Origin of the sequence: Pleurocapsa sp. PCC 7319 (genome assembly GCF_000332195.1) — a bacterium.
Classification (GTDB): domain Bacteria; phylum Cyanobacteriota; class Cyanobacteriia; order Cyanobacteriales; family Xenococcaceae; genus Waterburya.
Genome location: NZ_KB235922.1, coordinates 4,083,360 through 4,314,045, shown reverse-complemented (window position 1 = coordinate 4,314,045; position 230,686 = coordinate 4,083,360). Strand labels below are relative to the sequence as shown.

At 38.9% G+C, this 230,686-nt stretch carries 196 protein-coding genes, 6 tRNA genes, 3 rRNA genes and 5 pseudogenes (2 of these 210 only partly in view); 101 read left to right on the top strand and 109 right to left on the bottom strand.

What is annotated here, in order from left to right:
* The 3 genes from PLEUR7319_RS0123645 to PLEUR7319_RS0123635 form a co-directional block, all read right to left on the bottom strand.
* Positions 1 to 2,245, bottom strand: partial view of a filamentous hemagglutinin N-terminal domain-containing protein gene (locus PLEUR7319_RS0123645; RefSeq protein WP_026102736.1) — the 5' portion only. The gene continues 35 nt to the left of window position 1, outside the view; the window shows 2,245 of its 2,280 coding nt (coding positions 1-2,245); it begins with the start codon at positions 2,243 to 2,245; its stop codon lies beyond the left edge, outside the window.
* A 222-nt stretch (positions 2,246 to 2,467) separates the two neighbouring features.
* Positions 2,468 to 2,911 (bottom strand): DUF4399 domain-containing protein, encoded by a 444-nt coding sequence (locus PLEUR7319_RS0123640; protein WP_019507706.1) that lies wholly within the window; start codon positions 2,909 to 2,911, stop codon positions 2,468 to 2,470.
* A gap of 200 nt (positions 2,912 to 3,111) precedes the next feature.
* A complete protein-coding gene (locus PLEUR7319_RS0123635) occupies positions 3,112 to 4,344 on the bottom strand; it encodes a TetR/AcrR family transcriptional regulator (protein ID WP_019507705.1) in 1,233 nt (410 codons plus the stop codon).
* Between the two features lie 402 nt (positions 4,345 to 4,746).
* Between PLEUR7319_RS0123635 and PLEUR7319_RS0123630 the strand changes: the two genes are divergently transcribed.
* Entirely contained in the window at positions 4,747 to 5,598 is an 852-nt protein-coding gene (locus PLEUR7319_RS0123630; RefSeq protein WP_019507704.1) for a fatty acid desaturase, read from the top strand.
* A 167-nt stretch (positions 5,599 to 5,765) separates the two neighbouring features.
* On the opposite strand, the gene PLEUR7319_RS0123625 is transcribed toward PLEUR7319_RS0123630, so the two are convergent.
* Both PLEUR7319_RS0123625 and PLEUR7319_RS0123620 read right to left on the bottom strand, forming a co-directional pair.
* Positions 5,766 to 8,546 (bottom strand): CHAT domain-containing protein, encoded by a 2,781-nt coding sequence (locus PLEUR7319_RS0123625; protein ID WP_019507703.1) that lies wholly within the window; start codon positions 8,544 to 8,546, stop codon positions 5,766 to 5,768.
* A 47-nt stretch (positions 8,547 to 8,593) separates the two neighbouring features.
* The gene (locus PLEUR7319_RS0123620) at positions 8,594 to 10,402 is read right to left on the bottom strand and encodes a ShlB/FhaC/HecB family hemolysin secretion/activation protein (protein WP_237743610.1); all 1,809 of its coding nucleotides are present in this window, start codon (positions 10,400 to 10,402) and stop codon (positions 8,594 to 8,596) included.
* 496 nt (positions 10,403 to 10,898) lie between these two features.
* Between PLEUR7319_RS0123620 and PLEUR7319_RS0123615 the strand changes: the two genes are divergently transcribed.
* Positions 10,899 to 10,969 (top strand) — tRNA-Gly (locus tag PLEUR7319_RS0123615).
* A gap of 13 nt (positions 10,970 to 10,982) precedes the next feature.
* On the opposite strand, the gene PLEUR7319_RS0123610 is transcribed toward PLEUR7319_RS0123615, so the two are convergent.
* Positions 10,983 to 15,542 (bottom strand): caspase family protein, encoded by a 4,560-nt coding sequence (locus PLEUR7319_RS0123610; protein WP_237743609.1) that lies wholly within the window; start codon positions 15,540 to 15,542, stop codon positions 10,983 to 10,985.
* Positions 15,543 to 15,878: 336 nt separating this feature from the next.
* Here PLEUR7319_RS0123610 and PLEUR7319_RS38465 point away from each other — a divergent pair, with 336 nt between their 5' ends.
* Positions 15,879 to 17,810, top strand: a complete 1,932-nt coding sequence (locus PLEUR7319_RS38465) for a PAS domain S-box protein (protein WP_019507700.1) — start codon at positions 15,879 to 15,881, stop codon at positions 17,808 to 17,810.
* A 108-nt stretch (positions 17,811 to 17,918) separates the two neighbouring features.
* Here the strand turns inward: PLEUR7319_RS38465 and PLEUR7319_RS0123595 are convergent, their stop codons facing one another.
* Positions 17,919 to 18,140, bottom strand: coding sequence for a hypothetical protein (locus PLEUR7319_RS0123595; protein WP_019507698.1), 222 nt, complete (start codon positions 18,138 to 18,140; stop codon positions 17,919 to 17,921).
* A gap of 151 nt (positions 18,141 to 18,291) precedes the next feature.
* On the opposite strand from PLEUR7319_RS0123595, the gene PLEUR7319_RS0123590 reads away from it, so the two are divergent.
* The 5 genes from PLEUR7319_RS0123590 to PLEUR7319_RS0123570 all read left to right on the top strand — a co-directional run bounded on the left by PLEUR7319_RS0123590 (position 18,292) and on the right by PLEUR7319_RS0123570 (position 25,413).
* Positions 18,292 to 18,909, top strand: a complete 618-nt coding sequence (locus tag PLEUR7319_RS0123590) for a winged helix-turn-helix domain-containing protein (RefSeq protein WP_019507697.1) — start codon at positions 18,292 to 18,294, stop codon at positions 18,907 to 18,909.
* Positions 18,910 to 18,913: 4 nt separating this feature from the next.
* The gene (locus PLEUR7319_RS0123585) at positions 18,914 to 21,631 is read left to right on the top strand and encodes a peptidase domain-containing ABC transporter (protein ID WP_019507696.1); all 2,718 of its coding nucleotides are present in this window, start codon (positions 18,914 to 18,916) and stop codon (positions 21,629 to 21,631) included.
* Positions 21,632 to 21,681: 50 nt separating this feature from the next.
* Entirely contained in the window at positions 21,682 to 23,760 is a 2,079-nt protein-coding gene (locus PLEUR7319_RS0123580) for an HlyD family efflux transporter periplasmic adaptor subunit (protein WP_019507695.1), read from the top strand.
* A 75-nt stretch (positions 23,761 to 23,835) separates the two neighbouring features.
* A complete protein-coding gene (locus PLEUR7319_RS0123575; RefSeq protein WP_019507694.1) occupies positions 23,836 to 24,603 on the top strand; it encodes a peptidylprolyl isomerase in 768 nt (255 codons plus the stop codon).
* Between the two features lie 156 nt (positions 24,604 to 24,759).
* Positions 24,760 to 25,413, top strand: coding sequence for a GIY-YIG nuclease family protein (locus PLEUR7319_RS0123570; RefSeq protein ID WP_019507693.1), 654 nt, complete (start codon positions 24,760 to 24,762; stop codon positions 25,411 to 25,413).
* Between the two features lie 16 nt (positions 25,414 to 25,429).
* Here PLEUR7319_RS0123570 and PLEUR7319_RS0123565 read toward each other — a convergent pair whose 3' ends face one another.
* Positions 25,430 to 25,714: a hypothetical protein gene (locus tag PLEUR7319_RS0123565; RefSeq protein WP_019507692.1), complete on the bottom strand. Its 285-nt coding sequence runs from the start codon at positions 25,712 to 25,714 to the stop codon at positions 25,430 to 25,432.
* Between the two features lie 11 nt (positions 25,715 to 25,725).
* Here PLEUR7319_RS0123565 and PLEUR7319_RS0123560 point away from each other — a divergent pair, with 11 nt between their 5' ends.
* On the top strand, positions 25,726 to 26,523 hold the full coding sequence (locus PLEUR7319_RS0123560; RefSeq protein WP_019507691.1) for a class I SAM-dependent methyltransferase: 798 nt from the start codon (positions 25,726 to 25,728) through the stop codon (positions 26,521 to 26,523).
* A gap of 116 nt (positions 26,524 to 26,639) precedes the next feature.
* Here PLEUR7319_RS0123560 and PLEUR7319_RS0123555 read toward each other — a convergent pair whose 3' ends face one another.
* The 4 genes from PLEUR7319_RS0123555 to PLEUR7319_RS36485 form a co-directional block, all read right to left on the bottom strand.
* A complete protein-coding gene (locus PLEUR7319_RS0123555) occupies positions 26,640 to 27,296 on the bottom strand; it encodes an alpha-ketoglutarate-dependent dioxygenase AlkB (RefSeq protein WP_019507690.1) in 657 nt (218 codons plus the stop codon).
* Between the two features lie 16 nt (positions 27,297 to 27,312).
* Complete coding sequence (locus PLEUR7319_RS0123550; RefSeq protein WP_019507689.1) at positions 27,313 to 28,065, bottom strand: zinc-binding dehydrogenase; 753 nt, start codon at positions 28,063 to 28,065, stop codon at positions 27,313 to 27,315.
* 15 nt (positions 28,066 to 28,080) lie between these two features.
* The gene (locus tag PLEUR7319_RS0123545) at positions 28,081 to 29,379 is read right to left on the bottom strand and encodes an RNA-guided endonuclease TnpB family protein (RefSeq protein ID WP_019507688.1); all 1,299 of its coding nucleotides are present in this window, start codon (positions 29,377 to 29,379) and stop codon (positions 28,081 to 28,083) included.
* Positions 29,380 to 29,735: 356 nt separating this feature from the next.
* Positions 29,736 to 30,983 (bottom strand): sensor histidine kinase, encoded by a 1,248-nt coding sequence (locus PLEUR7319_RS36485; RefSeq protein WP_019507687.1) that lies wholly within the window; start codon positions 30,981 to 30,983, stop codon positions 29,736 to 29,738.
* 55 nt (positions 30,984 to 31,038) lie between these two features.
* Between PLEUR7319_RS36485 and PLEUR7319_RS43635 the strand changes: the two are divergent.
* Positions 31,039 to 31,266: pseudogene (locus PLEUR7319_RS43635) on the top strand (alpha-amylase); the annotation flags it as partial.
* Positions 31,267 to 31,372: 106 nt separating this feature from the next.
* Here PLEUR7319_RS43635 and PLEUR7319_RS41430 read toward each other — a convergent pair.
* On the bottom strand, positions 31,373 to 31,522 hold the full coding sequence (locus tag PLEUR7319_RS41430; protein WP_158441873.1) for a hypothetical protein: 150 nt from the start codon (positions 31,520 to 31,522) through the stop codon (positions 31,373 to 31,375).
* A gap of 522 nt (positions 31,523 to 32,044) precedes the next feature.
* Here PLEUR7319_RS41430 and PLEUR7319_RS0123530 point away from each other — a divergent pair.
* From PLEUR7319_RS0123530 to PLEUR7319_RS0123505, 6 genes are all read left to right on the top strand, one after another.
* A complete protein-coding gene (locus PLEUR7319_RS0123530) occupies positions 32,045 to 32,332 on the top strand; it encodes a hypothetical protein (RefSeq protein WP_144054365.1) in 288 nt (95 codons plus the stop codon).
* Positions 32,333 to 32,933: 601 nt separating this feature from the next.
* Complete coding sequence (locus tag PLEUR7319_RS0123525) at positions 32,934 to 33,314, top strand: peptidase inhibitor family I36 protein (protein WP_019507684.1); 381 nt, start codon at positions 32,934 to 32,936, stop codon at positions 33,312 to 33,314.
* Between the two features lie 900 nt (positions 33,315 to 34,214).
* Positions 34,215 to 34,595, top strand: coding sequence for a peptidase inhibitor family I36 protein (locus PLEUR7319_RS0123520; RefSeq protein WP_019507684.1), 381 nt, complete (start codon positions 34,215 to 34,217; stop codon positions 34,593 to 34,595).
* 698 nt (positions 34,596 to 35,293) lie between these two features.
* Positions 35,294 to 35,674 (top strand): peptidase inhibitor family I36 protein, encoded by a 381-nt coding sequence (locus tag PLEUR7319_RS0123515; RefSeq protein WP_019507683.1) that lies wholly within the window; start codon positions 35,294 to 35,296, stop codon positions 35,672 to 35,674.
* A gap of 392 nt (positions 35,675 to 36,066) precedes the next feature.
* A complete protein-coding gene (locus tag PLEUR7319_RS39625; protein ID WP_019507682.1) occupies positions 36,067 to 36,243 on the top strand; it encodes a LysM domain-containing protein in 177 nt (58 codons plus the stop codon).
* A gap of 59 nt (positions 36,244 to 36,302) precedes the next feature.
* A complete protein-coding gene (locus PLEUR7319_RS0123505; protein ID WP_019507681.1) occupies positions 36,303 to 37,883 on the top strand; it encodes an acyl--CoA ligase family protein in 1,581 nt (526 codons plus the stop codon).
* Between the two features lie 11 nt (positions 37,884 to 37,894).
* Here the strand turns inward: PLEUR7319_RS0123505 and PLEUR7319_RS0123500 are convergent, their stop codons facing one another.
* Positions 37,895 to 38,632 (bottom strand): class I SAM-dependent methyltransferase, encoded by a 738-nt coding sequence (locus tag PLEUR7319_RS0123500; protein ID WP_026102733.1) that lies wholly within the window; start codon positions 38,630 to 38,632, stop codon positions 37,895 to 37,897.
* Positions 38,633 to 38,706: 74 nt separating this feature from the next.
* On the opposite strand from PLEUR7319_RS0123500, the gene PLEUR7319_RS40880 reads away from it, so the two are divergent.
* The 10 genes from PLEUR7319_RS40880 to PLEUR7319_RS0123450 all read left to right on the top strand — a co-directional run bounded on the left by PLEUR7319_RS40880 (position 38,707) and on the right by PLEUR7319_RS0123450 (position 47,900).
* Entirely contained in the window at positions 38,707 to 38,859 is a 153-nt protein-coding gene (locus PLEUR7319_RS40880) for a hypothetical protein (RefSeq protein ID WP_019507679.1), read from the top strand.
* A 353-nt stretch (positions 38,860 to 39,212) separates the two neighbouring features.
* Positions 39,213 to 39,572, top strand: a complete 360-nt coding sequence (locus PLEUR7319_RS0123490; protein WP_019507676.1) for a beta/gamma crystallin-related protein — start codon at positions 39,213 to 39,215, stop codon at positions 39,570 to 39,572.
* Positions 39,573 to 39,920: 348 nt separating this feature from the next.
* Positions 39,921 to 40,313: a beta/gamma crystallin-related protein gene (locus tag PLEUR7319_RS0123485; RefSeq protein WP_019507678.1), complete on the top strand. Its 393-nt coding sequence runs from the start codon at positions 39,921 to 39,923 to the stop codon at positions 40,311 to 40,313.
* Positions 40,314 to 40,759: 446 nt separating this feature from the next.
* Positions 40,760 to 41,149: a hypothetical protein gene (locus PLEUR7319_RS0123480; RefSeq protein ID WP_019507677.1), complete on the top strand. Its 390-nt coding sequence runs from the start codon at positions 40,760 to 40,762 to the stop codon at positions 41,147 to 41,149.
* 401 nt (positions 41,150 to 41,550) lie between these two features.
* Positions 41,551 to 41,910 carry a beta/gamma crystallin-related protein gene (locus PLEUR7319_RS0123475; RefSeq protein WP_019507676.1) on the top strand — a complete coding sequence of 120 codons (360 nt, stop codon included), beginning with the start codon at positions 41,551 to 41,553 and terminating at the stop codon, positions 41,908 to 41,910.
* Between the two features lie 352 nt (positions 41,911 to 42,262).
* Positions 42,263 to 42,658 (top strand): hypothetical protein, encoded by a 396-nt coding sequence (locus PLEUR7319_RS0123470; protein WP_019507675.1) that lies wholly within the window; start codon positions 42,263 to 42,265, stop codon positions 42,656 to 42,658.
* A 334-nt stretch (positions 42,659 to 42,992) separates the two neighbouring features.
* A complete protein-coding gene (locus PLEUR7319_RS43195) occupies positions 42,993 to 43,115 on the top strand; it encodes a hypothetical protein (RefSeq protein WP_019507674.1) in 123 nt (40 codons plus the stop codon).
* Between the two features lie 138 nt (positions 43,116 to 43,253).
* The gene (locus PLEUR7319_RS0123460) at positions 43,254 to 45,434 is read left to right on the top strand and encodes a peptidase domain-containing ABC transporter (RefSeq protein WP_019507673.1); all 2,181 of its coding nucleotides are present in this window, start codon (positions 43,254 to 43,256) and stop codon (positions 45,432 to 45,434) included.
* A 206-nt stretch (positions 45,435 to 45,640) separates the two neighbouring features.
* A complete protein-coding gene (locus tag PLEUR7319_RS0123455; RefSeq protein ID WP_019507672.1) occupies positions 45,641 to 47,014 on the top strand; it encodes an HlyD family secretion protein in 1,374 nt (457 codons plus the stop codon).
* Positions 47,015 to 47,258: 244 nt separating this feature from the next.
* Complete coding sequence (locus PLEUR7319_RS0123450; protein WP_019507671.1) at positions 47,259 to 47,900, top strand: response regulator transcription factor; 642 nt, start codon at positions 47,259 to 47,261, stop codon at positions 47,898 to 47,900.
* Positions 47,901 to 47,948: 48 nt separating this feature from the next.
* Here the strand turns inward: PLEUR7319_RS0123450 and PLEUR7319_RS0123445 are convergent, their stop codons facing one another.
* From PLEUR7319_RS0123445 to PLEUR7319_RS0123435, 3 genes are all read right to left on the bottom strand, one after another.
* Positions 47,949 to 49,049 (bottom strand): tetratricopeptide repeat protein, encoded by a 1,101-nt coding sequence (locus tag PLEUR7319_RS0123445; protein WP_019507670.1) that lies wholly within the window; start codon positions 49,047 to 49,049, stop codon positions 47,949 to 47,951.
* 249 nt (positions 49,050 to 49,298) lie between these two features.
* Positions 49,299 to 49,955, bottom strand: a complete 657-nt coding sequence (gene nblB, locus PLEUR7319_RS0123440) for a phycobilisome degradation protein NblB (RefSeq protein WP_019507669.1) — start codon at positions 49,953 to 49,955, stop codon at positions 49,299 to 49,301.
* A gap of 60 nt (positions 49,956 to 50,015) precedes the next feature.
* Positions 50,016 to 50,474, bottom strand: a complete 459-nt coding sequence (locus tag PLEUR7319_RS0123435) for a CBS domain-containing protein (RefSeq protein WP_026102731.1) — start codon at positions 50,472 to 50,474, stop codon at positions 50,016 to 50,018.
* 360 nt (positions 50,475 to 50,834) lie between these two features.
* Here PLEUR7319_RS0123435 and PLEUR7319_RS0123430 point away from each other — a divergent pair, with 360 nt between their 5' ends.
* The 3 genes from PLEUR7319_RS0123430 to PLEUR7319_RS0123420 all read left to right on the top strand — a co-directional run bounded on the left by PLEUR7319_RS0123430 (position 50,835) and on the right by PLEUR7319_RS0123420 (position 53,125).
* Positions 50,835 to 51,182, top strand: a complete 348-nt coding sequence (locus PLEUR7319_RS0123430) for a PadR family transcriptional regulator (RefSeq protein WP_019507667.1) — start codon at positions 50,835 to 50,837, stop codon at positions 51,180 to 51,182.
* A 4-nt stretch (positions 51,183 to 51,186) separates the two neighbouring features.
* On the top strand, positions 51,187 to 51,741 hold the full coding sequence (locus PLEUR7319_RS0123425; RefSeq protein WP_019507666.1) for a hypothetical protein: 555 nt from the start codon (positions 51,187 to 51,189) through the stop codon (positions 51,739 to 51,741).
* Between the two features lie 235 nt (positions 51,742 to 51,976).
* On the top strand, positions 51,977 to 53,125 hold the full coding sequence (locus PLEUR7319_RS0123420; RefSeq protein WP_019507665.1) for an RRXRR domain-containing protein: 1,149 nt from the start codon (positions 51,977 to 51,979) through the stop codon (positions 53,123 to 53,125).
* 359 nt (positions 53,126 to 53,484) lie between these two features.
* On the opposite strand, the gene PLEUR7319_RS0123415 is transcribed toward PLEUR7319_RS0123420, so the two are convergent.
* The 6 genes from PLEUR7319_RS0123415 to PLEUR7319_RS0123390 all read right to left on the bottom strand — a co-directional run bounded on the left by PLEUR7319_RS0123415 (position 53,485) and on the right by PLEUR7319_RS0123390 (position 58,920).
* The gene (locus PLEUR7319_RS0123415; protein WP_019507664.1) at positions 53,485 to 54,018 is read right to left on the bottom strand and encodes a pentapeptide repeat-containing protein; all 534 of its coding nucleotides are present in this window, start codon (positions 54,016 to 54,018) and stop codon (positions 53,485 to 53,487) included.
* A 292-nt stretch (positions 54,019 to 54,310) separates the two neighbouring features.
* Positions 54,311 to 54,395 (bottom strand) — tRNA-Ser (locus PLEUR7319_RS0123410).
* A 194-nt stretch (positions 54,396 to 54,589) separates the two neighbouring features.
* Positions 54,590 to 55,318, bottom strand: a complete 729-nt coding sequence (locus PLEUR7319_RS0123405) for a carbonic anhydrase (RefSeq protein WP_019507663.1) — start codon at positions 55,316 to 55,318, stop codon at positions 54,590 to 54,592.
* A gap of 680 nt (positions 55,319 to 55,998) precedes the next feature.
* Entirely contained in the window at positions 55,999 to 56,907 is a 909-nt protein-coding gene (locus PLEUR7319_RS0123400; RefSeq protein ID WP_019507662.1) for a TIGR04168 family protein, read from the bottom strand.
* Positions 56,908 to 56,992: 85 nt separating this feature from the next.
* Positions 56,993 to 57,967, bottom strand: a complete 975-nt coding sequence (locus PLEUR7319_RS0123395) for a sugar transferase (protein WP_019507661.1) — start codon at positions 57,965 to 57,967, stop codon at positions 56,993 to 56,995.
* A gap of 293 nt (positions 57,968 to 58,260) precedes the next feature.
* A complete protein-coding gene (locus PLEUR7319_RS0123390; protein WP_019507660.1) occupies positions 58,261 to 58,920 on the bottom strand; it encodes a DUF3318 domain-containing protein in 660 nt (219 codons plus the stop codon).
* 170 nt (positions 58,921 to 59,090) lie between these two features.
* Between PLEUR7319_RS0123390 and PLEUR7319_RS0123385 the strand changes: the two genes are divergently transcribed.
* From PLEUR7319_RS0123385 to PLEUR7319_RS43190, 3 genes are all read left to right on the top strand, one after another.
* Complete coding sequence (locus tag PLEUR7319_RS0123385; protein WP_019507659.1) at positions 59,091 to 60,086, top strand: undecaprenyl-diphosphate phosphatase; 996 nt, start codon at positions 59,091 to 59,093, stop codon at positions 60,084 to 60,086.
* Positions 60,087 to 60,110: 24 nt separating this feature from the next.
* Positions 60,111 to 61,442: a TIGR03279 family radical SAM protein gene (locus tag PLEUR7319_RS0123380; protein WP_019507658.1), complete on the top strand. Its 1,332-nt coding sequence runs from the start codon at positions 60,111 to 60,113 to the stop codon at positions 61,440 to 61,442.
* Positions 61,443 to 61,960: 518 nt separating this feature from the next.
* Entirely contained in the window at positions 61,961 to 62,701 is a 741-nt protein-coding gene (locus PLEUR7319_RS43190; RefSeq protein ID WP_019507657.1) for an acyltransferase, read from the top strand.
* A 179-nt stretch (positions 62,702 to 62,880) separates the two neighbouring features.
* Here the strand turns inward: PLEUR7319_RS43190 and PLEUR7319_RS0123370 are convergent, their stop codons facing one another.
* Positions 62,881 to 64,032, bottom strand: coding sequence for a glycosyltransferase (locus tag PLEUR7319_RS0123370; RefSeq protein ID WP_019507656.1), 1,152 nt, complete (start codon positions 64,030 to 64,032; stop codon positions 62,881 to 62,883).
* A gap of 322 nt (positions 64,033 to 64,354) precedes the next feature.
* Positions 64,355 to 66,271: a 1-deoxy-D-xylulose-5-phosphate synthase gene (gene dxs / locus PLEUR7319_RS0123365; RefSeq protein ID WP_019507655.1), complete on the bottom strand. Its 1,917-nt coding sequence runs from the start codon at positions 66,269 to 66,271 to the stop codon at positions 64,355 to 64,357.
* Between the two features lie 343 nt (positions 66,272 to 66,614).
* Between dxs and PLEUR7319_RS0123360 the strand changes: the two genes are divergently transcribed.
* The gene (locus PLEUR7319_RS0123360) at positions 66,615 to 69,323 is read left to right on the top strand and encodes a CBS domain-containing protein (RefSeq protein WP_019507654.1); all 2,709 of its coding nucleotides are present in this window, start codon (positions 66,615 to 66,617) and stop codon (positions 69,321 to 69,323) included.
* Here PLEUR7319_RS0123360 and PLEUR7319_RS0123355 read toward each other — a convergent pair.
* Positions 69,316 to 70,734, bottom strand: coding sequence for an SGNH/GDSL hydrolase family protein (locus tag PLEUR7319_RS0123355; protein ID WP_019507653.1), 1,419 nt, complete (start codon positions 70,732 to 70,734; stop codon positions 69,316 to 69,318). The two genes, PLEUR7319_RS0123360 and PLEUR7319_RS0123355, sit on opposite strands and share 8 nt — an antisense overlap.
* Before the next feature lie 296 nt (positions 70,735 to 71,030).
* Here PLEUR7319_RS0123355 and PLEUR7319_RS0123350 point away from each other — a divergent pair, with 296 nt between their 5' ends.
* Both PLEUR7319_RS0123350 and PLEUR7319_RS0123345 read left to right on the top strand, forming a co-directional pair.
* On the top strand, positions 71,031 to 71,522 hold the full coding sequence (locus tag PLEUR7319_RS0123350; protein WP_019507652.1) for a low molecular weight protein-tyrosine-phosphatase: 492 nt from the start codon (positions 71,031 to 71,033) through the stop codon (positions 71,520 to 71,522).
* 52 nt (positions 71,523 to 71,574) lie between these two features.
* Positions 71,575 to 73,353: an ABC transporter ATP-binding protein/permease gene (locus tag PLEUR7319_RS0123345; protein WP_019507651.1), complete on the top strand. Its 1,779-nt coding sequence runs from the start codon at positions 71,575 to 71,577 to the stop codon at positions 73,351 to 73,353.
* Positions 73,354 to 73,434: 81 nt separating this feature from the next.
* On the opposite strand, the gene PLEUR7319_RS0123340 is transcribed toward PLEUR7319_RS0123345, so the two are convergent.
* From PLEUR7319_RS0123340 to PLEUR7319_RS36480, 4 genes and pseudogenes are all read right to left on the bottom strand, one after another.
* Positions 73,435 to 74,808 (bottom strand): cytochrome c biogenesis protein, encoded by a 1,374-nt coding sequence (locus tag PLEUR7319_RS0123340; RefSeq protein ID WP_019507650.1) that lies wholly within the window; start codon positions 74,806 to 74,808, stop codon positions 73,435 to 73,437.
* A 51-nt stretch (positions 74,809 to 74,859) separates the two neighbouring features.
* Positions 74,860 to 75,600: a cytochrome c biogenesis protein CcdA gene (locus PLEUR7319_RS0123335; protein WP_019507649.1), complete on the bottom strand. Its 741-nt coding sequence runs from the start codon at positions 75,598 to 75,600 to the stop codon at positions 74,860 to 74,862.
* Positions 75,601 to 76,065: 465 nt separating this feature from the next.
* On the bottom strand, positions 76,066 to 77,196 hold the full coding sequence (locus PLEUR7319_RS0123330; protein ID WP_019503374.1) for an ISAs1 family transposase: 1,131 nt from the start codon (positions 77,194 to 77,196) through the stop codon (positions 76,066 to 76,068).
* A 75-nt stretch (positions 77,197 to 77,271) separates the two neighbouring features.
* A pseudogene (locus tag PLEUR7319_RS36480) lies at positions 77,272 to 77,523 on the bottom strand (TSUP family transporter); the annotation flags it as partial.
* A gap of 154 nt (positions 77,524 to 77,677) precedes the next feature.
* On the opposite strand from PLEUR7319_RS36480, the gene PLEUR7319_RS0123320 reads away from it, so the two are divergent.
* Complete coding sequence (locus tag PLEUR7319_RS0123320) at positions 77,678 to 78,208, top strand: hypothetical protein (RefSeq protein WP_019507647.1); 531 nt, start codon at positions 77,678 to 77,680, stop codon at positions 78,206 to 78,208.
* Positions 78,209 to 78,242: 34 nt separating this feature from the next.
* On the opposite strand, the gene PLEUR7319_RS0123315 is transcribed toward PLEUR7319_RS0123320, so the two are convergent.
* The 6 genes from PLEUR7319_RS0123315 to PLEUR7319_RS0123290 all read right to left on the bottom strand — a co-directional run bounded on the left by PLEUR7319_RS0123315 (position 78,243) and on the right by PLEUR7319_RS0123290 (position 84,501).
* Positions 78,243 to 78,956, bottom strand: coding sequence for a response regulator transcription factor (locus PLEUR7319_RS0123315; RefSeq protein ID WP_026102730.1), 714 nt, complete (start codon positions 78,954 to 78,956; stop codon positions 78,243 to 78,245).
* Between the two features lie 340 nt (positions 78,957 to 79,296).
* Positions 79,297 to 79,414, bottom strand: a 5S ribosomal RNA gene (rrf, locus tag PLEUR7319_RS0123310).
* A 109-nt stretch (positions 79,415 to 79,523) separates the two neighbouring features.
* Positions 79,524 to 82,352 (bottom strand): 23S ribosomal RNA (locus tag PLEUR7319_RS0123305).
* Between the two features lie 312 nt (positions 82,353 to 82,664).
* Positions 82,665 to 82,740 (bottom strand) — tRNA-Ala (locus PLEUR7319_RS0123300).
* A gap of 51 nt (positions 82,741 to 82,791) precedes the next feature.
* Positions 82,792 to 82,868: transfer RNA gene (locus PLEUR7319_RS0123295), tRNA-Ile, on the bottom strand.
* 141 nt (positions 82,869 to 83,009) lie between these two features.
* Positions 83,010 to 84,501: ribosomal RNA gene (locus tag PLEUR7319_RS0123290) — 16S ribosomal RNA — on the bottom strand.
* The 16S, 23S and 5S rRNA genes sit together here with 2 tRNA genes alongside, the layout of an rRNA operon.
* Before the next feature lie 335 nt (positions 84,502 to 84,836).
* Here PLEUR7319_RS0123290 and nadC point away from each other — a divergent pair.
* On the top strand, positions 84,837 to 85,691 hold the full coding sequence (gene nadC, locus PLEUR7319_RS0123285) for a carboxylating nicotinate-nucleotide diphosphorylase (protein WP_019507645.1): 855 nt from the start codon (positions 84,837 to 84,839) through the stop codon (positions 85,689 to 85,691).
* Positions 85,692 to 85,824: 133 nt separating this feature from the next.
* Here the strand turns inward: nadC and PLEUR7319_RS0123280 are convergent, their stop codons facing one another.
* The 3 genes from PLEUR7319_RS0123280 to PLEUR7319_RS0123270 form a co-directional block, all read right to left on the bottom strand.
* Entirely contained in the window at positions 85,825 to 87,423 is a 1,599-nt protein-coding gene (locus tag PLEUR7319_RS0123280) for a 2-isopropylmalate synthase (protein ID WP_019507644.1), read from the bottom strand.
* Between the two features lie 100 nt (positions 87,424 to 87,523).
* Positions 87,524 to 88,054 carry an NYN domain-containing protein gene (locus tag PLEUR7319_RS0123275; RefSeq protein WP_026102729.1) on the bottom strand — a complete coding sequence of 177 codons (531 nt, stop codon included), beginning with the start codon at positions 88,052 to 88,054 and terminating at the stop codon, positions 87,524 to 87,526.
* Between the two features lie 442 nt (positions 88,055 to 88,496).
* Positions 88,497 to 89,894 carry a glycoside hydrolase 100 family protein gene (locus tag PLEUR7319_RS0123270; protein WP_019507642.1) on the bottom strand — a complete coding sequence of 466 codons (1,398 nt, stop codon included), beginning with the start codon at positions 89,892 to 89,894 and terminating at the stop codon, positions 88,497 to 88,499.
* A gap of 261 nt (positions 89,895 to 90,155) precedes the next feature.
* Here PLEUR7319_RS0123270 and pruA point away from each other — a divergent pair, with 261 nt between their 5' ends.
* Positions 90,156 to 93,164, top strand: coding sequence for an L-glutamate gamma-semialdehyde dehydrogenase (gene pruA, locus PLEUR7319_RS36475; RefSeq protein WP_019507641.1), 3,009 nt, complete (start codon positions 90,156 to 90,158; stop codon positions 93,162 to 93,164).
* A gap of 12 nt (positions 93,165 to 93,176) precedes the next feature.
* Here pruA and PLEUR7319_RS0123260 read toward each other — a convergent pair whose 3' ends face one another.
* The 4 genes from PLEUR7319_RS0123260 to PLEUR7319_RS0123245 form a co-directional block, all read right to left on the bottom strand.
* A complete protein-coding gene (locus PLEUR7319_RS0123260) occupies positions 93,177 to 94,037 on the bottom strand; it encodes a helix-turn-helix transcriptional regulator (RefSeq protein ID WP_019507640.1) in 861 nt (286 codons plus the stop codon).
* A 178-nt stretch (positions 94,038 to 94,215) separates the two neighbouring features.
* Positions 94,216 to 95,511: an adenylosuccinate lyase gene (gene purB, locus PLEUR7319_RS0123255; protein WP_026102728.1), complete on the bottom strand. Its 1,296-nt coding sequence runs from the start codon at positions 95,509 to 95,511 to the stop codon at positions 94,216 to 94,218.
* Between the two features lie 72 nt (positions 95,512 to 95,583).
* Positions 95,584 to 95,656, bottom strand: a tRNA-Thr gene (locus PLEUR7319_RS0123250).
* A 566-nt stretch (positions 95,657 to 96,222) separates the two neighbouring features.
* On the bottom strand, positions 96,223 to 96,873 hold the full coding sequence (locus tag PLEUR7319_RS0123245; protein WP_019507638.1) for a response regulator transcription factor: 651 nt from the start codon (positions 96,871 to 96,873) through the stop codon (positions 96,223 to 96,225).
* Between the two features lie 438 nt (positions 96,874 to 97,311).
* Here PLEUR7319_RS0123245 and PLEUR7319_RS0123240 point away from each other — a divergent pair, with 438 nt between their 5' ends.
* Positions 97,312 to 97,896 carry a nitroreductase gene (locus PLEUR7319_RS0123240; protein WP_019507637.1) on the top strand — a complete coding sequence of 195 codons (585 nt, stop codon included), beginning with the start codon at positions 97,312 to 97,314 and terminating at the stop codon, positions 97,894 to 97,896.
* Between the two features lie 67 nt (positions 97,897 to 97,963).
* Here PLEUR7319_RS0123240 and ligA read toward each other — a convergent pair whose 3' ends face one another.
* Entirely contained in the window at positions 97,964 to 99,997 is a 2,034-nt protein-coding gene (gene ligA, locus PLEUR7319_RS0123235) for an NAD-dependent DNA ligase LigA (RefSeq protein WP_019507636.1), read from the bottom strand.
* 136 nt (positions 99,998 to 100,133) lie between these two features.
* On the opposite strand from ligA, the gene PLEUR7319_RS0123230 reads away from it, so the two are divergent.
* Together PLEUR7319_RS0123230 and PLEUR7319_RS0123225 are read left to right on the top strand one after the other, a co-directional pair.
* A complete protein-coding gene (locus tag PLEUR7319_RS0123230) occupies positions 100,134 to 100,943 on the top strand; it encodes a biotin--[acetyl-CoA-carboxylase] ligase (protein ID WP_019507635.1) in 810 nt (269 codons plus the stop codon).
* 404 nt (positions 100,944 to 101,347) lie between these two features.
* Positions 101,348 to 102,721 (top strand): IS110 family transposase, encoded by a 1,374-nt coding sequence (locus PLEUR7319_RS0123225; protein WP_019503253.1) that lies wholly within the window; start codon positions 101,348 to 101,350, stop codon positions 102,719 to 102,721.
* Positions 102,722 to 102,817: 96 nt separating this feature from the next.
* Here the strand turns inward: PLEUR7319_RS0123225 and PLEUR7319_RS0123220 are convergent, their stop codons facing one another.
* Together PLEUR7319_RS0123220 and PLEUR7319_RS0123215 are read right to left on the bottom strand one after the other, a co-directional pair.
* Positions 102,818 to 103,129, bottom strand: coding sequence for a hypothetical protein (locus PLEUR7319_RS0123220; RefSeq protein ID WP_019507634.1), 312 nt, complete (start codon positions 103,127 to 103,129; stop codon positions 102,818 to 102,820).
* 40 nt (positions 103,130 to 103,169) lie between these two features.
* Positions 103,170 to 105,317 carry an RtcB family protein gene (locus PLEUR7319_RS0123215; protein ID WP_019507633.1) on the bottom strand — a complete coding sequence of 716 codons (2,148 nt, stop codon included), beginning with the start codon at positions 105,315 to 105,317 and terminating at the stop codon, positions 103,170 to 103,172.
* Positions 105,318 to 105,419: 102 nt separating this feature from the next.
* On the opposite strand from PLEUR7319_RS0123215, the gene PLEUR7319_RS0123210 reads away from it, so the two are divergent.
* Positions 105,420 to 106,655, top strand: coding sequence for an MFS transporter (locus tag PLEUR7319_RS0123210; RefSeq protein ID WP_019507632.1), 1,236 nt, complete (start codon positions 105,420 to 105,422; stop codon positions 106,653 to 106,655).
* A 185-nt stretch (positions 106,656 to 106,840) separates the two neighbouring features.
* Here the strand turns inward: PLEUR7319_RS0123210 and PLEUR7319_RS0123205 are convergent, their stop codons facing one another.
* From PLEUR7319_RS0123205 to PLEUR7319_RS0123190, 4 genes are all read right to left on the bottom strand, one after another.
* Entirely contained in the window at positions 106,841 to 107,488 is a 648-nt protein-coding gene (locus PLEUR7319_RS0123205; RefSeq protein WP_019507631.1) for a PAP/fibrillin family protein, read from the bottom strand.
* 89 nt (positions 107,489 to 107,577) lie between these two features.
* On the bottom strand, positions 107,578 to 108,552 hold the full coding sequence (locus tag PLEUR7319_RS0123200) for a cysteine synthase A (RefSeq protein WP_019507630.1): 975 nt from the start codon (positions 108,550 to 108,552) through the stop codon (positions 107,578 to 107,580).
* A gap of 69 nt (positions 108,553 to 108,621) precedes the next feature.
* A complete protein-coding gene (locus PLEUR7319_RS0123195) occupies positions 108,622 to 109,722 on the bottom strand; it encodes an AI-2E family transporter (RefSeq protein WP_019507629.1) in 1,101 nt (366 codons plus the stop codon).
* 41 nt (positions 109,723 to 109,763) lie between these two features.
* Positions 109,764 to 110,525 carry an MBL fold metallo-hydrolase gene (locus tag PLEUR7319_RS0123190; protein WP_019507628.1) on the bottom strand — a complete coding sequence of 254 codons (762 nt, stop codon included), beginning with the start codon at positions 110,523 to 110,525 and terminating at the stop codon, positions 109,764 to 109,766.
* A gap of 250 nt (positions 110,526 to 110,775) precedes the next feature.
* Here PLEUR7319_RS0123190 and pstB point away from each other — a divergent pair, with 250 nt between their 5' ends.
* The 3 genes from pstB (at position 110,776) to PLEUR7319_RS0123175 (ending at position 112,826) form a co-directional block, all read left to right on the top strand.
* On the top strand, positions 110,776 to 111,582 hold the full coding sequence (gene pstB, locus PLEUR7319_RS0123185) for a phosphate ABC transporter ATP-binding protein PstB (RefSeq protein WP_019507627.1): 807 nt from the start codon (positions 110,776 to 110,778) through the stop codon (positions 111,580 to 111,582).
* A gap of 87 nt (positions 111,583 to 111,669) precedes the next feature.
* Positions 111,670 to 112,074, top strand: coding sequence for a photosystem II protein Psb27 (gene psb27, locus PLEUR7319_RS0123180; RefSeq protein WP_019507626.1), 405 nt, complete (start codon positions 111,670 to 111,672; stop codon positions 112,072 to 112,074).
* Positions 112,075 to 112,256: 182 nt separating this feature from the next.
* Positions 112,257 to 112,826: a DUF697 domain-containing protein gene (locus PLEUR7319_RS0123175; RefSeq protein WP_019507625.1), complete on the top strand. Its 570-nt coding sequence runs from the start codon at positions 112,257 to 112,259 to the stop codon at positions 112,824 to 112,826.
* Between the two features lie 115 nt (positions 112,827 to 112,941).
* Here PLEUR7319_RS0123175 and lpxB read toward each other — a convergent pair whose 3' ends face one another.
* From lpxB to PLEUR7319_RS0123155, 4 genes are all read right to left on the bottom strand, one after another.
* On the bottom strand, positions 112,942 to 114,099 hold the full coding sequence (lpxB, locus tag PLEUR7319_RS0123170; RefSeq protein ID WP_019507624.1) for a lipid-A-disaccharide synthase: 1,158 nt from the start codon (positions 114,097 to 114,099) through the stop codon (positions 112,942 to 112,944).
* Positions 114,100 to 114,177: 78 nt separating this feature from the next.
* Entirely contained in the window at positions 114,178 to 114,699 is a 522-nt protein-coding gene (locus tag PLEUR7319_RS0123165; RefSeq protein ID WP_019507623.1) for a DUF302 domain-containing protein, read from the bottom strand.
* 128 nt (positions 114,700 to 114,827) lie between these two features.
* Positions 114,828 to 115,625, bottom strand: a complete 798-nt coding sequence (locus PLEUR7319_RS0123160; protein WP_019507622.1) for an RNA methyltransferase — start codon at positions 115,623 to 115,625, stop codon at positions 114,828 to 114,830.
* Positions 115,626 to 115,676: 51 nt separating this feature from the next.
* Positions 115,677 to 115,761: transfer RNA gene (locus PLEUR7319_RS0123155), tRNA-Leu, on the bottom strand.
* Between the two features lie 220 nt (positions 115,762 to 115,981).
* On the opposite strand from PLEUR7319_RS0123155, the gene murA reads away from it, so the two are divergent.
* The 7 genes from murA to PLEUR7319_RS38975 all read left to right on the top strand — a co-directional run bounded on the left by murA (position 115,982) and on the right by PLEUR7319_RS38975 (position 119,874).
* On the top strand, positions 115,982 to 117,307 hold the full coding sequence (gene murA / locus PLEUR7319_RS0123150) for a UDP-N-acetylglucosamine 1-carboxyvinyltransferase (protein WP_051044463.1): 1,326 nt from the start codon (positions 115,982 to 115,984) through the stop codon (positions 117,305 to 117,307).
* Between the two features lie 197 nt (positions 117,308 to 117,504).
* Positions 117,505 to 117,888 (top strand): rubredoxin, encoded by a 384-nt coding sequence (locus PLEUR7319_RS0123145; RefSeq protein WP_019507619.1) that lies wholly within the window; start codon positions 117,505 to 117,507, stop codon positions 117,886 to 117,888.
* 130 nt (positions 117,889 to 118,018) lie between these two features.
* Entirely contained in the window at positions 118,019 to 119,074 is a 1,056-nt protein-coding gene (locus PLEUR7319_RS0123140; protein ID WP_019507618.1) for a photosynthesis system II assembly factor Ycf48, read from the top strand.
* Between the two features lie 86 nt (positions 119,075 to 119,160).
* Positions 119,161 to 119,406, top strand: coding sequence for a cytochrome b559 subunit alpha (gene psbE, locus PLEUR7319_RS0123135; protein WP_019507617.1), 246 nt, complete (start codon positions 119,161 to 119,163; stop codon positions 119,404 to 119,406).
* A 27-nt stretch (positions 119,407 to 119,433) separates the two neighbouring features.
* The gene (gene psbF / locus PLEUR7319_RS39620) at positions 119,434 to 119,568 is read left to right on the top strand and encodes a cytochrome b559 subunit beta (protein ID WP_071592939.1); all 135 of its coding nucleotides are present in this window, start codon (positions 119,434 to 119,436) and stop codon (positions 119,566 to 119,568) included.
* 9 nt (positions 119,569 to 119,577) lie between these two features.
* On the top strand, positions 119,578 to 119,697 hold the full coding sequence (locus PLEUR7319_RS39615) for a photosystem II reaction center protein L (protein WP_071592938.1): 120 nt from the start codon (positions 119,578 to 119,580) through the stop codon (positions 119,695 to 119,697).
* A gap of 57 nt (positions 119,698 to 119,754) precedes the next feature.
* Positions 119,755 to 119,874: a photosystem II reaction center protein J gene (locus tag PLEUR7319_RS38975; protein WP_019507616.1), complete on the top strand. Its 120-nt coding sequence runs from the start codon at positions 119,755 to 119,757 to the stop codon at positions 119,872 to 119,874.
* A gap of 157 nt (positions 119,875 to 120,031) precedes the next feature.
* Here the strand turns inward: PLEUR7319_RS38975 and PLEUR7319_RS0123125 are convergent, their stop codons facing one another.
* Positions 120,032 to 120,886 (bottom strand): GNAT family N-acetyltransferase, encoded by an 855-nt coding sequence (locus PLEUR7319_RS0123125; protein WP_019507615.1) that lies wholly within the window; start codon positions 120,884 to 120,886, stop codon positions 120,032 to 120,034.
* 68 nt (positions 120,887 to 120,954) lie between these two features.
* Positions 120,955 to 121,431 (bottom strand): CRR6 family NdhI maturation factor, encoded by a 477-nt coding sequence (locus PLEUR7319_RS0123120; protein WP_019507614.1) that lies wholly within the window; start codon positions 121,429 to 121,431, stop codon positions 120,955 to 120,957.
* A 144-nt stretch (positions 121,432 to 121,575) separates the two neighbouring features.
* On the opposite strand from PLEUR7319_RS0123120, the gene PLEUR7319_RS0123115 reads away from it, so the two are divergent.
* Together PLEUR7319_RS0123115 and sir are read left to right on the top strand one after the other, a co-directional pair.
* Positions 121,576 to 122,037: a Fur family transcriptional regulator gene (locus PLEUR7319_RS0123115; RefSeq protein WP_019507613.1), complete on the top strand. Its 462-nt coding sequence runs from the start codon at positions 121,576 to 121,578 to the stop codon at positions 122,035 to 122,037.
* A gap of 435 nt (positions 122,038 to 122,472) precedes the next feature.
* Positions 122,473 to 124,407: a sulfite reductase, ferredoxin dependent gene (gene sir / locus PLEUR7319_RS0123105; protein ID WP_019507611.1), complete on the top strand. Its 1,935-nt coding sequence runs from the start codon at positions 122,473 to 122,475 to the stop codon at positions 124,405 to 124,407.
* 124 nt (positions 124,408 to 124,531) lie between these two features.
* On the opposite strand, the gene PLEUR7319_RS0123100 is transcribed toward sir, so the two are convergent.
* Both PLEUR7319_RS0123100 and PLEUR7319_RS0123095 read right to left on the bottom strand, forming a co-directional pair.
* On the bottom strand, positions 124,532 to 126,004 hold the full coding sequence (locus PLEUR7319_RS0123100) for a Rieske 2Fe-2S domain-containing protein (protein WP_019507610.1): 1,473 nt from the start codon (positions 126,002 to 126,004) through the stop codon (positions 124,532 to 124,534).
* 244 nt (positions 126,005 to 126,248) lie between these two features.
* Positions 126,249 to 127,136 carry an AEC family transporter gene (locus tag PLEUR7319_RS0123095; protein WP_019507609.1) on the bottom strand — a complete coding sequence of 296 codons (888 nt, stop codon included), beginning with the start codon at positions 127,134 to 127,136 and terminating at the stop codon, positions 126,249 to 126,251.
* Positions 127,137 to 127,330: 194 nt separating this feature from the next.
* On the opposite strand from PLEUR7319_RS0123095, the gene PLEUR7319_RS0123090 reads away from it, so the two are divergent.
* Positions 127,331 to 128,023 (top strand): PHP domain-containing protein, encoded by a 693-nt coding sequence (locus PLEUR7319_RS0123090; protein WP_026102723.1) that lies wholly within the window; start codon positions 127,331 to 127,333, stop codon positions 128,021 to 128,023.
* Between the two features lie 688 nt (positions 128,024 to 128,711).
* Here the strand turns inward: PLEUR7319_RS0123090 and PLEUR7319_RS0123085 are convergent.
* The 10 genes from PLEUR7319_RS0123085 to PLEUR7319_RS0123040 form a co-directional block, all read right to left on the bottom strand.
* Positions 128,712 to 130,385, bottom strand: a complete 1,674-nt coding sequence (locus PLEUR7319_RS0123085; protein ID WP_019507607.1) for a PP2C family protein-serine/threonine phosphatase — start codon at positions 130,383 to 130,385, stop codon at positions 128,712 to 128,714.
* A gap of 49 nt (positions 130,386 to 130,434) precedes the next feature.
* Positions 130,435 to 130,857, bottom strand: coding sequence for an anti-sigma regulatory factor (locus PLEUR7319_RS0123080; RefSeq protein WP_019507606.1), 423 nt, complete (start codon positions 130,855 to 130,857; stop codon positions 130,435 to 130,437).
* A gap of 182 nt (positions 130,858 to 131,039) precedes the next feature.
* Positions 131,040 to 131,360 (bottom strand): anti-sigma factor antagonist, encoded by a 321-nt coding sequence (locus PLEUR7319_RS0123075; protein WP_019507605.1) that lies wholly within the window; start codon positions 131,358 to 131,360, stop codon positions 131,040 to 131,042.
* 154 nt (positions 131,361 to 131,514) lie between these two features.
* Complete coding sequence (gene glgX / locus PLEUR7319_RS0123070; RefSeq protein ID WP_026102722.1) at positions 131,515 to 133,629, bottom strand: glycogen debranching protein GlgX; 2,115 nt, start codon at positions 133,627 to 133,629, stop codon at positions 131,515 to 131,517.
* A gap of 657 nt (positions 133,630 to 134,286) precedes the next feature.
* Positions 134,287 to 134,619: an STAS domain-containing protein gene (locus tag PLEUR7319_RS0123065; protein WP_019507603.1), complete on the bottom strand. Its 333-nt coding sequence runs from the start codon at positions 134,617 to 134,619 to the stop codon at positions 134,287 to 134,289.
* Positions 134,620 to 134,627: 8 nt separating this feature from the next.
* Positions 134,628 to 136,448 (bottom strand): AGE family epimerase/isomerase, encoded by a 1,821-nt coding sequence (locus tag PLEUR7319_RS0123060; protein WP_019507602.1) that lies wholly within the window; start codon positions 136,446 to 136,448, stop codon positions 134,628 to 134,630.
* A 109-nt stretch (positions 136,449 to 136,557) separates the two neighbouring features.
* Positions 136,558 to 137,172, bottom strand: coding sequence for a DJ-1/PfpI family protein (locus PLEUR7319_RS0123055; protein ID WP_019507601.1), 615 nt, complete (start codon positions 137,170 to 137,172; stop codon positions 136,558 to 136,560).
* Between the two features lie 123 nt (positions 137,173 to 137,295).
* A complete protein-coding gene (locus tag PLEUR7319_RS0123050; RefSeq protein ID WP_019507600.1) occupies positions 137,296 to 138,102 on the bottom strand; it encodes a VOC family protein in 807 nt (268 codons plus the stop codon).
* 116 nt (positions 138,103 to 138,218) lie between these two features.
* Entirely contained in the window at positions 138,219 to 138,791 is a 573-nt protein-coding gene (locus tag PLEUR7319_RS0123045; RefSeq protein ID WP_019507599.1) for a hypothetical protein, read from the bottom strand.
* Between the two features lie 600 nt (positions 138,792 to 139,391).
* The gene (locus tag PLEUR7319_RS0123040) at positions 139,392 to 139,913 is read right to left on the bottom strand and encodes a helix-turn-helix transcriptional regulator (RefSeq protein ID WP_019507598.1); all 522 of its coding nucleotides are present in this window, start codon (positions 139,911 to 139,913) and stop codon (positions 139,392 to 139,394) included.
* 810 nt (positions 139,914 to 140,723) lie between these two features.
* Between PLEUR7319_RS0123040 and PLEUR7319_RS41685 the strand changes: the two genes are divergently transcribed.
* Complete coding sequence (locus PLEUR7319_RS41685; RefSeq protein WP_019507597.1) at positions 140,724 to 140,861, top strand: hypothetical protein; 138 nt, start codon at positions 140,724 to 140,726, stop codon at positions 140,859 to 140,861.
* A 10-nt stretch (positions 140,862 to 140,871) separates the two neighbouring features.
* Here PLEUR7319_RS41685 and PLEUR7319_RS0123030 read toward each other — a convergent pair whose 3' ends face one another.
* Positions 140,872 to 143,151, bottom strand: coding sequence for a bifunctional (p)ppGpp synthetase/guanosine-3',5'-bis(diphosphate) 3'-pyrophosphohydrolase (locus PLEUR7319_RS0123030; protein ID WP_019507596.1), 2,280 nt, complete (start codon positions 143,149 to 143,151; stop codon positions 140,872 to 140,874).
* 312 nt (positions 143,152 to 143,463) lie between these two features.
* Between PLEUR7319_RS0123030 and patD the strand changes: the two genes are divergently transcribed.
* Positions 143,464 to 143,835: a heterocyst frequency control protein PatD gene (gene patD / locus PLEUR7319_RS38460; RefSeq protein ID WP_019507595.1), complete on the top strand. Its 372-nt coding sequence runs from the start codon at positions 143,464 to 143,466 to the stop codon at positions 143,833 to 143,835.
* Between the two features lie 163 nt (positions 143,836 to 143,998).
* Here patD and PLEUR7319_RS0123020 read toward each other — a convergent pair whose 3' ends face one another.
* Positions 143,999 to 145,906, bottom strand: a complete 1,908-nt coding sequence (locus PLEUR7319_RS0123020; protein WP_019507594.1) for an SLC13 family permease — start codon at positions 145,904 to 145,906, stop codon at positions 143,999 to 144,001.
* Positions 145,907 to 146,055: 149 nt separating this feature from the next.
* On the opposite strand from PLEUR7319_RS0123020, the gene PLEUR7319_RS0123015 reads away from it, so the two are divergent.
* A complete protein-coding gene (locus PLEUR7319_RS0123015) occupies positions 146,056 to 146,844 on the top strand; it encodes a Crp/Fnr family transcriptional regulator (RefSeq protein WP_019507593.1) in 789 nt (262 codons plus the stop codon).
* A 170-nt stretch (positions 146,845 to 147,014) separates the two neighbouring features.
* Here PLEUR7319_RS0123015 and PLEUR7319_RS38455 read toward each other — a convergent pair whose 3' ends face one another.
* Both PLEUR7319_RS38455 and PLEUR7319_RS0123005 read right to left on the bottom strand, forming a co-directional pair.
* Positions 147,015 to 147,791 carry a response regulator transcription factor gene (locus PLEUR7319_RS38455; protein ID WP_051044461.1) on the bottom strand — a complete coding sequence of 259 codons (777 nt, stop codon included), beginning with the start codon at positions 147,789 to 147,791 and terminating at the stop codon, positions 147,015 to 147,017.
* A 32-nt stretch (positions 147,792 to 147,823) separates the two neighbouring features.
* Entirely contained in the window at positions 147,824 to 148,435 is a 612-nt protein-coding gene (locus PLEUR7319_RS0123005) for a DUF938 domain-containing protein (RefSeq protein WP_019507591.1), read from the bottom strand.
* Positions 148,436 to 148,569: 134 nt separating this feature from the next.
* Here PLEUR7319_RS0123005 and PLEUR7319_RS0123000 point away from each other — a divergent pair, with 134 nt between their 5' ends.
* Both PLEUR7319_RS0123000 and PLEUR7319_RS36460 read left to right on the top strand, forming a co-directional pair.
* Positions 148,570 to 150,030, top strand: a complete 1,461-nt coding sequence (locus PLEUR7319_RS0123000; protein WP_019507590.1) for a DASH family cryptochrome — start codon at positions 148,570 to 148,572, stop codon at positions 150,028 to 150,030.
* 38 nt (positions 150,031 to 150,068) lie between these two features.
* Positions 150,069 to 151,292 (top strand): lipopolysaccharide assembly protein LapB, encoded by a 1,224-nt coding sequence (locus PLEUR7319_RS36460; protein ID WP_019507589.1) that lies wholly within the window; start codon positions 150,069 to 150,071, stop codon positions 151,290 to 151,292.
* 128 nt (positions 151,293 to 151,420) lie between these two features.
* Here the strand turns inward: PLEUR7319_RS36460 and holA are convergent, their stop codons facing one another.
* The 4 genes and pseudogenes from holA to PLEUR7319_RS36455 all read right to left on the bottom strand — a co-directional run.
* A complete protein-coding gene (holA, locus tag PLEUR7319_RS0122985) occupies positions 151,421 to 152,404 on the bottom strand; it encodes a DNA polymerase III subunit delta (RefSeq protein WP_019507587.1) in 984 nt (327 codons plus the stop codon).
* A gap of 474 nt (positions 152,405 to 152,878) precedes the next feature.
* Entirely contained in the window at positions 152,879 to 153,229 is a 351-nt protein-coding gene (locus tag PLEUR7319_RS0122975) for a Rieske (2Fe-2S) protein (protein WP_019507585.1), read from the bottom strand.
* 210 nt (positions 153,230 to 153,439) lie between these two features.
* The gene (locus PLEUR7319_RS0122970) at positions 153,440 to 154,684 is read right to left on the bottom strand and encodes a hypothetical protein (protein WP_019507584.1); all 1,245 of its coding nucleotides are present in this window, start codon (positions 154,682 to 154,684) and stop codon (positions 153,440 to 153,442) included.
* Positions 154,685 to 154,896: 212 nt separating this feature from the next.
* Positions 154,897 to 155,503: pseudogene (locus PLEUR7319_RS36455) on the bottom strand (RNA-guided endonuclease InsQ/TnpB family protein); the annotation flags it as partial.
* A 341-nt stretch (positions 155,504 to 155,844) separates the two neighbouring features.
* Here PLEUR7319_RS36455 and ahcY point away from each other — a divergent pair.
* From ahcY to prfB, 7 genes are all read left to right on the top strand, one after another.
* Positions 155,845 to 157,248 (top strand): adenosylhomocysteinase, encoded by a 1,404-nt coding sequence (ahcY, locus tag PLEUR7319_RS0122960; RefSeq protein ID WP_019507582.1) that lies wholly within the window; start codon positions 155,845 to 155,847, stop codon positions 157,246 to 157,248.
* A 290-nt stretch (positions 157,249 to 157,538) separates the two neighbouring features.
* Positions 157,539 to 158,162, top strand: a complete 624-nt coding sequence (locus PLEUR7319_RS0122955; protein WP_019507581.1) for an exopolysaccharide biosynthesis protein — start codon at positions 157,539 to 157,541, stop codon at positions 158,160 to 158,162.
* Positions 158,163 to 158,283: 121 nt separating this feature from the next.
* Positions 158,284 to 159,072: an MgtC/SapB family protein gene (locus tag PLEUR7319_RS0122950; RefSeq protein WP_019507580.1), complete on the top strand. Its 789-nt coding sequence runs from the start codon at positions 158,284 to 158,286 to the stop codon at positions 159,070 to 159,072.
* Positions 159,073 to 159,175: 103 nt separating this feature from the next.
* Positions 159,176 to 160,153 (top strand): GntR family transcriptional regulator, encoded by a 978-nt coding sequence (locus tag PLEUR7319_RS0122945; protein ID WP_019507579.1) that lies wholly within the window; start codon positions 159,176 to 159,178, stop codon positions 160,151 to 160,153.
* A gap of 20 nt (positions 160,154 to 160,173) precedes the next feature.
* Positions 160,174 to 160,860: a lecithin retinol acyltransferase family protein gene (locus PLEUR7319_RS0122940; RefSeq protein WP_019507578.1), complete on the top strand. Its 687-nt coding sequence runs from the start codon at positions 160,174 to 160,176 to the stop codon at positions 160,858 to 160,860.
* A 17-nt stretch (positions 160,861 to 160,877) separates the two neighbouring features.
* Positions 160,878 to 161,108 (top strand): regulatory protein SipA, encoded by a 231-nt coding sequence (gene sipA, locus PLEUR7319_RS0122935; RefSeq protein ID WP_019507577.1) that lies wholly within the window; start codon positions 160,878 to 160,880, stop codon positions 161,106 to 161,108.
* A gap of 78 nt (positions 161,109 to 161,186) precedes the next feature.
* Positions 161,187 to 162,297, top strand: a protein-coding gene (gene prfB / locus PLEUR7319_RS0122930; RefSeq protein WP_144054363.1) for a peptide chain release factor 2 whose coding sequence is annotated in 2 segments (ribosomal slippage) — positions 161,187 to 161,258 and positions 161,260 to 162,297 — 1,110 coding nt in all. Because the reading frame shifts where the segments join, the coding sequence is not laid out codon by codon here.
* A 323-nt stretch (positions 162,298 to 162,620) separates the two neighbouring features.
* On the opposite strand, the gene PLEUR7319_RS0122925 is transcribed toward prfB, so the two are convergent.
* The 4 genes from PLEUR7319_RS0122925 to grxC all read right to left on the bottom strand — a co-directional run bounded on the left by PLEUR7319_RS0122925 (position 162,621) and on the right by grxC (position 164,743).
* Positions 162,621 to 162,911: a DUF3593 domain-containing protein gene (locus PLEUR7319_RS0122925; protein WP_019507575.1), complete on the bottom strand. Its 291-nt coding sequence runs from the start codon at positions 162,909 to 162,911 to the stop codon at positions 162,621 to 162,623.
* 18 nt (positions 162,912 to 162,929) lie between these two features.
* Positions 162,930 to 163,244, bottom strand: a complete 315-nt coding sequence (locus tag PLEUR7319_RS0122920; RefSeq protein ID WP_019507574.1) for a DUF2499 domain-containing protein — start codon at positions 163,242 to 163,244, stop codon at positions 162,930 to 162,932.
* A gap of 209 nt (positions 163,245 to 163,453) precedes the next feature.
* A complete protein-coding gene (gene gshB / locus PLEUR7319_RS0122915; RefSeq protein ID WP_026102720.1) occupies positions 163,454 to 164,422 on the bottom strand; it encodes a glutathione synthase in 969 nt (322 codons plus the stop codon).
* A gap of 66 nt (positions 164,423 to 164,488) precedes the next feature.
* Positions 164,489 to 164,743 carry a glutaredoxin 3 gene (grxC, locus tag PLEUR7319_RS0122910; protein WP_019507572.1) on the bottom strand — a complete coding sequence of 85 codons (255 nt, stop codon included), beginning with the start codon at positions 164,741 to 164,743 and terminating at the stop codon, positions 164,489 to 164,491.
* A gap of 472 nt (positions 164,744 to 165,215) precedes the next feature.
* Here grxC and PLEUR7319_RS0122905 point away from each other — a divergent pair, with 472 nt between their 5' ends.
* The 3 genes from PLEUR7319_RS0122905 to map all read left to right on the top strand — a co-directional run bounded on the left by PLEUR7319_RS0122905 (position 165,216) and on the right by map (position 169,530).
* Positions 165,216 to 168,167, top strand: coding sequence for a hypothetical protein (locus PLEUR7319_RS0122905; protein WP_019507571.1), 2,952 nt, complete (start codon positions 165,216 to 165,218; stop codon positions 168,165 to 168,167).
* Entirely contained in the window at positions 168,142 to 168,567 is a 426-nt protein-coding gene (locus PLEUR7319_RS0122900) for a hypothetical protein (RefSeq protein ID WP_019507570.1), read from the top strand. The genes PLEUR7319_RS0122905 and PLEUR7319_RS0122900 overlap by 26 nt, the downstream gene beginning before the upstream one ends.
* A 186-nt stretch (positions 168,568 to 168,753) precedes the next feature.
* A complete protein-coding gene (gene map / locus PLEUR7319_RS0122895; protein WP_019507569.1) occupies positions 168,754 to 169,530 on the top strand; it encodes a type I methionyl aminopeptidase in 777 nt (258 codons plus the stop codon).
* A 9-nt stretch (positions 169,531 to 169,539) separates the two neighbouring features.
* On the opposite strand, the gene prmA is transcribed toward map, so the two are convergent.
* On the bottom strand, positions 169,540 to 170,475 hold the full coding sequence (gene prmA / locus PLEUR7319_RS0122890; RefSeq protein WP_019507568.1) for a 50S ribosomal protein L11 methyltransferase: 936 nt from the start codon (positions 170,473 to 170,475) through the stop codon (positions 169,540 to 169,542).
* A gap of 389 nt (positions 170,476 to 170,864) precedes the next feature.
* Entirely contained in the window at positions 170,865 to 172,454 is a 1,590-nt protein-coding gene (serA, locus tag PLEUR7319_RS0122885) for a phosphoglycerate dehydrogenase (protein ID WP_026102719.1), read from the bottom strand.
* 540 nt (positions 172,455 to 172,994) lie between these two features.
* Between serA and PLEUR7319_RS0122880 the strand changes: the two genes are divergently transcribed.
* A complete protein-coding gene (locus tag PLEUR7319_RS0122880; RefSeq protein ID WP_019507566.1) occupies positions 172,995 to 173,501 on the top strand; it encodes a hypothetical protein in 507 nt (168 codons plus the stop codon).
* 22 nt (positions 173,502 to 173,523) lie between these two features.
* Here PLEUR7319_RS0122880 and PLEUR7319_RS0122875 read toward each other — a convergent pair whose 3' ends face one another.
* Complete coding sequence (locus tag PLEUR7319_RS0122875) at positions 173,524 to 174,429, bottom strand: DUF3365 domain-containing protein (protein WP_019507565.1); 906 nt, start codon at positions 174,427 to 174,429, stop codon at positions 173,524 to 173,526.
* Positions 174,430 to 174,794: 365 nt separating this feature from the next.
* On the opposite strand from PLEUR7319_RS0122875, the gene mfd reads away from it, so the two are divergent.
* From mfd to PLEUR7319_RS0122810, 14 genes are all read left to right on the top strand, one after another.
* Positions 174,795 to 178,331, top strand: coding sequence for a transcription-repair coupling factor (gene mfd / locus PLEUR7319_RS0122870; protein ID WP_019507564.1), 3,537 nt, complete (start codon positions 174,795 to 174,797; stop codon positions 178,329 to 178,331).
* Between the two features lie 200 nt (positions 178,332 to 178,531).
* On the top strand, positions 178,532 to 179,080 hold the full coding sequence (locus PLEUR7319_RS0122865) for a Uma2 family endonuclease (protein WP_026102718.1): 549 nt from the start codon (positions 178,532 to 178,534) through the stop codon (positions 179,078 to 179,080).
* Positions 179,077 to 179,517: a DUF29 domain-containing protein gene (locus PLEUR7319_RS0122860; RefSeq protein ID WP_019507562.1), complete on the top strand. Its 441-nt coding sequence runs from the start codon at positions 179,077 to 179,079 to the stop codon at positions 179,515 to 179,517. The genes PLEUR7319_RS0122865 and PLEUR7319_RS0122860 overlap by 4 nt, the downstream gene beginning before the upstream one ends.
* Positions 179,518 to 179,642: 125 nt before the next feature.
* Entirely contained in the window at positions 179,643 to 179,975 is a 333-nt protein-coding gene (locus PLEUR7319_RS0122855) for a YdcF family protein (protein ID WP_019507561.1), read from the top strand.
* A gap of 65 nt (positions 179,976 to 180,040) precedes the next feature.
* A complete protein-coding gene (locus PLEUR7319_RS42835) occupies positions 180,041 to 180,265 on the top strand; it encodes a hypothetical protein (protein ID WP_144054362.1) in 225 nt (74 codons plus the stop codon).
* Positions 180,266 to 180,300: 35 nt separating this feature from the next.
* Positions 180,301 to 180,900 carry a YdcF family protein gene (locus tag PLEUR7319_RS0122850; RefSeq protein ID WP_019507560.1) on the top strand — a complete coding sequence of 200 codons (600 nt, stop codon included), beginning with the start codon at positions 180,301 to 180,303 and terminating at the stop codon, positions 180,898 to 180,900.
* Positions 180,901 to 180,996: 96 nt separating this feature from the next.
* Positions 180,997 to 181,392: a CTP-dependent riboflavin kinase gene (locus tag PLEUR7319_RS0122845; RefSeq protein WP_237743604.1), complete on the top strand. Its 396-nt coding sequence runs from the start codon at positions 180,997 to 180,999 to the stop codon at positions 181,390 to 181,392.
* Positions 181,393 to 181,572: 180 nt separating this feature from the next.
* A complete protein-coding gene (locus PLEUR7319_RS0122840) occupies positions 181,573 to 183,225 on the top strand; it encodes an acetolactate synthase large subunit (RefSeq protein WP_019507558.1) in 1,653 nt (550 codons plus the stop codon).
* A 91-nt stretch (positions 183,226 to 183,316) separates the two neighbouring features.
* Positions 183,317 to 183,838, top strand: coding sequence for a photosystem I assembly protein Ycf3 (locus PLEUR7319_RS0122835; RefSeq protein WP_019507557.1), 522 nt, complete (start codon positions 183,317 to 183,319; stop codon positions 183,836 to 183,838).
* Between the two features lie 44 nt (positions 183,839 to 183,882).
* On the top strand, positions 183,883 to 184,179 hold the full coding sequence (gatC, locus tag PLEUR7319_RS0122830) for an Asp-tRNA(Asn)/Glu-tRNA(Gln) amidotransferase subunit GatC (protein ID WP_019507556.1): 297 nt from the start codon (positions 183,883 to 183,885) through the stop codon (positions 184,177 to 184,179).
* A gap of 416 nt (positions 184,180 to 184,595) precedes the next feature.
* On the top strand, positions 184,596 to 185,243 hold the full coding sequence (gene pdxH / locus PLEUR7319_RS0122825; protein ID WP_026102717.1) for a pyridoxamine 5'-phosphate oxidase: 648 nt from the start codon (positions 184,596 to 184,598) through the stop codon (positions 185,241 to 185,243).
* Positions 185,244 to 185,277: 34 nt separating this feature from the next.
* Positions 185,278 to 186,054, top strand: coding sequence for an iron export ABC transporter permease subunit FetB (gene fetB / locus PLEUR7319_RS0122820; protein WP_019507554.1), 777 nt, complete (start codon positions 185,278 to 185,280; stop codon positions 186,052 to 186,054).
* Positions 186,055 to 186,150: 96 nt separating this feature from the next.
* The gene (gene tsaB, locus PLEUR7319_RS0122815) at positions 186,151 to 186,792 is read left to right on the top strand and encodes a tRNA (adenosine(37)-N6)-threonylcarbamoyltransferase complex dimerization subunit type 1 TsaB (RefSeq protein ID WP_019507553.1); all 642 of its coding nucleotides are present in this window, start codon (positions 186,151 to 186,153) and stop codon (positions 186,790 to 186,792) included.
* 55 nt (positions 186,793 to 186,847) lie between these two features.
* Positions 186,848 to 188,137, top strand: a complete 1,290-nt coding sequence (locus PLEUR7319_RS0122810) for a pitrilysin family protein (RefSeq protein WP_019507552.1) — start codon at positions 186,848 to 186,850, stop codon at positions 188,135 to 188,137.
* Between the two features lie 278 nt (positions 188,138 to 188,415).
* On the opposite strand, the gene PLEUR7319_RS0122805 is transcribed toward PLEUR7319_RS0122810, so the two are convergent.
* From PLEUR7319_RS0122805 to PLEUR7319_RS0122785, 5 genes are all read right to left on the bottom strand, one after another.
* Complete coding sequence (locus PLEUR7319_RS0122805) at positions 188,416 to 189,228, bottom strand: HEAT repeat domain-containing protein (protein ID WP_019507551.1); 813 nt, start codon at positions 189,226 to 189,228, stop codon at positions 188,416 to 188,418.
* Between the two features lie 185 nt (positions 189,229 to 189,413).
* Positions 189,414 to 189,902, bottom strand: coding sequence for a phycocyanin subunit alpha (gene cpcA, locus PLEUR7319_RS0122800; RefSeq protein WP_019507550.1), 489 nt, complete (start codon positions 189,900 to 189,902; stop codon positions 189,414 to 189,416).
* Between the two features lie 87 nt (positions 189,903 to 189,989).
* Positions 189,990 to 190,508, bottom strand: coding sequence for a phycocyanin subunit beta (locus PLEUR7319_RS0122795; protein WP_019507549.1), 519 nt, complete (start codon positions 190,506 to 190,508; stop codon positions 189,990 to 189,992).
* Between the two features lie 835 nt (positions 190,509 to 191,343).
* Positions 191,344 to 192,090: a phycoerythrobilin:ferredoxin oxidoreductase gene (locus tag PLEUR7319_RS0122790; protein ID WP_019507548.1), complete on the bottom strand. Its 747-nt coding sequence runs from the start codon at positions 192,088 to 192,090 to the stop codon at positions 191,344 to 191,346.
* Between the two features lie 56 nt (positions 192,091 to 192,146).
* On the bottom strand, positions 192,147 to 192,881 hold the full coding sequence (locus tag PLEUR7319_RS0122785; RefSeq protein WP_019507547.1) for a 15,16-dihydrobiliverdin:ferredoxin oxidoreductase: 735 nt from the start codon (positions 192,879 to 192,881) through the stop codon (positions 192,147 to 192,149).
* 645 nt (positions 192,882 to 193,526) lie between these two features.
* Between PLEUR7319_RS0122785 and PLEUR7319_RS40865 the strand changes: the two genes are divergently transcribed.
* The 5 genes from PLEUR7319_RS40865 (at position 193,527) to PLEUR7319_RS36440 (ending at position 198,579) form a co-directional block, all read left to right on the top strand.
* Complete coding sequence (locus tag PLEUR7319_RS40865) at positions 193,527 to 193,667, top strand: hypothetical protein (RefSeq protein ID WP_019507546.1); 141 nt, start codon at positions 193,527 to 193,529, stop codon at positions 193,665 to 193,667.
* Between the two features lie 111 nt (positions 193,668 to 193,778).
* On the top strand, positions 193,779 to 196,094 hold the full coding sequence (gene pcrA / locus PLEUR7319_RS0122770; RefSeq protein ID WP_019507545.1) for a DNA helicase PcrA: 2,316 nt from the start codon (positions 193,779 to 193,781) through the stop codon (positions 196,092 to 196,094).
* Positions 196,095 to 196,207: 113 nt separating this feature from the next.
* A complete protein-coding gene (locus PLEUR7319_RS36445) occupies positions 196,208 to 196,711 on the top strand; it encodes a hypothetical protein (RefSeq protein WP_019507544.1) in 504 nt (167 codons plus the stop codon).
* 92 nt (positions 196,712 to 196,803) lie between these two features.
* A complete protein-coding gene (locus PLEUR7319_RS0122760; protein WP_019503390.1) occupies positions 196,804 to 198,195 on the top strand; it encodes an IS4 family transposase in 1,392 nt (463 codons plus the stop codon).
* A gap of 102 nt (positions 198,196 to 198,297) precedes the next feature.
* Entirely contained in the window at positions 198,298 to 198,579 is a 282-nt protein-coding gene (locus PLEUR7319_RS36440) for a hypothetical protein (RefSeq protein ID WP_019503389.1), read from the top strand.
* Here PLEUR7319_RS36440 and PLEUR7319_RS43630 read toward each other — a convergent pair.
* Positions 198,551 to 199,448, bottom strand: a pseudogene (locus PLEUR7319_RS43630) (IS630 family transposase). The gene PLEUR7319_RS36440 and the pseudogene PLEUR7319_RS43630 overlap by 29 nt on opposite strands.
* Positions 199,449 to 199,908: 460 nt before the next feature.
* Complete coding sequence (locus PLEUR7319_RS36430) at positions 199,909 to 201,516, bottom strand: glycosyltransferase family 39 protein (protein ID WP_019507542.1); 1,608 nt, start codon at positions 201,514 to 201,516, stop codon at positions 199,909 to 199,911.
* Between the two features lie 179 nt (positions 201,517 to 201,695).
* Here PLEUR7319_RS36430 and PLEUR7319_RS0122735 point away from each other — a divergent pair, with 179 nt between their 5' ends.
* Both PLEUR7319_RS0122735 and PLEUR7319_RS0122730 read left to right on the top strand, forming a co-directional pair.
* Positions 201,696 to 202,733, top strand: coding sequence for a hypothetical protein (locus PLEUR7319_RS0122735; RefSeq protein ID WP_019507541.1), 1,038 nt, complete (start codon positions 201,696 to 201,698; stop codon positions 202,731 to 202,733).
* A 57-nt stretch (positions 202,734 to 202,790) separates the two neighbouring features.
* Positions 202,791 to 203,558: a glycosyltransferase family A protein gene (locus tag PLEUR7319_RS0122730; protein WP_019507540.1), complete on the top strand. Its 768-nt coding sequence runs from the start codon at positions 202,791 to 202,793 to the stop codon at positions 203,556 to 203,558.
* Here the strand turns inward: PLEUR7319_RS0122730 and PLEUR7319_RS0122725 are convergent.
* Positions 203,551 to 204,564 carry an ATP-grasp domain-containing protein gene (locus PLEUR7319_RS0122725; protein WP_019507539.1) on the bottom strand — a complete coding sequence of 338 codons (1,014 nt, stop codon included), beginning with the start codon at positions 204,562 to 204,564 and terminating at the stop codon, positions 203,551 to 203,553. The genes PLEUR7319_RS0122730 and PLEUR7319_RS0122725 overlap by 8 nt on opposite strands.
* 437 nt (positions 204,565 to 205,001) lie before the next feature.
* A complete protein-coding gene (locus PLEUR7319_RS38440) occupies positions 205,002 to 206,384 on the bottom strand; it encodes a Ycf66 family protein (RefSeq protein WP_019507538.1) in 1,383 nt (460 codons plus the stop codon).
* Between the two features lie 349 nt (positions 206,385 to 206,733).
* Between PLEUR7319_RS38440 and PLEUR7319_RS0122715 the strand changes: the two genes are divergently transcribed.
* The 4 genes from PLEUR7319_RS0122715 (at position 206,734) to speA (ending at position 211,357) form a co-directional block, all read left to right on the top strand.
* Positions 206,734 to 207,123, top strand: coding sequence for a hypothetical protein (locus tag PLEUR7319_RS0122715; RefSeq protein WP_019507537.1), 390 nt, complete (start codon positions 206,734 to 206,736; stop codon positions 207,121 to 207,123).
* Positions 207,124 to 207,431: 308 nt separating this feature from the next.
* Positions 207,432 to 208,604, top strand: a complete 1,173-nt coding sequence (locus PLEUR7319_RS0122710; RefSeq protein WP_019507536.1) for a cysteine desulfurase family protein — start codon at positions 207,432 to 207,434, stop codon at positions 208,602 to 208,604.
* Between the two features lie 497 nt (positions 208,605 to 209,101).
* The gene (locus PLEUR7319_RS0122705; RefSeq protein WP_019507535.1) at positions 209,102 to 209,407 is read left to right on the top strand and encodes a hypothetical protein; all 306 of its coding nucleotides are present in this window, start codon (positions 209,102 to 209,104) and stop codon (positions 209,405 to 209,407) included.
* A 6-nt stretch (positions 209,408 to 209,413) separates the two neighbouring features.
* A complete protein-coding gene (speA, locus tag PLEUR7319_RS0122700) occupies positions 209,414 to 211,357 on the top strand; it encodes a biosynthetic arginine decarboxylase (RefSeq protein WP_019507534.1) in 1,944 nt (647 codons plus the stop codon).
* A gap of 38 nt (positions 211,358 to 211,395) precedes the next feature.
* Here speA and PLEUR7319_RS0122695 read toward each other — a convergent pair whose 3' ends face one another.
* From PLEUR7319_RS0122695 to PLEUR7319_RS0122685, 3 genes are all read right to left on the bottom strand, one after another.
* Positions 211,396 to 211,812: a hypothetical protein gene (locus tag PLEUR7319_RS0122695; RefSeq protein ID WP_019507533.1), complete on the bottom strand. Its 417-nt coding sequence runs from the start codon at positions 211,810 to 211,812 to the stop codon at positions 211,396 to 211,398.
* 312 nt (positions 211,813 to 212,124) lie between these two features.
* On the bottom strand, positions 212,125 to 213,294 hold the full coding sequence (locus PLEUR7319_RS0122690) for an L-dopachrome tautomerase-related protein (RefSeq protein WP_019507532.1): 1,170 nt from the start codon (positions 213,292 to 213,294) through the stop codon (positions 212,125 to 212,127).
* A 103-nt stretch (positions 213,295 to 213,397) separates the two neighbouring features.
* Positions 213,398 to 215,011 (bottom strand): DUF1565 domain-containing protein, encoded by a 1,614-nt coding sequence (locus PLEUR7319_RS0122685; RefSeq protein WP_019507531.1) that lies wholly within the window; start codon positions 215,009 to 215,011, stop codon positions 213,398 to 213,400.
* A gap of 197 nt (positions 215,012 to 215,208) precedes the next feature.
* Here PLEUR7319_RS0122685 and PLEUR7319_RS0122680 point away from each other — a divergent pair, with 197 nt between their 5' ends.
* A complete protein-coding gene (locus PLEUR7319_RS0122680; protein WP_019507530.1) occupies positions 215,209 to 215,943 on the top strand; it encodes a 2-phosphosulfolactate phosphatase family protein in 735 nt (244 codons plus the stop codon).
* Positions 215,944 to 216,085: 142 nt separating this feature from the next.
* Here PLEUR7319_RS0122680 and PLEUR7319_RS0122675 read toward each other — a convergent pair whose 3' ends face one another.
* Positions 216,086 to 216,895, bottom strand: a complete 810-nt coding sequence (locus tag PLEUR7319_RS0122675) for a DUF6816 family protein (RefSeq protein ID WP_019507529.1) — start codon at positions 216,893 to 216,895, stop codon at positions 216,086 to 216,088.
* Between the two features lie 9 nt (positions 216,896 to 216,904).
* Between PLEUR7319_RS0122675 and PLEUR7319_RS0122670 the strand changes: the two genes are divergently transcribed.
* Together PLEUR7319_RS0122670 and PLEUR7319_RS0122665 are read left to right on the top strand one after the other, a co-directional pair.
* Positions 216,905 to 217,615 (top strand): TIGR04283 family arsenosugar biosynthesis glycosyltransferase, encoded by a 711-nt coding sequence (locus PLEUR7319_RS0122670; protein ID WP_019507528.1) that lies wholly within the window; start codon positions 216,905 to 216,907, stop codon positions 217,613 to 217,615.
* 331 nt (positions 217,616 to 217,946) lie between these two features.
* Positions 217,947 to 218,546 (top strand): hypothetical protein, encoded by a 600-nt coding sequence (locus PLEUR7319_RS0122665; RefSeq protein WP_019507527.1) that lies wholly within the window; start codon positions 217,947 to 217,949, stop codon positions 218,544 to 218,546.
* Here the strand turns inward: PLEUR7319_RS0122665 and PLEUR7319_RS36420 are convergent.
* Positions 218,543 to 219,505 (bottom strand): DUF6208 family protein, encoded by a 963-nt coding sequence (locus tag PLEUR7319_RS36420; RefSeq protein WP_019507526.1) that lies wholly within the window; start codon positions 219,503 to 219,505, stop codon positions 218,543 to 218,545. The genes PLEUR7319_RS0122665 and PLEUR7319_RS36420 overlap by 4 nt on opposite strands.
* A 315-nt stretch (positions 219,506 to 219,820) precedes the next feature.
* Here PLEUR7319_RS36420 and PLEUR7319_RS40860 point away from each other — a divergent pair, with 315 nt between their 5' ends.
* Positions 219,821 to 219,913 (top strand): helix-turn-helix domain-containing protein, encoded by a 93-nt coding sequence (locus PLEUR7319_RS40860; RefSeq protein WP_019507525.1) that lies wholly within the window; start codon positions 219,821 to 219,823, stop codon positions 219,911 to 219,913.
* 108 nt (positions 219,914 to 220,021) lie between these two features.
* On the opposite strand, the gene PLEUR7319_RS0122650 is transcribed toward PLEUR7319_RS40860, so the two are convergent.
* Together PLEUR7319_RS0122650 and PLEUR7319_RS0122645 are read right to left on the bottom strand one after the other, a co-directional pair.
* Positions 220,022 to 220,624 (bottom strand): chromophore lyase CpcT/CpeT, encoded by a 603-nt coding sequence (locus PLEUR7319_RS0122650; RefSeq protein WP_019507524.1) that lies wholly within the window; start codon positions 220,622 to 220,624, stop codon positions 220,022 to 220,024.
* A 230-nt stretch (positions 220,625 to 220,854) separates the two neighbouring features.
* Positions 220,855 to 222,570, bottom strand: a complete 1,716-nt coding sequence (locus PLEUR7319_RS0122645) for a hypothetical protein (protein ID WP_019507523.1) — start codon at positions 222,568 to 222,570, stop codon at positions 220,855 to 220,857.
* A 251-nt stretch (positions 222,571 to 222,821) separates the two neighbouring features.
* On the opposite strand from PLEUR7319_RS0122645, the pseudogene PLEUR7319_RS0122640 reads away from it, so the two are divergent.
* A pseudogene (locus PLEUR7319_RS0122640) lies at positions 222,822 to 223,277 on the top strand (RNA-guided endonuclease InsQ/TnpB family protein); the annotation flags it as partial.
* Positions 223,278 to 223,372: 95 nt separating this feature from the next.
* On the opposite strand, the gene PLEUR7319_RS0122635 reads toward PLEUR7319_RS0122640, so the two are convergent.
* From PLEUR7319_RS0122635 to PLEUR7319_RS0122590, 10 genes are all read right to left on the bottom strand, one after another.
* On the bottom strand, positions 223,373 to 223,711 hold the full coding sequence (locus tag PLEUR7319_RS0122635; protein ID WP_026102712.1) for a hypothetical protein: 339 nt from the start codon (positions 223,709 to 223,711) through the stop codon (positions 223,373 to 223,375).
* Positions 223,712 to 223,821: 110 nt separating this feature from the next.
* Positions 223,822 to 224,439 carry a chromophore lyase CpcT/CpeT gene (locus tag PLEUR7319_RS0122630; protein ID WP_019507520.1) on the bottom strand — a complete coding sequence of 206 codons (618 nt, stop codon included), beginning with the start codon at positions 224,437 to 224,439 and terminating at the stop codon, positions 223,822 to 223,824.
* A 145-nt stretch (positions 224,440 to 224,584) separates the two neighbouring features.
* Positions 224,585 to 225,121, bottom strand: a complete 537-nt coding sequence (locus PLEUR7319_RS0122625) for a phycobiliprotein lyase (RefSeq protein WP_019507519.1) — start codon at positions 225,119 to 225,121, stop codon at positions 224,585 to 224,587.
* Between the two features lie 207 nt (positions 225,122 to 225,328).
* The gene (locus PLEUR7319_RS0122620; protein ID WP_019507518.1) at positions 225,329 to 225,568 is read right to left on the bottom strand and encodes a phycobilisome linker polypeptide; all 240 of its coding nucleotides are present in this window, start codon (positions 225,566 to 225,568) and stop codon (positions 225,329 to 225,331) included.
* Between the two features lie 79 nt (positions 225,569 to 225,647).
* A complete protein-coding gene (locus tag PLEUR7319_RS0122615) occupies positions 225,648 to 226,412 on the bottom strand; it encodes a phycobilisome rod-core linker polypeptide (protein WP_026102711.1) in 765 nt (254 codons plus the stop codon).
* Positions 226,413 to 226,464: 52 nt separating this feature from the next.
* The gene (locus tag PLEUR7319_RS0122610) at positions 226,465 to 227,232 is read right to left on the bottom strand and encodes a phycobilisome rod-core linker polypeptide (protein WP_019507516.1); all 768 of its coding nucleotides are present in this window, start codon (positions 227,230 to 227,232) and stop codon (positions 226,465 to 226,467) included.
* Positions 227,233 to 227,341: 109 nt separating this feature from the next.
* Positions 227,342 to 228,217, bottom strand: a complete 876-nt coding sequence (locus PLEUR7319_RS0122605; RefSeq protein WP_019507515.1) for a phycobilisome linker polypeptide — start codon at positions 228,215 to 228,217, stop codon at positions 227,342 to 227,344.
* Between the two features lie 696 nt (positions 228,218 to 228,913).
* Positions 228,914 to 229,465 carry a phycobiliprotein lyase gene (locus tag PLEUR7319_RS0122600; protein ID WP_019507514.1) on the bottom strand — a complete coding sequence of 184 codons (552 nt, stop codon included), beginning with the start codon at positions 229,463 to 229,465 and terminating at the stop codon, positions 228,914 to 228,916.
* A gap of 158 nt (positions 229,466 to 229,623) precedes the next feature.
* Positions 229,624 to 230,097 (bottom strand): DUF2656 family protein, encoded by a 474-nt coding sequence (locus tag PLEUR7319_RS0122595; RefSeq protein ID WP_036799096.1) that lies wholly within the window; start codon positions 230,095 to 230,097, stop codon positions 229,624 to 229,626.
* 87 nt (positions 230,098 to 230,184) lie between these two features.
* A protein-coding gene (locus PLEUR7319_RS0122590) for a DMT family transporter (protein ID WP_019507512.1) crosses the window boundary here: on the bottom strand, positions 230,185 to 230,686 show its 3' portion. It continues 368 nt past the right edge of the window; the window shows 502 of its 870 coding nt (coding positions 369-870); its start codon lies off the right edge, out of view — the gene reads right to left on this strand; its stop codon occupies positions 230,185 to 230,187.

Below are 230,686 nucleotides of genomic sequence, written 5' to 3'. Positions count from 1 at the left end.
GAAGCCTACCCGAAGGGCTTGCACTCGAAGGGGTGTAATCGCCACACGTCGCAACAATATTAGATGTATCAGAAACTAGTTCTACATTGCCTTTTTCATTCAGAACCCATTTATTTGCTTCTATAATTGGCTCGGCTGCTGATAATGAATTTGGTAATGAAGCAGAAGAATTAGTAGTCAACTCATTAATCCATTCAGTAGGTAATTGAACATCAACGAACATATCACTGCTATCTAAGGGATCGTAGGGATTAGGAGGTAATCCTCCACGACCAGTGTTCATAAAACTGCTGCTATCTTCATCTCGATTGGCTTGGCAACCTTCAGCAGGTTGAGGAATAGTAAAAGCAATCGGCAATTCTTTTAATCCTTGAGTGGAGTCAATTTCTGGAGTATTAATTTCGACAACACCATCTATACCTAAGTTAGAACTAGCAGTAATAAAATTTACCCCTGCTTCTTCTGCTCTCTCTTCTATACCAAAGATTCCTGTTGATGTGATATCAATGTTTCCTCCATTGCCTCGATTCGCATTGGCTAAAATACCAACATTGGCAAAGTTGGGAAGATTTGTACTTTGCTCAGGAAAGGCAACTATAAATCGAGCATCAATAAACAGATTTCCGCCATCAGCAATGTTTCCTGTACCTACCGATATCCTACTGGTATTTCGGAGAAAAAGATCTTCAACTGTTATCCTGATATTGCCCCCTTGACCGCTTTGTGCTGAAGCAGTAATTTGAGAATAGTCACTTAGAGATAAGAAAGGAGTATTAATCACTATATTTCCGCCATTCCCCTCAGCACCAGGTCTTTCTTGACTTGCTATTCCCGTTGAAAATCTAGAATCTTCACTGATAAATTGCCCCTCAAGAGAAATTTGCTCTGAGGCTTTGATGGTAACGTTTCCCGCATCTCCTTGACCTAAGGTATTGGATCTAACAGAATTTCGTCCTTTTAATGATAAAGAACCAGTCGTAATCTTAATATCTCCTGCATTGCCGATACCACTTGGTTCTATAGTACTTTGAATACTACCAAAACGTTTGTTTCCCGCTTCCAGAGAAATTTTATCAGAGGCATTGATTGTGATTTCTCCTGCATCACCTGTACCTAAAATATTAGTACTAATGTTACCAATATCTTGATTAGAATCAGACTCTCTTGATGTGAAAATTGAAAGGTTTTTGGTTTGAATATTAATGTTGCCACTATTGCCCTCAACCTCAGAAGATACAATATTACTTATTCTGCTCCTATCTAAGACAATATTCTCAGTAACATCAATCTCAACATTTCCGGCTTGAGCATTTGAAGTACTGGAGGCTTCTTTTATTCCCGCAAAGAAAAAACTTTTACCACTTAGTTCTAAGTTGCGCCCGTGAACTTTAATTGAGCCTCCATCTTCGCCAGCAACATTAACAATACTTCCAAATTCTAGTTGCTGGAGATTAGTAAGTGATACATTACTTCTAACTTTATCGTTTGGAAAATTTAGGCTTCCATTCTCAGAGATTGAAACAATTCCTGCTTCTTCTAACCCTCCTAATTCCACTTTGCCACCGGGAGCATAAATGTTGCCATTGTCTAACTTGACCTCTCCACCAATAAGAGAAAGATTTTTTCCCGGTTTTACTTGTAAACCAACAGGAGTTTGCTCGATGGTAAATTTGGGGCGGACAAATTCCAAATTTTCCACAAAGCCGCCTGCCACAGAACGATTAATAATCTGCCCAGGATTATCCCCCAAGTTGAGACCAATAGGAGCATTGATAGTTAATAGGGGTTTTGCTTGAGGATCGCTTGCACTGAACTCTACCCCATCAGGAAATAGAATACTGTCTGCGGTACTGGCGAGAAACGAGCCACCAATATTTAATCTGGCATTTTTCCCAAATATAATACCTGCGGGATTAATCAAGTATAAATTGGCACCACCATTAGCCTTAATTAAACCATCAATATTAGATAAATTACCGCCAGTTACTCTAGAGAAAATATTAGCAATATTATTGCCATTGTCGAAAACGGCTTCATTGTCAGATAGAAGAGAAAACTGTTGGAAACTGTGAAATAAGTTACTTCCTCTAGTTTGCCCTCCTGTAATTTCTACAATATTGTTATTTTGGTTAACTTGAGTATTTAAACTATCATCAGGTAATATTTGAGAGCTAACCTTATTGGAGTGAAAGCAAAACGCTATTACTATTAAGTAAGCAATATTGAAGTAAATAATATGCTTCAATAGAGGTTTTCTATTATGCAATCTAGTAAACGAGCATAGTAGAAAATACCTAATAACAAACAACATTGCTAAAATTTCCCTGGTAGGTTTAAATTCAAATTTAAATCAATTAAAGGTAGAGATTTATATTATCTGAAGATTTGTTCACAACCGAAAGAAAAGTTAACTCTAGTCTGCTAAATCATTAACTATTAGCGATCGCCCTAACAGCTCAAATTTAACCTATTTAACGTTCACTGTAATAGTATCAGAGATTACGGGGTTGTCATGGGGAACGTGAGCATAGTTACCTAAAACCAATTGTAGAGTATGTTCTCCAGGAGAGAGGGTAAGTTCTGTTTCGGTTTGAGCTTTTCCAAAGTGACGAATTTGTTCTGTGGCGGGCAATGATGAAGTCCAATCAGATAATTCTGGTTGATCGATTAATAAATGGTGATGTCCAGCATTTTCTTGCTCAACTCCAGCAGGCACTAGATCCATTCCTGATAAACCAAATTGAACGGTAAACGTTTCAGGTAAAGTTGCTCCATCTGTAGGTTCAATAATGTATACTTGCGCCTCAACAGGAGCATGAGAAACTAAATTAGCAGCGATCGCATTCTGGATCGACAACAAGCTAAACAATAAGGTGCAAGTAATACTGACAAATACTGCTTTAATACTCATGATTATTTCTCAATTTAATACTTTATTAAGATATGTAAAGATATCATAACAAAAATATCTTCATTAGAGGTCAAAGAGGTGAGCGAAATTTACGGTGGCCAAAATTTTAATTGCCGTTACTCGTTACTTTTTACTCGTTACTTAAAGCGTCTCTATTATTTAACTCCACACCTTTTTTCGTTCACCCGGGAGAAAGTCACTCAAGATTTCTTCTGATCTAGCTTAGCCGCTGCTTCAAGTGCTGCTTTGTTTCTGGCTCTAAGGGCATATTTCTGTAGCTGCTTAATTTCCATGCCACTCAAAATACTCAAATCTTCTAATTCCATCCCCTTCATCAACATTTCTATACACCAAGTTTGTCTAGCTTGTTCAATCATGGGAGGTTGACCTTGAGGAGTTAATAAATCAGCAGTTAACTCTTGCCAAATAGTTTGTAGTTCTGGCTCAGAGATAGCGTTACTTGCATCATTAATAAAAATTGCTGGTTGCTCATCCTTACGACTTTTTAACCAATAAGTTAGGGGATTAGTAGATGTTGAACCATAGCGAAAACCCATCACCCATTGATTGAGAGGAACTTGTCGCTCAATACCATAATTAATTTGTAAGATGTGTTGCTGAGGTTCAACTACAGAATGCGATCGCTCTAAATGTATAATTTCTGAAACCGATAAACCTGCCCCAAACAAGACATAAACTAAGGCATATTCTTGTTTCCCCATTTTTTTGGCATTACGAAATAGCGATCGCACTAAACTGGCTGGTAAATCGGCTACTTCTTTTGGCTTTACTTTAACAATACTGGTTTCAGTAACGGCACTTGTAAAGTCAGAGCCAGCAAAAGAACCTTGTAAAAATAAGGTTACTAAACTGTCTAAAAAATCATTCTGATCTTCCCAAAGAGTATAACCTTCGCAGCTAGACTGTATGGTGAAATAACCGATCAGCATAAAGTTGAGTAGGTTGACTATTTGCTCTGATGTCAAATTACTAGTTAAATTTTCTTTAGCGATCGCTTCTTCTAAATACCCTGCCACGTAGCGACTGGCTTCATCGAGACCCTTTCCCAACGCTAGACGATTTTCAATAGGATAATTACCCGACTCTCCGACAATAGAACGTACCAAATCAGGTGCTTTGTCTAGGGTATTTAAACTTTCTTGAGCGTACTCCTGGAGAAAATCTGCCACACTATCCTTAGCATTTGCCTGTTCTACTAACGCATGAACCAATTTAGCAAACACTGCCGAATCTTGAATCACTGCCAAAAGCAAACGGTACTTGTTGCCAAAATTACGAAATAAGGTAACTTCGTTTACTTGAGCGCGCTCGGCAACAGCTTTAGTAGTAGTTTCTGTAACTCCTCTCTCAGCAAATAAGTCTAGGGCTGCTTCAATTAGACGGGCTTTGGTGGATTTTCGTGGGCTAGACATAAAATATTCAATCGATATCTCAGCAAACTCGGCAAAGCTAAATATTCAATAACAGACAATAGACAACTCTCTCAGCTTTAAACCTAATTAATTGTCAAGTATCACTTATCAATTGTCCATTGGTAATAAGCTCAAATGTCTGTTTCTATTTTATTTAAATCAATAATGACAACGCCTAGAGTAGCAGTTTCCAGAAAACAATGTAAGTCTCACTTGCATTAAAAATTAATAGCTGTTAGACTGCGATATGTAAGCGACACTTGCAAAACATATTTAAGTAATCTTAAATATCAGACTAGCAAGCGTCACAGAAGCTAAGAGTATTAAGGGTGTATTTGCTAAAACCTAGTATAAACAGGCTCTTCAGCTCTTAACCTTAAAGTATCTTTAGGACAAGTATTAATGACACAACAATTGATTGCCCCCAAGATTCAGTCATCGTCAGCGGTTCAACCAGCAGAGGAAAAGCTCCAATTATGCTGGGTTAACATAATCTTTTTTGCTGCTTTTCACATCATAGCCTTATCAGCACCCTGGTTTTTCTCCTGGTCTGCCTTGGGGGTAGCAATTTTCTTCCACTGGTTGTGTGGCAGTATTGGTATTTGCTTGGCATATCATCGTATCTTGACTCATCGCAGTTTGGAAGTACCCAAATGGTTAGAACGTATTCTAGTAACCTGCGGTGCACTAGCATTACAAGGTGGTCCTATTTTCTGGGTAGCAGGACACAGCTTACACCACGCCCACACTGAAGACAATGACAAAGATCCTTATTCTGCTAAACGCGGTTTTTGGTGGAGTCATATGGGTTGGTTAATGTTTAAACAGGATAAATACTTCGATTACGATCAATATAAAAGATATGCCCCCCGTACTGATAGAGATCCCTACTATCGTTGGTTAAACAACAACTTTATCTTGGTTCAAATTGCTTTAGGTCTTGCCTTATACGCTTTAGGTGGTTGGTCTTTTGTTATCTACGGTATCTTTGTTAGAGCAGTAACTCTATGGCACTGCACCTGGTTTGTCAACTCTGCTACACATTTCTGGGGTTACAAAAACTTTGAATGTGAAGATGGTTCTCTCAACCTCTGGTGGGTCGGCATTCTAGCTTATGGCGAAGGCTGGCACAACAACCATCACTTCAGACCTCGTGTTGCTAAAGCTGGTCAACGTTGGTGGGAAATTGATGTGACCTGGTGGGCAATCCAAGTATTACGCAGTTTAGGACTAGCGAAGAAAGTCGTGATGTAATTCTTAAATATTTAGTAATTAGATTAGAAAAAAAAGCGATCGCCTTTACATAAGAGAGTGATCGCTTTTTATTAGTATCGTTTTTGATGCTGATAGCTGATAGCAATTCTCTATCAGCTTCTTAATCTGAGCATGATCACAAATCTTAGTCGTTTAGTAAATCATACTTATAACCAATTACCCACTAATACAAAGGGAGCCCAATAGTAAGGATGACGATACTGAGAGTCTTCTTCTGCCAATAAATCTAATTGTGCTTGGCGCAAGGCTCTAGCTTTACTAATTTGAACATCATTCGCCAAATTATTGTAAAACTTACCCATCAGATTGGCAGTAGCCTCGTCATTAGCTCCCCATAACGTTGCGAGGGTACTACGAGCGCCGGCACGCACTGCGACCCCTGCTAAACCAAGAATAGCCTGGCTATCTCCTTCGGCAGTATTACAAGCACTGAGAACTAATAATTCAATCGGTTGAGAACGTTTTAAATTCCCAGCCCGGAGTAAATTATCAAATCGGTTAACGTTAATCAGGGGGTTTCCTTCTTTAGCACCACTGAGAATAAAAGTTTGGTCAGATGTTGAGCCAAATTGACCGTGAGTTGCCAGATGAACTACAGGAAAATCTGATTCCTGTAATTTTTCTTGAAGGCTAGCTTCTGTAAAATCTTGATTGAGAAGAATTTCTGATTTATTGAAAATTCGTTTGATTTCTTTTAACTCGTCTTCTACTTTAGGAATTGGTGGAAAACGATATGCTGGAAATTCGTTGGTAACTCCTGCTGCTAATACTCTAATCTGCTGTCTTTTGAGTGGTTGAGGATTAGTTAGCTGTAAACCAGAGCTAAGAGCAATATTATAATCTTTCTCAATTAGATATTGTTGTTCTTTTTGATCGTAAAGCAAAGACATAGGAATGTTACGCAATGAACCATCTAGAACAAATACGAGGGTCTTAACACCACTGGCTTTAAGGTCTTCTTCTGCTGGTTCAATCAACCAACTGTAGATTTCTGACGCCAGGGGTAAGATATCTTCCTGAAGGGATTCTTCTTGAGAGCGTTTAATTTTGGCAATTTCTGCTTCTGGTTCATCGGTACCTCTTGCACCACGAATAGCCTCGGCAAAACCAGGATTAGTTAGGGAGCGACGACGCAGTTTTTTAATAGTGTTATCGACTTGTTTTTGAGTCAGATTTTTAGTCTCATAATGGCGGAGGGGTTGTCCAGGAAGTGTCAAAATTACTTCTAAACGGTCTTGAAGCAGTATCGGATAAATTACTGCTGCTTCTGAATCTACATCATCGATCGCCACTGGTTCTTCTGCTACTTGGGAACAAGGATCGCGGAAGAAGTTGTCTAATTTAACAATCTGCAAAGATTCTAGGACATCACGAGCTTGATTTAATTGGGGAAGAGTTGGTTCTTCTTCTAGTAGTAAGCTTATATAATCTCGAAAGATTGGTTCAACCGGAGTAGTTGCTAAATCACTCCGCAAAGCTTTAATGGTGTTAAAGGATGCCTCGTAAGCGTTAAGAGCGTTATCACGTTTCCCTTGGGCGGCTAAGATTCTTCCTAGCTGGGAGTTCCAACGATAAGCGACTTCAGGATACTCTGCGGTAGGAGCTAGTTGTAATGAACCTTCGGTTAAGCGACTAGCTTCAGCATATTGTCCTTGTTGTTCATAAAGATAGCCCAGATAGCCCATTGCCTCTGCTTCAGCAATTACGTTATTGATTTCACGGGATTGCTGTATTGCTGTAGCCAGAATTTCCGCAGTATCTTGGTCAGTTCTACCCTGACGAATTAGGCTTTGAGCAAAATTGATCTTGCCATAAATACCCGCTCGAGTGGAGGGAAAACTATCTACTTCAGGTTCAATTTTACTAATTGCCGCTGTAATTTGCGGGTTTAGCTGTTGATTTAATTCTCGATTCAGTCGTTCTGAGCCATCTGTAATCTGACTAAGAAACTCAGGATCGCTAATTTCTAGGAGATTAATATTTTGATTCAGCTCGACGATCGCATCCTGCCAAAAATCTTTGATATCTAGCAACAGACTAAGACCATTTAGTTCTGCTTTTAATCCATCTAATTGATTGGGAGAAGTCTGGGCTGCCTGCTCATAATAAGATAAAGCTGGTTGATAGGGTGTTAAGGCAGATTCTGCTGAACCACCAGAGTTGGCAATTGTATCTAAAACCACAGTTTGTGGAGGAAACTGATTCTGTTTTTCTATAGCGATCGCTCTAGCCGTATTGCCCAAACTCAGCAAGGTGGCAGTTTGCTGGAGAGGATCGTCAAGTCTGTTTGTTGTCTCCAAACCCATTTCTAAGGCTTTGCTTGCTACTCTGGGGTAGCCACTTTCACGAAGATAATCACCAAAACGAAGTAAACCGGTAACTTTATCTACAGAATCGGGATATTGCTCGATATCAGAGACATCGGGTAAAAATTTAGCTTCCGCTTCTTCAGTCATAGGAACGATTCCCTCTAACTGCGGTTCTATAGTTTGAGCTTGCTCGATGATGTTGCTACAACTAGTTTTATTAGTGAGGTCAAATGCTCCTAATAGGCTATCGCAGGATTGGGGATAAAGACCCAAAGCTTGTTGCGCCGTGGCAGTATTGAGATAGCTTTCTCTACTACCATCAAGGTTGCCTTGATCTTGATAAGCTACTGTAGCTTTTTGCCAGGTTTTAATTGCTCGAGCTAATTTTCCTGCTTCGTAATATTCTTTGCCTTTTTGAGCTAATTTTTGGGGCTGTACTTGATTGACATCTTGAGACATTGCTGGCAAGGTAATGGCAGTGATTATGCCAACGGTAACTAAGACCATAAAGCCAACAGCAGTTTTACTCCATCTGAAAGGAAAATAAAGCTGACTTAATTGGCTCATTAGCCAGTTTACGCCTTGTCCTAGCCATCTCAAGATTAATTTTAGATTCATCGTTTTGTCAGGAACTCAATATAGTATTTTTTAGGGATAAAAAAGATTTAAAAAGGAAAATATTCCAGAGAAAAATACAAACCATCTTCTTGTAGAGTATCGCCACTGTCTTCCACATCTACTAGGGGAATACCATAATCTAAACGGGCACGGAGCATATCGCTTAGATCTAACTGTAACCCGACTCCAAACGATACCACCGTATCTTCATCTTGATTAACGTTATCGGAATTACTCCAGCTAGTCCCAAAATCGATAAAGGGAATTGCTGAAAGACTACTTTGTCGCCGACTCCAACGATAGAAAGGAATTCTAACTTCAGCGGAGATAAATAAGCCACTATCTCCTAGTAGGGCATCCTGACGATAACCGCGAACGCTGTCTACTCCACCCAAGCTAAACCTCTCCAGAGGTACTAAATCGTCACCAGAAAGCTGAATATCAGAACGTAGAAGTAAATTGATATTGGAGCTGGACGCTAATTGCCTCAACCACTGTACTTGTCCCCGCCAAGAGACAAATTTACCATCTGGCGCACCTTCATTAACTGTCGCATCAAAAATATCTAGCCCTAAGCTAAATTGCGATCGCGCTGCCAATACATCTTTACGAGTACGTCTTGTCCAATCTTGGAAAAAACGCAGGGCAGAAATCTTGGTCTCGCCATCTTCATCTGCTCCAGGAGAGAGGTCAGGAAAAGGTTCATCTCGCAAAGAAACTTCATTGGTTTGACGGGAAAATTCTAAACCTAAAGCTAGTTCCTGAGTCGATTCAGAATTGGCACTCAAAAAGACCGGTTGCCTCAGGGTGAACTCTAGTTCATCAGTCTGAGATTCGATATCTAAATCGTCAAAATCTCCTTCAATAATATCGCTGTCTACATAGCGATAACGCAACCCTACAGTTCCATCAAGGGAGTTAACGGGAATAGTATAGTTGGTATCAAAATCGTTACTGCCGTCAGTATTTTTAAAGACAAAACTAAAGCGATCGGCATAACCTAAAACATTGTTATGATTCAGCTCTAAACCCCGTTGTACACTGCCTACACTGGGGGTACGACTATTGTTGACAAATAATACGGGGTCAAAAGCATTTCCTTGATTGACATCCACATCTAATGCCCAGCGATCGCGACTTAAGCCTACAGATAGTTCCGCATTGAGACTCTCGACTAAAGGATTAAGCTGTAGTAGTTGTAATGCTTCCTGCAGTTCTTCAATATTTAATGGGGATTTCGTTCCTCTGCTGAGACGAGAACGAATATAGCTTTCTTTTAAACGACCATCAACGTTGACGTTAATTTCTTCAACTCTACCCTCGATCGCTTGAATTGTGACTACCCCTTGACTGACATTTTGCTGGGGAATCACTACCCCTGAATTTATATAACCGTTGCTAGTGTAGAGTTTAGTTAGTTTAGTTTCTAACTCTAATAAATCGGCAAAAGTTAAAGGGCGATCGCGATATTTTTTGAATACAGCTTCTAATTCTTCTTCTTTCAAAACTGTATTGCCTTCTAACTTAAATTTATTAACTTCGAATTCAACTTCTAGTTCTGGAGCTTCTCCTTCTGGCAACTGGTTTGGCGGAGATTCTAAAAAGTCTTCAATCGGTGGCAGTGGAACAATCCTCGGTTTCTGCTGAGTATCTGGAAGGGGAGAACGAGGTAAATTATCCGTATTAACACCTGGAGGCAATTCTGGAGTTTGAGCCAAGTACAAAATCTGATCGACACGATCAATGTCTGTCTTACCCTTTTCCTGAGCAGAAGTTTCAGTAGCCATAGTTAGCATAGCTACTGGTAAGAGCATTAAATTGATTCGTTTGAACGATTTAAACTGATGATTATTCATGTCTTTTTGTAAGCATGCAGTCACAATATAATAAAAAATCCTTGTTTCCGAAAAAAATTAGTCAAAAAAAATCATGTTTAGCCAAAATTAATGCTTTTGACCTTTGATTTCCTTAATACTTTGTCATGTGAATTAAACATCAGTAAGAACTCAATATCTGTTTTGGTCACAAAATAGAGCATAAAAGTTGCAATTAAAACTTTCAGTTTAAATTAATCATGATTCCTAAGCTTACTACACTAAGACTTCACCTGAAAATGTTTTAGCTTTTTAACAGAATTGTTCACAATAGCTATTATTTAGGGAAAGAAATGCAGAGAATTTTCCCAAAATCAAGTTGGACAATTAGTTTAGGAAGAGGAAGCAGGAGCCGATATTGAGTAGTTTTTGAGATCCTTTGTACTTCTAATTTCTCACTGAAGATGCATCAGTCAGATTGACATAATTTGAAATAATTATGCTACGATAGCTAAGGCAATAAAAAAATTGCTGTTTTGCGGGCGTTGTGTAATGGTAAGACCTTAGCCTTCCAAGCTAATGACGCGGGTTCGATTCCCGCCGCCCGCTTAGGTTAATGGGTTTATGGTGTATTATTACAGAGAAAGCGATCGCTCTGAGCGACAGCAGAGTTATTTTGCAGATAATTCTCCATTAATGAGCAAACTTGACCAATTAACTGTTCAAAAGAATCAATCCGCCATAATTTAATCTCTCCTCCTTCTCCTGTTGTAGCAAGTAAATTTCCCTCTGGATTTAAACTAAGGCGTTTAATGCCAGATTGATGAGCTGTCCAAGTTGCCAGAGACTCTCCACTATCAAAATCCCATAGTCGAACCGAACCACGATCATCACTGCTGAAAATTGTTTTTCCATCAGGACTATAGATTACTGAATTCACTCTTGCTTGGTAAATATGCAAAGGAAACTTAGTGGAATTATTTTCAATATTCCAGCGACGAATTGTGCTGTCTTGACCACCACTAGCTAGCCACTTACCATCAGGACTAAAAGCCACGGCGTAAACCTCCCCAATGTGATCCTGAAATTGATTGATTACTTGTTCTGATTCCCAATCCCAGACGATCACAGTGCCGTCTTCACTAGCACTGGCTAGTAATTTACCATCGGGACTAAAACTGAGACTATTAACTAGACCCTCATGTTCTGACAATTCAGCTACTAATTCACCTTGTAGGTTCCACAGTTTGATTATCCCGTTCGCACCGGCAATAGCTAGTAACTGACCATCACGGCTGAATCTAATGGTTTCTGGAGAACGGATCTGAGTTGGCAATGTTTGTAATAATTCACCCTGCAAATTCCAAAGATGAACAGTCCCATTTTTACTAACACCAGCTAGTAATTGTCCATCAGGACTTAAACTAATCCTACCGATCAATGAATAATGTCCTAAAAATTCTGATAACAGTTTGCCCTCAAGATCCCAAAGGCGTATCTTGCCATCTTCTCCAGTACTGGCTAAAAATTTGCCATCAATACTAAAGACTAAGTCCTGAATCCAGTTTCTATCTCCCTGCCATTTGGCTAACTCTTGATTCTCCAGAGTCCATAAACGAGTAGTGCCATCATCTCCCGAACTAGCTAGAAGTTTGCCATCTTGACTAAAACTAACACTCCTTACAGGACCATTATGTCCTCTAAATTCTGATAACTGCTTGCCATGTAAGTTCCATACCCTAGCATTACCATCCTCCCCCGCACTGGCGATCGCTTGACCATCGGAACTAAAGGCGATGTTCCAAAGGCGTTGCCTATCAGCTTGCCAAGATCCTACTAGCTGATATTTTCGATTCCAAACTTTGACTACTCCATCATCTCCAGCACTGGCAAATAACTGACCATTAGGGCTAAAGATTACTTTCCAAGAATGGACAGGAAATTTTTGCAATAATTTACCCTGAAAATTCCAAAGACGAATGGTTTGATCTCTGCCAGCAGTGGCGATTAATTGCTCGTCGGGGCTAAAACTAACACTTTTAACCATGTCTGAATCTGCTTGCCATCGTCTTAATAGTTTTCCCTGCAAGTTCCACAAAGCTACGGTGCCGTCGTTCCATCCAGCACTAACCATTAATTGACCGTCCTGACTAAAGTCAAAATCTCTAACTTGCCCTTGATGAGCTTTCCAGGCAGCTAATTCTTCTCCTTCTAAATTCCAGAGGCGAATCATCCCGCTTTCTGAACCACTAACTAAGTTATTTTGGTAATCTTGAGCGGAACTAAAGGATACCGTCCAGACTCTGTGCCGATCAGCTTGCCAGCTTCTTAACTCTTCTCCTTGTAGATTCCACAAACGAATGATGCCATTTTCTTCGGCACTAGCCAGTAAATCACCTTGAGGGTTAAAAATACTTCTAACTGGTACAGTATCTTCTACATTCCCTTGCATCCGATTAAGTTCTTTAACTTGATAAACCGACCATTGTAATGTTTTTGCTACTGGCTGTTTTAATTGCTCATTAAGTCCTGATAGCTTCAAAAGATAATCTTGTAGAGCTGTTGCTGCTCTTAGGTTATCAAGCATTGAATCTAAAGACTGATTGGAGGTCAGATTAAGTCTGGCAGATTGTTTGGAGGCATTGCTTTGACCAATCTTGGCTTGCATGCGTGCTAACAAAGCTGCAATTAACAATGTACTTAAAATCGTAATTACGGCGATCGCACCACTCCAACGCATGGTAACGTTTAATTTTTTCTGGTCTATACTATCTTTAACAAATTCCTTTTCTACTTGATTAAACCAATTATTCTCAGACCCAAGTATTTGCTTAAGTATGCCTAATCTTGGATTCGCATTCCAGAGATAATCTCGCGGTTTTTTCTTTTCTTGCCATTCAAATGCCGCAGGAGTTAGAAGACGCTGTAAGAATAAATTATCTTGTAATTGACCTTTTTGTAGCCAATCCTGCAATTTATCCCAACCTCGGACTAAGAAATCGTGGGCAGGCTCGTAATAAATGCTGTCTGATTCAGTATCTTTGCCCGTAACAATCAGGCGGGTATCGACTAAACTATTCAATACCCTTTCAACTCGCTGATTCTCTGACTGGCTAGGATAGATTAGCTCTGGCTTTAATACCCTGCGCTTAACAGCTTCACCTCCATCAATTTCTACCATCCGTAACATTACTTGGCGCATCGTTAATTGATGAGCTTGATTGGGTAGATTGTCATATTCTTGATTAGCTCTCCTAGTTAGAGCACCAGCTACTCCACCTTCTCTTTCAAAGTCCGCATCTACGGTCAAGGCTCGATCTTCCTTTCCTTCTTCAATCCAGGCACGATGTAAATTGATATACATCTCACTGAGAGTAAAAGATAGCAATGGTAAAGCTCCTGGCATCTGAGCTACTTCATCCACCAGACGATCTACTAAATTAGCCGGTTCAAAATACAATGCCATCTCGGTAGCGGGTTTTTCCACTACATCTCTTAATTCATCTGATCGCATAGCACGGACTACAAAACGGGAAATTGCCCAATCTGACTGTAAGGCTGAAGTTAGAAATCTTGGTTCAAAATCAGAGCGCAAAGTAATAATTAAACTAACCTGGGGACATTGCTCTAAGATTTGAGCTAGCAGATCGATAAAATCATGGCATTCTTCTCTTTTTTGAGTTTCAACTGGGTCAGTTTTCCCTCTAGTAGCTGAAAAAAGTTTTGTTTGAAGTTTATTCCACCAAGTTGATTTTTGCTCCTCGGTTGTAGTAACTGTGGCTTGTGCTAGAGTAATCAACTCTTCAAATTGATCGATGACTAATAGCAACTTAGTCTGAGAATGTTCCCGAGACCAAGTTTGAATTGAATTAATTGACTGATGAGGATTTTGTTGCAGCTTTTGACCGAGGATAGTAGTGTCTCCAGCTAGACTACGACTAGCTTCAGTAGGGGGATTATGATCGAATAAAACTACTTGATCCTCAAAGTTGGTTTGGTCTTGGTTATTAAGGGCAGATAAAACTCTAGCAAGAGAACTAAAAGGTTTATTTCCAGGTCGGATCGGTTCGAGTATCTGCCATTTTTGAGGCTCCTTTTCCCGTAAATAGGGAATTAAACCTGCCTTGACTAAACTAGATTTTCCCGAACCAGATATACCCAAAACTACGGTTAACTGCTGATGAGGTTGAGTAACTTTCTCAAATAAGTCCTGAATAACTTCTTGTCTGCCAAAAAAGAGACGTGAATGTCTTTCTTCAAAGGATTCTAAGCCTCGATAGGGATTATTGTCTTTTTCTAGTTTGGGTGCAGGTTCTAATTGTGGTTCAAGATCGGGGAGTTTGAAAATATATTCTCCGCGATCGTGTTTGGTTAAAGGGAAAAATCCTGGAGTCTGTTTTTCTTGGGAGTTTAACTCTACATAATCTCGAAGATAGAGATATAGTTCGGGAGTAGTAATTACACCATCAGCAATTAAATCTGCTTGGCGATCGCCCAAAGCTTTAATCAATCCTTCGGCAAAGGGAGAATGTTGTTGACTAGTGTCGAGATCGCGATTATTGAGAAAGTCTAAGGCTTCTTGGTTATGTGCCGCAGAGGTAATTACTTGCCATGCAGAATATTTAATAAAACGATAGTAATGCTCCCAATGAATTTTCTCTGGAATGGGAATCAGTTTACGAGTACTTGCCCAACGAAATGTCCCTGCAAAGCAACAATCGAGAATTACTAATAGATGTCTGCATTCGAGATAGGACAACCAGTCATGTAAATCCCCCATCCGCAACAAAGAATTAGGCTCATTGACATTCCCATCTTGGGGGACGAGATAGCCTTCTGGACCAGTATCGCTACTACGAGCAATACCATGTCCAGCAAAGTAGAGTACTAGGCGATCGCTCTGGGTAGGCCTTATTTTATTAGGCAGAATATCTGTAAAGAGGCTTTTGAGGCGATCTTTAGTAGCATAGTGATTGACGATTACTCCTGTCTTAAAATTAGGATGAACTAATTGATATTGATAATGATCTTTAAGGATTTCGGCGATCGCGATCGCATCAGGAACTGCAGTTTTGAGGCGAGCAATTCCGTTGTGATATTCGTTAATCCCAATTACCACCGCCAAACTACGTTTAAATTCAGCCATCACCAAAGTAACTGTTTTAATAAACCGTTTATTCAATAGTAACGATAGAATTTAGTTTAGGCTCCAAGTTGGGAAAAAAACATTATTTTATTTACAATCAAACCAATGTGATGGCACTTCTAAAATTTTCATCATCTATGTTCTAAAAAATCATGTTTTCAAAAGTATTAAGTGTGATATCGAAGATTTGCAAAAGATGTTTGCATTTGAGATGCGACAACCAATCGTATAAATTAATTAGTACAAAACTTTTGGGAATATTGGTTTAATGCTTTTGAGTTAATAATTTCACTTATCAATCCTTAGTAGAGTTGTGTAGTATTAAAATATTGTTAAAATTATTGTGCTGCTTTATATGTGTCAATCTAGACAATGACATCTTCTCAAAAAACGATATTAATTGTTGATGATAATTTAGAGGATCGTCATACTTACCATCGCTATCTCAAACAAGATCCTATCTGTACCTATAATATTATCGAAGCCGAGACGGGAGAAGAAGGACTAGAGCGTTTTTTCCGCCATCACCCCGATCTGATCTTGCTCGATTTTAATTTGCCAGACTTAGATGGATTAGAGTTTGTAGCAAAATTGAAAGAAAGTTACGCACAGCTTCGCGGATCTCTTCCAGATCGCCTACCTCCAATAATAGTGTTAACTGGTGAAGGAAACGAGGAGATCGCAGTTAAAGTAATGAAGGCAGGGGTTAAAGATTATTTAACCAAAGGTAACACTAATGCTAATAGTCTCCGTTTCACGATTCGCTCTGTACTAGAACAGGTTCGCTTACATCAGTTAGCTCAACGCAACGAACACAAATTTCGTGTTTCTGTTGAGAATATGCTGGACTGTTTTGGGATCTATACCAGCATTCGCGATGAAAATTTTCAGATTATTGGTTTTCGTCCCGATTATCTTAATGAATCTGCTTGTAAAAATAATTTGTTCGATTGGCAAAGGCAAAAAGAATCAAATACTTGCCTCCTAAACATTTTTGATTTCCAAGGTGAACTATTTTCTTTGTGCTGTGAGGTTATAGAAACTGGAAAAGCTGTCTCGAGAGAATTTTTTTTAAAATCTCAGGAGCCAGAAAATCAAGCTAAAGTCTTTGAGATTAGAATTGATCGACTAGAGGATGGTTTTATTGCCGTGTGGCGCAACATTACCGAACGCAAACAAATTGAAAAAGCTCTACAGCAAAGTGAAGCTAGGTTTCGAGTTTTAGTAACTCAAGCCCCTGTGGGTATTTTCCAAACAAACTGCCAAGGAGACTGTGTATATGTTAATCCTCGCTGGCTGGAAATTACGGGACTTTCCCAAGCAGAAGCATTGGGACAAGGCTGGAGTAATGCTTTGCATCCTGAAGATAAAGCCAGGGTTTATCAGCAATGGTACGAAACTGCTCAATTGGGAACAGAGTTTACCTCGGAATATCGTTTTCAGTCTCCTGATGGCACAATAACTTGGGTATCAGGAAAAGCAGTAATTATGTATGGCGATCGTGGAGAGCGTATTGGTTATTTTGGCACGATTATTGACATTAGCGAGCGAAAACGAGCAGAAGCTCTATCCAAGGAGCAAAAAGAGCGATTAATCAGTATTAACCAAGATTTAGAACAGACAACTTCTTTATTAAAAAAACGTAATCGAGAACTAGACGAATTTACTTATATAGTCTCTCACGATCTTAAAGCACCTTTGCGAGCAATTCGCAATCTTTCAGAATGGATTGAAGAAGACTTAGAAGATAAACTCGACGACGATATCAGACAAAACCTGAAATTATTAAAAAGTCGGGTTGGTAGAATGCAAATGTTTATCCAGTCTTTACTTAAGTATTCACGGGTAGGACGAGAACAAAGCCCAACGGAAATAGTTGCAGTTAAAGATTTATTAATGGATATTATTGATTCTATAGCACCACCACCAAAATTTGCGATCGCTATTGACGAATCGATGCCCACTTTGAACACACAAAAAATTGCTTTAGAACAGGTTTTTAGCAATTTAATTAGTAATGGGATCAAACATCACCACAGTCAAGCAGGAAAAATTGAAATCTCTGCTACAGAAACTCCCCAATTCTATTATTTTGCAGTTACCGATGATGGTGATGGTATTGCTCTAGAACATCAAGAGCGCATCTTTGGCATATTTCAGACCTTATCTAGTCGCGATCATAATGAAAGTTCAGGCATCGGTTTATCGATTGTCAAAAAAATAGTTGAGAGTCAAGGAGGAACAATTGAGTTAGAATCTCAAGTCGGTAAAGGTACTACTTTTAGTTTTTCTTGGCGTAAGTAGAAACTAGAATAGCAGGCGCGAAAATAGCTTTTGAGAGGAATTTTTCCTCCAACTGTAACCCTCGTTTGAACAATGCCCCTAATTGCATATACAGCGTGAGCGGTTTTTTCATCCCACGGCTAAAGCTCGCTTCGCTCGTGGGCTTTTCTCTGCTGTAATTCCAAAAACAAAAGCGATAAAGGGTAGTGAAACTCCAAATGTGATCGCTTTTTGTTTAATTCCTTCTGAAACCGAATTCTTTTCTAACTTTGGTTTACAAGCATTTTTATCCGATTGATAGTTCTGATAATAAACTTGCCACCGTTTCTGCCCTGCTGTGGTAGTTACCAAATAATACCTAATTAAGTACCTAATCTGTTGCTAATGCCAATTAGGTGATTTTTATTGACAGAAATCATAAATTTAAATCAATTATGTGTCCAGAAAATATTGAGAATCAACAAATATTGAGAATAAATTTTAATTATTGCTTAGTTAGGTTATGTCACAAAAACACTTCCAAACCCCTAAAGACGATGAATGCCAAGCTGTGGGTAAATATTTAACATCTTTTCAGCGCAAGTTGCTGCAAAAAAGTTTGCAACCCGAACTGACAGATAAACAACGTCAACGAATACAAATAATGCTTCTAGCTGATGAGGGTAAAACTCAAGCTCAAATATGCCAAGAATTAGGCTGCTGTCAGGCTACAGCTAGACATTGGATCACTATGGCAAGAACTAATCAAGCCCATCATTGGAAATCAAATCCTATTGGTCGTCCAACATTAGTACATGAGGAGTATCTACAGCGTTTGAAACAGTTAGTAACTAAAAGTCCTCAAGAGGTTAATGTTCCCAATCAAGACTATCAATATCCTTTTAAACGTTGGACTGCTCAAAAACTCAGCCAGCATCTCCATAAAGAATTAGGGATTAAGGTAACTCCTCAACATCTAAACAGATTATTAAAACAGATGGGGTTATCTACTCGACCAAAACCGGTAGTTGAAGCAGAAGGAGATCGCTCTAGTAAAGGTATCCAAATCGACAATTTAGATACGGTTTCTATGTTTGACACTTCAGAAATTTGGAACTTTAATCCCCTCGCCAGTAATTAAAATCATGGTTCAAAATATATCGAAGGTTTCCCGTCAGCAGATTAATGATATTTTGGGACATACTTTTTCTGAATCAGAGTTTTCTAACTGTCTCCAACAGCTCAAAACAATCAAACCAAAAGTCGGTAAGTTTTGGGAGACTACAGGAGCCGAAGCTGGAGTATATCTGATTGTTGCGGGAAAAGTACGGCTAATCGATCATGCTGGAGAGTTAATTACTAACCTCAAAGCTGGAGAATCTTTCGGAGAGGCTACCTTTTTTCCCGATCGTGCTTTCGAACCATACTCGGCAAGAGCTGCTCGTAATTTAGAACTTTGTTATTTGCCACCAGAATTGCTATTAACATTAGTTCAACGACATCCCCAGATCCAAGAACATCTTTATCATCAGGCTCAAGAGTTTAATTCTCTGGTTACTAATTCTAATCAAGCTGTGGCTCAGATTATCCCTCAAGCCAAACCAGTAGAAGTTTCATCAACTAATACCGAGCTAAAGAGAGTTAAAAAAGTAAATAAAGCTTATTTTCCTAACCCCAGTCTTAAAATAGGTCATTTATGGCAAAAAGTTAGTCGTCGTTATCCTTTCTACGCTCAACAAAGTGACTCAGATTGTGGTGCAGCTTGTTTGGTCATGATTGGTCGTTACTGGGGTAAAAAATTTAGTGTGAGTCGCCTGCGAGATATTGCCAATGTCGATCGCAATGGTGCTTCTTTAAGAGGATTAGCCGCAGCAGCGGAAAGTATTGGCTTTACTACTCGCCCAGTTAAAGCCAGTTTAGATCAATTAGCTAAACAAAGTTTACCTGCGATCATCCATTGGGAAGGCAAACACTACATCGTCGTCTACCGAATAACCAAAGATTCTGTGATTGTCTGCGATCCAGCCATTGGACAGCGCAACTTTTCCCATGGCGAATTTAAGGAGCGTTGGACTAACTATACACTGTTGTTGCAGCCGACAGCATTTCTCAAAGACGCTCCTGAAGCCAGTACTCCTTTCTGGCAGTTTTTTGAATTAGTCAAACCCCATGGAATAGTTTTACTAGAAATATTTATTGCCTCGATCTTAATTCAAGTTTTTGGCTTAATTACACCTCTATTTACTCAGTTACTTTTAGACCGAGTAGTGGTGCAGCAAAGTAATCTAACTTTAACCGCCGTGGGTTTGGGATTACTAATTTTTGGCTGGTTTCAAGTTGCGATGACTGGACTGCGACAGTATCTACTAGATCATACGGCTAACCGAGTCGATCTCTCTTTAATTGTCGGCTTTATCAATCATACTTTCCGCTTACCTCTAGGCTTTTTTGAATCTCGTTACGTAGGGGACATTATTGCTCGTGTCCAAGAAAATCGTAAGATTCAGCGATTCTTGACCGGGGAAGCTTTAGCCATCATTCTCGACTTATTAACCGTGTTCATTTATGTCGGACTGATGTTTTGGTATAGCTGGAAGATGGCATTGTTAACTTTGGTCATTGTGCCACCGTTTGTCATCTTGGCATTAGTCGCCACTCCCTTCTTAAAACGAGTTTCGCGTGAGATTTTTTTTGCTCATGCGGAAGAAACAGGATATCTAATTCAATCTTTGACTGGTATTAGCACAGTTAAATCGATGGCGGTGGAACAGTCGGTACAGTGGAATTGGGAAGACTTATTCGGTAAGGCAATTAAAAAGAACTTTTCTGGACAGGTAATTGGTAACAGACTACAAATATTAAGCGCGACTATAGAAACTACCGTCCGCACCGCATTACTTTGGTTCGGTGCCTGGTTAGTAATTAGCAACGAGCTAACTATCGGACAGTTGGTGGCGTTTAATATGCTGTTAGTTAACGTGATTAAACCTTTTCAACGGTTAATTGTCCTCTGGAATGAATTACAAGAAGTAGTCATTGCCATAGAACGAATTAATGATGTCATTGATACGGAATTAGAAGAAAATTTACAAAATTCTAGTTGTTCTTCATTGCCACCGCTTCGCGGTCAAATTCGGTTTGATAATGTGACATTTCGCTACCATCCCGAAAGCGATCGCAATACTTTAGAAAATCTTTCCTTTACAGTAGAGCCAGGACAAACAGTGGCACTGGTAGGGCGCAGTGGTTCAGGGAAAACCACCATCTCCAAATTACTTTTGGGTCTTTATCCTCCTACAGAAGGAAAGATTTATATTGATGGCTACGATCTGGCTAATATCTCTTTGCGCTCCCTTAGAGAACAGGTGGGTGTTGTCGATCAAGATACTTTTCTTTTTGGGGGGACGATTCGCGAAAATATCAGCGTCTCCAAGCCCCATGCCGACTTAGAAGCAATTATCACTGCTGCGCAACAGGCAGGCGCACACGAGTTTATTAAAGACTTTCCCATGGCTTACGAAACCCAAATTGGGGAGGGGGGAGGTATGCTTTCTGGGGGTCAAAGACAGCGACTAGCGATCGCTCGGGCTTTGTTAGGCAACCCGCCATTACTGATTCTCGATGAGGCTACCAGTAGTCTTGATGCCGAGTCAGAAAGAATTATCCAAAATAACCTCGAGCAATTTCTTCACAATCGTACTACTTTAGTGATTGCCCACCGTCTTTCTACTGTGCGTAAGGCAGATGTAATTCTGGTACTGGATCGAGGAATTGTAGTTGAAAGCGGCACTCACGAAAAATTGATGGCTAAACGCGGTCACTATTTTTATCTCAATCAACAACAACTAGCTGTTGTTGGTTAAGCGAAAAACATATCTCATTTAATCTTAGCTTTACGGAAATACCAAATGACATGGTTAATGGAAAATTTCCAGCCAACTCCAAGGATACGGCTATTTTGCCAGTTAAGAAGCGAATTACCGGGTCAAAGATAAAAATTTTGCTGGTAGGTGATAGTAATTCATTTGGAGAAACACTACGCAACTATTTAGTACACCAGCCAGATTTTGCCATAGTCGGAAGTGTTATTGATGCTGGTGCTGCTCTAAAACAAGTAGAAAATTTAAACCCCAATATTGTCTTGATGGATTTGGAAATACCTGGAATACAGGGATTAGAAGCCACCACGGCGATCGCTCAAGATTTTCCTCAGAGTAAAACAATTGTTTTAAGTGATTCGGCAACAGAATTACACCTTAAAAAAGCTCTTCATGCGGGAGCTAAAGGCTATTTACTTAAAACTACTTCAGCAGAAGAATTAATTTATGGCATCAGATTTGTCAATCAAGGTTATCTGCACTTTTCTCCAGGTTTATTTGAAAAGCTGGAATCAGTTGAAACAGTGATCCTTCCTACTCGTCAAGGAGCTACTTCCTCATCTACGAGCCTGACTGAGTCTAAACCATCTGCTTCCCAATCCCAACCTGTTAGCACTGCTCAAACTCCATCAGTTACTCCCAGTAGTTCGGAAATAGTCTTAGCACACTCTACTCAGATCCAACTGCATGATTGGTCGAGTCAAACAAAAGAACTGATCGACAATTTACCTAAAGTTTGGACACGGGGACTATTATATTTTCTGGCAGTATTTACAGCGATCGCCCTTCCTTGGGCAATGCTCTCCCAAGTCGATGAAACTGGTACTGCCAGGGGCAGATTAGAACCAAGTGGTAAAACTTTTATCTTAGATGCTCCTGTAGCTGGCACTGTAGCAGCTATTAATATCAAAGCAGGTGAACCAGTAGAAGCAGGACAGAGTTTACTAGAATTGGAATCCGATCTGGTTAGTGCCGAACTACAGCAGCTACAAACTCAGTTAACCGGTCAACAAAATAAACTTAATCAGTTGGAATTACTCAAAAAACAGCTTTTGGTAACGGTTAATACTCAAGAACAAGAAAGTCAGGCACAAAAGCTCGAAAAACAGGCTCAGATAGCTCAGGCGCGACAACAACTTCAGTTTTATCAAAAATCCTATAATTCACAACAAGAAGAAAAATTAGCCCAAGTTAATCAGGCAAAACAAAATGTTGTCTATAGTCAAACTGCTTTAAATTCTGCTCAAGCCATTTTAACCAAAGCTCAAACAGAAATTGATCGCTATCGCCAAGCTTTGAAACAAGGAATTATTGCCGAAGTTCAAGTAGTCGAGCAAGAAGATATCATCGCCGAAAGACAACAAGCCTTCGATCAAGCTCAATCTGATTTTCAACAGGCTCAACTCCGTTTAGCTGAACAGGAAAATAGTTATGCTCAAGTGGTTCGTCAGGCTGAATCTGATATCGAACAAGCTCAATTACAACTACAAGAACAAGAAAAAAGCGATCGCACTTTGACTCATACTGGTAAGCTAGCCATCTTGAGGAGTCAAGAGCAACTCAATAATATTGAAACCGAAATTGCCACCCTGATCGCCGAAATTGCCCAAAGCGAAAGTCAGATTGCCTCTATTCAGTATCAGTTAAAACAGCGAGTCCTGAAAGCACCCGTAAAAGGGACAGTATTTAACCTGGCGATCGCTAAAGCTGGGGAGGTAGTTCAACCAGGAGAGGCGATCGCCGAAATTGCCCCAGAAGATTCCCCTTTGGTAGTTATGGCGCAGATGGCAACGGCTGAAAGTGGTTCTTTAACCAAAGGAATGCCCGTCAAGCTCAAGTTTGATGCCTATCCATTCCAAGACTACGGGATTGTCACCGGGGAGTTAGCTGACATATCTCCTACCTCTGAACTGATAGATACAGAACAAGGGCAAGTAGCTAACTACAATCTAGAAATTAAACTTGACCGCGATTGCCTGCCTGCTGCTAGTAAATGCATTGCTTTACGCCCTGGAGATACCGCAACGGCAGAAGTTGTTGTCCGCCAGCGACGCATTATAGATTTTATTCTCGATCCCTTTAAGAAGTTACAACAAGGAGGTTTGGAACTTTGATGTAGGCAGGGGAAGTAGAGGTGGTAGGGGAGAAAAAGTTTTCATTTTTAATTACATACATACAGGAAAATTATGATGTCACAAACTCTAATCAATTCCAACCAAACTATTACGATTACCAAGGAAGATATCCTGCATCAGATCAAGCTATCTTGTCAAATTCCTGAGATAGTTGAGCAAATTGTTACCCGCAAAGTTATCAGCGCAGCAATAGAAGAAGCAGGGATCGAAGTAACAACCGAAGAATTACAAAAAGCCGCCAACCAAATGAGAGCGATGAGTAAACTGAAAGATGCTCAAGCTACCTGGGCCTGGTTAAAAAAATATGGTCTTTCTCTCGATGATTTTGAAGAAATTGTCTATATTACTTTACTCTCTCAAAAACTAACTAAGCACCTATTTAAAGATAAAGTTGAGCCTTATTTCTACGAACATCAATTAGATTATGCTGGTGCGATTATCTACGAAATTGTTCTTGATGATGAAGATGAAGCGATCGAGCTTTTTTATGAAATTCAAGAAGGTGAAATCAGTTTTTCAGAAGCTGCCAAAGAATATATTCAAGATCGGGAATTACGTCGTAAGGGAGGCTATCGTGGCAAAGTAAACCGTACTGAAATGAAACCAGAAGTTTCGGCAGCGGTTTTTGCTGCTAATCCTCCTGCAATTTTGAAACCAATTGTTACTGCCGATGGCATATATCTGGTTTTGGTTGAAGAGATTGTTAAACCAGAATTAGATCATAAGTTACAGCAGAAAATTATGTTTGATTTATTTACCGAATGGCTCAAACAACAGACGGAAAAAGTTCAAGTTGTTAGTCATAAAATAATTACGACATAGTTTTTATTTGAAGTCCACTGAGGTTACTAGAGTATTTCAGTCTTTCATGTATCTAGCTTTGAGCTGGTCAGTTTAAATTAAAATTCTTATCCAGATCTGATTTAATTAGATAAATATACCCTAGGATTAAGTGTGACGCTTACATAGGCTAATTTTGTGGAATCTGAAAATAATACTCCCATCGAGCATCAAAACGTTCCCACTGCTCACCAAGGGTTACATAGTTTTTTGTATAGTTCTGATGATGAACATAATGTTGATACTTCTTCAGTTGCTTTAGAATCGGACGGAACAGCTATAGTTTTAGTATCGGAATGGCAACAACAAGTTGAAAATTCTAGGGTTGCTGGAGTTTATGCTGTTTTAAATAGCGATCGCATTTATCAGTATATTGGTTATTCTCGGGATGTATTGCGATCGCTTAAAGGACACATTGCCCAGAACGGCGAACAAGTCTGCGCTTTTATTCGAGTCAAAACTTTTAAGTTTCCTAAGCGTCAGGCAATGGAAGCACTGCAAAATAAATGGATAGCAGAGTTAGATTATATTCCTTTGGGTAATACAGGTGAGCAAGGAACATGGGCGCGTACCATTGGCGAAGCAGCCAAAGCTGCCATGAGCGATGCAGAACGCAATGCTTATGAAGAGAAAAAACTCAAACTACGTAAGGCAATGGCAGATGCTACTCTGACTGATGAAATGATAGCTCAAGGCAACAATAGTGAAGCCGATCTTCAGCGTCATCAAAAATTAGAAGCGGCAGTTAAAAATGATGATTGGAGTTCGGTAATTGATTCTCAAAACAAATGACTCGGCAGAGATTCAATTAATTCTCAAATAACTCTTGTAGTCCCACAAAGCCAACAAAAAAGGTATAGATACCATAAGTGAGAGGATTTTTATTACGGGAATTGGCGTTCAAGGCAGCGATTAATCCTTCGATGCCATGAGCGATTAGAGCAATACTTCCGAGCCAGAAAACAGTATTCAGATTAGTTGGCAGAGAAGCATGTTGTAGATTTAGATAAACATTCCATAATTCTAGTCCTAAAGCACTAGTTATCAGAATAGTAGAGGTTATTTTAATTAGAAGAAATATTTGTTGTTTCATTTAGTTTTATTGTGGCGATTTTAGAAAATCCAATCTTTTTACCTTTTTTCAGATTACTGGTGGGTGTTTTTATTGGTCAAGATAATCTTAGACTATACAATACCGTTGATTGGCAACAAGCAAGCGATCGCTTTGTTGCTCGGGATTATAACTATCCTGAATACTATAGCAGTAAAGATTTTCATGGTATCAAAGGCGGTTATTTAAATGCGATTGCCCCTGTTACCTATGATGCCGTAGCACGCTTTGCAGCTCCTCCTAACGAAACAAAACTACGTCAGCAAGCGATCGCCAAGATTAAAGGAAAACCTCAGTCTATTCTCGATTTGGGTTGTGGTACGGGAAGTTCGACTTTAATGCTGAAGCAAGCTTTTCCTCAAGCAAACGTAATTGGGCTGGATTTATCTCCCCATATGTTAACCGTAGCGGAATATAAAGGAAAACAAGCAGGTTTAGCGATTACCTGGCAACAGGGACTAGCGGAGGCAAGTAACTTTGTCGATAGTGAATTTGATTTAATCTCAATTGCCTTTCTATTTCATGAAACCCCGGTTCAAATTTCCCAGGCAATTCTGCAAGAATGTCAACGGCTACTCAAGCCTGGAGGGCAAATTATTATTATTGATGGAAATCAGCAACGATTACGTCATACTAATTGGCTAATTAAACTCTTTCGCGAACCTTATTCAAAAGTTTATGCCGCTGGGAGCGTTGATGCTTGGCTAAAGTCTACAGGATTTATTAAGATTGCCACTCAATCTGTTGGCTGGATTTCTCAGTTGACTACTGCCGTTAAACCGATTAATTGAAATGATCCGCTTGATGTGGATTAATAATGATTAATTATGAACTATTTTGTAAGTAATTTATCCTTCAAAACTAGATTCTCTCATTGAGCGGGTTGCAATGTAGAAAATTTTTATTTTTAATTGATTACTCTAAAGGTCAAATTGATTCTTTCGGATAATACTCTAGAAGTTTTTGGTACTTGATGCTTCCAGAAGTGCTGTGTCACTCCTTTCATGAGTAGTAAACTGCCGTGATTTAAAGCAACTTCTGGTTTCTCTAGATTTTTATTTGATTTATGTCTTAATTGAAAACGTCTAGTAGCACCAAAACTTACTGAAGCAATAGTAGGATTAGTTCCTAATTCTGGCTCATCATCACTATGCCAAGAAACAGAATCTCGTCCATTTCGGTATAAGTTGATTAAAACACTGTTGAATTTCAGTTTGGCTACTGTTTCAACTTTTTCTTTGATTGCAACTAAGGCTGGTGTCCAAGCATCAGGATTCATCTTAATACCTGAGTACATATAAGATTTTCCTTCATCTCCATACCAAGCTTCTAATCTAGGTACATCAACTTCCCTTCCAAAAATTTTGATTTTATTTTGTCGCCAATTTATCGTGTTTAATAAGGCTGAAAAGAATCGATCGCTTTCTAACTCCTCAAAAAAATTTTGATAAATAATCACTTCTCCATCAGGCATAGCTTCCCCCGAAGGTAAAGTTAAAGTTTTAAAATCTTTTTGATTAGTTTTCTTGGTATCAGACAAATTTAAACTTAATTGTTGTTGCATATTATGGGTGCTACTACTAATCCATCTTTAATAAAACTTTGAGTACTCCTCGCTGTTGAGCATGTTCAAAGGCATCTAATCCTTGCTCTAAGGGATAAGTAGTTTCAATCAAAGAGGTTACATCTACTTTGTCTTGAGCCAATATATCTATGGCTTTAGCAAAAGGACCACAACGAGAACCAATAACTGTAATTTCATTCACCACCAAAGCAGAAGCATCTAGACTGAGTTTACCTGCATAAGTGCTTTTTAAAACTAAAGTGCCTCTGGGGCGTAAACCCTGTAAAGCCAGATTAAAACCCTCAGGATTTCCCGTACATTCAACCGCTATATCGAAACTACTCGATGTTACCAAATCAGCGAAACCTACTTTAATTCCTCTGGTTTCTAACTTCTCTAATTTTTCGGCATGACGACCGACGACTAGTAAATCGCAACCAGTCAAAGCCATGGTTTGCGCCACTAATTGCCCTAGTTTGCCATCTCCCACCACTAGTACTCGATGCTCAGGAGCGATCGCAATTTGTTCTTGAATTTCTAATGCTGCTGCTAAGGGTTCGGTAAAAGTAGCAGCATCAGTAGTAATGTTATCTGGTACAGGATGTAAGTTAGCAACTGGCAAGGATAAATATTCTGCTAACGCACCATTGCGGTTTACGATACCTAAAACTGTACGTTCGCTGCAATGAGTAGATTGTTCAGTTCGACAGAAATGACATTGACCACACACGGCGTTAATTTCACCGACTACTCGCTGATTGAGTGACATCCTCCCAACACTGAATTATTTGATCGCTTTGGCTTTAAAATTATTACAGTGTGGGCTTCCATTATCGCTAATGGATCTTGCTCCCCTAACAACCGAAGTTGAGTTGCGCCACTTATTTAGAACAAAGTTCTCCGACAGTACGACTTGAGAGCCAATTTCTTGCTTTTCGGGAGTCCCCCGATACGTTTCTTGTCCTCTGTTACAAATCTCTTGCCCAGAGGCTATATCTCTATCTACAACATAACCACATTCTTGACAGTCGCTTATCCTAACGCTCAAATCTTTTCTTACTTTTGAACGACAGTTAGGGCAAATTTGACTTGTCCCACGATGGTCAACCCTTCCTACAAACACATCTCGCTTTCGAGCTACGTATTCTAGTATGTCTCGTTGCTTTCCAAAGCTAGCATCGATAGTATGTTTGCCCAACATTCCTTTTGCCATGATGCGGAAGTCGCAATCTTCAACATAGATTGTATCTGCCAGATCACAAAGTTTGTGGGCTAATTTGAATTGATAGTCTGTACGCTTGAACGCTATGTGATTATGTTGTTTGGCTACCCTGATTCTTGCTTTCTCGTAATTCTTGCCTCGCTTCATCTTTCTTGACAGACGCTTTTGTAGCACTTTCAGCCGACTGTAGGCTGTCTTGAAAAACTTAGGTCTATCCTCTGTGTATCCGTCCGATGTTGCTACATAAGAGAGCAAACCGACATCTACACCTATTGCATGACCATGAGGCACTGGACTAGGAAGCTTCAAATCCGATTGAATAGCTATCACCGCAAACCAACCTACTGCTTTTTTGACTACTCTGATTTGCTTGATTACAAATCCTTCAGGTATCGGTCGATGCAAGTTGATTCTGACTTTTCCTATTTTGGGCAGTTGAATTTGCCAATCACTCAATGGATTAGTCTTGAATTGAGGAAACAGCATGGACTTCATTTGTCCGTACTTTTTGAATCTCGGAAAACCATATCCCCTCTTTCTGAAAGAATCCCAGCTATCATGCAGCCGTTTCAAGTTAGTTTGTAAAGCTTGAGATTGCACAGCTTTTAGCCGAGGAAATTTCTTTTTTGCCTTGGGTAAGTTGTTTTGCTGTTGATGGTAACTAGGGAACGGATAATCCGCAGCCATAATGTATTGTGATTCCAAACTACATCTATCGATCTGACACTTTCTAGAAGCAATCCAGTCTTTTAGCTCTCGCAACGCATAGTTATAGCTGACGCGCAGCGTTTCTAACCACTCATTGAGTAGTTCGATTTGCTGTGTATCTGGGTATATGCGATAACGATAGTTTAGAATCATTTAGATAGTTTATCATAACTAGTAGCAAATGATAGACTATTTGTTCGCAAGGCTTACAGGCTTTTTATCCCAACGCTAACTCCTGCATTCTTGGGAGTATAGCGTGGGACTTCCCAGCCTAAAAGTTAATTTGTACTTCTTACTTTTGACGACAATCAAGCCTAGATAATCTATATTTGCTTGATTTTTCTCTCTTTATCATAATCTCCTGATCGAGATTGCACCTATGAAAGCCAAAATAAGCTCAGTAAAAGCGATCACTCTTATTCAATCTCTGTAATGACCAAGTAAATGCACCTAATTCAACATTCGGAGTTATAGGTTATAGGTTAATTCGGAGTCCAAAAATTTACCCCTCAATTCAAACTTGTTAGAGTAATAGGTGGAGAAGACTTTGCATTAGGAATTTTGACCTCGATGCGACAGCCATTTCCAGGGGAGGTGATAACCTGCAATTCTCCGCTTACCGCCGTTACACGCTCTTGCATACCTCGAAGTCCAAAACCAGAGGAGTTTTGCCTAGGGTTGAAACCTTTGCCATTGTCTTCTACGCTTAAGTTAAATTCTTCCGGGGTGGTTTTTAGCTGGATGTGTACTTTTGTGGCTTCGGCATATTTAAAGATATTAGTTAGAGATTCTTGAACGATGCGATAAATTGCTTTAGCTACTGCTTCGGGAACAGAATCGCAGCGACAAATGTTAGTACAGATCGATAATCCAGTTCCCTTACTATAATCATCTACCAAACTCTCGATCCTGGCTTCTAGAGGTCGTTCTTCTCTAATATCTTCCCTTAGAGTGCTAATAGATTTTCGTACCTCTTGCATCGCCGTTTTACCTAACGATTGAGCCTGAGTTAGAAAAGAATAAGCCTCTACGGGTTCTTTTTTCCACAGCTTAACAGCTGTTTGCATTTGAATATTCAAACTAATTAAAGCATGACCTAAAGAATCGTGAATGTCGCGAGCAATACGGTTTCTTTCTTGCACAGTTGTTAATTCTTCAACTTTTTGAGCATATGCCCTCAATTGTTCATTAGCCTGACCCAGCTTCTGTTTCATCTGGCGTTCGGTTAGCACTTTGTTGGTTAACTGCAAGACAAAAAAGACTCCTAAACCAAATACGAGGGTTTCAGCCACAATATGCATTCCAAAGTGAACTTGTTTGACTGGAACATCTGGCATGAATTCTACAAAATATTTATACTGATCGCCAAGAAACAAAATAAATACTAATCCAGCAACTATCGAGCGTCCTAAGGATTTAAACAGGAAACAGCTGCGCATAACCACAATCAGATATATCGTTGGCAAGATATGGAGATAGCCAAATACTGTCCCGTAAAAAATCAAGCTAATTTCGATCGCTGTATAAATAACTTTAATGAATTGGTTTCCACTGGGTAAAGCTAAACCCATCAAACCTAGAAGAAATAAAACTGAGATATGTTCCAGAAGAAATAAAACTGAGATAGGTTCTTCGGGAATTGTATGACCCTGCCAAACCTCTACCAATACCAAAAAGCCACAACTGGCAAGCATTACCCATTCGGTAATTAGTAAGAAGCGAAATGGATTACGTAAGAATCTGATAGATGAAATCATAGAATCACATTAATATAAGTGATTTTTTTCATTTAACCGTGAAATATAATTTATTTCCACTATTGGTTGGACAAGACTGGGTAATGAAGAGCATTCAGGAGGAATGGCAATAGTTTTAAGTAATGGCGGAGATGGAACTAAATAGATGGAAGTAGGTCAACCCAACCAAACTTATATCGATCTAACAGAACATATCACTGAACCAATTACTACTAATGATGAAGGTTGGGCAGATTTTCGTTGTCAAGCAGGTTCAGTTTCTGTCTGGATTCCAAAATCATAGCAATTGGTCGTAAATTCAGGTTTGAACCGATAGTTTTGGCTCTAATTGCTCATTTTTAAAACCAGTTAAAGTTGAGAAAATGGGCAAAACTAACCAGCTAATTTAGTTAAGGCGATCGCTCTTTCCATTCCAACAGCGATCGCCTTTTTGTTTTGCCTTGAAAAGCGATTGGCGTAACATACACCTGAAAAAATACCTTAATTTTTCCCCTGGTGTAGAGAACAAACGAAAGACATAATACTAATATTAAACTCACAACTTTCAGAATAATTATTTTTTAGCGTTCTCTTTTCAGTTTGGATATTGAGGAGTGATATACACACACAATAATTGTGACTCTAACTTTAGTCTTAGGGAAATATCTTCAACTAATAAACGAAAGTTATAAGATTAATATCTATTTAGTTGATGCTAAATACAAGACGTTTTTCAGATGTTTTTCCTTAGTTGAATCTTTAAGATTAACTTAAATGAATTTGATTTAGAAGAAATAAATCAAACTAAGGAATACAAGATAGTGTTGTTGATGGAATCTACCAATAATACTTTGCAACCTAACTCAATAAGTAAATTTAGAAAATTATAAGGAGGAAGAGATTCTAAAGGTGTTGAGGAATGATTAAGATTACAAAATATAAGCGGCATTAAGTTACTCAATTTTGTTTTCTTTTCGGAGGATGTAATTGTGAGGAAAGCTCATGATTTTAAATGTCTAAATCTTCCTTTTCATCAATGAAACGATCTCTAATAATTTCAGATGAAAAAAGTTTTGAAATTGATGCCTGACTACGAATGCTATCCGTTGTGGATAATGGATGAAAAAGGTCTAAAAAATATCGATCCAGACGAGCTTGATATACCTAATGAGTTGAAAATCGCTCTTCATTCATGGTCAGACTCATATAACAATACCCTAAACTTAGAAGATCCAAGTTCTTCTGGGTTTCCAGACCGAGAATTGGAGAAAATTTTTTACATGGAAGGTAGAAGATTATTTATCGAGCTGAAAAAGTATCTGGGAAATAAGTATATCTGCTCTTGTTTCAACGTAAAGGGGCAAAATTAGATAATCTACGTGAGTTCGGAATTCGGAATTCGGAGTTATGTTGTTCTTAACGAAATAATCAGGACTTTAGAGATCTAGAAATTAGAAAGTTGCGAAATATTTAAGCTTTTTCCACTTCGTCGAACTCACGTTAATCTGCAAAATGAATAGTTAATTCTTACAAGGAAAGTGATTTTTAGCATCCTTTCCTTTTAAATTAAGGCGATCGCTCTTGCCATTTCAACAGCGATCGCTTTTTTGTGTTTCATTGAAAAGTGATTGACGTGCTATACACCTGAAAAAATACCTGAAGTTTTCCCCTGGTGCGAAGAACATACGAAAGACATAATACAAATATTCAACTTACAACTTGCTTATATACGAGACTCTAACTTTAGTCTTAGGAAAATATCTCCAATTAATAAGCGAAAGTTAGAGGCTTAATATGCATTTAGTTGAAGGAAGATTCGAGACTTTTTTCAGATGTTTTTCTCCTGGCCGTTTTTTATTATCAAGATAGTTAAAAAACAAAGCAAAATCAATTAGTAAATAAATAGTTATTTCTCTGAATTTTGCCGAGTAAATAACTAGAATCAACTCAAAAATCATTAGGAGTAAAACAATGTCTAAAATTAATAATCAGCCCCAATCTCTTTCCAGTATCGAATTTATTCAAGACATTACCCCAGAAACTGCTGAAACCTATTCTGGTGGTGCTCTTCCTGCTGGAGTATACCTTTTCACTGAACCTAATCTCACTGGGCAAGTAAGAATGGGTGATGGTGTTGCTGATTTAGCGGTCAGCGATCAACAGGAAGGGATGTCAATTGACGATCAGACTTCCGTAATTTATAACGGTACCGAACAACCATGGGCTTTCTATGCAGAGGCTAATTATACTGGTCAGAGTTTGATGGTGCAACCTGGGCAAGCTGTCAATCTTCACGGGACAATCTACGACAATACAATCACATCTTATCGGAGTGAACCGTTAGCTCCCTAACAGCAACTGATGTAACTTTTTCACCTCATTTATCTTATGTTCACGAAGAAGAATGAAGGGAAGCCAGGAGGTAATTTGTGAATTGTCTACAAAATGCCTCTCAGAATTAAAATAAAAGGGCTTCGCCCCAGCTATAAGCTGTAAGCCATAAGCTATAAGCCAATCAGACAAGGTTTTAGACCTCGCCTGATTGTAGACCACCAAACTGCGTTTGGAAGGGGTCTTGAACCCACAAGCTACAAGTTTAAAGTTGCTACGCAGGTAGTCAATTTAAGAGCTTAGAGCCTAAAGCTTAGAGCTTAAAGCTTTTTGATAACTACAAAAAGTGGCCGAATTTCTCCTAAGTATTACGAAAATACTAATATTAAACTCGAATTAAGGCGATCGCTCTTGCCATTTCAACAGCGATCGCTTTTTTGTGTTTCATTGAAAAGCGATTGGCGGGGTGAGCGAAATTTACGGTGGCCAAAATTTTAATTGCCGTTACTCGTTACTTTTTACTCGTTACTTAAAGCGTCTCTATTATTTAACTCCACACCTTTTTTCGTTCACCCTGATTGACGTACCACACACCTGAAAAAATACCTGAAGTTTTCCCCTGGTGCGAAGAACATACGAAAGACATAATACAAATATTCAACTTACAACTTGCTTATATACGAGACTCTAACTTTAGTCTTAGGAAAATATCTCCAATTAATAAGCGAAAGTTAGAGGCTTAATATGCATTTAGTTGAAGGAAGATTCGAGACTTTTTTCAGATGTTTTTCTCCTGGCCATTTTTTATTATCAAGATAGTTAAAAAACAAAGCAAAATCAATTAGTAAATAAATAGTTATTTCTCTGAATTTTGCCGAGTAAATAACTAGAATCAACTCAAAAATCATTAGGAGTAAAACAATGTCTAAAATTAATAATCAGCCCCAATCTCTTTCCAGTATCGAATTTATTCAAGACATTACCCCAGAAACTGCTGAAACCTATTCTGGTGGTGCTCTTCCTGCTGGAGTATACCTTTTCACTGAACCTAATCTCACTGGGCAAGTAAGAATGGGTGATGGTGTTGCTGATTTAGCGGTCAGCGATCAACAGGAAGGGATGTCAATTGACGATCAGACTTCCGTAATTTATAACGGTACCGAACAACCATGGGCTTTCTATGCAGAGGCTAATTATACTGGTCAGAGTTTGATGGTGCAACCTGGGCAAGCTGTCAATCTTCACGGGACAATCTACGACAATACAATCACATCTTATCGGAGTGAACCGTTAGCTCCCTAACAGCAACTGATGTAACTTTTTCACCTCATTTATCTTATGTTCACGAAGAAGAATGAAGGGAAGCCAGGAGGTAATTTGTGAATTGTCTACAAAATGCCTCTCAGAATTAAAATACTACAAAATGTGGCCGAATTTCTCCTAAGTATTACGAAAATACTAATATTAAACTCGAATTAAGGCGATCGCTCTTGCCATTTCAACAGCGATCGCTTTTTTATGTTTCATTGAAAAGTGATTGGCGGGGTGAGCGAAATTTACGGTGGCCAAAATTTTAATTGCCGTTACTCGTTACTTTTTACTCGTTACTTAAAGCGTCTCTATTATTTAACTCCACACCTTTTTTCGTTCACCCTGATTGACGTACCACACACCTGAAAAAATACCTGAAGTTTTCCCCTGGTGCGGAGAACATACGAAAGACATAATACAAATATTCAACTTACAACTTGCTTATATACGAGACTCTAACTTTAGTCTTAGGAAAATATCTCCAATTAATAAGCGAAAGTTAGAGGCTTAATATGCATTTAGTTGAAGGAAGATTCGAGACTTTTTTCAGATGTTTTTCTCCTGGCCATTTTTTATTATCAAGATAGTTAAAAAACAAAGCAAAATCAATTAGTAAATAAATAGTTATTTCTCTGAATTTTGCCGAGTAAATAACTAGAATCAACTCAAAAATCATTAGGAGTAAAACAATGTCTAAAATTAATCATCAGTCTCTTTCTCTTTCCAGTATCGAATTGTTCCAAGATATTACCCCAGAAACTGCTGCCACTATTTCTGGTGGTATTGTTGTTACCACTGGAGCCAATTTCGCTGGACAAGCAAAATTTGATGGTTCTCAAAACCTAAGTGTAAGCGATCAACAGGACGGGGTATTGTTTAACGATCAGATTTCCGCAGTTTATAATGACACTGATGTACGATGGGCTTTCTATACAGGTGCTGATTATACCGGCGAACGTTTCACTTTGGAACCTGGAGAGTTCATTCAAGATCTTCTTCCGACAGGTTTCAACGATGAAATCACATCTTATCGTAGTGAGGCTGACGGTCTCGCACAGCCAATCGTATAGCCTTTCTCACCTCATTCAAGTAAATTTGATTAAGGCGATCGCTTGTGATCTGGTAGAGATCGCCTTTTTGTCTGATATTGAGGAATAATTTCATCACCATACATCGAACCCCAACTTAAGTCTTCAGGAAATATATCTAAACTATCCCTGGTTCTAACGGATTTTGTGGTCTAGCTCAATCGAGTCAGCGATTGCGCGGAGCGCACCAGCGATGGTCGAACATTCGTAGCGACCTCAAATTGAAACATTGTAACTATTTTTCATACGAGGATAGGCTTACGATTAGGTTTTCCTGCTAATTTTCTTGTTTTTTGCCAAGTCAGGTTTTAAAAGCGAGCTCCCATGCACAGAAACTATCAATTTTAATTACGTACCATCAAAGGAGAAAAACAATGTCATCTAATAACGGAAGGTATCATGTTGTTCAACCAGGTGAAACCTTATGGCTCATTGCCCAAAAATATGGGGTGAGTGTAGATCTTTTAGTAGCAGCCAATCCTAGAATTAATCCCCAGCTAATTTTTCCAGGTCAAAGTATTTATATTCCTGGCAGGTTTCCTGGCAGCTAGAAAGCTAGAAATCATCAAAAGGATAAAGAAAAACAGTAGATTAGAAAACAATAAAGCTTATGTCTACAAATCAAATTAATTACAGCCATCTTACTCCTCTAAGTTTTTTAGTCCGAACTGCCCAAGTTTTTCCTGACAAAGATGCTCTAGTTTATCGTCAGCAACGCTGGACTTATGCCCAATTTGCAGCACGGGTTAATCAACTCGCTAGTGCTTTACAAAAATGGGGTTTACAATCAGGCGATCGCGTAGCTTTTTTATGTCCCAACATACCACCGATGGCAGAAGCTCATTTTGGTGTTCCCCTTGCGGGTGGTGTCTTAGTGGCGATTAATATTCGACTATCTGCTCAGGATATTTGTTATATCCTTAATGATGCTGGAGTGCGTATTGTCTTTGTCGATAAGGAATTGACTCATTTAATAACAGAAGTAAAAGAGCAGCTAACAACTGTAGAGGAGATTATTGAGATTGTCGATAGTTCTACAGATAATTCTGAATTATCATCTGGCTATGAAAGTTTCTTAGCTACAGGTACAACTGAAACAGTAGAACTCAAATTAGCAGACGAAAATGAGCTAATTTCTATTAACTACACTAGCGGGACTAGCGGTCAACCCAAAGGAGTGATGTATACTCATCGTGGAGCTTATCTCAATGCTTTGGGTGAAGTATTAACAGTGGGCATGGACAACCGCAGTGTTTATTTATGGACGCTACCCATGTTTCATTGTAATGGATGGTGTTTTACTTGGGCGGTGGTGGCAGCGGGAGGAACTCAGGTTTTGCTCCGCAAGTTTTATCCTAAAACTGTTATTTCTTTATTGATGCAGGAAAAAGTTACTCATTTTTGTGGTTCGCCGACAATTTTGATTATGCTGGTTAACGATCCTGCAATTAAGCAACTAAAACTTACTCAGACTTTGAGAGTCGCCACCGCAGGCGCACCCCCTTCACCCACTATTATTCAAGCCAGCGAAGAATTAGGCGTAGAGATTATCCATGTCTATGGTTTAACCGAAACCTATGGTCCTCATAGCGTCTGTGAGTGGCAACAATCTTGGGATAATCTACCAAGTACAGAAAAGGCTCTACTCAAAGCTAGACAAGGAGTTCCCTATATCCACGCCACCGAAATGCGCGTAGTAGATTCACAGATGCAAGATGTACCTGCCGATAGGGAAACTATGGGAGAAGTAGTAATGCGGGGTAATAACGTCATGAAAGGCTATTTTAATGACCCCGAAGCTACAGAATTTGCTTTTCGTGGTGGTTGGTTTCATAGTGGTGATTTGGCAGTTGTTTATCCTGACGGTTATATTGAATTGCGCGATCGCGCTAAGGATATTATTATTAGTAGTGGGGTTAATATCTCCACTATTGAAATTGAACGAGTAATTTATCAACATTCCGCAGTGCTAGAGGTAGCAGTGATTGCTATTCCTGATGCTATAAGGGGAGAAGTACCTAAAGCTTTTGTTACCCCTAAGCCAGATACCCCAGTTACTGAAGCTGAAATCATCTCTTTTTGCCGTCAAAACTTAGCTCAGTTCAAATGTCCTAAAGCTGTAGAATTTAGAGATTTACCTAAGACGGCTACTGGTAAAGTCCAAAAATATTTACTGAGAGAAAAAGAATAAATTCGAGAATATTATCGATAAAAACATAAACATTGAGTTGTCTCCAACGGATCTTGATAAAGTCGATCGATACGAGCAAAGCCGTATTTTCTAGCGAAAGAGTATAAGGTTTCTTGGGTTTCAGGAAAATCGCTGGATTTTATATGCTTTTCTATTCTCAAAAATTCTTGAGTAGTCAGTAAAGTCCAATCTTGACGGACATTATTTAAATAACGTTTAATATATTCCTCCCTGTTTTCCTCTGGAAGTCTGACTATATCTATCAGCAGAAAAATTCCATCAGTTTTTAAAAGATGAGGAAGCTGAGCGATAAAACGTTCTTTTTGTGAAAGAGTTAGATGATGGAGGGAAAAAGAAGCAAGGATGACATCAAAGCTATTGTCTTGAGATTGCTCTAATTGAAAAATTGATTCAAACAGATTTCCTTGGCTGAAACGTTTTTTACCTGGGAGTTTAGCCATGTTGTCGCGGGCAATTTCCAAAGCAGATTCAGACAAATCTATGCCCAAGTAAAAATTTATGGGAGTATTTAATAAAGCTTTAGCAGCGAAACTAGCATCTCCACAGCCAAGATCGAGCAGATTAAAAGGCTTATTGTAGCGATCGCCTAAAAACTGATGTACAATTCTATAAATTTCTTGATGTCCCATGTAATTATTATCTAGAAGCTTCTGATAAGTTATCCACTGCTCATCGAATAACTTGTTATCAGAGTTGAATGACTTTTGATTGTGAGATAGTTTTGCCACCGTGTTTTTTCTCCCTTAGTTCAATTTAAGACTAGAATATCTATTCTTTTATACTCGCGATCAAATTTGACAACTTGACCCAATCTATTACTATTGAAAATGGTCAGACTTGGAGATTCTACGAAGATCCCGATTTTCAGGGAGACTACATTGAAGTAGGACCATTTACGACTACAAGTGCTGGCGATTTAGCAATGCAAATCTCTTCTTTACAAGCCATAAACTAATTGAACCAAATTTTGAACTAACAAGCTAATTAAATTAAGGCGATCGCTGTTACCAGTACCACAGCGATCGCTTTTTGTTTTGACATTGAGGAGTGATTTACACGCACAATAATTGTGACTCTGACTTTAGTCTTAGGGAAATATTTCCAACTTATAAGCGAAAGTTAGAGGCTTAATATGCATTTAGTTGAGGGGAGATTTGAGACTTTTTTCAGATGTTTTTCTTCTAGCTTTTTTTTATTATCAAGATAGTTAAAAACAAAGCAAAATTTATCAGTAAACAAATAGTTATTTCTCTAAATTTTGCCGAGTTAATAACTAGAATCAACTAAAAAATTATTAGGAGCAAAACAATGCATAAAATCAACAATCAGACCAAATCTCTCCATAACATCGAATTATTTCAAGATATTACTTCTGAAGCTGCTGAAGCCTATTCTGGAGGAAGTACAGTTAATGGTCTTGCCGATGTGACTTTATTTTCTGAACCAGGTCGAGGAGGAGTTAGCCTTAAAACTAATGAAAAAATAGAAGATTTAAGTGATTTCGATTTTGACAACTTGACCCAATCTATTACTGTTGAAAATGGTCAGACTTGGAGATTCTACGAAGATCCCAATTTTGAGGGAGACTACATTGAGGTAGGACCATTTACGACTACAAGTGCTGGCGATTTAGCAATGGAAATCTCTTCTTTACAAGCCATAAGCTAGTTGAACCAAATTTTGAACTAACAAGCTAATTAAATTAAGGCGATCGCTGTTACCAGTACCACAGCGATCGCTTTTTGTTTTGACATTGAGGAATGATTTACACGCACAATAATTGTGACTCTAACTTTAGTCTTGGGAAAATATTCAACTATTAAGCGAAAGTTAGAAGCTGAATATCTATTTCGTTGATACTAAATCCAAGACGTTTTTCAGATGTTTTTATTTTAGCAATTTTTTATTATTAAGACAGTTAAAACCAGAGCAATATTTATCAGTTAATTACTAATTGTCACTATTAATTTTGCCAGGTAAATAACTAGAACTAACTCAAATTATTAGGAGAAAATAATGTCTAAGATTAACAATCAGTCCAATCGACTATATAACATTAACTTCGTGCAAGATATTACACCTGAGACTGCTGCTAATTATAGTGGTGGTGCCAATTTTTCTTTTGACAGTCTTGCTGAAGGAGAAATATTGTTATACAAGGATCCTGACGCAACAGGACAGAGATTGGGTGTAAGTGGTGCGGATATAGGTGAGGTGATTAATATTGGTTTGGATTCCAATGGTAACGAAACTACTTTTAACGATACCGTTTCATCAATCGTAGTTAACGAGGGTACATGGCGGTTCTATACTAATGTCGGAGAGGGTGATACAGGTGTTTTAGCACCAGGAGGCTATAATCTTGGTGCTAATGATGATGCGATTACCTCTATTGAGCGTATAGCTTAATAGAGCAAAAATAAAGGGTTTAGACAGAATAAAATAGCTGTTTCTTGAAGCAAGAAAAGTTAATCATATTTCTTCATACTGTCTTTTAAGGCGATCGCACTAGCGATCACCTCTCTTTTCCAATTCAATTAAGGCGATCGCTGTTACCAGTACCACAGCGATCGCTTTTTGTTTTGACATTGAGGAGTGATTTACACGCACAATAATTGTGACTCTAACTTTAGTCTTGGGAAAATATTCAACTATTAAGCGAAAGTTAGAAGCTAAATATCTATTTCGTTGATACTAAATCCAAGACGTTTTTCAGATGTTTTTATTTTAGCAATTTTTTATTATTAAGACAGTTAAAACCAGAGCAAGACTTATCAGTTAATTACTAATTGTCACTATTAATTTTGTCAGGTAAATAACTAGAACTAACTCAAATTATTAGGAGTAAATGAACAATGACTAAACAAAATCAAGCACTATTTACTAAATTAACTCCAGAACAAGCAGCAGTTATTGAAGGTGGATTACGTGTCAGATTATACTCTTTGGAAGTTATTCAAACAGGAGCAGATACGATTACAGGCGACGATCCTCTAGTTAGAGTCAATGGTAGTACCCTGTTTAGTGAAAAAGACGTAAATGCAAATGACATTTTAGAAATTAATAACTCGATTGATTTAGGTAACGTAGGTACAGTAAGAATCGAGATGAGTGATGATGACGATTTTTTGAATGGGAATGATGACTTGATAGGAATTAATACTTTCACGGGACCTGGGATAATAAATAAACTCTTTCAGAATGATGTTTCTGCCTATATTTTAAAAGGTGAAATTTTGGCATAAAGATTTGGTTATCGGCAAATTTTCGATTTAAAGACTTAAGAAAATTAAGAATCATCAATTTGCTTTAACAAGCTAATTCAATCAAAGCGATCGCTGTTACCAGTACCACAGCGATCGCTTTTTGTTTTGACATTGAGGAGTGATTTACACGCACAATAATTGTGACTCTGACTTTAGTCTTAGGGAAATATTTCCAACTTATAAGCGAAAGTTAGAGGCTTAATATGCATTTAGTTGAGGGGAGATTTGAGACTTTTTTCAGATGTTTTTCTTCTAGCTTTTTTTTATGATCAAGATAGTTAAAAAACAAAGCAAAATTTATCAGTAAACAAATAGTTATTTCTCTAAATTTTGCCGAGTTAATAACTAGAATCAACTACAAAATTATTAGGAGCAAAACAATGCATAAAATCAACAATCAGACCAAATCTCTCCATAACATCGAATTATTTCAAGATATTACTTCTGAAGCTGCTGAAGCCTATTCTGGAGGAAGTACAGTTAATGGTCTTGCCGATGTGACTTTATTTTCTGAACCAGGTCGAGGAGGAGTTAGCCTTAAAACTAATGAAAAAATAGAAGATTTAAGTGATTTCGATTTTGACAACTTGACCCAATCTATTACTGTTGAAAATGGTCAGACTTGGAGATTCTACGAAGATCCCAATTTTGAGGGAGACTACATTGAAGTAGGACCATTTACGACTACAAGTGCTGGCGATTTAGCAATGGAAATCTCTTCTTTACAAGCCATAAGCTAGTTGAACCAAATTTTGAACTAACAAGCTAATTAAATTAAGGCGATCGCTGTTACCAGTACCACAGCGATCGCTTTTTGTTTTGACATTGAGGAGTGATTTACACGCACAATAATTGTGACTCTAACTTTAGTCTTGGGAAAATATTCAACTATTAAGCGAAAGTTAGAAGCTAAATATCTATTTCGTTGATACTAAATCCAAGACGTTTTTCAGATGTTTTTATTTTAGCAATTTTTTATTATTAAGACAGTTAAAACCAGAGCAAGATTTATCAATTAATTACTAATATTCACTATTAATGTTGCCAGGTAAATAACTATAACTAACTCAAATTATTAGGAAAAAATGAACAATGACTAAACAAAATCAAGCACTATTTACTAAATTAACTCCAGAACAAGCAGCAGCTATTGAAGGTGGAGCAACGTTGAGATTAGACACTCTGCGACTTAACCGAGCAGGATCGGACGATATCGGTGGTGACGATCCTATTATTCGTCTAAATGGCAACACGGTGGCTTCTTTTAGGGATATAATTATATCTAACAATCCAGCAGATAACATTTTTTCAATTGATCAATCGTTTGCAGTCGGTGACACATTCGACATTCAGATTTTAGATGATGACGATGGTTTTAGCGCTCCTGATCCTATCGAAACAAGAACTTACTCAGGAACTGGAACCTTTAGCTCGATTTTTAGCAATGAGTTTTCTTCTTATACTTTGAGCGGTGAGATCCTACCATAGAGGTATATTTCTCGACAAAAATTCGAATTTTTGAAGTTTACACATGCTAAAAATCAAAAATTTGCATTAATAAGCAAATTTAATCAAAGCGATCGCTGTGGTACTGGTAACAGCGATCGCTTTTTGTTTTGACATTGAGGAATGATCTTAATTTTGAGTGGCAATTTATAACACCAATTACCTGAAAAAACACCTGAATTTTTCCCCTAGTACTGAGAAAAAACAAAGGACATAATACTAACATTCAATTCCAATGATTAAGCAGATAACCAACAATGACTAAACAAAACCAACCACTATTTACTAAAAATTCAGAATTGGCATTGACAAGTTAATGAATTTAATTCAGGCGATCGCTATCTGGCTTGGAGCAGATCGCCTGATTATTGAATACTTGCAGATCATTGGCACGAACCCAGAACGGACTACGACTTTAGTTATAGAGAAATTTACTTAGTTAGTCGACTAAAGTCAGAACAGAATATATCCATTAAGTATAGGTGCAACTAAAGACGTTTTTCAGACGATTTTTTTGAAGACGATCTCTACGATACAAATAGCTCAAAAACACTAGTTCATAAATTTTTTACTGAAAATGAAACACCCAATTGTATTACAACATAGTGAGGAAGACTGCGGGGCTGCATGCCTTGCGACCGTGGCTAAATATTATGGACGTACCTTTGCTATCAGTCGAATCAGAGAAGCAGTTGGCACGGGTGCTAGAGGCACTACCCTATTGGGTTTGAGTCGAGGTGCAGAAGCTTTTGGTTTTAATGCTCGTCAAGTTAAAGCCACCTCCGAGATTATGGATCGCTTATCTGAAGTTCCTTTACCAGCGGTAATTCATTGGAAAGGCTATCATTGGGTGGTTTTATACGGTAAGAAAGGGAAAAAATACCTTGTTGCTGACCCTGGCGTTGGTATTCGCCATCTAACCCGACGAGAATTAACTGTTGGTTGGGGTAATGGAGTCATGTTGTTATTGACTCCCGATGATAGTCGCTTTTATGAACAGGAAGATGACAAGATAGGAGGTTTTGGACGTTATCTCAAACGAGTATTACCCTATCGCGGGATTTTAGCCCAGGCGATCGCGATTAATTTTGCTGTCGGCTTGCTTTCTTTAGCATCGCCAATCATGATGCAATTGCTGACAGATGATGTTTTGGTTAGAGGAGATACTCAACTTCTAGCGACAGTGGCGATCGCTGTTATCCTGATGAACGTCTTTAGAAGTGTGGTGAGTTTAGTTCAATCTCATCTTATTGGTCACTTTGGGCAAAAATTGCAATTAGGATTAATTTTAGAATATGGACGAAAACTGCTCCATTTACCTCTATCTTATTTTGAAGGTCGACGCAGTGGGGAAGTAGTCAGTCGAATCGCTGATGTCGGTGCAATTAATCGATTAGTATCCCAAATTGTTTTGGGTTTACCTAGTCAATTTTTTATCGCCGTGGTGTCCTTGGCAGTGATGTTGTCTTATAGTTGGCAGCTTAGTTTAGGTTCCATTGCCGCTTTTATTATAGTTACTCTGGTTAATTTATTATTTTTACCTGCCTTACGACAAAAAACTCGTAATCAAATTGTTTTAGGCACGGAAAACCAGGGCTTTCTGGTGGAAACCTTTCGTGGGGTACAGATTCTCAAAACTACTCAAGCTACACCCCAAGCTTGGCAAGAGTACCAAGGTAATTATGGTCGCTTAGCTAATCTGGGTTGGAGTACTATGAAACTCGGTCTTTACAGTGGCACAATTACCAAGCTGTTATCTACTTTCACTTCCATTGGTTTACTCTGGTTAGGTAGTTATCTGGTTATTCAGGGCGAGCTTAGTATTGGTCAATTGCTCGCCTATAACGGCATGAGTGGTAATTTTCTGGGATTTTTAGGTAGTGCCATTGGATTAGTGGATGAATTTATTACCGCACAAGTAGTTATTCAACGCTTAACCGAAGTAATTGATGCTACCCCCGAAGATGAAAATGACTTTAAAAAACCTTGGGCAGAACTCCCTTCAGATACTGATATTATCTGCGATCGTTTGAACTTTCATCATGCAGGAAGAGTAGATTTACTCGACGACTTTTCCTTAACTATTCCTGGTGGTCAAAGTGTAGCTTTAATCGGTCAATCTGGTTGTGGAAAAAGCACTCTTGCCAAGTTAATTGCTGGTTTGTATTCAGTTCAATCAGGCAATATTCGTTACGGTATTTATAATCAACAAGACCTTTCTTTGGAATGTTTGCGTCAACAAGTTGTACTTGTACCTCAAGAACCCCACTTTTGGAGTCGCTCCATTGTTGATAACTTCCGCTTCAGTTATCCTCACGTCACTTTTGAGCAAATTGTTAAAGCCTGTCAAATCGCTGGTGCGGACGAATTTATCAGTGAATTACCCGATAAATATCAAACCGTGTTAGGAGAATTCGGAGCCAATCTCTCTGGTGGTCAAAAACAACGACTGGCGATCGCTAGAGCTATTGTCACCGATCCACCGATCCTAATTTTAGATGAATCTACTGGCGCACTCGATCCAGTTAGTGAAGCCAAAGTTTTAGAACAATTATTATCCTTTCGTCAGGGCAATACTACTATTCTGATTAGTCATCGCCCTCGTGTAATTGCCCGTGCTGATTGGATTGTCATGCTAGAGAAAGGAAAGTTAAAAGTTCAAGGTACTCCCGAAGAATTACACTCTTTAGCTGGCGATCATTTAGATTTTCTCGACGGCTTTATTCCTTCTCAGAGAAGCTTACGCGTGATCAAATAAATCCTTACCCCTAAATTGACTTTCAAACCAACCTATAACCTATAACCTATAACCTATAGCTCCGAACTCCGAACTCCGAACTCCAAACTCCAAACTCCGAACTCCGAACTCCGAACTCCGAACTCCGAACTCCGAACTCCGAACTTTTTTAGCATTCATCATTTCAAAATTAACAGACTACTACTTACTTATTCACCCGATTTACCATGCACACTAACTCTAATCCTAAATTTCTACCCTCAATTCAACAAGACGAATTTTTACCTCCTATTAGTCGTTGGACCAGGTTTGGGGGACTATTTATCGTTGCTGTTGTGGCTCTGGCGTTTCCGGTTGCTTCCGTGACTAAATATAGAGAAACAGTTAAAACTCAAGCACTTGTTCGTCCTGATGGCGAATTACGTCTAGCTCAAGCTGCTACTGAAGGACAAATAATGCAGATTGCAGTTAAAGGTAATCAAATTGTTAAACGAGGTGATGTGATTGCCACTGTCGATGATTCTCAGTTACAAAACCAAAAAAGTCAATTACAGGACAGTATTCAACAGTTAAGATTACAGTTAGTCCAAATTAACGCCCAAATTAAAGCCCTCGATAGCCAAATTGTAGCCGAAAGCGATCGCATTAAGGGGAATGTAGACGCTGCAATGGCCGAAAGCGATCGCATTCAAAGAGAATATCAAGATAAACAAATTACAACTCAAGCCGAAGTTCAAGAAAATGAATCAAACTTAAAAGCAACCGAAGCAGCTTTAAGTGCCGCCCAAGCCAAACTGAATCGTTATCGTAGTGCAGCTAAAGAAGGAGCTATTTCTCGCGATCAATTACAAGAAGTACAACTAGCAGTGCACCAACAACAGCAGGCAGTTGCTGCCGCCAAGGCTACCTTAACTCGCGCTCAAACTGCTCTTAATCCCAGTGATGCCGAAGTAGCGATCGCCACTTCCCGAATTGCCGAAGCCCAAGCCAACGGTAAGACTAGTCTGGCTAATTTAAAGAAAGAAAGAGAAGCTCTGATCCAACAAAAAATTGAAATAAATAAGCAGTTAGAGCAAGATGCCCTGCAACTAAAACAAGTTAAAACCGATCTCAAACAAACTAAGATTACTGCTACAACTGACGGTATCATTTCCAAGCTAAATCTGCGTAATCCAGGTCAGACCGTACGCCCTGGGGAAGAAATCGCCCAAATAGCTCCAAGTAACACCAAACTAGTTGTCCAAGCTTCAGTTCCCGCCAAAGATATAGGTAAGCTGGAAAAAGGTCAAATAGCCAAAATGCGAGTATCAGCTTGCCCCTACTCCGATTACGGCACTCTCGAAGGAAAAGTTACAGCTATTGCTCCTGATGCGGCTTTTCCTGAAACAGGTAATAATCCCTCGACAAATAATACTCCTAGTCAGCAGACTGGTATTGCATTCTATGAAGTTACCATTGAGCCAAATAATCTTGCTTTAGGTAAAGAGGATAAGCAATGTAACGTTCAATTGGGCATGGAAGGACAAACCGACATCATTACTAAAGAAGAGACTGTACTACAATTTTTGCTGAGAAAAGCCAGATTAACTACCAACTTATAAGTTCTGTCAATTATCAACCTTTAAAATCTGGCAATACGGACTTTTATTAGGACACTCATTACTCATTACTCATTACTCATTACTCATTACTCGTTACTTACGAGCAATCAAATAAACTTGTCCTAATGTAACTTTGTACGGCTATAAAACCCTTGTACTGTATCTAATTTGTAATAATTTTTCGCTAAATTGAAAGATTATTAATAGTTAAGTTTTTTTAGATCAAAAGCTGGAGTTAATAGTTATGATTCGCCTTTTACTAGTAGACGATCAAGAATTAGTTTGCCAGGGATTACAGGCAATGTTAAATCTGGAGTCAGATTTAGAAGTTGTAGGAATTGCTAATAATGGTCAAACCGCTATTCAAAAAGTAGAAACTCTCAAACCAGAAGTAGTCTTGATGGATATCAGGATGCCCATAATGGATGGAAGAGAGGCAACCAGAATTATTTGCCAAAAGTTTCCTGAGACCAAAGTTTTAGTTGTCAGCACCTTTGATGAAGATGACTATATTGCTCAATCAATAAAAGCAGGAGCCAAAGGATATTTACTTAAGGATATGCCTGTGGAAGAGTTAGCACAGGCAGTTCGTTTAGTTTATCGTGGATATACACAGATGGGACCAGGATTAATGGAAAAAATGCTTGATGGCATTTTAGACTCTAGCGCCACCGAAACTGAATCCGCCAAACCTGAGCTAACAGAATTAACTCCCAGGGAAGTAGAAGTTTTAAATTTAATTGGTACTGGTTGTACTAACCGTGAAATTGCCCATGAACTATATATAGCTGAAGGAACAGTCAAAACTCATGTTACCCATATCCTCAATCGGCTAAATCTCCGCAATCGCGCACAGATAGCTATCTATGCTAATTCTGGAAGGTAGAACTTTTGTATTGGTGACTTGAGCCTTTGTACAACGGATAGTGGAGTGTCAAAGTTGATTATTGACTTCTTCAATAAGTACAGCTACTTTATTGGCTTTTTGCGTATTTCCTGCCCTTTTATATAGTTTTAGGGCTTGATTAAAAGCCGTTACTGCCTCTTGATTTCTATTTCTGGCTTTTAAAGCGATACCTAAGTTGTGATATCCAGCAGGATTATTAGGAGATATTTCGGTTAGACGGCGAAAGGCGAGAATAGCTTGAAAATAATCTTGTTTGGCTAAATGGATTTTGCCCATACCTTCAACTGCTACGGCAGAATCTGATCTAAGCCTAGTGGCTTGTTGATATTCAGCCAAAGCTCCATCTAGATTTTTCTTTTGATATAAAATATCTGCAGTTTGCAGATAAATTAAATGATTTTGAGGATCGTTTTCTTTAGCTAATTCTAATATCTGTATCGCTTCAGCCTCATTACCCTGGTATAGAAGAGCATTTGCTAATTGTAGCTGTAACTCTGCTAAATGGGGATATTTTTCTATGGCTGATTTTAGTAGCTTAATCGCTTCAGTGTAACGCTGTTGTTCAACTAAAATACCAGTAATAATCTTATGAGCTTGCACATTATCGGGAGCTAAGGCCAGAATGCGATAATAAGTATCAATTGCTGGCTCAAACTTTTTGGCTCGCAGTAGCACTACTCCCAAACCAAGATGATTTTGAATATTATCTGGTTCTAGCTCAATTGCTTTCTCATAAGCCTTAGCTGCTAGCAGGTTTTTTCCCGCATTACCCAAACTGTAACCCAAAGCATAATAGAGCTTAGGATTATCTGGGGCTAAAGCGATCGCCTGTTGATAAGCCGCCGCCGCCGCATTATAGTCTTTTCTTAGGGTTTGCACATAGCCAATTCCAGAAAAAATTTGCGGATTGTTTTGATCTAGCGTTGCTGCATATTCATAATTTTCTAGAGCTTTGTCAAAATTTTGTTCTTCTACATATTGTTTTCCTTTGAGCAGCAGGTTATTGAGTTCTAACTGATTAGTCTGAGCGATCGCTAAAGAAGATTCTGTCTTAGCTAATGTGGGAATGAGAAAAATTACTAAAGCGATCAAATTAACCGATGCGAGGTTCAAAAGTTTAAAAAGCATAGCATTTCCGACGATTAGCTACTTTACAGACTCAGACTTGTAAAAATTATTCGCAGGATAAATAACCGAATTTTGCCCTCAAATAACACACAAATAAACTATATGATATAAATTTTGTACCCCAGAATTGTTTAAGAACAACTTCGGCACAGTGGTTTAATTCTAAATTTATTTAATTACCAAATTGATTATAATTGTGAACTTAAAATTATGAATCTCAGCTAAAAGCTAAGATATTCAGACTTTTACTTAGAGGTTGTTTTTCGCTTCTTGAGCTACTTGTTCAGAGTCATCTTCTACTAACTTAGCAATTATTGCTTTAGCTTCATTACCCCCTAATTTACCAAGAGCCTGAACCAAGCGGTAACGTATTTGCCAATCATCATTATCGGCAAAGTTAGCCAATAAAGGAATAGCGCGAGTATCACCCAACTCACCCATGGAGCCAATCGCTGCCGTCTGCAATAGATTGTTATCAGAATTGAGGGCTTCTTCTAATAGTTCAAATCCCCGAGGCGCACCTAATTCTCCCAAAGCCGCAATAATACTAAACTGTACCAGCCACTCCGAACTATCATGATACATATTGGCTAAATCATCAAAAGCTTCAACCAGTTTTAAACCACCGATCGCGTCTGCTGCCGCTGCTTGGACATCAGGTTCTGGATCGTTAAATAAGCGATCGCGTAACATTTCTAGAGAAACGGTTTTATTAGCTTGTCCCAAGGTATCTAACTGACTGACTGCTGCGTAGCGCACGCGAGTATTTTTATCAGTAATCATTGGTTGCACCATAGTAAACGCAGTTTCTGGTTCAATTTGACGCAGTTGATTTAACCCCCTAATACGTTCTCCAAAGTCTTCGGAATTTAGTAACTCTTTGATTGATTCTGGTGTAATACTCATCGTTCAACTGATTGGGTTTAAATTAGCTTTAAATTTCAATTTCAACAAGAACTGAAATGATTATTCTGCTGCCATCATCCGTATTACATCACCCTGAGTAATGATACCGATTAGCTGAGATTGAGCATCTACTACTGGTAAGCGACGTACTTTCTTTTCATGCATAATTCTGGCAGCTTCTCGAACTAGCTTATCGCTCTGAATGCTTATAGGGCGGTCGCTCATAGCCTCACCAACAGTTTGCCCCAGGGCTTTATGTACTTCTTGATTATGTTTGGCTGGATTCTGGAGATAAATTACACTATCGAGAAACATAATATAAGGTGGGGGTTCTACGCCTGTAGCTTGCCAGGTTAAATCAGTTTCAGAAATTATGCCGATTAATTTTCCCTGCTCATCAACAACGGGTAATCCACTTATTTTCTTGTCTGCTAAAATTTGAATTGCTTCTTGTAGCGATGTTTCGGGAGATACCGAAATTGGATCGGTAGTCATAATATCAGCGACGGTTTTGCTCATCTTTTAGTCTTAAATCAATCGTATAATTAGCTACAGCTTCATGATTTAATCTATCGCGAATCGCCGTCGTTTACGACAAAACTTTCACTATTATTAATCAGCTTTTAGCATCAGCCCCAGAAGTCTAGATAACGAGCAAAGAATATTTTCAGTGATTTTTATGCATAGCATTACGCTTTAAGCTTAGGACATAACATATTGGTTCAAAGGGAATAGGGAATAGGGAATAGAAAATGTCCTAATGTTTTCTCGTAGTGCTATATATTCATGATTTTACTCTTACTTTTGATAACTTTCGTCATAGCTATATACAACTTTTGAATATATTAGTACAATTTAGATAATGATTATTTAGTTAATATGGCTCAAGGCAATAGAGACGATCCGCTGAATTTAACTTTGACAGAAGAAAGTATTCTCAATACTTTATTATTTCGGGAAAGATATGGCTTAGAGATCATGAATGCGATCGCTCAAGCTAGTAATGGCAAGAAAAAAATTGGCTTCAGTTCCCTTTATCCGAACTTACGTAAATTAGAAAAACGTGGATTTGTGACCTCCCGTTGGGGTGATGAAACTCCCGAAGAAAACACTGGTGCCCGACGACGTTACTACAAAATTACTGGCTCTGGGATTGCAGCAGTAAATCAAAAGCAAGAATTTCTGAACACTTTACAGCATTTCACACCAGCACTAGGAGACCTTTAAACAGATGAGACGAAGAGATTCCAGAAGGAATAAAAATAAACTGTTCAAATTATTTCGCCTAGGCTTATCTCTATTTAAAGCGGTCATCAGAGAGATAGGGAAATTTTTTAGATTTGCGGTTAAAGAACTTTTATTTGAAATATCTTTAGGGATTATAACCCTAGGATTAGCCTATGTGTTTGCATCCTGGGGAATGTCTCAAAATCTTGCTTTGTATATAGCTGTTGTTTTAGCTTTGGGGTTATCCATTGTGGTTGCATTGGTTATTGTTATTGACAATGGGTATAAGTCAAAATCCTCAATGAGAAGAAAAGTAAAAGGTGAGGTTAAGCTAGCTGTTTGGATTGCCCAAATATTTTCTAACCAAACATCCTCAGAATGGACAGAATATCAAGACTGGTTACACGATATATTATTGGCACGTCGTCAGCTTCTAGATACTAAATGTCCTCGATGGAAAGTTGCGATCCTTACCTATTGGCGTTTGAGCATACTTTGGGTAGTTGTTAGTATGACGAAAATGAAGAGCATTGCCGTCTCTATAATGAAATTACGCTAAATACACTTATGTCAATCACCCATCGCTTCCCTGACGGGTAAGTGTGGGCTTGTTAAACCCAGTTAACAACTAAGGATTGCACTACTACAGAGCCTAAACCTGATACGTACTTACAGCTTCTTCTCTCGGCTGTATTATTTACAAGACTACTGGGAGTAGTCGGGCGTAACGGCAAGACATTTTGGTTTAGGTGTAGGAAGAGACAAACATACTAATCTATATAGGGTTATACCTAATGCAAAAACAGCCAACGATTCGAGTACCAGTACTATCACCATTAGGTAAAAAGCTTATGCCGACAACCTCAGCACGAGCAAGAAAGTGGATTACTGCGGGTAAAGCAAAACCAGTTTGGAACGATCTAAATATTTTTTGCGTTCAGCTACTTGTAGAACCAAGTGGTACTGAAACTCAAGAAATTGTAGTATCTATCGATCCTGGAAAACTATTTTCTGGAGTAGCAGCAGCTAGTAAAAAAGCTGTACTGTTTACTGCTCATTTGGTTTTACCATTTAAGCGTGTCATTGCCAGAAAGCAAGCTCAGAAGCTTCTTCGTCGAGCAAGAAGAGGAAGACGCATTAATCGTAATATTCCTTTTGCTCAAAGGGCGCACCATCAAAAGAGATTCAATAATCGTAGAGGCAATAAATTACCTCCAAGTATTAGAGCCAATCGTCAACTAGAACTTAGGGTAGTTAAAGAGTTAGTCAAACTTTTTCCTGTTACCAGCATTGTTTATGAATACGTCAAAGCTAAAGGTAACAAAGGTTTTAGTCCAGTTATGGTAGGTCAGGTTTGGATGTTAGAGCAACTATCTAATATTGCGAGACAGTCCGTTGCGGGGGTTCCCCCCGTTAAAGGAACTGTCGAGGGTGCCTCCACTCATAACCTAGAAGGCTGGAAAACTAGCATTTTAAGGAAGCAATTAGGACTAGAAAAGAATAAAGATGATAAGTCAGTTCAAGACGTAACTACTCATGCCAATGATGCCATTGCCTTATGTGCTAGTAGATTTATGCAGTACAAGGCTTTTCACACTGCTAACAGTCATGGTCGTCATTGGGTCGGTTCAATTCAGCTCACTGATGCTCCATTCAAGGTAATAGCTCGTCCTCAACTATATCGAAGACAATTGCACTTTGAGAATCCTAGTAAAGGAGGAAACAGAAAACGTAAAGGCGGAACTGTTACCCTGTTTGGCTTTAGAAGTGGTGATTTAGTAGTTGCTACCAAAGGAAAAAAGACAGTAAAAGGCTATATTGGTGGCTATTCAGAAGTAAACAAAGTTGTCAGTATTTATGACCACAACTGGAAAAGATACGGTCAGTTTTCTATTTCAAAAACAAATTTATTAAGAAGGAGTAATGGACTATGTGTTGCTTAATCTCGTCCGCATTTCCTCCACAGCACCTCCACTACGCGGTAGGTGTGGGACTCCATGCGGGGGAGAGTTGAATTTCCGGACAAGTCTACTTGACTTAAGACAACAAGTAAACAATTGGTCTATAACTCCATTCCCTTACTCGCAAGGCTTTACATAACTTACTTGAACTGGGGCAAAGCTTATCGTCTCAAAGAAAATCTCCAGAACAGGTTCTGGAGGTGATGATGCCATCAAAATATTTATATCTTCCTGGGAGGATATTGGTTTTGATAGGATCTCTCTCAATGTGGAATCAAATTAGAATGACTACAACTACTCTAGGCAGTCAACATCAACAAAATAATTCTATTCATACATAATTACCTTCCAGACCAAGTAACCCAATGATGAGAAGTACTTTCTTGTTTTCTTTCACATTGCTCCCAGCTGGCTGCACTCAGATTTGCTCCCTTAGTCTCAGCTACGGAAATATCGGTACCAGCTAATTTAGCATCGGTCAAATCAGCGCTGGTCAAATCTGTACCACTGAAGTCAACATCAGTTAGATTAGCGCTACATAAATCTGCCTTATGTAAGTTAGCACAACGCAAATCTGCACCACTCAAATCTGCACCTCTAAGATCGGCGTTTTCCAAGTCTGCAGCAATTAAATTAACTTCAGACAAGTTTGCTCCTACCAAACTAGAATTACTTAAATTAGAGTTGGTCAAATTAGCCTGTTGTAAACAAGCACCGCTTAAATCAGTATTACTCAAGTCAGCATGACTTAAATCGGCTCGAGTGAGATTGATTCGGGTGAGATCAGCAGCTTTTAGATGAGCAGAATGTAGACTAGCACCTTGAAAATTTAATTTTCCTTGTCTGTATTGACTAAGTAATTTTATCGCTTTCATGATCATCTTCTTGTAACTAATAGTTTCTTGGCTAGCTTGGGTAAAAAGATGATTGCTCAAGTTAGCTATTAAATAGAGTAAGAGATGACTTCACTTTAAAAGTAAAAAGATGAAGTCTGCTCTTCATATTGCTCAAAACTATAGTTTGAAAATTATGTCTCTATCAAAAGCCATTGTATAAATAAAATTTGAGGAACTTGTGAAGAAAATTTGGCTAAACAAACTTCTTGCATAATAAAATTAAAAATCTAAATCTGTACTTTTCCAGGTTTAATTTGACTTCAATAAGATACGGAGAGGGTGGGATTCGAACCCACGGAAGCTCTCGCTTCACTCGATTTCAAGTCGAGCGCGTTCGACCACTCTGCCACCTCTCCAAGCGTGGCTTATTTATAATAGCAAAGAATCTGTATTTGGTTTAAGCTGCTACTAAATCCTTAACCCTATTTCAATAAAATGATCGCAATTTAATGAAAATGAAATTGTTCTTAGATTCATTAACGGCGATCGCCTGTAAGCATAATTAAATTAACTCAGCTAAATTTGTTAGTTGAGAGTTGGCATCTGTGTTTTAAGTTAGAATGCTCACTTCTCCAGTTTTTAAACTATAGTAAGCGCCAACAATCTTCAGTTTTCCTTGCTCAACTAGGTCGTGAAGTAATGGAGATCCATTGAGTTTTTCAATTTGTAACTTAACATTATTTTTAATAGTCTCGGTATAGAATTCTTCCGAGTCGTTTTTATTGGCTCTGTCGATCGCAGGCTGAATTGCGGCTACAATACTCCCTATTTGACCTGGAAGAGGTTTATTTTCTAATGCAGCCTTAACTGCTCCACATTTTTCGTGACCGAGAACCATTAACAATGGAGTATTTAATACTGCTGCACCATATTCAAGGCTACCAATTTCCTCAGGCGTGGCAATATTACCTGCATCACGAACAACAAATAAATCTCCGATTCCTCGATCAAAAATAACAGCAAGAGGAACTCTGGAATCAGAACAACCCATAATAGATACTAAGGGCTTTTGTTCACTTGAAACTTCTTTTAACCTCACGTAGGTTTGATTTGGAGCTTCCGGTTTATTTTCAATAAATCTTTTATTTCCTGCTAACAATTCCTCTAAAACTTCATCTGGGGTAGCATCTTCGCCAAGTTCGCCAAGAGCAATAACTGTTTCCTTGCGACTAGCAGGATTAGCCTTAGAAACTGTTACTTTGGTTACTACTCCTGTTCCCAGAGCAACCGCACCAAGTTTGAGTAATTTTCTTCTTGCTATTGGGGAATTATTTATCATAAATTTCTCTTCGATGACCAGCGATATCTCAAAAAATAATTTAAACAGCAAATCCAGCTATGTACTACCTAAGTCAAATCAAAAAAAGATCATATCCTACCACATATTATGACAATTTAGTAAACTGAACTGAACACAACTGAACAATATAAGACTTGAAAATCAAAAATAGTCAGCCAGCAACTTTGGTAAACAAACGCATAATTTATTTGACTGATTTAGCTTTTTTTGGGAGAAGGAAAAATACAATAGAATCATTACCTAAATATTTTTACTCACAAAACAGTGAGCCAAATTCAGTGAAGACGACATAACTAAGGTAGTAAAACTACTAGTTTGCCAAACTCAATTAAATTTAAGATAGTTTCAATCATAATAGATTCAGTGAATATACACAATGATTTCTAGTGAATATACACAATAGGTTCTTAGATCAATATATATATTAATTAGTATCAACTGGATCAACTACAAAGCTAAATTTATGACTGTAGCAAAGTTAGATTATGACAAGATTTTGCTCACAACCTAGTAACTACTTACTACTCAAAGAGAATGTAAGTAATCAAAAACCCATGTAAGCCTTATTTAGTAAGTGTTTGAATCTTAGGGTAATGGCGAATAGTGTTGGGAACGATTTTTTGCTTTTCTAATTTACCTAGACGAAATAGTTATGGTGATCAAGAAGGTGCATCAAAATTGTGCTGGTCATACAAAATTTTGTTTGAGGCGATTTCCCTATTTTGTAGAAGCCAAATCAAAGAAACTCGTGTCACTTTACCTTGAGTAAGAGAAACAAGAGAAAAGTTACGCTTCAACTCTCCTGCTTCATTCTTGATGCGGGGTACACAAGCAGAATTTACATAAATAGTTCCTTGTGGACATCTATTGATTGCTGTTCTCAAGCAATCTTTTCGGTGGCGGAGACGATGATGCATATGTCCAAAAGTTACTAGAGGAATAGACTTACCCAAAGTACGAACTTGTTTAATTGCTTCTGCAAAATCAGGATCGCCATAATCACCGCCTAGGGGTTGCCAATCTTTACCACAAGTATCTTCTGGTTGGTCGCCTAATCCGGTCGGACCATTGTGACCAATAAAAATAATTGTATCGTAGGCTGTATCTTTAGCTGCGGCAACAATCCGGGAAGTAGATTCGGCAAAATTATTAATTTTATAGCGATCGCTATAAAATTTTTTATTTCTCCATTTCGAGCCACCCCAGCTAAAGGGACGACTGCCCACCACAGATAAATTAAATTGAGGAAAATTTAGTTTAGAAAAACCAACATGACTATCACCGAGTAAATCTAATTGTTGTTGAACTCGATCTTCTTGGGAGTGATTATAGGGAGCTTTTTTTCTCCCCCAAGAAGTGGCACTATACCAAGCATCATGATTGCCCATAATCAAGGCCTTGGGGATGGTAACTGAGGCAATTTTACGTACTACTTCTACAGCTTCATTACCAAAATCTCCCACAAATAAAACCAAGTCAACGCCAAGGTGTTTCAATGCTATTTCGTCCTCTCGGTCCCACAAATCATGGACATCTCCGACTATAGCTATAGTGATTTGTTCTTTCAATATACCTCGTTAATACTAGTTACTATCTGTTTGTAAAAAGCTAAAATCCAAGGGTACAACAATTAAAAAACTACTTACTAAAAAGTTACATTGCGCCGCTATTTTTGTTGAAAATAATGATCAGGGTTTTGAAAATTAGCTTGAGATCATAACCTAAACTCCAATTTCTTTGATAACGCAAATCTAATTTAATTACATCTTCAAAGTTACGTACTTGAGACCGACCATTAACCTGCCATTCTCCTGTCATTCCTGGCTTAACATCTAAACGTTGCCATTCAGGCACTTGATAGACCTCTACCTCTTCGGGAGTGGGAGGACGAGTGCCGACTAAACTCATATCGCCTTTGAGAACATTCCAAAATTGAGGGAATTCGTCTAAACTTGTACGTCGTAAAAAATTGCCTATCTTCGTAATACGAGGATCTTTATCGTTTTTAAAGAAAGCCCCACTTGCTTGATTTTCAATTTGTTTTTTCAGTGCTTCTGCATTGGAACACATAGAACGAAATTTCCAAATCTGAAACTTCTTTCCCATCCAACCACAGCGAGTTTGATGAAAGAAAATTGGACCAGGACTATTAACTTTAATGGCGATCGCAATTGGAGGCAAGATAATGGCAGTAATGGTTAAGCCAATTATAGAGCCAATAATATCAATTAGACGCTTGATTATAGACCTTACGGAAGGATGAGTTTCTGGAGGTTCTTTGCGAGACCATTTAGCTGAAGACCTAATATTTAAGACTTCAACTAATCCTGTCATTGACAGGGTAGCCATTACAGGAGGTTGTACTGATTCTAAAATTAATTCAATATTTTTTTCCTGAGCAGACTTAGAGTTAGCAATCAACGCACCAATGCCACTACTATCAATGAATCGGGTTTTACCAAAGTCAAGAACTATCTGTTGATGAGAAATATTTTGCTGCAACAGATTACTAACAGTTTGTTTAAATATAACCGCTTCTAAAACTGTTAATCGTTCGGGTAATTCTACTGTCGGGCTATCCTGAAAAAAGGACAGGGGAAACAGAATTTCCGGTGTCTCGTCAATCATTAATCCTCAATCTTCTTGGTTGGCGAAGGTACACTATTTTTGGTTTTTTTAGGCTGAAAAAACCTGGTTAGAAAATGTGTAAGCAAAAGTCAAGTAATGATAATACAGGCTCAGACTGCTGAGAATCCTCAGACAACAGGCAATTGTTAAATTAACTTCAATCCTGAAATTATTCAGTAATTATTTAGTTTTGTTAATTTAATTTTACACTCGATCTGTACCAACATATTGTTACAGGAATAGCTATTTAGTCAGACATACTAATTTAAGATTGTACCGTCATGAAATCTAACTCAAAGGCGATTTCCTCTTCGACCGATAGGTTCTCTTCCTTCCTGTGTCCTGGCTTTATCTCTGGCTGCACTACGACGTAATGCTTGAAGTCGCTCTTCATATTTTTTTCTTTTGCGACGGCTCGGAGTCATTTCAATTAAAGTTTTTAAGGCACTACCCAGACTTTTATATGCATTGGGTAAAGAGTAACCAAAACGAGTTGCTAAGGCGATCGCTTTTTCATCGGCTTCAATTGCTTCGGCAATAGTTTTCTCGCTACTATTCTTTTGCCATAAACGATAACCGGAGATACCACAAAGTGACAAAGCCAACAAAAGTAATAAACCGTCTTGTACCCACAATTCACCAACTGCTCCACCTAAGCCAATTGCCAAGGCTGCCATTTCCCATCCTTCCTTGGGAATAGTGTCATTTTGTACCCTCGCAACCTCATGCCAAAAAAGTAAATTACGTTGATCGATCGCCAGACTATCCCATTTGCCTAAATCGATCTGAATTTCGATTTCATCTTTGCCAATTTCTTCACTGCGTATTAGAGGAGGATTAACTTCTGTTGAGCCTTCAACAATTACCCAGCTTTGCAATTCTGGAGGCAGCAAAGTTTTCAAACGGCGTAATTCATTGATTTCTGCCCTAGCCGAGGAGGTTGTATAACTCATACCGGTTTCCAATTAATATTTTGCTTAATTAGTAATTTTATTTAAGTGTACTCACTTTTTAATCATATCCAAATTTAATATACTGATTTAAAATGCTTGGGTGATGTATGATTCCCAGATAAACTGAAAACTTGATCTGTAAATGTTCTAGATTTGGGAATTAATATACTATGTTTGGGCAGACCAAAAAATATATCAGCTATATTTGTTTCTTGAGCTTTGGTCTTATATTGAGCATTCTTATATTTGGACTAAATCATAATTTTGCATTAGCCAACGCTACTAATCTATTAGCCCAAGAGAATACCACCGATGTTGGCGGTCTAACTCAAGTAAATTTGTTTCAGGCGATCGTTTTAGGTTTCGTTCAAGGGGCAACAGAATTTATCCCTATTAGTAGTACGGCACATCTCAAGGCAGTTCCCGTATTTTTAGGCTGGGGAGACCCTGGTGTTTCCTTTACGGCAGTTATTCAGCTTGGTAGTATTGCAGCGGTTTTATCTTATTATTGGTCAGACATAACTCAAATTACTCAGGGAATGTTCAAGGCAATTCGTACCTCGGATTATGATTCCCAAGATTTTTGGTTAGCAGTAGGAATTGGAATAGGTACGATTCCAATTGTAGCTTTTGGTTTGCTGTTAAAAGTTTTTGAGCCAGATTTTTATGAAAATACTCTCAGAAGTATGCCTTCAATTGCTATTGTTTCGATCGTCATGGCTCTTTTATTAGCGTTAGCAGAATATGTAGGCAATCAGAAACGCAATTTTGATGATTTAACCGCCAAAGATGGCATCGTAGTTGGTATCGCCCAAGCATTAGCAATCATACCAGGGGTATCTCGTTCGGGATCGACCATAACTGCCGGTTTGTTTAATAATTTAGATCGAGCAACTGCGGCTCGATTTTCTTTTTTGTTGGGTATTCCGGCTATTTCCTTATCAGGTTTAGTAGAGTTAAAAGGTTTAATTGATACTGGTGCAGCAAGTGCTGGATTAGTTTCTTTAATTGCAGCGTTGATATCTTCTGCTATATTTTCTTATTTGGCGATCGCCTGGTTAATTAAGTTCCTCCAAAAAAGAAGCACTTGGGTATTTGTTTGGTATAGATTAGGATTTGGAGTCTTTATCCTAGTTGCCTTGGCTTTGGGATTAATTAAAGGATGAAGCATAGGGATTGGGAATTAGAAAATGAGTCAAACTACTGTTCAGCCAGCCAAAATTAGTCGTGTATTGCCAGATTCGATCGCCGAAGAGATTGGATTTGAACCCGGTGATGCGATCGTTTCTATTAATCAAACTTCCCCACGGGATCTAATTGACTATAAGTTTCTCTGTAGTGATGAATTTTTGGAGGTAGAAGTAATTGACTCTGCGGGGGAAATTCATCAGATTGAAATTGAAAAAGATTATGATGACGATTTGGGTTTGGAATTTGAAACCGCTTTATTTGATGGCTTGATTCAATGTAATAATCATTGCCCTTTCTGTTTTATCGATCAGCAGCCTCCTGGAAAACGAGCCAGTCTCTATTATAAAGACGATGATTACCGTCTTAGTTTTCTTTACGGTAGTTATCTTACCCTGACTAACTTTACCGACAAGGAATGGCGCAGAATTGAACAGATGCGTCTCTCTCCCCTTTACGTTTCAGTACACGCCACCGAACCCGAAGTCAGAAGCCGTCTGCTCAAAAATAACCGTGCTGGGTTAATTATGTCTCAGTTTAAGTGGTTTCAGGAACGACGCTTACAAATCCACGCTCAGGTAGTAGTCTGCCCAGGAATTAACGATGGCATCCACCTAGAACGAACCCTTTTAGACTTAGCTTCATTTCATCAAGGAGATATTCCTGCTGTAGCCTCTGCAGCAGTTGTTCCTGTCGGTCTAACCAAGTTTCGCCCCACCGAAGACGAATTAATTCCTGTTAGCCAAGAAAAAGCAATTGAAGTAATTGACCAGGTACAGGAGTTACAAACCAAGTTTAAACAGCAGTTTGGTAGTAATTTTGCTTGGTTAGCCGATGAATGGTTTCTAATTGCCAGAAAAGACATTCCCCCAGAATCTCATTACGAAGACTATCCTCAAATTGGTAATGGTGTCGGCTCAATTCGCCTATTTATCAAGCAATTTCAGTCAACAGCTAAGGAAATGTTACCTCAAGCTATCGATCAGCCTCGTCGTTTCACCTGGGTAGTGGGAAATGCCGTAGAACAAGCTTTTCAGCCTTTAGTGAAACAACTAAATGCAGTTGCAGGATTAGAAATTAATTTAGTTGCTTTAAACAGTCAGTATTGGGGACAAGAAATCACAGTCACTGGCTTACTCACAGGACAGGATTTACTGACAGGTTTATCAGGCAAAAATTTAGGTGATGGAATTTTATTACCTTCTTTGATGCTGAAACATGACGATACCAAATTTCTGGATGACTTAACGGTTGCAAATGTTAGTCGTCAATTAGCAACAGCGATTTTTCCCGTGAGTGATGTTAAAGAATTGATTAACCAATGTCTCAGTTAATATTTTGAAAAAGCAGAGTTGATCTGGGCAACGTCAATTCGATAACCTATAACCTATAACTCGCGTTGGGCAAGTATAGCACTACCAGAAAACATTAGGACATTTTCTGCTCCCTGTTCCCTGTTCCCTTCTTACGAAGTTTGCTTATGCTTGCGGTATCCCTTTGGGACAAGCGGGGTTCCCCCGCCACCGCAACTTCGCGCTGTTCCCTTTGAACCAATATGTTATGTCCTAAGCTTAAAGCGTAATGCTATATATCTTGATCTCGATCTACATATGGCAAAATAAAGCGTTTAATATAATCTGTTTCTTGTAATAACTTGGGTTAACGTGAGTTCGACGAGGTGGAAAAAACTTAAATATTTCGCAACTTTCTAATTTCTAAATCTCTAAAGTCCTGATTGTTTCGTTAAGAACAACATAACTCCTAACTTCTAACTCCGAATTCCGAACTCACGTTGGGTTATGATTATTTTGCCAAGTCCACAACTTCATGTAGATATGAAATATCTTGACCGATGAATATTCATAAGCAAAATAAATTTGTTTTGAGGTGGTTGCAGTGGAAGAATACGATATTGACTGCATTATTAGGATGGATACCTCTGCTACCAGGGCTGGGACTACGATATCTCTTTTATCCGATTATCTTCCGCAAAATGGGACGCTCTGTCAGGATCTATCCAGATGTTAGGTTGAAAAATCCTCAATATATTGAAATCGGATTTGGGACTGTCTTTAATAAGGGTGTTGAAATAGATATCGATCATGGCAATACAGTCGAAATTGGCGATCGCGTATGTTTGTTCCGAGATGTGCAAATTAATTCTACCGGTCAGGGAAATAAGATTAAATTAGATAATTTAGTTTGTCTAGACAGCGGTATCATAATCAGAACTCACGATGGGGGTCAAGTAGAAATTGGAGAACACACCTACATCGGACCTTATACGAGCCTAGTTTGTCACGGCAAAATAAAAATAGGTCAAGATTGCCGAATTGCTTCTCATACGTCTATCTGCGCTCATAACTATAACATTGGAGACACCACTAAAAAAATTAGAGAACAAGGAGTTAATTTTAAAGGCATTACCATTGAGGACGATTGCTGGCTAGGTAGTGGAGTCAGAGTAGTAGATGGAGTTACAATCGCCAAAGGAAGTGTGATTGGTGCAGGAGCAGTGGTAACAAAGGATATACCTCCTTACTCTATTGCTGTTGGCGTTCCTGCCAAGGTTGTCTCTAATAGAAATAGCTGATATAGCCGTACAAAGTTGTATTAGGACAAGTTTACTTGATTGCTCGTAAGTAATAAGTAATGAGTAATGAGTAATGAGTAATAAGTATCCTAATCTAAGTCCGTATTGCTATAGCTGATAGCTGATAGCTGATAGCTAACAATAGCAAGATATATCTTAGTCAAAAAGAGAAATAACCATTAGAGGATAGCAGTTTCAGTCTGAATACTCTGAGCTAGCTGTTGTAAAACTTGTTCTCGCTCTAAAATGGCAGGAGTTACTTCCAGGTTAAAGGTAGCTAGTATGTCACGCCAGCGATAAACCCAATCGTGTTTAAGCAAAGAATTAGCAATATTGTTGCGACTTATTTGAGCTAACCTTTCTGGTTGAGAATCGAGTTGGTCGATCACATCTATGATATTTTCTTGATTGAGATCGACTTTAACTATGGCATCTGTCCAATCAAAATACTTCGGAAAAATATCTCCCCTCGGAGGCATACCAATCATGACAGTTCCCGCTGCCGCACTTTCAAAAAAGCGAGAACCAATTTCCTCGGTACCGCCTGTTTCTTCTGGGGCATTGAATTTAGCGAAATAGTTGATCGTATAACGACTACGTTGCAATAAACTAGCCAGCAAGCAACGATGTTCTAGATGATTCTCGATTTCTAACTTTTGCTTTCTGAGCGTATCGTAATAGTAAAAAAAGTTTTGTTCCCGACTACGTTGGAATAAAGGCTCGTGAATTTGGGCAGAACGACGACCGATATTACAGACATCAATAGAACGTTGAATCGGCTCAGGATAAGGACAAAACCGAAGCGTATCCACTGCTAGAGGAAGATATGTACAGGGACGATCGACTAATTCGGCTAATTGTTGCGTACAGTGATTAACTCCCAAAAAAATGTGATCGAAGTTTTTAAAAGGTTCTTCTAGCAATCGCCAGTTACTCAAATCTGGCTGCCAAACCTCCACAATAAAACAAGCCTTATGACGACACTGGTCTCGCCAACCTTTGATCGACTCCAGTAAGTGCATCTGCCAAGGATTATCCATAATGGCAAATATCAAATCGTATTCATGGTCTAAAGATATTTCTTGAGGAAAAGGTGCAATTAAACTAGCCAAACGATCTGAATGACTTGGATATTTAGCTAACCGATAGATCTTTCTCGCCCAATCAAAATCACTGGTTGGAGCGTATAATTTAGCTTGCTCTAGACCACAAAGTAAATCTTCAAACTCATAAATACAACAATTAGCTACCTGAAAACGAAATCCCCGCACCGAAATAATCAGGATGCGGGATTGTTGATTTGCATCTATGAGAGATAAATCATTTGCCATAGTTAATAAATATGCCTTGCTATCTTAAGACCTCAAGCCAGTAACTCTTTATTTCATTCGTTGAAATCTAAATTATGAATATATGAATAGTCAAAGGTTGAACTGAAAAGGATGGCAAAACAATTGCTGGATAAATTCTAAGCTAAAAAATGAAAAAGGTTTTGGGAGTCTTGCCGTGTTTCGACCCCAAAACCTTTCTCTCTTACACTTACTCCTCACACACAATTAATAATATAGAGGTAACAACAGGATGATGCATCTTTGCCAGTGCCACTTTATGTATTGTCATAATATTTTACTGACTGAATCAAATTAACCTCAGTTATTTAATTACAGAGGGTTCTCTATCTTGGCTAGCAAAAAATGTTTTCAAAATACTTTCTGCCATCTGAGAGCTATTTAAACCCAAGCTAGCTTTTGATTGAGCTGGAGTAGCATGGTCAACTAAAATGTCTGGGACACCAAAACGTTTTACTGGCACCTGAACATCATGCTCCTGTAGAGCTTCTAGAACTGCTGAACCAAAACCACCCATCAGACATCCTTCTTCAACGGTAACGACTTTACCAATGCGTTTCGCCAAGGGGACGATTAATTCTGTATCTAGGGGCTTAACGAAGCGAGCATTGATTACCGTTGCATTGACACCGTGTTCATTTAGGATTTCTGCTACCTGTAAAGCTGGATATACTTGAGTACCATAACCGACTAATAACAGATCGTCTCCACGACGCAGTATTTCTCCTTTGCCAATTTCAATGGGTTCCCAACCTTCTTCCATTAGAGGAACACCAACACCATTCCCCCGTGGATAACGCATGGCGATCGCACCATTTTGATAGTTAATGCCTGTAACTACCATCTGCTGTAATTCGGCTTCGTCTTTGGGTGCCATGACCACAATATTGGGAATACAGCGTAAATAAGCGATATCATACATTCCTTGGTGGGTTGGACCATCAGCTCCCACAATACCTGCACGATCTAAACAGAAGAAAACAGGAAGTTTTTGGATACAGATATCATGAATAATCTGGTCGTATGCCCGTTGCAAGAAAGTGGAATAGATTGCTGCTACAGGTTTCATCCCTTCGCAAGCCATACCCGCTGCTAGAGTAACTGCGTGTTGTTCAGCAATACCAACGTCAATATACTGTTTGGGTAGTTTGCGCTGTAAAATGTTTAAACCTGTACCTGTTGCCATAGCGGCAGTAATGCCGATTATTTTAGAATCGTTTTCTGCCAAAGTAGTTAGGGTATCGGCGAATACCTTACTGTATTTGGGAGGTTTGGGTTTGGTAGCAGGAATACCTTTCCCCGTAGCCAGATTAAAAGGACTTTGAGCATGATAGCTTACTTGGTCTTTTTCGGCGATCGCGTACCCTTTACCCTTAACCGTTGCCACATGAACTAGTACTGGACCTGGAACTTTGTGCGCCTGTTTAAAAGTAGAGATCAATTCCTGGAGGTTATGACCGTCAATTGGACCAAAATATTTAAATCCTAATTCTTCAATTACTGCACCTACCTTGGGAACAGCCAGACGTTTCATTCCTTCTTTAACTCGTTCCATTTCTGGAGTTAGAGATTCACCTAAGAAAGGCAATTGTTTAAACTGTTCTTCTAAGTTATCGGAGATAAACTGTATGGGGTCTGATAGACGAACCTTATTGAGATAGCGAGAAATTGCTCCCACATTGGGAGATATAGACATCTCATTATCGTTTAATACTACGAGAAGGTTCGTATTTGGTAAATGTCCCGCATGATTAATTGCTTCTAGTGCCATACCTCCAGTTAGAGCACCATCCCCAATTACAGCCACACATTTAAAATCTTCTCCCCTAGCATCTCTACCTAATGCCATTCCTAAGGCGGCGGAAATACTCGTCGAGGCGTGCCCGGCACCAAAGTGGTCAAACTTATTTTCACTTCTTTTCAAATAGCCAGCGACACCATCTTTTTGCCGTAAAGTATCAAACTTCCCATATCTACCGGTGAGTAATTTATGGGGATAGGCTTGATGCCCCACATCCCAAATAACTTTATCGCGGTCTAAATCTAGAGTTTGATACAAAGCAATAGTTAATTCTACTACCCCTAATCCTGGACCTAAATGACCTCCACTGGTGGCAACTGTTTGTAAATGTTTTTCTCTTATTTGGCGGGCGATATCCTCGAGTTGTCGGAGTGATAAGCCGTGCAACTGATTAGGATGAGTTATTTCGCTTAAATGCATACTGCCGTATTCTCTTATATCAGATCGTCTATTCTTTCTTAAATAAATTATCCTACTTTCTCTGTCCCTAAAGTGAAAATCGGATACTTTTCTCAATGCTGAGTTATCTATTTTGCTTGATTTACTCTATTTGCCCTAACTTCGAACTATAAATTATTCCTATCAAGTAAACAGCAAGGACAACTTGAAATTTCCTCTAAACTAAGCTCATTAATGGTATTTATCAATTGAAGTTTGATTGTATTGTATTTATTTACAAAAATCAACAGGGAAATTTTGCTAATTTGTGTTTAATGCTTCAAAGTGCTTTCCGTGAATTTAAAATAAAATTTATATTTGAATAATGGATATAATTCTCTGTCACCAAACCGTAGACTTTGATGCTTTGGGTTCAGCGATTGGTCTATCTCGTCTCAAAAAAGGGACAAAAATTGTCTTAACGGGAGGGGCACATCCTGCGGTAAAAAATTTTTTGGCGTTATATCGTGACGAATTTGCCTTTGCCGAAATGCGTAGTATTACCCCTGAGGCGATCGCCTGTATTTATATTGTGGATACCCAAAAAAGCGATCGCCTGGGACAAGCTGCGGACTGGTTGGATTTGCCCAACGTGAATCAAATTGAAGTTTACGATCATCATGTAGACCTCCAGTCAGATATTCCCGTAACTAAACTTTATACTGAAGCACTGGGAGCAATTACAACCTACATCACGGAATTGCTCCAGGAAAAAAATATTGCCTTAACGGCTTTTGAAGCTACTGCGATGGCTTTGGGAATTCATGTGGATACAGGTTCGCTGACTTTTGACCAAACTACTTCTCGTGATGCCAGAGCACTTGCTTGGTTGATGGAACAGGGGGCAAATGTGACGATGATCGCCGAATATGTTGAACCAGGTTTATCAACTCAGTTGCAAGATTTGCTCAAAGAAGCGTTGGATAACCTGGAACGAACTACTGTTCAAGGCTATAGTGTTGCTTCCGTGTTGTTCAAGACCGAGAAATTTGTGAGCGGTTTATCTGCTTTGGCAGCTAGATTAATTGACCTCACGGAAAGTGATGTGTTTTTATTGGGTCATCAGTATCAAAAAAGCAAGAGTCCTAAATTAGTAGTAATCGGGCGATCGCGTTTGGCAGAGACTAATCTTAATCAGCTATTTGCTCCTTTTGGTGGTGGTGGTCATGCTCAAGCAGCTTCAATGTCTCTCCAAACAGATATTCCCGAACAGATATTTCAACAGTTATTAACTCAGCTAGAGTCACAAATTCCCCATCCCCCAACTGCCAGAGACTTGATGTCTTCTCCTGTCAGAACTATTCGCCCTGATACAACGATTGAACAAGCACAAAGAATTTTATTTCGCTATGGTCATTCGGGATTATCTGTTGTTGACGAGAGCGGCAGTTTAGTGGGAATTATTTCCCGTCGCGATCTGGACTTAGCCTTACATCATGGCTTTGCTCATGCTCCCGTCAAGGGTTATATGAGTCATAATCTCAAAACTATTTCACCTGAGACACCTTTACCTGAAATAGAGTCTTTAATGGTGACTTATGACGTAGGAAGATTGCCTGTCTTAAAAAAGGGAGAATTAATTGGCATTGTGACTCGTACCGATGTTTTACGTCAGCTACATAATCAGCGTCACGAAGTTCAAACCGATACGACCGCCAAAATCACTTTAACTTCCCAGCTATTACCTACTCTACAAAACCGATTGGAACCTATTATCTGGCAACTGTTGCAGGAAGTTACAAACGCAGCGCAACAAAGAGGTTGGAATCTCTATCTTGTGGGAGGAGGAGTCAGAGATATTCTGTTGACTGAGGACGGCGATCCCTTACTCTTGCAGGATATTGATTTAGTGGTTGATGGCTATCATCATTCTCATGATGAGCGAGCAGGGGTAGAATTAGCTGAGACAATTCAAGCTATGCATCCTGAGGTAAACGTTTCGATCCACGGGGAGTTTCAGACAGCAGCCTTATCTTGGCATAAAGATTCAGTATTAGGCAATCTTCTAATTGATATTGCCACTGCTCGCACAGAATTTTATCCCTATCCCGCGGCAAACCCTCAGGTAGAAGCTAGTTCCATTCGTCAGGATTTATATCGGCGAGATTTTACGATCAATGCTTTAGCAGTACGTTTGACTCCACCACGAAGAGGAGAATTTTCCCGTAAAGGAGACTTATTAGACTTTTTTGGTGGTTTATTAGATTTACGTTCTCGTCAGATTCGGGTGCTTCATGCCAATAGTTTTATTGAAGATCCCACCCGGATTTTTCGGGCAGTGAGATTTGCCGTACGCTTAGGTTTTATGATTGAACCTCAGACAGAAGAATTCATCCACTATGCCATTAAAAGCGGTGTCTACGAGCAACTCCGCATTAGCGATCGCCAAGCTCCTGCTCTCACTACCAGATTACGAGGGGAATTAAAATATATCTTGCAAGCTAATTACTGGAAACCTGCTTTAAAATTACTAGCCAAGTTAAATGCTCTAAGTTGTTTACATCAAGATTTAATTCTGACACCAGTTTTAGAATGGCAGATACATTGTGTCTCTCGGTGGTTGCGTTATCTCGAAGCTCAACCCGATGAACAACGATGGTTGATTAGACTGGAGACCCTAATTGCTCACTTAGCACCTCAAGTCAGAATTGAAGTCGCTCAGAAACTTCAGTTACCAAAAGATAGTCTACAAAGACTACAACAGCTAGAAACATTAGAAACAAAAATCAGAACGAAGTTACCCCAGTGTCAATGTCCTAGTCAAATTTATCAGCTTTTACGTTCTTACAAACCTGGGGGATTAATTCTGTTTGCAGCCAGAAGCGATAAACATACTCGCCGTCTTGTTTGGCAATATATTACCAACTTTTCTCAAGTTAAACCCTTACTAGATGGTAATAATTTAAAAACTTTAGGTTTTCCACCAGGACCGTTGTACAAACAAATTTTGGATGATGTTTTAGCTGCTACTCTTGATAGCAAAATAAGCGATCGCCCTACTGCGGAAAAGTATGTTCTAACTAAATTTAGTTAAGATACTGAGTTGGGTTTATCGGCTTTGGTGGTGCTGCCTGAGCAGGAACAACTTGCATTTTCGGGAAACTAGCAATGGCATAGTAAAGTTGTTCGGCAACTTTTTGGTTGGCTGCATCTTGCAGGTGAATTGGATCGATAAAGGTAGGAGAAGGATATTGCTCAGTAAGTTGATATAAATCAACTGCTTTGATGTTTTGAGGAAAAGCTTGAGCAAGTTGCCGATTCGCTTGGGTAAAAGCGGGATAGCTAGCTTTAACCTGTTGGATATAAGTTCTACCCAGTTGGGTGGCAATTTCGCCTTCAGTCTCAGTTAATTGGCTAGGATTACGTCCAGTAATTTCTGGTTGGATTGCCACTACTAAGGGAATTTGCGCAGCTGCACTTAAATTAAGAATTTGTTTTTGATGACTGATATAACGATCCACTCGCTTTTGTAATTCCGTTTCATTTGGCGGTAGATGGAGAACTAGGTTTGAAGTTTGTTCATTGAGGAAAAAATTAGCTTTTTTGTCGGATTTATCGGCATTTAACCAACCATCTTGCAATATTTTGACCAGATAGCTTTTCTGTTCTAGAGGTTTAAGTATTTGGGATACATAGCTAGCAAAATCAGTCTGCTGATTATCGAGATACTGTTTAATTAAAGGAACTTGAGTTGCTTCTTCTGTGCTAGGAAGCATTAAATCTCCATAACCATCTAACACAACCATCAAATCAGGTTTGAATTTGAGGAGCTGTAAAGCCACTTGGGCTAATTCATTACCCGAAGTATAACCAGGAACGGCAGCATTAATTACACGATAATTACCAGGCTTTATTTTTGATGGTTTAGCCAACTGTTTTTGTTTTTTTTGCGGTTCAAAAGAGAGTAGATCGGGTTTGTAGAGTTGGGGCGAACTTTTCTGTTGTTGAAGACGTTGTTGGAAGCGAGTTTCTAGTTGTTCACTAATGGTGGCTTCATTACTAGAGCTACCATAACCAAAAGCCGTTGAGCCACCTAACAAAAAGATTCTAATTTCGTTTTTAGGTTTAGTTGCGGGAACAGGATCGCGATCGCGGAAACCTTGCTCGTTGATTTGCCAATATTTATGTTCTTGATTACCTAATAGTCGATATCCAACTGCTAGACTAGGTTGAGCTTTAAGTTGACTTTGGTTTTTAGGATCTTGGTTCGAGGAAGATTTATCAGTGACAAACTTTAAATTATAGGCATCGGTTATCTCTGAGCCAGTCTGAGCCTGAGAAAATTCTCTTTTATTTCCTGAAAGATCGATAAAAATGCGAACTAGAAGTTCCGATACCAATAAAATAAGAGCGATGGAAACAAGCACCCATAGACCCGAAGACCGACGACGTATTCGTTGACGATTAGTAAAAATTCGACGTTCTCTCGTTCTAGACTTAAACATAAAACTACTTCCCTATCTTTAATTAGTAAAAGATAAAAATAAATACAAATATATAAGAATTACAAATAATTAATGCCGTGCTCCAGCCCCTTGATATTTTGTACTGCATACTCTGTGGTACATTTACGTAATGAATATTACCAGGTACACTAAAATCCTTAATCTATCTATAGCTTGAGAGCTCTTATCAGTTTTGGTTGCTAATTGTGTCAACATTACATTGTGGTAATCGTAACTTAGTAAAATCGGCAAAATTATAATTACGTAGTAGACTTCTAATTTATTTTTAGTTATTCATGACCTATAAATTACTATTTGTTTGTTTGGGTAATATTTGTCGTTCTCCATCAGCTGAAAATATTATGAATCATCTTATTCAAGAAGCTGGCTTGGAAGACCAAATTACCTGTGATTCAGCAGGAACTTCGGGATATCATATTGGCGCCGCACCAGACCGTCGTATGACTTCTGCTGCCAGCAAACGAGGAATTGAGTTAAAAGGAAAATCTCGCAAACTAACTCCTTCAGATTTGCAACGGTTTGACCTGATTTTAGCCATGGATCGAGAAAATTACCAGGATATTTTGTATTTTGATCGAGAAGGAAAGTATGAGGACAAAGTATTTCTAATGTGTCACTTTGCTAATCATAAAACTGACCAAGAAGTTCCCGATCCCTATTATGGTGGTCAAGATGGTTTTGATCATGTAATTGATTTACTATTGGATGCTTGTGCGGGTTTATTGGATTACATAATTAGCTCAGAAGCTTTTCAAGCTCAAGCGTAAATTCTTTTTAAGCTAATTACCGGACATTGTTCATATAGTAAAGAAAAACGAAATGAATCGATTTAACTTAAAAGTCTTTAAGCGGTTTTGGCGGCTAGTCAAGCCATACTGGTTTGGCAATGAAAAATGGGGCGCGATTACCATTCTTATATTGTTGCTGCTCTTAACCCTTAGCTACACTTTTATTTCTTTGTCGATCACTCGTTTTCAAGGAGATCTGATTTCAGCTTTAACCAAGCTCGATCGCGAGCGATTTTTAAGAACAATTTGGATGTTTTTAGCTGTTTTAGCAATTTACGCACCACTAGCTGCTAGTTCTAGTTATTTACAAGATAGATTGAGTAATTTTTGGCGTAGATGGCTAACTTACGATTTTTTAGGTCGTTACTTAGGTAATCGCGCATTTTATGAACTGGGTAATTTTAATACGGATGTTGATAACCCAGACCAGCGTATTGCTGAGGATATTAAGTCTTTTACTGCCGAATCTCTGAATTTCTTACTAATTATTTTTAATTCTATCTTTCAAATTGTTGGTTATACGGCATTAATCTGGAACATTCCCCCCAAAGTAACCGTTTTTGAGTTTTCCAGTCCCTTCAAAATTTTTAATCTCGAAATAACTAAGATTGCTCCTTCAATACTGATTATTTTTTTATTAGCTTATGCAGCAATTGGTACTTTGATGACCATTGGTATTTTTGGACGCAAGCTAGTTACCATTAATTATCAACAATTGAGAAAAGAAGCTAATTTTCGGTTTGGGTTAGTTCGGATTCGAGAAAACTCTGAATCAATCGCTTTTTATCGTGGAGAACCCCAAGAGGGTCGTAATCTACAAAAATTCTTTCAAGAGGTATTTGATAACTACAATTCATTGATTTTCTGGCAAGATTTAATACTTACTCTGTTTACTAGTGCCTATGAAAACATCCCCTATATTCTCCCCGCTGTAGTTGTTGCCCCCAGTGTTCTTTCAGGAGATGTGGAAGTGGGGAAAGTGCGTGAAGCTCAGATTGCTTTTGCTCAGTTTTTCTTTTCTATCAATGTGATTGTCTCTCGCTTCCAATTTTGGACTGCTTTTGTCGCTGGAATTGATCGGCTTTATTTACTTAAAGAATATTTAGACCAGACTGCTAGAAAACAACGCCAATTGACTGATAATTTGCCAACTATAACCACAATTCCTCATAACCGTCTAGCATTGGAACATCTCACTTTACAAACGCCCAACTATCAAAGAACTTTGGTCAAAGATTTATCGGTTAAGTTACCCCCAGGGGAAGGTTTACTTATTATGGGAGCTAGCGGTTGCGGGAAAAGTTCCCTTTTACGAGCGATCGCTGGTTTGTGGAATTCTGGTACGGGGTCAATTTATCGCCCTGATTTATCAGACATGCTCTTTCTACCTCAAAAACCCTACATGATCCTAGGGACTCTTCGTAGTCAACTTACTTATCCTCACGATGACTTAGAAATTTCTGATATCGAACTTTATTATGCCCTAGATGCAGTTAACTTACCTGATTTAGCCAATCGTTCGGGAGGTTTGGATGTGGAACAAGATTGGGCTGATACTTTATCCTTGGGAGAACAGCAAAGATTAGCATTCGCCAGGATTTTAATTAATAAACCTCATTATGTGATTCTTGACGAGGCAACTAGTGCTTTAGATATTGCTAATGAAGCTAGTCTGTATCAACATCTGAAGAAAACTCAAACTACTTTTGTCAGTGTGGGTCATCGTCCGAGTTTATTGGACTACCATCGTTTGGTATTAGAAATACAAGAAAACGAAAAATGGCAATTAAAAGAAGCAAGAGGTATCTAAGCTCGTCTTTCTCTATTAGTTTTCTTTTTTTCTTGAGCTTGTTTTCTTGACCCTCACGTTAGCATGGCTGAGTAGTTACAACTAAACCATCGATTTACTGGGTTCGGATATGATATTTGTCTTAGTTCGCTGGGTCAGGTTATCAATTACACTTAACATTTCTCGTTCAAAACTAACCTGCGCCCGATTGGTTTTAGCGCCAAAATAGAAGCTGTTGTCATTTTCTAAGGCCCAAATTTGAGAATGGGAAAAGTAGCTCATCACCACACCAATCATCAGTAAAGCAAAACCTGAGTAAACAATTGGCACGCCAGGGTCAGCTTTAATTTGTAACCCAGTACTGCCAATGATATCAATCAGCTTCAGATTTATCCCGTTAACTTCTAAACTTTGACCGATGCGCATTGCGCTCGTTAGTTCTCCTTGTTGATTGTAAATTAGGGCTGTTCCCTGCAAATCTTTAATTAGAAGGGAAACACCAGCACTCATATCAGGTTTAGTGGGTATCCAGGTTCCCCAAATATTTCCTGTATTTAGAGTATCTAACTTCGCTACTGGTAGCTGAAAGATAGGACTATTATTTAATTTGACTTGGACAGCGGCAATACCCCAGTTGGTTTGATACAGAGTTACACCGTCATATCGCAGTGGCTTGTTGACGTGAATAGTTTCTCGCTTTAACTCTTCGCCGCGATCGCCAATTACCGATAGATCTGAATAGAATTGATCGATATCTCCACTCTCGGTATAGTCAATCCAAAAGCGATTTACCCTGACTGCCCAATCTGTCGGGATATGGGAAGCGGACAAAGGTCCTGATTCAATGATATTTTTAACTTGAAAAGTATTACCACTAGCAATCATTTCCTGGGCAAAAAATCCTGTAAAAATGCCCCACATTCCTCCTAATAAGACAGTTAACATCCCAATATGGACCACGATAGGACCAATACGACCAATAATTCCCTTGCGGGCATAAAGAGCATTATCCTGTTGCCAAACTTGATAGTTTTGTTGTTCTAACAACGGAACTAGAGACTTAATTGAACCCTGATTTAGTTCTGTACTGAGGGCTAATTTTTCGAACTGTTTCGGCTTTTGATAATATTTCCATTTACGGGCAGCCTTGAGAGCAGGTAATTGCCGCGTAAAAGTACAGGCAGTCAAGCTAGTACCAAACAGGATTAATAATGAAAGATACCACCAAGTACTATAAACATGATTGAGACCCCAAGATAGAATAACTTTCCAGGTCAAAAAGCCATATAATGCAGGAGTTTCAGGATAATTTTGTTGATAAAAAGAGAGGGTTTCCGCTTGTTCGATTACTGTCCCTGCAATACTTACTATGGCGATCACCAAGAGTAAGATAATTGCTAATTTTAAGTTGGCTACTATACCCACTAAACGACGAAAAAGCGAACCTGGCTTGACAAGGAAGTTAGAAGCTGACATTAAATAAATTAGTTGAAAATTAGTTTGTAGTTTTTAATTATTAATTGCTAATTAAAGTTGTATTGCAGGTAAACGAGACAATAAAGACAAAATACCGAAACCTAACAATAACGCTCCACTGACAGGATTGATCCAACTAGACCAACGACGTATTTCTAAGATTTTTTTGATTGAGGCGGTGAAAGTTCCAGCAATAACTAGAGGGGTAACATATCCTATGGCGTAAGCAATCAATAAGCAGCCACCCAAAACTAAATCCTGTGTTGTCGCCACCCAAGCCAGAAGAGTAGCTAGGACTGGAGTGCTGCAAGGAGAAGCAATTAATCCAAAAGTCAAACCTAATAAGTAGGAACGTAAGCCACGGGGTAAATCTCCGCCAATCCAATCGGTCGCACCGAGAGAAGGAAAACGCAGCGGTATAATTTCCAAGAGGTTTAGTCCCATCGCGATCGCCACCAGACTGACAATAATTGGTAAACCCAGACCAATTTGTCCATAAACTTTACCAATTGAGGTCGCCACAATACCTAGGATAGCCAGTGTCGTCGCTAATCCTAAAGCAAACCAACTAGACTGTACTGCCGCCTGTAATTTTCCCTGAGATTCATAACCACCGATATAGCCCACGGTAATCGGTAACATTGAAAGCATACAGGGGGTCAAACTAGTAACCAGTCCCGCAAGAAAGATTACTCCTAAACTAACCAAGCTAAGATGAGTTAATTGTGTCGAAACTAGCCGATCAGCAAATCGCTCTAATAAAAATAATTGTGTTTGTAAAAATTCCAGCATTAAAAATTAAGTTTTGCGACAAACTTCTTTCTCTTGAATTCTATCAAAATACTGAATTCTATGATTTATCCCAAATTGACTGTTATCGATCTTGACGAAGAGGATAAATAAGAAAATTAGTAATACCTAAATACTTATTGAGAAACTATCATCTTCATTCCTAAAGCCAGCATAGTTAAACCAAAAATTCGTCTTAGCCACAAATCAGGAAGGTTAACTGCTAACTTGGCACCAACTAAACTACCAATAAAAAAGCTAGGGCGAACGCATCTAAATCTGGAGAAAAAAGGAGTTACGATGAAATTATTAAAATCAACTTATCAGATAAGTTGAAACAAGCCAAAATAACCTTGATATAAAAGAAACAAAGGTATATAAAGCAAATTTTGGCAGCTCAAAATTCTGTTTGATTCTCGTTACTCAGAGAACAAACATTTCCAAGAAAGAGTGAGAGCTGATTGTAGGTTATTGAAGACCTAAAACTTTAGCCAGATATTGATTATCCCAAGCAGCTTTGAGTCGTTTATTAGCTACACCAACCTTGGCGGTCTTCTCGCTTGATAAAAGATTCAAAGATATCTTTCTCAATTGAGCTAGATTCTCAGGAGCATGGTCGGAGTGAACGGGACAATCATCTTCTTTAAATGCCACATCCAAAATCCAATGAACATTATTTTCCACTTCCCAATGCTTGCGTACAGCATTAGCTAGTACTTGAGCATTACTTCTAAAACTGTTGAGATAATAACGTTTATTAGTGGTTGTTTCGCCGTCGATTTTTCTGACAGATTCCACTAAGCCAATACTTTGAAGCCCCGCCCATTTCGACTCATCAAAGAACAATCTCCTCACTGCCATCGTCCAATGACGACGTATTTCCGTTCTACCATGACCCTTATTAATAGTGCGATGGAAATCATGTTCTACTTCCGACCAATCAATCTCTTCTGCTTGGTCAAATAGATTAACTACCTGTTGGAAAAGATTCGGCTGATTTTCTTTCAATGCTAGACAATAATCAGCACCGTTATCTTGAATTAACTGAGCTATCTTCGTCTGAGTCCCGATCGCATCTATGGTTACTAAACACCCAGATAGTTCCAAAACTTTGATTAATTCTGGGATTGCTGTAATCTCATTTGATTTGTTCTTGACCTTGACTTGACCCAAAACTAATCTTTGCTCTGTTGCCCAAGCATTTACGATATGAATCGCTTTTTTTCCTTTGCTCTTGGAGCCAGAATGTTTAGCCGTTTTGCCATCAATGCTAATTATCTCCCCAGGAATTAGTTCCGATATTGTTTTTACCCAGTCTCGAAAACATTGTTCAAATTCTTTTGGGTCTATCCTGGCAAACACCCTAGAAATGGTGTCATGAGATGGTATGCCATTAGGTAGTTCTAAGAACTGCTGTAACCATTCTTGTTTGGCGTTCCCGTACTGTTCCATAGCTACCCAATTATCGGCACCGCACAGCATTCCACAGATCGCAATGGCTATAATATCTATGAGTTTATGATCTTTGGTTCTGTCTATTCTAGGGTCGGTCAAATTGCTAAAATGATCTAACAGAGTAACCTTCGGCTTCAGCTTCATTTTCTCTCAGTTATGCCTTAGTTTTGCTACCAAATTAATCTATCATTTTCACTCAATTTAAGATGCGTTCGCCCTAATAAAAAAGCCGATGCAAATTAAAGCTGCAACCTTGAGATTAACATCTCCTTCTTGATAGTAAGTCCACGCTGCCAAAAGACCAATTGGTGGCACAAGCAAGGCAATAGTTGTTCCCTGAGCACTGTGCTGAGTAAAGCCAAACAAGAAAACTAGAGCAGGAGTCAACAAAACTCCTCCTCCAATCCCAATTACTCCACTGATAATTCCCACCAATAAACCTAAGATTAAAAAAAGGCTAATTTCCAGCAAAGTTAACTCCTGATAGTCATGACACTAAGCAACTAAACCCTAGTGATTGCCTTGCAGAGATACAATATTAGGCTAAGTTAATCAACAATCTTCTGTAATACATTTCCTAATATATTATCATTAATCTTGCCTGAAAATATCTGGCTCTAAAACCATGACTAATTCATCTCCATCAGAATCATTATCATTTTCTCAAGCGATCGCCAAAACTCAATCCCTAATGGACAAAATGATTACTAATAAACTTAGTGAAGCTGAAATTGAACAAGAAATTTCTTCTATAGTAAAAACTAAAAATGGCGGAAGGGGTTTTTTTGTTGCTTATCTTACGAGTGATATGTCTTTAGCGGATAATCCAACCATAGGGGTTATTAATGGCTTAAAATCTTCTCCGGAAGTGGTCAGTAAGCTACTAATAAAAAATTGGGCGATGTCTTCGGCTATGATTATTACTCATAATCGAAACAATGACCAAAATAATGCCGAAGGTTCACAAAGAGTTTGTCGACGCACTAGCAATTTAATCGAACAAGTTAAGTCGGAATTAATTCAAACAGAATTACAAAAATTACAAGCGACCATCAGCACTGGACAAGGAGATTATCAGGACTTTGTAACACGTTGGAATTATGATGATGAGCAACAGCAGGCAATTCAAAAAGCGATCGCTAAATTTTTCAATTAAAAAAATTATATTATCGAAAATTTGGCATTTTTATCTAAATAACATTAGAAGCAGTATCCACTTCAAATTTATAACCAACACCACGCACAGTCTGAATAAATGAAGGTTCAGAAGAGTCTATTTCAATTTTTTTGCGAATTTGACCTATGTGAACATCAACGACTCTTTGATCTCCCACATAATCATAGTCCCAAACATTCTGAATCAATTCATCTCTCCGCCATACTCGACCTGGTCGAGTGGCCAAAAAATGTAATAAATCAAACTCCAGAGCTGTCAGCAAAATTAGCTGATCATTGATTTTTACTTCTCTACGCACTGGATCTATGACTAGATTACTAAATACTAACGGCTGTTTTTCCGACGTTGTAACCGTTCGTTGTCGTTTTAAAATTGCTTTGACACGATATTCTAACTCTTGCAGGTCAAAAGGCTTCGTTAGGTAATCATCTGCTCCTTTTAAAAATCCTTCTTTTTTGTCAGCAGCATCAGAGCGACTTGTAAGCATCAAAATAAACACGTCCGTATGACTCTGCATTTCTTCGCACAAATTATACCCTAAAGAGTCTGGAAGATTGACATCAAGTATGACTAAGTCTGGGTTAAACTGTTCAAAAATTTTTAACGCAGTTTGTCCATCTTCAGCAGACTCCAACAAGTAGTTTTTTTGACTAAGAAAACGAAATATTAAATTACGAATTGCAGGATCATCATCTACGACTAAGATTTTAGCTGAGGCTGTATGCATAATTTTAACCAGTGAACTAAGAATTTTAAAGAGAACTCTGCTAAAAGAGGGCAAGCAAGGCTGATATCCAGTCTTTTAGACAATTATCGGTGCATAATCTTATAATGCCAACAACATAGATCACTTTTACAATTATGTCTACGGTTGCTCTTAGCTTGTTCTTATATAGACTACTATGCTCATACATTAAATTCGAGAGTTTACTTGATACAGTCTGACTTATTTTTTCTACTGTGATGGATTTTTCTTCATTGTTATTTATACAACAAAAACTCACCTTGGGTAATTAGTTAAAGGCGAGAAATAGGTTATAAGTTATTCAATATAATTAAAAAGAAGAACCCGGCACTGAGCTATTTTTCCGGGAGGCTACCCTCCGAGTATCTTCGCCGCTACAGAGTTTCACCGTCGAGTTCGGGATGGAGTCGAAGTGGTTCCACTGCGCTAAAAGCACCAGGAATACTGTCTGGGTTTTACTGTAGATCAACCCTCAAGACTGCATAAATCTAGATGATTCAAGTCCAAATCAGAATAGTAGTAATTATTAATGGTCTAGTCGAGTTGAAGTTGGTCAAGCCCTCGGTCTGTTAGCACGCCTCGGCTGCAAACATTGCTGCTCTTCCACCTAACGCCTATTAACGGGTGTTCTTCCCGTGACCTTACTGGCAATTGCCATGAGAGTACTCATCTTGAGGTGGGCTTCCCACTTAGATGCTTTCAGCGGTTATCCTCTCCGCACTTGGCTACCCAGCGTCTACCGTTGGCACGATAACTGGTACACCAGCGGTGCGTTCTTCCCGGTCCTCTCGTACTAAGGAAGACTCCTCTCAATACTCTTGCGCCTACACCGGATATGGACCGAACTGTCTCACGACGTTCTGAACCCAGCTCACGTACCGCTTTAATGGGCGAACAGCCCAACCCTTGGGACCTACTTCAGCCCCAGGTTGCGATGAGCCGACATCGAGGTGCCAAACCTCCCCGTCGATGTGAACTCTTGGGGGAGATCAGCCTGTTATCCCTAGAGTAACTTTTATCCGTTGAGCGACGGCCTTTCCACGCAGCACCGTCGGATCACTAAGACCGTGTTTCCACCCTGCTTGAGTTGTCTCTCTCGCAGTCAAGCTCCCTTGTGCCTTTACACTCTCTGGCTGATTTCCATCCAGCCTGAGGGAACCTTTGTGCGCCTCCGTTACCTTTTTGGAGGCGACCGCCCCAGTCAAACTACCCACCTGAAACTGTTCTTCTCCCGGTTGACGGGCTCAAGTTAGAATTCTAGCCTCCCTAGAGTGGTATCTCACCGATGGCTCCTGCAATCCCACAAGACTGCTCTCAACGCCTCCCACCTATTCTGCGCAAGGAAAGCCCGAACCCAATTCCAGGCTATAGTAAAGCTTCATAGGGTCTTTCTGTCCAAGTGTAGGTAGTCCGTATCTTCACAGACAATCCTATTTCGCCGAGCCTCTCTCCGAGACAGCGCCCAGATCGTTACGCCTTTCGTGCGGGTCGGAACTTACCCGACAAGGAATTTCGCTACCTTAGGACCGTTATAGTTACGGCCGCCGTTCACCGGGGCTTCGGTCGCTAGCTTCATGCCTAAACACTGACCAACTTCCTTAACCTTCCGGCACTGGGCAGGCGTCAGCCCCTATACATCCTCTTTCGAGTTCGCAGAGACCTATGTTTTTGGTAAACAGTCGCCTGGGCCTCTTTATTGCAACCACCTCTCGGTGGCACCCCTTCTCCCGAAGTTACGGGGTCATTTTGCCGAGTTCCTTAGAGAGAGTTATCTCGCGCCCCTTAGTATTCTCTACCTGCCCACCTGTGTCGGTTTCGGGTACGGGTACTAAATCTTCAACACTTAAATAGCTTTTCTTGGCACTAGCTTTACCACACAGAGTCCTTAGACTCCTCCCAATCCAATCAGGGTGTGGTTATTTTTCATGCGTCCCTATCTAAGCTCCCATTTAGCAGTCAGGGAATATTCACCCTGTGTCCATCGACTACGCCTTTCGGCCTCGCCTTAGGTCCCGACTAACTCTCCGCGGACGAGCCTTCCGGAGAAACCCTTGGGCTTTCGGGGTATATGATTCTCACATATATTTTCGCTACTTAAGCCGACATTCTCACTTCTGTGTCGTCCACATCTGCTTGCCGCTAATGCTTCTCCCAACACAGAACGCTCCTCTACCACTACAGATAATTCTATAGTCCACAGCTTCGGTGACACACTTAGCCCCGTTCATTTTCGGCGCAGGAGCGCTAGACCAGTGAGCTATTACGCACTCTTTCAAGGATTGCTGCTTCTAAGCAAACCTCCTGGTTGTCTATGCACTCCCACCTCCTTTCTCACTTAGTGTGTACTTGGGGACCTTAGCTGGTGGTCTGGGCTGTTTCCCTTTCGACGATGAAGCTTATCCCCCACCGTCTCACTGGTAAAATTTCATTAGGTATTCTGAGTTTGTCTCACTTTGGTACCGCTCTCGCAGCCCGCAGCGAAACAGTGCTTTACCCCCTAATGAGTTCACTTACCGCTGCGCCTAAACGCATTTCGAGGAGATCCAGCTAGCTCCGGGTTCGATTGGCATTTCACCCCTAACCACACCTCATCCGCTGGCTTTTCAACGCCAGTCGGTTCGGACCTCCACTTAGCTTTACCCAAGCTTCATCCTGGACATGGTTAGATCACCCGGGTTCGGGTCTACAAATAGTGACTCAGACCGCCCTTGTCAGGCTCGCTTTCACTTTGGCTTCGGATATTACTCCTTAACCTGCCACTACCTGTAAGTCGCCGGCTCATTCTTCAACAGGCACACTATCACACGTTCAATCGTGCTCTAATTGCTTGTAGGCTAACGGTTTCATGTTCTATTTCACTCCCCTCGCTGGGGTTCTTTTCACCTTTCCCTCGCGGTACTGTTTCGCTATCGGTTACACATTAGTATTTAGCCTTACGAGGTGGTCCTCGCTGATTCACACGGAATTCCACGGGCTCCGTGCTACTCGGGATTCAGTCTGGCTACTTCCGTTTTCGACTACAGGACTTTCACCTTCTCTGGTGCAGCTTTCAACTGCTTCGTCTAACTTTGGTAAGTCCGTCTGACTGTCCCACTACCCCACCGACCTTAGTCGATGGTTTAGGCTGTTTCCGCTTCGCTCGCCGCTACTAAGGAAATCGCTTTTGCTTTCTCTTCCTTCAGCTACTAAGATGTTTCAGTTGGCTGAGTTCGCTCGCTCCTGCCTATATATTCAGCAGGTCGTTCATACAGGTTGCCCCATTCGGACACCCTCGGCTCATTGCTTGTTTCCAGCTCCCCGAGGCATTTCGTCGGTCACCACGTCCTTCTTCGCCTTTGTGTACCTAGGTATCCACCGTTAGCCCTTTGTAGCTTGACCTTGTATTGAGCATTTCTGCTCGATACTCTTTTTTCTCTACTTCTAGGTTTTTACACCTTGGACTTTTCTGACAAGTAAAACTTGCCGTCTTAGTTTTTTGACCTAATTACTTAGTTCTTTTTTGGCTCTATCACAAGTAATCCTTTTCTATGTTTTTCAACATTTCTCAGTCTTACTTCTTCTAGATATTATGCAGTTTTCAAGGTTCACCTCTGAACTCTTTAAAGTCCAGCATCCTCATTTCTTGCCTCGGCAATTCATGATAGTGCTGAATTTTAATCTCTTTATTTAGACTCTTGGTCTTTTTTTCTCTGGTGGAGGTAAGCGGACTTGAACCGCTGACATCCTGCTTGCAAAGCAGGCGCTCTACCAACTGAGCTATACCCCCAAACTCTTTTTAACTCCGAACTTCTAATTCCGAACTCCGAATTTAATTTTGTGGTGGGCCATCCTGGACTTGAACCAGGGACCTCACCCTTATCAGGGGTGCGCTCTAACCACCTGAGCTAATAGCCCTTGTCTTGGTCTAGTTTGAGCTAGAACCAGAACAATCAGTTTGACAGTTTTTCACAAATTACTTGAGGAATCGACCTTTGGTTTGACCTGTGATAACGAGACCTATATAATCGTCTTCGCTTCACGGCTTTGGTCTCCCTATAAGGAGGTGATCCAGCCACACCTTCCGGTACGGCTACCTTGTTACGACTTCACCCTAGTCACCAGCCCTGCCTTCGGCATCCCCCTCCACATAAGCGGTTAGGGTAACGACTTCGGGCGTGGCCAACTTCCATGGTGTGACGGGCGGTGTGTACAAGGCCCGGGAACGAATTCACCGCAGTATGCTGACCTGCGATTACTAGCGATTCCTCCTTCATGCAGGCGAGTTGCAGCCTGCAATCTGAACTGAGGCGGGGTTTGCTGAGATTCGCTTACGATCGCTCGCTTGCTGCCCTTTGTCCCCACCATTGTAGTACGTGTGTAGCCCAGAACGTAAGGGGCATGCTGACTTGACGTCATCCCCACCTTCCTCCGGTTTGTCACCGGCAGTCTTCCTAAAGTGCCCAACTTAATGCTGGCAACTAAGAATGAGGGTTGCGCTCGTTGCGGGACTTAACCCAACATCTCACGACACGAGCTGACGACAGCCATGCACCACCTGTCTTCGAGTTCCCTAAGGCACAGAAGCTATTACGCCTCCTTCTCGAGATGTCAAGTCCTGGTAAGGTTCTTCGCGTTGCATCGAATTAAACCACATACTCCACCGCTTGTGCGGGCCCCCGTCAATTCCTTTGAGTTTCACACTTGCGTGCGTACTCCCCAGGCGGAACACTTAACGCGTTGGCTACGGCACTGCTCGGGTCGATACAAGCAACGCCTAGTGTTCATCGTTTACAGCTAAGACTACAGGGGTATCTAATCCCTTTCGCTACCCTAGCTTTCGTCCCTGAGTGTCAGTTACGGCCCAGTTGAGCGCCTTCGCCACTGGTGTTCTTCCCAATATCTACGCATTTCACCGCTACACTGGGAATTCCCTCAACCCCTACCGTACTCTAGCTGAACAGTTTCCACCGCTTGCCAGAAGTTGAGCTTCTGTCTTTAACAGCAGACTTGTACAGCCACCTGCGGACGCTTTACGCCCAATGATTCCGGATAACGCTTGCATCCTCCGTATTACCGCGGCTGCTGGCACGGAGTTAGCCGATGCTTATTCTTCAAGTACCGTCACTTTCTTCTTCCTTGAAAAAAGAGGTTTACAACCCAAAAGCCTTCCTCCCTCACGCGGTATTGCTCCGTCAGGCTTTCGCCCATTGCGGAAAATTCCCCACTGCTGCCTCCCGTAGGAGTCTGGGCCGTGTCTCAGTCCCAGTGTGGCTGCTCATCCTCTCAGACCAGCTACCGATCGCCGCCTTGGTAGGCTTTTACCCCACCAACTAACTAATCGGACGCGAGCTCCTCTCCAGGCTATAAATATTTCACCCGAGGGCATATTGGGTATTAGCAGCGATTTCTCCCTGTTGTCCCCATCCTGAAGGCAGATTCTCACGCGTTACTCACCCGTCCGCCACTAAATCCGAAGATTTCGTTCGACTTGCATGTGTTAGGCATACCGCCAGCGTTCATCCTGAGCCAGGATCAAACTCTCCATGATGAATCAAATCCATCAATCCAGTTGATTTTTTGACTCTTTTCGTTTTTTGTTATCCTCAGTAAAATTGCTTTTACTTGGGGATTGAATTAAGTTTTTTTAATTCCTAAAGTACTGTGTTTTAAAAACCGTCAAACTATTGATTTGTCTTGGTTCTGGGCGTTGTTGGGAGGTGTTGTTCTCTCAACCGCGCATTTACCAATATACTCATTCTAAATTCATAAGTCAACCCCCTCGGCGAAACTTTTTTGTTTTCAATTCGTCTCTTGTCTTTAAATCAATAGTAAGTATAGTGTTAGAGGGTCTTAAATGTTTGTTTTTGGGTTGAATATTTTTTTATGGCAAGTTTACCTCCTGCGATAATTGTCGATCGCCTGCTGCAAAATTGGTTATTGGAAGATCTTGGTAGAGGGGATAACACAACTCAAGGATTATTTTCTGGAGAATTGACAATCAGTCATGCAATATGGGTAGTTAAAGAAGATGGTATAGTTGCAGGTTTGCCGATCGCAGCTAGAGTTTTTCAGTTATTAGATAAAGAGGTAAAATTCTCTCTCACTGCAAAAGAAGGCAATTTTTGTCTGTCGGGAACCAAGATTGCCGATATTGAAGGAACCAGGGAAGCTTTGCTGACTGGAGAGAGAGTGGCATTAAATCTAGCAATGCGCTTAAGTGGAATCGCCACCTCAACTCGTAGTTACGTGAAAAAGATTAGTGACTTACCAACTAGGTTAGTGGATACTAGAAAAACCACCCCTGGATTAAGAGTTTTAGAAAAATATGCTACGAGGGTAGGCGGAGCAATCAATCATCGAATGGGTTTAGATGATGCAGTAATGATTAAAGATAATCATATTCAAGCGGCAGGAGGTATTGAAAAGGCGATCGTTCTCCTCAGAAATAATATTCCTTACCCTTTAAACATCGAAGTGGAGACTACCAACTTAGAGGAAGTAGAAGCTGCTCTAAAACATGGTGCAGATATTATTATGCTAGATAATATGGCTCCTGAAATAATGACTCAAGCAGTAAAGATAATTCGCGACACCAATTCTAGAGTCAAAATTGAAGCGTCAGGTAACATTACCTTAAAAACTATTCGTAATGTAGCGGAAACTGGAGTAGATTACATATCCACTAGTGCACCAATAACCCGATCGCACTGGTTAGATATAAGTATGAGGATGATTTGAGTTTTTTTATCATCTGGGAATAATTTCCTAGTCTGGTTAAGGATAAGCATATCAAAAATGATCGCTACTTAGTCATAAGGGCGATCGCTTGGTACTCAATACTCAATAATTAATTAACTACATTGTCTGGTGATTAGACTCCTACTTGAGATTCTAATTTTTGCTCATTTTGAAGAGCAGCATAGAGACGATTTAGGGCTTTAATATATGCTCTAGCTGAGGCAACGATGATATCAGTATTGGCAGCACGCCCTGAATATACCTTGTCATCATGACGTAAACGAATTGTCACTTCCCCGATCGCATCAATTCCCGCTGTTACCGACTGCACAGAGAATTCAATTAGCTCATTAGGAATATTTGTTACTCGGTTAATCGCTTTGTAAATTGCATCAACAGGACCAGTTCCAATAGCTGCATCAGTCAGCTCTTCCCCGTCAGGAGTATGAATAGTTACTGTAGCTGTAGGGCGGGAGCGATCGCCACAAGAAATTTGCACTAATTCTAAACGGAACATTTCGGGCGGTTGTCTGATCTCATCACTGACAATTGCTTCAATATCCCAATCACTGATTTCTTTTTTCTTGTCAGCAACTTCTTTAAAACGAATAAAAGCTTTATTAAGCTCCGTTTCGGACAGTTCAAAACCCAATTCGCTGAGACGAGTGCGAAAAGCATTGCGACCAGAATGTTTACCTAAAATAATCTGATTATCAGTTAGCCCAATAGACTGAGCATCCATGATTTCATAAGTTAACTTATTCTTGAGGACTCCATCCTGATGGATTCCTGATTCATGGGCAAAAGCGTTCGCGCCGACGATCGCTTTATTGGGTTGTACAATCACTCCTGTACGGTTGGATACTAACCGAGAAGTTTTATAAATATGCTGAGTATCAATATTAGTGAGTGGCTCGGTGGATTCCTTTGGTCTACCTAAGAAGGGATTAAAATACTGACGGCGCACATGAAGTGCCATCACTAATTCTTCTAGAGCAGCATTACCTGCCCGTTCCCCAATACCATTAATCGTGCACTCTAACTGTCTGGCTCCATTTTTTACAGCCTCTAGGAAGTTAGCCACTGCTAAACCGAGATCGTTATGACCATGAACAGAGACTACTGCCCGATCAATGTTAGGTACGTTGTCACAAATTCCTTTTATTAAAGCCCCAAACTCAGTCGGGGTAGTATAACCAACAGTATCGGGAATATTGATAGTGGTAGCACCTGCGGCGATGGTGGCTTCTAATACTTGATAAAGATACTCTGAATCTGTCCGCACCGCGTCCATCGGTGAAAATTCCACGTCATCCATAAAGGACTTGGCATAAGCTACCATTTCCTGGGCAATGTCTAAAACCTCAGAGCGAGATTTCTTTAACTGATATTCCAAGTGAATATCGGACGTAGAAATAAATGTATGAATTCGACTTTTAGCAGCAGGCTGAAGAGCTTCTGCCGCTGCTTTAATATCGGCTTTAATAGCTCGTGCCAAACTACAAATTATAGGTCCGTCTTCTGTTCCTACTTGGGCAGCTACTTTTTGAACAGCTTCAAAGTCTCCAGGACTAGCAAAAGCAAATCCAGCTTCAATTACATCAACTCCCAGTCTTGATAGAGAATGAGCAATTTCCAGCTTTTCTTCAACATTTAGAGTAGCCCCTGGAGATTGTTCTCCGTCTCTTAAAGTGGTGTCAAAAATAATGATGCGGTCTTTTGAATTGTCCATAACCCAATGTTTTCTTAAAGGGAATTTATAATATTAAGAATTATAATCCATCCTACTAAAAGGATGAAGGATGAGGAGGAAAGAGAGAGGAATTAATCCTTTAAAAATCACTTTTCTCGATATAAGAGCGAACATCGTTCAAATCTATATAGCGATCCGTCGCATTACGCAACTCTCTGGCAATCATCCCTTCTGTAGAGACAACGGTAATATGGGTACTCTTGGAACGCAATAATTCGATCGCTCGTTCAAAATCACCGTCACCACTAAAAAGAATAACTCGATCATATTGCTCGACAGTATTAAACATATCAACTACAATTTCGATATCCAAATTAGCTTTCTGGGAATAGCGACCTGAGGCATCATCGTAATATTCTTTAAGAATTTTAGTTCTGACTGTATACCCTAAGCTAATTAGAGCATCTCTAAAACCTCTTTGATCCTGAGCATCTTTCAGTCCTGTATACCAAAAGGCGTTAATCAAATCTATTGATGGATCTTTGGTGAAATATTCAAGTACTCTTCTAGGATCAAAAAACCAGCCATTTTTTTGTTGAGCATAAAACATATTGTTGCCGTCTACGAATATGGATAGACGATCTCTCACGTAATTTCTATGAGATTCCATATAATTCTTACCTATAAAAGCCTAAATATTTTTAAAAATTAAAGTTAACAAGGCAAAATTATTAGCACGATCGCTATTGCCTGATAACACTTTTAGGAATAGACCCGCCAAAATAACTATGCCCAAATCCTTGTTAATAGAGATTGGACAATAAAAGTCAATTTATATAAGGGAAGACCCGAATAAAATTTAAATTAGGTATATTTCGTATACATTCCAGTTTAGGACAAAAAAACACGTATCACAATTTAATTTGCTCTGGTAAAAATTATTACCCAACTACTCAAGCAAATGAAAAGTTAAAATATTAATTTATTGTCAACTCATTGACATAAATCTATCCAATCCAAGCTAAAAAAGTGGTATTAACGTTCTAGCCTATAGCGATTACATTTAATCAAGGAATCATAGAAAGATAGTTTTTTTTGAATGTTAATGATAGTTAAATCGTACAAGCGATCGCTTCTGTATCTTTCTCAAAACACACATAGTTTAAACAGTGAGGATTTTCCCTGAGTAGTTTTGCTAATAACCAGCCAGCGATCGTCCAAGTTTGAAATTTACGGGATGATTTACCAATTAATCGCCCATTTTTACCATCATAATATTCTGGCCACTCGTCACTCATCAAGCGAATTTCAGCGATGGTCATTGCGCGATCTGCTAGGTCTTCCCGACCCATTTTTTGACAAGCAGCCATCATCATCCATAACAGTACAGGCCAGCTACCTCCATTGTGATAAGACCAGGGGGTATTTTTGGGATCGCAACCAGTAATAATTTTCCAAGTTAATCCTTCGATAGCAGGGTAGCAAAGCTTCATCGGCATTTGACTAACTAAATTTGACCAACGATTTTCAATTAAGGTCAGAATATTTTGAGATTGCTGGTCGGTGGTTAGCGATCCCATGATTGATACCAAATTACCTAGGGCAAAAAAGCGAAAATCCATTTTTCCAGGTCCTAAGTTACCAGCCAGATAACCTCCCTGGTCGGGCATCCATTCAGTCAGCCAGTAAGGAATAGATTCAGGATAGATATTAAACTTATTAACTACCGATTCCCCAAATTGTTCAACTTGATACCGATGAATTTGATTGAGCTTTTTGAGGTCAAGCCAGTAATAATCTCGTAGATGACATACGACACTTCCCAAACGATTATTAATCTTCTCAATCAAAACTTGACCGTCAGTGGTTTTTTGCAGCATCTCACGGGCAGCACGCAGAGCAAAATAGAATAAAGACTGTATTTCCAGAGGATGACCGCTCAGTCCCATCGGACGATCAATCATACAGGCACCATCAGGGACTAGTAGAGTCGGTGTCATCTCAAATTGTGGCCCTAAACAAATTTCGAGAATAAAAGTTAAAGCTTCTTGAAAACTGTCACTTTTAGCCAGAGATTCGTCTTTTGTCGCTTTAACATAAGCTCGTAATAAGATAATCCACCATAGACAAGAATCAATCGGAGTAACTCGACCAATAGCTTTGTCACCAAAGTCAGCATGAAGGTATTGATTATCTCCCTGAGATTCAACTTTAAAACTAGCTGGCATTAAGCCTGTGGGTGGCTGATAACAATCAATCCGCCTTTTTTGTTTCTGTAAGCTAACGGTTTCAATTAGAAAGTTATAAACAATCTCGGTTTTACCCTGAATTATAAACACTAGAGCTGCGGGAATGAAATCTCGGATAAAACACTGATCGTAATTGAGTGCTTCCCGTTCTGAATCTGTAGCTGCTACCGCTCCTACAGGACTGCTATTGTAGTAAATGATCGACTCCTCTAAAAGTCGATTTGCCTGTTGTTCAATGGTTTCCTTGGCGATCAATACCATAGGGCAATAACTATCTAAACTATTGAATCAAGTTTAAAAGTAAATTAAATCTTCCTAATCTAAAATACTAGGCCTATCTTGAAGATAGAAGCAAAAACAACCTAAATTCCTCAATTATTTAGTTTTTTTTACACAGAACTAAATTTTGTTTCTGGATATGCTTGAGGTAACAGCTTGAAAATTTACCTAAAAAAGCTCTAAGCTCTAAGCTCTAAGCTCTAAGCCCTTTAACTTGTCTAGTCATCAGGAGTCTGTTATACGGTGGTATCTCAAACAAACACAAATAAAACAGATCGTCGCTACGAATCTAAAACTCAAGATATTGCTCAAGAATTAATCAAAAGTACCAGACAAAATAGCAATATTTTCAATCGGATGCGAGAGCAAATGCGCTGGGACGATAAGATCTTGGACTGGACGATGTCTAATCCTGGGCTGCGAGTACAAATGTTTCGCTTTATCGATACAATTCCTGCCCTCCAGAGTAAAACTGAAATTGCCCATCACTTTCAGCAATATATGAGCGCGGAGGCAGTTGAATTGCCCAATGCTCTCAAGGGGATTCTTAACTTTAGCGATCCTGATTCTTTCCCGGCTCAAACTGCTGCAGCTACAATCACCAAAGCAGTAGAAACTCTGGCTTACAAATATATTGCGGGGGAAAACATTGCTGAAGTGATTAAAACGATTGATCGCCTCCGTAAACAAGGGATGACCTACACCATCGATCTCTTGGGAGAGGCAGTAATTACGGAAAACGAAGCGCAAGATTACTTACAACGCTACCTGGATTTAATGGAGCAGCTTACTCAAAAGGCTCAGACTTGGAAACGAGTAGAAGGAATTGATCTGGCTGATGGAGAAGACTTACCTCAAGTACAAGTCTCTGTAAAACTCACGGCTTTTTATTCTCAGTTTGATCCCCTAGATCCTGTTGGCAGTAAAGCTCAAGTATGCGATCGCCTGAGAATTTTATTACGTAGAGCAGCAGAATTGGGGGCAGCAATCCATTTTGATATGGAGCAATATCGCTATAAAGATTTAACCTTAGCAATTCTCAAAGAGTTGCTAATGGAATCAGAATTCCGGAGCCGTACTGATTTAGGCATGACTCTTCAGGCTTATCTACGAGATTCCTATCAAGATTTGCAGGATTTAATTGCTTGGGCTAAAGAACGAGGTCATCCTCTGACACTAAGGTTAGTTAAAGGGGCGTATTGGGATCAGGAAACTATCAATTCTGAGCAAAATCATTGGCAGCAGCCTGTATACAACCAAAAAGCAGCAACTGATCATAATTATGAGCGTATGACGCAATTGCTGCTGGAAAACCATGAATATCTCTGCGGTGCCATTGGTAGTCATAATGTACGCTCCCAAGCATTGGCTTGTGCGATCGCCGAAACTCTTAAAATTCCTCCCCGTCGGTTTGAGATGCAGGTTTTGTATGGTATGGGGGATAAATTAGCTCAGGCTTTAGTTAAGCGAGGGCATCGGGTAAGAGTTTATTCTCCCTACGGTAAGTTATTACCAGGGATGGCATATCTCATTCGTCGGTTATTAGAAAATACAGCAAATAGTTCTTTCCTACGTCAAAATCAGGAAAATAAACCAATTGAAGAACTAATTGCTCCTCCCATTGTCGAATCTACCGATACTGATTCTGTTACATCCTCAAAACCTAGCACCCACCCCCCAATCCCATTCTTTAATGCCCCAGATACTGATTATGCCGATACCAAGAGGCGAACTAAGGCAGAGGAAGCATTATCACAGGTAAAAAAAGAGTTAGGAAAAACTTATTTACCCTTGATCGACGGCGAATATCAGGAAACACCGAACTATATTGACTCTCGCAATCCCTCCAGAGAAACAGAATTAGTAGGTCAAGTAGGGCAAATTTCTTTAGAACAGGCAGAACAAGCTATGAATGCTGCCAAATCTGCTTTTAAGTCCTGGAAGGCAACCTCTGCTAGTGAAAGAGCTGAAATACTACGCCGAGCTGCGGACTTAATGGAACAACGAAGACACGAATTAAATGCTTGGATTTGTCTGGAGGTAGGTAAAATTATTCCCCAGGCTGACGGAGAGGTTTCTGAGGCGATCGATTTTTGTCGCTACTATGCCTCGGAGATGGAAAGATTAGCTACTGGCAAAAACTATGACCTAGCTGGGGAAAATAATCGCTATTTCTATCAGCCTAAGGGAATTGCCGTAGTAATCTCTCCCTGGAATTTTCCCTTTGCGATCGCTACTGGGATGACTGTTGCTGCTCTGGTTGCGGGTAATTGTACTCTCCTCAAACCCGCTGCTACTTCTTCCGTAATTGCTGCCAAACTAACAGAAATTTTAGTTGAGGCAGGTATACCCTCTGGAGTATTTCAATATGTTCCTGGTAAGGGTTCAGAAGTAGGTACGTATCTGGTAGAACATAAAGATACTCATGTCATTGCCTTTACTGGCTCCAGGGAAGTGGGTTGTAGAATTTATGCCCAAGCAGCTAAATTACAACCTGGTCAAAAACACCTCAAGCGAGTTATTGCCGAAATGGGTGGCAAAAATGCCATCATCGTCGATGAAAGTGCCGATTTAGATCAGGCAGTAGTAGGAGTAGCCCAGTCAGCTTTTGGCTACAGCGGACAAAAGTGTTCCGCTTGTTCCCGGGTAATTGTTGCCTCCTCGATTTACAATGCCTTTCTAGCCAGGTTAATAGAAGCTACCAAATCTCTCAATGTCGGTGCAGCCGATAATCCTAGTATCCAGATGGGTCCCGTTATCGATCCTCAAGCAAGAAAGCGCATTTTAGAATATATTGCGCAAGGTAAAGAAGCCAACGAATTAGCTTTAGAAATGTCTATTCCCGAAGGCGGTTATTATGTTTCACCGACAATTTTTAGTGAAGTTAATCCAGATGATACGATCGCCCAAGAAGAAATCTTTGGTCCTGTCTTGGCAGTAATGAAAGCAGATAATTTTGCGCAAGCATTATCGATTGCCAATGGCACAGATTATGCCCTAACTGGTGGCTTATATTCCCGTACCCCTAGCCATATCGAACAAGCCTCTCGGGAATTTGAAGTAGGAAACCTATATATCAATCGTACAATTACAGGAGCGATTGTTGCTCGTCAACCTTTTGGCGGCTTTAAGCTTTCTGGCGTTGGCTCCAAGGCAGGGGGACCAGATTATCTCCTCCAATTTTTAGATCCTCGTGTCGTTACAGAAAACATTCAGCGTCAGGGTTTTGCTCCTATTGAAGGGGCAGAATAGAATATCTTATTTTTAAATTAGAGCAGATCTTAGTTTTTTTTCTAAATTACTAGGGTCTACCCCTAAATTTTCTAAAATCTTGAACCCTAAGCTATTAGAATCCCCAAGTATACCAAGTAATACATGCTCTGTACCGATATGATTTTTGTCTAATTTCAAAGATTCTTGCAGAGCATTTTCCATGGCTTCCTTAACTCTGCGAGTAAAAGGCATGAATATCGGCATTGATTTATTTTTGCCACGTCCAATCAATCTTTCAGCTTCAGTTTGAACCTGGTCTAGATTTAACCCTGCTTCGCTGAGAAACTGCCAAGCGATACCACTTTTTTCGCTAATTAATCCGATAAGGATCTGTTCGGTGCCAACATATCGGTGCTTTAAGCGAAGAGATTCACATTGGGCGAATTTTACAGCAGTGATTGCCTCCTGAGTAAATCTTGAAGGTAAGGGAAATCCTAGACTAGTGAATAGCTTTTCCCAAATTGGTCTAAACAACTGTTCGGACATGGGCTTTTCCTCCTCTGGTAGAATTTTCGTTGACTCGATAGAAGCGAGATTGGTCTCCGCCCACCGCCAGAGGCGATCGCTTGAAAAATTTCCTGTATAGAGAAATGACAGTAGATCTTCCATCGTCTCAGCATTGGCTGTGTAACAAAGAAACTGTTTATCTTTTTCGACCTTGACCAAGTTTTCTATCCTTAGCTTTTCCAAGTGGTGAGAAAGAGTGGAATTGGGAATTTTCAGCTCTTTGTTAATCTCATTGACTACCATTCCCGTCGGATAAGACCGAAACAGTAATTGCATGATTTTGAGCCGTGGCTCTGAACCCATAGCGGCAAATAAATCTGCATAGCAAGATATATTATTTTTCATATTTCTAGAATAATAGAAATAACTTAGATAAGTCAACAACTATTTCGATTAAAATAGAAATACACCCTTCGTTTAGAAAAGGTAATTCTCGTAGGGGCGATTGGTCAATCGCCCCTACAGATCATTTAGTTTTTAGCTAAAAACTAATAAATATTAAGGTTATGAATGTCCTGAAAATTTAAATTCCCAGTCTTTGATAAATCTCATCAAGGTTTTTCAAATGATGATTAGGATCAAAACAGGCATCAATTTCTTCAGTAGATAGAGTTTTAGTAACAGTCTCATCTTGAGAAATAAGCTGGCGAAAATCTCCATCAGTTTTATTCCAAGCTGAATGAGCACATTCTTGTACCACTCGGTAGGCATCTTCCCGATTCATACCTTTTTCAACTAGGGTCAGCAAAACTCTCTGACTAAAAATGACTCCACCATAGACATTCATATTACGCTTCATATTTTCGGGGTATACTAGCAAGTTTTTCACCAAGCTAGTAATCTCTTTAAGCATAAAGTGAGTCAGAATACAGCTATCGGGTAGAATTACTCGTTCTACCGAACTATGAGAAATATCTCTTTCATGCCAGAGGGCAACGTTTTCAAGTGCTGCCACAGCGTTACCTCGAACAATCCGCGCCATTCCAGTTAACCTTTCGGAACGAATGGGATTGCGTTTATGGGGCATTGCAGAAGAACCCTTTTGCTTTTTCGAGAAAAATTCTTCTACCTCTAAAACATCTGTACGTTGTAGATTACGAATTTCTACAGCAAAACGTTCAATTGAGGCTGTCAATAAAGCCAATTGCTGAACATAATCTGCATGGCGATCGCGAGAAATTACCTGAGTTGATGCCGTATCTGGTTCTAATCCCAATTTCTGACAGGCGATCGATTCTATTTTGGGGTCAACATTGGCATAGGTACCAACCGCTCCCGAAATTTTGCCTACGGCAATTTCTTTACGCAATCTTACCAGGCGATCGCGATTTCGTAGAACTTCCGCCAACCAGCCAGCTAGTTTAAAACCAAAGGTAATGGGTTCAGCATGAATTCCGTGCGACCTACCAACCATAACTGTGAAACGATGCTGCTGAGCTTGATAGCGAATAGCCTGAACTAATTCTTCTAATCGTTCGAGGATTAAGTTAAGACTAATAACTAACTGTAATGCAATCCCGGTATCTAAGACATCAGAACTGGTCAAGCCCAAATGTATGTATCTTCCAGCGTCGCCCACATACTCATTGACATTAGTTAGAAAAGCGATCACATCGTGACGAACTTCAGCTTCGATCTCTAGCACTCTTTGTGGATCAAAGTTAGCTTTAGCTTTAATCTCCTCAACAGCTTCCTGAGGAATGTAACCTAGTTCTGCTTGTGCCTCGCAGACTGCTATTTCTACTTGCAGCCAGGTTTTAAGTTTATAGTTATCAGTCCAAATTTCGCCCATTTCGGGCAGAGTATAACGTTCAATCACAGTCTGTGTAGCAGATACAACTGTCAATTGTACAACTATGCCTGCAAGTTACTACTACTATCTTTTTAAAGAAGCTGGCAACAGGACTCGAACCTGCGACCGGCTGATTACAAATCAGCTGCTCTACCAACTGAGCTACGCCAGCACTAAAAAATAATAATAGCAGATTATTTTCAATTTCAGCAATTTTTTTGAGCCTTTGTACATTTACTGAATAACACTAAATCAACCTTGATTCGAGAACGCAAACAATAATACTTCAGACCTCAGTCAGAAGAATGAAGCAAATTAATTTACTCAGTGGTTGAAAATTTACATTTAAGACACACAATCTTCATACATCAAGGGGTTTAGGGACTGTATAATAATGTTGAAGAGCATAACAAAGCTTGCATTTGCACCTAGAAAACCCGAGCAAGATTTTCGGACACCAAACCTGTGTGGGTTTAATACACCAGTAATCGAGTTTGGTGCGAAAGAATAGTTTAAGAAGCAGTCCCATTTATTAAGTGGTTTTTGTGTATGAGAAGTCTTTTAAGTTTATTTAAAGGCTGAATAAATTTAATGCTGATACTTTCAAAAGCTGTGAAAAAAATAATAAAAAGCTTGTATATCTAGGCTTTTTGGCTAATTTCTTCGGAAATAGTTGCTTTATTTGAGAAACTTCAGTATTAACTAAAAACTACACTTTGTTATTCATGTTAGCGACTGTCAAGCCATACTGCTTTCCATTGCCCAACGTGCTAGCTCTGTGCGATTATTAAGACTAGTTTTATTGAGCATATTAGAAACATGGCTTTCGATGGTTCTTTGACTAACGTTTAGTTGTGTAGCAATCTCACGATTAGCCATTCCTTTGGCTACTAGCTGAACTACTTTTAGTTCTGTAGGGGTGAGTTCAACGTTATGGGGTACGTGAATAGTAGGTCCACCATCCAACCCCTTGGGACGTCCTTGTTCCCAGCGTTTAATTTGATTTAATGAAGATTCAACCTGAGCGACTAGTTCTTCTGGTTCAAAAGGCTTAACCATGTATACATCTGCCCCTTCATTGAGACCTTTAACTCGATCCTGACTTTGACCCTTCGCTGAAAGAAATAAGACAGGGATTCGATTGGTTGTAGGCTCACCGCGAATATGTTTGACTAGGGAATAACCATCCATTTCTGGCATCATTACATCACAGATGATCATATCTGGAACATCATTATTATCCAATATTTCTAAAGCCTCTCTACCATTTTCGGCTGTATCTACGTTGTAGCCTCGGAATTCTAGGTAATCTTTAACCAATAAAATCAAGTTTGGGTCATCATCTATGAGAAGCAGTTTTTTATTATCTTTCTGAGAATTGTCTTTCATAGGTAATAATCTTTAGTCTTTACTGTAAGCTAAGTGTTGGTTTATTGAACTTTTAGGTAAGCATCCCTATTAATTTATAAGTCTCGGAGGGATTACTGATGGATAATTTTAAGAATATGTTAATTCAACTAGACATAAGCAACGTGTTATCGTCTGGCACGACTGTAGAAATACACAATATATAATCTAACCTCAATCTGGTTTTTCGACACCCTTTTACTAATAAATACCTTGAAGCATAACTTAGATTTACAAGTTGATGATCGTATATTTCAAATAATGTTTTTATTGACTGTTTAAATGTCCGATCTTTAAGAAAATCAAAATAATAGTATTAATTACTGAGAGGTAATATTTTGGGTTCTCTCAGCTATAATTGCTTGAGGCAAATTAATATTTAACGACTTCTATCAACGACAAGCGAGTCATTTTTCCATTATGGTTGATTTAGTTGCTCAGATTAGTGAGGTAATACGTTCACGTCGTTCTACAAAGCCACGGCTCTTCAATGGCGATAGGATCGACGATAAAATCATTTGGGAGATCCTAGAAAATGCTAACTGGGCGCCTAACCATGGTTTAACTCAACCTTGGAGATATAAAATTTTTACGGATACGGGTTTGGAAAAGTTAGCTAATTTTCAAGCTGATTTATATCAGAAACTTACCCCGGAAGAAAAGTTTAAACCAGAAAAATACGAACGGATGAAGACGAATTTACTTAAGTCGTCTCACGTAATTGTTATCTGTATGCAGCGCCAGAAATTGGAGAAAATCTTGGAAATAGAAGAGATAGAAGCGGTAGCTTGCAGCGTACAAAATATGACATTGACCGCTGCAGCTTATGGTATTTGTAGCTTTTGGGGTTCTGGAGGGGTTACTTATACTGAAGAACTCAAAGAATTTCTCGGCTTAGGAGAGAAAGATAAATGTCTGGGATATTTGTATTTAGGATATAGTGATAATCCAACTACTAAAAGTCGCCGCGATCCTATTCAAGAAAAAGTGGAATGGTTTAGCTAAAACTAATGTTAATCTTTGAAAATCGGTAGTGGTAGTCATCTGAATCATTTACTTACTTTTCTGCTACTTACTTTTCTGCGATTAAATCTAGTAATTCGGTTTCACTTAGTTGAGGAATCCCTAATTTTTCGGCTTTAGTTAATTTGGAACCAGCATTTTCTCCCAGTAGTAAATAATCAGTTTTTTTGCTAATTGAACCTGTTACTTTTCCACCAGCTTGTTCAATTATTTTTTTAGCTTCATTACGCTGTAGACTAGGTAGAGTTCCAGTAATCACAAAAGTTTTTCCGCTTAATATTTGATTAGGTTGGTTACTAGTATTAGAGGCGGGCATTGAATAAGATAACTCCAATCCTGCTGCTTGTAGATTTTGAATCAATGCTATATTTTCTGGGACTCTTACCCATTCAAAAACAGATTGGGCAATTTCTTCGCCAATGCCATAAACTGCTTCAATTGATTCAAAAGATGCTTGAGATAATTCTTCGATGGAGGGAAAACTTTTGGCTAGTATATTAGCATTTACACTGCCAACCAAACGAATTCCTAAACCATATAAAATCCTATCGTAAGTTTGCTTTTTAGATTCAGCGATCGCCCTAACTAAATTCTCAGCTGATTTTGTTCCCATGCGCTCTAAATTAGCAATTTGTTTGACAGTCAAAGAATATAAATCGTCAACAGATTGAACTAAATTATTTTCAATCAACAAAATAGCTACTCTTTCTCCCAAACCACGAATATCTAAAGCATTACGGGAAGCCCAATGGATAATACTACCTCGTAAGATTGCGGGGCAAGAACTATTGACACATCGAGTAACTGCTTCATTTTTAGGACGCACCAAAATTGAATTGCATTCTGGACAAATAGTTGGCATTTGGTAGGTAACAGTTCCAGATGGACGCAGTTCAGTTAAAACCTTGACAACTTCTGGAATAATTTCTCCCGCTTTACGGATGATTACAGTATCGCCCACACGAATATCTAATTCCGAAACGCGATCGCTATTGTGAAGAGTTGCTCTTTGTACGGTTGTACCAGCTAGTTGCACAGGTTGCATTACTGCCATTGGTGTAACAGCACCTGTACGTCCTACATTAACGATAATATCCCGCACTATAGTAGGGGCCTCTTCCGCAGGATATTTTAAAGCGATCGCCCATCGCGGAAATTTTTGCGTAAATCCTAATTTTTGTTGTAGTTGATAATCATCAAGTTTTACTACAACACCATCGGTCATATAGGGTAAGTTTTTTCTGCCTGTATCCCATTCTTGAAAATATGCTTCTACTTCTACAAGAGACTGACATAGTTTACGGTTAGGATTAACTAAAAATCCCATTTGCTGTAATAGCTCTAGGGACTGCCATTGGGATTTTATGTCTTCATTTGCTCCTTCATCACTATGTAGAGTATAAGCAAAGAAATTTAATTTCCTTTGAGCAACAATTTTAGAATCAAGTTGCCGCAGTGTACCCGCAGCAGCATTACGAGGATTAGCAAATAAAGTCTCACCTAGCCTTGTTCGTTCCTGATTAATCTCTTCAAAGACATCCAGAGGTAAAAATGCTTCACCTCTAACTTCTACTCTTGAGGGAGGATGATCAATACTTAACTTCAGCGGAATAGTGCGAATAGTCTTAATATTTTGAGTGATTTCTTCTCCCGTAACTCCATCACCACGAGTTGCTCCTCTCACCAAAATACCATTCTCATAAGTTAAAGCGATCGCGCTACCGTCTATTTTTAATTCGCAGACGTAGGCGAATTCGGGAATATCCTCTAACTGTCGTTGCCATCGAGTTTCCCACTTAGCCAATTCTTCAGAATTAAACGCATTTTCTAAACTATAAAGAGGAATATTGTGTTTGACAGAAGTAAATTGGGATGCTGGCTTATCTCCCACTCTTTGGGTGGGACTATCAGGAGTTATTAATTCAGGATATTCTTGCTCTAAATCCTGTAGCTGACGATATAGTTGGTCATAGACCCCATCTTCCATAATGGGATTATCTAATACATAGTATGCATATCCTGCTTTTTGGAGTTGTTCTCTAAGTTGCGCAACTTTTTGCTTATTCTTTGGAGTCACGGTCATAATTCTCGGATGTAGCTAGTATCGCTTCGGGGAAGAATGATTGTTGGCTTAAACAACGAGAAATTTAACACATTAACAGTTCATTAGGTTACGCTACCATGAACCCAAATTATGAAAAACGATCTTCCTGAGAGAATTGGCTTTTAATCTACAGTTATACCGACAAACTTGGCAGAGACTTAATAATAGTCAAATAGTTACTCAGCAACCAGATATTGCTACGTCTATTCCTCTACACATTTTTGATAGTATTTCTTCAACTAATACAAAACTCTGGGAATTCATTGATAGTGGCATCGAAACTCCTGTAGGGGCGATCGCTTTAAAACAAACTGCAGGTAAAGGACAGTGGGGCAAGAGTTGGGTTTCATCAGATGGTGGACTCTATCTTTCTGTTGGTCTTGATCTTGATTTGGCTATAAATAAACATTCACATATAGTGATGGCGACAGCCTGGGGCATTGCCATAGTTTTAAGGCATTATCAGTTACCAGTAACGATCAAATGGTCAAATGATTTGATTCTAGAGCAACGTAAGCTAGGAGGGATCAAAATTGAAACTCGCAATTCACAACATCAAATAACCCAAGCTGTTGTGGGGGTAGGAATTAATTGGTGCAATCCTGTTCCTGCAATTGGCATCAACCTACAATCGTATTATCAAGATAAGTCTCAAAAAAATATTACATCTTTAGAAGAATTAGCAGCCATTACTACCTATGGAATCTTATTAGGATATCGGTATTATCTATCAGTAGGAATTGAACAGTTATTAATTGATTATTTAGCAATTCTCAGTAGTTTGGGACAACAGGTAATGTTTAATAACTGCCCGGGAAAAGTAACGGGAGTAACTATCGAAGGTAAATTAAAAGTTAGATTGCGATCGCCAGGAGCAACTACCGAGATAGCTTTGGCTCCTGGTCAAATTAGTCTAGGTTATTAGTTAGGATTTCTGACTTGAGGACGGAAACGTTAAGGTATGTTTTTAGACAGTATCTCCAACTACTGCTATAGCCGTACAAAGTTATGTTAGGACAAGCAAAGTTACTGGTTCGTAAGTAGCAAGTAACAAGTAGCAAGTAATAAGCTCCTGAAGGACGCTTTGCGCCCCAAAATAAAGATGAGAAACCAAATTGGTAGACCAAGTATCATGATACGTGGAAATGTTTTCATCACAAAAAAGCCGAAGTTACAATGGTGCAACGAACGCCCGAGAATAAGCTTGGTTAGAGGAAAGTGGACAAATAAATTGGTGAAAGGAGAAAAAACCTTATCCCGTTGGAGAGAATGACAAGAGAAAACCATTCCTCATCGAAAACATTTCCCTATCAAGAGTGAGGGCAAAAAATGAAGCCAATTGGTCGAAGCCAAAAATCCCAGAAAAAAAGTAGCAAAAGACAGGAGCCAGAAATAAAAGTCATCAATCCGCACTCGGCGGGAATTGATATTGGCTCAAGAGAGCATTGGGTTTGTGTACCTATAGCAGCAACAGAATCTAATGTTCGTTGTTTTGGGTGTAGTACACCAGATTTACTAGCTCTGGCAAATTGGTTAAGTGAATGCGGTGTGACGAGTATTGCCCTCGAATCGACGGGAGTAGAATGGATACCTTTATTTAACATCTTAAGTCAGCATAACTTCCAAGTCTGTTTAGTCAATGCTCACAATGTAAAAACAGTACCAGGAAGAAAAAGCGATGTCCAAGATTGTCAATGGTTACAACAACTGCATAGTTATGGCTTACTTGCACCTTCCTTTATCCCCGAAGGAGAAATAACTGTACTGAGAAGCTATTTAAGACAACGAGAAAATTTGATTCAAGCTAGTTCGACTCATGTGCAAAGAATGCAAAAAGCTTTAACACAGATGAATTTGCAGTTGCATAAAGTCATTAGCGATCTTACAGGGGTGACAGGATTAAATATTCTGAGGGCCATTATTGCTGGGGAAAGAAATCCACAAACCTTAGCCAAATTAGCACACCGAAGAATTAAAAGTAGTCCACAACAAATTAGAGATGCCCTAACGGGTAATTATCGTCCAGAAATGGTTTTTATTTTGCATCAAGAATTATCTTGTTATCAATTTTATCAACAACAAATCGGATTATTAGAGGAACAAATCGAACAATGTCTCAGTAAATTGCCCTCCCAAACAAAAGAGACTCCGCCCCTAAATAGCCAGAAAAAGTGTCGTCGCTCAATCAAATCAGGGTTCGACTTACATTCTCATCTCTATCGTATTGCGGGAGTAGATTTTACCAGCATTGATGGTTTAAGTGTAGTCACAGTGCAAACCATCCTCAGTGAAGTAGGATTAGACCCGACTAAATTTAAGAGTGCTAAACATTTCAGCTCTTGGCTCGGATTATGTCCTGGTTGTCGGATTACAGGGGGCAAAGTTAAAAGTTCTCAGACTCGTCGAGTTAACAATCGAGCTGCAACAGCTTTTCGATTGGCAGCTCAAGCTGTTAGTCGTTCTCATTCAGCTTTGGGCGCATTTTATCGACGCATTCGCTCCCGTGCTGGCGCACCCAAGGCCATTACTGCTACAGCACACAAAATTGCTCGTCTATTCTATACTCTCTGGACAAAAAAAGAATCTTATCTCGATCGTGGAGCTGATTACTATGAACAAAAATATCAAGAAAGACTCATCAAAAATCTCAAGCAAAGAGCAAAATCCCTTGGTTTAGAAGTAGTTGAGGCATCTTCTACTTGATTTTAGTTTCTGGAGAGTAACAAGTAACAAGTATCAGTTTCAAAAATGTCCTAACCTAGGTAAGTAATGCTATATTCAGGTTTTGCCACACAATTTTTATTTTTCTTGAGATGGATGAGCAAAGACGTAGAATTTTCTTCCCGAATCTGTAGTTCCTTGATAAAGTTTTACTTCTTGACCTTTGACAATTGGCATTTTTGTTGTCGAGCTAACTAAAACTGTTTCTTCCGAATCTAATTTAACTCTAATCTTGATTTCTGATGGACCGTACTGTTTTGGATATTCGACAGTTCCCAAAACAGTACCAGTAATCGGAATAATTTCCCAATTAATATCTTTCGAGTTTACACATCCCAAAACACATATGCTAAGAGCTAAGGATATACTTAAAGGATTGATTCTCTTCATTGTTTAGATGTAAACACGAATTTACCTCTTTTGATACAAATTATCCTTTAACACACACAACTTGTTTTAAAGTAGCTACAACTTCTACTAAATCATTTTGCTGTGCCATTACCTGCTCAATCGGCTTATATGCTCCAGGAATTTCATCGATAATTTTGCTGTCTTTACGACACTCGACTCCTTGAGTTTGCTCGATTACGTCTTCGACGGTAAACTCCTTTTTGGCTTTGGTACGGGACATTAACCGTCCAGCCCCATGGGAGCAAGAACAGTAACTATCGTGGTTTCCTTTTCCTTTAACAATATAAGATTTAGTTCCCATTGAACCAGGAATAATTCCGTAGTCTTCTGACTTGGCTCTTACCGCTCCTTTACGTGTAACATAAACTTCTTTACCAAAGTGAACTTCTTTTTCAGCATAGTTATGATGACAATTTACCGATAGTAAAGGTTTGATCTCTTTGCCGCCAGTGACAAATTCCTCAACTATCTTTTTAAAACGTCCCATCATTACATCTCGATTAAAACGAGCGTAATTTTGCGCCCACTGCAAATCTCGCCAATATGCGGCAAATTCTGGTGTTCCTGCAACAAAATAAGCTAAATCTGGATCGGGCAAGCTAATATTTGCTAATTCTGCCAGTTTTTTTCCGGTAGAAATATGACACTGAGCTAATTTATTGCCAATGTGCCGTGAACCTGAATGCAACATTAACCAGACATAGTTTTCTGTATCCAAGCACAGTTCAATGAAGTGATTGCCACCTCCAAGAGAACCCATTTGTTGCAAGGCTTTATTGTCTAAGTCTTGCACCCCTGGATGTAATTCTTTAAAATCTCGCCAACCTTGCCAATTGGTAACGTTTTTTTCAATTCGTTTATTACCCCATCTGCCAACAGGAATAGAGCGCTCAATTTGATGACGTATTTTTTTCAACTTTCCTTCCAAGCCATCGCCTGTAAAGGGCATCTTAACCGCAGCCATCCCACAATTATGAACAAATACTCCTGCACTAAGAGCAAAGTTATTGTATTTAGGAACACTTAAGCAATAAACATCTTCTTTTTCTTCTAAAGAAATCATGGCAACTACTTTATGATTGTAGCCATGCTCATATTTCCTATGATTATGAAGCCCAATCGGACTTTTAATTTCTTCTCCACAAGTTTCACAAGTGTAAAAGCGATTAGCAATTTCTTTACTTTTAGCCCTTCCTTTATCACTTTGGTTGTATGCTACTAAATACTGTTTTCCTCTTTCACCATTCCTAGCAACAGATTGGTGAAAATGCTCAGGATTATTCTGCATATAGCTGAGAATATTAGCTGTTCCTCTTTGAGCAAAGTATTTATATCCTTCTTTACTTTTAGCTTTGGCAGCTAAAGCCTTTTGTCTTCTAGCTTCAAATTCTGGTGATTGCCAATGAGTATTTCTATCTACTAATGAACGATGATAAGCAGAATGATCGCAGTTTCCCATAAATTCTAGATTTTCTGGTCGATTATCTGCTTGATTAAAATTCTTGTGGTGAATAATTGTTCTTTGATTCTCAAACTTAGGAATTTCACCTAAAATTCCCGAACGGGCAACAATCCAATGTGCTTTTTGCCATCTTCCAGAATAGTTTTGTTGGATCAAAGTGTATCCGTCTTTATCTGTTTTAGAGTAAAAAGGCATCAGAGAATCATCAGGCTGAAGATTACAAGCTTCTTGATAGCTTCCGTCTCTGAGCATGAATTGATGTTCTGGAGTACATCTAATTTCTCGACCATTGTCTAAAACAACTTTGACCAAAGAAGCATTATGACGAGTTTTCCTGGCGATCGCTTTGGCACTGACGATCTTTCCGCTATCTGTGCAGGCATAGACATAGATCGAACGCTGTTGCTGAGCTAATTCAGCGATCGCATACTTTTTGCCATCCACTAAAGGAATTTCGGTATCCCCAGTAAAACAACCAATATCAACCCCTACAGCAGCAGGAATTACCGCATCTTTGGTGGCAATGACGGAACCAACTAAAGCCCCTTTTCCTAAATGAACGTCGGGCATTAACGCCACATGCTTAAATACAAAGGGTAAAGATGTGACGTTCTGCGCCATCTGAGCTTCTCGATTATCTAGTTCATGATTTGCCCAAGACAAAACAGGTTTTGCTGTTGATAAGTTTAATTGTTCGTGTGGCATGACATCTTTAACTTGGCTACAAAAATAGTACAATACTGTGGATAGTTTTGTCCTGAGAATTTATGAAGATATACTGAAAACTTACTTGACAAAACTTAATACATGAAAAGTTTTAACTGGCGAGAACAATTTGATTTACCACCTCTATTTTGGTTGATTGCTCTCATTGCTCTGATCAACTCGATTAGCTTTACTATTATCATTCCTCTGCTTTATCCCTATGCCAAACAGTTTGGTTTAAGTGATTTTCAAGCCAGTTTGCTGACTACTGCTTTTGCCTTATCACAGTTTTTTGGTACGCCAATATTGGGTAAACTCTCAGATCGTTTGGGGCGTAAATCTATTTTAGTCTTTAGTTTGGCGGGTACAGTAGTAGCTAATTTACTTGCCAGTATTGCGGGGGTAGCATGGTTATTGTACGCAGCCCGAATGTTAGATGGTCTAACTGGAGGAAATACTTCGGTTGCTAGTGCAGTAATTAGCGATATTACCACTCCCCAGCAACGTCCCAGAGCCTTTGGAATCTTTGGTGCAACTTTTCGTTTAGGATTTGTCATTGGACCTGTTCTAAGTTACTTGGCACAACAAATGCCTACTTTACCAGGTATTTCGTCTTTGGGGATGAGTTTTTTAGTCAGTGCGGCGATCGCAGCTTTTGCTGCTTTGTTGACCTTATTTTTCTTACCCGAAACCGCTTCTCAACCAGGAGATTTCAAATTAACTTGGGATGATTTTGCCTTCGGTAAGATTGCCAAGTCTGCCACTAGACCGAGATTGGGAAATTTATTTGTCCTAACTTTTTTAAGTGGTAGTACCTTTACCATTTTTACCTTTGCCTTTCAGCCGTTTTTCCTGAATGTCTTAAATCAGGATGCTAAAGGACTAGCAATTATGTTTGCCTTGGTAGGAATTTTGGGCTTTATCTCTCAAGTATTTGCCCTTGAACCTTTGAGTACAAGATTTAATTTGATTAATATAATTGCTGTTTCCTTAGCTGTGCGGGGTATCACTTTCTTGCTGATGCCCACTTTTCCCACTTATGGTGCATTTGTAATTATTTTGGTTATATTTGGTTTAGTCAATTCGTTTCCAATGCCGCTGATCGATACTGTGTTATCTCTTAATTCCGATAATAAAGAACAAGGAGAAATACTAGGAATTAACTCTTCTTACTTGAGTATGTCTAATGCGATCGGTCCTGTAATTTCTGGCTTACTTGTCAGCTTGAATTACACTGCCCCTTTATGGATCACGGGAGTATTAACCATCCTAGTTTCCATTTTTGCTTTTAACCTCAAGTCTAGATTTAAGTGCAATAAAGCAATGGTCAATAGTTAAGTCATTTGACTTGCTCATTTAATTTAACTGGCGATCGCCTCTGGCGGTGGGCGGAGCCCAATCGCGGTTGCGAAGCAAGTCCGTAGGACTCAGCGTACACCCATTCGAGTGCAAGCCCTGCGGGTAATCACCTTTGGCGGTGGGCGGAGCCCAATCGCGCTAATCCAGCTTCAAATTTGCAGAAATTAAATTTCGGCTTTAGTTAAAATAAACAAACTGCCATCGCCACCACGACCAATTCTCATGCTCTCATCGATATAAGTAATATCTAGACTGGCTTTTCTATCTTGAGGATTACGCGCTTTTACCACTTTTACAGGATCTAAAAACTTAGTTTTAGCACCTAAAACTTTAGTGATCGCAATAAAGCGTTGTTGGAAATCTACATAAATTTTTTGATTGGGAAGCTGATCGTCTGTTTCTAAAGCTGGTTCAAAAGCGGCTGTTACTCTAACATATCCAGATAATAAACCTGACTTATGCTCTACCCATGCTCTATTTTCAAAAGAAGCGGTATTAATATCAATTATTTGATATATTTTGCCTACCAAAAATCCCCAAGGTAAACTTCTCAAAGAACGAATTTCTCTGGCAGTTGAATATTGCAATAGCCAGCTACCATCAAGTAACTGACTACTATATAACAAGGGACGGGGAAAAGAAGACATCTTCTCCAAGTTCTGAGTTAATGCTTCTATCTCTCTAACCTTTTGCGGTCTAATTTCTAAATCTGTAATCGGAGAACCTGGAAGAGCTTGGCGTCTATTTTTAAGCTTTTCAATCTCTTCAAGTAAATTTTGCTTAACTGCTAGCCTATTTTGAGTGTACGACATTTTAAATTTGAGAATTATTCAAAAACTAATGTAATTACTCGTTACTCGTTACTCGTTACTCATTACTTATTACTTCGACAAAGTTATACCTAGCTTGGTAAAAGACCTTTTTCAGCTAACCATTCTTGATTATATAAACGAGATTGATATCGTGCTCCACCGTCACAAAGAACTGTAACTATAGTATGACCAGGACCCATTTCCTTGGCTAAAACTAATGCCGCAGCAACATTAATCCCTACAGAGCCACCCATAAACAAGCCTTCTTTATTTAATAGTTGATAAATTACGCGGATACATTCGCGATCGTCAATTTGAATCGCATCGTCAATCGGCGCTCCTTCCATATTTCCAGTGATGCGACTATTGCCAATCCCCTCAGTAATGGAATTTCCTTCAGTTTTTATTTCTCCTGTTTTGACGTAGCTGTAGAGACCACTGCCCATCGGATCGGCAACTACACAACGAATATCAGGATTTTTCTCCTTAAGGAACATCGATACTCCAGCATAAGTTCCTCCCGTACCAGTAGAAGCCACCCAAGCATCGACTTTACCATCCGTTTGCGACCAAATTTCATGGCCTGTGGTTGCATAATGTGCTTGACGGTTGGCTAAATTTTCAAACTGGTTTGCCCAAACAGCATTATCCATCTCTTCCGCGACTCGACCTGATACCTTGACATAGTTATTAGGATTTTTATAGGGAACTGCGGGAACAAGCCGCACTTCTGCCCCCAGAGTTCTTAAAGTGTCGATTTTTTCTTGAGATTGGGTTTCGGGGATAATAATGAGACATTTATAACCTTTGGCATTGCAAATATGAGCCAATCCAATGCCTGTATTACCTGCTGTTCCTTCTACTACTGTTCCACCAGGTTTTAAGAGTCCTTTTTTTTCGGCATCTTCGATGATAAATAAGGCGGCACGGTCCTTAACTGAACCACCTGGATTAAGAAACTCTGCTTTACCCAAAATTTCGCACCCTGTTTCTTCGCTAAAGCTGTTGAGACGAATTAGAGGTGTATTGCCAACTGTAGCGACAAAACCATTTTTTATATCCATACCTATAAAATCAAATTTAATCAACAAATCAACTCTCTAGTCTTTAGATTACCTGAATTTCGGCTGTTGTTAATTGTTGATTGTCAATTGTTGATTATCAAGATCTTGATGTCCTTCGGCAATCAACTTGGGTTTGACATAAAGATTTTCCAGTAATACCCCCAAGCCAGCTATCCAAGGCGGAACAATTAAGGCTCCAATAATTCCTAATACCTGTGCGCCACCTAGCACCGCCAATAACTGATAAAGAGGAGGAACTTTAACTGAACTACCGACCAACAGAGGATCTAGTAAATAGGTTTCTAAGTTTTGGACAATTACAAATAACAGTAACACCCAAACAACGGTCAATCCTCCCAGAGAAGTAGCTACGATTAAAGCGGGAATTGCCCCCAAAACTGGCCCAAAAAAGGGAATTAGGTTGGTAAATCCTGCAATTACCCCTAAACCTAAAGCTAACTCAGATAAACCCAAAAATCTGAGGCTAACACTGATTACGATCCCTAGAATTGCTGAAACCAAAATTCTGCCCTGAATATAACCTCCCATTCTTTTGCCTACTGGTTTAATTTGTGCTGCTAAACGTTTATTCCAAGGAGCAGGAAAGAGATTAATGATATCTTCTAATAGTTGTTTAGAAGCCGATACCATATATGCTGAAAGCAACAGTGCCAAGATAGCACTCAAAACACTACCAATAATGCCTTTGGTAACACTAAATGAGCGAACTACTAACTGTTGACTAGAACGAATTGCCCACGAAGTTAATCCCTGCACATCGAGCAGTTGATTAATGATATTAGATGCCCCCGTGTCCCTCATACCAAATCGCAGGATTAAATCGGACAGAAGCGATTGCAATGTCTCTAAGTAAACAGGTAATTTTCTAATTAGTCTTTGAATTTGTTCCACAACTGTTGGTCCCACAATCAGTCCAAAGCCAGTCAAGGTGGCGATCAAACCAGCATAAACAATTAAAACAGCTAAAAATCGGGGCATTCCCACTTTTTGAGTTGTATTTACTATGGGAACTAAGGTGGCAGAGATCACCACCGCAATCATCAGCACCACTATTAAACTCCTCAACTGCCATAAAAGAATTAATAGCAAGGGAAGAATAACTAACAGGACAATATTAGTTAAAGAAATTTCAATTCGTTTATTAGTCATTTAGTCTCGGCGATCGCCATATTTTGGGCTAGTAGTATTAGTTAAACCAAAGCCAGTTCAATTGTCTCTCCAGATTGAGGATCTATTGCCTTGGTAGAAAGATCATTTTCCTGCAAAAGATGATTAAATTCTGCTACAGTGCCATCTGCTTTGAGGAGCGAGATAATCAAACCTTGAAAATCGATATCTCCTCCTGCGGCAGTAGAGATTATTACTTGAGGTTTGAGCCACTTACACACTTCCAAAGCTGCTTTTTGACCTTTAATTACTGCTCCTAATAGAGGTAATTTGAGATTAATAAGGGGCGTGATAATCACATCAATTGGTGTAGCTTCTTTGAGGTTATCTGAATGATAGCCATGAGGTTCATAATAAATATTTTTGCCTGACTCTAAGCCTTTAATAATGTAGCCATTTTCTACCAGTGTGGGACCTATTGGTGAACCAGGAACAGCTTTAATTTCTACTTGATCACCCAACTTAAAACTTTCCATGTGATCTAAGGAGGTTACGGTATTGTAGCCTAATTCTGTCGCCACTTTTGCTCCATTAGGAGATGCAACAACGGGAATATCTTTATTTAACTTTTTCAGGGTAGGAGGATGGGCATGATCTTCTAATCCTTGGGACAAGAGAATTATGTCGATATTTTCAGGAATAGGCTGGGGATTATTTTTCTTTCCCCTAAATAGCCAAGCCTGATTACCAAAGATCAATTCTCCAACCAACCAAGGATCGAGCAAAATTCTTTTGCCATCAAGTTCTATCAGCCAGGAATTACTATCTAGATAGGTAAGCTTCATAATCACTTTCTATTTACTATACATCTCTCTTATTATTGTAAATATTTGTTAACTTGGTGTGTTAATGAAAATTACATTATCGTAAGTGAGCAATTACACTTAATAAGTCACTTCAGTAATGGAAATGGAAAATAATTATAGATTTCTTTAATGAGAAGTTAAAATAGTCATAACCCTTTCCTAGTAAGATCAGGTTCGATATTAAGTAATTAATAAATCAGTATTTGAATTTAATAGCACAGTAAATTTTATGGTTTACGATCAAGAGACTGCCACTCAAACCGAAACAGTTTTGCAGGCGGAAAATGTCAATGTATATTACGGTGATTTTTTAGCTGTAAAAGGTATTTACCTAAATGTCCCTAAAAATAGAGTTACTGCCTTTATTGGACCATCTGGCTGTGGAAAGAGTACTCTATTACGCTGTTACAATCGCCTCAATGATTTAATTCCTATTTTTCGTTTAGAAGGGTTAGTAACTTATCACAATCAAAACTTGTACGGCAAAGATATTGATCCAGTGCAAGTTAGACGTAAGATTGGGATGGTTTTCCAAAGACCTAATCCTTTCCCAAAATCTATCTACGACAATATTGCCTTCGGAGCGAGAATTAATGGCTTTAAAGGCGATATGGATGAATTAGTAGAGCGATCGCTCAGACAGGCAGCGATCTGGGACGAAGTCAAGGACAAGCTCAAGCAAAGTGGTTTAGCACTCAGTGGTGGACAACAACAGAGGTTGTGCATTGCCCGAACCATTGCTCTACAGCCTGACGTAGTTTTGATGGATGAACCTTGTTCTGCTCTCGATCCGATCTCTACTCTCAAAGTTGAAGAATTAATTCATCAATTAAAAGAAAATTATACGATTGTCATTGTCACTCACAATATGCAACAAGCTTCGCGAGTAGCAGACTATACTGGTTTTTTCAATGTTACCGAAGTCGACGGTGGTAATCGTCAAGGTTATTTAGCCGAATTCGCTCCTACAGAGCAAATTTTCCAAAACCCTCAAGAGGAAGCAACACAACAATATGTAAGCGGTCGCTTTGGATAATTTCCGCTTTCAACTGCTCCTAGAAAATCTGGATTGTACCGATTTCTTGGTAGGATAAGTTGAACCTGGGAGCGTTTACATAAAATTATGTTTTCTAAAAAATACTTATCTCGCATACTAGCTTTAGTCCTAGTTGTTGCTATTGGCTTAATGGGTTGTAGTGCTAATCCCTCTGGATTATCAGGTAACTACAGTCAGGACACTGTCGCAGTCTTAGAAAATTTGAGGACAGCGATTGACCTACCCGATGATGCTTCTGATAAAAAGGAAGTAGTTACATTAGCACGAAGACAAATTAGCGACTATGCTTCGCGTTATCGTCGTAACTCTAAAACTGCTGGTCTGCGCTCTTTCACTACTATGCAAACTGCATTGAATGCGCTCGCTGGATACTATAGTTCATATGGCAATCGTCCTTTACCCGAAAAGTTGAAAAAACGCCTAAGTCAGGAGTTCAGACAAGTGGAAATCGCTTTGAAAAGAGGCGTATAATTTCGCCCATTTTATAGGTTTTACAGGAATTATTGATCCTCCTAAGCCTTTTATCCTTGGGGGGTTTTTTGCATTTAAAGGAAAATAGTAGCCACAAACAACTATTAAAAACCAAATCACATTAGAGGCAAAATCAATATGTTAGGCTCAAAAAAAAATTTTACATTAGAGTCTAGCCAGGTATGAATATTGATAGTAAAAAAAATCAAGCTGAAGCAATTATTCGTTCTCATGTTTTGTGGTCTATGGGAGGTGGTTTGATTCCGATTCCTCTTGTTGACTTTGCAGCAGTCACTGCTATTCAACTGGAGATGCTTCAGCAGCTAGCAGAACTTTATGGAGTTGACTATTCTAAAAGTAATGGAAAAGCTTTTGTCTCAGCTTTAACGGGAACCACTATTGCTAGATTAGGTGCTAGTTTGGTTAAAGCAATACCAGGAGTAGGGACAATCATTGGTGGAGCTTCAATGTCTTTAACTTCTGGAGCTTCAACATATGCAGTGGGACAAGTAGCAATCAATCATTTTACTAATTCTGGCGATCTCAGTAACTTTGTAGAAGATCAACTTAAAAATGCCTATGATTCTGCTTTCGAAAAGGGCAAATCTTATGTTTCCGATCTAGAAGATAATAAAGATAAAGCTGCTAATATGTACCAATCTTTAGAACAACTAGGTAAGCTTAGGGATCAAGGTATCCTAACAGAAGAAGAGTTTCAGTCGAAGAAAGCAGAATTACTGAAACGACTATGAGACGATGATTACTCTATGACAAATGTGATCGCGCTTTATTAAATTAACTGACGATCACACCCTGCAATAAAACCTCGTGCCTCAACTGCTGCGTCTCTCATATACTTTAGCCGAGTTAAATTGTTTTAATAGTATTGAGAATTTCACTAGCAGCGCGATCGCAAACTCCGATAGTGCCTAAAAGCGATCGCATTTGTTGATAGTCTTGGCTAACTTGTTGTCTGAGGCTATTATCTGATAACAGCTTGATTGCCTCTTTAGTGACATTGTCGACAGTTACTTCTTCTTGTTGAAATTCGGGAACTATTTTCCGATTGACAACTAAATTCGGTGGCGACATTAAAGGTACTGAAAAACCAATTTTCCTACCAATCCAAGCGGTGAGGGGATGAATACGGTAGATAACTACCTGAGGAATATTCAGAAAGGCAATTTCGAGATTTACTGTCCCTGATTTGGTAATTGCCAGATCGGCAGCAGCGATCGCATCTAGAGTGTTACCTTCTAAAATCTGAGCGGGTAATTGATATTGTTCTACTGCTGCGCTAATTGCAGGACGATAACTAGGTAAAGATACAGGAATTAAAAATGTTATCTCCGGGAAGTGTTGATGAATTTGCTGTGCAGCTTGGCAGATGACAGGAAGTAAATATTTTATTTCTTGTTGCCTGGAAGCTGGTAAAAGAGTAACAATCTGCTGTTCCGGTTTAAGTTCTAAATTTAGTCTTGCCTGAATTTTAGTGGGGGCAGTTGACATCCTATCTAACAAAGGATGCCCCACCCAAGTAACGTTGATATTTTTACTCCTAAAATACTCAGCTTCCGCTGGAAAAATAGCCAGTAATTTATCGACAACTTGAGCAATTTTAGGAGCATTATTTAACATTGGTACTGCCCAATCTTGAGGGGCAATATAGTAAATTATGGGTGTTTGGGGCAGATACTTTTTAATATAATTAGCTAAAGCCAAGTTGGAGGCAGGATAGTCAATTAAAATCAGAATGTCAGGGGGATTTGCTTGAATATATTTTTTAGTTAGCTTCTGAATTCTCAGAGTTGGCAGTACAAACGGTAATGCCTCGATAAACCCCATGGAGCCTATTACCGCAGTATTAGCAATAATCTTAGCTCCAGTTGCTTTCATGCGATCGCCACCCAAACCAGCAATTTCTAAATTAATATTTTTTTCTCTAGCAACCTGATATAAGGATTTAATTAACATTGCTCCCTGCAAGTCACCCGAAACTTCGCCAGTACTAATAAAAATTCGCATAGTATCTTAGTTATTCTTCCCCAAAACCCAATGACTAAAATCTACAATTTAGTCATAACTTAGCTATTTGACGTATGACTAGGGCGTATCATCAATTGCTCGAGCAGTAATATCTTTTAATACTCCAGAAACTTTAGCTAACATTTCATCACAGCCATGAATACCATGTCTTTTTTTTAAATATTGAGGCTGATTATAAGTAATTTGAGTTTGTTCATCTTCATTCTGCCAAACCAAAATTTTCTGGGGTAAGTCGATTGCTGTTGTCGGAGAACATTCCATTAACGGTGTCCCTACTTTGGGATTACCAAAAATCAGTAATTGTGTTGGTTTTAATTCTGCCCCAATTTTCTCAGCATTGACACTATGATCGACATTAGTAAAAAGAGTTAAGCCTTTATCGTTGATAATCTGTTCTAGACGGTAAACAGTTTCGCTGACGTCATAAGGACTAGATTTAGTCTTTAATCCATTTTCTGAGATAACTGTTTCCGCCACTGCTTTTCTCGCTATAGAATTATGCAGTTCTATTTCTTGATGACTATAAGATGCGCAAATGATTAAAATTGCAAACAAGTAGTACTTTATTGAATCATTCATCGATAGATAAATCCAAAAAATGTAAATCCAAAAATTATGTCGAGATTATAAACTTGGATTGGTTACGATTTAGTTACTTAGGGTTAAGAATCGATTTGAAGCCCGGAAAAATCAAAAACTCCTTTTGCCTAATGATGATGAGATTGTCTTCGAGCTTCATATAAAATTAGTGCAGCGGCAACTGCCACATTTAGGGATTCTACTCCGTTCATTAAAGGAATTGTAACTTGCTGATCGGCCATTGTAATTAGTTTTTCCGATAATCCTGCTCCCTCATTTCCCAATAAAATTAGACTAGGACGAGTAAAATCTATTGCCCAGTAACTTTGATTAGCTTGAGAATTGGTAGCAATTACCTGGATTCCCTGTTGTTGATGTTGAGCAATTAACTGGGATAGATCTTGATTTGTTGCCATTGGCACTCGAAACCATTCCCCCACGGAAGCTCGTAGCACTTTAGGGTTATGAATATTCACACTATCGCAACTTAACCAGAGACCATCTACTCCTGTAGCTACCGCAGTACGAATAATTGTGCCTAAGTTGCCAGGGTCTTGAATTTTTTCTAAGGCAATACCCAACTGTGTTTGAGCTACGATTGGTTCCTGAGCCGAACGGCGAGGAGCGATCGCCACTACTCCATCTGGATTGACTGTTGTAGCGATCGCCTCTAAGACCTCTGAACTAACACGCTGTAACTTTAGCCCTTTCTTCACAAGTTTTAGGCATAATGGCTGGTGATTTGCTTGCCAGAGATCTGTGTAAAAAATAATATCTAACTTATAATCGACTTGACACGCTGCTTCAACTAAATTTGTTCCTTCTAACAGCAACAGATTTTGCTTATGTCTTTCCTGGGCACGATGCAGCTTACGAGCCTGTCTAATTAAAGGATTTTTTATACTGGTTAAAATTATATCTTTCACTAGCTATTGACGAATAGCATAATTCAAAGTAATACTTTGGTTGCTTGTATATGCGGAACTCGGGACTTGAACCCGAATGTTTTAAGCAAACACTAGAATCTGAATCTAGCGCGTCTACCAATTCCGCCAGTTCCGCAAAGAAAAATACACACAGACTTCTATTATGGTTGACTTTTATATTTAATGTCAAACGCCAAAACAAATATTTATTTTGGTTGAATTAATCAAAACTATTTTTTCGATTAAATTTCAGGAGTTTATTCTCCACTACCCTGTAAACGCTCAAATTAAATTCATTTATTTATTAACAAGAGGAAAAAGCCATTATCTCTATCTCTAACTTAAACCAATCTTCAATCACCACTGAAGCTCCCCAGCCAGTTCTAGAAATACTAGGACGTACTTCTCTTCGAGGAGAAGTCCAAATAAGCGGTGCTAAAAATTCAGCTCTTGTTTTGATGGCTGGCTCAATACTTTGTGCTGATAAATGTACCTTACGCAATGTTCCTAATTTGGTTGATATCAAGCGTATGGGTCAAATTCTCACATCGTTGGGAGTTATGCTCAAACAAACTGATGATGTTCTGGAAATTGATGCCAAAAATATTAACCCAACAGAAGCACCTTATGATGTTGTTTCTCAGTTGAGAGCTAGTTTTTTTGTCATTGGACCATTACTCACTAGACTAGGAACGGCTCGTGTTCCTCTTCCCGGAGGATGTGCGATCGGTGCCAGACCAGTAGATCTTCATGTGCGAGGTTTACAGGCAATGGGAGCTAATGTTTCTATCGAAGATGGTATTGTTCACGCCAACCTAGTAGGGAATAAAGGTCGTTTACAAGGAACCAACATTTACCTAGACTATCCTAGTGTTGGGGCAACAGAAACAATCTTAATGGCAGCAACTTTAGCTGAAGGCGAGACTAAAATTGAAAATGCGGCTCAAGAACCAGAAATAGTAGATCTAGCAAACTTCTGTAACGCCATGGGAGCCAATGTTAGTGGTGCTGGCACAAATACCATTACTATTCAGGGAGTTTCTGAATTACATTCTGTTGACTACCATGTTATTCCCGATCGCATTGAAGCAGGTACATTTTTAGTCGCAGGAGCAATTACCCACTCAGAAATCACTTTAACCTCAGTCATTCCCGAACATTTAGCTCCAGTTATCGCTAAACTCAATGAAATTGGTTGTCAGGTGATAGCTGAATCAGATGACGGGAAAATATTTGGTGGAAATGTCAAATCCCAACGATTGCGCATTGTCCCAGGAGAACTTTATGGTACAGATATAGAAACTTTGCCCTATCCTGGCTTTCCTACAGATATGCAAGCGCAATTTACTGCTCTCTTAAGTATCAGTAAGGGCAATAGCGTGATCAGTGAAACTGTATTTGAAAATCGTTTGCGTCATGTAGCCGAATTACAACGTATGGGAACCAATATCAGGGTCAAAGGCAATCATGCCATCGTTCAGGGGGTACCAATTATCTCTGGTGCGCCAGTTATGGCAACGGATTTGAGAGCTTCTGCTGCTTTGGTGCTTGCTGGTTTAGCTGCTGAGGGTAAAACTACTGTTCATGGTTTACACCACTTAGATCGGGGCTATGAGAATTTAGAAGCCAAACTTAGTAATTTAGGGGCAAGACTAAAGCGTATTATTCCTTCCGGTAGTTAACACTGCTGATATTTAAAAAAAAGTTACAAAAGCTACAAATAACTAGCACGGGAAATTAAGTAGTGGCAGCATGGGGCATAGTGGCGGATTTCTTGTCATCCTTTTGCTCTTAGCCTTTATCCTTTTAATCCTCCCGTGCTTTTTTGTGCAATAATTCATAAAAGAAAGATATTTTAATATTTGCTTAATATAAAGCAATGAGTGAGCCAGCTAAAGAAGAACAGTCAGTCCCAGAGGAGTCCCTCTCCAAAGAGAAAACTCTTGCAGAACAAGCACCATCAAGCTACGAGTGTCGCTCTTGCGGCTATGTCTACGTACCATCTAAGGGAGACAATCAAGGAGAGATTCCCCCAGGAACTCTTTTTACCGATTTGCCGAGTGACTGGCGTTGTCCTGTCTGTGGAGTTCGTACAAATCAATTTACCAATATTGGCGCACAGGGGGCCCCCTCAGGCTTTGCCGATAATTTAGATTATGGTTTTGGTGTTAATCGTCTAACTCCTGCCCAGAAAAATATTTTGATTTTTGGTGCATTGGGTTTAGGTTTCTTGTTTTTCCTTAGCTTATATGGCTTAAACTAGCAGTTTTATCTGAATGCTTGCGGTGTGGAGAAAGATAGTTTGAAAGTTGAAACTGTCATTCTCCTGGCTCTGCCATTTAAGCAATACCAAACATCGCTTCTATCTGCCTTAATCAGTCACCAGAACATTTATGAGTTTATCGATTCAACAACGTGGTTGGATATGTGCCGTAAAACGACGTATTCCCCACATTCAAAAATTAAAGCAAGTAGCTATTTTATTTGCAGTTTGTATATTCTGTATTAGCTGTAGTCAGGTACCTTCCACTACCACTAACCCCTGGAAGACTTTAACTTTACCTACGGAAGCAATTTTTTCTGATATTGCTTTTACTAGTAATCCCGATCGCGGCTGGTTAACTGGAACCCAGGCAACCCTATTTGAAACTAATGATGGCGGAGAAACCTGGTCACAAAAATCGATTGATATCGGTGAGGAAAAAGTTTCTTTAGAAGCTGTTAGTTTTGATGGAGACGAAGGTTGGATTGTAGGTCAGCCATCAATTTTATTACATACCGAAGATGGTGGTACAAGTTGGACAAGAATTCCTCTGAGTGCCAAGTTACCGGGAGCTCCTCTTGATATTATTGCTCTAGGTAAGTCGACTGCTGAGATGGTAACCAACTTAGGAGCAATTTATAAGACTACCAATGGCGGTAAAAATTGGAAAGCTCTAGTAGAAGGCTCAGTCGGAGTAGCCCGCAATATTCATCGCTCCAATGACGGCAGATACGTCGCAGTTTCTGCTAAGGGTAATTTTTATTCTACTTGGGAACCAGGTGACACTGAATGGGCTCCTCACCAGAGAACTTCTTCTCGTCGTTTACAAAATATGGGCTTCAACGAAGATGGTAGCCTGTGGTTATTGGCTCGTGGTGGTCAGGTTCAATTTAGTGGTTCAGAAGGCTATGAAGATTGGGAAGATCCAATTTCCCCAGAATTTTCCGCTAGTTGGGGATTTTTAGACCTAGGTCATCGTACCCCAGAAGAGATCTGGTTGGCAGGGGGTAGTGCTAATCTGTTAGTGAGCCCAGATAACGGTCAGACTTGGTCAAAAGACCGTGATGTGGAAGATGCCCCTTCTAACTTCTACAAGGTAGTCTTCATGTCCTCGCAAAAAGGCTTTATTCTGGGTGAACGTGGAACATTACTAAAATATGTTCCCGAGGCTGGTGCTGCAACTTAATAACTGTTTCTAGTTGTAGGCAGCGACCCTTGTTTCGTATTATGTAAACTAAGCTTTAAAACTTTTAATAAGGAGAAATAGAAGATATGGCAGGAGATACAGGAGAACGTCCCTTTTCCGATATTATTACTAGCATTCGCTACTGGGTAATTCACAGTATTACTATTCCTATGCTGTTTATTGCCGGATGGCTTTTTGTTAGTACTGGTTTAGCTTATGATGCTTTTGGTACTCCTCGTCCTAACGAGTATTTTACTCAAGAACGAATTGAGCTGCCCATTTTAAGCGATCGCTATGAAGCTAAGGATCAAATCAAGGAATTTAATCAATAAAATTGTTTACGAAAAAGGTAAAAAAATATGACAGGTAATAACCCTAATCAACCCATTTCTTACCCCATCTTTACTGTTAGATGGTTGGCTATTCACACTTTAGCAGTACCCACTGTTTTCTTCTTAGGCGCGATCGCCTCAATGCAGTTCATCCAAAGATAGGAGCAACCAATGGACAGAAATACTAACCCTAACAAACAACCCGTAGAACTAAATCGTACTTCCCTTTACTTAGGGTTACTTTTGATTGCTGTTCTAGGTATCTTGTTTTCCAGTTATTTCTTTAACTAAACAAGCCGATATATCCGATCAATTTAATTATTATTAGCAAGTAGGAGATTGAGAACAATGTTTGCAGATGGAAGAATTCCTTTGTGGATTGTCGCTACAGTAGCTGGCATGGGTGTCATCGCAGTTGTTGGTATCTTTTTCTACGGTGCTTATGCTGGTGTTGGCTCTGCAATGTAGAGTTCTATACCATCAAGTAACACCTGGAAAAATTTCATAATTAAAGCTAAAAACCGCCTAGTATTTTTGAGCTTGGCGGTATTTTTTTGGCTATTGTTGTTTTATTGATCAGGAAAAATAATGAACCTGTTTTTAGCTCTAAGCTCTAAGCTTTTTACTAAGAATATTTAAAATTATAGTTGGATATTTCGCATACAGGCTGATAGCCAATTTTTTGGTAGATATGGTTTGAGGTGGGGTTAGCTAAGTCAGTAAATAAGAAGCAGTACTTATAGCCTTGATTAAGTAGTTGTTGGCTCAAAGCAGCCACGCAAGATGTTGCGTAACCTATACCTCTAAATTCTGGCGGAGTATAAACTGCATTAATTTTGACACCGTTGGGTGTTGCACCACCAAAAGCTGCCATAGATACTGGCACTTTATCTTGCCAAATAAAAAGACTTTTTTGTTGTAGATTTTTCTCAAACCATGATTGACAGTCTGATTTTGGTTCACTGTCTCCCAAAGCTTCTTCTTCAAAAGCTTGTATCCAATTAGTTAATAAAGAGCGATCGTTTTCTGTAGCCATCCTAAAACTACCTGAAGTCTTTGTTACTGATTGCGCTGTCTCTAGCTGATGTATCCGCATGGCAAAAGCTAGTTCATATGTTTGTCCTGTCAAAGATTGCCATGTAAGAGCAAAAGTTGTAGCTTCTGATTTTAGTCCAATCACGCCAGGCAAAGATTTATTTGGGAGTGCCACCACATTTTCAGTAATCAAGTTGATCGCTTTTAAGTCTGTCGATTTAGATAAAACTAATCTTCGAAGAGGAGAAGTACGTATAGCTGTAGCTGCAATTATTCCATCATGCTCGACAGTTACCAGATAAGGAAAATTGGCATTGTTTTTCTGAGAACTACACAAAGCATTGCTTAGACCTATTAGCAAGCAATGAATTGCTTCATTTTGCAACAAATAACTCTCAACCCTCTGATAATATTCAGTAGGATTGTCAAAACTAGCGAGCTTCATTTTTCAATGACTAACAACTAACAACTAATAACTAACAGCCTCAACTAATAAATCATGTTAGCAACAAGTTATGAAATCATCTCAAAAAAGGCATCATCCAACTCATAACCAAACAATTGTGCCATCGATTTCAAACGCGATCGCGCTGGGATATTCTGCTGTTGTAGCCAGTCCGATAAGACAAAAATCTTGTTCATTACAAACAACTCTAAAGCCTCAGGATTAAAAATAATACCTTCGCTACGGTTAAATTGATGAGGTACTAACATCGCCACGTAACGGGCTAGTTCTCCTGCTTTCCAATCTAGTAAAAATGGTAGCCAAGGATAAACAGAGTCTAGACGGACAAACCACAGTCTAATTTCTGGTATTTCTGATAGCTCACGAGGATCGTCGGCTTCTCGTTGATAGTCAATCGCGAACTGTAATTGCTGTTCATAATCAGCAATTTTATTGTCTTGCAGTAAGGGAGAAAGTGCCTCTTTAACCACAGACAAATTTAAATCATGTAGAGCTTGGGTTTCCAGAACTAACTTTATAGTCACAAGTAATATTACAAAATTAGAGAATAGGGGCAAAATTTTATTAAGCTAAAATTAACCTTACTGGTTAAATGATAGACATCTAGATATATTTTAAGTTAAAGTGGTAATGAGTATGTATAAGCCTAAAATAATCCAGCCTCGCCTATGAAAATTCCAGAGGCAAATCTCACGCCAATCAAATCTTTAGACGATGCCTTAGCTCGCTGTCAAGAACAAGGAATGCGAGTTAGTCGCCAGCGTCGTTATATATTAGAATTGCTGTGGGAAAAAAAAGAACATCTTTCCGCCAGAAAAATATACGATTTACTCAATCAACAAGGAAAAGACATTGGTCATACGTCAGTTTATCAGAACCTTGATGCCTTGTCTGCTGGAGGCATAATCGAGTGTGTTGAGCGTTCTGATGGCAGACTATACGGTAATATCAGCGATTCACATAGCCATATCAACTGTCTTGATACAAATCAAATCATTGACTTGCGAATTGAGCTACCCCCAGAGCTATTGCAAAAAATTGAATCTGAAACAGGAGTTAGGATTACAGATTATCGTATTGACTTTTTTGGCTATCAGAATTCAGTCAAGGCTGATCGGGGAGCTAAATAAAAAGATTAAGAATAATAATATAAATATCTATGGTTATTAGAAGTAAAAACTTGTGTTCCTTGTTACCAAAGTGAGAAAATAAATACTGTTCCCCAAGCCTAATAAGCTGAATGTCTACAGTCTTTAGGTTAGGCTGAAATCCCATTTTGGCAATTAAATTAACAACTTGGTGATTGCTTCCTATTTGCAAGGTTCAAATTTACGCCTAATGATCGGTTTATTAGACATAAATTTTTTAATTTAAGAGAGCAAAAATAAACATACAAACATAAAAATAATTGTATCGTTTGCTTGTTCTAATTCAATATTTTGAGATGCTATGCAATAGCCCTCTAGGCAGTGGCAAAGCCAATCGTAAACGCTAAGATTTAAAAAGCCTTTAACCGTGAAGCAGCCGCACAAAATAAATCTTCTTGATATCTATTTAAAAGAAACATGGTTCACACTCCTACACCGACGAAAGTATCAAAATTAGAAAAATTAAAAGAACGAAGTGATTATTTAAGAGAACCTCTTTTAACCGAGCTTCAGCAAGATACGACCCACTTTACTGAAGATGCCATCCAAATTCTGAAGTTTCATGGCTCTTATCAGCAGGATAATCGAGATAATCGAGTCAAAGGTCAAGAAAAAGACTATCAGATGATGCTGCGTACTCGTAGTCCAGGGGGATTTATTCCTCCAGAACTATTTTTAGTTTTGGATCGCTTATCAGAAGAGTACGGCAACCACACCCTTAGGGTCACTACTCGTCAAGGCTTTCAAATTCACGGGATTTTGAAAAAAAATCTCAAAGAGGTAATTCAAAATATTCTTCAGAGTATGGGTTCTACTTTGAGTGCCTGTGGAGATGTAAATCGCAATGTAATGTCTCCTCCAGCACCATTCAAGAATAAACCCGAATATAAGTATGCTTTTGAATATGCCAATAACATTGCCGATCTTTTAAACCCTCAAAGTGGTGCCTATTACGAAATTTGGCTAGATGGAGAAAAAGCGATTAGTGCCGAAGAAGCTCCAGAGGTCAAAGCTGCCCGACAAAGTAAGGGTAGAGGCATGATTGTTGAGGGAAGTCCTGAACCAATTTACGGTCAGCAGTTTATGCCCCGTAAATTCAAAATCTGCGTTACCGTGCCTGGAGATAACTCCATTGATGTCTACACCCACGACATTAGCCTAGTGGTGATGACTAATAAACAAGGGGAACTAAAAGGTTTTAACGTCTTAGCTGGAGGCGGCTTAGGTCGCACTCATAATAAGGAGGAAACCTTTGCCCGGACTTCTGACGAGATTGGCTATATAGATAAAGAAGATGTTTACGATCTAGTCAAGGCAATTGTGGCTACTCAAAGAGATTATGGCGATCGCCATAACCGTCGTCATGCCCGAATGAAGTATTTAATTCATGATTGGGGAGTAGAGAAATTTAAAGCCAAGGTTGAATCTTATTTTGGCAAAGAACTCAAACCATATAAAAAATTACCCAAGTGGCAATATCAAGATTTTTTGGGTTGGTACGAACAGGGAGATGGAAAGTGGTTTTTCGGTATTGGCGTAGAAAATGGCAGAGTTAAAGATGAAGGTGCTTTTCAGCTCAAAACTGCCCTGAGAGAAATCGTGCAGCAGCTCAATCTGCCGATGCGCCTGTCTGCTAATCATAATATTATTCTTTACGAAATTTCGACAGAACAAAAAGAAACAGTTGAAAATATTTTAACCAATCGGGGAATTGAGACTAATCCCAACGCGATTGAGCCTCTAACTCGCTATTCAATGGCTTGCCCTGCATTACCCACTTGTGGACTAGCAGTAACAGAATCCGAACGAGCTTTACCAGGAATTACCGATCGCATCAGAATATTATTGAATAAACTAGGAATGGCAGACGAACACTTTGTGATTCGGATGACTGGATGTCCCAACGGCTGCGCTCGTCCCTACATGGCAGAGCTAGGCTTCGTTGGTAGTGCGCCTGAAAAATATCAAATTTGGCTAGGAGGCACTCCCAACCAAACTCAGCTTGCCCAACCTTACGAACAAAAAATGCCAGTAGAAGAACTAGAAACGTTCTTTGAGCCTATTTTTGTTTTCTTCAAACAGAACCGTAAATCCAAAGAAAGCTTTGGTCAATTCTGTAGTCGGGTTGGATTTGATGCCATTCGTGAATTTGCTGCAAAATATACAATAGGAAGCTATATGGATACAGATACTACTCCCAAACGCAAGTTTCGTAAAAACCAACGCCGTGTTAGCGTCCCCGATGATATTTTTCCTCGTCTAAAAGAGGTCGCTCAAAAAGAAGGAAGACCTATGAACCAGATTATAGCCGACGCTTTAAGCGATTATTTTACTAAGAGTAAAGAAGCTTAATCATCATTTCATCATTAGCAAGGACTTAAAATACTCATTCAAGAGGCTACCTAGTGGTAGCCTTTTTATTTTTTCTAATTATCGAATTCACGTCAGCCAACAACTACAATGTGTTATGTGGACTTCAATCATTGTCGACATGGCTAAACTTGTAAACATAAAATAGCCGACTCAGTTTCTTTAATAAATATCCTCCTGTTGCCAAAATTATTGCACTTATAATTGCTATCCAAAATTCTAAAGATGGAAATACCACTTCTTTCAGACCTTCGGTGGCAAGATAGCGTTCATCTATAAATAAAGCTAGAAACAAACAGGCGATCGCTCCAATATAACTTAATACTGTTAAACGATTGATATTTTTAAGAGCATCTTGGCAAACTCGACAATGTTGAGTGTGAGTTGCCCAAACATCAAACAATTTTTCTTTATCTAATTCGGGATGGGGTAGCTGACTATTACAATCTGCATCCCAGGCTACTCCCCCTCCAGCTTTCCTTGCCAACCACTGACGAAAAGTAACGATCGCTTTATCTTGAGGATTAGGAGTATAAACTGCATCTAACCATCTATTTTTACTTTTTTTCGAGACAATTTTTTCTTGATAGTGCAAAAATACTAAATCTTGGTGCAAAAACAAAGAAGCTAATACATGACCCAACCAAATTGGCATCGGTAGGGCAAAAAATCCTAAACCTGGGGGAGTTTTACCCCGATCATTTTTAACTAAAATCTGCCTACCAATATGACGACACCAACCGGGACGAGTGGGAACAGCATACAACGCCAAGATTAGCATCCCCCCATCTTTATAGCTGGTGACAATCCTCATCTGACAGGGTGGTCGAAAATCATTAATAGCGCGCTCAACAGTAGGTGCAGTGGGCGTTATCTCAAACGAGAATCCCTCTTGAGTAGACATTTCTCTTAGGCGATGCATATCGTAATACTTAGCATCTTCGTAACGGCTACCCATAATACCATGGTGGGAAACGGGAACATGGGCGGGATCGGCGACATTTTCCATAAAAAAATCCCAACCATAGGGCAAATCTCGAATATTCCAAAAAGGTTTAACAACTTTGCCAGAATTATCATCCAGTTCGGGAATAGTGCGAGGTTGTCTTAATTGACTTTCCAGTTGTGCTTGTTCTCCAGATTCAGCCCACACCCAAACTAAACCCTGAAGTTCTTGAGTGGGATAAACAACAGCAGAGGACTTATCATTAGCGCAGTTTTTGGTCTCAGTTTCTTTATTTTTAGATTGTGGAATGCCAACACAATTTCCCTCTCCATCAAAACGCCAAGCATGATAAGCACACAATAGTGTGCCATCTGATTCTACTCTCCCTTCAGACAATGGTGCTAACCGATGAGGACAAAAATCCTCAAAGCAATGCCATTTCTCAGCATTATCTTGCCATAATACCAAGTCTTTTCCCAATAACTGTATTGGATGGGGTCTAAACGGAGCCAGAAATTCAGCTACGGCTACTGGATACCATTGCTTCGTCCATTGAAACGTTGTTTCTGCTTCCTTTAAAAAGGATGTGGTTTTGCTATTTAAATTGTTTTGGAGGTTAGTTTCAATAGCCATAATGGAAAACTAAAATTATCTAGTATTAAAATAAGTTAACTTTTATTTAGTGTAAGTTAAATTTTGTTTGAAAAATAAGCGATCGCGGAGCCTGGACGGAGTCCAATCGCCTATGGCGGTGAGCTTCGCTCAATCGCGGAGCGTACACCCATTCAAGTGCAAGCCCGGCGGGGAATCGCCCTCTGGGCGGTGGCAGAGTCAATCGCACTCATACCAAAATTGCTTTAATTCTGCTAAAAGATAATTACAACAGTAAGGATAAAACTAACGGTAAAGTAATAAAACTCATCAAAGTAGAAGTGACGATCGCTTTGGCTACTAGCTCTTGATCGCCACCAAATTCACTAACTAAGATGAAAGAATTTACAGCAGTGGGCATCGCACTTTGTAAAACTAATACCTGTAAATTGAGAGGCTCTAACTGTAGAAATCTCCCCACATAAAAAGCAATCAGAGGAGCGACTAATAAACGGGCGATCGCACCCAAGATTTCTTTGACCCCAGGTTGAAAGCGAGTCTCTGACAACTGTATTCCCAGTAAGATCAAAGCGATAGGAATAGCTGCTGCACCTAACTGTTGAACGCCCTGATCTAGGTCAAAGGGAAATTGAATTGAGAACAAACGTAAACCTACACCGCATAAAAGTGCCCAGATCAGAGGTAGCTTAAGGATTAATTTTAAACCTGGCAATATTCCCTTGCCCTGAATGATAGCTGGACCAAAACAGAACATCAGAAAACTCGAGCCGATCATATAAATTACGGCTCTTTCTAAACCTGGATCACCCAAGGCAAAAGTAACTACTGGTAAACCCATATTGCCATTATTGGGAAATAAAACAGTGGCGGTTAAGCCAGTAGTTGTCGATGGGGGCAGGCGCAAGATTTTACAAATTAGCTTTACGGCAGCATAAATTAAACCAGAAGTAATGGCAAAACCAATTAGTAATTTTCCCGAGCTAGCAATAGATAATTGAGTACGATACAAACTATCAATGACCAACGCTGGAGATAAGACAAATAATGCTAATTGAGATAGGGTGGAGCGTTGTAGCGGCAAAGTACGACCAGCAATAAAGCCAATCAAGATTATCAAGCCTACAGGCAATACAGCAGGAAGTAAGGTCGTCATGTACGAGTCATTAGATAATTTTATGGTTATATTAAAAAATTAATCTCGTTTTTATGAGATCGTGTCTTCGTACAACTGTCAAGGGTTTTAACCTTTTCTTAAGCAAAAAGATTCAGGGATCGCTTTTCAGTAGGGTTTTTATTTTGTTATGGTATTTGTAACAATTAGAAACATTTACTCCCTCTTTGATGGGTATGCTCTTAACTTCCTCTCTCAAACCCAAAGCACAAGACACTAATTACCTCAGAAGTGTCTGGGAAACTATAAACTTTATTAGTTGCCCCTATTCCTATAACTTCCATATGCATACTAATGCTTCTGATGGCAGATTAACACCATTGGGTTTAGTGGAGCAAGCGATCGGTATCGGACTTCAAGGTTTTGCGATTACCGACCATCATTCAGTTGATGGCTATCGACAAGCAGAACAATATCTAGTCCAGCTATCAACTAATCAAGGGCTCAAAGACTTGCCCCATCTCTGGACAGGATTTGAAATTACTTCTCAGTTGCTAGAAGTTGAAGTCCATATCCTAGGTTATGGTTTTGATCCCGAACACCCAAGTTTGGAGCTATACCTTCAAGGAGACAAACCTCAAGGAGAAGATGCCGAAGCTAAAAGAGTAATTGACAGTATTCATCAAGCAGAAGGTTTAGCTGTATTGGCTCATCCAGAACGCTATCGTCGTTCAGCACTAGAATTAATCCCTGCTGCTGCTGACCTAGGTATCGACGGTGTAGAAACCTATTACGCTTACACCAAAGATCAAATATGGACACCCTCCCCTGCTCAAACTCAAAGAGTTCAAGAATTAGCTGCCCAATACAATCTTTACAGCACTTGTGGCACTGACAGTCATGGACTAAGTTTGTTGCAACGTATATGAACTACTCCTACCTGCTATCGCTGAGGTAGGAGTTTCCCAAACCTCGACTTAGCTTCGTGACGGTCTTATTCGTCTACGGAGTTTGGCACTTCGCAGGTCAATGCCTCTAAATAGCTTGCTATCTATTGGTCCTACTCATCCTCAGTACCCAGAACCGCCAGTTCCGTGCGGTTGTAGATTTTGATTTTGTTCACTCTTGTACTTGATTACAAATTTAGAACCCGCGGTACGCATCGAGGCTATCAGTATTTCTAAAAAGACTAGACTGATAGGCTACTTAGACATTTATACAACGGATAGTTCGGAAGCAGCACCTACATCTAATCATCCCCGCTTTTGCTGATGAATATAATACAGCAATTACAACCACTGGAACATGAAGATACATGCGGCCAAAGAATGCCTTTGTGTTTCTAAAGTGTTAACTCTCAACCCTTCGTTGCCCCTGGAGGGGCAGTGGGCGTAATCGCATTGCGCTGCGCAGTCGCTTCAAGCGGGACCAAGGGATTAGCCGCAGGTGCCCCGCCAACGCGCTGCCTTCTTTATAAGCCCCGTTTCGATTCATCCCTAGCCTATAGAGGCGTAGAGACTTCTCTCACAAAAAGTTAAAAGGAGCTTTACTCTCGGTTTTCAGCTCTCAGCCGATCAAGAATGGTTTAATCCCAATTCATGTCTACTTACTTCAGCCTTAGCAGCGTTTTTGAACAATGCCCGACTTTGGTATCCAGCGCACAGCCATGAGGGTAATGTCATCATACTGTTCGGCTGCACCTTTATGTTCTTTGAGAACATTACCAATGTGTTTTAATAGAGCAGTCGCCGAAGAAAAAGGAAGCCTCAAAATGGAAAGCAATTTTTCCTTGGTAAAAAAATTACCGTCGTAGTTACGAGCTTCTGGAACTCCATCTGTGTATCCAAAGAGGATATCTCCTGGTTTGATATAAGTATGATTAATCTTAAAACTTGCCTCTGGTAGCATTCCCACTGCAGGACCTGTAGGCTCAAGAGTTTCTTTAATACCCCCTTGGGCATTGAGTACGATCAAAGACTCATGTCCGCCATTAATATAGGTTAGCAGACCAGTCGATGAATCTAAGATGCCAAAGAAAACAGTGGCAAACATTCCCAACTCACAGTGATGTTCGGCAACATAATCATTGGTTAAAGAAACCGCTTGCAAAGCTTTAAAATGAAAGAGATTAATTGAGATAGAGTCTTCTTGTTCAAGAAGCAGAGTAGGTGCCACTCCTTCTACTAATTGAACTGAATTAGAAAAAATACGAATTAGACTACGAAACAAAGCCATAAAAAGTGCTGCTCCTACACCTTTGTCACAAACATCAGCAATAACCAATCCGATATTGCCATTTGGCAGCTCAAATAAATCGTAAAAGTCTCCTGCCACTTGACGAGCAGGTTTAAAATAAGTGGCGATTTCCCAGCCAAACTTATGATAAAAATGTTTGATGTTATTCCTATTGGGGAGAAAATCTAGTTGTATTTGGCGACCTTTCTGCAATTCACTGTCTAACTGTTGAGAGTAGGCTTGAACTTTATTCAAACTCTTTTGTAAATCAATTTCTGCCAGTTTACGTTTACTAATTGCCTCAAAAATTTGCTGATACATTCTGTTAAAGGCGATAATTACATCTCCCAACTCATCCTGACGTTTAATTGCAGCCGATTCAAACTCTGGAGGTTCTCGATCTTGGCTGATGGCTTCCCCTACCTTGAGCAAATCGCTTCTGAGGGAAAGAATTGGTCTAATTAATAATGGTTTTAAAGTTATCCAGACTATTCCTGTAACCAAAACTGACAGCACAATTACTAAGCTACTCATGATGAGCGTATAGTAATTTAACTCACTCTTTACCGTTGATATATCATGACGACAAATTAGGATATAGTCTCTTCCAAGCTTTTCTGGTAGCCAAGTAGCATCATAGCCATCGTCATAAATTAAAGATTTTTGCTTTTGGTTATCGATTCTCTTAAAGGAAAGTTCCGGTTGTTCACCAAAAGTACCAACTAGTTCTCCATCGGCAGTATACAGTGCGCCGCCAGTAATTACGTGCTGAAGTTTGCCAATCAAATTTAAAGGTTTATTTTGATTCTGAAGAAGGCTAACCCGCGACAATAATTCATGATCGGATGATTCTGACTCAGCTGTTTGCATGATTACGGCAATTTTGCCCGCAGTAATTTCTCTTACCTGCTCGATTAATTGTTGCTGTCGTTTGAAGATTGAGGGAATAAGTAAAATACCTTCAATAGCAATAATACTACCGAAAACAAACCAAATAACTTGTTTAGATATACGAGCTTTCCTAGGATCAAATCGAGATTTGATAATAGTTAACATTAGTTTTTACCAATAATTTGTTACTAATAAAAAATTTGCTTGAGTTAAGCTAATTAATAGTCTTGATATTGACAACCAAAATATTGAGATTGCGATCACCTATTCTTTGATAAATAAAGCGATCAACACTTTGTAGGGCTAGATAGACACCTAAACCACCAATCTCACGATTTTCTAGAGGTTGATCTAAATCATCGGGTTTAGCTTGCTGGGTAGGGTCGTATTCTGCCCCAGTATCTTCAATAAATATGGTTAACGCTTGCTCATCAAATTGAGCATTCAAGACGATTTTGCCTTCAATCCCTGCTCCCTCATAAGCATGAATAATAATGTTGGTGGCAATTTCATCAACAGCTAATCGCAGTTTGTAAGCGGTTTTATCGTCTAATCTAGCTTGGCTAGCTACTAACATTACATAATTAGCGATCGCTTCGAAGGCATCTACAGTCCCATCCACTGTTAGAGATTTCATCTTTGTCGATCATTCATTTGTCATTGGTCATTGGTCATTGGTGCTTCCTTGTCCAACGTGAGTTCGAAGTTCTGAATTCGGAATTCGGAGTTATGTTGTTCTTAACGAAATAATCAGGACTTTAGAGATCTAGAAATTAGAAAGTTGCGAAATATTTAAGCTTTTTCCACTTCGTCGAACTCCTAGGAAACAAATTCATCCATGACAATGACACTGTGATGAAAGCCAGTTTGCTTGATGGTGTCCAGAACCATTTCCTGGGGACTAATCAAATAAATATCTACGCCTTTGCCCATTTTTTGCTTGGCGAAAATCAGTACCCGCAAACCAGCACTAGCCATATACTCCAAGTCTTTCATGAGTAATACCAATTTTTGAACGCCCAGAGGGGCAGCCTTAGTTACTTCTTGTTTAAATAGGGGAGCCGCCGTCGCATCTAGTTCCCCAGACAAAGTAATCGTAGCGATATCTTTGGTCGTAGCTAAAGTAGCATTGAATGTCATGATTTCCTCCTTAGGTTATATGGATATATAGCCGTACAAAATTGTGTTAGGACAAGTAAAGTTACCGGTTCGTAAGTAGCAAATAGCAAGTATCAGTTTCAAAAAGTGCCCTAACCCAAATACGTAATGCTATAAGTGAACAAGTAGCACCAATTTATTTACCTACTAAAATGACGACAGAGCGATTGCCTAAAAGAATTCCTTGTCGATTTTCCAGTACGGGTTCAGTTCCCGGTTGCCAACAATCTTCTGGAGACTGACACCCAGTATTTACAGAGATATGCCATTGCATCCCTGAGGGTAAACCAGGAAGTTCGAACCAATGTGCTTGCCAATGAGTGTTCATAGCTACATAGATGTAGTCATCTTCCGTTGTTCCTGATTGGGCATGTTTGCCACAAAGCATGAAAGCAAGTGTGCGACTACCGTTAGACCAATCAGCACTCCAAGCCTGGGTACCATGCCAAGTAATATCGGCATAACCACTGTTAACGTAGTCTTGATTTTGAAAATGGTGGGGATTTCTGAGAACCGGATGAGCTTTACGGAAAGCGATACAGTGTTGAACAAAGCGTAATAAATCACCGTTAGTCTCTCGTAAATTCCAATTGAGCCAATTAAGTTCAGAATCGTGACAATAGGTATTGTTATTACCATTTTTAGTGCGCCCCACTTCATCGCCCATCAGAATCATTGGTATTCCTTGGCTAACCATAAGAATCGCGATCGCATTGCGGATTTGACGCTGCCGCAAGGCATTAATTCCTGAATCGTTTGTCCAGCCTTCTACACCACAATTCCAACTTTCACTATTGTTGTCACCGTCGTTATTGTTTTCTCCGTTAGCTTGGTTGTGTTTGTGATTATAAGAAACCAAGTCTGCCAGAGTAAAACCATCATGAGCAGTAATAAAATTAATTGAGGTAGCTGGAGCGCGACCAGCACCAGAATAGAGATCGGGAGAACCCTGGATACGTTGGGCAATATCGCCGACGCTACCTTCTCCTTTGAGAAATTTGCGGATACTGTCGCGATACTGACCATTCCACTCTGCCCAGCGACCGAAGGCGGGAAAAGAACCAACTTGATATAAACCTCCTGCATCCCAAGCTTCGGCGATAAGTTTGCACTTAGCTAGAATCGGATCAAATGCTAAAGACTCTAACAACGGTGGATTAGCTAGAGGCGCTCCCCAAGGATCTCGACCAAGAATCGAGGCCAAATCAAAACGAAATCCATCAATATGGTATTCACTAGCCCAGTAGCGCAGACAGTCGAGGACGATACCTCGCACAATCGGATTGTTGCAGTTGAGGGTATTACCACAGCCACTAAAGTTAAAATAGTAGCCTTCTGGGGTAAGCATATAATAAGTTTGATTATCAATGCCGCGGAACGAAATATAAGGGCCGTTTTCATTTCCCTCAGCGGTGTGATTAAACACCACATCTAAAATGACCTCGATACCATTCTTATGCAGTTCTTTAATTAAGGCTTTTAATTCATCTACCTGCATTCCCAATTTGCCAGTGGCAGCGTAACCAGCCTTAGGGGCAAAAAAACCAACTGTGCTATAACCCCAGTAATTGAGCAACATTGATCCTGTTTCAGGGTTAGGGCGGGAATTTTCCCACTCGTCAAACTCAAAAATGGGCATCAGTTCGATCGCATTGACTCCCAATTCTTTGAGATAGGGAATTTTTTCCCTAATGCCAGCAAATGTTCCAGGATGCTTGACCCCAGAAGAAGGATGTTGAGTAAAGCTACGAACGTGCATTTCATAGATAATCAGATCTTCTGGGGGAATTTCTAATGGGCGATCGTCTTCCCAGTCAAAATCATCAAAGGAAATGCGGGCGCGATGCTGATAAATATCATCCCAGTTAGGAGTAATCCCCCAGACATCTCGACCCCCAATAATCTTGGCATAGGGATCCATCAGAATTTTACTTTTATCGAACCAGTGACCTTCGCCAAAGTTATTGGGACCATCCATACGATAGCCATACTCAATGTTTTCGTAATCTAGATCGAAGACAACCATACAGTAGACATTCCCAATCCGAAATTCCTCGGGGAAAGGAATTTCCGCCATTGGAGCGATCGCGTGCTTGTCAAATAAGACCAAAGTACAGGATGTTGCGTGACGGGAAAAGATCGAAAAATTCACACCCCCTGGACATAGAGTTGCCCCAAAAGGAAATGGTTTACCACAACGCAACTTAAATTTCCCGTAAGTATGCGTAGGATGAATATCAATGCGTTCCATTAACATGATCGTTCACTGTTGATTGCTAATTGCTAATTGCTAATTGCTAATTGAGGATTGAGGATTGAAGATTAGTCCTTTGTCATTTCCTCATCTCCCCAATTATTCGACTGCTCTAAATTAATTACTTAAATGTGAGTTCGACGAAGCTTAAAACTCAGAAATTTATCAGAATTTACCAGATGTGAGCGAGAAAGCCTCTTCCTTCAGATGGAGGATGATAGCGAACTGAACGGACTTGGGTTGAGAATTTACAACGAGGTGGTTCTACAAGCTGAATTCGATTCAGCGTAGCCCACCGCCATATTTGACACATAATCTTTATATACCAAGAGTTTCAGGCGTTGTATAATATTTGTAAGTTCTCTAACAGAGTTGAAGTATGGGGTTCTAAAAACGAGTTTTTTAGGTAAAACTTCGAGCAACACTTGAGAATGTAGTCTTTCTAGTTTGATTGGAACAAATGCGAATCGCTAGCGGTAAAATGCAGGATTCAACTAAGCTCTAGAAGACCTAAAGAAAGAAAATCAATCCTGGTTGTTTGGAGTAATCCAACTGGTGAGGGCATTTTCCAGTGTGAGAGTAGATGTCAGACAAGTCTAACTTGCTATCTACGCCAGTATTGCAGAATCCTCTTGCTTCAGCTAAAGGAGTATGTCAATTCAGTGCTTCTAATCCTGAATTTACTGTTTTACAGGTAGTAAAAAAATTGAGAAAACCAGTAACAGACATCGTATCTTCAATGTCTTCCGATAGTCCTACCAGAACTAACTTACCCTGTTTAGCAATAGTTTGGCGATAGAGAGATAACAGCAAGCGCAACCCGGCACTAGACATATAGTTAACCTGAGACAGGTCTAAAAGCAGCTTGCAGTCTGGTTGAATAAGTGACAAAACCTTCTTTTGTACTGTTGAAGCAGTACTAGTATCGATTTCTCCATCAAGTTGGATTATTTTTACTTCGGCAATTTGTTTAGTATTAATATTCATGAGAACTGCTAAGGATTAGGTACAATTTGAACCTTGACTTTCAGCCGTTCCTTAGTTTGAGGTAACTTGACTGTCAACTTCTCGGCATCAAACTTAGTGTAGGGTTCGCCATCAATTTCCACTTGGCTAATCTTGATACTGCCATCAGGTAAAATATCTGGGGAAACTCGCAAAATATTATTAGGAAATCCTCCAGGTATCGGTTTAAAGTAGAAGTCCATTGGTTGTTTATTAATCAGTAAGTTGCTATATACTGCTGCTAAATAACACAGCTCGGTGGAGTGATAACCACTCATAGAGTGACTGCCTTTACCTCGTTCGTTACCACTAGCTAAAAAGGGAATGCCATTGGCTAAAACATTGAAGTAAACACCACCGTCTTCAGTATCGAGAAACCAAGCATTATAAAAAGCCGCAGCTTCTCTAGCTAGACGATGATGGTCGTCATTTTTAAGCACGCCAGCCAAAATCAAGTAGGCTAGAATCGACTGTTCTTGCTGCCACCAAGCCTTGCGATCGTGCCATACATAACGATGTACTGTTTCGCCTTCACCTAAAATTCTTTCGGCAACATCATACCAACCGCCTCGCTGTAAATCGCTCCCCACCTCAGGCATTAGGTGAGCAATTTTAGTTGCTAGATCTAAATAAGCCTCTTTGGGTTTGAGGCTATTCATCCGCATCAAATTCCAAGCAATCTTAAGATTGTGACCAACTACAGCGCGATTCTGTTGCCATCCCCAAGTAGTATCGGTAGACCAATCTTCCAAAAATCTTTCTTGGACAAAAGGACTATTTTGATAATCTGGAAAACGCTGGATAATAGTATCAAAAGTATGCTCTAACATATTGGCGTACTCTTGTTTGCCAGTAGCCAACCAAAGATTAATCAAGTAAGCAGGGGCATGATCGCCAACCGAGTTCCAATTTTTTTTCGCCCGGTTACTACCCAAGGATTCACTGCGAGGATCTAATGTAACCACATCTAGGTGGGAAAAATAACCTCCTTGGCTGCGATCGAGAAAGAAGTTATTGAACAGCTTGATTGTCTTTTCCGCATCATCCAGAATACGGCGATCGCCTGTGAGACGATAAGTTTGTACTGGCCCTGCTAAGGCGTAAATCTGCTCATAGGCAGGGATTGCATCATAATCATCGCCAAATTCAGAAGCAAAGATTTTATGCTCTCGCTCTCCTTGAACATCAATACCGTGATACCAGTAAACTATATCTTCATCGAGATCGACAAACCGCATATGCTCCCGGAGATATTCAGTCCCTTTTTCAGCAGCGTCGAGAAACTTATCTTCCCCAGTCATCATATAGGCTGTAGCAAAACCATATACGAGGCGAGAAATCGTGTCAGTTTCTTGGCGAAAATTATCTGTTGAACGCACACCAGAAATATTGAGGTTGGTGCGATAGTTGCGATAATTAATTTCATCCTTACCAAATTGGGCTTGAAAGTAAAAATTAGCCAGAGAAAGAACTTGATCGATCCACCAATTTTGTTTCTCAAAAACATAGTCTTGTTGGTGACGACCAACAAAAACAATCTGTTTAGCCTCAAACTTAGGACTGTCAGGATAGAAGATACCGTAGGTAAATAGATATCTTCCTGGTATTAACATCGACCTCATCGCCCCCGTAGCATCAGGATATCCCTCATCCAAATTCTGCACCAGTTTGGCATAAGTCATAGGACTCAAAGCACAGTTGAATTCACGATTATCTGAGGTTTTTAGTCCGAAAATATCATTGTCAGCATCAAAGTAAGTGACATATCCGGCAATTAGATCGGAAAAAGGAAAATCTATTGTATTGCCCATGGGTTGTATTCCGCTATTTAATCAAAAGTTCGGGATTAAGGGCGTTTTGCTAACGCCCTTACAAAAATACGAGTGCAAGCCCACCAGAGAGCAATCGAGAAATAGTCGATTAAACTTTTACAGTCTGCTTCTGGTCGATAGCTGCCAAAAAGAGCTGCATAAATTCTTCAATTACCCCTGGATGCTGCCCAGAAATTAAATTCCCATCAACATAAGTTGCTGGAGTACTATCACCTTCATAAATCACAGTTCCTCCTGCATTTTCAGCATCGCAAATAATATTATGAGCACAGGTAAATTTGCGACCCTTAATTAGTTCTGGATCGGCACAAAACAACCACATACTGTGGCAAATAGTGCCAATTTTAAGGTCCGAATCATCCATTAATTCAACCGCTTGACGTAGAAATTCAACGGCTGGCGATTGATTAGGTTGACCAGGTTGAGGCGCGACTTGATAGCGCAGACGATCCATCGCATAACCACCAATCAGAATGATGCCTCGGTAATCAGCAGGAGCGATATCTTTAAAATCTAAGGTAACGGTAACTTCTTCATTATGGTCGTTGCCTTTGAAAGTCAAACTTTCCTGATTCCAAAGATTAGAAATATATTCCACTTCATAGCCATGTTCGGGAAAAAATTCGTTGAATCGACGATATTCAGTTTCATCGAAGTGTTCTTCAATAATTACGCCAATTTTACCTTTGCTTTTAGTTGCCATCTTACTTAATTATGATGAGTTTACTTGCTAATTTCTGGAGTTAGAAATTGGAGAAATATTTAGGTTAAATAGGTTTCTTTTTCTCTAACCAATTTCTCAAGTTCCAAAACGTTTTTACTTACTTCAGGTCTGAGAGACTAGTCCATTACCTAAAACATCGGTCACTTTTGTCTCTGAAAAAGAAAAGGAAGTTTCGTTTGCCTGGTTATATTCCTGTATGGCGTTTTGAAACCGAGTTTTTACTTTGCCAGTAACTTGGTTAAATTCAAGCTGCTCACCGCTGGGACCTTTGCAGTAAAATAATGACCAACCCTCCATAGGGTCATTACTCCAGTCTATTTCTGGTTCGCCTGCTGCTAGGGACTCTGGTTCATTCCAAAATTTGAAAGAGTTGTACCTCAGAGCAACAGATCTTCTCTCGACTTCAGATTTAACGCGAATGACACGATTACAAACTACATTCGTCATTCCTCGTTTTTGGCATTCTTGTTCCAACATCTTGGCAAACAGATTTAGGTCAATGCCTTCTTTCACGTTGAAAGAGATGTGCATTGCATTTACACCGCCAATGTGAGAGGGAAGAGTTCTAACTGAACTGTGAGGTAAATCTTGATTTCCCGCCTCTTTGATCTGAAGTAGTTCTACAACCGTGTTGCCAAAAGAGATGAACTTAACATCCAATGCATCTTGTTTGCCACTTCTAAGATGAGGAATATCCAGAGTTTCTGGGTCAGTTCCAGAAGCGATCGCTTCCAATTCCTCCTTTTGAAAGAGGGTGTTTTGAATGATATCGCCTACAAGATCGCTTTCGCTGACAACCAGTTTCCCTCCTAACACTTCTGTGTAAAATTCAAGGGATTTTGCCATGTCATTGACGGTTATGCCAACGTGCTGAACTCCTTGCAGTAAATTGTTAATTGCTAAAACCATTGCTGCTGTCCTTTACTTATGATTCAAATTGTCAAAAATCTTGTGCCGTTTCTGCCATAATTTAAAGTCAGGGAAAGTCAAAAAAATCTCAACTAGAGATATAATTTTGTAAGCAATTAGGCAGCGGTAGTTATTAGTTTCAAAAGCTTTTCATCAGCAAAAACATCACGATAGAAGGTCAATTGTTCAGTTTTCAAATAACAGCCACCACGATGACCGCGACGCATCCAGGTAACATTTCCTTTGGCAATAGTTTCATTGGTTTCATCATCTACACATTTCCACTCAAAATAGGTAACTTCACCATGAAACATCACGATAGGCCAACACATAGTTACTCCAGGCTGTGCAATTAATGCCCACCAATGTTGCTCCCGCTCTTTTTGCATTTCAATACCACGATAAGGACCATCTTGACACAAATAAACGAGGTCTTGATAATATTCATCAGTCAAAATATCTCCTCGTCCTTGTCTCAATGCCTCACAATGAGTTGGCCACCATTCTTTATTTTCTTGTTCAATTTGTTCTAGAGGATAGTCCGAGTTAATTGTAGGCAAGACATCCTTTTTTAGAGAAATAAACTTTTCGGCTAACTCGATCATTTCCTGTCTCAATTCATCAGAAACTAATCCAGGTTTTGAATAGTCTGCTGCCAAATATTGATAGTAATTTACTCGCTTATTCATGATATTTTTTCAATTCTATGGATACACAATCTATCAGATAAATAAAGCTAGATATTCAATTATTTAATTTAGATATCTAACTAATTACAATCACTTGATTAGGTAAAATTCAAGTCTTAATCTATAATCAATATAATCAAGATTTAAAGTGATTACAATGGAAATAATTGAGATGATATTGGATATTTTTTAGTTGATTTTAGAATAAAGATTTTTATATTAATAGAGTAATCTTTAAAATATTATTTTTAACAATCAAAACACATTTAAGATAAATGAATAATTTTAAGAATGCTGTTGATCAAAGCTTTGAAATCTTAAATCGAAGCTTTTTATTTTTTGCTTTTAGATTTATATTTTCAACAAGCTTGTAAGTATCGAAAACTTTTATCATTGTGAAGATTTTCGAAAGCTATCTAGCTTATTCATATAAGCAATACGAACCTACATTAGAACACTTATTACTTATTACTTATTACTCATTACTTACGAGCAATGAGTGTCCTAATAAAAGTTCGTATTGCTATAGCTAAAAAAAATCAATGACACTCAGCGAAATTATGAGGCTGAAGAACTTTCGGAACAGAACAATGATGATCTCTAACTATTTTTCCAAGTCTTAGGAGGTTGCCCATGCAATTGATGAAAATGTTTGATAAAGTGACCCGGATCTGAATAACCGACAGTCTCAGCAATCTGAGATGAAGACAAATTGGTTGATAAGAGTAGGCAACGAGCTTGAAACATCCGACGTTGAACAATCCACTGATAGAGGGTTTTTCCTGTGAGACGACGCACCAAGCTAGTCAGATAAGATGAGGAATAATTGAAGTTATGAGCAACTTCATTTAAAGTAATTGGCTGATGATAGTTGGCTTCGATAAAAGCAAATATTTCTCTTAATTGAAAATTGTCGGGAAACTTGAAAGTCCCAGATTCACTTGGTTCAAAAATATGTTTCTGAGGAATATTAGTCTGCTCAATGAATTTGAGGTTGGTTCTTTTTTTAAGTTCAGTTTTATTTGCTTGGGCTTCTAATTCAGTGATTCTTTGGCGCATAGCGTTTAATTCCTGAAGCAATTGCCCTTTTGTTCTCGATTCATTCTCGCTAAATACTTTCATGTATCTTGATTTTTCTAGACTTGTTCCTAAACTAGGAATCAATCGAGAAAAAGTGGAGAATTAAAGGAGCAGACTTGTTAGTAATCGATCGCAAAGTAGTACTCTAACAAGTTTGAATTAACCTATAACCTATAACCTATAACTTTGAATTCCGAACTTTTTAGCATCCATTATTTCAAAATTGGCAGACTAGTAGATGGCACTAACTAGTTATAGTCATTCCAATTAGTTTCCGTATAATGAGAGATTTTGTTAGACACACGACTTGGAAGGTTAGCATATTTATCCACCACTAAAACAACGTATTTTCGTTTAAATAGTATTTATGTCCTAATTGCAAAATCCTTTTTGTGCAAAGATTTCAGAGAAACCTTCCAAGTCGTGTTAGACAGATAATTATTGTAGGGGCGAATCGCGATTCGCCCTTACACAATCATATGGTTTTTATTTGGAATGACTATATAAACAAAGGAGAAGTATTGATTTACTTTTCAGTTTTTGCTTCAGCGAATCTTTTTAGCTCATTTAATAGCTACAAGTAATTGTGATCATATTTTTGTGTGACGATCATCTCATTGCTGATCCATATTCAATCACACAATTTAGCTTCAAGCATATTTAGGATGTAGTCAACTGAAGTGACACTCTCTTTGGCTATAGCCATAGGAGCTTTTGATTCCTCCAGAAGTATCTAGACAACAACAAATACGGTTTTGCCTGGGATTTCCCCAGGCATTCATTACTTCCTATCCAGTAGGTTGATTCCTGCGACTATTACTGCTCACCAACTATAAAATTAAGTTTATTCAAATGATTACTAATAGCAAAAATCAAAAATTTTCTCCCTTACATATTCGCAATGATTGGCATTTCTTGCCCACTGCCTTTAGTGGTTTAGCAGGAGTTGGAATCGGTCTTATTATTGGTAATTTTTTAGGCTGGATTTAAATAATAGAGTTTAGCGATCAGCTCTGCTGGTGCGCGAAGCGCAATCGCCAGAATCAATCACTCGACGAATATTGAGAATATCACTCATACTTTTAATTCGTTGAGAAATATACTCTAGTTGTTGGCGATCTCTAATGTCTATACTTAGGGAAATTAGGGCTGGTTTATTAGGGCTAGTCTTAACTCCAGCATTACGAATGTTAATACCGCGATCGCTTAAGCGTGCCAAGATATCTTTTAAGACCCCAACCCGATCCATAGCTTCGATTTGAATATCTACCGGATAAGTTAGTGGCTTTCCTTCTTCGCCGCCTCCATTCCAGCTAACAGGGATAATACGTTCTCCTGGAATTTTCTCAACATTATGACAGCCCTGACGATGAATAGATATTCCTCTCGAACTGAGAGTTACTGCACCAATAATAGATTCTCCAGGCAAAGGTTTACAACAGCCTGCTATGTGGTACAACATCCCTTCCACCCCAACTATGGGAGACTTTCCACCTTCACGCTTCTCAATCTGATTGGGAGTATAGTTGGAGATTTCTAAATCTTCTTCATTGGCTACTTCTGCTTCTTCAACTGGCTGTTGTTCTTTAACAACATCCCGCAGACGATTAACCACATGATTTTGAGTAATTTCGCCATATCCTAAAGCTGCCAGTAAATCTTCTACAGAGTGATAGTTACAACGTTTCGCTACCGTTAGCATTGGCTCTGATTTGAGTAAAGAGTCAAAACCACTTTTCCCCATTTCTTTTTCCAATAATTCTTTGCCTCGGGCAATATTCTCATCACGGTGCGAGCGCTTATACCATTGACGGATACGGTTACGAGCTGTAGGAGAGACGACAAAATTAAGCCAGTCTAAACTAGGATGGCTGTTTTTCTGGGTAACGATTTCGACAATATCCCCATTCTCTAGAGGCTTGGATAATACCGACCAGCGACCATTTACCCTCGCCCCCTTCATATGATTGCCAATTTCACTGTGAATACGATAGGCAAAGTCTACAGGAGTTGCTCCCTGGGCTAAAGCTATAACATCACCGTCGGGAGTAAAGACATAAACATCGTCTTCAAATAGATTATCCCGCACGTTCTCCATATATTCTTGAGCGTCGCTAAGATCTTTTTGCCACTCTAATAATTGGCGCAACCAAGTAAATTTATTATCTTCAGAGGACAACCTAGTATTGCTGGAGCCTGTTTCCTTATACTTCCAATGAGCAGCAATCCCGTATTCAGCGATTTGGTGCATTTCCATGGTCCGAATTTGGATTTCAATCGGACGACCGTTGGAGCCAACTACAGTAGTGTGCAGAGACTGATAACGATTAGGCTTGGGTAAACCAATATAATCCTTAAATCTTCCAGGAATGGGTTTGAAGGCATCATGAACTACCGCTAGAGAACGATAACATTCTTCGTTAGTTTCAACAATAATTCTGAAGGCAGCAATATCATAAATTTGACTAAATTCTTTCTGTTGTCGCTGCATTTTTTGATAAATGCCGTAAAGATGCTTGGGTCTTCCCTTAAGCTCAATCACATTGACTTTTAACTCTTCTAAACGCGATCGCAGTTTTTCGGTAACTCGAACAATTCTGGCTTCGCGATCAGCTCGTCTTTCGGCAATTAGAGCTCTAATTTCTTCATAGGCTTCTGGCTCTAAATATTTAAAGCAGAGGTCTTCTAGTTCCCATTTAAATCGACCAATACCCAATCTATTTGCTAGGGGAGCAAAAATTTCTCTAGTTTCTTGGCTAATGCGTCGTTGCTTTTCTGGCTTGAGATGATCTAGAGTTCGCATATTATGCAGTCGATCTGCTAACTTAACCACAATCACGCGAATATCCGTTGCCATGGCGAGAAACATGCGTCGGAAGTTCTCTGCCTGACGCTCTGTTGTACTAGAGAAATTAAACTTAGATAGTTTGGTTACGCCCTCGACTAATTGACGTACTTGTACCCCAAACATTTCCTCAATTTCTTCTGGAGTTACTTCCGTGTCTTCTACCACATCATGGAGAAATCCAGCGGCGATAGTTACGCTATCCCCCCCCAAATCCCGCAATAAACTAGCTACTGCTATCGGATGAGCGATATAAGGCTCTCCAGACTTACGATATTGACCTTCGTGAAGCTGATAAGCAAAATTAAATGCCCGACAAATTACAGTAGCGTCCGATTCTGACTGCTCTGTTTGCTGATTAATTAGACATTCTTGTAACCAATAAGGAAGATTAACTTCGTTACTGCGACTTTCTATGATAGAGATAGCGGTCATAGATCAATAAAATTATAAGTAAATGTGGAAGGACAAAATAGATCGGGGAAAACCTTAAATTGATGTAACTTTCGTCTAAATATTCTTTTACTTTATATGGATAACTGTCTTGTGAGTTAAGTATTTTAAGCTAGGTTTATAGTCTAATTGTGTAATCTGCTTAAGTATTAATGTATAAAATTATCTTATTTTTTAAGAACTAAAGTCTACTTTAACCAGCCAATTTTCATTCTAAAAGTTATAGAATAAGCTGAAAAGTCAAGGCGACTTAGTATAATTTTACCTCATACATTACCTTTGCTTAACTGAATAATGTTATCTCCATCACATAATCGAGCATATCAGGATTTCTTAATTTTGTTAACAAATTTTAAGAGCTTTTTAGGCAATCCGGAGGAGAAAAAGGCTAATTCTCAGATCCAGCAAAAGTTTCAGGAACTGCAACATTGGTTTGACAAGAATGTTACTGACCTTGATGAGCAAGAATTAGAAAAGGCGATCGCTTCTCGATGGCAATCGGTACAAACAGAAATTAAGCGTGAGTTTAAATTATTAACCACAGATATCTTGTTCCTTAAGTCTGCTCGTCAACAATCCACTCAGACTAAAAGAATTCAAAGTATCAGCGATCGCGTAACTAAACTAATTGGTTATTGTCAAGTAATGTTAGCAAATAGCGGCTAGCTAAGCTTAGACTCACCTAGGTTGCATATATTCTGTTGCCTATTCCCTATTCCCTATTGCCTTTCCCAAAATCTGGGGATGCAGTTTGAATGCGTCAAAGCTTACTAATACCTGTAAATCTTGTAGTTAGCCAAGAAAATTGTAACGAAGAACTAGGATGTTGCTAAAAAGGAAAAAATATGGGAGTTAGACCAATCGTAATTAGCCAAAATAGAAGATTGAGCGGGATGCCAACTCGCATAAAGTCAGTAAACCGATAACCTCCTGGTCCATAGACCATCAAGTTAGTCTGATAGCCAATGGGAGTAGAGAAACTAGCCGATGCACCAATCATCATGGCAATTACAAAAGGCATAAAGCTGACATCTAGATCTTGAGATAAAGCCAGGGCAATCGGAAATACCAGTGCAGCAGCAGCATTATTAGTAATGGTTTCTGTCAAGAGGTTAGTCAATCCATAAATAATCGCCAACGCCAGCCAAGGATTGTTTCCTGAAAAGTCAATTAAACTTGAGGCGATCGCTCCTGCTGCTCCTGTCGATTCTAGAGCTTTACCAATACTCAAAGCTGCCCCAATCACCAATAATACTGACCACTCAATATTACGTAAGGCTCTAACAGAAGAACAACAACCCGTCAATAACATCACCACCGATGCTAATACTGCTGCCTTAAGCATAGTCATCCAGCCAATAGTTGCCAAAAAGACCATCGCTCCTAAAATAGCGATCGCTAAAGGTGCTTTTTCATGGCGTAGTGGTTCAGAATCAGGGATACCATTAACTAAATAAAAATCTCTAGAGATACGTTGCTGAGATAGGAAATTAGCATTAGCTTCCAGTAATAAGGTATCGCCAGGCTGGAGACGAATACTACCAATTTTGCCTGGTAATCGCTCTCCGTTACGAGCAACCGCCAATACCACGGCATTATATTGGGTTCTAAATTTTCCTTCGCGAATTGTTTTGCCCACCATGGCAGAGGTGTTAGACACTACTGCTTCAATTAGACAACGTTCAGAGCGTGGGGTATCGAGCTTAAATACTTCGTCAGTAGCCGGTTGTAAACCCCTAAGACGATTTAAATCCACAATCGAATCAATCATGCCAATAAATACCAGGCGATCGCCATCTCGTAGAACTTCCTTGGGACTAACAGCCGGGATAATCATTTGATCGCGGACAATTTCTACTAAGTACAATCCTGGTAAATGACGTAAACCTGCCGCTTCAATACTATCTCCTGTCAGGGGACTATCTTGCGAAACCATCATTTCTACCGTGTACTGGCGGACATCGTCGGCTTCGCTAATTACAGGCTTACGACTCGGTAGTAACCAGCGATGAGTCAGAAACAAATATATGCTCCCGGCGATCGCACAAGGCAAACCTACCACCGCCAGATCGAATAACTTTAAGCCTGGTAAATTTGTAGTGGAGATTAATAAACCGTTAACTACTAAATTAGTACTTGTACCAATTAAAGTACACATGCCCCCGAAAATCGCTGCATAGCTCAGAGGAATCATTAACTTAGAAGGGCTAATCCGCAGTTTACGCGACCAGTCAGTTACTATGGGAATGAACATCGCCACTACAGGAGTGTTGTTTAAAAAAGCACTCATTCCCATGACAGGAGTCATCAAGCGCAAGAGAGCTGCGTTATGACCTTGAGGAAGTCCCAATACTCGTTGAGAGATCCAGTTTAAACCTCCAGTTTGGGATAAACCAGTAACCACAATGTAGAGTACGGCTACGGTGATCATCCCTGAATTACTAAAACCGGCAAAAGCATCTTGTTCGTTTAAAATACCACTTACAAATAAGACTGCCGCACCACCCAAAAAGATAATTTCTGTGGAGAGAGTTGTCAGAGCGTTGAATAAAAAAACACTGATGGCAACGAATATTGCTACCCATGCCTGCCAGGAAAGAGCAAAACTAGGAGAAGTAGCAACATATGATAGTAGAGCGATTCCAATGGAGGCAATCAAACCCATAAACGTCAGCAAGAGCCAATGTTTCCAAGTTTTCGGCGCGAAAATACGGTGGGAGATTCGTCGAGCTTCCATGCTGGATATTTCCTCAACAAAAATAAATTAGAGTAAAGTGTAACATGAATAAATTTCAAATGTTTTCTAATTCAATCGAAATTTAACCTTAAGTAAATCTCAGATAGTTTAGATAGTTTTAGCTAGTTGATACAGTATGGATAATAAAAGTGAGTAAGTCAACAGAAGAAACGGAAAACTTAGATTTGATCGAGTATTTGACTCAAAATAATTTTTTATTTAGGGGGTTAATGTCATCTTGGTTAACTAAATATATTGCTCCCGAGCAAATGATTCGAGAAAAATTGTACTCTAGTCGACCAATTTACACCGCATTTCGCACCGATACTTCTTTGGAATATCTCTATGTTGTAATTCATGGAGGACCAATTGTTGTGCGTAGTACACCATTGGATCGAATAATTGCTATAACTTACGTTGGAAGTTGTTTTGGTATGCAAAACTTAGCTTTAAGTTTTGGCAAAGTTTCTCGTGCTTTCCCAAGTTTAGTAGAAGCTTATAAAACCGCAGACGTAGTTAAAATCCCTTTAGAAGTAGTTAAAATACTACATCAAGAATCGTCAATATTTCGACAGCGATATGGGTTGATGTTTGAATTGCAAGAAAAGTTTCAATATCATTTGCTAAATTGCAGTACTTATCCACCCCAAGCTGTAGCAGCATTATTAAGAGCTTTAATTTATCAGGAGAGGGAATTAGGGAATCAACCTCAGGGCGATGGTGTTTTTGTATTTGATTTACCTGTAGAGGTGATTGCTAAAGCTTGCCAATTAAATCATCGTACGGTCGAACAAGTTCTCAAAGGTATGACTAAAATCGGATTATTAAAGTCTGATAAAGCTACTCACAGTGATTTAGTTCAAGTGCTCAATCCTGAAGAAATGAAAGCGGTTTATGGAGCGACTAGGGATAAAGTATCTTGGTGGCCTTTACGTTAAATATGATAATTGCTTATTTTCAGTGACTCGAAGCTGGGAGGAAAATGGGTGAACGAAAAAAGGTGTGGAGTTAAATAATAGAGACGCTTTAAGTAACGAGTAACGGCAATTAAAATTTTGGCCACCGTAAATTTCGCTCACCCGAGGAAAATAATCAGTTTTGGGAAAATTTAGGAAAAAATAATCACAGATAAGATAGTACTGGCGATCGCAATCAGCAGCCAGGTCAGCCTTTTCACAAATTTGAGATGATTATTGAATGATTTTGGTTCTTGAATCAAGTTTGGTCGACGGTGTAAATATTGAGAATAATCATTTCCCTCTATGTGCTCTAAGGTTGATGGTTCTAATATAGGTGCGAGACTGGCTTTACTAATACCAAACTTGTTTTTTTTCCAGCGATAACCCTTATTTGTTGAAGCTTTCAATACAGGGTGTTGCTTATGTGGCAAAGAAATCGAGGAAGTATAGATATTCTTGCGATACTTTTTGATATAAGTAGTCTTCTTACGAGGGTTAATAATGTTTTTGGCTTTTATTTTATTTATTGCTTGAGTTAATAAATGAGCTTCAATATAAGAATAACCTCTACTAATCGAATATATCGCTTGCTTGAGATCGTCAGCTAAACTATCTTTTAACAAATAACTTGAAGCACCTGCTTGTAGAGCTTGGCTAATATAATTACAATATTTGTGACCTGTAAGCACAATTACTTTAGTATTGGGCAAATACTTACAGATATACTTAGTTGCCGTGATACCGTTCATTTTAGGCATTTCAATATCAATCAAGACAACATCTGGTTGTAATTTTTCAATTTGAGTAATCGCTCTTTGTCCATCGTAAGCAGTACCAATTACATTAATTCCTGGCTCACTTTTTAAGATTGCCTTAATACCTTCCAACATCAAATATTGATCGTCTACGAGGAAAACTTGGATCATCTTACAATTTAGTTTGTCTAAAAATTGTTTATTTAGCGGCTAAAAATTACTGATAAATTATTGGCAGGCATCTCAATAACTTGTTGTAGTCTTAATTTAGCTGTGGCTGCAACTTCAATTACCGCTTCTAGATCCCTCACACCCCATTGATCATTGCGATCGCGTAGTGAACGATCAAAATTAGCATTGCTAGGAGCAGTATGTTCCCCATCACGTTTATAAGGTCCATACAGATAAAGAATACCTCCCGGGGGCAATATTTGCCCGGCTCCATTCATTAAACTCAAACAAGCTTGCCAGGGAGCAATATGAATCATGTTAATGTTGACGATCGCATCAATCTTGTACGTTGCTAATTGGTCTATCCAATCATCTTTCGTTACATCGATTTTTAAAGGCGTATCCAAATTATCTACACCAACAAAATTTTTCCAAGCGATAATGCTTTCACAAGCTAAAGGATTATTATCCGATGGAATCCAATGACAAGATTGTAACTGAGAGGCAAAAAAAACAGCGTGTTCTCCAGTACCACTAGCAATTTCTAAAACATTGCTTTTGGCAGGTAAAATTTTGGTTAATATTTCTAAGATTGGTTCGCGATTACGTTGAGTAGCAGGAGCGTATTGTCTGGCATCCCTCATAAATTGCTCAAGAAAGAAAACTCAAGGATTATCTATCCTATATTAAATATAGAGCGAAGTATGTCTTTTGTGTCTATTACTTAAGAATCACCTAGATATTGCAAACTTTATGTTAAAAAACTGTAAATCTTAGCATGACGCAACAACGTATTTTAATTTGGTATCGTAATGATTTACGAGTTCATGATCGCGAAGCTATTTATGAAGCTCTGGGGCAAAAAGCAGAGATTATTCCCGTATATTGTTTCGATCCGCGTCAGTTTGAGACAACTTCTTTTGGTTTTCCGAAAACAGGCAAGTTTCGCGCACAATTTTTAGTTGAAAGTGTAGCCGATCTGCGTGCCTCTCTACAGAAATTAGGGAGTAATTTGATTGTACGTCAGGGTTTACCAGCAAAAATCATTCCCGCGATCGCCGAACAGTTAAAAGTTGACCAAGTCTATTACAGTCAAGAAGTTACTAGCGAAGAAAAACAGGTAGAGAAAGAAGTTACAAAAGCATTATCTGCTCATAACATCAAAACGAAAAGCTTTTGGGAAGCAACCTTGTATTTGTTGGCAGATTTACCCTTTGAAATTAGTCAAATACCAGAACTATATACTAATTTTCGGAAGCAAGTTGAAAAAAAATCTGCTATTGAAGAAGCTATTCCCGCACCGAAAGAACTAACTTCTTTACCAGAAATAGATCCAGGAAAAATCCCAACTTTAGAGGAATTGGGTCTTGAGACTCCACAATTTGACGAGCGAGCAGTCTTAAATTTTAAAGGTGGCGAAAGCGAAGCTCTTAAAAGATTACAGAATTACTTTTGGCAAGAAGACTGTCTTCGGGAATATAAGGAAACCCGCAACGGAATGTTGGGGGCAAACTATTCGTCTAAGTTTTCTCCCTGGTTAGCGTTAGGCTGTATTTCTCCACGATATATCAATGATCGAGTAATTCAATATGAGACTGAAAGGGTGAAAAACAATTCAACCTACTGGTTAATTTTCGAGCTTATCTGGCGTGATTTTTTTCGTTTCATAGTGGCAAAACACGGTAACAAGGTATTTAAAATTGAAGGATTACAAGGAAAAGCAATTCCCTGGAAAGAAGATTGGAAACGCTTCGATCTTTGGCGAGAAGGCAAAACTGGTTATCCCTTAATTGACGCCAATATGCAAGAATTAGCTGCCACAGGTTTTATGTCTAATCGTGGTAGACAAAATGTTGCTAGTTTCCTCACAAAAAACCTGGGTATAAATTGGCAAATGGGTGCAGAATGGTTTGAATCTCTCCTGATTGATTATGATGTGTGTAGTAATTGGGGAAATTGGAATTATACTGCCGGAGTTGGCAATGATGCACGGGGTTTTCGCTACTTTAATATTCCTAAACAAACCAAAGATTACGACCCCAAGGGAAATTATATTAAACACTGGCTACCAGAATTAGCAGCACTTCCTGGTGCTTTAGCTCGGGAACCAGGGAAATTAACCACAGAAGAACAACAGCAATATGGAGTCAGATTAGGTGTAGACTATCCACGCCCCATAGTAGACTTTTTTAAATCAGTCAAAGCTAACGAAAAAATTTATCAAAGTGCTATGGAATAGCTAATTTTTCACTAAGAGTACTCCAATAAATAAACTACATGAGCGAACAACTTTTAATACTCAATAATAATAATTGGAAAATATTATTATTGACGTGCTTTTTGGGAATTAGTAATTTTGTTTCTGTTCAGACAATAGCCCAAGCTCAGACTGATCTAGTTAATCCTTTAGAAACTATCAAATCCGATCCTTTGATTCCTCCTGGTTATGGTCAAAGAGAATTGACATCTTTTGAAAAATATCGGATTGAAAAAACCATAATTGATCTTAATCAGACTGCAACAGCAGAATTAGCTCAGGGTAATACCGATCAGGCTTTTAAACTGTGGTATCGACAGTTAAGACTTACTCGTGCTCTTGATACGAGCGCAGAAATCAAAGCTTTGGGAAAAATTGGTGCGATCGCTTGGCAAGAGAATCGTGGTGCAGATGTCCGTAATATTGCCAAACGTTTGATTACAATTCAAGAGGAAATAACCGCTAAAAAACCACTAACTACTGCTTTACTAAATCAGTTTGCTCAAGCCTATCAAGAAGTTGGATATTTAGATCGGGCTATAGCTATTTATCAGCAAATATTAACTAATAATAGAAAAACAAATAGTTCGATTGCAGAACAAAAAAATTTAGAGACTCTGGGAAAACTCTATTTGGCTAGATTTGACTATCAACAAGCTGCCAAAATTTACCAAGAGTTATCAACTGTTGATACTTTTGACGAACAAAAAACTAAACTAAGCAATAAACAAAAATTCTATCTCAGCACTTTAATTGATATTTACGATCGCACCGAGCAAACGAATAAAGCAATTACGACGAGAAAACGTTTGCTCAAGCAATATTCTGCTGCTCAACAATTAAATAAAATACCGGCTTTAGAAATGGCGATCGCCCAGAATTATGAAACTTTAAATCAACCAGATAAAGCTATCAAAGCTTATGATCGGGTTTTTACAATGGCATCCCAAACGCAAAAATTAGCAATAGCTAGCGATGCTTTAACTAGACTAGGGGAACTATATCAACAAACTAAGCGCACAGATGATGCAATCGCGACTTACGCCGAGTTAATCGAGGTTCAACAACAAACTTATAACTATTATGGTTTGGTTAATACTTATGACACTCTGGGCAAGATATATTTCAATTTAAATCAAAAAGCTAAGGCGAAACTGTATTTCCAAGCTGGTTTAGAGTTAGCAAAACCTTTGGATTATAAAGTTGAATATTTTAATAATCAAATTAATTCCACCGTTCAATAGATACTGTTGGCGAATTAAAGCGGAGCACAATCGCGACGAGAAGGCAGCCAGAAAACTATGGAATTCTTTACCTCCAGCCTATCGCCAGTGTGCGATCTCTTACACTGATTTTTGGGCAGCCTATGGAGCTATTGAAATACTAAGCAAAGTTCAATAATTTTAGTTTGCAATATTCCCAACACTTCTGCTCCTCTTTTGAGCCTATATTCAAGGTCTAATAACAATGGCAGTGTCGATAACAACTGTTGGGATCTTGTTTGGTGAATTTCTTGGCGAATAAAATAAAGACGGTTAGGATTATTGATGCCGGCAGTAGAAGCGATCGCCTTATTGTCTCGTTCTCCAGCTTCTTCCATTAATTTAACTATTGTCCATGTCCGAAATTGCCCTACTAAGGTGGCAACTATCTTTAATGCGGGTTCATTGCGGTTAATTAAATCAGTAACTAACCCTAAGGCTTTATCTGTTTCACCATCTTTAATGGCGGCTGCTAACTGTAGACTATTTTGGGTATTACAAAGAACTAAGTTAGCTACTGTATTTTCATCTAGTGCTTGCTCAGAATCACTTGAGTAGATTTTTAATTTTTCTAATTCATTCCATAATTGTCTAGTGTCATTGCCTACCGATTCTGCTAGTAAAGTGAGTGCTTTTGGTGTTAATTTAAGCTGAATTTCTTGAGCCCCTTTTCTTACTTGAGCCGTAATTAAATCAGTTTTCCAAGGAGGTATTAAACTAAAGTCTTGAACTTGAGCATATTTTTTGATTTGTTTGGTTGAATTTAGTCTGCTATCAATTTTTTTATTGGTAGTTAACAGTAAGTGAGATGTCTCAGGAATTATCTTTAAGGTGCGTTCTAATTCTGCCAGAATTTCTGCTGATGGCTTCTGATGGCATATAGTTATATTTTCTAGCCAGACCAATCTTTCTCCCATACCGAATACGGGGGTCAAAGCTTGATTTAGACCAGCAAAAATTGCTTCAGGTTGGTCGGCAGAAAGCTTATGATAATTAAACTGCAGCCAACTTGGATCGAGAACTTTAGTTTGTAGTTTTTCTACAGCTTGGGCGATCGCAAAATCATCTTCTCCCCAATATAAATAGATAGGCATAATTTCTTAATCTCCACAAACTTTTACCTTTTGATTCTTGTTTTAATTATTGATTATGAAAAGGCAGTTTGATTATAGAGTTAGTATCAGTATTTATAACAAAATGTAAACAATATAAAATTCGTATTGAGATTATTACTTGATGTATTATTTAATTTTCTCTTGGTTATATAAAGTTCCCAAAAATTTTAGGTTATGAGGATAAATTAAGTATTATTTTGGAGTTATGTTTATTGGGCAAATATAATACAAGATTTAAAAATGCAGGGCATAAATAAAACGTTTGTCGATTTATTATTTTGTTTTATAATTGGGCTTTTGATTATTCAAGCATCTAATTCTATTCAAAAACAGGAAGAATCATCTAATTCTATAAATATTGAGGATGCCATGATTACTAGGGACAGCCAAAAATAGAAGAAAAATAAATTTTATGAGGGTGCAATCTTAACAACACCCTTTTGTAAGTGATTTTTATAGATCCACTAAAATTTGTCCATCTTCAATCCGAGTCGGAAAAATTCCTAAAGTTTTCTCTGTTGAAATTTTGCCTAGTACGTTACCTACAACAGGGGGAAAAGGACACCAGTTTTTAACATTGCCAGTTTCTAGATCAAATTCACTACGATGCCAAGGACAGACAATAGAACCATCAGGGGTAATCTTACCTTTTTTGAGAGGTAGTTTTAAATGGGGGCAAATACTATCAATTGCATAAATATTGCCAGATTCATTTAAGAGTAATAGTGCTTTCTGATCTAACTTAACAACCTGTCTCGTCCCAGGTGTTAATTCTTCGGCTGACAATGCTTTCGTCCAAGCCATATCAAATTCTCCTCAATCCTCAAAAAATGTTTTATTCCGAACTTCTGAAAAACTCAGATGTCCCCATTAATTATTCAATAATTTAGAACTGGTAAATTTTTTTAGTTAAAAAATGTATTATAGCGATCGCAACTATGCGATCGCTATAAGTGGGGGTCTCCAATCAATACTTCTCGTTTAACAAGTTCAGCAAGAAAATTAGCAGATTATCTATGCCCAGACGATTCTATTTTCTACCTCACTCATTGTGGCTCCCTCTACAACTGCAATTAAATCTCCTTGGAAAGAAATCTTAGTATCGTTACCATCTTGGTCAAAAGAGTAGCTTTTGAAGCCATTGGAACCGCCACCCCATTTGAGCTGAATCCAGTCTTGATCCTCTTGGTCGCCAAAGTCTTTAATAAATGCTAAGTCACTAATACCATGTCCTAGGTAAAAGAAGTTGTGGCGATCGCCTAAGACAAAAGTATCTTCACCACCGTTACCCCACAGTACATCTACTTCGAGTGTTCCAGGCATACTTGCTCTAAGATCGACTCCCACGAGAACATCATTGCCGCCACTAGTAGCCGCAGCATCATTGACCATGGCTGGATCATAGTCACCGAAGACTTGGTCATTGCCGCCTCCTGCAACAATGTAATCATTTCCATAAGCAGTTACGGTTACATTACCAAATGCTTGGAGAATGTCTCCCGATATTTGATCGTTGCCACTTCCTTGGCTGATGATGCGATCGTTGTCACTTTCGATGGTAATTATGCTATTTAGCGCTATAGCAGTACCCACATCCCCAGCTAGCTCGCTTTCACCGACGGAAAAGGAGTTGATGACATCACGCCCACTCCGAATGTTTACCCTAGCACCACTAAATGCTACAGCTGCACCCACATCACCAGCGATGACATTTCCCCCATTCTTAGCGACTGCCTTGATGTGGTCGTTGCCACCCCAGGTGTTGACGCTGCTACCTGCACCGGATACTTGAGCGAAACCTAAATCGCCGGTAACGACATTGGCAGCGCTTGGCGTCGGGAAAGGAGGCTGAAGAACCGGCTCACCGTTGGGAAAAAAAGTAGAGTTGGATACGGCAATAATTTTATCGTTGCCACCTTTGATGGTAACTCTACCTCCTCCTGAGGCTTCTGCTCTATTTAGATCACCCTGAATAAAGTTACTGCCATCATCTGCCAAGGACTTAATCCGGTCATTGCCACCCTTAATTTCCAAACTATTATCATCTAGTGCCTGAGCTTCTCTTGCATCCCCAGCAATGATATTAGTATTTCTAGCCTTCGCCTTAATGACATCATTACTGCCTCTGAAACGCGCAGATGGAGGGGTAGTTAGTCTATCAAAATCACCGCTGATGTTATTATCGGGAGCGAAAAGGCTCAAGTCATTACCAAGAAAAAACTCATTGGAATAAGCAATTAGACGGGGTATTGTAGTCATATCTTAAACCCAAACTTTTTAACCTACTGCTAAGTTTCTTACCTTCACCTAGGAGAATAAGTAAAGTACTCTAAGCTTAGAATCATCAAAACTTTAAGCTAAAGTCGTCAAAACTTTAAGCTTTATAGGTAATTGATATGTTTTACGCCTATTATGAATTTCTGACATCCTCCCAACACTGACCGCTTGCGGTACAGTGTGGGGTTCCCAACTCAACCACCAAACTTATCAAAGCTCGCTTTCACTTATTTGACAGAGGTTCAAATGTCCTTGGGCGTTAATTCGGGAGTGCCCCCCCCTACTCAAATATTCCAATCCTTTTGCCAACAAATTACGGCTGGCATTTTCGTCTCTATCGAGAATACAGCCACACTCGCAAGCATGGGTTCTTTCAGACAAAGACTTTTTAACAATTCGATGACAAGAACTGCACTCTTGACTGGTGTACTGAGGTGGAACAGCAATGACAATTTTGCCAAAAACTTGTCCATAGTATTCCAACCATTCAAAGAATTGTCTCCATGCAGCGCAGGAAATGCTTTTGGCAAGACGACGATTCTTGACCATATTAGGCACCGTCAGTTTCTCAAACACCACCAAATCGTTAGATTTGACTACGCATCTTGCCAACTTCACGGCAAAATCTTTACGCTGGCGCGAGACTTTCAAGTGCTTTCTTCCCAGTTTATTAATTGCTTTTTTGCGCTTATTAGAGCCTTTAACCTTGCGACTAACCCGTCTTTGCAGACGTTTAAGAGCTTTTTCCGATTTTCTCAGATGACGAGGATTTTCAACCTTGTTACCTCGATTGTCGGTATAGTTCTTCCTATCATCTAGGTAAATCTTCAAGTTCTGAAATCTAGCTTTCCTTGATAACTGTGCTATATTACATGAGAAATTTCTCTAGCCTAAGATAGTTCATTTCTCATATTTCTAGTATCTAAATTATTACTAGAGTAGCGAAAACTACGTTTGTATCTGTCAAATTCTTTGCAGCAGGCAAAGTAGCATATGACTGAATTAATATGTTAGGAAGTTAAGACCCAGTTATTTTTAATCTGCTGATTATGGTTGCTTAGGTTAGCATTTACCTAATTTGACTCTGGCAAAACTGACGAAGTAAATACTTTACAAATAGTACTCTAGTTAACAAAGAATCTATGACTACACAAGTGATTACCAAGGAAAAAAAGAATATTCAAGACTATAAAGTAGCCGACATTTCTCTGGCAGATTGGGGGCGCAAAGAAATATCTATTGCCGAAGGTGAAATGCCAGCATTAATGACAATTCGGGCTAAATACCGAGATAGTAAACCGTTGCAGGGTGCAAAGATCATTGGCTGCATTCACATGACAATACAAACAGCGGTTTTAATTGAAACCCTATGTGAATTAGGTGCTGAAGTTCGTTGGTCTTCTTGTAACATCTTTTCGACACAAGATCATGCTGCTGCTGCCATTGCTGCTGCGGGAATACCTGTATTTGCCTGGAAAGGCGAGACAGAAGAAGAATACATTTGGTGTATTGAGCAAACTTGCCGTGATGGGGAAGGAGACTTGTGGGATGCCAATATGATTTTGGATGATGGTGGTGATTTAACTGGTCATATCCATGAAAAGTATCCTGAAATGCTAAACCGAATTCATGGTGTCACAGAAGAAACTACTACTGGAGTTCACCGTCTCTGGGAAATGCTGGAAAAGGGAGAACTAAAAGTTCCAGCGATCAATGTTAATGATTCTGTCACCAAAGCCAAAAATGATAACAAGTACGGATGTCGTCATAGTTTGAATGACGCGATCAAACGTGGTCTAGATCACTTAATGGCTGGTAAAAAAGCCTTGGTAATTGGCTATGGTGATGTTGGTAAAGGTTCTGTGGCTTCTCTCCGTCAAGAAGGCATGATCGTTAAAGTTGCCGAGGTTGACCCCATTTGCGCTATGCAAGCTTGTATGGATGGTTATGAACTAGTTTCTCCTTACATTGATGGCAAAAATGACGGTTCGGTCAACAGCATCAACAAAGAATTACTCGCATCACTTGATATGGTTGTAACCGCAACTGGTAACTTCAATGTCTGCGACGCTAATATGTTGACTCACCTAAAACCAGGTGCTGTGGTTTGTAATATCGGTCACTTTGATAATGAGATCGATACTGCCTTTATGCGTCGGGAATGGCGTTGGGAAGAAGTTAAACCTCAGGTGCATCAAGTTTATCGTAGTAATGATCCTCAAGATTTCTTACTGCTATTGTCTGAAGGTCGTCTAGTCAATTTAGGGAATGCCACTGGACACCCCTCCAGAATTATGGATGGATCTTTTGCTAACCAAGTACTAGCTCAAATGTTTTTATTTGAACGTAAGTTTGCTGATAAATCTCCAGAGGAAAAAGCTGCTGCTATTACAGTTGAAGTGCTACCCAAACATTTAGATGAAGAAGTAGCTCGTTATATGGTTGCAGGATTTGGCGGCGTGATTACTGAATTAACTGAAGAACAGGCTAAATACATTAATGTACCAGTAAACGGTCCCTTTAAACCTGAAGCATACAAGTACTAAAAAATGCAACTTAAAAGATAACGGCGTTGCTGGATCGAGGTATGATTTTAAACTTTAATGACTAAGCAGATTAATTAAAAAGCTAAGAGCTAAGAGCTAAAAGCTAAGAGCTACGAACAGATTACTTTTCGGTTTCATACTTCAAATCAGCAACGCCTAAAAGATAACAACTGGTTTAGGTAAATTGAAATAGCTAAACCATGTCTAAAATTTAAGTTCTAAATCAAAGGTGGGCATTGCTCACCTTTTTATTTTATTTTGGTTTAATAAATTATTTTTTAAAATTCTAAATGGCAAAACTTTCTATCGAACTTAACCGTTATTTTTTTGAAGAATCTAGAGGTCAAAAGGTTACTTTAGCAGATATTCTAACTCTAGCGGGGGAAAGAGTATTCGGATTTTTATTTGTAATTTTAGCTCTACCTTCTGCTTTGCCAATCCCTGCTCCTGGTTACTCTGTTCCTTTCGGAGTTGCTATGTTTTTCTTGGCTATACAGCTAATTATAGGTCGCGATCGCCCCTGGCTACCCGCTAAAATCATGAATGGTTCGATGCCTTTAGAGAAAGTGCAAGGAGTTGTCAAAAAAGGAATTCCTTGGCTACAGAGAATTGAAGCTCTAACTCAACCCCGTTTTAGCTCGATCTGTACTAGTTTGCCAGGAAGAGTAGTGCTGGGTAGTGCGATCGCCTTAATGTCGATTTCCATGATGATTGTCATTCCTGGGACAAACACCTTACCCGCGATCGGAATTTTTGTAACTGGTTTTGGTTTAGTAGAGGATGACGGGGCAATTAGTTTACTGGGTCTAATTATCTGCGCTTTGGGGGCAGCAGTTTCCACCTCAATTTTAATTGCTGTAGTTTGGGGTGGCTCCAACTTAATTGATGTAATTAAAGAGCAGCTAGCCAGATAAAGGGGCTTCGCCCCAGCCATAAGCCATAAGCTTTAAGCTACTACGCAAAAAGTTAATTAAGAAGCTTAGAGCCATAAGCTTTAAGAAAATAAATAAATTTAAACCAAAACTAATTACTTTAATGCGTATTTTTACTAGAATTAGCTACTTTTTAGTCATATTTTCCTTAACTCTCTACGGAAGAATTGTACTTAGTCAAGACAATGTTGTTACTCAAAATGCTTTTCCAGGTACCAATACATCATCTATGATGGACAGCTTTGTCGAAAGCTACATGGGCTTGAATCAATTGAGTGGATATGTAATTTCTCTGATCATGGCAATAGTTTTTGGTATGATTATTGCTTTCCATCCTCAAACCTTTGGTAAAAAGGAGAACATTGATGAGATTGAAGCACCTAAAACTTTCTTATTCTATGCCATGATTGGTTCTCTTGTTGGTGCTACTGTGGCTGATTATGGTCCTGAACTAGGATTTATCTTTTTTGGTCTTGGAGGATTGATGCGCTTTAGGACAAATGCTGGGGGATCTAACCAAACTGGACGTTTGATTTTAGTCGCTCTGATTGGTCTCTGTTGTGGTCTAAAGATGCTTTACATTGCCGGGGTTTCCACCTTGGTAGGGTGGATTTTAATTTATTTTTTAGAGCGCAGAACTATTTATCAAATTGAAATTACGGGGCTAGAGAAAAAATTGTTTTGGGAATCAGTTGAACAATATCGTAATGCTCTCAAAACACAAAAATATAACATCATCATTGAAAAAAAGAATTTTGCCAAATCAAAAATCCTGTTCATTTTTAGCTCCTCATCTAAAGTTGAGAAAGATTCTATTGAAGAATTTTTCCGTCAGCAAGTGTCTCCAGAGCATAGCGGTTCAATAGATTTAGAAGTAGGTTATAAAAAATAGTTGTCTTCTTTTTTACAAAAGATTATTAATTCCTTAGAAAACACTTATTTTCCGCATACAATAGCGCCAATAAAAGTCAGTCCTTTCGTTCGCTTATTTTCCAATGCTGAATTTTCAAATCCAGTCAGATAGTGACGTACCAGCATCTAAGCAATTATTTGCTCAACTTCAATTTGCGATCGCTTCTGGACAATATCCTCCTGCTCATCGTTTACCCAGTACCAGGCAATTAGCGATGATTACAGGTCTTCACCGCAACACCATCAGTAAAGTTTATCAGCAATTAGAAGAAAGCGGGCTAGTAGAATCAGTTGCTGGTTCGGGAATTTATGTCAAAACTCACGAACGAGAAAATACTCTCAATTCTGACTCCCCTGTAATTGCCTCAGTCAATGTGATCAAAGAAAGTATCGATCGGGCTTTAGAGTTAGGTTGCACTTTAGCTCAGTTCAAAGATATTGTTCTGGAAGAAATAGACTGGCGTATTAGTTGTTGCGATCGCGTTATTGTTACTGTTCCCCAAAGAGACATCAGCGCGGGAGAAATCATGCAGCAGGAGCTGAGGGATTCATTGTCAATCGACATTGAATTAATTGAATTAGAGGAATTACCACAAATTCTGGAAAAAATTAACTTTGGTACTTTGGTAACTAATCGTTATTTTATTCAAGAGGTGTTGGCAATTGTCCCCCCCAATTCTTTTCGAGTTATTCCCATTGATATGTACGACTACAATAAGGAATTAGAGATCATTAAGACCCTTCCATCCCAAGCTTGTCTGGGTATAGTTAGCCTTAGTGAGGGAACTTTGAGTATTGCTTCTAGTATAGTTAACAGCCAAAGAGGAGACGATTTACTAGTCTTAACTTCTGCTGTGAGCGATCGCGAACGCCTTAAAGCAGTTATTCGGGCGGCTCATACACTGATTGCTGGCTTTGCTAGTTACGATCTCGTTAAATCTGAGATTATCGCTATGCGAGAGGATTTAATTCGGATTCCCGATGTAATTCGTACTGATAGCTACATTGCCGAGAAGTCAATTAATTTACTAAAAAGAGAATTAGGACTCAGCAATAAATAAATCATTTAAGCAAATATCCAATGGCGAAAGGCGATCGCATTTACGTATATCGAAATTTATGGGAGCTAGATGGACTGTATCAACATCACGGTATTGATTGTGGTGACGGTACAGTAATCCATTATCGCAAGCCCAGCGAAACCATCGAAAGGACATCCCTAGCAACGTTTAGTAGGGGAAATCCTGTATATGTTGCCGAATATGGCGATGGATTTGGCTTTATTCCTCATGTAGTAGTAGAAAGAGCAGAAAGTCGACTAGGAGAGCGCAAATATAATTTACTATTTAATAACTGCGAACATTTTGTTAGCTGGTGTAAAACAGGAGTCAGCGAAAGTCAACAGGTCAAAGATTTTTTACCCCTGATTCATACCCTTGATGCTTCAAAACTATATAAACCAATTAAACAGGCACTGCAAGGCAAAGACAGCCGTAATGCTCAGCAGTTGTTAGCCGAAGCCCTGACGGATATTAAATCAGTTTGGGATCGGGTACAGCCAGAATATCAACAGGCGATCAACGAAGTCCAAGTATGGGATCGAGTAGCAAAACAAGCTTTGATTAAAGAACGCGAAGATTTAGCCCGAGCAGCGATCGCTAAAAAGCTACACTTTGAAAAACAAGCCAGCAAATTGGAGATAGAACTGAGTGAATTAGCGGAAATGACCGAAAATATTGTGCGCAATCAACAAGAATTGACTTTTTGAAATTGACTTTTTGAACCATGAACCAGGAACAGAAAAAAATCAAAGTAGGCGATCAGGTCAAAATAGTCGCCTTACCTGCTTATATTAAGACTGCTGAACCCATGCCTATGCTACGCTCCCCCAATCTTTTGACTGTAGGGGAAACAGGAGTAGTAATGGAGCGTCGCCCTGGTGGTTATTGGGGTATTCGCTTTACTCAAGGAGCTTTTTTATTAGAAAGCCAATACATTGAGTTAATTAATAATTAGTAATTACTGATTGATCATTGATAGTTAATAATCAATAATTAATAGAGCCAATAATAAGTTATTTGAGAATGTTCTTCAATGGAAGTATCAGAATTAAAACGAAACATCGAAACTGTATCTCTACGCCTGGGTAAAACTCAGGAATATCTTTGACCCTCCTGCCATAACTGCAAAAATTCAAGATTTAGAACAAAGTGCGGCTCAACCCGACTTCTGGGATAATCGTGACGTAGCTCAGCAAGTTTTGCAAGAATTGAATGAGCTTAAGTCTAGCCTAGAACAATATCAGCAATGGCAGAGTACTTTAGAAGATACTAAAGCGATCGCCGAATTACTGGAATTAGAATCAGATGAAGCTTTAGCAACAGAAGCCCAAACAAACTTAGAGCAATTAGAAAAAGAACTAGAGCTGTGGGAATTACAACAGCTATTATCTGGCACTTATGATACCAAAGGAGCCGTTTTAACCATTAATGCTGGTGCAGGGGGCACAGATGCTCAAGATTGGGCAGAAATGCTATTGCGGATGTATACTCGGTGGAGCGAAAAACAAGGTTACAAAGTCCGTCTGGCAGAATCTTCTCCTGGGGATGAAGCAGGAATCAAATCCGCTACCCTAGAAATCGAAGGGCGTTATGCTTATGGCTATTTAAAAGCTGAGAAAGGAACCCACCGCCTAGTTAGAATCTCTCCTTATAACGCTAACGGAAAACGGCAAACTAGCTTTGCTGGGGTAGAAATTATGCCCAATCTAGGGGATGAAGAGCTAGATCTAGAAATTCCTGATAAAGATTTAGAAATCAAAACATCACGCTCTGGTGGTGCTGGGGGACAAAACGTCAATAAGGTAGAAACTGCCGTCCAAATTACTCATTTACCGACTAAAATTGCTGTGCGTTGCACAGAGGAGCGTTCCCAGTTACAAAATAAAGAGCGAGCCTTAGCCCTTTTAAAAGCTAAATTACTGATCATTGCCGAGGAACAACGAGCAAAAGAGATCGCTGAAATTCGGGGCGACATGGTAGAAGCTGCTTGGGGAAATCAGATCCGTAATTACGTTTTTCATCCTTATCAAATGGTTAAGGATTTGCGAACAGAAACCGAAACCACCGATGTTAACGACGTAATGGATGGCAATCTCAACCCCTTTATTGAGGCCTATCTCCGACAAGAAAATCAGTTGGTTTGATACAAGCTAATGGCTAATGGCCATTGGTGACAAGTTAAGGGTGTGTGTTGTTTGTCAACTAGTTTTGAGTAACGAGTAACGAGTAACGAGTAACGAGTTTTGTCACTAAAATAGTCTCTTTGTACTATGAATTGTTCTCTAACCTTGAATCTACATATAGTTCTAAAAAATAAATAAGACACTATATATAGTAGTTGACTTAATGCAAATTAGCTTAACTTGTCACGGTTGGCTAATGGCTAATGGCTAATGGCTAATGGCTAATAGCTAATAGCAGCGAATCATTGTTTCATTTAGAGCAGTGAGAAATCAAATCAGGTGTATTATTCAGTTTTTTTCAGCTTGATAATCGCCTGACGAAAACCTAAAACCACCAAAATGTTAGAAAATGTTAGAAAAAGTTCTGCACTCCCGTGCAGCCAATCGACATTAGCTAAGCTTTTGCCATAATGTTCTTGGGCATAAATACCCGCAGGAATGGTTATAGCCACAAAAATCAAGAGGACATAGAAACCAATCAAAGCTAGACGTGGTGTTTTCCCCGAACGAGTCATAAACCACAAAAAGCCGAGATAGGGAAATAACGAAATGGCAAATAAACTTTCTTTATTCATTGCAAAATTAATACAAGCTTAATCAGAGTCGATCTCAATATTTCTAGAGCTACGCCAGATTCCCCAAGCAGCAATACAAACCGTAAAGTTGCCTACCACAGTCATTGATGCTTGCATGGTGACTAACCATTCTAAAGACTGGAGATTATCGAAGAAATGCCAAGTACAGGCACACATAGCACTAACTAAAGCCGGTAGCATGGCAAAAGACAAATTGTACCAAGAGCGATCGCCAGTAATTTTCCCATATTGCCAAATATAGAAGATAGCAACCGCCCACTCAAGAACGCTAGAAACATGAACTATCCAAGTCGGAATTGATAATGCGTGCATAGCTGATTACTGATTACTGATTACTGATTACTGATTAAGCCAATTTACATTCAACTAGCATATTTGTTAGTGGGGAAACGCACCTTGAAGCTCTCTTCCGATCTTCCTATCAGCCTCAACCGATAACTCGTACGTTCCTTAGCCGAGGAAACTTCGGCAGGTTCGCTCGTCAAATTTGATGTTGACCACTTTACTTGCGCCCAATGATATTAGTTAGATATTGTGTTCTCTAGCCATTCAATCACTTGCTTACCTAAACTGACGTTATTTAAGCGATCTATTTCCCTGATTCCAGTAGGACTAGTAACATTCACCTCTGTCAAGTAGCCTCCAATTACATCAATTCCGACAAAATAAAGATTATCAGCACGCAATTGTGGGGCAACAATGGCACAAATTTCTTGTTCTCTGGCGGTGATATCTGCCTTGACCGCTTTTCCGCCCACTGCCATATTTCCTCTAAATTCGGTACCACTAGGAATACGGTTAACTGCTCCAATTGGTTCACCGTCAAGTAGAATAATCCTTTTATCACCTTCCTTAGCAGCAGGCAAATATTCTTGAACCATTACAGGCTCACGTCCTTGATACGTACTTACCTCAATTAAAGAATTAAAATTGCGATCGCCAGCTTCTAAGAATAAAATTCCTTCTCCCCCTTTGCCCCCTAAAGGTTTTAATACGGCAGATTGTTTCTCTTCAACAAATTGAGCAATTACCGATTTATCCTGACTGACAATAGTTTCTGGAATTACAGAGGTAAATTGAAGTGCGTACACTTTTTCGTTGGCAGTTCTCAATCCTTGGGGAGAATTTACTACTAAAGTCCGATCTCGATCAATTAAATCTAAGATGTATGTAGTGTAGAGATAAGGAACAGTAACAGGAGGATCGGTGCGCATAAAAACGGCATCCATTTCCTCCAAACAAGTTAGCAATTTATTGCCCAGTTGATACCAATCTGATTCTGCTTGCCAATGTCCATCAACTAGCTTCACTAGTTTCAAATCAACTGCTTGTAAATATCCCCAAGCTTTACCCCCAATGATACTTAGTTGATTAGCTTCAGTTATCCAGACTTGATGACCTAAGATCTGTGCCGCTTCCATCATGGCAACGCTGCTATCGTGTCCTGGGTCTAATTTTGCTATTGGATCAATGATAAACGCGAGTTTCACACTTTTTTCCTTGAGTAAATGCTTGGTATTTCTTTAACTAATAAGGTACAACTGAGCGATACCCCTCTACAATAGAGGGTCTAATTCTCCCCTACTTTCTAAAGCATAAAGATCGTCGCAGCCACCAATATGGCGATCATCTATAAAAATTTGCGGTAAGCTCGATCTACCATTAGTTCTTTCTGTCATGCTATCTCTTGCATCTTCATCACCATCAATGCAGTACTCAATATATTGAACCCCTTTGTGATCGAGTAGCCCTTTGGCACGAATGCAAAATGGACAACTACTCCAAGTATATATTTCAATCTTTGCTGCCATAGTCAGAGTAAATATTAAGTATTATTACGTCATCATTATCTTAAACCGATTTATGGTCTTTTCAAGAATTCTAAAAATACATTTTGTAGTTAAAAACGTGAAAAACCGTTATTTACTCTTTTCAATTATGCATTTTGCTCGAGTTAATAAAAGACTCTGATTAATAAATATTAAATCTAAATCGAGTGAACATCTTGATATTCTTGTGATTCGCAAATTTCTTCTTCAAGTAGTTTTTGGATTAAGTTTACCAATATCAATTAGATATCTCAGTATTTTTTTACTGATGACTTCAGCTGTTAATTTTAAATAAACATTTGGGAACTCTTAAATATGAGACTAAGGAAGTTCTCGTATTTCAGAACCAATCAGCCATTGGTTGCTATGTTTCCCAAAGTAAAGTAGCTTTTGAAGCTACAGCTCTGAAAACATAACTTCTTTAATAAGCTAACTTATATTGAACTTACATAAAATGGAATCAGCAAAAGTTGTTAATAATATTCTGCTAAGTTCCCTTGCTTTTGGTGCAACCTTTGGTATTGGAATGTTAGTCAAAGATAATAATATTCAAAAAACCTTAAAGGGTACTGGTGCGGTTGGAGCTATGGCTTGCGTGGCTGGAGCTTTGGTTACTAACAATAAAAAAGATTCTAAAAATAATCAAGATAATAGCTCATCAGTTAAGCAAATCTCAGAAATTAATAATCAAGATACACAATTACAGCAATCTTTAAATGAAATTAATGTTAAGAGGCATGCAGTAGAAGCCGAGATAAACTCACTGCAAACAGAGCAAAATCAGCTTATCACTATAATTTCTGATTTAAATACTCAAAAACAACAATTAGAAACTGAAGTAGAACAACTATCTTTTAAACAAGCCCAATTAGATCAAGTAATATCACCTATTGAGCAAAATCTTGTTAATCTTACTCACGATAATGAAGATCAACAAGTAAATTCAAAGGCAATTCCATTAGATTCAGATTTAGAAGTTGCACAACTTGTTAATTCTTTAGATGAATCAGATATAGAAGTATTTAATAATGAAGTAATAGAAAACCAAGATCAATTAAGTATTAATCCATTTACTGATGTTTCCGAACAATCAGAATCTATCGAATTAAATAACGATTCAGAACTAGAAATAGTTGATAAACTAATTGGTTCTTTGGATGAATCTGAGCTAGAGGGATTTGACAATAATTTATCTATAGAAAACAAAAATACTGATGAAGAAAAACAGGTAAATATTATTGATGAAGAATCTAATTTTGAAATAGGTGAAGATGTAACTAACTCTGATGCAGATATAGAACATTTAAGTAGTGCTCTAGGTGAGTCCGAATTAAAAATGTTTGACAGTCAATCATCTGAAGAATTTAATGATGATGGTGAAGAGCTGGACTCCGAATCGGATGCCGAGGAATTTAGCTCTGAAGATCCCCTACTAATAGAAGAAGAGTCTCCAGAATGGATGGGTCAATTAGCTGATGAAAGGGAATCACCTATTGAAGAAATGGATTCAGAATCGGATATCGAAGAATTTAGCTTTGAAGATCCACTACTAATAGAAGAAGAGTCTCCAGAATGGATGGGTCAATTAGCTGATGAAACTGAATCTACTGTAGAGGAGATGGACTCCGAATCTAGTAATTCAATGACAGAAGTAGAATCGTTGATGGACTCAGTTAATGAATCGGAATCATCAGAATTGGGTTTTGATGACAATCTTGTAGTTGAACAAGATTCCTCTGACTTAATGGGCGAGTTTTCTAATGAAAGTGAATCTGCCTTAGAGGAGATGAATTCCGAATCTAGTGATTCCATGACAGAAGTAGAATCGTTGATGGACTCAGTTAATGAATCGGAATTATCAGAATTGGGTTTTAAGGAAAATGAATCTTCTCTGGATCAAATGAACTCCGAATCAGATGCCGAAGAGTTCGAGTTCCAAGATGCTTCCATGATAGAAGAAGAGTCTCCTGATTTGATGGATGAGTTTTCTCATGAGAGTCAATCTGCCTTAGAGGAGATGGATTCCGAATCTAGTGATTCAATGACAGAAGTAGAATCGTTGATGGACTCAGTTAATGAATCGGAATTATCAGAATTGGGTTTTGAGGAAAATGAATTTTCTCTGGATCAAATGAACTCTGAATCAGATGCCGAAGAGTTCGAGTTCCAAGATGCTTCCATGATAGAAGAAGAGTCTCCTGACTTGATGGATAAATTTTCTAATGAGAGTCAATCTGCCTTAGAGGAGATGAATTCCGAATCTAGTGATTCCATGACAGAAGTAGAATCGTTGATGGACTTAGTTAATGAATCGGAATCATCAGAATTGGGTTTTGATGACAATCTTGTAGTTGAACAAGATTCCTCTGACTTAATGGGCGAGTTTTCTAATGAGAGTCAATCTTCCGTGGATGAAATGAATTCTCCATCAGATGAGGAAGAGTTTAGTTTACAAGATACTTCTGTTGAAGAAGAGTCTTTGGGCTTGATGGGCGAGTTTAGTAATGAGAGTCAATCTGCCATTAATGAGATGGATTCTCAATCGATTGATTCAATCACAGAAGTAGGAGCATTGATCGATTCAGTCGATGAATCGGAGTTGCCAGAATTTAGTTTTGATGAAACTCCTGTTGTCGAAGACTCTTCGGACTTGATGGAAGAATTGGCTAATGAGAGTCAATCTCCCATGGATGAGGAAGAATTCAGTTTCCAGGATACTTCCGTTGAAGAAGAGTCTTCGGAGTTAATGGCTGATTTTTCTGATGAGAGTGAATCTCCCGTGGATGAAATGAATTCTCCATCAGATGAGGAAGAGTTTAGTTTACAAGATACTTCTGTTGAAGAAGAGTCTTTGGGCTTGATGGGCGAGTTTAGTAATGAGAGTCAATCTGCTGTGGATGAGATGGATTCTCAATCGATTGATTCAATTGCAGAAGTAGGAGCAATGATCGATTCAGTCGATGAATCGGAGTTGCCAGAATTTAGTTTGGATGAAACTCCTGCTGTCGAAGAGTCTTCGGACATGATTGAAGAATTGGCTAATGAGAGTCAATCTCCCATGGATGAGGAAGAATTCAGTTTCCAGGATACACCCTTGGAAGAAGAGTCTTTGGGCTTGATGGGCGAGTTTAGTAATGAGAGTCAATCTGCTGTGGATGAGATGGATTCTCAATCGATTGATTCAATCACAGAAGTAGGAGCATTGATCGATTCAGTCGATGAATCGGAGTTGCCAGAATTTAGTTTTGATGAAACTCCTTTAGCCGAAGAAGAGTCTTCGGACTTGATGGAAGAATTGGCTAATGAGAGTCAATCTCCCATGGATGAGGAAGAATTCAGTTTCCAGGATACTTCTGTCGAAGAAGAGTCTTCCGGACTTGATGGACGAGTTTTCTGCTCAGAGTGAATCTGCTGTGGATGAGATGGATTCTGAATCGATTGATTCAATCACAGAAGTAGGAGCATTGTTCGATTCAGTCGATGAATCGGAGTTGCCAGAATTTGGTTTTGATGAAACTCCTTTAGCCGAAGAAGAGTCTTTGGAGTTGATGGGCGAGTTTTCTGATGAAAGTGAATCTGCCGTAGATGAAGCTGACTCCAAATCAGATCTCGAAGGATTTAGTTTTCAAGATACTTCTGTTGAAGGAGAATTAGAATCCATTGAGAAAAAACTTGATATGATCAATGAAATTTCTGATGAATCATTAGAAGAGTTAAAAGATTTATTAGATTCTGTGCAGGATCATGAGATTGAAGAAAATCATGAATTGGGCGAAATTCACCATGAGAATCAAATAAATAGTTAACTATCGTTTTGATTAGTTGAAAACTTACTCAAAGACTTAGATTTTTTTCTAGGTCTTTCTTTTTTGGCGATCGCGAAGTGTGGGCTTTGCCCAATCGCTCTACAATCCACTTCTATTCAAGTAGTGAGAATTGATAAACTAATTAATATCTACAGCAATAATTAAGCTCAGCAGTAACACAAATTTATGGGAAGCGAACAAATCACTTTACTCTCCAGACGAGAAATCGAAAAAATGCGTCGAGCAGGAGCTTTGGCAGCAGAGTTATTAGATTTTCTTGAACCAATGGTAAAACCTGGAGTAAGCACTTTAGAAATTAATGACGCAGCGGAACAATGGACTCAAGAAAAAGGGGCAAAAAGCGCACCTTTAGGATATGGTCCCGCGGATAATCCGTTTACTGCTTCACTATGCACAAGTGTAAATGAAGTGATTTGTCATGGTATTCCCAACGCCAAGCAAATATTAAAAGATGGAGACATCATTAATATTGATGTAACTCCTATTGTTGATGGTTATCATGGAGACACTTCCAAAACCTTTTTTGTCGGGACTTGTTCACCTAAAGCAAGAAAGTTAGTCGAAGTTACTGAAGAATGTTTAAGGAGAGGAATCGCCGCAGTAAAACCTGGAGCAAGAATTTGTGATATTGGTGCCGCAATTCAAGAATATGCTGAGCAGAATGGTTTTTCTGTGGTGAGAGATTTTGTCGGACATGGGGTTAGTCATATTTTTCATACCGCACCTCAGATTCCACATTACTATGACCCAAGGCAGAAGAAGAAGCTCAAACCTGGAATGGTTTTTACAATTGAACCCATGATTAATGAGGGAACTTGGGAAGCAGTAATGTTAGATGATGGTTGGACAGCGATTACTAAAGATGGCAAACTGTCAGCTCAGTTTGAACATACCATCGCCGTAACTAAAGATGGAGTAGATATTTTAACTCTAGCTAATTGATGGCAAGTCCTAATACTCTGAGCGGCGAATATTAAAACAACACCAATCTTTTCTTTTCCATAATGCGGCAACAGTCCATCCATGCTGTTCCACAATATCCGCGATTTGATCAGCTTGAGTTAATAGAATTCCACTCAAAATTGCCCAACTTTTCTCATGGGAAATAGTATTAAAATTAGGAAATAATTCGACGATGGTATCAGCAAGAATATTGCAAATGATGCCATCAAAGGTTTCACCTACCTCAACTAATTGCTCTACACTACCATCGCTGACCATTAAACGTTCCCGATCAATTTTGTTTAACTGACAATTGCTACGACAAGTCTTGGTTGCTAAAGCATCGTTATCGACAGCATAAGCTTTTTTTGCTCCAAGTAAAACTGCACCTAAAGCCAGAATTCCTGATCCACATCCAATGTCCGCTACAATTTGATTTTCGACATTTTCAGACAATCTCATTTCTAAAGATTCTAGACATAACTGGGTGGTAGGATGAGTTCCCGTACCAAATGCTGCACCAGGATCAAGACGTAAAATTAGTTTTTCAGATTCTTCTGGTGGGGTTTCCCAAGCAGGATAGATCAAAAAGCGATCGCCAATTTCTGTAGGTTGCCAATACTGTTTCCAACTACTTGCCCAATCTTCTTCATCTATCAGATGCCATTGAGCTTCAGGTACTGACACCTCCAATAATTTGGCATCTTGCTCTAGCCATAAAGATAAAGCTGCTAAATCTAATAACTGAGTATTGATTTCGGGAATATATGTCCGAATTAAAATTTGCTTATCTTTAACCAGCTCAGGGTTATAATTTTGTTCATTATCCAAAATTTCAACCTGAGTAGCTGTTCCAGAACAACCAAACTTTTCGAGACGCCAAAAAACCGATTCTTCCAGAATTGGCTCGCATTTTACGACGATCTCCCACCAACGATTAGACATGAATTTCCTTTATTTGTGAGTTATATAGAGATGATTTGATTAAACCTGAATAAGTTTGCCTGACTATTGCCGATTAATCGGTCATCTGGTCGTTTTTAATCGATGAACTGAAGTCAATAGACATTTCTTCTCTACTGTATGTCAAGATTTTAGCTTTATCCACTTTTTATTGAGGACTATTGATAGTTTGCCCAATATTCCTCAATAATTTAGGTTTTTAATCTATGGAAATTTATGTTTGGCAAAAGGATTCCCCACACTACTCTAACCCCTGAAATTAAAAAAGTTGGCGAGAAAACTCACCAACTCAATATTGTTTAATTTCCGGTTTATGTTGAGGAAGATTATGTATTTCTGTGTAAGAGACTTGCCTTACTAGTTCAATTTTTCTAAACAGATAATTTTACTGTATAAGCATCTCTAATACCATCAACCTTAGTAATCTCTTGTAAAATCCCCTCTGGTAATGGATCATCCAAACTGAGTACCATTACTGCCTCACCTCGAACGATTTTACGTCCTACTTGCATACTAGCAATGTTCACATTGTAACTACCTAGTAACGAGCCAATTTTACCGATAATTCCCGGCATATCCCGGTGTAATGTGAATAACATATGATCATTTGGAGGAACATTAATGGGAAATCCATCTAGGTTAGTAATGCGGATTTCTCCTTCACTTAGTAATGCCCCAGTCACTGAGTGTTGACCATTTGCTCCTTGAGCTTCCATATGTAATGAACCTCCAGAATAGTCGCGAGTTGAACTGTCTTTGGTTTCAATTACTCTAATACCTCTTTCTTGTGCTTCAATAGCTGCGTTCACATAGTTGACCCGCTCTCTCAGTGCCTGAGATAATAGTCCCTTTAAAGCAGCCACAATTAATGGCTGACTATCGTTACTGGCTAATTCTCCCTGTAAACGTATATTCAGTTCGTCAATCCTGCCACCAGCTAATTGACTAGCCATGTTGCCTAAAGTTTCCGCCAATCTTAGATAAGGACGAAGTTTTTCCATTACATCGGGATTCAACCCAGGAATATTTACCGCAGAGCGAGCAGGAAGACCCAACAAAACATCTCTAATTTGCTCGGCAACATCAATCGCTACATTAACTTGTGCTTCCGCTGTAGATGCTCCTAAATGGGGAGTCAATACTAAATTAGACTCAACTTCTGTTAGCGGAGATTCCCCTAAAGGTTCATTGGCATAAACATCTAGGGCTGCACCACCTATTTGTCCAGCTTTAAGTGCTTCTGCTAATGCTGCTTCGTCGATAATTCCTCCACGAGCGCAATTAATAATTCTGACATTTGGCTTCATCTTAGCTAATGCCTCGGCATTAATTAGATTGGCAGTTTCTGTAGTTTTGGGGATATGTAAAGTAATATAATCCGCTTCTTGAAATAATAAGTCCAAATCTACTAAACTACAGCCCAACCGCTCAGCTCGCTCATTAGAAACAAAAGGATCGTAAGCAAGCAGTTTCATGTCCATTGCCCTGGCTACTTTGGCAACGTGTGCGCCAATTTTGCCTAAACCAACTACCCCAATAGTTTTCTTGTAAACTTCATTGCCAACAAACTTTTTACGTTCCCACTTACCATTTTTGACTGATTGATTGGCATTGGGTATCTGACGAGATAAAGATAACATCATTGCTAGAGCGTGTTCGGCAGCTGCAATAGTATTACCTTCTGGAGAGTTAACCACAACAATACCATGACGAGTAGCAGCACGAACGTCAATGTTGTCTACTCCTACCCCTGCACGCCCGATAATTTTGAGTTGAGTACCAGCTTCGATAACTTCTGCTGTAACTTTAGTACCCGATCGCAGCATTAAAGCATCATATTCGGGAATAATATTGATTAGTTCTTCTATAGGTAACTTAGTTTTTACGTCTACTTCAGCTACTTGAGAGAGTATATCGATACCAGCTGGATCGATAGGATCGGAGACGAGAACTTTTGCCATAGTCATGAATAGTAGTCTAATTCCCTGGAATCTTGTTATTTTAGCTGTAAGCCTAATTTTTTGAGGTTGAGATTGACCAGCGATTACAGCAGCGAGAAGTAGCGTTGCGGGGGTCACATGCGGGCAAGCCCTTTGTCCCGTTGAGCAAACTTCGTAAGAAGGCTCTGCCATAATGTGGCGGAGTAATCTTAGGCTGATAGTCACTAAATCTCTTCAATACCTTCAAAAGACTTGCTTTCAGTTGTTGCTTGAGTCAGCACATTAATTATGGCTGCAATAGCTCTATGCAGTAAATTATTGTAAAGCTAAAAGTAGTCTTCATCATGCGATCATTAAAATTTTTTGGGATTTATTACTATTTCTCGATTCTGATTCACGTTTGTCAAGATGAGAATAGAAATCTTAGGTAGTAATCTAAGATTTCTAAGATTTAACTAATCTGAATCTGAGATAATTATGATCAATCAGCTTATTTTTTTTACTTTTGTACGTCAGAATTAAGCGTTAAATATTAATTGTTTTTATTCTTTGCCAAATACTATGAGTATTATATCTGCTAATTACTTTAAGCATAATTCTAGTATTATCAATTCATTTCAAAGAGTATACAAAGGAATATTAATAGATACTGGTCCGACTTTTTCTTTGTCGAATCATAAAGCTGCCTTATGCTATTGCGAGTATTTTAAATTTAATCACCAGCAAAGTCTTTGCTTGATTGTAAAAAATCGGAATTTTCTCCAAATTTGGCTAAAAAATGATTTCGGTCAGCAAAAAAAAGAAATAGCAAGTTCAAATGATTCAATTATTTCTAACAAAGTAATATTATTGGATAATACAAATAATTTGCTGCCATTAGACCCTGGTTTCATTGATCGTTGTAAAAGAATACTAGCTGAATACATTGGTCCTCTTGCTCCAGTGATTTGCAAACAAACTATTGCTAATAATTCTGACTTAAATCGACAGCAATTTGTGGAAATTATTGCCGACAAAATTCCTGATTCTCAACAAGTAATTAAATTTAAGCAAACTTTATTAGAATAGAGTAGAGCCTCAAAGAAATCAGCTATTTATCTTCATTAATCATCTCGAGGGCCATTCTTAAACTTAAAATCATACGATTAAGTGCTTTCGCTAACAATGCCAACTCATCTTTACTATCCTGTTGAAATTGCTGCTCTAGATTGCCTGTACTAATTTCAGTAGCTAATTTAGCTATATTTTTGATTGGTTTAAGAACTAATTGGTTTAAGAAAAGATTAGTTATCGCGATCGCGATTAGAAAAAAGAGAATAAAAATACCAATTACCGAAATTTTGATTTTCCTAGCCGCTGCATATACTTTTTCTGCGGGTACATAAATCATTTGTGAAGCAACAATTTCGTTTAATTGCCAGCCAAAACCATTTTCTGTACCATAGGTGTTAATTAGGTTTCTAGGGGCTCGGCTAGGCGTACTATGACACTCAAGACAACTAGCCTTGTTGATTGCTAGAGGTCTAGCAACATAATAAAAATTTTGATTTTCTTGAGAGCGAAATCCCGTTTTTTCGCTTAACTGTTTATTTTGTCGAAATTGTTGCGTAATCTGAGTTTCAAATGAGTCAGCTCGATCTCTAGGATTGGTTGGGTTTAAGGTTGCTTCTTTATACAAAAAATCTTGATACTTCGGCTGAGTTCTTAATTCTTCAAAAACCTCTCGAGCAGAATAGGCTGGAACAGTTTCAGGGATAAAGCTAGGCTGACTGGTTAGTTTAGCTTCTAATTCAGGCTTGACTTGAGTATCAGTGTAGTTGCGAACTGAATTCATCGTTTCAATAATTAGAAATGCTTTGTCCGCTACTTCTTGTTCAACTTTACGATTGAGAACTATAGATAAAAATAAACTACAAGTCCCAATTGTACAAATCAGGACAGTTGCTAAAATTAAATTTAGCTTAGTACTCAATCTAAAAGTTTTAAAAGCGAACATTATTATTGACCTATGGGATACTTCCTATACTCAATAGTTAAGCTACTTTAATATCAATAGCTTTTGGCTTTTGGCTTTCAGGTCGTAGCTTAAATTAACTGTTAGCAACAATAGTTGATGATTAACGGCGATTTTGTTAACCTCAATAGCGGAAAACTTCCGCTCAAAGTAGTTGTATAAAAAATATTTATTCTAATCCCACTGAAACCGTAGTTTAAGCGATTGCGCTCTGCATAGCCTTCGGTTCGTCATTAAATAGTTCAAGTAACCAAATTAATATATTCGCACTACCTGATTCCATTTTTCGCTATCTTTTTCAATGGAAGTATTGTTTCAGTTCATTATTTATTTTTAAATCTTAATTTATGGCTTTTGCGTCAACGGTGCGTGCGGTTGAAAAATCACCCTTAACCAGAGAATTACTGACTAAATTAGACGGTGGACAGCCTCTACTGCTAAATGGCATTCCTCGTTTACCCAAGGGAATTGTTAGTTCTAGTTTGGCTAAAGCCCAAAGTAATAACTTATTAATTGTCTGTCCCACGATTGAAGAAGCTGGACGTTGGGCAGCTCAATTAGAGGCGATGGACTGGCAAACTGTGAATTTTTATCCGACCTCCGAGGCAAGCCCTTATGATCCTTTTGACCCCGAATCTGAGACGACATGGGGTCAGATGCAAGTTCTTTCAGTGATCGGTGATCGGGGAAAAGAGGAAAGGGAAAAGGGAAAAGGTGAAAACAATCAACAATTCGCCATTGTCGCCACGGAAAGATCCTTGCAACCCCATTTACCACCACCAGAGGTATTTGCCTCCTATTGTTTGAATTTACAGCCAGGGATGGAATGGACCTCAAAAAAGTTAGATCAATCTTTGGCTAAATTGGGTTACGAACGAGTTTCCTTGGTTGAAACTGAAGGTCAATGGAGTAGACGGGGAGATATTGTCGATATATTCCCAGTCTCAGCTGAATTACCCGTGAGGCTCGAATGGTTTGGGGATGAGTTGGAACACATTAAAGAGTTTGATCCGGCGACACAACGCTCTTTAGATCAACTTGAGCAATTGCTATTAACCCCAACTTCTTTTAGTGTCATTATTGCTAACACAATTTTAGAAGCAGATAAAAATTTAGATGATTATTTAGCTGATACAGAATTAGAAGCTTTACTTGAAGGCAATCCCCCCGAAGGTATGAGGCGTTTTTTAGGTATTGCCTTTGACCAACCAGCTTCGATTCTAGATTATCTACCAGATAATACCCTAATTGCCATTGATGAATTAGAACAGTGTCAAGCACATAGCGATCGCTGGCTAGAATTGGCAGAATCTCAATGGCAGAGTTTAGCTTCTAGTCTCCCCAAAATTCACGCTGAATTTGCTACTTGTTTACTGAATACTGATGAATTTAACTGCATTTATTTATCGGAGATTGCGGAAGAAAAACCCCGTTTAAACATATCTAATCCTGAATCTTTATCGATACATAATTTACAAGCGCGCCCTATCCCGACTACACCCCATCAGTTTGCCAAGCTAGCTAGTATTTTGCGAGGCAAACGAGAAATATACAGTGGGATGACTTTAAAAAAATATCAAGCTTGGTTGATTTCGGCACAACCCAGTCGTTCTGTCGCTTTACTTCAAGAACATGATTGTCCGGTGCAGTTTATTCCTAATTCTCAAGATTTCCGGGCGATCGAGAAAGCCCAAATTCAAGATACGGCAGTAGCTTTAAAATATTCGGGTTTAGCTGAATTGGAAGGCTTTATCTTACCCACCTATCGCATTGTCGTTGTTACTGATAAGGAATTCTTTGGACAGCATACCTTAGCTACTGCTGGTTACATTCGCAAACGTCGTCGGGCTACTTCTAAAAAAGTCGATCTCAATAAATTACGTCCTGGTGATTATGTGGTGCATAAACATCACGGCTTGGGCAAATTTATGGAACTAGAAACTTTAGTCTATCGAGAATATTTAGTAGTTCAATACGCTGATGGTACGTTAAGAGTTCCGGCAGATTCTTTGGATATGCTGACACGGTTTCGGCAGACGGGTAAGCGTCCTCCAGAATTAAACAAAATGGCAACTCAGTCTTGGTCGAAAACCAAGACGAGAGTGAAAAAGAATATTAAAAAGTTGGCAGTCGATTTATTAAAACTCTATGCCAAACGCTCTAAATTAGAGGGTTATGCTTATCCGCCAGATAATCCTTGGCAACAGGAGCTTGAGGATTCTTTTCCCTATCAACCTACCCCCGATCAACTCAAAGCCACTCAAGATATCAAAATAGATTTAGAAAGCGATCGCCCGATGGATCGGCTTGTGTGTGGTGATGTAGGTTTTGGGAAAACGGAAGTGGCAATACGGGCAATTTTTAAAGTGATTACCAGTGCCAACAAACAAGTGGCGTTTCTTGCTCCGACCACTATTTTGACCCAGCAACACTATCACACTCTCAAAGAAAGATTTGCTCCTTATCCGATTAATGTTGGTTTATTAAATCGTTTTCGTACCCCCTCCGAGAAAAAAGAGATTCTGCAACGTCTCGCCACAGGAGAATTAGATGTCGTGGTTGGTACACAACAACTACTGGGTAAGGACGTTAAGTTCAAAGACTTAGGAATGTTAGTCGTAGATGAAGAACAAAGATTTGGGGTCAACCAAAAGGAAAAAATTAAAGCTTTTAAATCCCAGGTAGATGTATTAACTCTTTCTGCTACCCCCATCCCCCGTACCTTGTATATGTCTTTATCGGGAATTAGGGAAATGAGCTTAATTACTACTCCCCCACCATCCCGTCGCCCAATTAAAACTCATCTTTCTCCCTATAACCCTGAGGTGATCCGTAATGCGATTCGTAATGAGTTAGATAGGGGTGGACAAGTATTCTATGTTGTCCCTAGGGTAGAGGGGATTGAAGAGATTAGCGCGCAAATACGGGAAATGATTCCCAATATTAAAATTGCGATCGCTCATGGACAGATGCCAGAGGCGGAACTGGAATCGACTATGCTTACCTTTAGCAATGGTGAATCTGAATTATTGGTTTGCACTACGATCATCGAGTCGGGATTAGATATCCCTCGTGTCAACACGATTATCGTCGAAGATTCTCAACGATTTGGCTTATCCCAACTGTATCAACTACGAGGTAGAGTCGGGCGATCAGGAATTCAAGCCCACGCCTGGCTACTATACCCCAGTAAACAGACCTTATCCGATACAGCTCGTAAACGACTCCGCGCTTTGCAGGAATTTAGCCAATTAGGTTCAGGTTATCAACTGGCGACACGAGATATGGAGATTCGTGGAGTAGGCAGCCTTCTGGGGGCAGAACAGTCAGGACAAATGACACAAATTGGTTTCGATCTCTATATGGAGATGCTACAAGAGTCGATTCAGGAAATCCAAGGACAAGAAATCCCCAAAGTGGAGGATACTCAAGTGGATCTTAAACTCACCTCTTTTATTCCTGCCAGCTATATCTCCGATCCCGAACAAAAAATGGATGCCTACCGTGCCGTTGCTACCGCATCATCAAGCAAAGAATTAGTGCAAATTGCTGCGGAATGGGAAGATCGTTATGGTGCTATTCCTCCATCAACACAGCAACTGATACAGGTAATGGAATTAAAGCAAATCGCTAAAGCGATCGGCTTCTCCAGAATCAAACCTGAAGGCAAACAAAATATTGTTCTAGAAACTCCGATGGCAGAACCAGCTTGGAACCTATTAGCAGAAAATATTCCAAAACACTTGCGATCGCGTTTTGTCTATGCGCCAAAGAAGGTAATCGTTAGAGGTTTGGGTATTGTTAAGCCTCAGAAGCAGTTGGATAATCTAATTGACTGGTTGGGTAAAATTCACAAGGCATTGCCGGAGTTGGAGTTGGTGTAATCTCTTACAGAGACGCAAAAGATTGTATTGCCTTCATAGGAAAACTATATATTTATTGATGTTGTAGTTAATTAACATAAAGCGATCGCATTTATCTCAGACTCGTCTAACACGGGGAGATTTAAATGAAGTGTACGTCAAAGCGTACATTTAAATTGTAAGACAATATTAGAATTAATCTATGGGTTTGGATGTAGGCAATGAAAACACTCCATAAATGGTCGGTGAAAGATTACCATCAAATAATTGAATCTGGAGTCTTAGAAGGAAAATTCGTTGAACTACTAGAAGGTGAAATTGTAGTAATGAGTCCAGAAAAACCGATTCATAGTTCTCGGATTGATACCGTAGCTGATTATTTACGAGATATCTTACAAGGTAAAGCTAAAGTCAGAGAAGCGCACCCTATTACCCTTGATAATTCTGAGCCCGAACCAGATATTGCCATAGTTCAATTTGAAAAAGATAATTATGCAACTCGTCATCCTTATCCTCAAGATATTTATTGGCTAATTGAAGTATCAAATCAAACTTTAACCAAAGACCTAGAAGAAAAATCTGTTATTTATGCTCGCAACGGTATTCAAGAGTATTGGGTAATCGATCTGCCGCATAATAAGCTTTGGATCTTTACTCAACCTCAAGAAAAACGCTATGTAAATCGACAAGAAATTACTACAGATAATATTAATCCTCTAGCTTTCCCCAAAATCAATATCAAAGTCGAACAATTATTATTAAATAGATGAATAATCAATTGAAACAGCTATATTATCAGGATTTAAACCTTTGGAGACAAAAGATTATAACTGCCATTCAAAATAGGAAACTTGAAAATATGGATTGGGATAATCTGATTGAAGAAATTAACGATATGGGAGCGAGTGAAAAACGTGCCTTAAGAAGTTATACCAAAAGATTAATTGAACATATATTGAAACTTAAATATTGGAAAAGCGAACGAGAATATAATCAGCGAGGTTGGAAAAAGGAAGTAGTTAACTTTCGTGAGGAAATTAAAAGTATTCTTCAAGAGTCTCCAAGTTTAAATAGTTACTTGCAACAAAATTACCTTGATTGGCATCAAAAATCAGTAAAGGCAATGCATCAAGAATTTACTATTCCTGATGATAGTTTTGTTGATTTGGAAATAATAATGACAGATGATTACTTTGGAGAAATTTAAATTAAGGGAGATTGTAATCAAGGCGATCGCACATTTCTATTGTATTACCTGAGTTAAAGTTGTTTTAAAATCAAATACATAAATATATATTTGCCATTCCGTAGAAATATTCAAGAACTTCAATCATGAAACTATCAGAAATTGATGTCAATGAATTATCAAAAGAACAGATAACTAAAATATTGTTTGGTAACGAGCAAGATAATAATAAGCAAGGTGACTGTATTTTTGTCTATGGTGGTAAAGGAATAGAAAGAGTTCACAAGGCTGTTGATTTATACAATCAAGAACGTGCCAAATACATTTTATTTACTGGCGGGTTGGGATATGGAAAGTACACTTACCCACTATCGTTTAAAATGCGAGATAGTGCTTTAGAGCTAGGTGTACCAGAAGAAAATATTTTAGTTGAAGATCGCTCAAACCATGTTAAAGAAGGTGCGATTGGCGAAGCCTAGCCGAAGGCATCGCATCTCTGTTTACTTTAGAAAATGAATTTGGTATTCATACAATTAAACATCTTTTGGTTGTTAGTATTCCCTGGAACTATAGAAGGGGGGTACTTAGTTTAAAAACATATTATCCACAATGGATAAACTATAGTTGGTGTCCAGCAAACTATATAAAACATCAATCAACCAATTGGTGGCAGTATCCTGAATCTAATCGATACGTAATTAAGGAAATAACTAATATAGTCAAATTTGTCAAAGAAGGACAGTTGATGGATATAGAAATTGAGATTTAGAGCAAGGACAAAACCTCTAAAAATGACCTTGAAAAATGAAATTATCAGAAATTGATGCCAATGAATTATCCAGAGAACAGATAACTAAAATATTATTTGGTAACGAGCAAGATAATAACAAGCAAGGAGATTGCATTTTTGTCTACGGTGGTAGAGGTATAGAACGAGTTCACAAAGCTGTTGATTTATACAAACAACAGAGAGCAAACTATATCCTTTTTTCTGGTGGTCTTAAATATGGAAAGTACACATATCCAGAAGCTGCGACAATGAGAGACAAAGCCTTAGAAATGGGTATACCTATAAAAGCCATATTAACCGAGGAACTTTCCAACAATACCAAAGAAAATGCCATTTCATCTCTATTCACTTTAGAAAATAAATTTGGAATTCACACAATTAAACATCTTTTGGTTATTAGCGTTCCTTGGCACTATAGAAGAGGGATGCTTAGTCTAAAAACATACTATCCAAAATGGATCAACTATACTTGGTGTCCTGCAAGCTACATGAAATGTCAACCTGATAATTGGTGGCAGTATCCCGAATCCTATAGATATGTAATGAAAGAAATAGCTAATCTCGTTAAATTCGTCAGAGAAGGACAGTTAATGGATATAGAGCTTAGGATCTAGATGACAGTTTTTGAGCTTGTCTTCAATTTAAAAAAGCAATTTGTATCCGTGCAGCCCTAGAATAGCAAAATGCTACCGTTCAACAATATACATATTGTGAAACTACGAGGTGAAATCAGAACAGGAAAGAACGACTTTTCTTTTTGGATGAAAAAATTATCGTCTTTCTATACACAAAAGACAGGGATGAATTTCTTTCCAGGTACACTCAATGTTCATCTTCTAGATCATAAATATTACTTTCCCGAAGATTGTATTCGTTTAGAAAAAGAAGAATATGGCGGTATTGTGTCGGTTAGCATGATCGAGTGTCGCATTTTGGAGAAAGATGCTTATATTCTGCGTACGGATAGCGATACAGAAAAACATGGTCATTCTCCAGAACAAATTTTAGAAATAGCAACAGATACTAAATTAAGAGATGAGTTTAGCTTAAAAGACGGAGATATTGTTGAAGTGGAAGTAAATGCAGGAGCAATCACAAAAATATAGTTATGAAAACTCCTCACAATTGTTATTTGCTTGCAAAGCCAACAAATTTATTAATATTTCTGCTGTTGTTGTCCATTGTTGAAAAATCTTGGTATTGACTGTAACTCATTTCCAGTCAGAATAGCTATAGTTTGGTAATAATAGAAAAACCACATAACCGATAAATTGGGGATAGGTGTCATGGGCGAACTAAATGTAGCAGAAGTCTTAATTCAGTGTCTGGAAAATGAGGAAGTGGAATATGTCTTCGGTTTACCTGGAGAAGAAAATCTCCATATCCTAGAAGCTCTGAGGGACTCACCGATTCAGTTTATTACTACCCGTCACGAGCAAGGAGCTGCGTTTATGGCGGATGTGTATGGTCGCTTAACAGGAAAAGCAGGAGTGTGTTTATCGACTTTGGGACCTGGAGCAACTAACCTAATGACAGGTGTAGCTGATGCTAATCTTGATGGCGCGCCTCTGGTAGCAATTACAGGACAGGTAGGGACAGATCGGATGCACATTGAATCCCACCAATATCTTGATTTAGTAGCTATGTTTGCCCCCGTTACTAAATGGAATGCCCAAATTGTCCGCCCTGACACCACCACCGAAATTATTCGCAAAGCCTTCAAAGTCGCCCAATCCGAAAAACCTGGCGCAGTTCATATTGATTTACCGGAAAATATTGCTGCAATGTCTTTGGATGCCAAGCCTTTGCACCGAGATAGTCGTGAAAAAACTTACGCCTCAACTCGAAGTCTTAATGCTGCTGCTGCTGCCATCTCTAAAGCGAAAAACCCCCTAATTTTGGCAGGTAACGGTGTAATTCGCGGTCGTGCTAGTGAAGCCCTAACAGAATTTGCTACTCAACTCAATATTCCCGTTGCCAATACTTTTATGGGGAAAGGAGCAATTCCCTATACCCATCCCCTATCTTTATGGACACTTGGACTACAACAGCGAGATCTGATTAGCTGTGCTTTTGATGAAGCAGATTTAGTAATTGCTATCGGTTATGACTTAATTGAGTATTCTCCCAAAAAATGGAATCCGGAAGGCAACAAGCAAATTATTCACATCGATGAAAGTAGATCTGAAATCGATAGTAGCTATATTCCTTTAGTAGAAGTATTTGGGGATATTTCTGACTCTCTCAACGATATTGTCAAACGTTGCGATCGCCAAGGTAAGGCAACCCCTTCGGCAGTTAGTCTAAGAAGTCAAATTAAAGAGGATTATGAACAGTATGCTAACGATGATGGTTTCCCTATTAAGCCACAAAAAATTATCTACGATTTACGTCAAGTAATGGCACCAGAAGATATTGTAATTTCTGATGTCGGAGCGCACAAAATGTGGATGGCACGCCACTATCACTCTGATTGTCCTAACACCTGCATTATCTCTAATGGCTTTGCTGCGATGGGTATTGCCATACCTGGGGCAATGGCAGCCAAATTAGTGTATCCCGAGCGGAAAATTGTCGCAGTGACGGGAGATGGTGGGTTTATGATGAATTGTCAGGAATTGGAAACCGCTTTACGGGTTAATACTCCCTTTGTTACCTTGATTTTTAATGACAATGGCTATGGCTTAATTGAATGGAAGCAAATTAATCAGTTTGGTCACTCTACTTCGATTGATTTTGGTAATCCCGATTTTGTCAAATTTGCCGAAAGTATGGGGTTAAAAGGCTATCGAGTAGAATCGGCAGCAGACTTGATTCCAACCTTGCAAAAAGCATTGGCAGATGATGTTCCAGCAGTGATTGATTGCCCCGTAGACTATAAAGAAAATCTCCGTTTTTCTCAGAAAGCAGGGGATCTTAGTTGTGAAATTAATATTTAGTTCTAGTAGATGCAGCATAACTTATAGTTTTTGCTTGACGATTGGGGTTAATATCTAATTAACTATGATTAATTGATCTTGAAAATCCGCTATGCCACGTACCCAGAGAAACGATAACTTCGTAGATAAAACTTTTACTGTCATGGCAGACATCATCTTAAAAGCCCTGCCTACCAACAAAAAAGCGAAAGAAGCTTTTGCCTATTACCGTGACGGAATGTCCGCTCAAGGAGATGGAGAATATGCAGAAGCACTAGAAAACTATGAAGAGGCATTGACTCTGGAAGAGGACCCTAACGATCGCAGTTATATTCTCTATAATATGGGCTTGATCTATGCCAGTAACGGAGATATTGAGAAAGCGATCGAGCTTTATACTGAGGCGATTTTTCTCAACCCTAGAATGCCTCAGGCATTAAACAATATCGCTGTTATCTATCACTATGAAGGTGAAAAAGCCAAAGAGGCAGGTAATGTAGAAAAGGCAGAATCATACTACGATAAAGCTGCTGAATATTGGAAGCAAGCTATTCGGATCGCTCCAAATAACTATATGGAAGCTCAGAACTGGCTCAAAGTTACAGGACGTTCCGAAATGGATGTCTTTTTCTAGAACTAATTCAGTAATTAGTAATCAGTAATCAGTAATCAAAAAACATGATTGATCGTGAAGAAGTTAGAAAAGTTGCTAACCTAGCTAGACTAAATATTACCGAAGAGGAAGAAGTGGCATTTACTATTCAGCTCAACAGTATCTTGGAATATTTCGAGCAGTTGAGTGAATTAGATACTAGTGATGTTCCGCCAACGACAAGAGCGATTGAAACTAGTAATATTACCCGTGCTGATAAGTTATCTCCTTTTCCCGCTAAAGAAGAGTTATTAAAAGCTGCTCCAGAACAACAAGGAGAGTTTTTCCGTGTACCCAAAATTATTAGTACCGACGAAGGATAATTACAAAGTAGTACAACGTGAGCTCGATGAACCTAAAATATAGCAGGAGGCAGAGCAGGTAAGCTTTTGTCCACCAAATCAAGAGAAGGTTTGATTGGATGATAGGTATAGACAATTAATCCATCAAAAGGAATAAGCTCTAGAAAACGGTTGTAGCTGGCTAATTTGGGGAAATCTTTTTGCCAATGTTGGAGAACTTCATTCAGATAAAATTCTTTGAATATTTAGTCAATAGCGATCGCCGACAGGGTTTCACCCGAAAAGTATAAAATAATGTTCTTAATACATCAGTTGAAACGTCTGATGTCAATTAGACAGGTATTTGTGTTGCTCCCCTAATTGATTCCTAAGGAAATTCGTAGAAGGTACAATCAGTTATTGCTAGAGTATAAACTGTTCAGTATCCATTGATAAAAGTGAATTCTTCTATTGCCGATTTAAGACAAAACTATACTCTAGGGGGATTAGCGAAAGCTGATGTTGATGCTAATCCGATTAAGCAATTTCAAATTTGGTTTCAACAAGCTTTAGATGCCGAGTTACTTGAACCGAATGCTATGACTCTAGCTACTGCTACAGCTGATGGTAAGCCTACGGCAAGGATTGTATTGCTTAAGGGAGTCAGTGATAATGGTTTTGTTTTTTATACTAATTATCAGAGTCAGAAAGGTAAACAATTAATTGCTAACCCCTATGGTGCCTTGGTTTTTCTCTGGAAAGAATTAGAAAGACAAGTTCGCATAGAAGGAAAAGTTGAGCAATTGAGTATTCAAGAATCAGATACATATTTTTATAGTCGCCCAAGAGCTTCTCAGTTGGGGGCATTGGCATCGGCGCAGAGTCAAGTAATAGCTAGCCGAGAATTGTTGGATCAGAAATTAGTAGACCTGCAAACTCAGTATCAAAATGATGATACCATTCCTCGTCCTGAATATTGGGGTGGGTTTAGAGTAATACCTAACCGGATCGAGTTTTGGCAAGGTCGACCCAGTCGTCTTCACGATCGCTTAGTATATAATTTGCAAGATGATAGCAGTTGGGAGATTACCAGACTTGCACCCTAAGAAATTAGCAACAAACAAGGATTAATAATCAAGCGTGAATAACCTTATCGCCTTGGATACAACGGATCTAGTATTGTGTTTGGGTATCATTGGCATTGCGATCGCTTTGTCTCTCTGGCAAAAGCTGGGATTAGCTACGAAGTTGGCTTACGGTGCAGTACGCTCTCTGATGCAGTTAATAGCGGTTGGTTATATCTTAGATTTGGTCTTTGCTCTCGACAATTGGCTGGCAGTGTTAGGAATTTTAGGCGTAATGATCACTATCGCTTCGATTGTTACTCGTAATCGTATCGATCAAAAACTTGAAGGACTTTTCCCAACCGTAATTTTATCACTGTTAGCCAGTAGTGCTTTTTCTCTTGGTTATGTCATTTTGTTGATTGTACAACCCGATCAATGGTATGAGCCACAGTATTTAATCCCTCTGGCAGGAATGTTATTTGGCAATGCGATGAATGGAGCAACGTTAGCAGGCGATCGCTTGCTCAATGCCATCAATCAAAACCGTCTGGAAATTGAAACCCACTTATGTCTGGGTGCAACTCCCAAACAAGCTATTTCAGGCTATCAAAAAGAAGCGATCCGCACAGGCTTGATTCCTACCCTTAACAACATGATGGTAGTAGGTTTAGTAAGCTTACCAGGAATGTTTACTGGGCAAGTCTTGGGTGGTAGTAATCCTCGTGATGCAGCATCCTATCAGATTTTAATTTTATTTGCGATCGTTCTTACAAACTTAATGGCTGCTTTACTGGTCACTGAAGGTATTTATAAGGTTTTTTTTAATCAAGATGATCAGTTAATTAATTAGATGAAATTAATTCTGTAAAGTAAGAATTGGTATGATCTATATGAATGAAGTTCGATATTCGCTACAGTTAATACTTGCTCAGAAGTTGGTTGATCTATGCCCATTCTCCTTAATCATCAATATGCGATCGCTCTCCATACCAGTACACCAAAATTAGGCATAGCTATTAGTAATTATGGAAGAGATAGTAGAAGCCAAACATGGGACTTAGGGCGGGATTTAGCATCTCATTTGCATCAACATCTGCAAGAAATGATCTTGCCTCAAACCTGGCAGGATATCCAATTCATTGCTGTTGCTAAAGGTCCTGGGGGTTTTACTGGGACTCGCGTGGGGGTTGTGACTGCCCGCACCATCGCTCAACAACTGAATATACCTTTATTCGGTATTTCCAACTTAGCTGCAATTGCCGCTTCCAGTCATCCTCAGGAGGGACAACTGTTAGCAGTTCAGATGGATGCTAGACGCGAACAGTTATTTGTTGCTATTTATCATCTAGACCAGCAGGGAAATATTCAAACTTATCTGGCAGATACTCTGATGACCTTACCTGCCTGGCAGCAAACATTAGCAAATCTTGAATTGTCTTATCAATTAATCAAGGCCGACGAGCATATTGCTGCAACAGTAACTAGTGTCTTGGACCTAGCCTACTTAGATTGGCAACAAAATAAATTTACTCAATGGTCAGAAACTTTACCTTTTTACGGTCAACATCCAGTTAATGCAGGTAATTAATGACTAGAATAATCATAAGTTTCTATTTACTTTCTATAGCTGAAAATATTATTTAATGACTTCAACTCTGATTAGCCAACCAAAACTTAACGCCCCAACGATTCGCCAACTAGATAATGGTCTAACGATTATTGCCGAACAAATGCCTGTCGAAGCAGTAAATCTTAATGTTTGGATTAATGTTGGTTCAGCAAAGGAACAAAATGAGATCAATGGGATGGCACATTTTTTAGAACATATGGTGTTTAAAGGTACGCCTAACCTAGATATTGGTGAATTTGAACAGTTAATCGAAGAACGAGGGGCGGTAACTAATGCCGCTACAAGCCAAGACTATACGCACTACTATATAACCACTGCTCCCAAGGATTTCGAGCAACTTGCTCCTTTGCAATTAGATGTTGTCTTAAATCCTAGTCTAGAAAACGAGGCTTTTGAACGGGAAAAATTAGTTGTTTTAGAGGAAATTCGTCGTTCCGAAGACAACCCCCGTCGTCGTACTTTCTATCGTTCCATGGAAGCCTGTTTTGAAACCTTGCCCTATCGTCGTCCAGTACTCGGCCCAGCTGAGGTGATCGAGAATTTGCGATCGCAACAAATGCGTGATTTTCATAGTGCTTGGTATCAACCCCGATCAATGACTGCCGCAGTGGTTGGTAATTTACCTGTAGAAGAGTTGATTGATATTGTTACTGTAGGGTTTGAGCAACACCATAATTCTCGTAATGAGCATAATAGACCTAACAGTCCATCAGTAATTCCTGAACTGCCATTTACAGAAATTGTCCGTCACGAATATACTGACGATACTTTACAACAGTCGCGTTTAGTCATGCTCTGGCGTGTCCCAGGTATGGAAGATCTACAGGAAACTTACGCCCTTGATATTTTGGCAACAATTTTAGGGCAAGGTAAAGTATCTCGTTTATTTCGAGAATTGCGGGAAGAAAAGGGTCTGGTTAATCAGATTGGAGTCAGCAATATGACCCAAACTCATCAGGGAGTTTTTTATATTTCTGCCAGTTTACCCAGCGAGAATATTCCCGAAGTAGAACAAGAGATCGCACAACAGATTGCTGGTTTACAAGCTGAACCAATTGCAGCCAGAGACATTGAGCGTATTCGTACCCAAGTAGCTAATCGATTTATCTTTGCCAATGAACGTCCTAGCGATCGCGCTAATCTTTATGGTTACTACTATTCCCAATTACAAGATTTAGCTCCTGCCCTCAATTATCCTCAGCATATCCAGGCTATAACGGTAGAAGACTTGCAAGCTGCCGCCCGAAAATATCTCAATCCAGAGGCCTATGGTGTGGTGATCATGAGACCCTCAGAGTCATGATTTTCCCTGAGTTAAAGGGAACAGGGAATAGGGAATAGGGAATAGGGACAAGAATGGTGCGAGGATTTAAACCTCTCCCAAACTCCTTCCGTCTTGAAAGACGACAAAGGCGACGGTTCGCCGCATGTGTTCAGACCAAGGGAACAGCGCGTGGGCTACGCTGCGTGCGACGCAGCTAGTAGAACCACGTAAGACGGGAACAGAAAAGCACTGTTGCCCGTTGCCTATTCCCTATTTCCTCCAAGGCAACAGCCTTGGTGAATTAGCTAAAGGTTCATTTACAAAAGCGAATCCATCAGGTTCATAATATTAATGCTATCTTGAGATATTTTTTGCCCCTTGGTTTGTAGCTCAGTTTCTAATAAACCTTTGAGGGCAATCAACTTCATGCTATTTTCTGCTAGAGTTTCGGCGATCGCATTTCCCGCTTTGACATAGCCTACTGCGCCAAGATCCATCAAAGCTGAGCGACGTAATTGTAAATCATCTCCTTCTAAGGCTCTAACTAATAAATCGCCGTATTTATCGGAACTAGTTAATTGATACATGGCTCTAGCAGCAGCATATTTTACTTTTTCCGTAGGATGCTCGGTAAATGGTTCTATGATGGTAATTGCTTCAGTAGCATCTAATGTTCCTAAAGCTTCGATAACTGCCTCATAGGGCTGCACTAAGTGAGGTTTTCCTGGCACTCTAGTAGCTGCAGCTACTCCCCCGTCTAATAGTTTCATCAGTGCCGCAATACATCGTTGATCGCCCAACATTTCTAAAGCTTGTGCCGCAGCTTCTCTAACGTAAAAATCAGGAAACTCTAGACAGCGTATTAATGGTTCTACTGCACTTTTATCCCCTAGTTTACCTAAAGCTCTGGCAGCATTACGACGTAAGGGATAACCTCCATCAGGAGCGCGGTCTTGTTCATCTTCTAGAGCCATCAATAAAGTGGAGATCGCTTCTGGCTCTTTTACTCTAAATTTCCCTAACCACCAAGCAGCATAATATCTTGCTCCTAAATCTTCTTTTTGTCTTAAGTTGATGATTGCTTGTTCTACCGTTAACTGTTCAGCTTCATTTCTTTCCTCATCCTTCATTCCTCATCCCTCATCCTTTCAAAAACGACAATACTCAGAAAAGTAAACAAATACTAGCTTGAATGCTGGCATCCGCATACTCTTCTGAGTAGTGCTTTATTAATCAATAATCTTGATTTCTATAAAATGTCTAACGTTAATGAGATAGACAAACAATTGAGAACTTGAATTAGTCAATAACTATCTTAGCTAAGTGCATTGATTGCATAGTCTAAGTAGCTATTAGCTTCAGTGGCAGGGTCTCCACTTAGGCCATGGTTGCTCTTAATGTATTTTAGAGCTTCAATATACCAGCTAGGAGATAGTTCGTAAGCACGATTGATTTCATCTAACCCAGCTACAAGGTATTCATCCATGGGACCAGTACCACCAGAAACTAAGCAGTAAGTTACCATTCTGAGATAGTAACCAATGTCACGAGAACATTTTGATTTTCCAGCAGGAGAAGAAGCATACTGAGGTCCAGGAGTACTTGTAGTGTAGGGGAATTTAGAATACACTGCATTAGCTGCACCGTCAATCAAGCTTTGAGACTTGGAAGTTAAAGCTTTTGCTGCTTCTAAAGAAGCACTAGCTTGTCTAAAACGACCAAAAGCAGTCTGAATTTCAGTGCTGCTCAAGAAACGACCCTGGGAATCAGCAGAAGATACCGCTTCGGTTAGAGGAGTTTTCATGATTGTGATGTTTCTGTTGTTTTACTAATATTTTCTTAACAACCAACAATGGTTGACTTGATTTAAAGAGCATTTGCTCAACTTTAATTAACCTACTGCAGAAGCAGCACGGTCGAAATAGCCAGCAATTTCAGAAGCAATTGCGCTACAGTCACCAGGAGTGATGCCGTTAGTATCATTAACAATCGCTAAAGCAGCGTCTTTCATTTTTTGAACGCCAACAGCTACGGAAGAACCAGGAGTACCAAGAGCTAGATAAGTTTCACGAAGTCCATTAAGACAACGATCTTCTAAAACACTTGCGTCACCAGTGAAGACAGCGTAAGTGATGTAGCGTAAAATAATTTCCATATCGCGCAAGCAAGCTGCATTACGACGACTAGTGTAAGCGTTACCACCAGGCGCAATTAACTGGGGTTGCTCGGCAAACAAGGCGCGAGCTGCATTAGTAACAATAGCGGAAGCGTTACTAGTAATACGGTTTACAGAGTCCATACGTTTGTTGCTAGCAGCAACCATTGCACTAAGAGCGTCTAGTTGGCTAGTGGATAAGAATTCACCACGAGCATCAGCTTGAGACACAACTCTAGTAAATGCGTCGAACATTATAAATAATCTCCTACTCGATTTAAATTTGGTTTAGTTGAACTTCAAAAAGGAATCTTAACTTAAAACTACTTTCAGTAACTAGCTGAAGCCAGTTTGACGAAAGTTGTTAATCGCCGAAGGTGCTAAGTTACTATTCTCTGGGTACTCAGTCAAAGTTTCTTAAGTCACCCAATAAAACTTTACACTCTTAATAAAAAACCTCAGAGAGATGTCTTTTTAGCGATCACCTTTCATACCACGCAGAGCGCGATTGGACTACGCCCAGTTTACGCGATTTCTGTTTGGCTTCGCCTACAAGCATTTACCCCTCAGGTAACTTTTATACAACGGCATCGAACCTTTATTTGTTACATCTTGTTAATTTTTCTTGGTTCTGGCGGCTTGACTTAACAAAAATTTATATTTGTTAGGTTTGGTCTAGCCCATTTGCTCATACCATATTTAGTAGTCTACAAATAGCTGATTCGGGATTATTTCGGGCTTTCTCTCTTGAAGGAGAATGCCTGCCCTGTAACCAATTCAGCATACTTGACTTCTGTGATATATGGACGATTAAAAACAAGTTTTTTCATAACCTATTATCTTATCTGTCTGTAACCAAAAGCAATTCACTGTTACTTTTGTCAACAATTAATTGGTTATTTGCTGATGTTTCGACATTAAGAGTTGCAACTATTTTTTAACCAGCCCCTTTAAAAGATAAGCAAAGCTTATAAAAAAGTACGCTTGGTTAATTATTATATATTAGTAATCTTTGTCTGTACCTTGAGCGACAGCTGAATGGCTTACAAAGTAAATGTAAAAAAATGATAGCCTCCAAGGCAGCAACAATTTAGCCCGCTAAAGCAAGCTTTCTGTCCAGATCAAATAGAAAGCCATGAATGTATTCTTCAGTCCATTCTGAGCCATACAAGCGAGTTAACATACCTCTAGCAGGATCTTTTTCTGCCCGATAGTCGGCATAACTTTTTTGAGCTTGCTGTATGGCAGATAGTTGTTGTGGATCGTGGATTTCTACTGCTTGTTCCACAAAATTGATATAAGCATGAAGATAGTCGCGAAAAGCGGCGAAAACCTTAGTTTTTACTACTTCCGTTTCTGAGGGACGAGTCCACAAAAACGCTGGTGAAAAATACTGTTGTGCTTCTTCAGGAAAATCTCCACCCCAAGGTAAATCTTGTTGGTAAGCATGAAACATGGGCATAATTGGCTCACTGTATTTAGCTTGATATGATTCATTCTGACTAAACAGAGGTTGCATATCGATCGCAATTAGATGTCCGCCAGGTAAGGTGACTAAATCGGCACCAAAAAAGGGTAAATCATAATTAAGCTGGGGAAAGATGACAAAGTTAAGAACTTGAAGTGAATTACCTCCCTGAACATGAGCAGCTCTGATCTGTCTTAATTTTGAAGACTTATAACCATGACTAGTAGTTAATACTGGTTCCTGTCTTTTTCCTTTCCCCATAACCCCTTCTTTTCGCTCAAAGCCATCAGGAATGGGATAGGGTTCTAGATCTAGTTTTGATTGCAGAGTAGCGATCGCATAATCTAAAAAAGGTTGATATAAAGTCATACTATTGGCTATTAGCTAAATGATTAACTATGTTAGGTGTTGTAATCTCTAAATAGCTATTTTCTACCAGAAGATATTGCCAAGGGCGAAGCATCTTCAAATAAAAATTCATACAAGAATTTCTCGGACCACTCTGCACCAAAATAACTACTAAATAAGCCATGGGCAGGATCTCTTTCTGCACTATACTGGTCGTACTCTTTTTGAGCTTCTACAATGCGCTGAATATCCTTTGCTTCGGTTAATGGCTCGGCATTTTCTAACATTTGCCAGTATAGTTCAATATACTCTTGGTAAGCTGGAAACAGACGATTGACTACGGTTTCCGAATCAGTTTTAGCAAACAGAAGATATTTAGAAAAATATTGGTTAGCATCATAGAATTTCATTTCCAGATTCTGCGCTAACTCGTTGTACTTATCACGAATCTCGCGCATCGGCTCAATGTATTTATCTAAGTAAGCGCGATCGCGAAATAATGGCTGAAAATCCATCACTACTAGTATTTTTTTCTTACCAAAGGAGAGAAAATCAACCCCCAATAAGGGGATGTCGTAATGATGGGCAGGATAAATAACACTATTAAATACTTGAGCTGTTTCTCCTGCATCTATGTATGAGTAACGCACCTTTCTAAGTTGAGAACATTGATAACACCAACTTTGAATTGTGGCAGGGTTTTTGCCCCTTTCGCTGACATTAGATTCTAATCCTGGTGGGATAGATCGACTACGTAAATCGAAGCGTTTGAAAAGCTCTTCTTCTAAATATTCTTTAAAGGGCGCGAACATATAATTATTGCTATATACAGTATGCCTTGTAGCAAGAATAAAAAAGAACTCAAACTCTAGTCTCATTTTTTAAATACAATGCAACAAACTGTAATAAAGGCTAGAGACAGAATTGAATTTGGATATTAGATTTTTCTTTTCTTCGGCGTGGAGACCCTCACTTTTAGTGATGGGAGGAAACGCCGCCTTCAATTATGTTTGTGTAGTTAAGGCGTGGTATGATACTTTTGGTCGTCGACCCACCCGCGACGTAGACGGAACAGAAAGCCTAAACGTGACGAAATCTGGTACAGCCAATGGCGCAGAAAGCTCGGTAGACCGGGAAAAGCTGACAGGGCAATGGGACTAATACACCCCTGAAAGACGCAAATTAAATAAGACGAGCGACCCTGGCGAATCGCATTCGCCCAAGGAACGCGCGAGTAAAATTTTGTTCAGATACCTATCCGTACCGCAGGGCTTGCGGAATCGGACTGCATCTAGTGCAGTAAAGGTCTGTGGACGTACCTCTGTCGGGGTCAGTGACTGTGGGAGAAATAGCATTTCGTTTGTACCAAAAGTGGGCTAGATATGTGCGGATGAATCAGAAAAGCCTAATCGTGAGGTTAGGAATCCCTCGCTAAAAACCGATGGGAGGATGTCAAGGTGTATAAACTACATCTACATCACCGCGATCCTTTTGATCGTATTTTACTGGCAACTGCGATCGCCGAAAATATCTATCTTATGATTGCGGATCAACAACTTCGCCGATATGAGGCAGACATAATTTGGGGTTTTGATTGAGCATTAAGCAACTTGGTTATCGAAAATAGTTTTTAGCTCGTGCAGGGATTAGTTGTTAACATAAACAGTTGAGTAAAACTAACTACTTCATGCTTCTTTTCTCCTTGCACCATGACTGATTTTTTAAGCCAGCTTAATTCTTCGCAACGTCTCGCAGTAGAGCATTTCTGTGGTCCTATGCTAGTGGTTGCAGGGGCAGGATCTGGTAAAACTAGGGCATTGACTTACCGTATTGCTAATTTAATTCGTAATCGTGGCGTCGATCCAGAACATATTTTGGCAGTTACCTTTACGAACAAAGCCGCACGGGAGATGCGCGAGAGGATTGAGTATATTTTTGCTCAGGAACTAGCTTTAGAACAGCATGGACAAAGGTTAGAGTTTCTGACGGAATATGAGCAAAAGGCGTTAAAGTCCAGAGTCTATAAGAGAACAACCAAAAAACTATGGATCGGCACTTTTCATAGTTTGTTTGCTAGGTTGTTGCGCTTTGATATTAATAAGTATCAGGATGAACGAGGACGCACTTGGAAGCGTAATTTTTCGATTTTTGATGAATCGGATGTTCAGAGTTTATTCAAAAATATTGTTACCAAAGAATTAAATTTAGACAACAAGAAGTTTGACCCTCGCAAAATTCGCTACACCGTTAGTAATGCTAAAAACCAGGGGTTAACTCCTGATGACTTTGCTAAACAGGAACCTGGTTATCGTGGTCGAGTCATCTCAGAAATTTATCAGGAATATCAATCTAGGTTGGCTGCAAATAATGCCTTAGATTTTGACGATTTAATTTGGATTCCTGTCAAGTTATTTAAGCAAAATGAATCTATCCTGGGATATTGGCACACTCAGTTTCAGCATATTTTAGTTGATGAATATCAAGATACTAACCGTATTCAGTATGACTTGATCCGATTATTGGCAACTAATGGCGAACCCCATAAAAGTGATTGGAATTGGCGTGGGCGATCGCTTTTTGTGGTGGGAGATGCGGATCAATCGATTTATTCTTTTCGCTTAGCTGACTTTACCATTTTGCTCGACTTTCAAAAAGATTTTGGTGATGGTTTACCCGACGAAGATACCCGCACCATGATCAAGCTGGAAGAAAATTATCGTTCCCGCGAAAATATCCTGCAAGCAGCGAATCATTTAATTGCTCATAATAGTCAACGAATTGATAAGGTTCTGAAACCAACTAGGGGAGTCGGCGAACAAATTTATCTTTATAAAGCTGACGAAGAGCAGCAAGAAGCTCGGTTTGTGGTTCAGCAAATACAGCAAATCAAAAAAAATAATCCCGAAGTCGGCTGGAAAGATTTTTCTATTTTATATCGGACTAACGCTCAGTCTCGACCTTTTGAGGATCTACTGCTACACAACAATATTCCCTATAATATTGTTGGCGGTTTAAAGTTCTATGATCGCAAGGAAATCAAAGATGCGATCGCCTATTTACGGATTATAGTTAACCCAGAAGACACGGTTAGTTTGCTGCGAATAATTAATACTCCTCGTCGGGGTATCGGCAAGACAACCATGAATAGACTGATGGATGCTGCTCAGCAAATGGGAATACCTTTGTGGGAAATTGTTAACGACGAAACCTCTGTTAATACGATGGGAGGGCGAGCGGCAAAGTCTTTAAACCAATTTGCTCGTATGATTCAGTCAACCAAGGAGCAATTAGATAATCTAACGGCGGGAGAAGTTTTAAACCATATTATTGAACAGTCTGGTTATGTCAAAGAATTGCAACTACAGGGGACGGACGAAGCCGATAACCGCATTGCTAATATCTATGAGCTATATAATGCAGTACAACAGTTTCAGGAAGATAACGAAGAAACTAGCCTAGAGGCTTTTCTGGCCAGTGCATCCTTGGCATCAGATTTAGATGGTCTGGATGAAGAGCAACAAAAAGTCTCCTTAATGACTCTCCATTCCGCCAAAGGCTTAGAATTTCCCGTAATTTTTCTGGTAGGCATGGAACAAGGACTCCTACCCCATAATCGAACTCTCAACGATCCTTTGGAGATAGAAGAAGAACGTCGTTTATGTTATGTAGGAGTCACCCGCGCTCAAGAACAATTGTTCCTTACCTATACTAGAGAACGTCGTTTATGGGGAACAAGGGAACCAGCAGTCTCTTCACAGTTTTTGTTGGAACTACCGGGAGAATTAATTAATAGTAATATCGATATGGCTAGCACCTATCGTCGCCGTAATCGTAAAGTTCAAAACTCTTCTACAAATGATATCAATTGGTGTGTTGGCGATCGCGTTGTACATCATGAGTTTGGAGCAGGGGAAGTAACCCATATTTTAGGTAGCGGAAAAAAAGCGACTTTGGCTGTTAAATTTCTCAGTATGGGCGTAACCAAGATTATTCCCAAAATTGCTCCTATGGAAAAGGTGGAGTAGAACTTCAGTCTGGATGCTCATGAGATCAGAGAGATGAAGGATGAAAATATTTTCTTTGTGTCTAATTCATGTTGAATGATGTAACATTTGATAATCAAAAAAATTGATTCAACATGAAAAAAAATTCACTTTTAGAGCAAATAAGCAGAATTTATTCTCTTATTCTTATAATTTATCTGCCTACAGTATTAGTTTTGTTAACCGTGGGATTTATTTCTTGGCGGACAAATATTCCAATTATGGACTTTACTCGCGATCCGTTAACTATTCTAGATGCTCCATTCTATATTGGTATTCTCTCTAATATTGGGATTTTATTTTGGGCGGCTGGAGCGACAATTTGTTTTTTTTCATCTGTTATTATTCACAAAATTAATCATGAGAGCCAAACTTTTTATTTTTGGTTTTGGGGCGGTTTTATAACTACAGTTTTACTAGTTGATGACTTTTTTCTACTACATGAAAAGATTTTCCCAGAATATCTCAATATTTCAGAGAGCCAAGCTTTTTTACTATATCTTTTAATGCTTTTAGCTTATCTGGTTATCTTTAGAAAAAAAATCATGACAACAGATTTTATACCTGACTTTTCACGGCATCTTTTGAAGGGTATATAAGTTGTGTAACAATATTCGCTAACAATTTTATCCATTTCGAGAAATCTGCCCTCTCGATAGAGCAAAATAATTGAGCAGATTTTGAGTGGTGAATGAATCAGACCAAAAATTTAATAACCGAAAAATGTGACTTTGGAGATCAGCGTTTAACCAAAAGGGCTATGTTCATCGAATCGAGATTATCGTTAAAATATGGCAAACCACTCTCCGCGATTTTTGAGAGAGCAAGTGACCTGAAAAGAGCTTATGAATTCTTTGCCAATCCGAAAACTAGCCTAAACAGTGTGTGCCAACCCTATCATCTTCAAACAGCAGAGCAGATTAAAGAACTCTCAATCGTATTAGCAGTAGGAGATACAACCTATCTCGATTACAAGAAAATCCGCGAAAAAAGAGCCGAATATGGACCCATTGGCAATGGTGGGAATGGACTAATTTTACATAGCACCTTAGCTGTAAATGGGGAGAATGGACAACCCATAGGATTATTAACAGAAAAACTGTGGCATCGAAATCATGAAGAAAGTAAGAGTTTAACTCAGAAACAGAAGCAGAAAAAGCAAGCGGAAGCAAGAAGACGTCCGATTGAACAAAAAGAATCTTATAAATGGATAGAAGCTCTCCAATCCGTCCAGAAACTCTTAGAAAAATCCGAACCAGAGAGTATTAGCACCAAAGTAATTCATGTATTTGACCGAGAAGGAGATATCGCGGAAGTCTTTGAACAAGTCAGTCAAACCGCAAATACAGGGTTAGTGGTAAGAGCAGCACATAATAGGGCATTATCAGAGTCAAACAGTTATTTATGGTCATGGCTCCCATCTCAATCTATCAAGATGGAAGTAGCAGTAGAATTAGCCAAAACCCCAAATCGAAAAGAGCGAACCGCTACTCTGGCAATTAGATATGCACCCATCAAACTTCGCAGTCCTGCCAGAATGAAAGAACCAGAATATTTTGAAGTTTATGGGGTTTATGCCGTAGAAATTGACCCCCCAGAAGGCTGTGAACCCGTAGAATGGATGATCTTGACCTCCGAACCCGTTACCAATGGGGAACAAGCACAAACCATTTTACGATGGTATACTTACCGTTGGCGAATTGAAGAATATCATAAAATTCTCAAGTCAGGGTGTAAAGCGGAAAGCTATCGTCTATCTGGAGATAGTATGCAAGTTTTACTGGGATTTTTAACGAATATCGCTGCACAATTGTTAAAAATGACCTATGTTCATCGAACCAAACCAGATGCACCTGCATCTTCAATTTTAAATCAGGTACAAATTGAGGTTTTAGCTGCCAAATTTGGAAAATCAGTCACCGCAGTAGATTTAACGGTAGCTTGGGCGATACAAGCTGTAGCTCGTTTGGGCGGTTACTTGAGTCATCGCCGAAAGAGTAATATTGGCATCACGGTGTTATGGCGTGGCTTTTTAGAGCTGCAATCTTTATGTGAAGGATGGCAATTACGCTCCCCTGGTTGAAGTTTAGAAGCGAGTTGATTGTAACTTTGGAGAGGACTAGAATGAGAATATAGTTGGCGAACTTTGTTACACAACTATATCCGATTATTTCTGAGCTGAACTATGGCTAATGCCCGTCAACAGAAGGATCTAGCCACTCGTCTAGATGAACTTAAACATCTTATTAAACAACTCCAACAAGATATTCAAGACATAAGGGACGAAGGTGAAATTGCTCCGTCTGGTTGTTGGATTGTGCGCTACCAAGCTAAAGGAAAAAAGGGTGGTCGTTATTGGTATTACAAATGGATGTCCCATGAGCCGATTTTTGTCACCAAAAATGGCAATCCTTCTCGTCATCAATATTTAGGTATAGTCATTCTAAATAATTTCCGTATGATTTAACGATGTCATCCAAGGAAGTACCAGGAGCGGAATAAATACGTCTTTTTTTGAGGATGCCCTAAAGGATTAGCTTCGCGTCGCAAAGTCTTGTTCGATACGATTAAAATCAGGTGAATAGGGTGGTAAAAACAAAACTTTGTGACCCGCTTGTTCGGCAATGCGAAACACATCATCCTTGCGATGAAATGCCGCATTATCAAGAATTAGAGTGGAGTTTGGTTTCAATTCGGGAATTAGATGCTCTTCGAGCCATTGATTAAACCATAAAGCACCATTTACTTCCTTTAAAAAGAACTGGTGCTAACAACTCTTTGCCTCTTTTGCCAGCTATCAGACTTGTTCTTGTTCCTCTTTTACCATTGCGATTGGCGAAGCCACTGCCCTTCGGGCAATCGCCGTAAGTTTTTTGTCCTCGTTTTGACCAGCCATAAGGACGATAGACATATTCTTCAAAGCCTGATTCATCCAAGTAAACTAAATTGCTTGATCCGTCAAGAATGACAATTTTACGTAAATTTCTCAGAAAGCTGATTCGCTCACTATGCTTACGTTCAGTGTATTTCAGCGTTTTTTTTACGAGTTAACTTCATTTGCTTCTGGGCATACCCAATAGCACTCGTATGCACTCCAAAATATTGCGCCCTTTCTCTTAACAAAGCATCTGGATTTTCTTGAATATGTTGGGCAATTGCTAGAGAGTCTAGTTTTCGCTTTCTTCCAAGTTGTGGTGCTGGAGTCAAATTCTTTCTTCGACACCAATCATTCACACACCATAGACTTACCTCATATCTTCTTGATGCTTCGGCTTTGGAGCCTCCAGCCGCTACAAAGTCCACTACCCGCTTTCGCAAATCTACACTATAAGTCATCTAACCTGATTGATTTCTCATCTAGCTTATATTATTTCATATGTTTCCTATTTAGAATGACTATAAAGCTGGAAGTCAAGCTTATTTGAAAGCGGTTGAAGCTCTATCACGTCGTGGTCGAATTGAAGCTTTGGAGCGAGGGATGAGTACACTTTCAATGGGTTTGTCAGATTTGGTTGAGGAAACCTCAAGATTGAACAAAAGTTAGCGAACATTATTACCTAGTTTTTTTTCGACCCAAGATACCGTGAAAAGTCAGATTTTATACTCTTGGGACTGTCATTGCTAGGGTTTGCTATTTCTGTAGTAATTGATGAAGTTTTTGCGAATCATTTTCGGGGTAAGTTTTTAATTGAAGATGGGTTTAAGTTGTTAGGTATTTTGACTTGGGCAGCATATTTTATAAGAGCTAGCATTGAAGATATTAAGACTTCATGTCAGCAACTTAGTTGAGTCAAATCTAATTCTTTCTTAACTCAGCAAAGTTTTTAGAAATTGGTTTTAGTTGATTTAATGGTACTGAGGCGAATGAATTTTTAGTATCAACTAATGGATTATAAATGAATATGCGATCGCCTGAGTCAATAGCTGATAAAGTCTTAGAATTAAAACCAAATTGTAATCGGACTTGAGGGTCAATTAAGTGAGTAAATGATAGTAATTCAAAAAATGCATCCTCATTAAATTTATTGATATCTGGAGCAATAATCAAAGAATCTGGGGATTGATTAACAACTGTGCTAATCTGGCTTAAATTATCATAATTGTTTAATTTGGTCCAAGACTTATGCCACCAATAGTTAGCTTGTAAAAATACTGAACAAGACAGAATACCAGAGAAAATCAATAATACCAATAAGGTTTTACTAACCAACTGCCGCCAAATTTTACTGGAGAAAAATTCTGTAGCTAAATAGTAAGCAACAGCCAACTCTATTCCTAAAAAACAAGGAGTTAAATAACGAGCTACTCGCGATCTTTGTCCTCCAGAAATTAAATCGGGCAATGCTAAGGCGATCGCAGTAATACTAATTAAAGTAACAACAAATAGCCAAACAGAGGGCGAAGTATTACAGCATAAATAATAAACAGCATATATAGTAAGCAACAATAAGATTATTGTTGGAGGAATAAGGTAAATTGCTGGAGCAGAAGAGTCTAAATTAAAATCAAAAAAAATACGACTAAGATTACCAATCCAAGATTGGAATAATGATAATAAGGAAACTTCATCTCTACGCCAATCGCTAATTTTATGAGCATTAAGCTTAGTAAAAAATAACCACGGAGAAAATAAAATAATGCTTAGAAAACTAGCCGTTATATATTGAAAATAGTTTTTGTACTTTTTGAATCCTGTTACACCTAGAAAATAAATCCCATGACCGATAGCTACAAACAGAGTAAAGGGAAAAGTATATAGGCTTAAAGTTAAGGTAAGAGAATAAATTGCCCAATTACAATTGTTTTTTGTTCTAATTGCTCTGAGTAAAAAAATGCTGGAAAGCAAAACCATTACTGACCATAAACTATAGGGTCTAGCTTCTTGAGCATAGATCAGATGAAAAGGTGAAATAGCAATTAATATTATTGCCGTCCACCCCACAGCAGATGATTTGAATAATTCTCGACACAACCAGTAAATACAGGGAAATATAAATAGACTAATAATAGCCGATAAGCTACGGGCAACTGTAATTGAATTCCCAAATATTTTTAACCAAAACCATGAGACTAAATAATATAAAGGTGGATTTTGAGGTTCATTATTTGCCAACACAATAATAGGAGCCCAAAAACTTTTTTCTTGGTTGGGATATTGATATTTTTGAAGATCGCCGATATTAATTTGTTCTTGTTGAGATAATTCTTGAGCAGCTTCAGATACTGTATATCCAGCGACACCAAAAGAATTGATAACTTCATCATGCCAATATAATCTTTGCTCTAGATTAACGAAGCGAAAAAGAATGCCTATTGTCAATAAAGTAATTCCTATTAATTTTAGCCACTGTAATTGTGGTTGTGAGCTATTTTGAGATAGCTTTTTAATAAGCTGTTGTTGCATATATTTGTGAGAATAATTATTTCTACTGACCAGCGCTCAATAATTTGTATTAATTAGATTAATATTAAAAGTTTGTCCAACTCAAAAATATTCGGCTTTAAAAATTAAGTTGATTTCATGAACCACTCGTACTAAAATTAGCCTTGATTTAATATTTGATCCTACGATAACTGTAATAAATGTCAAAAATAAATAATTTACAACATCATAGATGTAATCATAAACCTATAGGTAGCTATTTAGTCGAATCTGGTTTAGTGTCTCAAGATCGCTTATTACAGGCTCTAGAAGAACAAGAAAAAACTGAAGAAAGAATCGGTGATATTTTAGTTCGCCAAGGTGATATTAAACAAAAAACTCTCGATTATTTCATTAAAAATATTTTCGAACCAGAACAAATTCAAAATCGTCAACATAATTTATCTAATGAACTGAAGATTGAAACATCGAATAGTTTCTCAGTAACTTCAGATCGACTTACTAAAACCTTAAGCTTGCCTACTTTAGATCTATCTCCTCAGAAAGTATGTCGCTTACTACTAATAATTGTTACCTGTCTAATTATTGTTAGTTCTCTAGCTCAGTTTGGTGCGTTCTTTTTAAACCAATCTTCATCAGCAAATTACTCTGGTAGGCTATTTCGCTTAGATGAAGAAATAAATATTCCGACTTTATACTCTAGCTTGGCTTTAGCATTTTGCTCGATACTACTAGCCATAATTAGCTATCTGAAAAAAGTAATTGATTCCCGCTACACAGGCTACTGGAGGGCTTTATCCTTAATTTTTTTATACCTTGCAGTTGACGAAATGTGTAGTATTCACGAAATTTTGAGTGCCCTTAGACCCGTGTTAAATGCAGGGGGATTCCTGTATTTCACTTGGGTAGTTCCTGGTTCTATTTTAGTAATGCTTTTTTTATTAATATTCTGGAAGTTTATTCAATCGCTACCTCGAAGAACCAGAAATTTATTTATTATTGCAGGAACCATCTATGTTGGTGGTGCAATTGGCATGGAAATGATTGGTGGATATCATTCTGAAGCATATGGCGAAGAAAATCCCATGTACGCGCTAATTACTACAATTGAAGAATCTCTAGAAATGTTTGGTATTGTAGTTTTTGTCTATGCGCTGTTGTCATACATCGCATCTTATCTTCGAGTAGTAAACTTACAAGTCTCTTTTCAGAAAAATAAGAAAACTGAGATTGGTTAGTTTTGTTGGGCTTATTGTGATTGATTTCAGCTATATTATTCGATTTATTTACAAAAAATGCTTGTTTTTATTATTCCACTAAAGAGTCAGCAAGTTTCTAAATCTTGGAGTCGGTTATCAAAATTATTTGAAAGATGTCTTAAATCGGTATGCAATCAAACTGCTCCTGATTTTAAAGTAATTGTAGTTTGTCACGAAAAACCAGAGCTTGAGGTCGATCTTCCACAAGTCACCTATATTCAGGTTGATTTTCCCGCTCCTAACTTGGATAATGCCTCTTTTGGAGAAGTTAGAGGTATTGGAGATACAGATAAAGCAAAAAAAATTTTAGTTGGACTGAGCTATGCTGCAAAATTCCAGCCGTCTCATATTATGGTAGTTGATGCGGATGATTGTGTTAATAAGTATTTGGTAGAACTAGCAAATAATCATCCTCAATGTGATGGATGGTATTTAAAAAAAGGTTATGTTCATGAAGAAGGGAGTAAATTGATATATTTAAATACTAAAAACTTCAATCAATCCTGTGGAACATCAATAATAATTAAATTCAGTTTATCTCATCTACTATTTCCTGTTGAAGATTATTACAACCATCACAATCATTTATTAAAGGATGGAATTGTACTGAAAGAGTTACCATTTATTGGAGCAATTTACAATATAAAAAATGGTGAAAATCAGTTTATGACTGTCACCAAAACTAAACAGCTTAAGAAGCGAGAAAACCGCCTCCTGTTTTTAATTAGAAAAGTCATGAAATATCGACCTATATTAATAACGAATGGTATTCGTCGTGAATTTGGATTGTATAGTATCAACTAATTTCAGCTAACTTCTCTCTATTTATATCAATTAGTTTTGATTGAATAAAAAAAGATTCATCGTGGCGTAGCATCATTACTCCCTCTTGCCAGTCATCAATGGCTACGGATAAATCTTGCTTGAGAAGCATTTTTAAAATCCATTGAGGATAATTAGCACCAGCTTTTATTGAAAGAGGAATACCGCCACCAAAACGAGGGTTGATTTCAATAAAAATAATCTCATTATTAGGTAGTTGAAAACATTGAATATTCAGACAGCCGATCGCACCAGGTAAAGCCTCAGCAATTCGTTTCCCTGCTGCTATAATATCTCGGTTTTTGACTGTAATTCCCTTACTAATTTCCCCCGCTCTAGTTGCTATCCTCAGACGGGGAACAATACATCTAACTTGACCTGTAAAATCGATTAAAACATCCAGAGTATACTCCTGACCTGTAAGTAATTCTTGGACGATCGCATTGGGAATATAGTCTTTAAAAAATGCTAATTCTTTGGCATTATTAATAATCGTTACTCCCACACTAGAACTGCCATTAGCTGGTTTGATTAAAACAGGATACTGATATTGAGGATTAGCTAAAATTGTTTCTGAATCAAGAACTGCTGGTGTTCTTACCCCAACCTGTTGGAAAAAAGTAGCAGTTTTTTGTTTATCAAAACAAATTTCATTGGTTTCTGGTGCAGAAACCAGAATCTTCACTCCCAATTTAGCAAAACTTTGACGATGAAGAGATAATTTTAATAGTTCATTATCAATTAAAGGTATTAATAATTTGATCTTGTGTTTCTGGCAGATTTCTTTGAGGCGACTAATGTAGTTGCTGTCATTGACGCGGGGTACTGTTTCATAACAGTCTGCAATCACAGCAGTAGAAATATAATGATTGCAATCAGCAATAATAATTTTGCCTTTAAGATTTAGATTATGCAGTGATTGCTTAAAAGATTTGATTAACTCAACTCTTCTTCCTGAGCTGGTAAATAAAATATTAACTTCTTTCATTTAGGAGTATATCAACAATAAATGAATCTTAGTAAATCTTTTTATCATACTCCCTTTTGGGAGCATTTTACTTTTTCTATTAAGTAATTATATTTATTGTCAAAACGACCTTTTTTCCAGGATTTTTATACACTTGACAAAAAATAGAAATCAGTGGTGTACAAAAGTGGGATCTCCCCTCCCTTTTGAGTGCTGTTATTAAAGAAAAATCTAAATTTTAGACATTATTTTCCTTAAACAAATTAGATTCTTCAGGCAAAAAAAACTGTTATTTTGGTTTAGATTGAGTTCTAGAATTTAGTTGCTCAAATAAATTTAGTGTTAGAATTTTTTTCGTAAGAGCAGCACTCAAAATTTGCTTACTGTTTGCTATTTTCTAGATATTCTCTTGAAAGATTTTCTTGATTAAGTGGAACAAAAAGTTAGGCTATCAACAATCAACTATCCTTTGAGCCTTCAGACCCGAAATCGTGATCGTGTTTATGATCTGTTTTTGTAGATTCAGTGGCTATATTTATTTCTGTAGTAGTCACCTCAATGATATTTGATTGATCGTCATTTTGATTAGTAGAAATATCTTCGGGAACTGCTTCGAGTACTTCTGCTACCTCTACTGTCTCTAGTGAGTCTAAGGGTGATTCTTTCGATTTGGAGTCAATTGTTTCTATATTTTCTTTGACTTCAACAGGATTATTTTCTGCTACTGATTTAACCTCAGATTCGGCAATAGTAGGGGATTCATCTTGATTATTTTCCGCTGTTTCTGACTGAATCGATGTTGTTTCAGTGGTTTGTGTTGCTTCGGAAGCTTGGGGTGAAGTTATTTCTGGATCAGAGAAATCCTTAACTTCAGGCTGAGAAGGTGGGGCTATTTCTGACTCCAAGTTATCCTCAACTTTAACTTCTGAGCTAGGAGATACATCATCTTCATGGTCTTGTCTGGCTATTTTTTCTTCAAGCTGATTCTCTTTAGTTGCTAGGGGAGTATCAGAAGAAGTTACCTCTGAGGTTATTGTCTCTGCCTGATTTTCTGGCTTCTCCTCAATGATTTCCGTTTGTTTGGCGAGTTCTACTTCTTGATCTTCTGTTGGCTTTTGAGTATCTACTTGGGCAACTGTTTTCTCCTCAACAGGGATAACTTGATCAACATTTTCTGCTGGTGCAGTAGTTTTTTCCTCTGATACAGGAGTTGTATCGTCAGCCTTATCTACTGTTACTTGCTCTTGTCCCTTTTCTTCTAAAACTTCATCAAGCTTTGTATCAGTAATGGCAACTTGTTTCTTCCTGCCAAATAGTTTACCAATTAATCCTGATTGATTATTTTTCTCGGCGTTAGCTTGCCTGTCTTGAGAATCAGAAGCGTTTTCTGCATTAGTTGTAACTTGATTCTCTGACTCTTGTGCTGCTGTTTCAGGGGATGCTTGCTCTGGAATAGCTACTTCTTGTTCTACAACTTTATCAGCAGTTGAATCGTTTACAACAGCTGGGGCTGGAGATTTTTTACGGCTTAATAAATCATTAACCGCTCTTAAGACTGAAAAATTATTTAATTCAGCTGCTTTTTCGGGATGAGCGATCGCCTTTCTTAATTTTAGAGTTTGCCAATTAGAGGAAACCAACACGGCGACAGCAGCAGTTTGTCCTAACAATACTGCTCCTGTGATGTTCCTGGCACAAAACCACAGTACCAAAGCATAAATTAGCCCTACCCCACTCCAAAAAAAGTCATCTTGCCGATGAATATCTGACATTAAGAAAGCTGTTGAAAACAAGATTAAACTACTTACGGCTACGACGATCGCCAGGGCATATGAAAGCATTTTTTCCTTACTCCATCTCTGATTGCTCTATATATTTTGCGACAAGAATCTCATATTTTGCAGCAATTGCAGTAATTCTTTGAACATATTTAAGAGCTGAATCAGTAATCAAAATGTATAGGTTAGTTGAAATGTACTGACAATGAATTTGATAATTTTAATTTCTTAAGTTGATCTTTAATATTTGAAATTAGGTATTTAACGTACAAAGCCATGAGATTATTGAGTAATCCACAAAAGAGCTATTAGCCGCTAGCTAATGCCAAAAGGAACTTTACCCTAAGGCTAAAAACGAGCGTGTTAAGTTATCGAATTTGAACGCACATGAGCTTAGTGAGGTTATGTGATTATGGTTCGGCAGAAAAAAAAATTTTCTTGTGGTCATAAAGGCTTTGGTCAAATTTGCTATCGATGCGCTCAAGCTGATGCTATTTGGCAGCAAGAAAAAAAGCAGAAGCAAGATTGGGAAGCAAGTTTCAATCAAGATTCAATTGATCTACGAAATTTGCCCAAAAATGTCGTTCTCAAATCTCGCCGTATTATTCAGCAGCTAGCAGAACATCAGGATTATCGTCAGTTTCATGGTAAGAGATTACGTCATAATCGTTTGGTGATTAGTATTCCTATTAGCCGTAATTACCGTTTGTTGTGTCGCGATCGCGGTCAATATCTATCCCCCGAAGCTGTTATTTCTCATGAAGACTACAATGCAGTCAAACCAGGTCATCATTCTTGCTAAGAAATTTTGAGTTTTAAGTTTTGATTTAAATACTGATTTGAATTTGAATTTTGGAGATGTGATGCAAAATAGGGTGAACGAAAAAAGGTGTGGGAGTTAAATAATAGAGTCGCTTTAAGTAACGAGTCAAAAGTAACGAGTAACGGCAATTAAAATTTTTGCCACCGTAAATTTCGCTCACCCTGCAAAATATCTCTTTGTATGTAGCCTAAAATTCCAATACCAGGAGAAAATAGAATTAAGTGAGGTTAAGCTAGCCCTACTCAATAAAATTGAGCGTTGATCAAAATTTAAAAAACTTTAACTGTATGCAAATTTATTTAGATAACAGTGCGACGACTAAACCGCGTCCAGAAGCGATCGCCGCAGCCCAAAATGTGTTTCAGCAGCAGTGGGGTAATCCTTCTAGTCTCCACGATTGGGGGCAAAGAGCAGCAACAGTTTTAGAAACAGCTCGATTACAAGTATCTAGTTTACTTAACGCTCTTAATCCTGAATCAATTGTTTTTACCTCTGGAGGTACTGAAGCCAACAATTTGGCTATTCTAGGAGTGGCTAGGCAATATCGCATTCCCCAACACATCATCATTTCTAGCGTGGAACATTCGGCGATCAATGAGCCAGTTAAACTGCTACAAAAGTGGGGTTGGCAAGTAACCAAATTACCCGTTAATAAATATGGCAGAGTTAATCCACTAGAGCTACATGAATCTCTACAAACTAATACGGTTTTAGTTTCGATTATCTACGGACAAAGTGAAGTCGGAACACTACAACCGATTGAACAACTCACTCAGATAACTAGAGAGCGTGGGATCTTGTTTCATACCGATGCAGTACAGGTAGCAGGGCGCTTAGCGATCAATGTTCAGCAGTTAGGAGTAGACCTGTTATCTCTTTCGGCACATAAAATCTATGGTATTCAAGGAGCAGGGGCATTATATATTCGTAGTGGTGTCAAGCTTGTGCCTTTACTGGGGGGAGGGGGACAAGAAGCGAAAATTCGCTCGGGAACTCAAGCTTTACCTGCGATCGCCGCTTTGGGAGTTGCTGCCGAATTAGCTGCAACTGAGATCGAAATCGAAACTCCTCGTCTAAGAGAACTGCGCGATCGCCTGTTCGATCTTTTGGCAGATTATCCTTGCCTGGAAACGACGGGAGATAGATTCTACCGATTACCCCATCATGTCAGTTTAATTCTCAGCGATCACTTTGCCGCCCAGGCTCAAGACATAACAGGAAAAACCATCGTCAGACAATTAAACTTGGCAGGGATAGGTATCAGTGCCGGTTCAGCTTGTCATAGTGGCAAACTAAACCCCAGTCCAATATTACTGGCTATGGGTTATAACTCAGAAGCAGCAAAAAGAGGCATTCGTCTCACTTTGGGGAAAGATACTACTAAAGCGGATATCGACTGGACAGCGATCGTACTAAAACAAGTTATTTGTCGTTTAATGCCTCCTTTGGTTTGCTATTAAAAAAAATTATAGATTAAGTCTTATTGTCGATTCTTTTGCTATAATTTGCTACAAAATCGTTGTTTATTGGAGCTAATAGCTAATAGCTAGGGCGAAGCACTTTATGATGAATAATAGTTGATTTATCCCATAAAAAAATAGTTGATTTATCCAGTAGAGTAAGTATCGACTATTGACAGTGACAACAATTAGGTGCTAAGCAGCTTATGACACCTAACTCCATATCGAGAAACAAAGTTAGGTTGAGAAAATAATTTTTATCTACTAATCTTTAAATCTCTTAAAATCTTATCTGAGAAACTTTAGGTTCCAAATCGGATAAGGTCGAGTTTAGGTAGTTAGTTTTTTATGTAACTTATCCTAATTATCCTAATGAATATTTACGCTTGATAGTTGAATTACCTGAATTACTTCAACCACAAATCCCTGCTTGATTACAGATAATTTAATGGTTTTAATTGAGTAAAAATTTACAATAAAGATCAAGTTAATGAGCCATGAAAGACGAAAATCCCGAACAATGGTGTGCTCGAAATAATTGGACTGAACCGAGACAGTTACAAGACGGTGTTTGGGTGGCTTTCCCTCCTGGAGGAATCATTGAAGCTCCTCTGCCCCATCAATCAGCAAAATCTAAAGTACAACCCAAAAGTATCCACATTCGAGATTTTGTAGATGGCATGGTAATGATAATAGGCATGATTATTGTAGGTGTGATCGCTTTAGTTATATCTCCTTTGTTTATCGCACCGAATATCAATCGTGTCAAAAAGAAGATATCTTCAAAAATGAACAATGAATAACAAATTTTGGTATCAGAACAAAAGATAAATTGGACTATCCAAGATAGTGCTAAATTGTATAACCTTAAAGGCTGGGGGGAACCTTATTTTGGCATTAATGAAGCCGGTGATGTTACAATCTTGCCTCGCAGTAACTACGGAAATCCTCTTGATTTAGCCAAATTAGTTAAATCTCTGAAAAAGCGTCAAATCGATTTGCCAATAATGATCCACTTTCCAGATATCTTAGAGGATCGAATTGTCAGGCTTCAAGAGTCTATGAACCAGGCGATCGCCCGCTACAATTATCCAGGAAAATATCAAGGGGTTTTTCCTCTCAAATGTAATCAAAACCGTCATTTCATTGAAGCGTTAGTCCGCTGCGGTAAACCATATCATTTTGGTCTAGAAGCTGGTTCCAAACCAGAATTGATGATTGCATTAGCATATCTAGAATTTGAGGGAGAAGGGATTCAACCATTGTTAATTTGCAATGGTTATAAAGATAGGGAATATATCGAAACTGCACTGTTAGCTACCAAACTAGGACAAAAAGCCATTGTTATTATTGAGCAAACCCGAGAACTTAATTTAGTCCTAGAAATAAGTCAAAAGTTAGATATCAAACCGATTATAGGAGTACGTGCCAAGTTAGAGACAAAGGGCGTAGGTAGATGGGGCAATTCTACAGGCGATCGCGCTAAGTTTGGTTTGACCGTTGCCGAGATTTTACAAATGATACGCCAACTGGAAACAGCAGGAAGGTTGGAGTGTTTGCAATTATTACATTTTCATATCGGCTCACAAATCTCTGCGATCAATGTAATTAAAAATGCCATTCGTGAAGCTAGCCAAATTTATGTACAGCTAGTTAAACTTGGTGCCCAGATGCAGTATTTAAATGTCGGAGGAGGTCTAGCAGTAGACTACGACGGCTCCAAAACCAACTTCCACGCTTCTAAAAACTACAATATGCAGAATTATGCTAACGATATTGTGGCACAAGTAAAAGACGCTTGCGACCTGGGAGAAGTGCCTGTGCCAATTTTAGTTAGCGAAAGTGGTAGAGCGATCGCTGCTCACCAATCAGTATTAATTTTTGATGTGTTAGGCAGTAGCAATATTCCTCTTCTTGATATACAACCTCCAGAACAAGGCGCGCCATTAGTAATTCGCAATTTCTGGGATACCTATCAATCAATTGATGCTAGCAACCTGCAAGAAACATATAACGATGCCCTTCAATTTAAACAAGAAGCCTTTAGCCTATTTAACTTTGGTTATCTAAGTTTAGCCGAGCGAGCCAAAATAGAAGAACTATACTGGGGCAGTTGTCATAAGATTGCTGCAATTATTGCCAATTATGATTATGTGCCTGATAATTTAGGCGATTTAACCCAAGTAATGGCATCTATTTATTACGTTAATTTATCAATTTTTCAATCTGTTCCCGATGCCTGGGCAATAAACCAACTTTTTCCCATTATGCCGATTCATCGTCTTAATGAACAACCCACCGCTAGAGCAACTTTAGCAGATATTACCTGTGACAGCGACGGCAAAATAGATCGGTTTATTAATCGTCAAGAGAGCAAAAATGTTCTAGAGTTGCACCAATTAGAATATTCTCAACCATCATCTCTCCGTCCATATTACATTGGTATGTTCCTAGTGGGTGCGTATCAAGAAATCATGGGTAATTTACATAATCTTTTTGGGGATATTAATGTCGCACATGTAAAAATAACTCCTGATGGTTATCAAGTAGATTCTATAGTCAAGGGAAATACAGTCAGAGAAGTTTTAAGCTCCGTCCATTACAAAAGCGAACAGTTACTCACAATCATGCGCGATCGCACTGAAGTGGCACTACAAAACCAACAAATAAACCAGGAAGAAGCCCAAAAATTTCTACAGAATTATGCTCGCAGTCTTAATAACTATACGTATTTAGAGAATAAGCCAGACTAAAGTTTCTAGACAATAGAGTGAGAAAAATAGCGATCGCTTTACTTAAACAGTTCAAACACCTGGCGACAAAATAGCTTAAGTTGCTGTTCCGCATCTTTAGCTGGTTGACATTGACCCACAAATTGCCAATTATCGATTGTCGAAAATTTCCATGCTTGCCCTATATGGCTAAAACCGCAGGTCTCAACGCCAATAAATTTTTCTGACTCTTCTGAAGGGTCTTTATAAAACCGAATTTGCACTAAAATACTGTTGCTCTGATAGCGTCTACTCCAGCCAGGAAAATGAAATCCAATATCAATCGAATCAGGATCTACTAATTCACGAGTATCAGGATCATTTTTCCAGGGTTTGAGGTCAGCTTTAGCATCGGGAAACTGTGCTTTGAATAAAGTAACCACAGAGGCAATTTTAGTCGTAATATTTAACCCTTTGGCTCTTTCCGATGCGTTCATGCTTAATCTCCTTTGGTTAACCTCTTATTAAACACCTGTTTAAACATTTAGTACAAGAATAAGCCAGAAATGCTGTATCTATTGATAGAGTTTATGTAATTTTTAGTCGTTTTTCTAGAGCCTATCATCAATAGAAGGAAAAAATGACAGACCCAAATATAAACCTACATAATTATGTTAGGACATTAAAAGTGACTGGTTCAGAAGTAATGAGTAATGAGTAATATTTTTTGATTGATATTGTACGTCTAAATGTAATTTAAACTCGCTTCAGAAAATTGATTCAATATCAATTCACGGTAAGTTTGGTTTTCATCGACCAACTTTACCGGATGCTAGTGCGGGAAATCTCACCAGATAGAAGGGAGATTGAAAAGCATTTTCGCCATTATTCAGAGGGGGAGAATTTTGCAGTTGACTGACAGTGACGTACACATAATTATTCTTGCTAAATGCCATGCCATCAGTCCAACTTAAGAGCCGATCATCTTGATAGAGTGTGCGATATTCACCATTAGGATCAGTAACCCCAATCGCATTATCAGTAATCGATGTAATATAAACGTTACCTGCACCATCCACAGTAATTCCGTCACAAATTGGTTTGTCACCATAGCGTTGTACTTTACTTGACAAGTCTTTAGATGATAAAGATTCATCTAATAAATCTGTTGTGGCAATACGATACAAAGATGTACCACTCATCGGCGCGTAATATACCCACTGGTTATCGGGATCGATGGTTATCGGGTTTGCACCAACTCTGGCTGGTTCTCCGCCTAAAGTAATAGTGCGATTATCGATTACCATGTCAATATCTTCAGGACGCGTGGATTGATCTCCTTCTAATACTCTGCGGGAAAAGCCTGTATTCAAATCTACAACAATTAAGGCTGAGTCATCTCCCGTAGCAGTATCAGTAATGTAAATAGCATTATGTTTCAGATCAACAGCTAAATCATTTAAAAACGGATTATCTCTGATAATTGGCTTTGGCAAATAAATAACTTGCTCTAATTCTTCGTTAATCGAGTCCCAAGCTACAATTTTTCCTGGTTGTCCTTCTCCAGGACTACGATCAAGCATCCAGACCACACCATTTTCATCTGACCGCAAACCTAAAACTGTATGCAACCCTACTCCATTGGGATTTGGCTCACTACTCCAAACTTCATTAGGAAAAGCTGCAACACTCCCATTATCCATTACTTCTACCACCCGTAGTGGCGCACCATAAAACTGATGCTGACTCATAATCAACCTTCCTTGGGGAGTAATAGCAATATTACCTGGAGGATGTTCTATGGGAAATTCAGCAACAATTTCTAGCTCTTGAGTCGGCGAGGAGCCTAACTCTTCTTTCGAGGGTGGGGATTGTGTATCTTGCCCAACAGAAGGGTTAGAGATAACGGAAAATAAAAAAATAGTAGTAGTGGCAACAGTAATTAAATAGGCAACAAAACGGGACAAACGAAACTTCATTACGTGCTATGTAGTTATCTATTCTCTATTGCCAATTATCTATCACTAATCATTTTCTAACTATTAAAAATATATTAGTAGTCATTCGTTCATTATAGATAGATTATTCCAAAATATGGGTATTTAAACCTAAGTTTTCTAGAGAGCGCATAGCTTGTTTAGCTTTATCCCAGTTGTTAAAGGCTCCTACTTGCAAGACAGATTTGCCCTGATACACCGTAGAAAAAGCTTGAGGATAGAGCGATCGCACATCAGCTTCCGCATCTTTACCCAAGGCTTCTACTAAAACTTTATATTTAACTTGACTAGCACCAGATGAACCCAAAACATCAGATAAACTAGTAATTTGAGAACTTTTAGAACTTAATGCTGGATTACTGATTTCGGGGAGAAAGGGCACTGGCTCAGGAGCAGGAGATGAAGAGTAAGAATTAGAAGTAACTTCAGGATCGGGAGCTGAGGTAAAAATCAATTCTTTGTTTTTTGTATTGTCTCTAGGCAGGGGTGGTGGAGATGGTAAGGAAGCTGTTGTTGCTGAAGATCTTACAGGTGTAGCGGCAGGTTTAGGCAAATCGAGGGGCTCAAGAGGGCGATCTCTCGGAGCTAATCGAGAAGAAGGTAAAGGGGGGAGGTCTTCGTTATTGTTGGTCTGATTAATTGCGATAAATTCACCATTTGAAAAATTAACATCCCCCTCAGTTTGACCGCTAACTTTGGTGCCGACTGCGACTATTTGATTATTAGTAGCATTTTGAATGTCTAGTTTTTGATTGCTGCGAAAGATATTATTTCCTGGCTCGGCACTCGTACCTAAATCAACCTTAGATTGCGCGATCGCTGTTAAGCCATATTCGCCAGAGTTAATAATTTCATTATTCCGTAGGATACCTTGAGAATTACCCTCAAGGATAATACCGATACGATTACTATTAAAATAATTGCCTGTCAGGGTGGGAGCAGAATCTTGAACAATACTAACCCCAAAGCCAGTTCGTTCAAAGCTATTATTAATAACTTCTGGTTGAGAAGTGCCGTAAACTAGTAAGCCATTGCCGGAATTATTGTAAAAATAGTTGTTCTCTATGTGTGGTGAACTGTTGCCATTAACTGAAACCCCAGTATTACCATTACGAGTAAAAGTATTACCGATAACCTCGGGGCTGGAAGACTCAATCCATAAACCATGTCCTCGGGAATGATCGTTAGTAACAGTTACTCCTGTAATGCCACCCGCATCTTTTAAAGCTGCGATCGCCACATTTTGTCCTGCACCAGTAGGACTGATAAAATAACCATTACCCTTGATAATAATTTGGTGTCCTTGACTTTTAGCATTTCCCCGAAGAGTAATATCTTTATTAATAATTAAGGGAAAAGTTTCTCCAGTCTCTTCGCTATAGGTTCCTGAAGATAGTTTAATTGTGCTACCAGAGGGAGCTATTTTTAAAGCTTGAGTAATAGTTTTTAAAGGAGATAAATTTTTACCTGATTGAGAATCATCCCCTGTTTTGGGATTGACGTAAATCGTATTTTTATCTAAGGAAAGGGATTGGGCGATTGTTTCTTGGGCCAGAGTTGGTTGAGCTTGCAGGGCAATCTTGCTAGGTAAAGCTACAGTAAGTGCTACCAATAGTAAACGAATATATTTATCTGCTGTAGATAGCTTAATAGAACAAAAGCGATGCCTATTAGCTATTTGATAATTACTGCTTTCCATAATTTGGCTCCTTAAAAAATGAATATTGTTTATGGAATGAAATATCACCATTTGCTTTTCTCTGCTTAAGCAACTAAACATCAAACCCTTATATTTTTCTTCGTTTACTTAGTGATTAAGTACTATTTGAGTAGATGGTAAATAACGTATAATTGCGTAAGTTTTGATTCATTGACTATATATATAATTGTATTAGTGTGAAATTATTCGTCTATCATACCCCTGAACTTACTCCAACAGACCTATTACCAGACTGTGCAGTAGTGATTGATGTTTTGCGAGCAACCACTACAATTGCCACTGCACTTGATGCAGGTGCAGAAGCCGTCCATGCATTTAGTAACATAGAAGAATTGATTCGTCAATCGAATTCGTGGTCAACAGAAAAGCGTCTGAGAGCAGGAGAACGAGGGGGGGAAAAAGTAGAAGGGTTTGATTTGGACAATTCTCCTCTTGCCTGTACTCCAGAAGTGGTCAAAGGTAAAAGATTATTTCTGACTACTACTAACGGTACTCGGGCTTTACAACGAGTCGAAAAATCGCCTCAGGTGATTACTGCCGCCCAAATTAATCGTCGGGCAGCAGTTAACTATTTATTGGAAACTCAACCCAAAACTGTGTGGATGGTGGGCTCTGGATGGCAGGGTGATTATTCCGTAGAGGATACCGCTTGTGCAGGGGCGATCGCTCAGTCTATTTTTCAGCAAAGTGCTGTACCTCAGCTAGAGTTATTTGGTAATGACGAAGTGATTGGAGCAATCTCTCTTTATCAGCAATGGCAAGAAAATCTTTTAAATGTTTTCCGCCTTTGTAGCCATGGGCAACGCCTCTTAGGATTAGACGGAGATGAAGACCTTAAATATTGTTCTCAGACAGATATCTTAGATATTCTGCCGATTCAAAGAGAACCAGGGGTTTTGGTGAAGTACTAAAATTTGCCGTGAATTTTCCAGCTAAAAGCTAAGTAGGTGGGTGCAATTAAATATAAAATGCCTACAGCAAGAGAATAGGGAACAGGGAACAGGGAATAGAGAAACAGCTTAATAGTATGGTTTTATAAATTATTCTGCCTACCTACTCAAAAGCTTTTGTTAAATCTAAATGATATCGATATAGTGCCACCGGGCGATCGCTTGCTGTGAAATAATCTGGGTCTTGTGGGGAGAGATAAATTGCCGTAATTTGTTCGGCACTGATATTTCCTGAGTCTAGTAACTGATAGTTAGAAGTAGTTTCCACTTCATTAAGATAAATTCTTTCTGGAGATCTGAATAGCTGTTGGGTAACTTCGGTGGCGATAAATTGATTGTCGGAGGGAATTTCCCTGGCACGTCCTGTAATTTTAGAAATTAGCTTTCGCTCTCCCTTCAGAAATGTTATCTGTTGGTTGGGATCATCAGGGTCAATTTTTACCTGATAGACATTATCATCTCCCAAATATGCCTGAGCGATATTTTTACCATTAAAAGCTCGATCTGCCACAATTATAGGCTGAGAAGGGTTAAAGGCTGAGAACATTCCCTTGGGGGCAGAATAATATTCTTTGCCGAATCTAACCTGAAACGCGATCGCCCGATCTAGATAATTTTTGTTGGCTGTAAATCCAGGAGTGACAATATCTGGGGCTAGAGGAGCTACCTGTTCAACAAGAGTGCTATTAACCTGCCAAGTGCCAGCCATCCACTCGGGATATTCTAAGTCTCCTCTAGCAAGCTGTACTGGCGGTTTATTATTCCATTGGGGAAATTGTTGAAGACGCTCTTGAATCGGTGACGCAATGGCTGGTGTAACGCAACTGAATAGTATTAAGAAAACCGAGAAAATCTTGAGGAGATAATGGTTAATCGTTAATCGTTGATAGTTAGGAGTTAGGTTGTTCCTCATTCTTGAAACATGGCTAAAGATATTATTAGCATTATTATCCCAGTACTTAACGAAGCAGCAATTATTCAAACTACTCTACGAGGACTTCAACGAGATTCTGCTCTGGAAATTATTGTGGTTGATGGAGGTAGTGTCGATGAGACCGTAACCTTAGCTCAGCAAATGGGAGTTAGGGTTATTTCTCTTGTTGGTCGGGGAAGAGCTGCCCAGATGAATGCAGGAGCAAATATTGCTCAGGGAGAGATTCTGCTATTTCTCCATATTGACACCCAACTGCCCCCAGATTTTGATGATTTAGTTTCTAATACTTTAGAACAGCCAGATGTGATTGCAGGGGCATTTGAATTGACTATTGATGGAGCAGAGCGCTCTCTACGTTGGATTGAAATGCTAGTCAAAATGCGATCGCATTTATTTTCTCTTCCCTACGGTGATCAGGCAATTTTTATCACTAAACAGGTCTTTAAAGACATGGGTGGATATTCGGATTTACCGATTATGGAGGATTTTGAATTTATCAAACGACTTAAGCGACAAGGAAAAATTGCGCTCGCCCCTGGCGCAGTAACTACTTCTAGTCGGCGATGGCAAAAGTTAGGAGTTTGGAAAACCACTTTAATTAATCAGTTAATAATTATTGGCTACTATTTGGGGGTTTCTCCCACTAAATTAAGCAATTTTTATCGTAGTCAAAAATGTAATAAAAATCATTCTTCATAATTAATCCATCGATTGCCACCTATCAAAACTATAGCCGTATAAAGTTAGTTGTATTAGGACAAGTTTATTTGATTGCTCGTAAGTAATGAGTAATGAGTAATGAGTAATGAGTGTCCTAATGCAAGTCCGTATTGCTATAACAATTAATAGCTTTGGTTATAGGCTTTCTCAAATAGGTGAGGTACAAAATTTTCCGAACTCCGAACTCCGAACTCCGAACTTATCTTAACCGAGGTGTACTTCACTAATTCGAGAAGCGCTATATAATATTGCTCAATCACGAGAATACGAGTGTACCCTGGAATTTTGTTTGAACATGACCAAAAAATAGATGCAGAAAATTATAGGACATCTCAAGCTAGTTGGCTCTGAGGAATCTTCACGTCTAGGAATCCCAACTACAGAGGAGATTCGAGAACATCTCATTGTTAAGCTGCAAACTATCGAGGGGAATATTGATACTCCTACAGATACCTGGGAATTAATTCATCTAATGGCAAAAACTCCCGCAGCGGTAGTTAACTTAATGCGCTACTATTATGAACCCACCGATGAAGACTATTTGCTCAAGCGCAAACTTCCCAGCAATTTTCATCTTCAACTAGCGGAGACCGTTGCCTCTAGATCGGGACAAATTATTATTACCACTAATCGCGATCGCTTGATTGAGTGGGGATTAGCTCAAAGGGGCATTGCACCACAAGTAATTACCATGCAACAAGATTTAGCAGAATGGATTCCTTTTCAACATACAAAATGTACCTTAATAAAGTTGAATGGCGACTATTTGACTCCAGACTCCCCAAAACTAGATCGAAAATTCCAGATTTTTCTGCAAATGGAAATAAAACAAGTTTATCAACCAGTTTTTTTGAAATGTCGTGAAGCTGATCGCAAAAGGTTTGCTGAATTTGGGTTGAAATCAAGCTAAGAACTAAGAGCACTAATCTGCCAACGTTGAATAGATTTATTGGTCTCGATTAATTGTGATTTTGCCTGAATAGTAGTTGCCGAATGTTCTGGTTTAGGTCGAATTCTCAGTAGAAAATAACCGTTTCTATCCTGTGGCTGGAGTAAATATTCTGAGTCAGTAATGATGCGCCAAGTTATCGGTAAACTTGAGCGATCGTAAAAGGTAAAGTAAATATCAAATTGCTCAATAATTTCGGGAGTAATCTGTATTTGCAAAGCTTGTTGTGACTCTAAGTAATTATAGGCAAAGTGGGTAGCTGGTGCGCCTACAGGTAAATATTCTCTGCGGACAAAAGTTTCTGGTAGATAGTTACGAAACTTGAGAATTGTAAAAATATAATAATGCAAACTAGAATAAAACCAGTTTTTGGCATTAATTAAATCGTAATAATAGTCATTAATGTTCTTAGGTACATTCAGAGTGTCTACATACAAGTTTTTATCTACCTTAATTGCTGGATAATTAATAGTATCAGAGCGATTGTAGTAGCGAACTGCTAAAGAATATTTTCCAGGAGATAAGGGAATTTTGTGCCAATTATCGCTTTGATTAATTCTCTCTGATTCAAGACTAGTAATAGTTTTATATCCTGGGAAACTATAAACCGCTACAATCCAAGAGCGAGCAGAATTATTAGCCGTTTCAATATCTATTTCTACAGACTCTTGCACAGTAAAAGGTCCTAAAGTACCTATGATTGCATGAGTATTCCAACGAGGTCCTTTAGTCATTAAAACTGGTAATACTAAAGGGGCATTAATTGTTTTTTGAGACAATACTCGCCATTGATTAGCTTTTTTTTGATCAAAAGCAAGATATACAGTAAATAAATTACCAATAATAAACTTCATGACTTTGTAAAACACAAAAGATAACAAAGCCAGAGGAATTTCCCACAGTAAAGATATCTTATCCATTGATTTACTCGCTATTATATATAGCATTACGCTTTAAGCTTAGGACATAACATATTGGTTCAAAGGGAACAGGGAACAGAAAATGTCCTAATGTTTTCTGGTAGTGCTATACCTCAAACATTACACCCAAAACTATGGTTTAAGGTAAAGGGCTTTGCCTTAGCTATCAGCTATTAGCTTTTAACCTAGTGTAAGAGGATTCTCCCTCAAAGCACCAAGGATGTAGTGCTTAGTGGGAGATAAATCGAACTTGGCTATCAAGGGTTGAGAATCTTGTGCTTGGGTATTTTATCATCAACATTTATAGTGATAGACATGATTAGACAAGCACAAAAAGTACGAATTTATCTCACTGATGAACAAAAGCAGCAATTGGCAGGTGCGGAGGGAGTGTCAGACCAAGCCTAGGTCGTAAGACCAGAGTAAGGCAATACCCAGCGAAGCTAGAAACTCGTTCTAAACGAAGTTTAGAATGAGTAGTTCATAGGTGAATCTAGCCATAAAGTACTTGGGTACTTACAGATTCAATTCAGCTGAGAAGTCTTGGCGTTTGGTAAAGCGATATGCACCCATTAAGGCTCCCCAAGTTCCTTTGCCAGTTTTGGGGTCTATACCCTTATCAAAAGTTTGTAGCTCATCTGCGGTAGCTTCAAACCCAAGAAAAACTTGAAAAGTAGTACCTTGATAAGTAACGCTACAGGGTGTATCTGTCACGGGAGTAGTTTTAAAGCAGTACTTACCGTTAGCAAACTGTTCAGTGGCAACTTTAAGAGTACAGTTAGGCAGAAATTTAATCTTTTCTGGAGTTATTTGTTGGATTAAGTCTTGGTTTTGTCCTGCCCCCCTAGCAGTGGTTATGTCTTCAAACATATAGAATTCTACTTCTATCTCGTCTCTTTGCCTCAGTCTTAAAATTCGTGGTCGATAAGGCTGATCTAGCTTGATAACATTAGCTTGTTCGGCAAACAGAGTAAGACTATCATCCGTAAAAATAGGTACTGGTTTGATCCAAAGTCTGAGATGAACATACCATGCCGGTTGCTCTAAAGCTTGTTGTTTATTATCAAATTCTCCAGCTAGATAAGATGCTAGAGCTTTGACTTGAGGGGAAAAACTCATGATTTTTTTCTGTTGAGTAATAGCAATAGAATAGTAAGGGCGAATTGCATTCGCCCTTACAAAAATCTGGTATCAAAACTAAAAAATGTAATGCAATAGCTTGAATTTAATTTCTGCCTAGCTAAATCTAAACCAACATTCTCCACTCAAGCATTTAATCAAAATACTGTTCCGAGAAGTAAGGAAATCTTGTTGATTCTGATTCCGGTTTTATAAATCGAGTCGTTTAATTACAAGAAAGATTTAGCTGATAGTACTGAAGTTATGGTTAATAAAATTCCTAATAGAATAATTGCCCAAGTTTTGTAAGTACCAGAGGCATTACCCCTAGCTACCAAAGACTCTTGTTCTTCAAGTTGCGATCGCAAACTATCGATTAGACCTTTTTGTTCGTTGCCCTTTAAATCCAGCAAGCTATAGTTTTGTTTTTGTTCTGATAACTCTTGATTAAGTTGTTCTGCTAAAGAAGAGCTTTCACTAATTTGACGCTGAAGATCGGCATTCTTAGTTTTTTCTTGGTTTAGGTTAGCAATTTGTTTTTCTTTTTCGGCTGTTTCTTCTACCAAATGCTTTTTAGTCTGACTAAGATTTTTTTCTTGGATGGTTATTTGTTGATTTAATTCTGTTATTTGTTGCTGTAAATTCTGAGTAGTTTTGTTTTGTTCTTGAAGCAGATTTTTTTGTTGCTTAGTTTCTTGTTCTAAACTGGTTATATGGTTTTGTTTTTTGGATAATTGTTGTTGGATTGTTTGTTTTTCTGTTTGAAGACGCTTGAGTCCTTCTTGCCGCTCTTGAATTTCATTCCTTAGTGACTCTACTTGCTGTTGAGTTTCAGTTAGTTGTTCCTGAAGATTCTGGTTATTATCATTCGCCTTAGATAATTGCTTTTGAGCTTCTCCTACTTGCTGTTGTAATTGAGTTAAAGCTTCTTCTTTAGCTGTTAATTGCTGTTGAGCCTGGTCGCGATCGCTATTGAGGTTTTCAATCTCACTGTCTTTATCTGCAAGCTGTTGCTCTAGTTGAGAAATGGCAGTTTCTTTTTCGCTTAATTGCTGTTGGACTTGAGTGCGATCGCTGTTGAGGTTTTCAATTTCACCGTCTTTATCTGCAAGCTGCTGCTCTAGTTGAGAAATGGCGGTTTCTTTTTCGCCTAATTGCTGTTGGACTTGAGTGCGATCGCTGTTGAGATTTTGAATCTCACTGTCTTTATCTGCAAGCTGCTGCTCTAGTTGAGAAATGGCGGTTTCTTTTTCTGCTACTTGATTTTGCCAGTTCTGATGGCTATCTTGCTGTGTGGATAATTGCTGTTCTAAATCTTTAATCTTAGCTTCGCTAGCCTCGATAGTCTTTTGTGCCGCCTTACTATCTTCTTTTTGTTGAGTAAGCTGCTGTTTTAACTGCTCAAGCTGCTTTTGAAGTTGGTTTTCAGTATTTTTAGTATTTTTATTTTTTGGAGCTTGTTCCGACCCAGAATTTTTTAGTTCCTCGATTTGCGCTTGCAGTTTTTTAACCAAAGCTTCTTGTTCTCTAGAACGCTCTTTTAAGGTCTGATAGCTAGCCTTGTGCTCTTGAATTTTTGCTTTTAACTCTGCTAACACAGCAGACTCAGCTGCTTCTTGCTTTCTACTAGTTGACGCAGCTGGTTTTTGTTCCCTTGACTCTGAAACAGAACCATCTACTATCTGTATTGTGGTAGTTGAACTTTCCGGTGAATTATCATCCTGAGATGCAATGGAGATAGTTTTTTCCGCCATCTGACTGGCGATCGCTAAATTTCCTGTAACCAAGTTTTCAATAACTTTTGACTTAGAAAGACCTGTTTCCTCAACAATCTCATTCAGATTTTGAACAGCCTTAGTGCTCAGGGAGATTCCTACTTGAGACTTGTCTAAAAAACTGCTAGTCTTGGATGTTTTATTACCAGACTTGGTTTTTTTTCTCGGCATATTTTTCTCTATCTCCGATGTTTAATTCCAGCTTATTCTTACCACATACACTCTAAAATTATAATTGCTTTAACTCTCTGTGAGAAAATTCTCCTTCAAAGCCCAAAGGATGTAGGGCTTAGTGGGAGACGGCAATAGGTTTAACGAGGGGAACCCTCGCAACGCTTTGCCTTATGAATCGAACTGGACAACGCAGTGGTTGAGAATTATAAGTTTCTACCAGAAGCACTTGTTCATGGTGAAATACTCATATGATTCTAAACTATCGTTATCGCATATACCCTGATATCAAACAAGTCGAACTACTCAATGAGTGGCTGGAGACTTGTCGTGTTAGCTATAATTATGCGTTACGAGAGCTGAAAGACTGGATTGCTTCTAGGAAGTGTTCAATTGATCGATGCAGTTTGGAATCAGAATATATCATGGCTGCGGACTATCCGTTTCCTGGTTATCATCAGCAACAAAACAACCTACCTAAAGCTAAAAAGAAATTCCCACGACTAAAAACAGTTCAGTCTCAGGTTTTACAAACCAATATAAGAAGACTGCATGATAGCTGGGATTCATTTAGAGAAAGGGGATATGGTTTTCCGAGATTCAAAAAGTACGGACAAATGAAGTCCATGCTGTTTCCTCAGTTCAAGACTAATCCATTGAGTGATTGGCAAATTCAACTGCCTAAGCTGAGAAAAGTCAGAATCAATTCCCTACAAAAACTATTTGTTCTAATACAATCTGAAACAATAGGTCAACCAATTGGAATGACTATAAATTGCACTAGTAAATTGACTAATGTTAATTAGCACGAACGCTCATCAAATCTGGTATAGAAGCCTCCATACTTAATCCAATATTGTTTTAAATCGTGGTGAGGTGTATGCAGACTTGCCTTAGCTTGATATAAAATCACTTGACGATGATTACCAATCCAAACTTTTCTAACCGGTTCAACGGAAATGAAAGTTCCACCCAATCCTTTTACACACTCTTCAAATCTTTCGATTGTGGAATATTCCAAAGTTTCAAAAATGAAAAAGTTACCCGAACAAATTAGATGACGGCTTCTAATCCAAGCTTGCATTTTTTTGCTAGCTATTGGTGGTAACATACTTTTAGCTGTTAACTCCGACGTGATCATCTTTATCTCTCTAATTTATATTTGTTGAAGCAAGTTGACTTGATTAGTTAAGGTGTTGGAATTCAAGACATTAACCTAATTCAAAAGTCTAGTGGCTTGCAAACCAAAAACTATGGTAATTCAGTCGCAAAACTAGCTCTTTTCTTAAACTTCAATGGTCCTTTAGCCGATCCCCAAATCTGCTCGTGGGTATTCAAATCCATTCCTCGATCCCAACTGACCCAGGTGGTTTCTGTTAGCTCAACACTGCTAACTAAGTAAGTTTTAATCCCTGTACGATAGCTAAAACACTTGTTACCTGGTTCAACACTACCGTGAAAAACTTCACCCTCTTTTCGGAACACCATTGAACAGTTGTAACGGCGTTCAATGCCGTCTGGGGGAATTTCGAGCAGAATTTCGCGATTATGACCAGCACCGGCAAAGTTTTCAGCTTCTTTGAGACTATGGTTTTCAATATAGATATGGTCGCCCCGATCTACTAGACGATGTACTCCTTGACGATAAGGAGTCCAAAGATCGTAGTCATAAACTTGTTCGGAATAGAAGCCGATCCCTGAAAAAAAGTCCCAGGGTAAAGGCCGAAAGAAAATCCGAATATGAGCGTAATTTTTGGGATCGGCATCAGATTGTTGACGGTTGCAGAAATCCCCAGCCATCAGTTGGGCTAATTCACGAAGTAGACTATTTTCTTCTTGCTTTGCTGGATAATCTTCTCTGGTCAACATGATCTTATAGTTATGAAATTTTAAAAAAGGAATAAAAAATATATTTTTAGATTTTTAAAGTGAGTATTCTAAAATTAGCAAGATCGTAATTTTTCTAGTTAAGCCGAAAAAGCTATTTCACCTTCTATGTTGACTTCGAAATTACTTAGTTTTTTGGAGAGAGAGAACGAATTTCTGAAGAAAAGGAAGCGGTAGTAACGCCCTTTCCATCTCCTGTTTTAATCAAAGAAACCCGAAGACGCAAGTTCGGTGTCGCAAACCAAATTTTTTCCTCAGCACTAGCTCTTTCATATTGGGTATTTAATATGAACGAACCATCTTCTACTAGCTGATAATAGCCGATCGCTGGTACAGTTTCGGCATATCCTTGTTCTCTTAATAATTTCCCTTTAGTTGGGTTATCAGGGTCAGGCACGGGAACCAACACAGTCGAACCAGAAAGCACCTCATCTTCATCCCAGTCGGATTCTCCTTCCCAAGCCATATAAAAAGGACTAGACACTAAATGCGGGTCAACTTGATTAGCTTTACAAAGCTCGATTACTCTCCCATCACTATTTTCTAAGGATTGAATTTCAATCTCAGAAGTTACTTCCTCAAAATGATGAAAAGCTAAATGATGCGCGCTACGTTGCGATCGCCATGAACCCAAAGAACGCTGCACAAATTCATCTATATTCATGGATATTAAATAATAGTAAGCATGACTGTAAGGTTTTTCTTATTTTTTTCACTAACTGCTAGATTTGGATTAGCTTAGTAAGCATTTTTGGTTCTAGCAGCCCAAAAATTTGCTGCTAGAAAATCATTACTACTGTGGATTAAAGCATAAGTTAATTATTCGTGATGCCGATTTCTTGGAGCCCAAAAAATTTCCTAAGTTGTTTCCTTAGGTTTCATCAGAGGCTTCAGAAATAGAGGCAGTTTCTCCTAGAGAAACACTTGCTACTTTCCCCCCCAGACGATTAATGTTCTGAATAGTTTGAGACATTCTACTGTAAGGAACTTTAACTGTATAATTGCTAGTACGCGCTATGTCCTGACGACACACACCTGTTACTTCAATTGCTACAGTGCGGCTTCCATATCCACTAACATTGGTATCTCCTGTAGTAATCATGCCTGACATATTTTTAGTTACTCCCAATTTCTTGCAGAGGCAAATCTAAGTTTGCCCCTATATGTTTTGTTTTACTCTAAATTATGATTTAGACTTCAGTAATGCTGAGAATTTTGGCACCAATACGATGTAAATTCTTGATTTTGGCATTTAACTGTTCGTAATTCACTTCATAACTCTGATTACTAATACGGTTCAAAGAACCAATGCTAGCTTTAGTCGCTTTAATGCGAAAGCGCTTATTGTTAGTACCAGGAGTTTTACCAGAACTTTTGCTCGGAAAAACGATTGCTGTGGCTTGATTAGCTGCCAAATCTGAGATTAGCTTAGCTTTATTAGTAGTATTGTCGCTGCTTGCGTAACCACGATATAAAGCGTAGGTACGATTAAAACCAACATTTAGCAAAGTACGCTGGTTACTCTCTGTCCGAGGACAGGGTACAATATTTTCCCCAAATGCATTAAGATATTCATCACTATCGATATAGGAATCGATTTCAGCTTCATAACCAGAGTTGTTATAAAGTTGAACATGCTGCGAAACTTCTGCCTGGTCTAGAGGAGCCCGTCCTAAAAAATGTTTACAATTCATTTCGATAAAGCGGTATTGAGATGAATTATCAAAAAATAAGGAACGGTATAGCTCTGATTGACCAATCGCCCGCACAAAACCTCGCACCGTAATATCGCCATTTCTTAATAATGACTCAGCGTTTGTCAAACGATCGCACTCTAGTAAATGAGCATTTCCTAAAACTTGAGTATAGGCTGTGCGAATAATAATCTCAAAATCCTGGTCTGGTTGGCGTTCGCGAAGTTCTATTGGCTGCACATCAGTCATCCATAATGACATGATCAATTTCTCCTGAATTTAAACTATTTGAAAAATATTAGCGTTCTAAAAACTAGCTAATTTCAGTAATGCTAACGATTTTGGCTCCAGTTCTCTGAATACGCTGAATTTGAGGAGTCATGCGATCGCCAGGTACGATATACTCAGTTGTACTAACACGACGAGGACTATCGAATTTTGCACCTTTGACCACAATTTTGAACCGTTTTGCTGTAGCATCTTTATAAGGAGAAGTACGTCCACCAACAGAAGGAGTTTTAGCAGCAACGGCACTATTGGTAGCAATGCTATCTACCAGGCGAGAATCTTTATCAGCACTATCTACCCCAGCAACACCTTGAAGCAAAGAAAGAGTCCGATTATAGTTAACTTGCTTTTTCCCTATTTGGCTTTTGGCTCCAGTATAGTAAGGAACGATGTTTTCACCGAATTTCTCGGAATACTCAACACTGTCAAGGTAAGAATCGATTTCAGCATCATAACCTTCATTAATACAACGTTGGATATGTTCAGAAAGTTCTGCTTGGTCTTCGGGGGCACGTCCTAAAAGATGTTTGAAATTAAGCTCAACAAAACGATAAGGTGCAGCAGTTTCAAAATAGCGGGCGCGATAAAAGTCTGACTTAGCTACGGCACGAACAAACTCTCTTAAGCTAATGCTACCATCGCAAAATTGAGATTCTGCGCTGACTAAACGCTCACTCTCCATCACATGAGGATTTCCCAAAACTTGCTTATATACATTGCGTATAGCTATAGTCTTGTCATCGGCAGTGCTATTTGCACGAACCTCAACTGGCGCATCTAATACTGCGGTCATATTTTGTTTCTCCTGAATAAATATTTTTTTGTCAAATTGAAATTAGCCATCGAGAATAGCTAAATATAGAATTATGCTATCCTCGAACACTGTTGTGAGAAAATCTGGATTAAATAGCAGTAATACTGGCTATTTTGCCACCTTGCTTATGAATACGCTGATATTCTTGAGATAGCTGTTCGTAAGGAACTAAATATACTTTGTTGCTACGACGGAATCGAGAAACTCGGTTAACTGCACCAGGAGAAGCATAACCAGTTACTTCAATACGATATACTTTGCCGTTGGCACCTGCGCCAGAGCCTTGACGAGTGCGGGCTCCCAAAGTAGGTTCTTGGAAAGACCAGCCATCACCAGCAGCACCACCAGAAGGAGGAACAACTGCTATAGGAGTTCCTTGAATTACGTTTTTGTTGAGTGCGGGACTCTTACCAGCCAAACTTCCTTTAAAGTCGCTAGAAGAAGCTCCACGAGCTAGAGCAAACATATGAGTGAATTCCACCATAGTTTGACCAGGACGGCTCTTATAACCACGATAGTAAGGAACAAAATTCTCACCGTAAGCATTTTGATATTCGTCGCTATCAAGATAAGAGTCGATTTCTGCTTCCCAACCACCCGTATCAAGGATGGCACTGTGAGCTTTCATCTCGTCGTAGCCATTGGGGGCACGACCCAGAAAATGTTTAAAGTTTAATTCAATGAAACGATAACGAGGACAAGTTTCAAAGAAGCGTGATATGTAAGCGTCAGACTTTCCTACTGCTCGCACGAACTCACGTACGCTTAATTCGCCTCTTTTAAATTGAGACTCAGGGACTGTTGCCCTCTCGCTTTCCATAATGTAAGCATTGCCTAGTACCTGTCTGTAGACAGCACGAATAACGCTCTCTACTTCTTCTTCTGAACGACCTGGTACATATTCAAAAGGGGCGGTATCTTCAAATAAGCCGACACCTAATTCGGATGCTGGTCCAAATGTCATTTAAAAAATCTCCCAAATTAGGAATTAAATTTTCATAGGATGTATGTTGCCAGAATGTTGAGAGTAGATAAGCTCAAGAAAGAGTCATCTTGATTAACTCTGTTTCTGTCATACAGACCTTTATTTATGAGTTGTATGTAAATACACAAACTCGACAAGCAAAGCAAGCTTAAAGTAACAAGTAGTACTAGTATCTTGGCTATAACTTGTCATGATTAAATTTTCCTACAAACTAGGAAAATTCATTGGCTAACTTATCAAAAGGCAAACGCATTGCAGCGAGAAATCAACCACAATTTAAATTTGAAGTTTCACTGCCCCACGATTACTACAGTTGAATGATGCCAATTATTTTGATTACAAACATTTCGGGTTAGATTCTTCTCTAGGAGGAGGAGTTGAAACCCTTATATCAGTGCACAATTAATTTAAGAGTGCAGTTTCTTAAAAAAGGTGTTTGATCTAAAATTTTGTCTTACTCAGACGAACTATATTGATCTTTATTTAACACCTAAAGTAAGTGAACGTAAACCTCGTCTTATTAAGGCAAGATAGCCGCTCACAGTTTATTTATACAATGCTGTCTGAACTGTTCTTATCAAGTTTTGTAAAACTTAACGAGAATATCATGAACTTTCGTTAACCAGAGAGTTTAAAAGATACAAAAGTATACAAACTAAAGATTAATGTATTTAGCTACACTTTTTGTTCGACTCCAAAGCCTACTAATAAAACATTTTTCAGAGGCTTTCCCGTTGGCGGTTTCTCGTAGTTAAGAATTTTACGAATACGTAATGTAGGATTGGTGAGGGTAATAGAGTCGACAGAGACTAACCGAGTATAGTTTGTAGTCATCAGTAATTCCCTAGTATTGGTGTCAAAACAAAAATGAGAGACTATTGCTCTCGCCTCTTCATAAGCGCGATCGCGCAAATAGTCTCCTTCTATAATTGAGCCATTATTTGATTTGGGCACAAACATTAAATTGAGATTTTGTCTAACTTCCTCACCTTTTTCCGAGATGGTGTAAAAACCCAAATTAAATCCAGGAAATTGTTCTAGATTATCTAGTTTGTTATAAGAATTATCAGTTAGTACCTTGGTTTTTTGTTCGCTGGTTAAGGGATCGACATGGAAAGTAGTTCGCGATCGCTCGATTTCCTTGTGAGTTAAATAATGATAAGTGCGATCGGATTGCCAATTACCGATACAGTCCGCAAAGAATTGATCAAATATACTGGTGTTCATAAATATTTAGTGTAATTTAGCAGTGAGAATCCTTAAAGGTTTTAGCAGTTAACCATGGTAGAAACTGTGACATTAGCTTGAAGCAAGGCGCAAACCAAGAATTTCGCCGCAGGTATGCTCTCCGAGAGACTTTGTTGGGATTTATGAAATTGTTAACGTCATTTTAAAAAGTCAAATCTAAAAATATCATCTTTGGGCTTGTTTGCAGTGAGATTATCCCAATTAATTGCTTGGAGGAAAAGAACAGCCTCTAAAGTTTCTACTACATCTACTCCCCATTCGCCAATTTGTAGAGAGGTAGTAGATGTACTAGTAGCAGGAGTAGTTTTTTTGCCACCTAAGATCAAAGTGTCAGTAGAGAGTTGAGAACGAGAAAGATCATTTTTTCTGCTACTGGTTAAGATCTCGCCGCACATTTGACCAATTTCTGGGGCTGTATATTCTTCTGTGGGAAAAAGAATCTCTACCACCCAATGAGGATTTTTAATGTAGCTACAGCTAATATTATCCTTTGTACTTAGTCCATCGATAAATACTTGGGCAAACTCTTCTCGGTTAAGGGTGGGAAGTTCATTATTGTTGAGGTTGAAGTTGTGGGAAAGTAGCATTCTCCCTGTTGAATTATCACTCACAGTGTTTCATTAGTTTTAAATGACTATTTTTAAACATACTTGATTACCACTAGGGTTGATCATCTTTCCCCCAAATGATGACACACCCTAAATTTTAGGTTGTTTCGGCACCACTTTAGTTCGCAAAATGATGAAGCCAGCAAGAATAATTAAAACACCACCAAAAAGTGAGTTAGTTTTTAATAGATCGTCCCAGAAAAGCCAACCAAGAAACGTGCCAAAAGGGACAGAAGTATAAGTAAAAATACCAACGCTGGAGGCTGGGGCATTTTGATATCCACGGGTTAAGAGCAGTTGACCGATAGTTGTAGTTAAGCCAATACCGACTAACATGAAATATTGATTTATAGTAGGAGTTTGCCAAGTCCAAGCAAGAGGAATTGAGGAGATAGCAAGACCGAAAATGGCAAAATAAGTAACTATGCGTAATGGTGGCTCGGTTGCGGATAGCTTACGAATAGTGACAAAAGCCAGAGCAGCCATTACGCTACTAGCTAATGCTACTAAGCTAGCCCAATCAGTATTGCCCGTGGGGTCTAAAATTAAGAAAACTCCAATGAATCCTAGTACTCCTGCTAAAATTACTGGC

Bases quoted from the DNA above. Each gene is read 5' to 3' on its own strand.
- PLEUR7319_RS0122940 (WP_019507578.1), top strand. From the start codon at position 160,174: ATGGCGAAAGGCGATCGCATTTACGTATATCGAAATTTATGGGAGCTA.
- PLEUR7319_RS0122735 (WP_019507541.1), top strand. From the start codon at position 201,696: ATGTCAAAAATAAATAATTTACAACATCATAGATGTAATCATAAACCT.
- gatC (WP_019507556.1), top strand. From the start codon at position 183,883: ATGATTGATCGTGAAGAAGTTAGAAAAGTTGCTAACCTAGCTAGACTA.
- PLEUR7319_RS0123625 (WP_019507703.1), bottom strand. From the start codon at position 8,546: ATGAATCTAAAATTAATCTTGAGATGGCTAGGACAAGGCGTAAACTGG.
- PLEUR7319_RS0123205 (WP_019507631.1), bottom strand. From the start codon at position 107,488: ATGTCGTACACTCAAAATAGGCTAGCAGTTAAGCAAAATTTACTTGAA.
- PLEUR7319_RS0123280 (WP_019507644.1), bottom strand. From the start codon at position 87,423: ATGGACAATTCAAAAGACCGCATCATTATTTTTGACACCACTTTAAGA.
- PLEUR7319_RS0123380 (WP_019507658.1), top strand. From the start codon at position 60,111: ATGAGTCAAACTACTGTTCAGCCAGCCAAAATTAGTCGTGTATTGCCA.
- PLEUR7319_RS0122730 (WP_019507540.1), top strand. From the start codon at position 202,791: ATGCTTGTTTTTATTATTCCACTAAAGAGTCAGCAAGTTTCTAAATCT.
- PLEUR7319_RS0123315 (WP_026102730.1), bottom strand. From the start codon at position 78,956: ATGCATACAGCCTCAGCTAAAATCTTAGTCGTAGATGATGATCCTGCA.
- PLEUR7319_RS0123520 (WP_019507684.1), top strand. From the start codon at position 34,215: ATGTCTAAAATTAATAATCAGCCCCAATCTCTTTCCAGTATCGAATTT.
- patD (WP_019507595.1), top strand. From the start codon at position 143,464: ATGTTATCTCCATCACATAATCGAGCATATCAGGATTTCTTAATTTTG.
- PLEUR7319_RS0123545 (WP_019507688.1), bottom strand. From the start codon at position 29,379: ATGATTCTAAACTATCGTTATCGCATATACCCAGATACACAGCAAATC.
- PLEUR7319_RS0123240 (WP_019507637.1), top strand. From the start codon at position 97,312: ATGGTTGATTTAGTTGCTCAGATTAGTGAGGTAATACGTTCACGTCGT.
- PLEUR7319_RS0122805 (WP_019507551.1), bottom strand. From the start codon at position 189,228: ATGAAGGATGAGGAAAGAAATGAAGCTGAACAGTTAACGGTAGAACAA.
- PLEUR7319_RS0123005 (WP_019507591.1), bottom strand. From the start codon at position 148,435: ATGAGGGATGCCAGACAATACGCTCCTGCTACTCAACGTAATCGCGAA.
- PLEUR7319_RS0122975 (WP_019507585.1), bottom strand. From the start codon at position 153,229: ATGGCTTGGACGAAAGCATTGTCAGCCGAAGAATTAACACCTGGGACG.
- PLEUR7319_RS41685 (WP_019507597.1), top strand. From the start codon at position 140,724: ATGATTACTAATAGCAAAAATCAAAAATTTTCTCCCTTACATATTCGC.
- PLEUR7319_RS0122695 (WP_019507533.1), bottom strand. From the start codon at position 211,812: ATGAACGCATCGGAAAGAGCCAAAGGGTTAAATATTACGACTAAAATT.
- PLEUR7319_RS0123165 (WP_019507623.1), bottom strand. From the start codon at position 114,699: ATGAATGATTCAATAAAGTACTACTTGTTTGCAATTTTAATCATTTGC.
- PLEUR7319_RS0123550 (WP_019507689.1), bottom strand. From the start codon at position 28,065: ATGTCACTCAATCAGCGAGTAGTCGGTGAAATTAACGCCGTGTGTGGT.
- PLEUR7319_RS0122785 (WP_019507547.1), bottom strand. From the start codon at position 192,881: ATGTTCGCGCCCTTTAAAGAATATTTAGAAGAAGAGCTTTTCAAACGC.
- PLEUR7319_RS38465 (WP_019507700.1), top strand. From the start codon at position 15,879: ATGACATCTTCTCAAAAAACGATATTAATTGTTGATGATAATTTAGAG.
- PLEUR7319_RS0123055 (WP_019507601.1), bottom strand. From the start codon at position 137,172: ATGGCAACTAAAAGCAAAGGTAAAATTGGCGTAATTATTGAAGAACAC.
- PLEUR7319_RS0122635 (WP_026102712.1), bottom strand. From the start codon at position 223,711: ATGATCACGTCGGAGTTAACAGCTAAAAGTATGTTACCACCAATAGCT.
- PLEUR7319_RS0123585 (WP_019507696.1), top strand. From the start codon at position 18,914: ATGGTTCAAAATATATCGAAGGTTTCCCGTCAGCAGATTAATGATATT.
- PLEUR7319_RS38975 (WP_019507616.1), top strand. From the start codon at position 119,755: ATGTTTGCAGATGGAAGAATTCCTTTGTGGATTGTCGCTACAGTAGCT.
- PLEUR7319_RS0123225 (WP_019503253.1), top strand. From the start codon at position 101,348: ATGAAGCCAATTGGTCGAAGCCAAAAATCCCAGAAAAAAAGTAGCAAA.
- PLEUR7319_RS0123505 (WP_019507681.1), top strand. From the start codon at position 36,303: ATGTCTACAAATCAAATTAATTACAGCCATCTTACTCCTCTAAGTTTT.
- PLEUR7319_RS43195 (WP_019507674.1), top strand. From the start codon at position 42,993: ATGAATTTAATTCAGGCGATCGCTATCTGGCTTGGAGCAGATCGCCTG.
- PLEUR7319_RS0123460 (WP_019507673.1), top strand. From the start codon at position 43,254: ATGAAACACCCAATTGTATTACAACATAGTGAGGAAGACTGCGGGGCT.
- PLEUR7319_RS0123340 (WP_019507650.1), bottom strand. From the start codon at position 74,808: ATGTCAGCTTCTAACTTCCTTGTCAAGCCAGGTTCGCTTTTTCGTCGT.
- PLEUR7319_RS0122850 (WP_019507560.1), top strand. From the start codon at position 180,301: ATGAAATTATCAGAAATTGATGCCAATGAATTATCCAGAGAACAGATA.
- holA (WP_019507587.1), bottom strand. From the start codon at position 152,404: ATGCCTATCTATTTATATTGGGGAGAAGATGATTTTGCGATCGCCCAA.
- PLEUR7319_RS0123480 (WP_019507677.1), top strand. From the start codon at position 40,760: ATGACTAAACAAAATCAAGCACTATTTACTAAATTAACTCCAGAACAA.
- PLEUR7319_RS0123435 (WP_026102731.1), bottom strand. From the start codon at position 50,474: ATGAGCAAAACCGTCGCTGATATTATGACTACCGATCCAATTTCGGTA.
- PLEUR7319_RS0123320 (WP_019507647.1), top strand. From the start codon at position 77,678: ATGACTAATTCATCTCCATCAGAATCATTATCATTTTCTCAAGCGATC.
- PLEUR7319_RS0122600 (WP_019507514.1), bottom strand. From the start codon at position 229,465: ATGAACACCAGTATATTTGATCAATTCTTTGCGGACTGTATCGGTAAT.
- sir (WP_019507611.1), top strand. From the start codon at position 122,473: ATGGTTCACACTCCTACACCGACGAAAGTATCAAAATTAGAAAAATTA.
- PLEUR7319_RS0123260 (WP_019507640.1), bottom strand. From the start codon at position 94,037: ATGAAAAATAATATATCTTGCTATGCAGATTTATTTGCCGCTATGGGT.
- PLEUR7319_RS36440 (WP_019503389.1), top strand. From the start codon at position 198,298: ATGGCTAATGCCCGTCAACAGAAGGATCTAGCCACTCGTCTAGATGAA.
- PLEUR7319_RS0123640 (WP_019507706.1), bottom strand. From the start codon at position 2,911: ATGAGTATTAAAGCAGTATTTGTCAGTATTACTTGCACCTTATTGTTT.
- PLEUR7319_RS0123065 (WP_019507603.1), bottom strand. From the start codon at position 134,619: ATGAATATTAATACTAAACAAATTGCCGAAGTAAAAATAATCCAACTT.
- PLEUR7319_RS0123370 (WP_019507656.1), bottom strand. From the start codon at position 64,032: ATGGCAAATGATTTATCTCTCATAGATGCAAATCAACAATCCCGCATC.
- PLEUR7319_RS0122675 (WP_019507529.1), bottom strand. From the start codon at position 216,895: ATGAGGAACAACCTAACTCCTAACTATCAACGATTAACGATTAACCAT.
- PLEUR7319_RS0122665 (WP_019507527.1), top strand. From the start codon at position 217,947: ATGCAGAAAATTATAGGACATCTCAAGCTAGTTGGCTCTGAGGAATCT.
- PLEUR7319_RS0122900 (WP_019507570.1), top strand. From the start codon at position 168,142: ATGGACGAGTTTTCTGCTCAGAGTGAATCTGCTGTGGATGAGATGGAT.
- PLEUR7319_RS0123485 (WP_019507678.1), top strand. From the start codon at position 39,921: ATGTCTAAGATTAACAATCAGTCCAATCGACTATATAACATTAACTTC.
- PLEUR7319_RS39615 (WP_071592938.1), top strand. From the start codon at position 119,578: ATGGACAGAAATACTAACCCTAACAAACAACCCGTAGAACTAAATCGT.
- PLEUR7319_RS0123080 (WP_019507606.1), bottom strand. From the start codon at position 130,857: ATGAAATCTCTAACAGTGGATGGGACTGTAGATGCCTTCGAAGCGATC.
- PLEUR7319_RS43190 (WP_019507657.1), top strand. From the start codon at position 61,961: ATGAATATTCATAAGCAAAATAAATTTGTTTTGAGGTGGTTGCAGTGG.
- PLEUR7319_RS0122880 (WP_019507566.1), top strand. From the start codon at position 172,995: ATGAGTATTATATCTGCTAATTACTTTAAGCATAATTCTAGTATTATC.
- PLEUR7319_RS0122710 (WP_019507536.1), top strand. From the start codon at position 207,432: ATGCAAATTTATTTAGATAACAGTGCGACGACTAAACCGCGTCCAGAA.
- PLEUR7319_RS0122605 (WP_019507515.1), bottom strand. From the start codon at position 228,217: ATGACATTTGGACCAGCATCCGAATTAGGTGTCGGCTTATTTGAAGAT.
- PLEUR7319_RS0123020 (WP_019507594.1), bottom strand. From the start codon at position 145,906: ATGGAAGCTCGACGAATCTCCCACCGTATTTTCGCGCCGAAAACTTGG.
- PLEUR7319_RS0123090 (WP_026102723.1), top strand. From the start codon at position 127,331: ATGCTCTTAACTTCCTCTCTCAAACCCAAAGCACAAGACACTAATTAC.
- PLEUR7319_RS0122920 (WP_019507574.1), bottom strand. From the start codon at position 163,244: ATGCACGCATTATCAATTCCGACTTGGATAGTTCATGTTTCTAGCGTT.
- PLEUR7319_RS0123125 (WP_019507615.1), bottom strand. From the start codon at position 120,886: ATGAAGCTCGCTAGTTTTGACAATCCTACTGAATATTATCAGAGGGTT.
- PLEUR7319_RS0123360 (WP_019507654.1), top strand. From the start codon at position 66,615: ATGGATATAATTCTCTGTCACCAAACCGTAGACTTTGATGCTTTGGGT.
- PLEUR7319_RS0123490 (WP_019507676.1), top strand. From the start codon at position 39,213: ATGCATAAAATCAACAATCAGACCAAATCTCTCCATAACATCGAATTA.
- PLEUR7319_RS0123580 (WP_019507695.1), top strand. From the start codon at position 21,682: ATGGTTAATGGAAAATTTCCAGCCAACTCCAAGGATACGGCTATTTTG.
- PLEUR7319_RS0123425 (WP_019507666.1), top strand. From the start codon at position 51,187: ATGAGACGAAGAGATTCCAGAAGGAATAAAAATAAACTGTTCAAATTA.
- psbF (WP_071592939.1), top strand. From the start codon at position 119,434: ATGACAGGTAATAACCCTAATCAACCCATTTCTTACCCCATCTTTACT.
- PLEUR7319_RS0122865 (WP_026102718.1), top strand. From the start codon at position 178,532: ATGAAAACACTCCATAAATGGTCGGTGAAAGATTACCATCAAATAATT.
- PLEUR7319_RS0123630 (WP_019507704.1), top strand. From the start codon at position 4,747: ATGACACAACAATTGATTGCCCCCAAGATTCAGTCATCGTCAGCGGTT.
- PLEUR7319_RS0123220 (WP_019507634.1), bottom strand. From the start codon at position 103,129: ATGAAGAGAATCAATCCTTTAAGTATATCCTTAGCTCTTAGCATATGT.
- PLEUR7319_RS0122905 (WP_019507571.1), top strand. From the start codon at position 165,216: ATGGAATCAGCAAAAGTTGTTAATAATATTCTGCTAAGTTCCCTTGCT.
- PLEUR7319_RS0123030 (WP_019507596.1), bottom strand. From the start codon at position 143,151: ATGACCGCTATCTCTATCATAGAAAGTCGCAGTAACGAAGTTAATCTT.
- cpcA (WP_019507550.1), bottom strand. From the start codon at position 189,902: ATGAAAACTCCTCTAACCGAAGCGGTATCTTCTGCTGATTCCCAGGGT.
- pcrA (WP_019507545.1), top strand. From the start codon at position 193,779: ATGACTGATTTTTTAAGCCAGCTTAATTCTTCGCAACGTCTCGCAGTA.
- PLEUR7319_RS0122945 (WP_019507579.1), top strand. From the start codon at position 159,176: ATGCTGAATTTTCAAATCCAGTCAGATAGTGACGTACCAGCATCTAAG.
- grxC (WP_019507572.1), bottom strand. From the start codon at position 164,743: ATGGCAGCAAAGATTGAAATATATACTTGGAGTAGTTGTCCATTTTGC.
- PLEUR7319_RS0123390 (WP_019507660.1), bottom strand. From the start codon at position 58,920: ATGAGTTATACAACCTCCTCGGCTAGGGCAGAAATCAATGAATTACGC.
- PLEUR7319_RS0123395 (WP_019507661.1), bottom strand. From the start codon at position 57,967: ATGATTGACGAGACACCGGAAATTCTGTTTCCCCTGTCCTTTTTTCAG.
- PLEUR7319_RS0122840 (WP_019507558.1), top strand. From the start codon at position 181,573: ATGGGCGAACTAAATGTAGCAGAAGTCTTAATTCAGTGTCTGGAAAAT.
- PLEUR7319_RS0123210 (WP_019507632.1), top strand. From the start codon at position 105,420: ATGAAAAGTTTTAACTGGCGAGAACAATTTGATTTACCACCTCTATTT.
- PLEUR7319_RS0123040 (WP_019507598.1), bottom strand. From the start codon at position 139,913: ATGAAAGTATTTAGCGAGAATGAATCGAGAACAAAAGGGCAATTGCTT.
- PLEUR7319_RS0122855 (WP_019507561.1), top strand. From the start codon at position 179,643: ATGAAACTATCAGAAATTGATGTCAATGAATTATCAAAAGAACAGATA.
- PLEUR7319_RS0123085 (WP_019507607.1), bottom strand. From the start codon at position 130,385: ATGTTAACTATTATCAAATCTCGATTTGATCCTAGGAAAGCTCGTATA.
- sipA (WP_019507577.1), top strand. From the start codon at position 160,878: ATGAACCAGGAACAGAAAAAAATCAAAGTAGGCGATCAGGTCAAAATA.
- psb27 (WP_019507626.1), top strand. From the start codon at position 111,670: ATGTTTTCTAAAAAATACTTATCTCGCATACTAGCTTTAGTCCTAGTT.
- prmA (WP_019507568.1), bottom strand. From the start codon at position 170,475: ATGTCTAATCGTTGGTGGGAGATCGTCGTAAAATGCGAGCCAATTCTG.
- nblB (WP_019507669.1), bottom strand. From the start codon at position 49,955: ATGAGTATTACACCAGAATCAATCAAAGAGTTACTAAATTCCGAAGAC.
- PLEUR7319_RS0123620 (WP_237743610.1), bottom strand. From the start codon at position 10,402: ATGAATAATCATCAGTTTAAATCGTTCAAACGAATCAATTTAATGCTC.
- dxs (WP_019507655.1), bottom strand. From the start codon at position 66,271: ATGCATTTAAGCGAAATAACTCATCCTAATCAGTTGCACGGCTTATCA.
- PLEUR7319_RS0123565 (WP_019507692.1), bottom strand. From the start codon at position 25,714: ATGAAACAACAAATATTTCTTCTAATTAAAATAACCTCTACTATTCTG.
- PLEUR7319_RS0122875 (WP_019507565.1), bottom strand. From the start codon at position 174,429: ATGTTCGCTTTTAAAACTTTTAGATTGAGTACTAAGCTAAATTTAATT.
- PLEUR7319_RS0123270 (WP_019507642.1), bottom strand. From the start codon at position 89,894: ATGGTATTGATCGCCAAGGAAACCATTGAACAACAGGCAAATCGACTT.
- PLEUR7319_RS0123330 (WP_019503374.1), bottom strand. From the start codon at position 77,196: ATGAAGCTGAAGCCGAAGGTTACTCTGTTAGATCATTTTAGCAATTTG.
- PLEUR7319_RS38455 (WP_051044461.1), bottom strand. From the start codon at position 147,791: ATGATCCAAGTTTTCCTCGTAGACGATCAATATTTGATGTTGGAAGGT.
- PLEUR7319_RS0123200 (WP_019507630.1), bottom strand. From the start codon at position 108,552: ATGGATATAAAAAATGGTTTTGTCGCTACAGTTGGCAATACACCTCTA.
- PLEUR7319_RS0123195 (WP_019507629.1), bottom strand. From the start codon at position 109,722: ATGACTAATAAACGAATTGAAATTTCTTTAACTAATATTGTCCTGTTA.
- PLEUR7319_RS0123575 (WP_019507694.1), top strand. From the start codon at position 23,836: ATGTCACAAACTCTAATCAATTCCAACCAAACTATTACGATTACCAAG.
- PLEUR7319_RS0122925 (WP_019507575.1), bottom strand. From the start codon at position 162,911: ATGAATAAAGAAAGTTTATTTGCCATTTCGTTATTTCCCTATCTCGGC.
- PLEUR7319_RS0123455 (WP_019507672.1), top strand. From the start codon at position 45,641: ATGCACACTAACTCTAATCCTAAATTTCTACCCTCAATTCAACAAGAC.
- PLEUR7319_RS0122705 (WP_019507535.1), top strand. From the start codon at position 209,102: ATGAAAGACGAAAATCCCGAACAATGGTGTGCTCGAAATAATTGGACT.
- PLEUR7319_RS36420 (WP_019507526.1), bottom strand. From the start codon at position 219,505: ATGGATAAGATATCTTTACTGTGGGAAATTCCTCTGGCTTTGTTATCT.
- pstB (WP_019507627.1), top strand. From the start codon at position 110,776: ATGGTTTACGATCAAGAGACTGCCACTCAAACCGAAACAGTTTTGCAG.
- PLEUR7319_RS0122650 (WP_019507524.1), bottom strand. From the start codon at position 220,624: ATGAGTTTTTCCCCTCAAGTCAAAGCTCTAGCATCTTATCTAGCTGGA.
- PLEUR7319_RS0123530 (WP_144054365.1), top strand. From the start codon at position 32,045: ATGCCTGACTACGAATGCTATCCGTTGTGGATAATGGATGAAAAAGGT.
- PLEUR7319_RS0122790 (WP_019507548.1), bottom strand. From the start codon at position 192,090: ATGACTTTATATCAACCTTTTTTAGATTATGCGATCGCTACTCTGCAA.
- PLEUR7319_RS0122860 (WP_019507562.1), top strand. From the start codon at position 179,077: ATGAATAATCAATTGAAACAGCTATATTATCAGGATTTAAACCTTTGG.
- PLEUR7319_RS0122645 (WP_019507523.1), bottom strand. From the start codon at position 222,570: ATGCCGAGAAAAAAAACCAAGTCTGGTAATAAAACATCCAAGACTAGC.
- PLEUR7319_RS0123405 (WP_019507663.1), bottom strand. From the start codon at position 55,318: ATGATAAATAATTCCCCAATAGCAAGAAGAAAATTACTCAAACTTGGT.
- PLEUR7319_RS0123175 (WP_019507625.1), top strand. From the start codon at position 112,257: ATGAATATTGATAGTAAAAAAAATCAAGCTGAAGCAATTATTCGTTCT.
- PLEUR7319_RS0122690 (WP_019507532.1), bottom strand. From the start codon at position 213,294: ATGAAGTTTCGTTTGTCCCGTTTTGTTGCCTATTTAATTACTGTTGCC.
- PLEUR7319_RS0123245 (WP_019507638.1), bottom strand. From the start codon at position 96,873: ATGAAAGACAATTCTCAGAAAGATAATAAAAAACTGCTTCTCATAGAT.
- PLEUR7319_RS0123635 (WP_019507705.1), bottom strand. From the start codon at position 4,344: ATGTCTAGCCCACGAAAATCCACCAAAGCCCGTCTAATTGAAGCAGCC.
- map (WP_019507569.1), top strand. From the start codon at position 168,754: ATGGGAAGCGAACAAATCACTTTACTCTCCAGACGAGAAATCGAAAAA.
- PLEUR7319_RS0122620 (WP_019507518.1), bottom strand. From the start codon at position 225,568: ATGTCAGGCATGATTACTACAGGAGATACCAATGTTAGTGGATATGGA.
- PLEUR7319_RS0122725 (WP_019507539.1), bottom strand. From the start codon at position 204,564: ATGAAAGAAGTTAATATTTTATTTACCAGCTCAGGAAGAAGAGTTGAG.
- PLEUR7319_RS0123385 (WP_019507659.1), top strand. From the start codon at position 59,091: ATGTTTGGGCAGACCAAAAAATATATCAGCTATATTTGTTTCTTGAGC.
- PLEUR7319_RS0123000 (WP_019507590.1), top strand. From the start codon at position 148,570: ATGACGCAACAACGTATTTTAATTTGGTATCGTAATGATTTACGAGTT.
- PLEUR7319_RS0122970 (WP_019507584.1), bottom strand. From the start codon at position 154,684: ATGACTACAATACCCCGTCTAATTGCTTATTCCAATGAGTTTTTTCTT.
- PLEUR7319_RS0123525 (WP_019507684.1), top strand. From the start codon at position 32,934: ATGTCTAAAATTAATAATCAGCCCCAATCTCTTTCCAGTATCGAATTT.
- PLEUR7319_RS0123470 (WP_019507675.1), top strand. From the start codon at position 42,263: ATGACTAAACAAAATCAAGCACTATTTACTAAATTAACTCCAGAACAA.
- PLEUR7319_RS0123050 (WP_019507600.1), bottom strand. From the start codon at position 138,102: ATGGTTTTAGCAATTAACAATTTACTGCAAGGAGTTCAGCACGTTGGC.
- psbE (WP_019507617.1), top strand. From the start codon at position 119,161: ATGGCAGGAGATACAGGAGAACGTCCCTTTTCCGATATTATTACTAGC.
- PLEUR7319_RS39625 (WP_019507682.1), top strand. From the start codon at position 36,067: ATGTCATCTAATAACGGAAGGTATCATGTTGTTCAACCAGGTGAAACC.
- PLEUR7319_RS36460 (WP_019507589.1), top strand. From the start codon at position 150,069: ATGAGCGAACAACTTTTAATACTCAATAATAATAATTGGAAAATATTA.
- PLEUR7319_RS0123445 (WP_019507670.1), bottom strand. From the start codon at position 49,049: ATGCTTTTTAAACTTTTGAACCTCGCATCGGTTAATTTGATCGCTTTA.
- PLEUR7319_RS0123415 (WP_019507664.1), bottom strand. From the start codon at position 54,018: ATGAAAGCGATAAAATTACTTAGTCAATACAGACAAGGAAAATTAAAT.
- PLEUR7319_RS0122955 (WP_019507581.1), top strand. From the start codon at position 157,539: ATGGCAAAACTTTCTATCGAACTTAACCGTTATTTTTTTGAAGAATCT.
- PLEUR7319_RS0123355 (WP_019507653.1), bottom strand. From the start codon at position 70,734: ATGTTTAAGTCTAGAACGAGAGAACGTCGAATTTTTACTAATCGTCAA.
- ahcY (WP_019507582.1), top strand. From the start codon at position 155,845: ATGACTACACAAGTGATTACCAAGGAAAAAAAGAATATTCAAGACTAT.
- PLEUR7319_RS0123060 (WP_019507602.1), bottom strand. From the start codon at position 136,448: ATGGGCAATACAATAGATTTTCCTTTTTCCGATCTAATTGCCGGATAT.
- PLEUR7319_RS0122950 (WP_019507580.1), top strand. From the start codon at position 158,284: ATGCGTATTTTTACTAGAATTAGCTACTTTTTAGTCATATTTTCCTTA.
- PLEUR7319_RS0123345 (WP_019507651.1), top strand. From the start codon at position 71,575: ATGAATCGATTTAACTTAAAAGTCTTTAAGCGGTTTTGGCGGCTAGTC.
- PLEUR7319_RS0122615 (WP_026102711.1), bottom strand. From the start codon at position 226,412: ATGTCATTATGGATGACTGATGTGCAGCCAATAGAACTTCGCGAACGC.
- PLEUR7319_RS0123275 (WP_026102729.1), bottom strand. From the start codon at position 88,054: ATGGAATCTCATAGAAATTACGTGAGAGATCGTCTATCCATATTCGTA.
- PLEUR7319_RS0123590 (WP_019507697.1), top strand. From the start codon at position 18,292: ATGTCACAAAAACACTTCCAAACCCCTAAAGACGATGAATGCCAAGCT.
- PLEUR7319_RS0123140 (WP_019507618.1), top strand. From the start codon at position 118,019: ATGAGTTTATCGATTCAACAACGTGGTTGGATATGTGCCGTAAAACGA.
- PLEUR7319_RS0123475 (WP_019507676.1), top strand. From the start codon at position 41,551: ATGCATAAAATCAACAATCAGACCAAATCTCTCCATAACATCGAATTA.
- PLEUR7319_RS0122810 (WP_019507552.1), top strand. From the start codon at position 186,848: ATGACTTCAACTCTGATTAGCCAACCAAAACTTAACGCCCCAACGATT.
- PLEUR7319_RS0123350 (WP_019507652.1), top strand. From the start codon at position 71,031: ATGACCTATAAATTACTATTTGTTTGTTTGGGTAATATTTGTCGTTCT.
- ligA (WP_019507636.1), bottom strand. From the start codon at position 99,997: ATGACCGTGACTCCAAAGAATAAGCAAAAAGTTGCGCAACTTAGAGAA.
- PLEUR7319_RS36430 (WP_019507542.1), bottom strand. From the start codon at position 201,516: ATGCAACAACAGCTTATTAAAAAGCTATCTCAAAATAGCTCACAACCA.
- PLEUR7319_RS0122715 (WP_019507537.1), top strand. From the start codon at position 206,734: ATGGTTCGGCAGAAAAAAAAATTTTCTTGTGGTCATAAAGGCTTTGGT.
- PLEUR7319_RS0123430 (WP_019507667.1), top strand. From the start codon at position 50,835: ATGGCTCAAGGCAATAGAGACGATCCGCTGAATTTAACTTTGACAGAA.
- PLEUR7319_RS0123075 (WP_019507605.1), bottom strand. From the start codon at position 131,360: ATGACATTCAATGCTACTTTAGCTACGACCAAAGATATCGCTACGATT.
- lpxB (WP_019507624.1), bottom strand. From the start codon at position 114,099: ATGCGAATTTTTATTAGTACTGGCGAAGTTTCGGGTGACTTGCAGGGA.
- PLEUR7319_RS0123095 (WP_019507609.1), bottom strand. From the start codon at position 127,136: ATGACGACCTTACTTCCTGCTGTATTGCCTGTAGGCTTGATAATCTTG.
- PLEUR7319_RS0123045 (WP_019507599.1), bottom strand. From the start codon at position 138,791: ATGAATAAGCGAGTAAATTACTATCAATATTTGGCAGCAGACTATTCA.
- PLEUR7319_RS0123100 (WP_019507610.1), bottom strand. From the start codon at position 126,004: ATGGCTATTGAAACTAACCTCCAAAACAATTTAAATAGCAAAACCACA.
- PLEUR7319_RS0122685 (WP_019507531.1), bottom strand. From the start codon at position 215,011: ATGGAAAGCAGTAATTATCAAATAGCTAATAGGCATCGCTTTTGTTCT.
- PLEUR7319_RS36445 (WP_019507544.1), top strand. From the start codon at position 196,208: ATGAAAAAAAATTCACTTTTAGAGCAAATAAGCAGAATTTATTCTCTT.
- PLEUR7319_RS0122630 (WP_019507520.1), bottom strand. From the start codon at position 224,439: ATGTTGACCAGAGAAGATTATCCAGCAAAGCAAGAAGAAAATAGTCTA.
- PLEUR7319_RS38440 (WP_019507538.1), bottom strand. From the start codon at position 206,384: ATGCTTTCATATGCCCTGGCGATCGTCGTAGCCGTAAGTAGTTTAATC.
- mfd (WP_019507564.1), top strand. From the start codon at position 174,795: ATGGCTTTTGCGTCAACGGTGCGTGCGGTTGAAAAATCACCCTTAACC.
- PLEUR7319_RS0123215 (WP_019507633.1), bottom strand. From the start codon at position 105,317: ATGCCACACGAACAATTAAACTTATCAACAGCAAAACCTGTTTTGTCT.
- PLEUR7319_RS0122625 (WP_019507519.1), bottom strand. From the start codon at position 225,121: ATGAATATAGATGAATTTGTGCAGCGTTCTTTGGGTTCATGGCGATCG.
- PLEUR7319_RS40860 (WP_019507525.1), top strand. From the start codon at position 219,821: ATGATTAGACAAGCACAAAAAGTACGAATTTATCTCACTGATGAACAA.
- PLEUR7319_RS36485 (WP_019507687.1), bottom strand. From the start codon at position 30,983: ATGATTTCATCTATCAGATTCTTACGTAATCCATTTCGCTTCTTACTA.
- PLEUR7319_RS0122760 (WP_019503390.1), top strand. From the start codon at position 196,804: ATGAATCAGACCAAAAATTTAATAACCGAAAAATGTGACTTTGGAGAT.
- tsaB (WP_019507553.1), top strand. From the start codon at position 186,151: ATGCCCATTCTCCTTAATCATCAATATGCGATCGCTCTCCATACCAGT.
- PLEUR7319_RS0122610 (WP_019507516.1), bottom strand. From the start codon at position 227,232: ATGACCGCAGTATTAGATGCGCCAGTTGAGGTTCGTGCAAATAGCACT.
- PLEUR7319_RS0123515 (WP_019507683.1), top strand. From the start codon at position 35,294: ATGTCTAAAATTAATCATCAGTCTCTTTCTCTTTCCAGTATCGAATTG.
- PLEUR7319_RS0123450 (WP_019507671.1), top strand. From the start codon at position 47,259: ATGATTCGCCTTTTACTAGTAGACGATCAAGAATTAGTTTGCCAGGGA.
- PLEUR7319_RS0123555 (WP_019507690.1), bottom strand. From the start codon at position 27,296: ATGCAACAACAATTAAGTTTAAATTTGTCTGATACCAAGAAAACTAAT.
- glgX (WP_026102722.1), bottom strand. From the start codon at position 133,629: ATGGAACGCATTGATATTCATCCTACGCATACTTACGGGAAATTTAAG.
- PLEUR7319_RS0122835 (WP_019507557.1), top strand. From the start codon at position 183,317: ATGCCACGTACCCAGAGAAACGATAACTTCGTAGATAAAACTTTTACT.
- PLEUR7319_RS0123335 (WP_019507649.1), bottom strand. From the start codon at position 75,600: ATGCTGGAATTTTTACAAACACAATTATTTTTATTAGAGCGATTTGCT.
- PLEUR7319_RS0123145 (WP_019507619.1), top strand. From the start codon at position 117,505: ATGAGTGAGCCAGCTAAAGAAGAACAGTCAGTCCCAGAGGAGTCCCTC.
- serA (WP_026102719.1), bottom strand. From the start codon at position 172,454: ATGGCAAAAGTTCTCGTCTCCGATCCTATCGATCCAGCTGGTATCGAT.
- PLEUR7319_RS0122795 (WP_019507549.1), bottom strand. From the start codon at position 190,508: ATGTTCGACGCATTTACTAGAGTTGTGTCTCAAGCTGATGCTCGTGGT.
- PLEUR7319_RS0123115 (WP_019507613.1), top strand. From the start codon at position 121,576: ATGAAAATTCCAGAGGCAAATCTCACGCCAATCAAATCTTTAGACGAT.
- PLEUR7319_RS0123190 (WP_019507628.1), bottom strand. From the start codon at position 110,525: ATGAAGCTTACCTATCTAGATAGTAATTCCTGGCTGATAGAACTTGAT.
- PLEUR7319_RS0123420 (WP_019507665.1), top strand. From the start codon at position 51,977: ATGCAAAAACAGCCAACGATTCGAGTACCAGTACTATCACCATTAGGT.
- PLEUR7319_RS0122670 (WP_019507528.1), top strand. From the start codon at position 216,905: ATGGCTAAAGATATTATTAGCATTATTATCCCAGTACTTAACGAAGCA.
- nadC (WP_019507645.1), top strand. From the start codon at position 84,837: ATGGCAAGTTTACCTCCTGCGATAATTGTCGATCGCCTGCTGCAAAAT.